This window comes from Streptomyces sp. NPDC057445 (assembly GCF_042802855.1).
Lineage (GTDB): Bacteria > Actinomycetota > Actinomycetes > Streptomycetales > Streptomycetaceae > Streptomyces.
Genome location: NZ_JBHVDH010000006.1, coordinates 1 through 228,880, shown reverse-complemented (window position 1 = coordinate 228,880; position 228,880 = coordinate 1). Strand labels below are relative to the sequence as shown.

The window sequence follows — 228,880 nt, the reverse complement described above, 5'->3', positions numbered from 1 at the left end:
TCCGTCGGACCCCATGGATCTGACGGGTCGTCAACATAGAACAGGTTCCAGCGGAAGGGAATGGCGCCGGCAGTACCGGAAACCCTGGGCGTCAGCGGTCGAAGTCCAGCTCCACTTCGGGGGTCATCGGATGTGACTGGCAGGCCAGCACATAACCCGCCTCGGTCTCGTCCTGCTCCAGTGCGAAGTTGCGGTCCATCCGGACCTCGCCCGAGACCAGGAATGCCCGACAGGTCCCGCAGACGCCGCCCTTGCAGGCATACGGCGCATCGGAGCGGGCCCGCAGGACCGTTTCCAGCAGCGATTCGCCTTCCTGGACGGGCCACTTCCCCGAGCGCCCGTCCAGCGTCGCGCTGAGCGTGCTGTGTGCGGGGGCCGCGACCGGCGCCGGGGCCGGTGCCTCGTCCACATGGAAGATCTCCTCGTGGATGCGGCTGCGGTCCACCCCCAGCCCTCGGAGTGTCCGTTCCGCGCCCTGGACCAGTCCGAACGGTCCGCAGAGGAACCAGCCGTCCACCTCCGGCACCGGCAGCAGGGCGGGCAGCAGACCGGCCAGCCGCTCCTGGTCGAGCCGGCCCGACGGCAATCCCGCCTGCTGCTCTTCGCGGGAGAGCACGGTGACCAGCTGAAAACGGTCCGGCCAGCGGTCCTTGAGGTCGGCGACCTCTTCCAGGAACATCGTCGACGCCGCCGTGCGGTCGCTCCGGATCAGACAGAACCGGGCTTCCGGCTCCCGCTCCAGCAGCGTCGCCGCGATGGACAGCACCGGGGTGATACCGCTGCCTCCGACGATGGCGGCGAAGTGCCCGGGACGCGGCTCCAGCACGAACCGGCCCATCGGCTGCATGACCTCGACCGTGTCTCCCGCGGACAGCTCCTTGAGGGCGTACGTCGAGAACTCGCCGCCGTCGACGAGCCGGATGCCCACGCGCAGCACCGGATCCCCATCGGCAGGGGCAGCAGGGGAGCAGATCGAATAGGTACGGCGGATCTCCTCGCCGTTCGCGCCCGTGCGGCGCACGGCGACGTGCTGGCCGGGCGTATGGCGGAAGGCGTCGCGCAGCTCGGCAGGGACCGCCAGGGTGACGGCCACCGAGTCGTCCGTGAGCCGCTCGACGTCGGTGACCCGGAGCGGATGGAACATCTACAACTCCTTGAAGTGGTCGAACGGTTCACGACAGGACGTACAGCGACGCAGGGCCTTGCACGCGGTGGAGGAGAACCTGCTCAGCAGCTCCGTCTCCATGGAGCCGCAGTGCGGGCATCGCACGGAGAGCGTGAGGGGCACCGGCCCGTCCGTGCCGCCCGGGCGCGGCGGGGCTATCCCGAATTCGGTCAGCTTGCGCCGGCCCTCCGCACTGATGTCATCCGTCGACCAGGCGGGCGAGAGCACCTTGACGACCGACACCTCGGCCACGCCGTGGTCATGGAGCACCTGCTGGATGTCCGAGGACATCGCCTCGATGGCCGGGCATCCGGTGTAGGTGGGGGTCAGCTGGACCTCGACCCTGCCGGGTCCGACGATCTGCACCCCGCGGAGCACACCGAGCTCTTCCAGCGTCAGTACGGGAAGCTCCGGGTCGGGCACGGACCCGGCAAGCCTGCGCAGCTCGGCCTCCACCAGCGTGTCCGTCACCATGACGCCCCCGGGTGGCTGCGGTGCAGATGCTGCATCTCGGCCAGCATCCGTCCGAAGGGCTCCGTGTGCAGACCCTGCCGGCCCGCTCCGGCCGACCAGGCGCCGGTGTCGGCGGTGTCCGGCACGGTCAGCGTCGCCCGCTCGAGGACGGCCGTCACCGACTCCAGCCAGCCCGCGCGGAGTGCTTCCGAGTCCACGTCCAGCCCCTCCACCGGCTGGAACATCTCGCCGGTGAACCGCCACAGCGCGTCGCAGGCCCGCTGCATCCGCTCATGGCTCTCGGCCGTGCCGTCGCCCAGACGCAGGGTCCACTGCTCGGCGTGGTCCTGGTGGTACGCGACCTCCTTGACCGCCTTCGCCGCGAGCCCGGCGAATTCGCTGTCACCCGCCGCCAGCCGGTGGAACAGCAGCCGCTGGAACGTGGAGAAATACAGCTGTCGGGCGATGGTGTGGGCGAAGTCGCCGTTGGGCTGCTCGACCAGCTGGAGATTGCGGAAGGCGCGCTCCTCACGGAGATACGCCAGCTCGTCCTCGTCGCCGACGAAGGAGAGCAGGATCCGCGCCTGTCCCAGCAGGTCGAGAGCGATATTGGCCAGGGCGACCTCTTCCTCCAGGACCGGGGCGTGCCCGGCCCACTCCCCCAGCCGGTGCGAAAGCACCAGCGCGTCGTCGCCCAGGGCGAGTGCGGCGGTCACAGGTGCTTCACCCCCTCCGGGATGTCGTAGAAGGTCGGGTGACGGTAAGGCTTGTCGGCGGACGGTTCGAAGAACGGGTCCTTCTCGTCCGGCGAGGAGGCAGTGACCGCCGCGGAGGGCACCACCCAGATGGAGACGCCCTCGTTGCGCCGGGTGTAGAGATCGCGGGCGTTGCGCAGCGCCATCTCGGCGTCCGGGGCATGGAGGCTGCCCGCGTGCGTGTGCGACAGCCCGCGCCGCGAGCGCACGAACACCTCCCACAGCGGCCAGTCGGTCGAGCTGCTCATGCCGTCGCCTCCACATGCTGTGCGTCGTGCTTCCCGTCCGCCGCGGAGAGGGACCCGTCCCTGGATCCGGCCGCCTTCGCGGCGTACGCCGTGGCCGCCTCGCGGACCCAGGCGCCTTCCTCATGCGCCTGACGGCGCTGGGTGATCCGCAGTTCGTTGCACGGGCCGTTGCCCTTCAGGACCTGCCAGAACTCGTCCCAGTCGATGGGGCCGAAGTCGTAGTGACCCCGCTCCTCGTTCCAGCGCAGTTCCGGGTCCGGAAGGGTCAGGCCCAGGGCCTCCGCCTGTGGGACGCAGATGTCCACGAAGCGCTGGCGCAGCTCGTCGTTCGAATGCCGCTTGATCTTCCAGGCCATGGACTGCGCCGAATGTGCCGACGCGTCGTCCGGCGGGCCGAACATCATCAGGGAGGGCCACCACCAGCGGTTCACCGCGTCCTGCGCCATCTCGTGCTGGGCGGGCGTGCCCTGCGAGAGAGCGAGCAGCAGCTCGTACCCCTGTCGCTGGTGGAAGGACTCCTCCTTGCAGACCCGGATCATCGCGCGGGCGTAGGGGCCGTAGGAGCAGCGGCAGAGCGGCACCTGGTTCGTGATCGCGGCGCCGTCCACCAGCCAGCCGATCGCGCCCACGTCGGCCCAGGTCAGCGTCGGATAGTTGAAGATCGACGAATACTTCTGGCGGCCGGAGTGGAGCTTGTCGAGCAATTCGTCACGACCGGTCCCGAGCGTCTCCGTCGCGCTGTACAGATACAGGCCGTGGCCGGCCTCGTCCTGCACCTTGGCCATCAGGATCGCCTTGCGGCGCAGTGAGGGCGCCCGCGTGATCCAGTTCGCCTCGGGCTGCATGCCGATGATTTCCGAATGCGCGTGCTGGGCCATTTGGCGGACCAGCGAGGCGCGGTACTCGTCGGGCATCCAGTCGCGCGGCTCGATCCGCTCGTCGGCGGCCACGGCGGCGTCGAAGCGCGCCTGGTGCGTCGTAGCCGCAGTCGTCTCTGCAGTCACTGCCGTCATCTGGCTCCCTACCGACCGATCGTTCGGTTGAATGGCTTCAATGGTGAGTCTGCGGCCCGTAAGGTGTCAACCCTGTGGATAACCGCGGTGGACCGAAGTGACCGATGGGGATCGGGGCGGGATGGACTCGTACGGCAACGAGGGCGAGAGGCATGACGACTCGCCCGCGGGGGGCATAGTCGCCCTTTCGCTCCCCTATCAGGCGGTGGCGGCTGTCGCCCTCGCGGTCATCGGGGCGCTGGCCCTGGCCCATCTGGCCATGGTCTTTCTCCATGTCGCGCCCTCGAACACGGTGACCAAGCAGCACGGCGAGGCCGTCGACGGCTGGATCTATCCCGAGTTCGAGCAGAACTGGAAGCTCTTCGCCCCCAATCCGCTGCAGCAGAACATCGGTGTCCAGGCGCGCGCCGAGGTCAGGGACCCCGAAGGCGTCCGCACGACCAGCGAGTGGGTCGACCTCTCGGCCGAGGACGGCGAGGCGATCCGCGGCAATCTCCTCCCCAGCCATGCCCAGCAGAATGAGCTCCGCCGGGGCTGGGACTTCTACGCCAACTCGCACACCGACGACAACCGGCCGAACGGCCTGCGCGGCCAGCTCTCCGAGCGTTACATCCGGCGGATCGTGATGCTGCGGCTCGAGAACCATGACCTCGGGGGCGAGGTCGAGCGCATACAGCTCCGGTCCGTCACCCGCTCGGTCAAGGCGCCGCTGTGGAGCAAGGAGAAGACCGACACCCGGCCCTTCTACAGAGTGCTCCCCTGGTGGAAGGTGACCGAGGCGGATCTGCCTCTGGGCGTGAGGAACGACGGCACCGGCAGCGCGGCCGGCGCAGCCGGCACGGAGGCGGTCAAGTGACTCAGACTCTTGATGCGGAGAACCCCGATCGTGACGACCACGGGCGCCACGAGAGCCAGGGTCGTGACCACGGCGCGCGCCGTGAGAGCGACGTGAACCGGGAGGCCCGCGAGATACCCGGGATACGCGGCCGCCGGACGCCGGATCGCAGGCTGGCGCACGCCATCCAGCGCGTGACCTCGACCGCCCTGGGCCGGTACCAGAGTGCGATCGTCCGTATCGGCTTCTCCGCCACATGGCTGCTCTTCCTGCTGCGCGAGTTCCCCCACCGCCGGGAGCTCTACGGGCCCGAGGGTCCGTGGGGCTGGGACATGGCCCAGCAGCTGATCTCCGGCAACCACGCCTTCACGGCGATGATGTGGTCCGAGAGCACGGTCTGGTTCGAATTCGTGTACCTCGCCGCCGTGCTCTCCGCGGCGCTGCTGATGCTCGGCTGGCGCACCCGCACCATGTCGGTGCTGTTCATGATCGGTGTGCTGTCGCTGCAGAACCGGTCGATCTTCATGGGCGACGGCGGCGACAACGTCATCCACCTCATGGCGATCTATCTCGTCCTCACCCGCTGTGGCCAGGTGTGGTCCCTGGATGTCCGGCGCGCACGGCGGGACGCCGCGCGGGACAAGGCCGGCCGGGCACGGGACCGGGTGGGCCCGGTTCTGTGGTCGGTGTCCGGTGTGGTCATCGCCGCGGGGACGATCCTGGGTCGTGTCGGCGGGGAGTGGTGGCTCCACACCCTGCTCTGGGCACTCTGGATCTTCCACGGCGTGTGGTGGGCGGTGAATCGCCGTGCGCGGGGCAGCGAGCTGCGCACGCTGCTGGACGTCCTCGCCAACCTCATTCACAACGCCACGCTCGCCGTGATCATGGCCGAGGTCTGTCTGATCTATGCCACCGCCGGCTGGTACAAGATCCAGGGCACGCGCTGGCAGGACGGCAGCGCGCTGTACTACCCGCTCAAGCTCGACTACTTCACTCCCTGGCCGGCGCTTTCCGACATCCTGGCCGGCAGTGGTGTGATCGTGATGCTGCTGACGTACGGCACGGTCGTGGTGCAGGTCGCGTTCCCCTTCACGCTCTTCAACCGCAAGGTCAAGAACGTCCTGCTGGTGGCCATGATGATGGAGCACGCCGGTATCGCCGTGCTGCTCGGCCTGCCGTTCTTCTCCCTTGCGATGATCGCCGCGGACGCGGTGTTCCTGCCCACGGCGTTCCTGGTGTGGCTCGGCGGACGGGCGGCACTGGGGCGGGACCGGGTTCTGCGCCGCCGGGCGCGAAGGGTGCCCGGACAACGGAGTGCGCCCGAGGAGCAGGCCGCACGTACCCTCGTCGGGTGAGCAGCGAGACCCAGGAACCGGTTCAGTACGACGACGGCTACAGCCCCGAGGTCGGCGTCGGGCCCCATCCGCGCCCTTGGCCGGAGGGCGGGAGGTTCGACCCCGAGCTGCTCGCGCACGGCGACCGGCGCAATGTCGTCGACCGGTACCGGTACTGGACGCGGGAGGCGATCGTCGCCGACCTCGACACCCGTCGCCATGACTTCCATGTGGCCGTGGAGAACTGGGGCCATGACTTCAACATCGGCTCCGTCGTGCGCACGGCCAACGCCTTCCTGGCGAAGGAGATCCACATCGTGGGGCGGCGCCGCTGGAACCGGCGCGGTGCGATGGTCACCGACCGCTACCAGCATGTGCGCCACCACGCCGACACGCGATCGCTGACCGCGTGGGCGGAGGCCGAGGAGCTGCCGATCATCGGGATCGACAATCTGCCGGGAGCCGTGCCGCTGGAGCGGACCGAGCTCCCCCGGCGGTGCGTGCTGCTCTTCGGCCAGGAGGGCCCGGGCCTGACCGAGGAGGCCCGCAAGCACGCCGCCATGGTCTGCTCGATCGCACAGTTCGGCTCCACCCGCTCGATCAACGCGGGCGCGGCCGCGGCGATCGCGATGCACGCATGGGTCCAGCGGTACGCGGAGATCCCGCCCCAGCTGGGCTGAGCCCAGCCCGGCCCCTACGGACAGGGCGTCCCGGCCCGCCCCGGGTGCGAAGGACCCGGGACGGACCGGCACATGTGCCGTCAGGCCTGGCGGCGAACCTCCACCACGCGGAAGCGGTTCGACACGAACGCGCCGTCGCACAGCGCGGCGTTCGCCGCCGGATTGCCGCCGGAGCCGTGGAAGTCGGAGAAGGCCGCCGTCTGGTTCACATAGACGCCGCCGGTCAGGTTCAGCGAAAGCTGCGCGGACTCCTCCAGGCAGACATCCTCGACGGCACGCTCGGTCTCCTGCGAGGTCGTGTACGCCCCGACCGTCATCGCGCCCTTGTCACGGACCGTACGGCGCAGGAGTTCCACCGCGTCCTGGGTCGAGTCGACCGCGACCGCGAACGACACCGGGCCGAAGCACTCTGACAGATAGGACGCCTCGTCGTCGGGCTTGGCGCCGTCGAGCTTCACGATCACCGGCGTACGCACCACGGCGCCGGGGAAGTCCGGGTTGGTGACCTCGCGCGAGGCCAGGGCCACCTCGCCCAGCCCGGCCGCGGCCTCCAGACGGGACTTCACATCAGGGTTGACCAGGGCGCCCAGCAGTGCGTTCGCCCGGGCGTCGTCACCCAGGAGGCCACCGACCGCGGCACCGAGGTCGGCGACGACCTCGTCGTACGACTTGTGGCCCGCGTCCGTGGTGATGCCGTCGCGCGGAATCAGCAGGTTCTGCGGAGTCGTGCACATCTGACCGCTGTACAGCGACAGGGAGAACGCCAGGTTGGACAGCATTCCCTTGTAGTTGTCGGTGGAGTCGATGACGACGGTGTTGACGCCGGCCTTCTCCGTGTAGACCTGGGCCTGGCGGGCATTGGCCTCCAGCCAGTCACCGAAGGCCGTGGAGCCCGTGTAGTCGATGATCTTGATCTCGGGACGCACGGCGAGGGTCTTCGCGATGCCCTCGCCGGGGCGCTCGACGGCCAGCGCGACCAGGTTCGGATCGAAGCCCGCCTCGCTGAGCACCTCGCGGGCGACCCGCACCGTCAGTGCCAGCGGGAGCACGGCGCGGGGGTGCGGCTTGACCAGGACCGGGTTGCCGGTGGCCAGGGAGGCGAACAGGCCCGGGTAGCCGTTCCACGTCGGGAAGGTGTTGCACCCGATCAGCAGCGAGATGCCGCGCGGGGCGGCCGTGAACGCCTTGCGCAGCTCCAGGGGGTCGCGCTTGCCCTGTGGCTTCGACCAGTCGGCCGCCGCGGGGGTGCGCATCTGCTCCTCGTACGCATACGCCACGGCCTCCAGGCCGCGGTCCTGGGCGTGCGGGCCGCCGGCCTGGAACGCCATCATGAACGCCTGGCCGCTCGTGTGCATGACGGCGTGCGCGAACTCATGGGTGCGGGCACTGATCCTGGACAGGATCTCCAGACACACCAGGGCCCGGGCCTCCGGTCCGGCCTCGCGCCAGGCCGCCATGCCCGCGCGCATCGCGGGCAGCAGGACGTCGATGTCCGGGTGGGGATACTCGATCCCCAACTCCGGGCCATAGGGGGACACTTCGCCGCCGGTCCAGCCGTCGGTGCCGGGCTGGTCCAGCTCGAAACGGGTGCCCAGCAGGGCCTGGTAGGCCGCGAGGCCATCGGCCGCACCGGTCTCGCCGTAGGCCTTGGGGTGCTCCGGGTGCGGTGACCAGTACGCCCGGGAGCGGATCGCCTCAAGGGCCTGGTCGAGCGTCGGCCGGTGGGTCTCGGTCAGCTGCATGAAAGACCAACTCCTCGTCGAGCTGGGCAGGGGAACGCGGACAGAGTTAGAGTAACCGAACGATCGGTCGGGACAAGGGGGGTCCGCAGAACCTGTGGACAACTCGTAGGGGAGGATCGCAGCCATGACCGCCACCGAGGCCGCCGCGCACGTCTCAGACGTCACGGAGGCCGCTGACGTCACCCACGCCACCGACGCGATCGAGCCGAGCAGCGCCGTCGCCGTCGTGGGCACCGGCACGATGGGCCAGGGCATCGCCCAGGTCGCACTCGTCGCCGGCCACCGGGTCCGCCTCTACGACGCCGTCCCCGGCCGGGCCCCGGAGGCCGCGGAGGCGATCGGCGCACGTCTGGACCGGCTGGTCGAGAAGGGCCGGATGGACGCCTCGGCCCGCGACGCGGCCCGCGGGCGGCTGCACCCCGCGGCGGACCTCTCCGAGCTCGCGGACTGCGCACTGGTGGTCGAGGCGGTGCTCGAGCAGCTCGACGTGAAGCAGCAGCTCTTCGGCGAGCTGGAGAAGATCGTCGCCGAGGACTGTCTCCTCGCCACCAACACGTCCTCGCTCTCCGTCACCGCCATCGCCGGCGCCCTGCGTCTGCCCGGCCGGTTCGTCGGACTGCACTTCTTCAATCCCGCTCCGCTGCTCCCGCTCGTCGAGGTCGTCAGCGGCTTCGCCACCGACGGGACCGCGGCCACCCGCGCGTACGCGACGGCGAAGGCCTGGGGCAAGACCCCGGTGCGCTGCGCCGACACCCCCGGGTTCATCGTCAACCGCGTCGCGCGCCCCTTCTACGCCGAAGCGCTGCGGGTCCATGAGGAGCGCGGCGCCGACCCGGCCACGATCGACGCTGTCCTGCGCGAGTGCGGCGGCTTCAGGATGGGCCCGTTCGAGCTCACCGATCTGATCGGCCAGGATGTCAATGAGGCCGTGACCCGCTCCGTGTGGGAGTCCTTCTTCCAGGACCCGAAGTTCACGCCTTCGCTCGCCCAGCGCCGCCTGGTCCAGTCGGGACGTCTCGGCCGCAAATCGGGCCAGGGCTGGTTCCCGTACGCGGAAGGCACCGAGCGGCCCGAGCCGCAGACCGCCTCTCCCGCGAAGGTCCCCGAGGCGATCACCGTCCGAGGTGACCTGGGGCCCGCGGAGCCGCTCGTGGCCCTCTTCGAGGAAGCCGGCATCAAGGTCCGGCGCAGGGGCGGCGGAGGGTTCATCGGACTGCCCCGAGGCGGGCGGCTGTGTCTCGCGGACGGTGAGACGTCCGTCGAGTTCTACGACCAAGAGATCATCCACTTCGATCTGGCGCTCGACTACGCCGCGGCCACCCGGATCGCCGTGTCCACCGCCGCGACGACCTCACCGGAGAGCCTCCAGGAGGCGATCGGCCTCTTCCAGGCCATCGGCAAGCGGGTGTCCGTGATCGAGGACGTACCGGGAATGATCGTCGCCCGTACGGTCGCGATGCTGGCGGACATCGCCGCGGACGCGGTCGACCGGGGCGTCGCATCGGCCGAGGACGTCGACACCGCGATGCGGCTCGGTGTGAACTACCCGGCAGGCCCCCTGGAGTGGGCCGCCGAGGTGGGGTTCCAGCGGATCTGCGACCTCCTGGGGGAGCTGCACGAGCGCTACCCCACGGGCCGGTACGCGCCGTCCCTCGGGACGGTCCGCCGCGGGTACGAGGAGAACGGGGACAGCTGATGACCACCGCCAGACGGGACACGTACACCCCGGAGACGCTGCTGTCCGTCGCGGTCAGCGTCTTCAACGAGCGCGGATACGACGGCACCTCCATGGAGCACCTGTCCAAGGCCGCCGGTATCTCCAAGTCGTCGATATACCACCATGTCGCGGGCAAGGAGGAGCTGCTTCGCCGCGCGGTGAGCCGGGCCCTCGACGGGCTCTTCGGGATCCTCGACGAGCCGGGGGCGCTGCGCGGGCGGGCCATCGAGCGGGTCGAGTACGTGACCCGGCGCACCGTGGAGGTGCTGATGGCCGAGCTTCCCTACGTCACGCTGCTGCTGCGGGTGCGTGGCAACACCAGGACCGAGCGCTGGGCCATGGAGCGGCGCCGCGATTTCGACCACAAGGTCGCCGATCTGCTCAAGGCCGCCGCCGCGGAAGGCGATCTCCGGGCCGACATGGACATGCGGCTGGCGACCCGGCTGCTCTTCGGCATGGTCAACTCCCTGGTGGAGTGGTACCGGCCGCAGGCGGGCACCGGATACGACCGGGAGCAGGTGGCCGACGCGGTCGTACGGCTCGCCTTCGACGGGCTGCGCACGGCCTCGTAGTTCGCCCCCGGTGAGCCGGAGCCCCACGGGTTCCGGCTCCTTCGGCATGCCCGTCAGCGCGCCGGATCCGGGTCCAGGTCGGTTTCCTCGAAGACCAGCAGCGTGCGCGTCGAGAGCACTTCGGGGATCGACTGGAGCTTGGTCAGCACGAGCTCACGCAGAGTGCGGTTGTCCGGGGTGTGGACCAGCAGCAGTACGTCGAAGTCGCCGCTGACCAGCGCGATGTGGGCGGCACCCGGCAGTTCCTGGAGCTGTTCGCGGACCGTCCGCCAGGAGTTCTGCACGATCTTGAGGGTGATGTAGGCGGAGGCTCCGTGCCCGGCGCGCTCGTGGTTCACACGGGCGCTGAAGCCGCGGATCACGCCGTCCTCGATGAGACGGTTGATGCGGGCGTACGCGTTGGCGCGCGAGACATGCACCCGCTCGGCGACGGAGCGTATCGAGGCGCGACCGTCCGTCTGCAGGATGCGCAGGATGTCACGGTCGATCGGATCGAGGGGACGCGGCGGCGGGCCCTGGGCGGCTCCGGGCACGGCTTCGTAGACGGTGCGGTCCTCGCCGTCGGCCATTTGTTCAGCTGCCACGTCCCCCCGCCTCTCTGTCGTGGACGACCTGTATCTATCCCAGGCTGTGGAGAACCGTTTGTCCACAGGCTGGAGGTGCCTGTAGCCAAAATGCGCCCACGACCGAACAATCGGTAGGTGAGGCGCCTCACACTCCGCGCCCTTCCACGGGTCTTTATGCCCGCTCCCACGAGGAGGTGCTCGCGTTGAAGAAGAGCAGCATGACGGTCCAGGAGCGGCCGGGTGCCGCTTACCGGCCCACCCCGCCGCCGGCGTGGAAGCCGCGCACCGACCCCGCGCCGCTGCTGCCGGACGCGGAGCCGTACCGCGTACTCGGTACGGACGCGGCGGACGGAGCCGACCCTCAGCTGCTGCTGCGGCTGTACGCCGAGCTGGTGCGCGGCCGCAGGTACAACGCGCAGGCGACCGCGCTGACCAAGCAGGGCCGGCTCGCCGTCTACCCCTCGAGCACCGGCCAGGAGGCGTGCGAGGTCGCGGCCGCGCTCGTCCTGGAGGAGCGGGACTGGCTCTTCCCCAGCTACCGGGACACCCTCGCGGCCGTCGCCCGCGGCCTCGACCCCGTCCAGGCGCTCACCCTGCTCCGCGGCGACTGGCACACCGGGTACGACCCCCGCGAGCACCGCATAGCGCCTCTGTGCACCCCGCTCGCCACTCAGCTTCCGCACGCCGTGGGCCTGGCGCACGCGGCGCGTCTCAAGGGCGACGACGTCGTCGCGCTCGCCATGGTCGGCGACGGGGGCACCAGCGAGGGCGACTTCCATGAGGCGCTCAACTTCGCCGCCGTGTGGCAGGCGCCCGTCGTCTTCTTCGTGCAGAACAACGGCTTCGCGATCTCCGTCCCGCTCGCCAAGCAGACCGCGGCGCCCTCTCTCGCCCACAAGGCGGTCGGCTACGGAATGCCGGGCCGGCTCGTCGACGGGAACGACGCGGCCGCGGTGCACGAGGTGCTGGCCGAAGCGGTCGCGCGGGCGCGGCGCGGTGGCGGTCCGACTCTCGTCGAGGCCGTCACCTACCGCATGGACGCGCACACGAACGCGGACGACGCGACCCGCTACCGGGCCGAGGGCGAGGTGGAGGCCTGGCGCGAGCACGACCCGATCCGGCTGCTGGAGCGGGAGCTGACCGGACGGGGGCTGCTCGACGACGAGACCGTACGGGCGGCAGGCGAGGCCGCGGAGACGATGGCCGCACAGCTGAGGGAGCGGATGAACGCCGATCCGGTGCTCGACCCCATGGACCTGTTCGCCCATGTCTACGCAGAACAGACCAGCCAGCTGCGGGAGCAGGCGGCGCAACTGCGCGCCGAGCTGGACGCCGAGGGCACAGAGGCAGCGCACGGCGCGGAGGGCGACGCACGATGAGCACGGCGACTGCCAGGCAGAGCAAGCCCGCCACGATGGCGCAGGCCCTCCAGCGGGCCATGCGCGACGCGATGGCGGAGGACCCGTCCGTCCATGTCATGGGTGAGGACGTCGGCACACTCGGAGGCGTCTTCCGGGTGACCGACGGGCTCGCCAAGGAATTCGGTGAGGACCGCTGTACGGACACGCCGCTCGCCGAGGCCGGCATCCTCGGGACGGCCGTCGGCATGGCGATGTACGGGCTGCGGCCCGTCGTGGAGATGCAGTTCGACGCGTTCGCCTATCCGGCGTTCGAGCAGCTGATCAGCCATGTCGCCCGCATGCGGAACCGTACGCGGGGCGCCATGCCCATGCCGATCACGGTGCGTGTGCCCTACGGCGGCGGGATCGGTGGCGTCGAGCACCACAGCGACTCCTCAGAGGCGTACTACATGGCGACTCCGGGGCTCCATGTCGTCACGCCCGCGACGGTCGAGGACGCCTACGGGCTGCTGAGGGCGGCCATCGCCTCCGACGACCCGGTGGTCTTCCTCGAGCCGAAGCGCCTGTACTGGTCGAAGGCCGACTGGTCGCCCGAAGCCCCGGCCGCCGTGGAACCGATCGGTCGCGCGCTCGTACGGCGCCAGGGGCGGAGCGCCACCCTCATCACCTACGGCCCGTCCTTGCCCGTCTGCATGGAGGCCGCCGAGGCGGCGCGGGCCGAGGGCTGGGATCTCGAGGTCGTCGATCTGCGTTCGCTCGTGCCCTTCGACGACGAGACGGTGTGTGCGTCGGTGCGGCGCACCGGCCGTGCCGTCGTCGTTCATGAGTCGAACGGCTTCGGTGGTCCCGGAGGGGAGATCGCCGCCCGGGTCACCGAGCGCTGCTTCCATCACCTGGAGGCCCCGGTGCTGCGGGTGGCCGGCTTTGACATTCCGTACCCACCGCCGATGCTGGAACGACACCATCTGCCGGGCGTGGACCGGATCCTGGACGCGGTGGCCCGGCTTCAGTGGGAGGCGGACAGCTGATGGCCCAGGTGCTCGAATTCAAGCTGCCCGACCTCGGTGAAGGACTGACCGAGGCGGAGATCGTGCGCTGGCTGGTCGCTGTGGGCGATGTCGTCGCCATCGACCAGCCGGTCGTGGAGGTCGAAACGGCCAAGGCGATGGTGGAAGTGCCGTGCCCGTACGCGGGTGTGGTCACCGCGCGCTTCGGCGAGGAGGGCGCGGAGCTGCCGGTCGGAGCGCCCCTGCTGACCGTCGCGGTGGGCGCGGCGGAACCGGCGCCCGGGGACTCCGGGGCGACGGGTGCCTCCGGTGCCACGGGTGTCTCGGGGAACGAGACCTCCGGCAATGTGCTGGTGGGATACGGAACGGGCGCCCCGGCTGCCCGCCGCCGCCGGATCAGGCCGACGGGACTGTCATCCCATGGCGGCTCCGCCTCCTACGCCGCCCACGGCGCGGCCGGCTCCGTCGGCCCCGCGAGTGCCGGATCCCGTACGGCATCCGGCAGTGCGGGAGACTCCTCGGCAGAAACCACCCGTACGGCCGGGATGCATTCCTCCGGCGGGCACACCCCGCCGGAGCCCGTGTGGGACAGCACGGTGGAGAGCCCGGCGCCCGAGGAAGTCATCGGGGAGGGGCACAGTGGTTCCGTCGGGGCCATGGCCGAGGAGCGGCCCGCCATCGCGGCCGCACCTCGCGGCGAAGGGCCCGTCGCGGTGATCTCGCCCCTGGTGCGAAAGCTGGCCAGAGAGAACGGGGTCGATCTGCGGGAGCTGCAGGGATCCGGACCCGATGGGCTGATCCTGCGGGCCGATGTGGAGCTTGCGATAGGGGCCGACACCGGCCCCGCCTCGCAGCGGCCGGCCGCGCCCGTCGTGGCGCCCACGCCGACGACCGCCCCGACGTCCGCGCCTGCGCCGGCCGCCGCGCCTGTCGCCTCTGGCGGCGAACGGATCCCGCTGCGTGGGGTGCGAGGGGCCGTCGCGGAGAAGCTGTCCCGCAGCCGACGGGAGATTCCCGACGCGACCTGCTGGGTCGACGCGGACGCGACCGAGCTCATGGCAGCACGCAAGGCGATGAACGCCGCGGGTGGGCCGAAGATCTCGCTGCTCGCGCTGCTCGCCAGGATCTGTACGGCCGCGCTCGCCCGTTACCCCGAGCTGAACTCCACTGTCGATCTGACCGCCAAGGAGATCGTGCGTCTGCCCGCGGTGCATCTCGGCTTCGCGGCCCAGACCGAGCGCGGTCTGGTCGTCCCCGTCGTGCGGGACGCCCACAACCGCACGGCCGAGTCGCTCACCGAGGAGTTCGTCCGGCTGACGGACAAGGCGCGGCAGGGCAGCCTCACACCGGCGGATCTCACCGGCGGCACGTTCACGCTGAACAACTACGGCGTGTTCGGGGTCGACGGCTCCACACCGATCATCAACCACCCGGAGGCGGCGATGCTGGGCGTAGGCCGCATCGTGCCGAAGCCCTGGGTGCACGAGGGCGAGCTGGCGGTCCGCCAGGTCGTACAGCTTTCGCTCACCTTCGACCACCGGGTGTGTGACGGCGGTACGGCGGGCGGCTTCCTCCGGTATGTGGCCGACTGCGTGGAGAGTCCGGCGGTGCTGCTGCGCACGCTGTAACCCCGGCCGGTCCGGCAGGGGTGATCACGGCCCATACTGCTGGGGTGACTGCGGATGCGGAGTACGACGCGATCGTGCTGGCCGGCGGGGCCGCCCGGCGTCTGGGCGGTGCGGACAAGCCCGGTGTGAGCGTCGGTGGCCGCGCGCTGCTCGACCGTGTGCTCACGGTCTGCCGGGGCGCCGGCCGGACCGTCGTCGTCGGTGGTCGACGGGCCACCGCGCGCCCCGTGCTGTGGGCGCGCGAGGCCCCGCCCGGCGGCGGGCCGCTGGCCGCGCTCGACGCCGGGGTACGGCTGGTGGAGGCCGAGACCGTTCTCGTGTTCTCGGCGGACCTGCCGTTCCTCGGCGATGCGACGGTGCGGCGGCTGCTCGCGGCCCTGGACACGAGCGGGCGGGAAGGCGCGCTGCTCACCGATCAGGACGGGCGGGACCAGCCGCTTGTCGCGGCCTACCGGACCGAGCCGCTGCGCCGGGAACTGGCTCTCATCGCCACCGAGTACGGCGGACTCGCCGGACTGCCGCTGCGCCTGCTCACACAGGAGCTGGAGCTCGAGCGGGCCGCCGCGGGGCCCCTCGACTCCATCGACTGCGACACCTGGGACGACATCGCCGCAGCCCGTGCCCGCATCAGGGAGCATGGGAATGTGCTGGATGAATGGATCAACGCGGTCAAGGATGAACTCGGCATCGAGCTCGACGTCGACACCGGCCTCCTGCTCGACCTCGCGCGGGACGCCGCGCACGGTGTCGCCAGGCCCGCGGCGCCGCTCACCACGTTCCTGGTCGGCTATGCGGCGGCCAGGGCAGGCGGTGACGGCGTCCAGGCAGTGGCCGAAGCGGCCCGCAAGGCGGCAGCGCTCGCCGACAGGTGGGCGGCGGAAGCCGATGGTGCCACCGACGGGGCCGGAAAAGACGAGGCCGGCACCTGATGACCGGACAGGACCACGAACTCGACGCTCCGCGCGTTGCCGGACAGAGCGGCGCCGGAGGGTCCGGTACGGGTCCGGGCGACCGCGCCCGGGCGGATGCCCCCACCGGGAGAGCCGCCGCCGACGCAGATGCTCCCGCCCTCGCTGACGCAGGGGCGGGTGCCGACGACGGCGTCGAGGACGCCCTCGCCCTGGTGGGGCGGCAGTCGGCGCACGCCGGAGCGCGTGCGCCGGGTACCCCCCACCGGGCGACGCCCTGGCCCGGAGCACGCCTGGTCGCGGCACGCGCCGGCAGCGCGACTCCGCTCCGCACCCGGCGCGCTCCTCTTGGCCAGGCCCTTGGGCAGGTGCTCGCCGAGCCGCTGACGGCCCTCACCGATCTGCCGTCCTTCGACACCTCCGCCATGGACGGCTGGGCGGTCTCCGGGCCAGGCCCCTGGACCGTGGAGAGCGGTGGCGGCATCCTCGCCGGGCACGGCGAGCAGGAGCCTCTGACCGACGGCGCGGCGGTACGCATCGCAACCGGCGCCCGGGTCCCGGCCGGTGCCACGGCCGTGGTGCGCAGCGAACACTCCCGCACCGACAGCAGCGGCCATCTGTACGCCAAGCGTCCGGTGACCCATGGTCAGGACATCAGACCCCGCGGCCAGGAATGCCGCTCCGGGGACCAACTCGTGCCCGCGGGAGGCACGGTGACACCCGCCGTGCTCGGGCTGGCCGCGGCAGCGGGCTACGACCAGTTGCTCACCGTCCGCCGACCGCGCATCGAAGTACTCGTGCTGGGTGATGAGTTGCTCACCGAGGGGCTGCCCCATGACGGGCTCATCCGTGACGCCCTCGGTCCCATGATCGGGCCGTGGCTGCGAGCTCTCGGTGCGGAGGTCCTTGCCACCCGTCGCATCGGTGACGACGCCGATGCGCTGTACGACGCCGTTGCCTCATCGGAGGCGGAGCTCGTCATCACCACCGGCGGCACTGCGGCAGGCCCCGTCGACCATGTCCATCCGGTGCTACGGAAGGCCGGAGCCGAGCTGCTGGTCGACGGCGTCGCCGTACGTCCCGGGCATCCGATGCTGCTGGCGCGGCTCGCGCACGGCCGGTATCTGGTGGGGCTGCCCGGGAATCCGCTGGCCGCCGTGTCCGGGCTTGTCACGCTTGCCGAGCCGCTGCTGCGGGGGATGTCCGGGCGCGCCGCAACCCCCGCCCCGTACCGCGCGTCACTACGGGACGAGGTGCACGGTCATCCGTATGACACGCGGCTGGTGCCGGTGGTGCGCCGTGGCGAGGTGCTCGTACCGCTGCACTACAACGGTCCGGCCATGCTGCGGGGTATCGCCGCCGCGCATGGACTTGCCGTCGTACCGCCCGGCGGGGCGGGCGCCGGTGACGAGCTGGAGGTCCTCGACCTGCCCTGGTCGCCGACCACCGAAGGGTGTTTCACGTGAAACTTCCAGGCCATGACGCGATGGCCCGGCAGGCCGATGAACAGCTGGTCACCGCGCGGGTGAGAATGCCGCGCCGTGTCGTCCAGCGTCCCCTGCGCCAGGTCAGCAAGCGGCTGCTGATGGCTCTGATGGTGCTGGCGCTGACCGTTTTCATCGTCTACGCCGACGCCGACGGCTACCACGACAACGCCGACGAGAAAGTCGACTTCCTCGACTCCGTCTACTACGCGACCGTCACCCTCTCCACCACCGGGTACGGCGACATCGTTCCGCACAGCGACAGTGCCCGGCTGGTCAATGTGCTTCTGGTGACGCCGCTGCGCGTGCTCTTTCTGATCATCCTGGTCGGTACCACTCTCGAGGTCCTCACCGAGCGGACCCGGGAGGAGTGGCGGCTGAACCGCTGGAGGGCCACCTTGCGGGACCACACCGTTGTCGTCGGCTATGGCACGAAGGGACGTTCCGCGATCCAGACCCTGTGCGCGACGGGCCTGAGGAAAGAACAGATCGTCGTGGTGGATCCGAGTTCCAAAGCCATCGAGTCGGCCACCGCGGACGGGTTCGCCGGGGTTCTCGGCGATGCGACCCGAAGCGATGTGCTGTTGCGTGCCGAGTCGCAGAAGGCGCGACAGATCGTGATCGCCGCACAGCGCGACGACACGGCGGTGCTGGTGACGCTCACCGCGCGTCAGCTCAACCGGGGGGCAAAGATCGTCGCCGCCGTACGCGAGGAGGAGAACGCACCGCTGCTGCGCCAGTCCGGAGCAGATGCGGTGATCACCAGCGCCAGTGCGGCGGGCCGACTGCTCGGGCTGTCCGTGCTCAGCCCCAGTGCGGGCACCGTGATGGAGGATCTGATCCAGCAGGGCAGTGGGCTCGATCTCATCGAACGTCCGGTGATAAAGAGCGAGGTCGGCAAGAGTGTCCGGGAGACGGACGATCTGGTCGTCAGCGTGCTGCGCGGCCACCGGCTGCTCGGCTACGACGATCCCAAGGCGAGCCCGCTGCAGTTGACGGACCGTCTGATCACCATCGTGCGGGCGACGAACGCTCCGCACATCGGTGCCGTGGAGTAACGACCGAGGCAGGCCGGAGTAGCCTCGCGGCCATGCATGCGATCACGATTCCCGAACCAGGTGGTCCCGAGGCGCTGGTGTGGGCGGAGGCGCCCGATGTCGAGCCCGGCGAGGGGGAAGTCCTCGTCGAGGTTGTCGCAAGCGCCGTCAACCGCGCGGATGTGCTGCAGCGACAGGGCTTCTACGACCCGCCGCCCGGTGCGTCACCGTACCCCGGGCTGGAGTGCTCGGGGCGCATCGTCGAGCTCGGCCCCGGGGTGTCCGGATGGAGTGTGGGCAATGAGGTGTGCGCCCTGCTGTCGGGCGGCGGCTACGCGGAGAAGGTGGCCGTGCCCGTCGGTCAGCTGCTGCCGGTACCGAAAGGTGTGGACCTGGTCACGGCCGCGGCCCTGCCCGAGGTGACGTGCACGGTGTGGTCGAACGTCTTCATGGTGGCGCATCTGCGGCCCGGCGAGACACTGCTGGCACACGGCGGTGCGAGCGGGATCGGCACGATGGCGATCCAGTTGGCCAAGGCAGTGGGCGCGAAGGTGGCGGTCACCGCGGGCGGTCCGGAGAAGCTGCGTCGCTGTGCGGAGCTGGGCGCGGACATTCTGATCGACTACCGCGAGCAGGACTTCGTGGAGGAGATCAGGAACGGCACGGAGGGTGCGGGGGCGGATGTCATCCTCGACATCATCGGAGCGAAGTATCTCGACCGGAACGTCCGGGCGTTGGCGGTGAACGGGCGGCTCGCGGTGATCGGTATGCAGGGCGGGGTGAAGGGCGAGCTGAACCTCGGAGTCCTGCTGGGCAAGCGGGGAGCAGTGACAGCGACATCGCTGCGGGGACGGCCGCTGCATGAGAAAGCGGCCATCGTGGCTGCGGTGCGGGAGCATGTGTGGCCCCTGATCGAGGCCGGGGCGGTGCGACCCGTGGTGGATCGCGTCGTGCCGATGCCCGAAGCGGCGGAGGCGCACCGGGTGCTGGAGTCGGGCGAGCATGTGGGCAAGGTGGTCCTGGTGGCGCCTGCTGCCGGCTGAGACCAGTTGTGGGCAGCTGCTTGCCGCGGGACGTCGCGTACCTGCCGCATCCACGCCGCTCGGGGTGAGTCGGGACGGTGAGTCCCGGAACGGCGCGGGCCCCGTTCCCCCTGCCGGGGAACGGGGCCCTGTCGCACGGCTCGCTAGAGGTACGGACCGCCCGAGCGGATGGCGCTGCTGGGGGATTCGTCATCGTCATGAGGGGCGCCGGGCGGGAGAGCGCGGCGCATCTGTTCGAGCTGGGCACGGGCCGCCATCTGCTGGGCGAACAGCGCGGTCTGGATGCCGTGGAAGAGGCCTTCCAGCCAGCCGACCAACTGGGCCTGTGCGATACGCAGTTCCGCCTCCGAGGGGATCGCCTCGTCGGTGAACGGCAGGGAAAGACGCTCCAGTTCCTCGACAAGCTCCGGAGCAAGGCCGTCTTCGAGCTCCTTGACCGAGCCCCTGTGGATCTCCTTGAGCCTGACACGGCTGGCCTCGTCCAGAGGTGCCGCCCGCACTTCCTCCAGCAGCTGCTTGATCATGCTGCCGATGCGCATGACCTTCGCAGGCTGTTCGACCATTTCCGTCACCGGGACCTCGCGCGACTCGTCGTCACCTTGACCGCCGCCGAGCGCCATCCCGTCCTGTCCCACGATGAAGACCTGGGGGCTCTCCTGCGACCGTTCATTCCTCGGCATCTCCATGCCGCCCATTCTCTCGCACATGTGCCTCACCACACGGTGTGCCCCCGTAGGAGGGTGATCCACCCTCCTACGGGGGCACAGACCGGGAAACAGGCCGGTCGGGTCGCCGTGGCTACCGGCAGGTAACGCCGGCCCCGGTCACGTCGCCTCGCGACGCGCCAGCGCCCCGCGGGAGCGGGTGACGAGCGCCGCGAGGACGGCCGCCCCGACCGGGACCGCGACCAGGAGGGCGGCCAGGGTCTCCCAGGGGAAGACGATCAGGATCTGCGGCGGGCTGAACCCGGCGAAGCCCGAGTCGAGCGCCTCCTCGTACCACTTCATCTGCTCGCGCCGCTCGGTCAGCCGCAGCCCCACCGCGGGCAGCACGCCGGCCGCGGAGCCCAGCACCACACCCATCGCGGCCACCACCCCGCACTGGAAGCCGCTGAGCGTGCGCCGCACCCGTGGCGGGGCGCCGACGGCCGCCAGCGTCTTGAGGTCCGCCTCGGCGTCGGCCTGGGCGAGCCCGGTGGCGATACCGGCCGCACCGATGGTGATCAGTCCGGCGAACACGGTCAGCGCCAGCAGCACGATGTTGTTCTCGCTGGTGTAGCCCTCCTCGATGTGGAGCATGGCATCCACGCCCGACTTGTCGAGCTCACCGTCGAGCTTCTGCCGCTGCTCGGTGGTCGGCGCCCGGTCGGTCGTGAAGTACGCGCCGAAGGGGACCGTGGTCAGGCCGGCCGCCTTGGCCGCCGACGGGGGAACGATCATGGACACGCCGTACGACGTGACCTTTCCTGGCACCTGGTAGGCCGGGAACGTCTTGACCGTGCCCGGCGCCTCCTTGCCCGCCTCGGACGCCTTGTCGGCCGCCTCGATGTCGGTGATCAGCTTGATCCGGATGGCGCCGCCTTTGTCGATCTTGCGCTTGTCGAACGAGACGATCTTGCCGTCGGCCAGAGCCTTCACCGCGGTCCGGTCCTCGACGGCGAGGGCTTTCAGCAGCTTCGCGTCACCCACGACCACCCCGTCCGCGGCATAGGCGGACCCGCTGTCCTCCTGGCAGCGCCAGTCCTTGGCGAGGGCCCGGCGCTGGGCCTTGGTGAACTTGTCCGCCGGATCCCCGATCCCGGGCGCGCTGGGCCACAGCGGGCACTGGTTGGGCTTCGGTACGACGACCTCGTACCGGCCGCAGCCGTCGCTGCCGCCGTAGGACATCGCGCACTGCTTCTTTCCGACGGAGATACGTTCCACATCGGCCCGGACATCGACCGGCAGATACTTCTGCACCGCAGCACGGGCCTGGGCGACGTCACGGCCGCCGGGCTCGTCGATCACCAGGGAGACCGCTCCGCGCGGCAGCTGTGCCTCGTACTCGGCCGCGCCCTGGGCGTCCCTGCTCGCCGCATACGTCGCCACGGCGACCGTGCCTGCGACCGCGGCCAGCACTGCGGCCACCGCAGGTGCCGTGCGGCCCCGGTTGCGTACGGCGTCGCGCAGCGCGAGCCTCGGCGAGAGCGGCAGCCAGCGGCCGGTCCGGCCGAAGAGGCCCACCAGCGCGGGTGTCAGAGCCACCACGCCCAGTTCGGCGATCGCGCTGCCGCCCGCGACGACGATGGAGTCATCGGTGTAGAGCGAGCCGTACAGGGCGATCGCGGCGCCGAGCCCCACCGCGACCAGGCCGACAAGGGGCAGCACCCTGCTGCTGCGGCGCACACCCCGGCGGCCCGTGAGCGACGCCAGGACGGTCTGTCTGGAGGCCGTGACGGCGGGGACGATCGCCGCCAGCAGACCGGTCATCACGGCGAGCAGCCCGATGCCGAGCAGTTCCAGCGGCCGGATGTCGAAGCTGCCGAAGCGCGAGCCGATGTACTCCTCGAGCAGTGGGCGCAGGGCGAACGTCAAGGCCAGACCGAGGGTCGTCCCCACGACAGCGGCGACGACCCCGATGACCAGACCGCCCGCCAGGACGATGGCCCGGATATGGCGGCGGTCGCCGCCGTTGGCACCGACCAGCCCGAGCTGCCGGCGGGAGCGCCGGGCGCCCACTGCGAAGGCGGGCCCGGCCAGCAGGCAGATCTCCAGCATGGCGAGGCCGACGACGGTGCCGACCGCGGCGAGTGCCGCTGCCTGCGCCCCGGTGCTCTCCTCGAAGGCGCCTCCCCACTCGTCGGACTGGTACAGGGGAACGTCCGAATCGGCGGGCGGATCGAGCTGCACGGCCCGCGAAGCCACCGTGACGCCCTTGGTGTTGGCCTCCTTGACCATGTTCCACGTGAAACCACCCGAAACGGCCAGCAGATAGGTGCTGTTCTTGTCGGCGCCGGGCAGGTTGTCCGCCTTCAGCGCTTTGTCGAGCGGGTCGAGCAGCGCGCCGGGAAGCGCGTTGACCTGGTCCGTCGTGAGTGAGTCGGGCAGCTCGTACGATCCGACGATCGTGTACTGCCGCTCGAGCCCGCGCGCCGCGACCTTGGAGCCCACGTCCAGCCCGCTGGATTCCAGGAAGTGGGTCGTCGCCGCCACTTCGCCGGCATCCTTGGGGAATCTGCCACTGACGAGCGTCATGATGCCGTCGGCCATCGGGTCGGCGGACTTGAGCTCACGGATCTCGGTGTTCAGCAGTCCGTGTGCGGTGCGCAGCTTGCCGGAACCGGTCGAGTCCTCCAGGGACTTCGCTCCGGCCGGCACGGCCTTGCTCACGTCCGTCGTGCCCTCGGGCCATGCCTTGCCGTCGAGGTTCTCGGCCGGGGCGTAGTTCTGGCCGTCGGGGGCCTGGTGGAGCGGTGCTCCGCCCAAACCGGCGTCGGAGAGCCGGGCATCGGCCGCTCCGAGCGAGCGCTCAAGGCTCTGCTCGGTGGAGAGTTCGGCGCTGCGCAGCGTCAGATCGGCGGCGCTGACTCCGAGGATCGGCAGCGCGATCATCGCCAGGACGAGGAAGCTCCGTCCCTTGAAGCGCCAGGCGTCACGGCGGGCGATGCGTATCGCGGCCCGCCAGGAGTGGTACCAGTTCGTCACCGCTCGGCCGCCTGCCCGCTCAGCAGGGAGTCCGCCTCGCTGCGGAAGGTCTGGTCGACGACCGCGCCGTCGCGCAGAAACACGACACGGTCGGCCCAGGCCGCGAAGCGCGGCTCATGGGTGACGAGAATGCCGGCGGCACCCGCGTCGCAGCGGGCGCGCAGCAGCGCGAGCACGGACTCGCCGGTCTCCGAGTCCAGGGCACCGGTGGGCTCGTCGGCGAGGACGAGACGGCGCTCGCCGACCAGGGCGCGGGCGATCGCCACCCGCTGCTGCTGGCCGCCGGACATCTCGTCCGGGAAGCGTTCGGCGAGTTGGGCCAGATCCATCTCTTCCAGGGCAGCCAGGGCCTCGGTGCGGGCCTTGCGGGCGGAGGTGCCGTCGAGTTCCCGCGGAAGGGCGATGTTCTCGGCCGCGGTGAGTGCCGGGATGAGGTTGTAGTCCTGGAAGACGTAACCGATGCTGCGGCGGCGCAGGGCGGCGAGCGTCTTGCGGTCGGCGGTGGTGATGTCGGTGTTCTCGACGATCACACTGCCGGAGCTCGGAGTGTCGAGTCCGCCGGCGATGGTGAGGAGCGTGGACTTGCCGGAGCCGGACGGGCCCATGACGGCGACGAGTTCGCCCGGGAAGACATCGAGGTCGACTCCCCGCAGGGCGTGCACCTCGGTGGCCCCGCTGCCGTGGGTGCGGGTCAGCTGCCGCAGTTGCAGCACAGGCTGCTGCGACGGTCGTTGCTGTGGATGCTGCTGGAGCTGCTGGGACTGGTCGGACATGGTGGGGGTCCCCCCCTTGGGCGTACGCGAAGGGCGTAAGCGAGCGGATGTGAAGAGATGCGGCGGGCGAGACGGGAGCCGGAGCTCAGCCTCGCCGCCCGTGGCGCTCATGAGCGCGCGCAGGAGCCGGAGCCGGGGAAGACGCAGGTGGGGGTGCGGGCTCCGGAGCCAGGGACGTCGCCGCGGAGAGGCGGATGAGCCGGGCTTCGCAGTGGTCGAGCCAGCGGGCTTCGGCCTCCGTCTGGAAGATGAGCTGCTCGAGCACGAGCAGCCAGGCGACGTCGTCACGGTTCACGAGTTCGGACTCCAGCGCCTGGGCCTTGAGGCGGGTGTAGTCCTGCATCGCCTTCACGGTGTGCCGTCGCTGGAACTGGATGACCTCGCGGATGTCGACGGTCGGGGCACCGACCGCCATGGCCAGCTTGATGGCCAGCTCGTCACGGGCCGGGCTGGTGCGGTCGACGGGCCGCCCGAACCAGGACTTCAGTTCGCCGCGCCCGGCGTCGGTGATGGCGTAGAGCGCGTGCCCGGCCTCGTCCTCCCCGTCCTGGACGACCATGCCGTCGCGCTCGAGCCGGCTGAGGGTCGTATAGACCTGGCCGACGTTGAGCGGCCAGGTGGCTCCCGTGCGGGATTCGAACTCCGTGCGGAGCTGAGAGCCGTAGCGGGGGCCGCGTTCGAGGAGGGCCAGAAGTCCGTGGCGGATCGACATACTCAGTATGTATACCGAGTATGTCGTCGCGGACAAGCGACTTGCGACGGATCCGGTCCGTAGGCCGTAGGGATGACTCAGGTACTGAGGGAGGGCATTCCGGTCGTCCTCCGGTGCGATCTCAGTAGCGGCGGAGCCGCAGCCCCATGTAGCCGAGACCTATCCCCATCAGGGCGAATCCGGTACCGAGCGTCAATATCGGAATCTTCCGCTCCAGTGGTGCGGACGACGACTGCGGGGCCGCCTTGCCGACGGCGGCAGGTGCAACGGGTGCGGTGCGAGTGGGGTGTACCGGCGGCGGAACCTGCGCGGGGGGCAGGAAAACGGGCTTGTCGCCGGTGTCACGTTGCGGCGCCTTGCTCTTGCCGGGGGTGCGTCCATGGTCGGGCGCCCGGTCCCGGTCGTTGCCGTTCTCCCGGTCGTGGGCGTGGCCACGGCCCTGGTCGCTGCCGCGGTCGTGCTCGGCTTCGCGGACGTGCCCGGACTCCGGGGGCTCCGGCGCATCGCCGAGCGGCGGTGCCGTACGGCCGGGGCGCTTGCGTCCCTCTCCGGCCTCGCGGCCCGCCAGAGAGGGGGAGGGCGGCGCGGGTTCGGCGGCCCTCGGGGCGGGCCGGAAGCCGGTGCCGGGGTTGCCCGAATCGGTTGCGGCCTCTCCGGAGCCGTAGAGCCGTACGAGTGGCGGCGGGAGAGGTCCCAAGGGGCTCCGGTGGTCGCTGTGGTTCCCGCGATCCCGGCCGTCCCCGTGGCCTCCGCGGTATCCATGGCCCCCGTGGTCTCCCCGGCCCGCGTGGTTCCCCTGCCGCCCGCGGTCCCCGCCGTCCCGCCGGCCCTCGCGTGCTTGTCCGTCCTGGCGGCCCGATCCATCGCCGGTACTCAAGCGAAACGTTTCTGTAGACCCTCGCGGGCCCTCCGCGCGTTCACCGGCGTACGCCCCGACAGGCGTGGCCAGCACCAGGGCCGCGAGAGCCGTGATGGTCGTCACGCAGTGCGTGTGGAGCTTCGGAGTCACTGGAGTGACCCCCTCCCGTGCCGAGTCGCCGATTCGCCGAGATGCCGGATGCCGAGGCGCGGGTTGCCTCGGAACCCGGATGTCCGGACGCCCGGGCGCCGGGTTTGCGGGACGCCTGCAGGGCGGGATCCGGGTAAGCGGAATGCGTGCTGCGGAAGTATCGAACTCAGCGTCACATGCACGAACATTTCCGGCATCTCGGGCATTGGGATCCGTCGCGCACATGCAGAACGGCCCGGCACGCACTCGCGCGCCAGGCCGTTCGGGACGGGTCGGGGTTCCGGCTGTCCGGGTCATCCGGGCCGTTCGTGGCGTGATCCACCGAACGGCGGAACGATGCCGGGAGGCCGCCTCAGTAGCCGGAGCCCGGGTCCCCCGTGGCGATCTTCAGCTCGAACGTCTGGTTGCCCGGGACCACGGCGGTCCCTTCGGTCGGGAACTGCTCGATGACCTGGTCCTCCGCGTACTGCGGGTGGTCCACCCGGGTTTCCTTGATCTGCCAGCCCGCGGCCTGGATGCACTGCTTGACGGAGATCAGGTCCTTGTACACGAAGCTCGGGGCCTGGACCTTCTTCGGGTCGTCGCTGTCCTCGGACGCGTCCGAACAGTCCTCGGTGTCCATCTTGCGGTTGCGCTCCGGCGGCCTGTGCTCCGCCGCCTGCCCGCCCGCCGTCGGACCGGCGTCGCCGCCCGTACCCGGGTCCTCGTCGCCGCCGCCCATGTTCAGGACGGCGATCAGGCCGCCGATCGCCAGGAGCGCGACCACGATCGAGCCGACGATGACCGGCATGTTCCGGCTGCCTCCACCGCTGCCGCCCGCGGAACCACCCGTCTGCTGAGGCGAGATGGTGTAAGGGGGCGGTGTCTGCGACTGGTAGGCCGCAGCGGGAGGCGGCGTCTGCGACTGATAGGCCGCGGCAGGCGTCTGCTGCGGGTAGCCGTAGCCCGGCGAGGGTGTCGGGGCGGGAGCCGCCGTCGGGTGTCCGTACGGGCCCGGAACCGGGGCCTGCTGCGGCCCCGGAACGGGGCCCGGCTGGTACGGCTGGTGCACGCTCGGCGGAGCCGGGATCGCCTGGTCCACCGGGGGGAACACGGCCGAGCCGACTCCCGCCCCGCTGCTGACCGGACCACCGGGCACGATCACCGGCGCGCCCGTCCGGCCGGCGTTCGCCACCCGCTCGCACTCGTCGCGCATCGCGGCGGCGTTCGGGAAGCGTTCGTTGGGGTTCTTCTTCAGCGCCCGCGCCACCAGGGCGTCCATCGCGGGGGTCAGGGAGCGGTTGACGGAGGACGGAGCGACCGGCTCCTCCTGCACATGTGCGTATGCGATGGCCAGCGGCGAGTCGGCGTCGAACGGCAGCCGGCCGGTCAGCAGCTGGAAGAGCATGATGCCCACCGAGTACAGGTCGCTGCGTGCGTCGACTCCGCGCCCGAGCGCCTGCTCCGGCGACAGGTACTGCGGCGTACCGACGACCATGCCGGTCTGCGTCATCGAGGTGACACCCGACTGCATGGCCCGCGCGATGCCGAAGTCCATGACCTTGACGACGCCGCGCTTCGTGATCATCACATTGCCGGGCTTGATGTCCCGGTGGACCAGGCTCATCTCATGGCTGGTCTCGAGCGCCGCCAGCACATCGGCCGTCACCTTGAGCGCCTTGTCGGCGGGCATCGCGCCGTACTGCCGGACGTCGGCCTGCAGCACGGAGCCGAGCGGCAGGCCCTCGACGTACTCCATGACGATGTAGGGCATCAGCGAGCCGGCGAGCTCGTCCTCACCCGTGTCGAAGACCGACACGATATTGGTGTGGGAGAGTTTGGCGACGGCCTGCGCCTCCCGCCGGAAGCGCTCGCGGAACGACTGCTCCCGCCCGAGCTCGGTGTGGAGGGTCTTGATGGCGACCTGGCGGTCCAACGCGGTGTCGTACGCCAGATATACGGACGCCATGCCGCCTTCGCCGAGCAGGTCCCGAAGCTGGTACCGGCCGCCCGCGACAGAGCCGCCCGCATAGCGGCCGCCGGCCTGTGCCCCGTCCTGGCTCATGTCGTGCTTCCCCCTAGGCGCGCCTGGCGGCGGCGATGATCCGGTTTTACGGGCCAAGTCTGCCGGAGGGCACGGACACGTCAAGCCAGGTGCCCGTTCCGTGACCGTACGCACAAGAAGCGTCTCGCAAGCGTTACAGGAAACTCATGGAATTTGCTTCGGTACAGCGGCAACGGGTTTGATGGCCGGTCCATCTCGCACCGGGGCGGTACGCGGAGCCTGTAGCGTGACGTGGCAAAGCACCCGAACGGGCCGCGCACGGCGCGTGGCGCGGCAAAGACACGACGGCGAGGACTGATGGCACCCGAACCCGAAGCAAGTGGCGGCGGAGTCTCGGATGCTGCGGAATCCTGGGGCGTCGGCGGGCTCGTCGGCGACGGCCGCTACCGCCTGACGGGCCGTCTCGGCCGCGGCGGCATGGCCGAGGTGTTCGCCGCGGAGGACGTCCGGCTCGGCCGCACCGTGGCCGTCAAGCTGCTTCGCGCCGACCTCGCGGAGGACCCCGTGTCCAAGGCCCGCTTCACGCGCGAGGCACAGTCGGTCGCCGGGCTCAACCACCACGCCATCGTCGCCGTGTACGACTCCGGCGAGGACGTCGTGAACGGCCAGTCCGTGCCGTACATCGTGATGGAGCTGGTCGAGGGCCACACCATCCGCGATCTCCTCATCAACGCCGAGGCCCCGCCGACCGAGCAGGCGCTCATCATCGTCTCCGGCGTCCTCGAGGCGCTCGCGTACTCGCACCAGCACGGCATCGTGCACCGCGACATCAAGCCCGCGAACGTCATCATCACCAACAGCGGCGCGGTCAAGGTGATGGACTTCGGCATCGCCCGCGCGCTGCACGGTGCGTCGACAACGATGACGCAGACCGGCATGGTCATGGGCACGCCGCAGTACCTCTCCCCCGAGCAGGCCCTCGGCAAGGCCGTCGACCACCGCTCGGACCTGTACGCCACCGGCTGTCTGCTCTACGAACTGCTGGCGCTGCGTCCGCCGTTCACCGGCGAGACCCCGCTCTCCGTGGTCTACCAGCACGTCCAGGACGCCCCCGTGCCTCCCTCGGAGGCCTCGGACGTGGCGCCGCCGGAGCTGGACGGGCTCGTCATCCGCGCCCTCGCGAAGGACCCCGACGACCGGTTCCAGAGCGCCGAGGAGATGCGCGGACTGGTGCAGTACGGGCTGCAGATGCTCCAGCAGGCGGGCAGCCACACCGGTACGTGGAACACCGGCCCGGTCGAGCTGCACGAGGGCGGCTACGCCCCCGCGATGGGGATGGCCGCGACGACCGTGATGGGGCACCCGGCCAACGGGGACACCTCGCAGGGCTCGATACTGCCGCCGCGCAATCCGGACGACGGCGGCTTCAACGGTGGTTACAACGGCGCGAGCGGCGGCGGCAAGGGCCGCGGCGGCCGCGGGAAGGTGCTGTTGTTCGTCGCGCTCGCGCTGATCGCGATCACGGCGGGTGTGGTCTTCGCACTGGACCGGGCCAAGGACACCACCACGGACCAGAAGCCTGACACGCCGACTTCCCAGACGCCCGCCACACCGAAGGACAGGACACCGACGCCGTCGGACCCGGAGACCCAGGAGAACGAGACTCCGGAACAGGGGACCGGCGGCAACGAGCAGCCCTGGACGCCGTCCGATCCTCCGGCCCAGGAGGACACGCCCTCCACCCCGCAGACCCCGAGCGGCCAGCCTTCCGACCCGGCCACCGCGACCGAGGGCACCACGGACGGGACCACGGAGGGCACGACGGAAGGCACGACCGAGGGCACGACGGAAGGCACGACCGAGGGCACCACGGAAGGCACGACGGAGGGCACGACGGAAGGTACGACGGAGGGCACCACGGAGGGGACGACCACCGGCACGGACGCCGGCGCCGCGGCCGGTGCCGACGGCGGCACCGTTCCGTAGAGCCCCGACGCTTCGTAGAGCCCCGACGCTTCGCAGGGCCCCCGTCACCGCCGGGGCGCCGCTCACCCCGCGAAGGCCTCGCACACCGCCTCGTACTCCCGTGTCCACCACACCGCCAGGGCCGACGCCGCAGGAAACTGCGGGTCGGCCCTTCGGTCGTGCAGTTGGTAGCGCCAGCGCAGTATCCAGAAGTCGTTGAGCCGCTCCCACCAGACCCGGTGCGCCGCGGCCGCCAGCTCCGCGCTGTCCGCCCCGGCCGCCCTGCGGTAGGCGCGTGCGTACGCCCGCACCTTGGGGAGTTCCAGCTCTCCGGCGGGACCCACGAAGAAGATGGCCGCGGCCCGTACGGCCTCCTCGGCACGCGGCTGCACCCCCAGCCGGTCCCAGTCGACGATCGCCGCCGGCTCGGCGCCCCGGTACAGCAGGTTCAGCGGATGGAAGTCGCCGTGCACCCAGCCGCCGCCGGCGGCCGGGGGAGGCCGCCGGTGAGCGTGCCGTGCGAGCAGGGCGCGGCGCTCCACCAGCCGGTGCTCGGCGAGCGCGTCGAAGGCGTCCCGGGGCCGGTGGGCACGCGCCAGGTCCAGCAGTTCGTCGATGAGCGCGAAGGTCTCGCCGGGGTCGGCGCTGCTGTGCTCCCGGTTGTGCTCGCCGCTGTGCGGGGACGTATCCATCACCCGTTCCAGGCCGGTGTGCACCAGGCCCAGCAGGGCGCCGAGGCGCCGGGACTCGGCGGTGGTCAGCTGGGCGCCGTCCCGGTGCCTGCCGTCCACCCAGGGATGCAGGGCGTAGCAGCGGCCGCCGATCACGGCGACGGTGTCACCGGTCGTGTCCTGGACGGGCGGGGCGACGGGGACGCCGAGGGATTGCAGGCGCTGGGTGGCGCGGTGCTGGCGGGCGATGGTGTCGCGGTCGGCGGTCGGCGCGTCCAGGTGGTGCTTGAGGAAGTAGGCGCCGCGGGTGGTGGCGAGGCGGTAGCCGCGGTTGAGGAGGCCCTGGGTGACGGGCTCGCAGGAGAGGGGCTCGCCGGGTCTTTCGTACCGGCGCAGCAGTTCACCCAGAGGAGGTGGGGCGGTAGCAGATGAGCGCGGCACCCGTCAGATGATAGATCACGCAGCGTGTCGCGCGTGTCGCCCTTCGGAATAGTCCTTTTGGCCCTGTGCTCGCGCACGGCAGGGGGCGGCCGGTGCGGTTCCGGTCGGTCCGCTCCCGTCAGTGCCGCTCCGCCTGCATCCTCGCCACGTACGCCGCGGCCTGGGAGCGGCGCTCCATGCCGAGCTTGCCGAGCAGGGTGGAGACATAGTTCTTGATCGTCTTTTCGGCGAGGTGGAGCCGCTCGCCGATCGCCCGGTTGGTCAGGCCCTCCCCGATCAGATCCAGGATCCTGCGCTCCTGCTCGGTCAGGCCGGACAGCTTGTCCTGGCCTCTGGGGCTGCCCCCGTCCCGCAGCCGTTCCAGCACCCGTGCGGTGGCGACCGGGTCGAGCAGCGACTTGCCGGCCGCCACGTCCCGTACCGCCGTCAGCAGTTCGGAGCCGCGGATCGCCTTGAGCACGTAGCCGGACGCCCCGGCCATGATCGCGTCGAAAAGCGCCTCGTCATCGGTGTACGAGGTCAGTATCAGGCATTTGATGTTCTCGTCACGGGAACGGATCTCACGGCACACCTCCACCCCGCTGCCATCCGGAAGGCGCACATCCAGAACGGCCACGTCGGGGCGGACCGCGGGAATCCTGGCGATGGCGTCCGCCGCCGTTCCCGCCTCCCCGACGACCTCGATGTCGTCCCCGAGCGTCAGCAACTCGTGCACACCGCGCCGGACGATTTCGTGGTCATCCAAGAGGAATACCCTGATTTTTCCGTCTTCGCCCACGAAATCAGTCTCACATACTCACTCTTCCCGTGTCGGGGGTGACCGGGATAACGTGCCGGTGTTCCGGCGGCCTGCAAGGCTGTGACCAGTGGATGTTCCCGCTTTTCTCGATTTACTTGGAAATCCAAGCAAAATCGCAGGTCAAATGGGGTTTCGCGGTAATGCGCCCCACTGGGTAACGTGCCTTTGGCAGGGCGCTCGCCGGGGCACCTGTCACGCCTGTTCCCGGCCGAGTCGCACCCACCCCGTGCACGCGTACGGATACAGGCGAGCCGCACTGGTACCCGGCGGACCCCGGGGACCGGACAGACGGAGGAGCAACGCACGTGACCGTGGAAAGCACTGCCGCGCGCAAACCGCGTCGCAGCAGTAAGCGCGTCAGCGCCGCGAAGAAGCCGCAGAGTTCCGAGCCCCAGCTCGTACAGCTGCTGACGCCGGAAGGCGAACGGGTCGAGCACCCGGAGTACGACATCGACCTGGGGCCCGAGGAGATCCGCGGGCTCTACCGGGACATGGTTCTGACGCGTCGCTTCGACGCCGAGGCCACCGCCCTCCAGCGCCAGGGCGAGCTGGGCCTGTGGGCGTCGCTGCTGGGCCAGGAGGCCGCGCAGATCGGCTCCGGCCGGGCCCTGCGCGACGACGACTACGTCTTCCCGACCTACCGCGAGCACGGCGTCGCCTGGTGCCGAGGGGTCGACCCGACGAATCTGCTGGGGATGTTCCGTGGTGTGAACCACGGTGGCTGGGACCCGAACAGCAACAATTTCCACCTGTACACGATCGTGATCGGCTCGCAGACGCTGCACGCGACCGGCTACGCGATGGGTGTCGCCAAGGACGGCGCGGACTCCGCGGTGATCGCGTACTTCGGTGACGGTGCCTCCAGCCAGGGCGACGTGGCGGAGTCCTTCACCTTCTCCGCGGTGTACAACGCCCCGGTCGTGTTCTTCTGCCAGAACAACCAGTGGGCGATCTCCGAGCCCACCGAGCGCCAGACCCGCGTCCCGCTCTACCAGCGCGCGCAGGGCTTCGGCTTCCCCGGTGTCCGCGTCGACGGCAACGACGTCCTCGCCTGCCTTGCGGTGACCCGCTCCGCCCTGGAGCGCGCCCGCCGCGGTGAGGGTCCGACGCTGATCGAGGCCTTCACGTACCGGATGGGTGCCCACACCACCTCCGACGACCCGACCAAGTACCGGCACGACGACGAGCGGGCGGCCTGGGAGGCCAAGGACCCGATCCTGCGTCTGCGTACGTACCTGGAGCGGGAGGTCCTCGACAAGAACGAGGCCGAGGCGTACTTCACCGCCCTGGACGAGGAGAGCGACGCGCTGGCCAAGCGTGTCCGCGAGGCCGTCCGCGCCATGCCCGACCCGGACGACATGGCCATTTTCGAGAACGTGTACGCCGACGGGCACGCGCTGGTCGACGAGGAGCGCGCGCAATTCGCCGCGTACCAGGCCTCCTTCGCCGACTCGGTCGAGGAGGGCAAGTAAGCCATGGCCACAGAGAAGATGTCCCTCGCCAAGGCGCTCAACGAGTCGCTGCGCAAGGCCCTCGACACCGACCCCAAGGTCCTCATCATGGGCGAGGACGTCGGAAAGCTCGGCGGGGTCTTCCGTATCACCGACGGACTGCAGAAGGACTTCGGCGAGGAGCGGGTCATCGACACCCCGCTCGCCGAGTCCGGCATCGTCGGCACCGCGATCGGTCTCGCACTGCGCGGCTACCGCCCGGTGGTCGAGATCCAGTTCGACGGTTTCGTCTTCCCCGCGTACGACCAGATCGTCACGCAGCTCGCCAAGATGCACGCCCGCGCGCTCGGCAAGATCAAGATGCCGGTCGTCGTCCGTATCCCGTACGGCGGCGGCATCGGCGCGGTCGAGCACCACTCCGAGTCGCCGGAGGCGCTGTTCGCGCACGTGGCGGGCCTGAAGGTGGTCTCGCCCTCGAACGCGTCGGACGGCTACTGGATGCTCCAGCAGGCCATCCAGAGCGACGACCCGGTGATCTTCTTCGAGCCGAAGCGCCGCTACTGGGACAAGGGCGAGGTCGACACCGAGTCCATCCCCGACCCGCTGCACGCCGCCCGTGTGTCACGCACCGGCACGGACATCACGCTGGCCGCGTACGGGCCGATGGTCAAGGTCTGCCTGGAGGCCGCCGCGGCCGCCCAGGAGGAGGGCAAGTCGGTGGAGGTCCTGGATCTGCGCTCGATGTCCCCGATCGACTTCGACGCCGTGCAGAAGTCCGTGGAGAAGACGGGCCGGCTCGTCGTCGTCCACGAGGCCCCGGTCTTCTACGGCTCCGGCGCGGAGATCGCCGCCCGCATCACGGAGCGGTGCTTCTACCACCTGGAGGCGCCGGTCCTGCGGGTCGGCGGGTTCCACGCTCCGTACCCGCCCGCCCGGCTGGAGGAGGAGTACCTTCCAGGCCTGGACCGGGTGCTCGACGCCGTCGACCGCTCGCTGGCGTACTGAGGAGAGGGTCTTGACGACGATGACTGACGCTTCTGCCCGCTTCCGTGAGTTCAAGATGCCCGACGTGGGCGAGGGACTCACCGAGGCCGAGATCCTCAAGTGGTACGTCCGGCCCGGCGACACCGTCACCGACGGCCAGGTCGTGTGCGAGGTGGAAACCGCGAAGGCGGCGGTGGAGCTGCCGATCCCGTACGACGGTGTCGTGCACGAGCTGCGCTTCGACGAGGGCACCACCGTGGACGTCGGTACGGCGATCATCACGGTGGACGTGGCGCCGGGCTCGGGTCCGGCGGAGGAGCCGCCGCCGGCGGCCACCGAGCCGACGCTCGCGGCCGCCGAGCCGGAGGTCCCGAAGGACAAGCCGGCCGGACGCCAGCCGGTGCTCGTCGGCTACGGCGTGGCCGAGTCCTCGACCAAGCGGCGTCCGCGCAAGGGCTCTTCGGTGCCGGAGCAGTCCCAGGCCGCCGCGGCCGTCCAGGTCGAGCTCAACGGGCACGGGACCGCGGTGTCCACCGCGCCCCGCCCGCTGGCCAAGCCTCCGGTCCGCAAGCTCGCCAAGGACCTCGGGGTGGACCTCGCGACCGTCGTGCCCAGCGGGCCCGACGGGATCATCACCCGCGAGGACGTCCACGCGGCCGTGGCCCCGGCCCAGCCGGCCGCGGCGCCCGCGCAGGCTGCGGAGTCCGAGGCACCGGCCCCGGTGGCGGCGCCCGCGGTGGCCCCCGGCGCCCGCGAGACCCGTATCCCCGTCAAGGGTGTGCGGAAGGCGACCGCGCAGGCCATGATCGGGTCGGCGTTCACCGCGCCGCACGTCACCGAGTTCGTCACGGTCGACGTGACGCGCACGATGAAGCTGGTCGAGGAACTCAAGGCCGACAAGGACATGGCCGGGCTCCGGGTGAACCCGCTGCTCCTCGTCGCCAGGGCGCTGCTGGTCGCGATCAAGCGCAACCCGGAGATCAACGCCTCCTGGGACGAGGCGAACCAGGAGATCGTTCTCAAGCACTACGTGAACCTGGGCATCGCCGCCGCGACGCCGCGCGGTCTGATCGTGCCGAACATCAAGGACGCGCACGACAAGACCCTGCCGCAGCTGGCCGAGTCCCTGAGCGAGCTGGTGGCAACTGCGCGCGAGGGCAGGACCACACCGGCGGCGATGCAGGGCGGCACGGTGACCATCACCAACGTCGGCGTCTTCGGCGTCGACACCGGTACGCCGATCCTCAACCCCGGTGAGTCCGCGATCCTGGCGGTCGGTGCGATCAAGCTCCAGCCGTGGGTCCACAAGGGCAAGGTGAAGCCCCGGCAGGTCACGACGCTGGCGCTGTCCTTCGACCACCGGCTGGTCGACGGCGAGCTCGGCTCGAAGGTCCTGGCGGACACCGCCGCGATCCTTCAGGACCCGAAGCGCCTGATCACCTGGGCGTGACGGGACGGGCCGGCGGCCCTGGCCGGACGGCACGTACGCATACGAAGAGGTCCCGTGACGCGATCGGCGTCACGGGACCTCTTCGTGCGTACGGCGCTTGCCGTATCAGTCGCGCTGAGCGCCCGGGGGCAGCGTCCGCACCTTCATGGTGCTCGCGGTGTTGGAGCCGAAGCCGTAGTCCAGCAGCTTCGCCGCGTCGGTGGTACGGGTGTTGACGCTGGAGCTGTTCAGGACCACTCCGATGTAGGTCTTGCCGTTGCGGGTGGCGGCGAAGACGAGGCACGGGCCCGCAGCCGTGCCGGTGCCGGTCTTGACGCCGGTGGCGCCGCTGTAGGAGCCCAGCAGCTTGTTGGTGTTGTACCAGGTGTACGTGCGGGTGCCGCCGGTGCTCGTGGGCGCGGTGGACTTGTACGAGGTCGACTTGACGACCGCGCGGAAGTTGACGTTGTTCATGGCGTAGCGGGCGATCTTCGCCAGGTCGCGCGGGGTGGTGACGTTGTTGCCGGTCTGCGAGATGCCGTCGAACGAGTCGAACTTGGTGTTCCTCGCCCCGAGCTCCACGGCCTTGGCGTTCATCTTCGCGATGAAGTTCTGGGCGCGGGCGGTGCGCGTGGTGCCGCTGCCGAAGGTGTCGGCGAGCGCGAACGCGGCGTCGCAGCCCGAGGGCAGCATGAGGCCGTACAGCAGCTGGCGGACGGTGAGCTTGTCGCCCGTCCGCAAGTCGGCGGTGCTGGCGCCCTGGGCCGCCACGTAGTCGCGGTAGGCCTTGTTGACGGTGACCTTGCGGTTGAGGTCGAGACCGGGGCTGGAGAGCACGACGGCAGCCGTCATGACCTTCGTGGTGCTCGCCATCTGGCGCTTGGTGTCCGCGCCCTTGGTATACACCGGCGCGCCGTTGGAGCCGAGCATCAAGTACGCGCCCTTGGCGGAGACGGTCGGCGCGGTGGCCGCCTGGGCGGACGACGCGGCCAGGGGCGACACGGTCAGCAGGACGCCGGTGGCAAGGGTGACCGCGGCGGCTCTGCGCACGCCCGTAAAGCTGGAATTCAAAGGGAACGCTCCGAGTTCGCGAATGCGCTGAAAAGGGACGTCTGTGAGGCCTGAGAGAAACGAGGGCCCAGAGACGAGACTCACGGGTGCCGCAAAAGGATGTACGCATCCCCAGAAGAAGTTCGCGTCCTGCATCGTGGACGGCACTTCGTGATGCACCCCTCTTGTATCTAAGCTGTGCGCATGACCGCCGCACCCGCTGCCGAACGTGTCTACACCCACATCAAACGGGCGGTTCTCGACCGGCGTTACGAGGGCGGAACGCTTCTTACCGAGGGGGAGCTCGCCGAGGCCGTCGGCGTGTCCCGCACCCCTGTGCGCGAGGCCCTGCTCAAGCTGGAGATGGAAGGGCTGCTCAAGCTCTACCCGAAGAAGGGCGCGCTCGTGCTCGCCGTCTCCGCCCAGGAGATATCGGACGTCATCGAAACCCGGCTGCTGGTCGAGGAGTTCGCCGTCCGCAGGGCCGTGCCGGCCCCGGCCCCGCTCGTCGAGCGGCTGCAGGACCTCGTGGACCGGCAGAAGCTGCACGCGGAAGCCGGTGACCTCGCCGCCGTCGCCGCCACCGACCGCGCCTTCCACGCCGAGATCGTCCGCAACGCAGGGAACGAGATCCTCTCCCGCCTCTACGACCAGCTCCGCGACCGTCAGCTGCGGATGGGCGTCGCCCTGATGCACGCGCAGCCCGAACGCATCACCAAGAACATCACCGAGCACGCCGAGATGCTGGAGGCCATCAGGGCAGGTGACACCGAGCGGGCGGCGGGCTGTGTGCACCAGCATCTGACCTGGGTCAAGGTGCTGGCGCGGGGTGAGGAGCGATGAGCGCCACCGCCCTGTCACTTCCCGGCGATCCGCCCGGTGGCCGCCGCGCCCGTACGGTCTGGGGCATCGGCGTCGCCGTCTACTTCGTGGCCGTCATCTTCCGGACGTCGCTGGGCGTCGCCGGACTCGATGCGGCCGACCGCTTCGACGTCAACGCCTCCGCCCTCTCCACCTTCTCCATACTCCAGCTGCTCGTGTACGCGGGCATGCAGATACCCGTCGGCCTGATGGTCGACAGGCTCGGCACCAAGAAGGTCCTCACCCTCGGCGTCGTCCTGTTCACCGCCGGACAGCTGGGCTTCGCGCTCTCCCCCTCGTACGGCACGGCCCTCGCCTCCCGCGCACTGCTCGGCTGCGGCGACGCGATGACCTTCATCAGTGTGCTGAGGCTCGGCTCCCGCTGGTTCCCCGCGCGTCGCGGCCCGCTCATCGCCCAGATCGCCGCGCTGTTCGGCATGGCGGGCAATCTCGTCTCGACCATCGTCGTCTCCCGGATGCTGCACGGGCTCGGCTGGACCGCGACGTTCGCCGGCAGTGCGCTCGCCGGAGTGATCGTCCTCGTCCTGCTGCTGCTCTTCCTGAAGGACCACCCCGAGGGACACGAGCCCGCCCCGGCCCACCACGCCGGCGCCGCCTTCGTCCGCAGGCAGATCGCCGAGTCCTGGCGCGAGCCCGGCACCCGGCTCGGTATGTGGGTGCACTTCACGACCCAGTTCCCCGCCATGGTGTTCCTGCTGCTGTGGGGGATGCCCTTCCTCGTCGAGGCACAGGACCTGTCCCGGGAGACCGCGGGCGAGCTGCTCACGCTTGTGGTGGCGGCCAACATGGTGGTGGGCCTGGTCTACGGACAGGTCATCGCCCGGCACCACGCGGCCAGGGCGCCGCTCGCGCTCGGCACGGTCGGGGCGACCGCGGCGGTGTGGGGCGCCACCCTCGCGTACCCCGGCGAACAGGCCCCGATGTGGCTGCTGATCATTCTGTGCACGGTGCTCGGCGCCTGTGGACCGGCCTCGATGATCGGCTTCGACTTCGCGCGCCCCGCGAATCCGCCCCGGCGGCAGGGCACGGCCTCCGGCATCGTCAACATGGGCGGCTTCACGGCCTCGATGGCGACGCTGCTCGCCGTGGGCATGCTGCTGGACGCGACCGGCGACAACTACCGGATCGCGTTCGCCTCCGTCTTCGTCCTGCAGGCGCTCGGCGTGTTCCAGATGCTGCGGCTGCGTGCGCGCACGGCGCGGCGTGAGCGGGATCGGCTGGTGGCGAGCCGGGTGGAGGCCGTGCACGTACCGGCGTGACGGCGGCCGACCGGCCGGGAGCCGGTCCGTCGATGCCGGGCGGGGTGCGAACGGCCCCGCCCCGCTACGGCGTGACCGCGAAGCGGTCCAGGATCGCCGCCGCCAGATCCGCGTCTCCGTCGACCTTGATCCGGTCGGCCACGGCCGCGGGCCTGACCCGCCCGGCGGCAAGCCGTACGTACGTCTCCCAGTCCAGCGCGAACGTCACCGCCGGGCCCAGCGAAGGGGCGCCGTCGATCGTCCCCCGCCCGTCCGTGTCGACGCGCACGGTCCGCAGGAACTCCAGGGGTCCGCTCACGTCGAAGACCACCGCGGAGTTCGGCGGCGCGCCCGCGTCCTTGGCGACGACCTTCGGGAGCGCCTCCAGGAACGCGTCACGCGCGACCAGCGCGCCGGGGGAGTCGAGATTGCCCGGCCTGTCGAGTGCCACACGAAGATCCTGCTCGTGCACCCAGGCGTCGAACGCCCGCATCCGGTAGGCCAGTTCCAGGGTCTGCTCCGCACCGAGCGGAGCGCGGACCATGCTGTCGGGTGCCCGGTTCTCGTTCCGCAGCTGACGGTTGCGCCGGATGATCGTGTACTCGAGCTCGGAGGTCATCTCCGGCGCGGTGTGGTGCCGGCGCACATCGACCTGCATCTCCATGTAGCGCGTGAACTCACTGCGTACGTGATAGAGGTCGCGGGGCAGCGTGTGGATCGGACGGGGGTCACCGAGCATCTCGCACTCCATGCCGATGACATGCGACACGATGTCGCGCACCGACCATCCGGGGCACGGAGTGGCGCGGTTCCACTCCCCCTCGACGAGCGGCTGCACCAGCTCGGATATCGCTTCGATGGAGTGGGTCCAGGCGTCGGCGTAGGTCTGGAGACTGGGATGGACGGTCACGGAACCCCTCGGCGGTTGTGCGCGGGCTGGGTGCTGGGCAGCGGCCGGGGGTCCTGGGGGCGGCCCCCGGGAGAGAACAGTACGCTGCCCTTGGGCACCCCGGCAGTGCTTTCGTGTGACGATCGTAGGCCCGTGTTGACGGCTCGAATGCCAGGACGGTGGTAGTGTGCGCGCCTCGCTCATCCAGATCGCAGTAGACCCGGACGAACCAGTCGATTCACGCAGGCAGCGAGCCGCGTCCCTGGTCCGCGAACAGTCCGGCGCCGATCTGGTCGTCCTCCCCGAGCTCTGGCCCGTCGGAGCCTTCGCCTACGAACTGTTCGAGACCGAGGCGGAGCCGCTCAACGGCCCCACGTACGAAGTCATGGCCAAGGCCGCCGCCGACGCGGGCGTCTGGCTGCACGCCGGCTCCATCGTCGAGCGCGCCGCGACCACGGGCGGCTCCGACGCGGCCCCCGGCCCCCTCTACAACACCTCGCTCGTCTTCTCCCCCACCGGGGAACTCGCCGGCGTCTACCGCAAGATCCACCGGTTCGGCTTCGACAAGGGCGAGGCGGTGATGATGGCCGCGGGCAGCGAGCTCGTCACCGTCCCGCTGCCGGACACCACCCTCGGCCTCGCCACCTGCTACGACCTCCGCTTCCCCGAGCTCTTCCGCGGGCTCGTCGACGCGGGCGCCGACCTCCTCGTCATCCCCGCCGGCTGGCCCGCACGCCGCCGCGCCCACTGGACCCTCCTCGCCCAGGCCCGCGCCGTCGAGAACCAGTCGTACGTCCTCGCCGTCGGCAGCGCGGGCACCCACGCGGGCGTCGAGCAGGCGGGCCACAGCATCGTCGTCGACCCCTGGGGCGAGGTCCTCGCCGAGGCGGGCGCGGAGGAGGAGATCCTCACCGTGGACCTCGACCCGGCCAAGGTCGCCGCTACCCGCGAGCAGTTCCCCGCCCTCAAGGACCGCGTGCTGGGCCTTCCGACACCCCGGTGAGACGCGGGTCCGCTGCGCGGGCGGTGCGGGTGTGGTTGTCGTGGTGGCCGGTGCGGGTCGCTGCGCGGTGCCGGGTGCGGTTGTCGGGGTTGGCCGGTGCCGTGACTGCGGCCGGTGTGTCCGTCCTCAAACTCCCCCAGACTTCGTCCGGGGGGACCCCCAACGGGCTTGGGCGGGGGCTGTGGGTGGGGGGCGGGGCCCCTCCGGGCTCGACTCCTCGGGGACGGCGGCTTACCGCCGACCTCGGAGGCGTCCGGTGGTTCCGCCGTCCCCTGCGGGGCCGACCCTGCACGGCCCCGCCCCGGTCGCGTTGCCGACTGCCGCCCGGTGGGTGGTTCACCCGACACACGGCGATCGGCCCACCACCCCCGGCCCCGAGGGGGGCCGTGGAGGGGTCGTGTCCGGGACACTAAAGCGTGATTTGTGGCGCGGCGCGGGCGTCGCCGATGTGGTGCTGGTCAGCGCGCCGTAAATCATGCCGTCCCGGATGCGAGCCCCGGAACGGCCCCCAACGCCCACCACCCGGTACCGGCCGACCCCGACAACCCAGCCCGTCCGGCGTTTGAGGACGGACACACCGGCCAACAACACGGCACCGGCCAACCCCGACAACCACACCCGCACCGCCCGCGCAGCGACCCCGCGGTCAGCCCGCGGCGCCGAAGTTCTGTACCCACCACGGGCCGTGGGCGCTGAGGTTGACGCCCACGCCGAAGTCCTTGAAGCCGCAGTCCAGGATGTTGTCGCGGTGACTGGGGCTGTTCATCCAGTCGCGCATCGCGGTGACGGGATTGTCCGGACCCCGGTGGATGTTCTCGCCCCACTTGCCGACCGGATAACCCGCGCTGCGCATACGGTCGTCGGCATGCCGCCCTTCCGGACTGGCGTGCTCGTAGTAGTTGCGGGCGGCCATGTCGTCGGCGTGCGCCTGCGCCGCGGCCTGCAGCTGCGCGTGCACCCGCAGAGGGCCGCAACCCGCCTTCGCGCGCTTGGTGTTGACCAGCGCGGCGATCCGCTCGGCGAATCGGGCCGCCTCGCCCGTGGCGCGGTCGACGCCCTCCTGCCCCCTGTCCCCGGGTGTGGGCTGTGCGGTGGGCGCCTTCTGCCCGGCAGGGTCGGTGATCCCGACCGGCGTGGTGTGCCCCGTGCCGTCGACGGGGGGCCGGGAGCCGGTGTCCGTCCCGGCGGGAGCCGCCGGAGCCGCTGCGGACGGAACAGCGACGGGCGACGCCGGGGGTATGAAGCCGGAGAGAGCAGCCCCCGGGACCCGGTCGCCGCCCGCGTCCACCGGCACCTGCTGCACGGACGCCGCGGCGTCCCCCGCGACCTCGGTCCCGCCGTCCGATCCGCTCAGCGCGAAGACCCCGCCCGCGAGCACAGCGGCGGCCGTGGCCCCCAAGGCCACGGGTATGCCGCCGACCCTCGCGCCCGGTCGGCCCGCGCCGCCCGGTCGGCCCACGCCGCCCGGTCGGCCCACGCCGCCCGGCCGGAACACCGGCTGCCGACGACGGCTGTGCCGTCCCTTCCCGGCGGCCCGCCGCCTGCCACCCCCGCCGATGCCGTTCCGGCCGGACCCGTCCTCCAGGCCCTCCAGGTACCAGATGCGATCGTCGCCGTGCTGCATCGAAGCCCCCTGTCATGCGAACGCCGGTCGGTCCGGCACATGGGAGAGCGAAGAACAGCACCCGCGATAACAGTTTTCGGCCACAAGGGTTCCGGCCGTCGCCGACAGCGCGGATCTCGTCCCGTACGAGCTGCCCGGCTCCGGAATGCGCACCCGGGTGGGTGGGGTTGGATGGAGGCATGGCTACACGTGCACGCGTCCGCGCCCCCGAGCTGATCGGCAAGGGCGGCTGGCTGAACACCGGCGGAAACGATCTGACCCTCGCTGACCTGCGAGGACGCATTGTCGTTCTCGATTTCTGGACATTTTGCTGTATCAACTGCCTGCATGTCCTGGACGAGCTCCGTGAGCTCGAGGAGAAGCACCGCGACACCCTGGTGATCATCGGTGTGCACTCGCCGAAGTTCGTGCACGAGGCCGAGCACCAGGCCGTCGTCGACGCCGTCGAGCGCTACGAGGTGCATCACCCGGTGCTGGACGATCCCGAGCTCGCGACCTGGAAGCAGTACGCAGTAAGGGCCTGGCCGACGCTCGTGGTGATCGACCCCGAGGGGTACGTCGTCGCCCAGCACGCCGGTGAGGGGCATGCGCATGCCATCGAGCGGCTGGTGGAGGAGCTGGAGGCAGAGCACGAGGCGAAGGGGACGCTGCGGCGCGGGGACGGACCGTACGTGCCGCCGGAGCCGGTCGCCACGGATCTGCGCTTTCCCGGGAAGGCCGTGCTGCTTCCTTCCGGCAACTTCCTCGTGTCCGACTCGACCCGGCATCAGCTGGTCGAGCTGGAGGCGGACGGTGAGACCGTCGTACGGCGCATCGGGGACGGTGACTTCCGGGAGCCGCAGGGGCTTGCCCTGCTGCCGTCCGGGAAGGTGATCGTCGCGGACACGGTGAACCACGCGCTGCGGACGTACGACCCCGGGACCGGGGAGATCGAGCGGGTCGCCGGGACGGGGCGGCAGTGGTGGCAGGGCTCGCCCACGTCCGGGCCCGCCCTCGAGGTGGACCTGTCCTCGCCGTGGGACGTGGCCTGGTGGCAGGGCAAGGTGTGGATCGCGATGGCCGGTGTCCACCAGCTGTGGACGTACGACCCCGAGGCCGGGACGGTCCAGGTGGCGGCCGGGACGACCAACGAAGGACTGGTCGACGGGTCCGCCGCCGAGGCGTGGTTCGCGCAGCCGTCCGGGCTCGCGGCCGCCGGGGACCGGCTGTGGATCGCCGACTCCGAGACCTCCGCGCTGCGCTGGATCGACGCCGAAGGGATCGTTCACACGGCCGTCGGTACCGGGCTGTTCGACTTCGGGCACCGCGACGGGGCCGCCGGCCAGGCGCTGCTCCAGCACCCGCTCGGCGTCACGGCGCTGCCCGACGGTTCGGTCGCCGTCAGCGACACGTACAACCACGCGCTGCGCCGCTACGACCCGGTGACGGGCGAGGTGACGACACTCGCCACCGATCTGCGGGAGCCCTCCGCGGCCGTGCTGGCCGACGAGGACATCGTGGTCGTCGAATCGGCCCGGCACCGGCTGACGCGGTTGCGGCTGCCGGAGGAGGCGGTACGGGTCGAGGCGGTCGCCCACCGGACCCGGCGGGCGGCGACCGAAGTGGCTCCGGGCAGGCTGCGGTTGGACGTGGTGTTCCAGGCCCCGGCGGGGCAGAAGCTCGACACCCGCTACGGTCCCTCCACCCGGCTGCTCGTCTCCTCGACCCCGCCGGAGCTGCTGGCCGGGGGCGAGGGAGCGGGCACCGATCTGTTCCGCGAGCTGGAGCTGAACCCTGCGGTGACGGAGGGCGTGCTGCATGTGTCGGCGATGGCCGCGTCGTGCGACGACGACCCGGAGAACGAGTACCCGGCCTGCCATGTGCACCAGCAGGACTGGGGTGTTCCGGTACGGGTGACGGCGGAGGGCACGGCGCGGCTGCCGCTCGTCCTCGCGGGAATGGACTCCTGAGCCGTCGCGCACTGCGTCAGCGCACCAGACCCTGGTGCGTGGACTGCCGGCCCGCCGCGCCGTCGACGCAGCCGGCCACCCACAACCGCTGGTTGTGGGTGGCCCTGCGGCCGCCCCGGCCCTCGGCCTCTGCCCTGGCGCATCCGCCGCTCAGCAGCGCCTTCGTCCGCTCGCCCGTCATGTCGGTCTGGCGGACGCGGTTGCCAACGATGTATCCGCCTTCGTACGCGACGTCGTCGCCCCACGGCGGGCGGTCGTTGTACTGCCGCACGAGGAGTGCGGCGAGACAGGCTCCCAGCAGCCCGGCTGCGACGAGCAAGGTGATCAACTTGGCGCGCGACGGGACCCGGTGGCGCACCAGGTCCGTCTCTCCCGTCAGAACCATGGTCAACACCGTTGCAGGGACGGTGTTTCCCGGATGTTAGCGACGACGCGGCGACGACGCGCGACGCACGCCGCCGGGCCCCGCTCACCGATCCGGACTGATCGGTACGAAAGACCCCTAGAACCCGCTCTCCGGCGGGCGTTCCCTGTCCACGTACGTCGGTGCGACCGGCGATACGACCGCCCGGCGCCGCCGCGCGATGCTGGTGAATGTGGCGACCCCGATCAGGCCGACCGCCATCATGATCAGACCGACCAGGTCGAGGTTGACGCTCGACACCTGCCAGTCGGTCGCGAACGTGAGAATCGCTCCGGCTCCGATGAGCAGGATGCAGCCTCCTAGACCCATGATTTCCGCCTCCTGAAAGCAGCGTGGCCGTTCGGGTACCCCCACCCCGAACGGCCATGCGTGTTTCTGCTTCCGCCGGGCGGAACCGGCTCACCTCAGGGGCGGACTACCTCACGTCGACGTAGTCCTCGGTGCTGCTCGAAACGAGGTGCTTCTCGTTCGGGTAGAGGTGGATGGCGGCCCAGGTGCCGTCACCGGGCGCCCGGAAGTTCTTCGTGAACGTGCCGTTCGCCTTGGACTTCACCTCGGTCATGAGGTACCACTGGTTCTCGCCCTTGGGCTTGAAGATGATCAGGACCGGCTTGCCGCCGTACGCCTGCCAGCTCGGGGTGCGGTGCAGCAGGGTGCCCCTGACCGTGATGGTGCCGCCCTTGCGGACCGGCTCGGGGGAGGCGTTGAAGTCCTTGATCCGGGTCTCGGCGCGGGCCGTGTACCGCACCTTGCTGGTGGTGCCCTGCACGGTGCCCGTGGCGCCGGAGTAGACGGCCCGGTAGTAGCCGGCCGGGTAGGTGGAGAAGGAGCCGGTGAACGTGCCGTAGATGTTGACCCTGACGGTCTTCGCCGTCTGCCACCCGTCGCGGCCGTTCCTGGACCACTGGACGACGACGTTGCGGTGCGGCTGCGGCCTTCCGGCGACGCTGAGTTCGCCGCTGAAGCTGAGCTTGCCGAACTTGTCGAGCGAGGTGGCGAAGTCGGCGATGCTGCTGACGCCGATGGTGTCGTAGACGGGCTTGACGCCGCCGGTCTTGTCGTTCACCCACATGTTCCGGGCGAACTTCACCTGGTACTTGCTGTTGTGGACGGGCATCGGCGTCTTGAAGGTGAACCGGCCGTCGGCGCCCGAAGTGGCGGCGATCTCCCCGGTCCAGAAGCTGTCGTCCGGGTCGTCGAACTCCACCGGCACGCCGGAGGCCGGCTTCCACGCGCCGTTGGACGCCTTGTACTCGGCGCGTCCGCCGACCGTGATGGCCTTGCCGAACTTCTCGCGGAAGGTCGACTTGTCGAGGACGATGCGGTTGGGCAGCTTGGTGACGGTCACCCGGGTCCACGGGGAGCCGACCGGCGAGTGGGTGCCGGGAGCCTGGTACTCGGCGTAGACCCAGCCCTCGGAACCCATGTGTCCCGCGTCGCCCGGCCGGAAGGAGTCGGCGAACCTGCCCTCGGCGTCCGTGACGACCTTGTCCGTGATGCTCTCGTAGTTGAGGGTCACCTCGGCCCCGGCCATCGGTGTCACCGCGTGTGTGACGGGCTGCCACTGGCCGAGGCGGCCGGTGCGCGTCACCACGGGGTTCTCGAGGTTCGGGTTCGCGTTGCCGACCGTGAACTCGAAGACCGGCTTCGCGGTGTAGTCGTAGGTACCCGCGTCCTCGATGACCGTGTGGTCGCCGTCGGCCTCGTCGACGACGACGTCGATGTCGTACTGGCCGGCGGCGGGGAGCTTCACCTCGTCCTTGGTGAGCCAGTCGCCGGTGCGCCCGCTGCCCTGGAGGAGTTCGAAGCCGGTGACGGTGGCCGTCACCTCGTCAGAACCCTTCGGGTGGAGCACGGCTTCGACCTTGGTGACGTCGCTGTCGGTGCTGAGGTCGTCGACGAACAGACGGCCGTGCTGCTGCCAGTGGTCGCGGGCGTCCTTGACGGTGGGCGCCTCGGCGGCCATCGCGGTGCCGGGCATCGCGAGAGAGCCCAGTGCGACGGAAGTGCACAGGGCGATGCAAAGTCTGCGGTTCAAATCTGTCCCCCCGGACAAGAAGAAAGAGGGGCGCGCGTGAATGCTGTGCTGGATGAGCACGATGAGAAAAGAGTGAACGCGCGCCGACCACCGCATTGTAAGTGGCTGGCGCGCGTTGCGCACGAGTGATTCTCCCGACAGGAGAAGCGTTACTTCACGTCGACGTTGCCCGTTACTTTCGCATTCATCAGGTGCTTGTCGTCCACATCGATGTGCAGGGCGAAGACGGTGCCGTCGCCCCGCTCCTTGAAGCTCCCCTTGAACGTGCCGTTGGCCGCGGACTTCACCTCACCCATCAGGTAGGACTCCTTGGGCTTGCCCTTGGGCGAGAAGAAGACCAGCACCTTCTTGTTCCCGTACGCCTGCCAGCTCGGCGTGCGGTGCAGCAGGGTGCCGGAGACGACGACGGAGCGGCCCTTCTTCACCGTCGGCGAGACCTTGAAGTCCTTGATACGGGTCTCGGCGCGGCCTGCGTACAGGACGGGGCTCACAACACCCCGTACGTTCGGGGAACCGTGGTACACCGCGCGGTAGTAGCCGGTCGGAGGGGCGGGGACATCCTCCCGGAAGTGGCCCCAGGTGTCCTGGAGCTTCAGCGACCTGAGCTTCCTCCAGCCGTCCTTGCCGTTCTTGGAGGTCTGGATGTCGACCGTGTTCAGCGGGCGCGGAGCCCCCTCGACCTCCAGCGACCCCGAGGCGGTGAGCCTGGAGTCGGAGCCGAGCTCGACGGTGAACCCGCTGATGGAGCTGACGCCCGTGGTGCGGAAAGTCAGCGGTGTGCTCGGCTTGTTGGAGAACCACTCGCCGTTGCTGACGGTCAGCCGGAGCTGCTCGCCCACGAAGGGGATCTTGGTCTCGGCGCTGAAGGTCCCGTCCGCGCGGGTGAAGCCCCTGCCCGCGTAGAGCCCGGACGCGTCGGTGATGTCCGCGTCGGCGTACTCGGCGGGCTTCCAGACGCCGTCCAGCTGGTACTCGACCTTGCCGGTGACCGTGACCGGTGCGTTGTACACACCGCTGAAGTCGCTCTTGTCGAGGGTGACCCGGGCCGGGAGACCCTTGGGGGCCACCGTCACCGTTTCTGACCTGACGTCATAGGCGACGCCGTACACCGGCACGGGCCGGTCCTCTGCGATGAACCACTCGGAGAAGCGGCCGTCCGCGTCGGTCTTGACGAAGTCCACGTCGGTGATGTCCGTGGAGGAGTGCAGACGGATGGAGCTGTCGGCCACGGGCTTGCGCTCGTGCGTGACCGGCTGCCACTCGACGAGCCGGCCGCTCGCGGTGACCTTCATGTCGTCCACGGTCGGCCGCGGACGGTCGACACCGAATTCCTCGAAGTACTTCTTGGCCCGGTAGTCGTACGTACCGGCGTTCTTCAGGGTCGTCTCGTCGCCGTCGGCCTCCTTGACGACCAGGTCGACGGCATAGGTGCCGGCGGCCCCGAGCCGGACCTCGCCCTTGGTCAGCCAGTCGCCCTTCTTCCGGTCGCCCGAGGCGAGCTGGAAGTCGTGGACGGTCTCCAGGGCCGCATCCTCGCCGGGCCTGTGGACCACGGCGGTGACATCGGTGATCTCACTGTCGGCCGCGAGGTCGTCGACGAAGAGGTGGCCCAACTGACGGTCATGACCGCCGACTTCGAGGGCGGTCGGCCCCTCGGCTGCGAAAGCGGTGCCCGGCACCGCGAGTACGCCCAGTGCCACGGACGTGGACAGGGCAAGGGAAATGCTGCGCTTCACGTGTGTGCGTCCCCCCGGACGATTGGAGGGGCGCGCGAGATGAGAACGAACGAAAGAGGTCGATGAGGCGCGCCCCGACTTCTGATCCTAAACGGGGCCGGGGCGCTTCATACAACGCGTTTCTCAGTCCGTGAGGAACGCCACCAGCGCGTTCGCCAGCAGATGCGGGTCGTCCGCTCCGCACAGTTCACGCGCGCTGTGCATCGACAGGATGGCCACCCCGATGTCGACGGTCCGGATCCCGTGCCGTGCGGCGGTGATGGGGCCGATCGTCGTGCCGCACGGCATCGCGTTGTTGGAGACGAAGCTCTGCCACGGCACACCGGCGCGCTCGCACGCCGCGGCGAACACGGCCCGGCCGCTGCCGTCCGTCGCGTACCGCTGGTTGACGTTGACCTTCAGGATCGGGCCGCCGTTGACGCGGGGATGGTGCGTCGGGTCGTGCCGCTCCGCGTAGTTGGGGTGCACGGCGTGGCCGGTGTCGGACGAGAGGCAGATCGTGCCGGCGAAGGCCCGGGCCCGGTCCTCGTACGTACCGCCCCGCGCGAACACCGAACGCTCCAGGACCGACCCGAGCAACGGCCCGTCCGCACCGGTGTCCGCCTGGGAGCCGTTCTCCTCGTGGTCGAAGGCGGCGAGCACCGGGATGTACGGGAGTGCGTCGCTGCCGGAAACGGCGGCGAGCGCGGCCGTGGCCGCGTGCACGGACAGCAGATTGTCCATCCGGGGCCCGGCGACGAGCTCGCGGTCGCGGCCGAGATACGCGGGTGCCTCCAGCGCGTGCGTCATCAGGTCCCAGCCGGTGACGTCCCCGGCGGGGAGACCGGACTCCTCCGCGAGGAAGGAGATCAGGTCGCCGTCGCGGACGTTGTCGCCGAGGCCCCAGATGGGCTGCATGTGCTTCTGCTTGTCGAGTTGCAGACCCTTCTCGTAGATCGAGCGGTCCATGTGGATGGCCAGTTGGGGCACGCGCAGCAGCGGGCGGTCGATGTTGACCAGCCGGGTCGTGCCGTCGCGCAGGACGAGCCGGCCGGCCAGGCCGAGGTCGCGGTCGAGCCAGGAGTTGAGCAGCGGCCCGCCGTAGATCTCCACGGCGACCTGCCGCCAGCCGTGCGCAGCCATGTCGGGCTGAGGCTTGACCCGTAGGTTCGGCGAGTCGGTGTGGGCGCCGGCGATCCGGAACGGGGTGTGCGGCGCCGCGCCCTCGGGGACGTACCAGGCGACGATCGCGCCGCCCCGCAGCACGTACTTCCCGCCGCTCGTGCCGTCCCAGGGGTCGGTCTCCTCGACCTGCCGGAAACCGGCCTTCTCCAGCCGCGCGGCGGCGTTCGCCACGGCGTGGTACGGCGTGGGGGATGCCGCCAGGAAGGACATGAGGTCGTCGGTGTGGCCGCGGTCGAAGGCGGAGGGTGCGCTGCTCATGGGCCCAGCCTAAGAGGGCTGTCCACAGTCGGTCGATCCCGGTGAGATCGATGTCCATGTCCTGGCGTCCACGAGAACGAGGTCGGGCTCCGGAACGACGCGGCGGCCCGAGTTCCACGGCGTGTGGGTCCGGCCACGGCCGCGGCACCGGAAGGGACGTGCCGCCCCCGTGCGTGCGCCGCCCCGACAACGCGGACGGCCCGCTCCTGGCAGGAGCGGGCCGTCCGTCGGCGAAGCGATGTGGTGGGGAGTGCCGGAGGCCTAGAAGGCGGCCTCGTCCAGCTCCATCAGCTCGTTGTCGACACCGTCGGCGATCTCGCGGGCGAGCGAGACGCCCGGCAGGACGTTGGCGGCGAAGAACTTCGCCGCGGCGATCTTGCCCTGGTAGAAGACCTTGTCCTTGGCGGACGCCGTCCGGAGCTTCTCGGCGGCGACGGCCGCGCCGCGCAGCAGCAGGTAGCCGACGACGACGTCGCCGGAGGCCAGCAGCAGGCGGGTGGTGTTGAGGCCGACCTTGTAGATGTTCTTGACGTCCTCGCCGGTGGCGGTGAGGTCGGTCAGCATCCGGCCGACGATCGCCTCGAGGTCGACCGCGGCCTTGGCGAGCGCGTCACGCGCGCCGGCCAGCTCGTCGCCGCCGGTGCCGACGGCGAGGAACTTCTTGATCTCCTCGGCCAGCAGGTTCAGCGAGGCGCCCTGGTCGCGGACGATCTTCCGGAAGAAGAAGTCCTGGCCCTGGATGGCCGTGGTGCCCTCGTAGAGGGTGTCGATCTTGGCGTCGCGGATGTACTGCTCGATCGGGTACTCCTGCAGGTACCCGGAGCCGCCGAAGATCTGCAGCGACTGGGCCAGCTGCTCGTACGCCTTCTCGGAGCCGTAGCCCTTCACGATCGGCAGCAGCAGGTCGTTCAGGCCGTGCAGCGTCTTGGCGTCCTCGCCCGCGGCCTCCTTGAGGGCGATCTCGTCCTGGACGGAGGCGGTGTAGAGGACGAGGGAGCGCATGCCCTCCGCGTACGCCTTCTGCGTCATCAGCGAGCGGCGCACGTCCGGGTGGTTCGTGATGGTGACCTTGGGCGCGGTCTTGTCCATGAACTGCGACAGGTCGGAGCCCTGGACGCGCTCCTTGGCGTACTCCAGCGCGTTCAGGTAACCCGTCGACAGGGTGGAGATCGCCTTCGTGCCGACCATCATGCGGGCGAACTCGATGATCATGAACATCTGGCGGATGCCGTCGTGCTTGTCGCCGATCAGCCAGCCCTTGGCGGGGTGGCGGTCGCCGAACGTCATCTCGCAGGTGTTGGACGCCTTGAGGCCCATCTTGTGCTCGACGTTCGTCGCGTAGACACCGTTGCGCTCGCCGAGCTCGCCGGTCTCCCAGTCGAAGTGGAACTTCGGCACGAGGAAGAGGGACAGGCCCTTGGTGCCGGGGCCGTGGCCCTCGGGGCGCGCCAGCACGTAGTGGAGGATGTTCTCCTCCATGTCGTGCTCACCGGAGGTGATGAAGCGCTTCACGCCCTCGATGTGCCAGGAGCCGTCCTCCTGCTGGATCGCCTTGGTGCGGCCGGCGCCGACGTCCGAGCCGGCGTCCGGCTCGGTGAGGACCATCGTGGAGCCCCACTGCTTCTCGACCGCGATCTGGGCGACCTTCTTCTGCGCCTCGTTGCCCTCCTCGAAGAGGATCCCGGCGAAGGCCGGACCGGAGGAGTACATCCATATCGCGGGGTTCGAGCCCAGCAGCAGCTCGGCGTACGACCAGACCAGGGAGCGCGGGGCGGTGGTCCCGCCGATCTCCTCGGGCAGGCCGAGCCGCCAGTACTCGGAGTCCATGAAGGCCTTGTAGCTCTTCTTGAAGCTCGCGGGGACCGGCGCGGTGTTCGTCTCGGGGTCGAAGACCGGCGGGTTGCGGTCGGCGTCTATGAAGGACTCGGCGAGGTCGTTCTCCGCGAGGCGGGCGATCTCGTCCAGGATGCTCTTGGCGGTCTCGACGTCCATCTCCGCGAACGGGCCGGTGCCGTACAGCTTGTCGCGGCCGAGCACCTCGAAGAGGTTGAACTCGATGTCGCGGAGATTCGACTTGTAGTGCCCCATGGCGACGGCTCCGTAAGGGATCGGGAGGGGTTCCTCGTGCGTCAGTACACACATCTAGCAGCTGGTACCTCCGATGATGCTACCCGTCGGTAATAAGAAGCAACCCCTACCCGGGCAACTGTGACGCGTCTCAAGTGTGGCCTTCCCGAGGGCGGGTGCGGGGGGTGCGGCCCGGCTGCCGCCGCCCCGGGGGCCGTCCGCGTCGCGCAGCGTGCGTCGGCCGTCCGCCCCCGTGGGGCGATCGAATACGGCCAGGCGGAATCCGGCCGTTCTCCTGTGAGGGTGATCACCAATGCTGTGGCCCATTGGGCCGAGTTGGTATATCTGTACTGCACATTGGTATATCTGTACTGCACGGTGGGGATCTGTGCAGTGCGCGCGCAACGGGGAGAATCGTGTCGTCGGCAGAGTCACAAAAGAATATGCAACTCGACATTCGACTGCTCGGCTCGCTGGAAATTTCCCTGGGTGACCACCGGGTGGATGTCACGGCTCCGCGACTTCAGTCCGTTTTGGGTTCTCTGTTGCTGCACGCCGGTGATGTCGTCCCGGTGTCCTATCTCGTGGAAAGCGTCTGGGAGGGCGACACTCCGGCGGATCCCGTCAATCAGGTGGCGGCCTGCGTGTCCATGCTCCGGCGCAAGTTCGCAGCGGCAGGGGCGGGTAAGAATCTCCTGGTCACCCAGGCGCCCGGGTACCGTTTCGACGCGGGCGGCGCCAGGCTGGACACCGTCACGGCGATGCGGCTGCGCGCGGCGGCGCAGGAGGCCGTCGCCCAGGGGGACCCCGGGCGCGCACTTCCCGTTCTCAAGGAGGCGCTGTCCCTGTGGCGGGGGCCCGTACTTTCCGGAACGAACCGTCGCGTGTGGCTTCCCGAGGTGCACCGCTGGGAAGAGGAATACGTCGCCCTGCGCACAATGCGCTCGGACATCCAGCTGCGTCTCGGTCTGCACGAGGAATTGATTCCGGAACTCTCGGTGTTCGTTCAGCGATATCCGTTACTGGAAAAGCTGCGCGGTGTTCTTATGCTCGCTCTCGCCCGTTCGGGACGGCAGGCCGACGCATTGCAGATGTACCGGGAAACGGCGGACCATCTACGGGAGGAACTCGGGGTCACGCCGGGCGAGGAGCTGAGCCGGCTGCACGAGCAGATCCTGAGGGGCACCCTGCCGTCGGCCCCGTCGGCCGTCCGGACGGCCGCCCCGCTGCACGCCGCGGCCACCGCTCCGCCCGCCGCTCCGTCCGAGGCGGTGCCGGCGCGCCGGCCGTCGCCCGGCCCGCCCCCCGGATTCCCGCCCGCTCCCGCTTCCGGACCCATGCCCCCGCCCGCCCCGGGCCCCGTCGCCCCCGGACCCCGGACCGGCACCGGGCCCTGCCAGCTCCCCGGCGACCTCGCCGAGTTCACCGGCCGGCAGGAGGAGGTGGCCGCCGTCCAGGAGACGCTCGTGCCGGCTTCCCGCTCGGTACCGCTCGTGCTGCTCGTCGGCCAGGGCGGCACCGGCAAGACCGCGCTCGCCCTCCACGCCGCCCACCGGCTGCGCCCCGACTTCCCGGACGGGCAGCTCTATGTGAACCTGCGCGGGATGAGCGACGACCCCGTCCCTGCCGACGAGGCCCTCGCCCGTTTCCTGCGCGAACTGGGGCTGCCGGGCCCCCTGCCCGAAACACTGGACGAACGTGCCGAGGCGTACAGGAGCCTTCTTGCCGACCGGCGCACGCTGATCGTGCTGGACGACGCGGGCGACGCCCAGCAGGTGCTGCCGCTGCTGCCCGGCACGGCGACGAGCGCCGTCATCGTCACCAGCCGGTCCCGGCTGGCCACCATCCCCAGCACCCGGGTGCTGGAACTGGAGGTGTTCCGGAAGGAGCAGGCCCTCAGCCTGCTCGCCCTGCTGATCGGCCGGGCCCGGACCGACGCGGAACCGGAGGTCGCGGCGCGGCTCGTGGAGTACTGCGGCAGGCTGCCCCTGGCGGTGCGCATCCTCGGTGCCAAGCTCGCGTCCAAGCCGCACTGGCCGTTACGCAAGGCGGCGGCGCGGCTGGCCGACGAGCGGCGCAGGCTGGACGAACTGGCCCATGAGAACCTGGAGGTGCGGGCCAGCCTCGAGCTGTCCCACCAGGGCATCAGCCCGGCGGCCCGCCGGCTGTTCCGGCGACTGGCCCTGGTGGCGGCGGCGGACTTCGCGGACTGGGTCTGCGCGCCCCTGATGGAACTCCCCCTCGTCCAGGCCGAGGACCTGCTGGAGGAGCTGCTGGACGCGCGCCTGCTGGACGTGGTCAGCCCCGAGGGCGCCGGTGAGCTGCGCTACCGGATGCACGACCTGGTCCGGCTCTACGCGCTGGAGCAGGTGAACGACCTGGAGCCGAGGGACGAGCGGCTGGCCGCCCTGACCCGGCTGGGCATGACCACGCTCGCGCTGGCCGACCGGGCCCACCGCCTCGTGTGCGGCGGGGACTTCACCGTCGTGCACAACCTGGCCCAGCCACCGTCGGTCCCCGCCGACATCCTCGAACGTGTCGGAGCCGACCCGCTCGCCTGGTACGAGGCGGACCGCTTCGCGGTCACCGCGCTCTGTCAGCAACTGGCCGAACAGGGCCAGGACGAGCTGGCCTGGGACCTGGCCGCCACCTGCCGGTGCCAGTTCAGCCTCCGCTTCCACTTCGACGAATGGAAGGCGACCCACGAGGTCGCGCTGGAGGCCGCCCGGTCGCACGGTAACGAGCGCGGTACGGCGGCCATGCTGCTCGGCCTGGGCGACCTGCATCTGACCAAGCGGAACTACGCGCGGGCGCTTCCCCTGCTGGAGGAGTCGCGGACGCTGTTCCGGAAGGTGGGCGACGACCACGGGTACGCCCTGGCCCTGCGCAAGGCCGCCTGCGCGGACCGCATCCAGGGCCGGTTCGAGCAGGCGCTGGACAGGTGGCGGGAGTGCCTGCCCATCCTGCGCGCGGCGGGCGACATCGAGGCACAGGCGCAGGTGCTGCGCTGGAGCGGCCAGACGCTGCTGGAGCTGGGAGAGCCGGACCAGGCGGAGGACCTGCTGTACGAGGCGGCGAGGATCACCGAGGGGTTCCACGGGCGCAGCACCGCCCAGGTGCGGCTCAGCCTGGGGGAACACCATCTTTCGCGAGGTGAGCTGGAGCAGGCCGAGCGGGAGTTCACCCGGGGGCTGCGGGCCACGTTCGAGAACGGGGATCTGAGCGGGCACTGCCACGCGCTGTGGGGCCTGGGCTGGATCGACGTGCAACGCGGGCGCTGCCCCGAGGCCGAGGACCGTCTTCAGCGGGCGCGTTCCCTCTCGCGGCGCATCCAGGATCCACTGCTGGAGTCGGACGTCGTCCTCGGTCTCGCGGCCGTGTGCCGGATCTCCGGGCGGACCGCCGACGCGGTCGCCCTGCTCGAAGAGGGCGCGGCACTGTGCCGCCAGATCGAAGCCCCGGCCCGTCTGGAGCGCTTCCTCAAGGCCCTGGCGGAGCTGTCCCGCCCCCGCGAGGACGCGAACGCGCAGGCCGGGTGACCGTACGGGCCGCTTCAGTCCGCGGCCGGCGCCGAGTTCGCCACCGGGGCCGTGGGAAGGGCCACCCGGTACGTCCTCGGCCCGTCCCGCAGGCGCAACAGGACGGCCGCGTCGGGCGGCCCGGTGAACTGCAGCGTCCGCTCGTCGCTCCAGCCTCGGAGTCGGAACTCCCCGCCGCCGATGTGCTCCAGGCCGCAGAACGGCCGGTCGGCCAGGACGAGTACGGGGCCGTCGTCGGCGTACGCCACCTCCGCCGGTACGAGCGCTCCCGGGGGCGCGGAGCGCAGCCGCCGGGCCTCCGCGTACAGCAGGTGCCCCGGCCGTTCCCAGTTGGCGAACGACTCGGGCAGCCGGAACCGGCGCAGGAACGCCTGCGGCTCCGGCAGCGGTACGGGCGGCCGCAGCCGCAGGGCGTGCGGCCCGGCCAGGGTTCCGCGTAGGGGCCGGGGGAACAAGGCGCTCAGATCCTTGGTCTGGTGCAGGTCGACGACCAGGTGGATCAGTTCGCGGTCACCCTGGTTGACGACCGCGTACTCGCGCCAGGCCGCGGCGAACCAGAGCGAGCCGGCGGGCCAGTGATGACGCTCGGCGAAGAACACGACCTGGGACCAAGGTCCCGACACGACCGGGATGTGTACGCGGCACAGCCCCCAGGAGGGGCCCAGCTTGGCGGAACGAAGAGTCATGTCCCTGCCGCCCGGGCCCGCCGCCCACAGCCGGGCCGCGCGGACGGGGGCCGGCAGGCCCCGCAGGATCTCCCGGAAGTACGGCAGGTGCCTCAGCCAGGGAGTGTCCTGGAAACCCGTCAGGCTCGGGCCGCCCGAATCCGTCCGGTACGGGTCTCCCGCGATGCTCCGCAGCGGCAGTACCCGCCGCCCGCTCGCCGCCGAGAACGGGCTCCCCGAGCGGGCGGTGAACGCGGCCAGGTCCGCCCGCATACGGTCCACGTCATAACGCCGTTCAAGTTCGGCGCAGTTGGGCAGCAGTGCGCAGTGCGGACCGGAGTCGGGGGAGGGTTGGCTGTCACGACCCATGGGACTCACCGGAACTGATCGACGCCGAGCTTCACGACCATCCCCGTCACGGCCACGAGGAGGACGATCCGGACGAATCCGGAACCCCGCTTGAGTGCAGTGCGGGCGCCCAGGGTCGCGCCGACGATGTTGCACACGGCCATGCATGCGCCCACCAGCCACAGCACCTGCCCCTGGAGGGCGAAGACGCACAGCGCGCCGAAGTTCGTGCCGACGTTCACCACTTTCGCCAGCGCCGAGCTCTGCAGGAACTCCAGCGACAGCAGTCCGGTGAACGCAAGGATCAGGAAGGTTCCGGTGCCGGGTCCGAAGACGCCGTCGTAGAACCCGATCCCGCAGCCCGCGAAGGCGATGACCAGCAGGCGTCGGCGCCTGGTGACGGTCTCCGCGCCCTCCACGGCACCGAACGTGGGCCGCATGGCGACGAACACAGCCACCGCCACCAGCAGGGCCATGACGACCGGCCGGAACCAGTTCGCCGGCACCTGGGACGCCGACAGGGCGCCGAAGCCGGCGGCCGGCACCGCGAGCCCCGCCGCGGGCAGCGCCACCGACCTGGGCAGCTTGGTCCGCCGGGCGTAGGTGACGGCGGCGACCGTCGTCCCGGTGATCGCCGTCAGTTTGTTGGTGCCCAGCGCCACTGCGGGCGACAGCTGCGGGAAGGCCAGCAGCAGCGCGGGAATCAGGATCAGGCCGCCACCGCCGACCACCGCGTCCACCCAGCCCGCGGCGCCGGCGACCACCATCAGGCCGCTCGCGTCGATCACATCCACGGCTGTTCCTCACGCCGTGCCGGACAGTCCTCCCGGGAGGACGCCCCGGTCAAAAGATCCCGCCGATCTGCGCGAGCTCCGGCACCACACGCGGGCGCGGCATCATCAGCTCTGCCCAGCGCGGCACCGCCCGCAGCGAGTAGCAGCGGCGCAGCCACCGGTCCGCACCGTCGTAGCGGGGCGTGAAGGAGGAACGCCCGTGCGCGGCGATGTGGTTGTCCACGATCACCAGGTCGCCCGGAGCGAGGACGACGTCCTTGCAAACCGACTCCAGCGCCCGTGTCAGGGCCGCGAGCGCCTCGGTGCCCTCCGCGTCCGAAGCGGTCGTGTTGTGCGAATTGAACCGCATGAAGAGTTCCGGGCTCTGCCCGAACAGCACCGGGTGCGGGCCGGCCGTCGGCCGGGGCCCCGGAATATTGCGCGAGAAAGAGGTCGGATAAGCACTGCTGAACCGCGCGGAACGCAGAATTCGCTGCTGCTCGTCCGTCAGCAGCGACTGCGCCTCCCGCACGGAAGCCACCCGGGTGGCGGCCACGCCGTCGTGGTCCTGGCGCAGGCACAGCAGACCCAGGAAATCCGGGCGCAGCGGGTGGTGCACATTTTCCGTGTGGAAGTCGAAAGCGACGGAACCGCTGTTCTCGATGTGCTTCTCCTCCCCCTTCACCGGGTGCACATCGTGCAGCAGAGCCCCGTTCTTCTCGTCCTCATAACCGACGAGGGAACCGATCAGGTCGGCCACCAGCTTCAACGTGCCGGACGTGGGGTGCCGGTCGAGGTCGCCTCCGCCGTGCTGGTGCGGAGTGGGCGGGAGTTCCCCGACCGTCAGGCCACGGAGCAGGACGTACCCGGACCGCGAGGTGCCCTTGGCGAACGCGAGGAGACCCTCGCGCACGGCCGTCGGCATGTCCAGCAGCAGCCCCGCCAGCTCCGACGTCTCGGCACCCGGCAGCTCGGCGGCCCGCGCGGAGAGCTCCCACATCCGCCGCGCCTCGGCGGCCGACAAATCTATTTCCGTGTCCTGCAACAGTTCCAGACTCATTGCCCGGCTCTCCCCACTGAAAGGAATTGGTCGTTTTCCTCGTGGCCAATAACCTACAGAGAGGCGATGTCACATCGGTGTCAGACTGCTGTCAGCTCCATGTTCGTCCTTTCCGGGTAATGTCATGATGCGAATACCCCTTGACGCCTGCCGTTATTCCCTCCTAATTTTCGACGAGCCGTCGGCAGTGTCCGGCGGTGGATCGATAAACAGGGGAGAAAATTCATGCGGAAGTTTACGAGGACGCTTGTCGCCGGCGCGGCGGCGACGATCGCCTTCAGCGGCCTGCCGATGGTCACCTCGGCGGCCCACGCGGACCCGTCCTGCATCGTCAGTGCCGGCGGCTCGCCCGGCCGCCAGTCCTTCACGCTGCAGGTGAGGTCCAACCCGTGCAGCCGCCAGGTCCGCGCGTACGTCGAATGCGTGAAGGAATCCGGCGGTACCTTCAACGCGTACGGCCCCACGATCACCAGGCCCGGCAGCAGCAAGGCCGACTGCGGCTTCGCGTACGTCAACAAGCACGGCCACGAGGTCAACGTCCCGGGCCAGGGGTGGACCCGGTACACCTACTGATCTCCCACCGCGCGGGCGGCGGCGGCCATGACCGGGCCGCCGCCGCCCGCGGAGCAGGGGCGGCCGAGCCCGCCTAACAGGACGCCGTCTCGCACCGGACCGTCTTGCGTCCGACGCCCGGAGTGCGCCCCGCCGCTGTGACATGGCGTCCGTCTTCCCGGTCTCGTCCCCGTCCGTGACCCCAAGGTCCCCACGGCCCCGTCCTCACCCTCGCCGCCCCCGCCTGAGCCCGCTTCGTCGACTCGATCAAGGCCGGGCGTCCCACGCCCTGAGCGGGACCTGATCCGGACCCGGTGGCCGGGCCCGGTCGGGGGCACGGCTGGGTAGGCTTGCGCCCATGTACGGCTACGACCAGACCCCCGGCGCTCAGCAGCACTACGGCGCACCGCCGCAGCAGCCGATGTCCGGCATGCCGGGTGGTGGTTACGGCGAGCAGACGGCCGGTTACGGCGGGCAGCCGCTCTACCCCGAGCCCTCGCCGCCGTCGCTCGCCGATGCGGTGCGGGCGTTCACGACGGGGTCGCTGTCCGCCGAGGACTTCCAGCAGATGTTCGCGACGTCGAAGGTGTACTGCCCGCGCGGCGACAACCCCGGGTTTCTGGCGCTCCACAACACGCAGCAGCCGGTGATCCCGATGTTCTCCTCGCTCAAGGAGCTGCGCCGGTACGCGGGCAAGGAGTCGAAGTACTTCGTGCTCACCGGGGCCGAGGTGATCGACCTGCTGCCGACCGGGTACGGGTTCGTTCTCGACATGGAGGGCGACCACCGGATGGTCTTCGACGCCAAGGCCGTGGAGCAGATGGTCGACTTCGCCATGCGCCGGATGTACGGCTAGGGCCTCTCGTTCGGATCCTGCCGGGCTCGTGTGCCCTGGCGCCGCACCTGGCTGCGTTGTCGCCGGTCGCGGATGTCCCCCGGCCGCCGCCGGGAGGTGCCCCCACCCCGTGGACTCCTTGCTCCGCCCTGCGATGCACGCCGCCGGACCCCGCTCACCGACCCCGGCCTGATCCGTACGAAAGACCCTGGACGTACGGCAGGGGCCGCGGCCTCGCAGGAAGCGACGGAAGTCGCGGCCGTCTCCGACTTCCGGCGTACGAAAACGTCTGCTCACGCCGCCTAGTGTCCGCGTATGCAGCAGATGAGTGAGTTCCTCGTGGAACAGAAGATCACCGCTTTCGTGAACCGCTACGTGGTCACCGGCCCGGACGGCCGCGGCGTTCTCGCCTTCGCCGAGCAGAAGCGGCTCAAGCTGAAGGAGCAGGTCACTCTCTGGACCGGTGAGGACCGTGCCGAGGTGCTCGCCGGCTTCAAGGCCCGCCAAGTGATCGACTTCGGGGCCACGTACGACGTGACCGGACCGGACGGCGCCCCCATAGGCAGCTTCCGCAAGGACGCCAAGGCGTCGCTGCTGCGGTCCACCTGGCATCTGGCCCAGGGGGAGGCGCCCTCGGCCAGGGGGACGGAGCGCAGCCTCGGTGTCGCGCTGGCCCGCCGGGCCGTGGAGGTGGCCGACGCGGTGCTGCCGATCCCGCTGCCGGTGCCGTTCGTGTACCACTTCGACTTCGCCCGGGGCGGGGAGCCGGTGATGTCCGTGGAGCGCAAGTGGGGAATCCGGGACCGGTACGCCGTGCGGATCGAGGACCCGGCCCTCGACCGTCGGCTCGCCCTCTGCATGGCCGTGGCGATGGACGCTCTCCAGTCCCGCTGACCTGCCGACCCGCTGACCTGCCGCCCCGCTGACCTGCCGCCCGGCCGGGTCGGCGCTCGCTGCGGGACGGGGCCGGGGAATGTCCCGTCGAATCCGGACGTTCCCATTGCAGAAAGTTCAGGATTCAACTAACCTGGACGCACAAGGAGGTCATCCCATGCCTGCAGTGACTGTCGAGAACCCGCTCACCCTGCCGCGTGTCGCCGCGCCGGTGGACGCCGTGGCGTGTCCGGTGCTCGCCGTGACCACGGCGCCCAGCGGTTTCGAGGGGGAGGGCTTCCCGGTGCGGCGGGCGTTCGCCGGGATCAACTACAAGTACCTCGACCCGTTCATCATGATGGACCAGATGGGCGAGGTGGACTACGCGGCCGGAGAGCCCAAGGGCACCCCCTGGCACCCGCACCGTGGCTTCGAGACCGTCACGTACATCATTGACGGAACGTTTGTCCATCAGGACAGCAACGGTGGCGGCGGCACCATCCGCAACGGTGACACGCAGTGGATGACCGCCGGCTCGGGGCTGCTGCACATCGAGACACCGCCGGAGTCGCTCGTCATGTCCGGCGGGCTGTTCCACGGACTTCAGCTCTGGGTCAACCTCCCGGCCGCCGACAAGATGATGGACCCGCGCTACCAGGACATCCGCGGCGGCCATGTCCAGCTGCTGACGTCCCCGGACGGCGGCGCGCTGCTGCGTGTCATCGCCGGTGAGCTCGACGGCCACGAGGGTCCCGGCATCACCCACACGCCGATCACCATGATCCACGCGACCCTGCGTCCCGGCGCGGAGGTCACCCTGCCGTGGCGGGAGGACTTCAACGGGCTCGCGTACGTCCTGGCCGGCCGTGGCGGAGTCGGCACCGACCGCAGGCCCGTCCACATGGGCCAGACCGCGGTGTTCGGCGAGGGCGGCTCGCTGACCGTGTGGGCGGACGACAAGCAGAACGGCTCGCACACCGGTGACCTGGAGATCGTGCTGCTGGGCGGCCGGCCCATCCGCGAGCCGATGGCGCACTACGGCCCGTTCGTCATGAACACCCGCGAAGAGCTGCAGCAGGCCTTCGAGGACTTCCAGAAGGGCCGCCTCGGCACCGTCCCCGCCGTCCACGGGATGTGACGCGGGCGGAAGCCCGCCGGCACGAGGACACGGGCACGGGGTACGGGCCCACGGGCACGGGCGCGGGTGTCACCTGATGAGGTGTCACCCGCCCGGCCCAGACGGACGGGACGGACAGGCGCCACTGTGATCGGGTGGGCCAATGCAGACCATGCAGACCCTGCTTCCCGAGCCCGTGAAGCGCCTCGCCGCCTGGTGCGTGGTCGCACTCCTGGTGGCCGGTGTGGCTGCCATCGCGATCTGGCTGGTCATCACCTTCAGGACCGCCGTCACGCCCGTCCTGCTCGCCCTGCTCGGTACGGCTCTGCTCGGGCCGCTGTACCGGCGCCTGGTAAGGATGAAGGTCCATCCGTCGCTCGCCGCGGGCCTCACCTGTGCCGCCGTCGTCGTGGTCGTCGGCGGGGCGGTGTACATCGTGGTCAATGCGCTGATCGAATCCGGCGACCAGATCGTGGCCTCGCTCCGGCAGGCCGCCAAGGATGTCGCGAAGTACTTCGGGGCCGCCGGTACGTCGTTCGACGATCTGGCGGCGAACTCCAAGGAACTGCTCAGCAAGTTCGGCGGTACAGCCGCCTCCGGGGTGATCTCCGGACTGGGCATCGTCGCCGAGACGACCGCCATCGCCGTACTCGCCCTGCTGTTGATCTTCTTCTTCCTCCGCGACTCCGAGCGCGCGGTCGCCGCGGTTCGCTCCCTCGTGCCCCGTTCCACGGCCGACACCGTCGAGGCGATGGGCCGCCGGGCCTTCGAGGCGGTCGAGGGCTTCATGCGCGGGACGACGTTCATCGCGCTCATCGACGCCATCTGCATCACCGTCGGACTGCTGATCCTGCGTGTGCCGGGCGCCGTAGGGCTGGGGGCGCTCGTCTTCGTCGGGGCCTACATCCCGTATCTGGGGGCGTTCATCTCCGGCGCGGTGGCCGTCCTGGTGGCGCTCGCCGACCGGGGGTTCGTGATCGCGCTCTGGGCGCTGGGCGTCGTCCTCGCCGTACAGGTGCTGGAGGGCCACGTGCTGCAGCCGGTGATCCAGAGCCGTACCGTCCAGATGCATCCGGCGATCATCCTGCTGGCGATCACGGCGGGTGCGGGCATCGCCGGGATCCTCGGAATGCTGCTGGCGGTGCCCGTGACCGCCGCCGCGTTCGGGATCTTCGGTGAGCTGCGGAGGCGCTACGAACCCGTCGGTGATCCCACAGAGGGTCCCGGCGGCACGGCCTCCGGAGCGCCGTCCGGCGGACCCGGCTCGTAGAGCTCGAACCAGATCGACTTGCCCTTGCCGCGCGGCTCCACGCCCCAGACGTCCGCGAGGATCTCCATCAGCACCAGACCGCGTCCGGACGACGCCAGCTCGCCGGGCCGCCGCATGTGCGGAAGTTCGTCGCCGCCGTCCGAGACCTCCACCCGCAGTCGGCGGCTCCCTCGCTCGCCCGCCGCCTCCGCCACCAGCAGCGCGTCGCAGTCGGTGTGCACGAGCACATTGGTGAGCATCTCGGAGAGCATCAGCACGGCGGAGTCGATCTGCTCCGGGTCCGCCCAGTCGTGCAGCAGATCACGCAGCTGCTGCCGGGCGATCGCGATGCGCTCCGGTTCTGCCTGCGCCACCGTGAGGACGGTACGGCGCGGGGCCCGGCGCGGCGGCCGGCCGTGCCGGGACAGCAGCAGGACCGCGATGTCGTCCTCGCGCCGGTCGGCGAGCCTGCCGGTCGTGTAGTGGGACGCGGGGCCGTGCACGGCCTGGACGAGCGCGTCGGCGAGCTTCTCCAGCGATTCGCCCCCGTCGCGGTGCTCCTCCAGCACGGCACGGATCCGCTCCCAGCCGCTGTCGAGGTCGTGCCCGCCGGTCTCCAGCAGCCCGTCCGTGCACATCATGATCGTCTCACCGGCCTCCAGCACCGTCCGCGTCGTCGGATAGTCGGAGTCCGGGTCGATGCCGAGAGGCAGCCCGCCCTCGGTGGACGGCATGATGACCGTCCCGTCGGCCATCCGGACCGCCGGGCCCGGGTGCCCGGCGCGCGCGATCTCGACGGTGCCGGTCGACGGGTCGCACTCCAGATACAGACACGTGGCGAAGCGCGGCCAGGCGAACTGCCCGACCGGGTCCCCGTCGTCGTACACCTCGCTCTCCGCGTAGTCGTGCAGCCCGACCAGGAACCGGGACGTGCGGGCGAGCACGGCGTCGGGGCGGTGCCCCTCGGCCGCGTACGCACGAAGCGCGATCCGCAGCTGCCCCATCAGCCCCGCCGCCCGTACGTCATGACCTTGCACATCACCGATGACCAGGGCGATCCGCCCCGTGGGCAGCGGGATCAGGTCGTACCAGTCGCCGCCGACCTGCAGTCCGCCGCCGGTCGGGACATACCGCGCAGCCACCGACATCCCGGGGATCGCCGGTCCGAGCGACGGCATCATCGAGCGCTGCAGTCCGCGCGACAGCTCCCGCTCGTTGTCGGAGACCCCGGCCCGGGCGAGGGCCTGGGCCAGCATCCGCGCGACCGTGGTGAGCACGGACCGCTCGTCGGGGGTGAAGGCGACCGCATGGCTGAAGGCCGCCATCCATGAACCCATCGTGCGGCCCGCGACGATCAGCGGGACGAACGCCCAGGACTGGCGGCCGTAGCGCTCTATCACCGGCCAGACGAGCGGATAGCGGCGCCGGTACTCGCCGCGGGACGGGATGTACAGGGCCCGGCCGGTCCGGATGACCTCGGCGGCCGGGTACTCGGTGTCCAGCGGCATGTCGGCGAAGGGCCCGCCCTCGGCCGGGTCGTACCCGTGCTGGCCGAGGACCTTCAGCCGGTCGCCCTCGATCCCGAAGACGGCGAGGCCGTCCGGGGAGAAGCCCGGCATCGACAGGGAGGCGGCGACCCGCAGCACCTCCGCGGTGGACCGGGCCTCCGCCAGCGCCCGGCCCGCGTCCAGCAGGAACGCCTCGCGGGAGCGGCGCCAGTCGCCGGTGACGGGGGTGCGCGCGGCGCTCGTGTCCGGCCGGAGCTCGGCCACCTCCTGGAGGGTGCCGATCACCGTGTAGTCGCCGCCCTCGATGACCGGCTTGAAGCGGCTGCGGACGGTACGCAGCACATGGCCCTCGCTGTCCACGACGCGCAGCCGGGCCTCGGCGAGGGTGCCCTCGGAGGCCGCGAGATTCACGATGCCGTAGATCTCGTTCCAGTCGACCGGGTGGAAACGGGAGCGCACGGCGGCCACGGTGCAGGTGCGGGTGTCGGCGGGCAGCCCGAGCAGCCGGGCGGCCTCGGCGTCGAGGGCGACGGTCCCGGATGCGTTGTCCCAGCGCCACAGGCCGGTCGCGATCGCGGTCAGGACGTCCTCGGTGCGCATTTTTCCACTCTATTGGTGTCGCGATTCGTATCGCGTATGTATCCGCCCGCGGACCGCGGCGAGAGCCCCCGGACCCCGGGTCCGGGGCCCGCGGTCGGGGCCGCCCGGGGCCCCGCGCGTAATGCGGAAAGGGGATCGTGGGCCGGACGGTAACCTGGGTGGGTCTGCCCACATCCCCATTGCGACGAAGACTGGATGAACGACGATGCATCGGTACAGGTCCCACACCTGCGGCGAGCTCCGCGCCTCTGACGTCGGCACCGACGTCCGGCTGAGCGGCTGGCTGCACAATCGCCGAGACCTGGGCGGCATCCTCTTCATCGATCTCCGCGACCACTACGGTCTGGTCCAGCTGGTCGCCCGTCCCGGCACCCCGGCCAACGAGGCACTCAGCCACATCACCAAGGAGAGCGTCGTCCGCATCGACGGCAAGGTCTCCGCCCGTGGCGCCGAGAACGTCAACCCGGAGCTGCCGACCGGCGAGATCGAGATCGAGGTCACCGACGTCGAGGTGCTCGGCGCCTCCGCCCAGGTGCCCTTCACGATCAACACGGACGACGGTGTCAACGAGGAGCGGCGCCTGGAGTACCGCTTCCTCGACCTGCGCCGCGAGCGCATGCACCGCAACATCATGCTGCGCACCGCCGTCATCTCCGCCATCCGGCACAAGATGACCGCCCTGGGCTTCAACGAGATGGCCACCCCGATCCTCACCGCGACCTCCCCCGAGGGCGCCCGTGACTTCCTGGTGCCGTCCCGTCTGAACCCCGGCAAGTTCTACGCGCTGCCGCAGGCCCCGCAGCAGTTCAAGCAGCTGCTGATGATCGCCGGCTTCGACCGCTACTTCCAGATCGCGCCCTGCTTCCGTGACGAGGACGCCCGCGCCGACCGCTCGCCCGGCGAGTTCTACCAGCTCGACGTCGAGATGAGCTTCGTCGAGCAGGAGGACGTCTTCCGGCCGATCGAGCAGCTGATGACCGAGCTCTTCGAGGAGTTCGGCGGCGGCCGCCACGTCACGTCCCCGTTCCCGCGGATCCCGTTCCGCGAGGCGATGGTCAAGTACGGCTCGGACAAGCCGGACCTGCGCGCGCAGCTGGAGCTCCTCGACGTCACCGACGTCTTCGAGGGCTCCGACTTCAAGGCCTTCGCGGGCAAGCACGTCCGCGCCCTGCCGGTGCCGGCCGTCCAGGACCAGCCGCGGAAGTTCTTCGACCAGCTCGGCGAGTACGCGATCGAGCAGGGCGCCAAGGGCCTGGCCTGGGTGCGCGTCGGCGAGGACGGGTCGCTCTCCGGCCCCATCGCGAAGTTCCTCACCGAGGAGAACGTCAAGGTCCTCACCGAGCGCCTCGGCCTCCAGGCCGGTCACGCGGTGTTCTTCGGCGCCGGCGAGTTCGAAGAGGTCTCCAAGATCATGGGTGCGGTGCGGGTCGAGGCCGCACGCCGCGCGGGCCACTTCGAGGAGAACGTCTTCCGCTTCTGCTGGATCGTCGACTTCCCGATGTACGAGAAGGACTCGGACACCGGCAAGATCGACTTCTCGCACAACCCGTTCTCCATGCCGCAGGGCGGCCTCGAGGCCCTGGAGACCCAGGACCCGCTGGACATCCTCGGCTGGCAGTACGACATCGTCTGCAACGGCGTCGAGCTGTCCTCCGGGGCGATCCGGAACCACGAGCCCGAGATCATGTTCAAGGCCTTCGAGATCGCGGGCTACGACCGGGAGACCGTGGAGCGCGAGTTCTCCGGCATGCTGCGCGCCTTCCAGTTCGGCGCGCCGCCCCACGGCGGCATCGCCCCCGGTGTCGACCGCATCGTGATGCTTCTGGCCGACGAGCCGAACATCCGCGAGACGATCGCCTTCCCGCTGAACCAGAACGCGCAGGACCTGCTGATGGGCGCGCCCGCCGAGGTCGAGGAGGCGCGGCTGCGCGAGCTGAACATCGCCCTGCGCAAGCCTCCGGCCAAGTCCGGCGAGTGATCCTGCGCGGGATCCGACGCGTGCGAGGAGTGGCCCGGCCGGTGGCCGGACACGGCCCGTCCGGCCGCTGAACCGGCGTAAGGGGCCCGGAACCGAAAGGTTCCGGGCCCCTTACGCGGTCTCGCGTAATTCGTGGCCCCTTACGAGTCGTTCGCGCCGCACGGACCGTCGCCCGGCCGCCCGGCCGGGAAGGCAGACAGGTGTACCGGTGGCGCACCACCGGCGTCGGACCACGAGAGGACACCGCGTGGTGCTCAGCACCGTACTGACCAGAGCAGCGGCGGCGCTGCTGGCTGCCGGACTGCTGGCCGGGGGCTGCGCGACGAACTCGCCGTCGCCACCCGACCAGGGCCCGCCCCCTGCCCAGCAAGCGCGAGGCCTGAACAGCCCGAACGGCCAGGAGGCGGACCTCAGGGCCCCGGTCGGGCCGGCCCGGATCCCCGGGCTCGGTCCGGACACGCATGACCTCATCCCCGACGACACCTACCAGGCCGTCGTGGTGACGGGCTACGGCCCCGACTCCAGCCACTCCACGGTCACCCTGTACGAGCGCGACCCGTCGAAGGGCTGGGGGGCCGTCTCCGGAGCGTGGCGGGCCCACAACGGCCGCAACGGCTGGACCGACGAGCACTGGGCGGGGGACGGGCGGTCCCCGAACGGGGTCTTCGGGCTGACCGACGCGGGCGGCCGGCTGCCCGACCCGGGCACGAGGCTCCCGTACCACGAGACCTCCCTGTTCACCGCGACCGGCCGCGGCGTCCTCGGGGAGCCGCTCGAGGGCTCCTTCGACTACGTCGTCGCCATCAACTACAACCGCCGGGCGGGCGGATCCCCCCTCTACAGCGACTACAGCCGACCCCTCGGCTGGGACCGTGGCGGCGGAGTCTGGTTCCACGTCGACCACGAGGGCCCCACCCAGGCGTGCGTGTCGCTGACACGGGACCGGATGCGCCAGCTGCTGCGCTGGCTGGACCCGGAGCAGGAGCCGGTGGTGGTGATGGGGGACGCGGAGTCGCTGGAGCGCTGACCGGAAGGGACGCGGTTGGCTGCGCGGTCCGGGCGGCGGCCGGGGTGTTGCTCGTGCCTGCCGCCGGCGGCGCTGCGTCGGCACGTCCTACCGGCCGCCGGCGGCGCTGCGGCGGGGACGATACCTGTGCCGCTCGGGAAACGGCCTGCGGCGTCAGGCGGCGCTGTGCGGGCACGGTCTACCGGCCGCCGGTGGTGCGGCGGCGGGGATGTGACCTGTGCCGTCGGGAAACGGCCTGCGGCGTCAGGCGGTGCTGTGCGGGCACGTCCTACCGGTGGTGCGGCGGCACGGCTGAATCCGGCGGTCGGAGGCATCGGGCAGGCCCGTGCGAGGGGCCGTACGCGGCAGCGCCCGCACGGGAAAGGGGCCCGGGGAACGTCGCGGTTCCCGGGCCCCTTCCTCGGGTGCCTTACTGCGCGGGCTTCTCCTCCAGGCGCGGGAACAGCACCGCGCCCTTCGTCACCGTCGAGCCGGCCGGGAGCCTGCCCCAGTCGGCCGCGTCCTGGACGCGCTGGTCCGCCAGGGCGCCGAGCGAGGCCTCCGCGCCCAGCGAGTCCCACAGCTTCTGCGAGGTGTCGGGCATGACCGCGTTCAGCAGGACCGCCACGGCCCGCAGGGACTCGGCCGCCGTGTAGAGGACGGTCGCGAGGCGGGCCTGGCCCTCCTCGCTTTCGTCCTTGGCGACCTTCCAGGGCTCCTGCTCCGTGATGTAGCCGTTGACCTGCTTCACGAAGTCGAAGATCGCCAGGATGCCGCCCTGGAAGTCGAGCTCGTCGCCGATCCGGCGGTCCGCCTCGGCCACGGCCTTCGCCAGACCCTCCTGGACGGCCTTCTCGGCCTCACCGGCGGCCGTCGCCTCCGGCAGCGACCTTCCGAAGTACTTGCCGACCATCGCGGCGACGCGCGACGCCAGGTTGCCGTAGTCGTTGGCGAGCTCGCTCGTGTAGCGGGCGGTGAAGTCCTCCCAGGAGAACGAGCCGTCCTGGCCGAACGCGATCGCCCGCAGGAAGTACCAGCGGTAGGCGTCCACACCGAAGTGCGAGGTCAGGTCCTGCGGCTTGATGCCGGTGAGGTTCGACTTCGACATCTTCTCGCCGCCGACCATCAGCCAGCCGTTGGCCGCGATCTTCCCGGGCACCGGCAGGCCCTGCGCCATCAGCATCGCGGGCCAGATGATCGCGTGGAAGCGGAGGATGTCCTTGCCGATGAGGTGCACGTCCGCCGGGAAGGTCTTCTCGAACTTCTCCGGGTTCTCGTTGTAGCCGACCGCCGTCGCGTAGTTCAGCAGCGCGTCGATCCACACGTAGATGACGTGCTTCTCGTCCCACGGCACCTTGACGCCCCAGTCGAACGTCGACCGGGAGATCGAGAGGTCCTGCATGCCCTGCTTGACGAAGTTCACGACCTCGTTGCGGGCGGACTCGGGCTGGATGAAGCCGGGGTTCGACTCGTAGAACTCCAGCAGCTTCGGGCCGTACTCGCTGAGCTTGAAGAAGTAGTTCTCCTCCTTGAGGATCTCCACCGGCTTCTTGTGGATCGGGCAGAGCTTCTGCCCGGCGTACTCGCCCTCGCCGTCGATCAGATCGCCGGGGAGCTTGTACTCCTCACAGCCCACGCAGTACGGGCCTTCGTACCCGCCCTTGTAGATCTCGCCCTTGTCATACAGGTCCTGCACGAACTCCTGGACACGGTCCGTGTGACGCTTCTCCGTCGTCCGGATGAAGTCGTCGTTCGCAATCTCCAGGTGCTCCCAGAGAGGCTTCCATGCCTCCTCCACGAGCTTGTCGCACCACTCCTGCGGGGTGACGCCGTTCGCCTCCGCGGTGCGCATGACCTTCTGACCGTGCTCGTCCGTGCCGGTGAGGAACCACACCTTCTCGCCGCGCTGACGGTGCCAGCGCGTGAGCACGTCGCCTGCGACGGTCGTGTAGGCGTGGCCCAGGTGAGGAGCGTCGTTGACGTAGTAGATGGGGGTCGACACATAGAAAGCCTTCACGCCTTCGCTCGCCCCCTGCTTCTCGGATCCAGTGGCCGCCATGGTCGAAATCCTATCGGCCCTCCGGAGATCGACTCACACGCATAAACGGCGGACCGCCCACCGGAGACGTTCGCGAAACATCGCGTCCGGTAGAAACACCCATCCTGGGGGAGAGGACGGCGGACGTGGGAGGGGACGAGGTCATGCGCGTACTGGTCGCCGAGGACGAGGAGACGCTCGCGGAGCTGGTCGCCACGGGGCTGCGGCGGGCCGGTTTCGCCGTCGACACCGTCTACAGGGGCGACGCCGCCCTCGACTGCCTGGGGCTGCACGACTACGACGTCATCGTCCTCGACCGCGATCTGCCGGGGGTGCACGGGGACGACGTGGCACGCGACCTGGTCGCCTCGGCGTCGCGGACCCGGATCCTGATGCTGACGGCCGCCGCGTCCATGGAGGACAAGGTGGAAGGGCTCGACCTGGGGGCGGACGACTATCTGGCCAAGCCGTTCGAGTTCCCCGAGCTGGTGTCGCGGGTGCGGGCGCTGCGGCGGCGCGGGGCGCGCCCGCCGGTACCGCCGCTGCTGGAGCGGCACGGGCTCCGGCTCGACACGGTACGCAGGACCGCGGAGCGGGACGGACGGGACCTGGATCTGTCGCCCAAGGAGTTCTCGGTACTGCAGATCCTGCTGGAGGCGGACGGGGCGGCGGTCTCGGCGGAGGAGCTTCTGGAACGGGCCTGGGACGCGCACGCGGACCCGTTCACGGGGGCGGTGCGGGTCTGTATGAGCAAGCTGCGCGGGAAGCTGGGGGAGCCGGGGCTCATCCGTACGACGCAGGGTGTGGGGTACGCGCTGTGACGCCCCAGCTCGGACCCGGCTCCACCATCCGTACGCGGATCGCGATGGTCTACGGAGCCGCCTTCCTGGTCCTCGGGACCTGCCTGCTCGGGGCCGTGAACCTGCTGTCCCGCGCCGGTACGGAGGACGAGGCGGCGGCCATCGCGGCGCGGACGGGGCCCGCACTGCCGATGAGCGAGGTCACGGTCGGCCGGCTGGCGGAGGACGTCCGTGACGCGCTGTCGGAGCAGATGCTCGTCTGGTCGGTGTTCGCCCTGCTGGGGACGGCGGTGTGCGCGGTGGTGGTGGGGTGGTGGACGGCGGGGCGTGTGCTGCGTCCCGTGCACGAGATGACCGCCAAGGCGCGGCGGCTGTCCGAGCACACCCTGGACCGGCGGCTCGCGGTGGTGGGGCCGGACGACGAGCTCAAGGAGCTCGGGGACACGATCGACGCCCTGCTGGCGCGGCTGGAGACGGCGTTCGACAGCCAGCGGAGGTTCATCGCGAACGCCTCGCACGAGCTGCGGACGCCGCTGGCGACGCAGCGGACCGCGATCCAGGTCGGCCTGGACGAGTCGGCGTCCGCCCAGGAGATCGCCCGCACGAAGCAGATGCTCCTCGACAGCAACCGGCGCAGCGAGCGGCTGATCGAAGGACTGCTGGTTCTGGCCCGCAGCGAGCGTGGCCTGGAGGAGCGGGAGGACGTCCGCCTCGGGGACGTCGTACGCGAGGAGTGCGAGCGCTACGGGATCGATGCCGAGGTGGTGTCTTCCGGAGCCGTCGTACGCGGAAACCGGCTGCTGCTCGCGCAGTTGGTGCGGAACCTGGTCGCGAACGCGGTGGCGTACAACGTGCCGGACGGGACGGTGGACGTACGGGTCGAGGACGGCGGCGGCCTGGTGGTCGCCAACACCGGCCCGACCGTGGACGCGTCGGACATCCCTGGGCTTTTCGAACCGTTCCGGCGGGGAGAGGGCCGGGACCGGATGGGGCCGGGGGCAGGGCTGGGGCTCTCCATCGTGCGGTCGATCGCCGTGGCGCACGGCGGGACGGTGACCGCGGAACCGGGTCCGGAGGGCGGGCTCGTGATGCGGGTGAGCCTGCCCTCCGGCGCCGGTGTCCCGCTCTAGGTCGTTACTTCCAGGCCGTGTTCGAGAACTCCCGCCCGGCTCGCGACTCCCCCAGTGCTTCGCCTGGGAGGTACCCCGGCACGCACCCTCGCTGCGTTGTCGGAGTCGTCCAAGTACGTCCGGTACGAGGGTGCTCTCCCCCAGCCACCGCCGGGAGGTGCCCCACCGCCTTGCGACTGCACGTAACGGACGCCACGAGCCCGCCTGCGCGCGGACGGCGTCAGTTCTCGAACACGACCCAGGGTCTTTCGTTCGGATCAGGCCGGATCAGCCGGCGGCGCCAGGGCACGCGAGCCCGGCAAGATCCGAACGAGAGGCCCTAGCCCTTGCGGCTCTTCAGCCACTCCGGGAAGCGGCCGAGCAGCCCCTGGTAGAGCTCCTCGTCCGTGAGCTCGCGGGGGTCCGGTCCCGCGTGGAACAACGCGGCGTTGTCCACGGCGCTGTCCGCGTCGATCTTGCGGAGGAAGTCGAAGCCCTTGGCCTCGTACTCGCCGAACGCCACGAACTGCCAGAACAGCGGCTTCGCCGACGCGTCCGCGAGGGCCTGCTTGGCGGGCTGCTTGGCGTCCGGAGGGCCGTCGGTCTGGAAGACGACGAGGGCGGGGACGTCCGTCCCGGACTTCTCGTAGTGCTCCATGATCTGCTCGACGGCGCGGTGGTAGCTGGTGCGTCCCATGTGGCCGAGACCGGCGTGGAGTTCGTCCACACGGCCCTCGTGGTCGGTGAGCGTCAGCTCGCCGGTGCCGTCGATGTCGGTCGAGAAGAACACCACGTGAACGTTCGCGGCCTCGTCCAGGTGGGCGGCGAGCGCGAGTACCTGCTCGCCGAGCTGCTGCGCGCTGCCGTCCTTGTAGTACGGCCGCATCGACCCGGAGCGGTCGAGCACCAGGTACACCCTGGCCCGCGCCCCGGCCGCACCGGCGTCCTCGAGCACGGTGCCGGCGGCCTTGTAGGCCCCGACGAGCCCGGCGGCCCGTGCCTTGACGCGCGCCAGCGAGTAGGCGGGCTTTCCGGCGGCGGTGGCGTCGTCCTCGGCGGTCTCCGCGTCTTCGGCGGTCGTCACCTCGGCGGCTTCCGCCTCGGCGCCGGGTGCGGACTTCTGGGTGTCGTCCTCGGCGGGTGTCGGCTCCGTCGCCTCCTGTGCGGGGACGGCCGCGGCAGCGGTGTCCGTCTGCTCGGCGGCGGCCGGTTCGGCGGCGGCCTCGGGGGCGTCCGCGTCTTCGGCGGTCCCGGCGTCGGCGGCGGGCTCGTCGACTGCGGCAGGGGCCGGCTCCGCGGTCTCGGTCCCGCTCGTGGGCGCGGACGCGATCTCCGAAGCCTCTGAGGCCTCTGAGGCCTCAGATGTGTCCGGGGTGTCCGGGTTGCTGTCCTCGGCCTGCGCGGGTGCGCTCTGCGTCTCGGCGGCCTCGGGGGCGGCCTCGGCGACGGTGGCGGGCGCCGGTTCGGGTTCCGTGGTCGTCTGCGCGGGGATCGACGCGGTGGGGACGGGGGCGGGGGCTTCGGCGGCTTCCGCCTCGGCGCCGGGTGCGGACTCCTGGGTGTCGTCCTCGGCGGGTGTCGGCTCCGTGGCCTCCTGTGCGAGGACGGCCGCGGCGGCGGTGTCCGTCTGCTCGGCGGCGGCCGGTTCGGCGGCGGCCTCGGGGGCGTCCGCTTCTTCGGCGGTCCCGGCGTCGGCGGCAACCGTGGATTCCGGCTCCGCGGTTGCGGACCCCGTGGTCTCGTCCGCCGTAGCGGTGTCCGTAGCGGTGTCCGTAGCGGCCTCGGCGGCCTCGGCCGCCGCGACGGTCTCCGTGGCCGGTGCGCTGTCCGCCTCGTCCACCGCCTCCGCGCCGGCGGTGTCTTCCGTGGCCTTCTCGACGGAGGCCTCGGCCACCGGCGTATCCGCCTCCGCCTCCGCCTCCGCCTCCGCAGCCGCAGCCGCATCAGCGTCCGCCTGCACCGGCTCGATTGCCTCGGTGTCCGCTTTCACCCGGTCCGTATCGGCCGACGGGGTCAGCTGTTGGTCCGTCCCGGTCTCAGGGGCGGGGGACTCCGCCCGGCCCGTGTCCCCGGCCGGCTCGGCCGAGGTCGTGTCCGACGTCGTCCGCGCCGACGGGATCGTCGGTCGCGGCGGCGGGCTGTCGAAGGCCGCCGCCACCAGGTCGGCCGCGCGCTCCTCGGGGGAGGCGGACCCCGTGGGGGCCTCGGCCTGGGGCGGGACGCCAGGGGCGGTCTGGGTCGTCGTCGGGGCGGCCGAGGACGACGACTCCGTACGCTCACGTCCAAACACCTTGCGCAGCAAGCTCCGAATGCCCATGGGCGAGGCCTTTCGCGTAATTGGGTGCGATCCATGTCCGGTCCAGGCGCGGCTGCCCCGCATCCCTGGCCACGGCGGACACGTAAGGTTAGCCGCCGCCCGTTCCGCAACTCAGCAACCCCCTCCGGTGTCAAGACCACCCCGGTCGGCCCGGATTCATCCCGTGTTCACCTGCCCGCTGCCGCATTGCACACGTGTGCGCCTAGCGTCGCGGCCGGACATATTCCGACACGATGTCGGCGCAGGGGCGCCGAAGGGGATGGGGGAAGAAGTGCGCAAACTGCTGCCGCTGCTTGGCTCGAATCACGCGGGTGGACGGTCCGCTCTCACCTGTCGTTACCGCTGTGGTGACGCCTGCTTCCACGAAGTGCCGAACACCAGCGACAACGAGTACGCCGGCGACATCATCGCCAGTGCGCTGTCCCGCCGTTCCATGATGCGCGCCGCCGCCGTCGTGACCGTCGCCACCGCCGCGGGTGGAGCCGTCGTCGCGCAGAACGCCCCGGCAGCCCAGGCGGCGGCCCCTCTCGGTCACGGCAGCACCGGCGCCAACACCGGCACAGGCTCGGGCGCACGCGGTCTTCGCTTCACCCCCGTCGCGCCGAACACCGCCGACCAGGTGACGGTCCCCGCCGGTTACGCCCAGAATGTCGTCATCCGCTGGGGCGAGCCCATCCTGCGCGGCGCCCCCGCCTTCGACGCCGACAAGCAGACCGCCAAGGCGCAGGCCGGGCAGTTCGGCTACAACAACGACTTCCTGAGCCTGCTGCCGCTGGACCACGGCCGCCAGGTCCTCGTGGCCAACCACGAGTACACGGACGAAGTCCTGATGTTCAAGGGCTACGACCCGGCCAACCCGACCCGCGAGCAGGCCGAGATCGCCTGGGCGGCCCACGGCCTGTCCGTCGTCGTCGTCCAGGAGGAGCGCAAGAGCGGCAAGCTCACGCCGGTCACCCGCCACCACCTGAACCGGCGCCTGACGGCGACCTCCGAGTTCCGGCTGACCGGTCCCGCCGCGGGCAGCGCCCTGGTGAAGACCTCCGCCGACCCGACCGGCACCAAGGTCCTCGGCACGCTCAACAACTGCGCCGGCGGCACCACCCCCTGGGGCACCACGCTCCACGGCGAGGAGAACTTCAACCAGTACTTCGCCAACGGCTCCAGCCCCACCGACAAGCGTTACGGCATCGGCAGTGCCGCCACCGAGCGCAAGTGGGAGCGTTTCGACAAGCGCTTCGACGTGGCCCAGGAGCCCAACGAGCCGCACCGCTTCGGCTGGGTGGTCGAACTCGACCCGTACGACCCGGACTCCACCCCGCGCAAGCGCACCGCACTCGGCCGCTTCAAGCACGAGGCCGCGCAGCCGCGGCTCACCCGTGACGGACGCCCGGTCGTCTACATGGGCGACGACGAGCGTTTCGACTACTTCTACAAGTTCGTCTCGTCGAAGCGCATGAAGAAGGGCAACTCGCGGTCCGCCCGCGCGCACAACCTCACGCTTCTCGACGAGGGCACCCTGTACGTCGCCAAGCTCACCGGCGACAGCCCGGCCGCCGAGATCGACGGCACCGGCAAGCTCCCGAACGACGGTGAGTTCGACGGCTCCGGCGTGTGGATCCCGCTGGCCACCGGCAATGTGTCGCACGTCGAGGGCATGACCGCCGAAGAGGTGTACGTCTTCACCCGCCTGGCCGGTGACAAGGTCGGCGCCACCAAGATGGACCGCCCCGAGGACGTCGAGCCGAGCCCCCGCACCGGCCGTGTCTACATCGCGCTCACGAACAACACCGACCGCGGCAAGCCGGGCAAGGCGGCGGCGGACGAGGCGAACCCGCGCAACCTCAACAAGCACGGCCAGATCCTGGAGCTCGCCGAGCACTGGGACGACCCGGCGAGTGACGGTTTCGCATGGCGTCTCTTCCTGGTGGCGGGCGACCCGGAAGACCCGGCCACGTACTTCGCGGGCTACCCGAAGGACACCGTCAGCCCCATCTCCTGCCCGGACAACGTGGCCTTCGACCCGCACGGCAACCTGTGGATCTCCACCGACGGCAACCAGCTCGGCTCGCACGACGGTCTGTTCGGTGTGGCCACGCGGGGCGAGCGTCGCGGTGAGCTGAAGCAGTTCCTCACCGTTCCGAAGGGCGCGGAGACCTGCGGTCCGATCATCCAGGACCGTCGTGTCATCGTCGCCGTCCAGCACCCCGGGGAGATCGACGGCGCGACCGTCGAGAAGCCCGCGTCGGTGTGGCCCGACGGACCGGGCAAGATCGTCCGCCCGTCGGTCGTCGCCGTCTACCGCAAGGACGGCCGCGACATCGGCGTCTGATCCGAAGATCGGCGTCTGACCCGGAACATCCGCGTCCGATCCTGACGCGGATCCTCCGAAGACCCCGGAGAACCCTACGGGCCCGGCCGCTCCCGCCGGGCCCGTAGGGAGGGGTCGTTCCTCCCGGCCGGGCCGGTCGGAGCCCCTCGTCAGGCGGGTCGGCCGGTGAACTCCCGCCCCCGAGCCGCCCCCGAGCCGCCCTCGGGCCCCTCAGTCCAGGCCCGTCGCCTTGCGGAAGCGTACGAACTGCTCCGCCGGGTCGCCCGTGTACGACCACGGCACCCGCGACGCGCGCGTGCCCAGCATCCCGAACAGTCCGCGGGCCGGCTCCGTCTGACCCGCGTAACAGGCCGCATGGGCCAGGTAGTTGAGTTCGGGGATCTCCTCGGGGAGCACCGGCCCGTTCTCGCGGCCACCGATCCACCGCTCCCAGGTCCGCCGCACCTCCGACACCGCCAGTTCGTGCTTCCAGTGCTGGCCGAAGTCCGGAGGCGAGCCCCCGGCACGGCCCCGGCCCAGGGCGCCCTCCGCGACGTACCGGAACTCCTCCACACGTGCGATCTGCACCAGCACCGGCAACGGGGATCCGGGCGGAGCCGCGCCCGCCGCATCGCGCGCCACGTCGTACATCGCGCCGTGCGTACCGTGCCAGCGCGCCGACCAGTAGCGCAGCAACTGCACATGACCTTCGATGTTCTCGTGGTCCCGGCGGCGCAACTCCTCCCACCAGCCGCGGATTTCGCGCCGCCCGACGCCGCCCTCGTACAGCCGCGCCACCGTCAGCAGTGACACCCACGGCATGGGGTCGGCGGGCGCCGACTCCGCGGCGCCGAGGCAGGCCATCACCGCGACATCGAGCCGGTCACGGCTGATCGCGGTGCCCCGCCCCGCCGCGATGGCCTGGTCGAAGACCCGCACCACCTCGGTCGCGGCGCGCAGCACGGCCGCGTCCGGGTTGTCGGGTTCGGCGGCCCGCCAGGCCTCGACCGCGGACGAACCCGCCGCCGCGTGCGACAGCACCCGTATCCGGTGGGTGCGGCGGGGCCAGTTGGTTCCGGTGGCGTGCAGCAGATCCCGTACGCCCTGCCAGCGGCCGATCACGATGTCGTGCCGTGCCTCGGTGAGCGCGCGGTCACCGGAGTCGGGGTCGAGGACGGGCTCGAAGCGGCGGCGGGCGGCGGCCATGGGGGTGCCTGCTTTCTGGGGGTCCCCCCAACGCCGCAAGACGTAGGGGGAGATCTGCCTGCTGCGGTGGGAGGTCAGAAGTCCGTGGCCAGGGCGTCGCGGGAGTTGTCGGGGCGGGTCGACGCGGAACGCGCGTAGGGCTCCTCCGCCTCGATCGCGCGGACCGCGTCGAGCTTCGCGGGCCGGTAGTACGCGCTGCCCCGCCGCCAGTACCAGAACATCGGCACCAGGCCGGCCGCCAGACCGCCCAGGCCGATCCAGAGTGCGGCGCGGCTCAGTTCGCCGAGCGAGGCGAAGAAGGTCCAGAACATGAACACGGAGCCCAGCAGCGGCCACAGCCCCCCGAGGAGGAAGTTCCGCACGGACGTCAGCAGCATCTTGCGGTACGCGACGACGGCGGCCAGCCCGGCGAGGCCGTAGTACACCGCGATCTGCAGGGAAATGGCGCTGACCGCGTCCGAGAGGATGTCGCCCACCGTGCCGAGCGCCGTCGCGGCGACGAACATCGCGAGGGCGACCGCGCCGACGACGGCGATCGCGACCCAGGGCGTGTTCCAGCGGTGGTGCACCGTGCCGAGCGCGGAGGGCATCGTACGGTCGCGGCCCATCGCGAACAGCGAGCGCGTCACCTGGATGAGGGTGGTCTCCAGGGTGGCGACGGTCGACAGCATCACCGCGACGATCAGGAGCTTTCCGCCGACCCCGGGCCAGATCTCGTCGCCCAGCACACCGAGGACATTGCCGCTGCCCGCCTGGATCTGCTCGGAGCTGAGGATGACGTTGACCGCGATCGTGAACGCCTCGAAGAGGAGGAAGACGATGCCGACACCGATGAGCGCGGCCAGTCCGGCGGTCCTGCGGCTGTCGCGGGTCTCCTCGCTGAGATTGCTGGTGACGTCCCAGCCCCAGTAGTAGAACGCGGCGATCAGCGCGCCGGAGGCGAATCCGGTGGCCCCGTCGAAGTGGCCGAAGCCCAGCCAGGACCAGTCGAAGGCGTGCGCGGAGCCCTTGTGCAGCAGAGCGGCGACCAGGAAGAGCACGAGCACGGCGAGCTCGACGCCGGACATCAGCAGCTGGGCACGCACGGTGAGCCGGGCACCGCCGAGGACGACGAGCAGCATGATCAGGAACCAGCAGGCGCCGACCGCGGTGGCGAGCCAGGTGTTGTCGGCGAGCCCCGTGTCGAAGAGCGCGAGGGTCATCGCACCGGCCGGCAGCGAGCCGGCCACCATGAAGATCGTCGCGGAGACGACCAGGGCCCAGCCCGACAGGAAGCCGAGGAAGGGGTGGAGGGTGCGGCCCACCCAGGAGTAGCTGGCCCCGGCGTTGACGTCGATCCGGCCGAGGCGGCTGAACGCCAGGACGATGCCGAGCATGGGTATCGCGCAGTAGAGCAGCGCGGCGGGGCTCGCGAGGCCGACGGCCCCGGCCAGGACGGCGGTGGTGGCCGCGAGCGAGTACGCGGGGGCACTGCCCGCCACCGCCATCACGATCGTGTCGGACGTACCGAGGACATTGGGCTGGAGCCCTCTGCCGGAGTTGCTGCTCATCGAATGTCCTTGTGTGGCAGGGCATATGGCGATGGATCAGTGTCGTCCGCCGAGCTGAAGCGATTACTCCGCTACGGGAGACGGAGCGCATCGTAGTCGCCCCCCGTACCCTCGTTGGTATGGCGGATGACGAAGGGACCGTTGGGACGGCGGAAGGGACCGTACGGGTCGACAGCTGGATCTGGTCCGTGCGCCTCACCAAGACCCGTTCGCAGGCGGCGACGGCCTGCCGGGCCGGCCATGTCCGTGTGAACGGCGAGCGGATCAAGCCCGCGCACGCCCTGAAGGCGGGGGACGAGGTGAGGCTGTTCCACGCGGGCCGGGAGCGGGTCGTGGTCGTCTCCCGGATCATCCGCAAGCGCGTCGGCGCCCCCGCGGCGGTCCAGTGCTACGTGGACAACAGCCCACCGCCCCCGCCGCGTGAGTTCGTGGCGCCGCTGGGGGTACGGGACCGGGGAACGGGCCGCCCGACGAAGCGGGACCGGCGCGACCTGGACCGGCTGTACGGCCGCCAGGGCTGACCTGGCCGCTCACCGGTGCGCCGGGCCCGGCCGTGCTGTCCTGCCGGTCCGCGAGGGCTGAGCGCGCAGTCACGCCTGTCCGCGAGAGCCGGCTGCCCTTCCGGTCGGCCGGGCCTACCGGGCGCCCTACCGGGGCGAGGCGATCGCGCGGGCCGCCGTCACCTCCTGGCGGACGGCTTCCAGGACGCTGCGCTCGTCGCCCTGGAGAGCGGACGTCCGTGCCACATGGAGGTCCGCACCCGAGTGCAGGTCGCCGGAGAGGTCCCTCAGTTCGCGGGCGATCGCGGCGACCTCCCCCGGCTCCGGCGAGGGCGCTCCGTGGGCGACGCGCACGCGAGCAGCGGTCGTCGCGTCGGCGATGCGCTCGACGGCGACGACGAGAGGCCACCAGGCGGCGGCTCGGGCGCCGGTCGGCGGTGGTTCGGTGAGCGCCCGCTGGAACTCGGAGCGTACGGCCGAGAGCTCGCGGTAGAGACGGCGGCGCGACTGCGCCCGTACGCCCTGGTCGTCGCCGAAGGACAGCTCCAGATAGCGCGCCGCGTCCTCGACGGAGTCCGCCAGCCGGGCGCCGATGCGGGAGTGCCAGCTCTCCGGCCAGAGCAGATAGCCCGCGATCAGCACGATCGCGCAGCCGATCAGACTGTCGACGAGGCGCGGCAGCAGCAGTCCGGTGCCCTGTCGGTCGAGGAGGTCGGCGAGGAGCAGGATGACCGGGGTGATCGCCGCCGTCTGGAAGGCGTAACTCTTCGCGGAGAAGGCGGGGATGAGCGCGGCGAGCACCATCATGACGGGGACGTCCCACCAGCCGCGCGGCACCTCGGCGAGCACGGCCGCCGCCACCACCAGGCCCGCGGCGGTGCCCAGGGCCCGCAGGACCGCCCGGGAGAAGACCGAGCCGAAGTCCGGCTTGAGGACGAAGGTGACGGTGAGCCCCACCCAGTACGAGCGGTCCAGCACAACCAGGGAGACCAGGGCCTGGGCGATGCCGATGCAGAGCGCGAGCCGCAGGCCGTAGCGCCAGGAGGCCTCGGAGAGCAGCACAACGCGGGCGGCGCGGCGGGCCCGGATGCCGAGGGCCGCGGGCCGGCCGAGACGGTCGTCCACGTTGTCCGGGTCGGGGTCGCCCGCGTGGACGACGAGGGCCGCGTAGCGCACCGCGTCGTCGACGGCCCGTTCGGAGGGAGTGTGGGGATGCGGCAGGTCGAGGCCGGGGTCACCGGTGCGGTCCGCCTCGACAGCGTCCGCGAGCGTCCGCACGGCGGCGGGGATCGCCTCGGGCAGGGTGCGGGCGCGCAGATGGGCGGCGGGGGCCGCCTCGACGAGGGGAACGAGGGCGTTGAGCTGGGCGAGAAGCCGTACGAGAGACGGATTGCGGCCGTGGTCGCGGGCGCGACGGGCGAGGACCAGATCGTAGGAGGTGTTGAGCGAGGCGGTGACCGCCTGGCGGCGGGCGTCGTAGGTGCCGGAGTCGCTGCCCGCCGCCGCGAGCAGAGCCGCGACGGCGCGGTAGGTGGCGGCGACCGCCGACCGCTCCGGTACGCCGCCGCGCAGCGGCCAGCCGAGCAGCGCGAGCGCGAGGACGACCATGCCGCCGAGGGAGAGCAGGAGCGGCGCCTTCCACCAGGGGCTGGGCATCTCCAGCCCCGCGCCGACCACCGCGTTGAGCAGGAGCAGCAGCCCGGACACGGAGGCGACCGCACCGATCGACGAGATCATCCCGGAGACGAGCGCGACGAGGGTGAGCACGCCGACGGCGATCCAGCCCTCTCCGTACACGAGGGTGCCGAGGGTGACGCCGACGGCGCCGAAGAGCTGCGGCAGCGCGATGTTGAAGATCCGCATCCGATAGGCGTCGGCGGTGTCGCCGATGACCCCGGAGAGCGCGCCCATCGACACGACTGCCCCGTACGCGGGCTGGTCGACGGCGAACCCGACCGCGAGCGGGGCGGAGAGCGCGACGGAGGAGCGGGCGACGGCGGCCCACGGGATCGGCGCGGGCTGCGGACGCAGGCCGCGGACCAGCCAGGGAGGCGGGGAGAGCCGTCCGCGGTCCGTGGCCATCTCGTCACCCGCCGTGCAGTTCGAGGTCCACGAGCAGGGCCCGGTGGTCGGTGTCGGCGAAGTCGAGGAACCGGACGCCGGTGACCCCGAAGTCGCCGCTGACCAGGACATGGTCGATCTGCGCGCCGAGCGGGCGGGGTACGGTCGCGGGCCAGGTCGGGGTGCGGGACGCGCCGGCGATGCGGGCGCTGTCATGGAGGGACCCGGCGTCGAGGACGCGGCGGAAGGCGGCGTGGTCCTGGGAGGCGTTGAAGTCCCCCGCGAGGATGGTGGGCGTTCCCCTGCTGCCGGCCGCGTACGCCCGGACCCGGTCGAGCTCCCTGCGCCAGGCCCCGGTCCCGCCGGGCACCGGCGGCAGCGGATGCGCGAGCTGGAGCCGGACCGTCCGGCCCCCGATCAGCGCCTCCGCGCCCGGCATGGCCAGCTCGCCCGGGATGCCGGGGGTGACGAGGGTCAGCGGGTGCACGGAAAGGATCGCGGACCCGGCGGCGAGGCGGCGCTCCACGATGCGGCGGTAGGGATAGTCCGCGCGCGACAGCCGGGTGCCGAGGGCCTCGGCACAGGCGGGGGAGCATTCCTGCACGAACACCAGGTCCGGCTTCTCACGCCGCACGGCCTCGATGAGGTCCGGCGTGGCCCGGCCGAACTCCACGTTCGACGTGAGCACCCGGAGTGGGGCGACGACCGGGCCGCGCGCGTGCGTCGACGCGGCGCCGTAAGGCTGTACGTACCAGCCCGTCACCGCCAGGACGAGGAAGGCGAGGACGACGAGCGCGCGGTGCCGGGCGAGTGCGGCGAGGAGCAGACCGAGCCCCGCGGGGATCAGCAGCCACGGCAGGAACGCGAGGAGCTGCGGCACGGGGGTGTATCCGTCCACGTCGGCGACCCGGCAGCCGACGATCACGGCGACCCCGCAGACGAGCAGCCCGGCGGCCCAGGTGTTGATCCGGTGCCGTGGCGAGGGCCACGGCCCGGAGGCGGGCGGCACGGCGGACCCGGGTGCGTCCACGCACCGGGGTGCTCCGCCGCGGGGGCTGCGATCGGGCTCCATGCCAGGCAAACGGACAGAGGTACCGAAGAGTTCGCCTGCGTGTGCGCCACCGGCGGCATGCGCCGGCCGGCCGGCTCGGGGGCAGGCGAGCTGCCTCGTGGGGGGATGTGCGCGGATACGGGTGCGTCGGCGCCGGAGGCCGGCGGGCCCGAGTTCCTCAACGAGCCCTGCCGGCACCGTCAGTGCCGCACCGCCTGGCCGATCTCGGCCTTCGGAGTGCCCGACAGGTCGCGGTTGCTGCGGGCATCGGCCGACTTCGAGCCGCCCGCCGGGACATCGTTGATCGTGACGACGGTGGCGTCGAGCAGGTTGCCGTCGGAATCCTTGTAGTTGACCGTGATCGTGTAGTCCGCGGCGCTGGTGGTGCTGTTGGTCGCCGTGATCTCGGCGACGGCCTTGCCGTCCTTGATCTCGGTGGACCCCGCCTTCACATCCCCCTTGGCGTTGATCGCGCCCTTGATGTCGGACAGCTTGTCCGTCGCGGACGCGGCGGCTTCGCTCGCCTTGGATGCCAGAGAGTCGGGCGTCTCGCCGGTGTCCGAGCAGCCGGTGATCGCCGCTGCGATCAGAGCGGCGGCTACGAGGGCACAACGGGCGCGACGGGCGTTGCGGGTGCCAGGGGTGTCACGGGCCGTTCTCATACGCCCCAGAGTGCGCCCGAGCAACGGATTCGGCCACTTGGCGGACAACCGTCACGACTGTTCGGACACCGGCTGCTGTTGGGACACCGGCTGCGCGGCTGCCCCGGGCCGCGCCTGATGCACGGGCGCAAGTCTGCGCAGCGCGTCGACGAGGAGCTCGACGCCGAAGGCGAATTCCGCTTCGTGGTCGTTCACCGCGAGGATCGGCGCGACCTTCGCCACGGCGGGGAAGCCCGAGCCCGCGAAGTACGCGGTCCGGGTCTGCTCAACCGCCTCGTTGTCACGGTCGGCGGCGGTCGGTGGCGTGTGGAACTCCCGCAGCAGGGAGCCGACCTGGAAGGCGACGAACAGCCGCAGCGCGTGCACGGCCGTCGCCTCGTCGAAGCCGTGGTCGAGCATCATCGCGAGCATCGTGTCCACCGGAGCGAGCGCGGTCGGGGTCGACAGCTGGCGCATCAGGACCAGTTCACCCGCGCGCGGGTGACGCAGCGCCGCCTGCCGGAAGGCGTACGCGATCGACCGGATGCCGTCTTCCCAGCCACCGGTCATACGGTGTGGCATGCGCATGTCCGTGGTGATGAACTCGGTGACACCGTCGAGAATGTCCGCCTTGCTCTGCACATGGTTGTAGAGGGACATCGCCTGCACGCCGAGGCGTGCCGCGATCCTCCGCATGGACAGCGCTTCCACGCCCTCCTCGTCGATGATCAGCAGTGCCGCTCCGACGATCCGCTCCCGGGTCAACGGTTCGCGGGGGCTGCGGAGTTCACGGCGCGATCCGTGGGCCATGGGTGGCGGCTCCTCTTTCGGGTGGCTACGCGCGGTAACGCTTGACGGCTTACAGCGTAAGTGCTTCGCTCCTGTCTCGTACTTACGGTGTAAGTGGCGCAACTGCAGTGGAGGCAAGGCGAAATGCAGCCATCCACATCAGCACGGCCACCATCCTCTCCCAGCCCGGCGTCACGCCGGGTCTCCCCCTGGAAGCAGGAGGCACAGATGTCTGTGCGTACCACCCCCGCCCCCCAGCGGCGCTCCTCCCTGACGGTCCACCACCTGGACTGCGCCCCCATGCGCCCCCTCGGCTGCGGCCCACTCGTCTCGCACTGTCTGCTGATAGCGACCGGCAGCGGGCTGGTCCTCGTCGACACCGGCCTGGGTGCGGCGGAGGTCTCCGACCCTCGGCGGCTCGGTGCGCTCTTCCGCCGCACGATGCGGCCCGAGCTCGATCTGTCGCGTACGGCGGCCCATCAGGTGCGGGCGCTCGGCTACGACCCGTACGACGTGCAGGACATCGTCCTCACCCATCTCGACCTCGACCACGCGGGCGGCCTGGCCGAATTCCCGCAGGCCAGGGTGCATGTGATGGCCGACGAGTACCGCTCGGCGATGCGCCGCGACACCCGCCTCGAGGCGAGCCGCTATCTACCGGCCCAATGGGCGCACGGCGTCGACTGGGTCGTCCACGACACCGCCGACTCCGACTGGCTCGGCTTCCCGGCGTCCAGGGTGCTGCGTGCCCCCGACATCCTGCTGGTGCCGCTGCCCGGTCACACCCGCGGCCACAGTGCGGTCGCCGTCCAGGAGCCGGACCGCTGGCTGCTGCACGCGGGCGACGCGTACTTCTTCCACGGCGAGCTCGACCTCCGCCGCCCGCGCTGCCCCCGCCCGCTCGCGCTCCACCAGCGGATGGTCGCGGACGACCACGAGCAGAGGCTGAGCGAGCTGGAGCGGCTGAGGTGGCTGCGCCGGCAACATCCGCGGCTGGTGCGCATCTTCTCGTCGCACGACGCTCAGGAGTTCAACCTGCTGGCGAACGGCGATTGACGGCGAGGGGCGGCGGCTGACGAGGACGGGCAGCGGCTGACGGCGGCCGACGGCGACGGAGGCTGTCAGGGGGCGACGCCCCAGGGGCCCGAGGCCGGCCGCCCGCGCGGCTGACGAGGGCTCCCTCCGCGGCCGGGCGGCGCGGGGCGCGGCGGACAGCTCGAACCCCCGCCGCAGGGACAGGGCGGGGGTTCGAGGAGGGCCGGCGGGGCCGTCCGGGGACGGCCGCTGCCCCGGGCGGTCAGACGCCGGCGTAGGACTTGTCGCTCGCCAGCGCCCAGATCACGAAGACCGAGATCGCCATCGAGCAGATCGCCCATACCGGCTGGTAGGGCAGGAACAGGAACTGGGCGATGATGTTGAGCGACGCCAGCGTGATACCGGCGATCCTGGCCCACTCGGCGCCCTTGAGGATCCCCCAGCCCGTGACGGCGAGGACGACCCCGAGGATCAGATGGATCCAGCCCCATCCGGTGAGGCTGAACGAGAAGACGTAGTCACCGACGCGGGTGTAGACGTCGTCCTTGGCGATGGCGGAGATGCCCTCGATGATGCCGGTGATGCCGACGATCATCATCAGGACACCGGCGAAGAGCGTGCCACCGGCTGCCCAGCCGCCGCCGACGCCCGGTTCGGTCCGGCGGGTTGACGTTTTCGGTGCTGTGTTCTGGCTCATGGCGCCAGCATGCGGCGAATGGCTGCAAATCGGATATTTCAGTTAGGCCATTCGGGGGACGCCCGCAGCGCCGCGCCCATCTCCTCCGGCGGCTTCCGCGACGCTCCCGCCGATCGCGGAAAGCCCGCCTGATCCACTTGCCACACCGGTGATGCGGGTGTCCGCTGGTGGATGGAGTAGTGGACGGAGCGGAAGGAGCTCGGTCATGGCTGCACATGCGGCGGTGCCGGCGCGGCACCACGGCTCTCTCGGGTGGGCACTGCCCCTCGCCATCGGAGTGATCTACGGCTTCTACACGTCCTTCATGGCACGTGAGGCGAGTGAGCCCGTGGGCGGGCAGCTCGTGATCGGCTTCGTCTCCGGGGCGGTGCTGGCAGGGCTGTGCTTCGCGCTCGGCCGTTTCCAGGAGGCGCTGCCGCGCGAGCTGCGGGCAGCGGCGTATGCGGCGCTGATGGGCATCTCGGTGGGCTATCTGTACAGCCTGAGCGGGCGCAGCATCCTCACGGTGATCGCGCTGGCACTGGTCCTCGCGGTCTCCACGTTCCTCGTCACGTTCTACGTCTTCTATACGCACGAGGACTGATACCGGCCCTACAGGACACACACACCGCGCGGCCGCCGGATCCTGTCCGGCGGCCGCGCGGTGCCGTCTCGCGTCTGCTCTGGTGAGTGCCTCCCGCCGTATCCAGGCGCGCGCCGCCGCGGATGAGGGCCCCCGGCGATGGCCCGGGCCGGCGCGGTCGACGGGCGCGGATCATGCGGACTCTGCGCGGTCGGGCAATCACGTTCGGTTTCATGGGGCCGTGTGCGGTGAGTTTGTGCGACGGGATCGGTCTGAACCTCCTGCCGGACCGTTTACGGCTTGGACAAGGACCAGGACCGGGCGGTGGGGCCTGATGCCCGACCGGCTCGACCGGTGGGCTCCCGCCCTCCGCGAGGCCCGCGCGACCTGCCCGTACAACCGCTGCTGCGAAGGAACCGAAGGAACCGACATGAGTAGTACAGATCTGGCCATCGAGACGACGGGCCTGGTGAAACTGTTCGGTGAGAACCGGGCGGTCGACGGCGTCGATCTCCGGGTGCCGGCCGGCACCGTGTACGGCCTGCTCGGCCCGAACGGCGCGGGCAAGACGACCACGGTGAAGGTGCTGGCCACCCTGCTCAGGCCGGACGGCGGCGAGGCACGGATCTTCGGCCACGACGTGCTGGCGGACGCCGACGCGGTGCGCGGCCGGGTCAGCCTCACCGGGCAGTACGCCTCGGTCGACGAGGACCTGACCGGCACCGAGAATCTCCTGTTGCTCGCGCGGCTCCTCGGGCACGGCAAGGCCGCCGCCCGGGAGCGGGCCGCGCAGCTGCTGGACGCGTTCGGGCTCGCTGAGGCCGCCGAACGTCAGGTGAAGAACTACTCGGGCGGTATGCGGCGCCGTATCGACATCGCCGCCTCCATCCTCAACACCCCGGACCTGCTGTTCCTGGACGAGCCGACGACCGGTCTCGACCCGCGCAGCCGCAATCAGGTCTGGGACATCGTGCGGGCCGTCGTGTCGCAGGGCACCACGGTGCTGCTGACCACGCAGTATCTCGACGAGGCCGACCGGCTGGCGTCCCGGATCGCCGTCATCGACCACGGCAAGGTGGTCGCAGAGGGCACGAAGGGCGAGCTGAAGGCGTCCGTCGGCTCCGGCGCCGTCCATCTGCGGCTGCGCGACGCCGACCAGCGCCCGGACGCCGAGCGCGTCCTCGCCCTCGCCCTCGGCGCGGCCGTGCAGCTGGACCCGGACCCCCTCGCCCTTACGGCCAGGGTCGACGGCCACGGTACGGAGCTGGGCGCTGCCGAGCAGGCGGCGCGGGCGCTGTCCGAGCTGGCCAGGGCGGGCATCACCGTCGACAACTTCGCGCTGGGCCAGCCCAGCCTGGACGAGGTCTTCCTCGCCCTCACCGACAAGAAGGCCACCACGGTGGCGGAGACGAAGGAGACCGTGGCATGAGCACCGTCGCCACCAAGGAAACCGACGACCTCACGCTCGTCGCCCCCAAGGCCGAGGACCTGGCGGCCCTGCTCGTCGCCAGGGACCGTCCGCCGCGGCCGAGCGCCCTGTCCGCGTCGCTCACCTTCGGCTGGCGGGCCATGCTCAAGATCAAGCATGTGCCGGAGCAGCTGTTCGACGTGACCGCCTTCCCGGTCATGATGGTGCTGATGTACACGTACCTCTTCGGAGGGGCGCTGGCCGGCTCGGCCGAGGCGTACATCCAGTTCCTGCTGCCGGGCATCCTGGTGATGAGCGTCGTGATGATCACGATGTACACGGGCGTGGCGGTCAACACCGACATCGAGAAGGGTGTCTTCGACCGCTTCCGCACCCTGCCGATGTGGCGGCCCGCCCCGATGGTCGGCTATCTCCTGGGCGATCTCGTGCGGTACTTCATCGCCTCGGTGGTGATGCTGACCGTCGGCGTGATCATCGGCTACCGCCCGGACGGCGGCGTGGTGGGCATCGTGCTCGGCATCGCCCTGCTGATGGTCTTCTCCTTCGCCTTCTCCTGGATCTGGACGATGTTCGGGCTGCTGCTGCGCTCCGAGAAGTCGGTGATGGGCGTCAGCATGATGGTGATCTTCCCGCTGACCTTCCTCAGTAATGTCTTCGTCGACCCGAAGACCATGCCCGGCTGGCTCCAGGCCTTCGTCAACAACAGCCCCGTCACCCATCTCGCCACTGCCGTCAGGGAGTTGATGGGGGGCGACTGGCCGGCCGCGGACATCGGCTGGACGCTGGGCTGGTCGGCCGTCTTCGTGGCCGTCTTCGGCGCGGTCACCATGCGCCTCTACAACCGCAAGTGAGGGACGGCGGCCCGTGGCGCCGACGGGGAGTCGCGGGCCACGCGCTCCCCGGCGTCGCTCACTCCTCGCCGGTCGTGCCCCGCACCACGACCACGGGGCACGGCGCGTGGTGGGTCACATGGATTCCGACCGATCCCAGCATCGCCGCCCGGAAGCCGCTGTGGCCGCGGGCGCCGACGACCAGGAGCGAGGCGCCCTCGGCCCGGTCCAGGAGGGTCTGGGCCGCGTTGCCGACCAGGACCGTGCGGGTGACGGCGCCTGCGGCGTCGGGGCCGAGGACCCGTTCCAGGGACTCCTCCTGGATCTGCCTGGCCAGCTTCTCCGGGTCGAACTCGGTGGGCATGCCGGGCACCATCGAGGCCCAGCCCGTCGCCGGGTAGTCCCAGGTCGTGACGGCCTCGAGCGAGTCGCCGGTCAGCTGCGCCTGGCGTGCGGCCCAGCCCAGGGCTTCCAGCGAGCCGTCCGAGCCGTCCACCCCGACCACGATCCTGCCCATGTCCGCCTCCCGTTCGGTGGGATCCCCGGCCTGACGCCAACCCTACGCACACCGATCCGCTCGAGCCCGACTCGGCGGAGCCTGGTCCAGCGGCCCTGGTCCAGCGGCCCTGACTCGGTCGAGCCTGACTCAGTCGAGCCCGAGATCCGCGAGCTGCCGCTCGAAAGCCACGACCCCTTCCTCGTCGAACCCGTCGTACCCGTCGTCGTTGCTCCCTTCCGGCCCGCGGGCCGGTCGGGCGGCCATCAGCCCGGCCAGCTCGCTGCCGGCCCTCCGGATCCGGGCGGGGAGGCCTTCGGTGTACTCGTCGCCGCCCGAGCCCCAGTCCTCCGAGGCCGCGTACACGGCGGTCGGTACGACCAGGGCCCGCAGATAGGCGAACAGCGGGCGCAGTGCGTGGTCGAGGACGAGCGAGTGGCGGGCGGTGCCGCCGGTCGCCGCGATCAGCACCGGCTTGCCGGTCAGCGCCTGCGGGTCGAGCAGGTCGAAGAACGACTTGAACAGCCCGCTGTACGAGGCCGTGAAGACCGGTGTCACCGCGATGATGCCGTCCGCCCCCGTCACCGCGTCGACCGCGGCGGCCAGCGAGGGCGGCGGAAAGCCGGTGACCAGGTTGTTGGCGATGGGTACGGCGAGGTCGCGCAGTTCGACGACCTGGACCTCGACCTTGCGGTCCTGCTCGGCGAGTTCGCCCTGCACCGCCTCGGCCAGCCGGTCGGCGAGGAGCCGGGTGGAGGAGGGGCTGCTCAGTCCTGCCGATACGGCGACGAGCTTCAGCTGCTCCATGGTCAGGCCTCCTTGTCGGTGGTGCGGCGGGCGGTGACGGCGGGGTGGAGCGGTGCGTCCGGGACCCCGGCGGGCCGCAGGTTCGCGAACTCCTTGCGCAGGACGGGCACGACTTCCTCGCCGAGGAGGTCGAGCTGCTCCAGCACGGTCTTCAGCGGCAGGCCCGCGTGGTCCATCAGGAACAGCTGGCGCTGGTAGTCGCCGACGGACTCACGGAAGGACAGCGTCCGCTCGATGACCTGCTGCGGGGAGCCGACGGTCAGCGGCGTCTGCTCGGTGAAGTCCTCCAGGGACGGGCCGTGCCCGTAGACCGGCGCGTTGTCGAAGTACGGGCGGAACTCCCTGACGGCCTCCTGCGAGTTCTTCCGCATGAACACCTGTCCGCCGAGACCCACGACGGCCTGCTCGGGGGTGCCGTGCCCGTAGTGCGCGTACCGCTTCCGGTACAGCTCGACCATGCGCCTGGTGTGCTCCGCGGGCCAGAAGATGTTGTTGTGGAAGAAGCCGTCGCCGTAGTACGCGGCCTGCTCGGCGATCTCCGGCGAGCGGATGGAGCCGTGCCAGACGAACGGCGGGACGCCGTCCAGGGGTCGCGGGGTGGAGGTGAAGCCCTGCAGCGGCGTGCGGAACTTGCCCTCCCAGTCCACGACGTCCTCCCTCCACAGCTTGTGGAGAAGGGCGTAGTTCTCGATGGCGAGCGGGATGCCCTGGCGGATGTCCTGCCCGAACCACGGATAGACCGGTCCGGTGTTGCCGCGGCCCATCATCAGGTCGACGCGGCCGTCGGCGAGGTGCTGCAGCATCGCGTAGTCCTCGGCGATCTTCACCGGGTCGTTGGTGGTGATCAGCGTCGTGGACGTGGACAGGATCAGGTTCTCGGTGCGCGCGGCGATGTGGCCCAGCATCGTGGTCGGCGAGGACGGCACGAACGGCGGGTTGTGGTGCTCGCCGGTCGCGAAGACGTCGAGCCCGACCTCCTCGGCCTTCAGCGCGATCGCGACCATCGCCTTGATCCGCTCGTGCTCGGTCGGGGTGCGGCCGTCGGTCGGGTCGGTGGTGAGGTCACCGACGGTGAAGATCCCGAACTGCATCGCGCTCGCCTCCAGGGTTCCAGTTGGTTGAATCTTAAACTGTCACCTGGAACGGACGCCGCCCCGCATCTATTCCGCCCGACACGAGACTGATCGTCCGCCGTGGTCCGGCGATGCATGTCCGCTGATCGGCCGGGCGCCGGGGGCGACCGTCTGTGTGCGCGCGTACGCCCGGAAGTGATCGCCCCGGGGGTGACGTCTCCCGGCGGGGAGGTGGGAACGCGCGTGCGGAGTGGGGAACAGTAAAGTTCCGGCCGTGAGCTCCGACCCCCGCCCGACCCGGCCCCCCGTCACCGTTGCCGGGATCGGCGCCGACGGCTGGAAGGGGCTCCCTGAAGCGACCAGGACCGCCCTGCGCGACGCCGACGTCCTCATCGGCGGCGAGCGCCAGCTCGACCTTCTGCCCGGGGAGTGCCGGGGCGAACGCGTGCCCTGGCCGTCCCCGCTGCGGCCCGCCGTGCCGGGACTGCTCGCCGCGCACGCGGGGCGGCGGGTGGCCGTCCTCGCGAGCGGCGACCCCATGTTCTACGGGATCGGCCGGGCCCTGGCGGAGGAGCTCGGCGTGGAAGCCCTGCGCGTGCTGCCGCATCCGTCGTCCGTGTCGTACGCCTGCGCCCGCCTCGGCTGGCCGCTGGAGGACACCGGGACCGTGACCCTGGTGGGCAGGCCCCTGGCCTCGCTCGGGGCCGCGCTGCACGACGGGCGGCGGCTGCTGGTGCTGAGCGCGGGCGCGGCGACCCCCGGCGAGGTGGCAGGGCTGCTGCGGGAGCGCGGATACGGGCCGAGCCGGATGCATGTGCTGGAACAGCTGGGTTCGGAGCGGGAGGCCCATGTCACGGGCACCGCGGACGGGTGGGAGCACCCGCCGGGCGACCCGCTCAATCTCGTCGCCGTCGAGTGCGTACGCGCGCAGGACGCGCTGCGGCTGGCCGCCGTGCCCGGCCTGCCGGACGAGGCGTACGAGAACGACGGCCAGCTCACCAAGCGCCACGTCCGCGCCGCGACGCTCGCGGCGCTCGCGCCCGCGCCCGGGGAGCTGCTGTGGGACATCGGCGGGGGATCGGGTTCGATCGCGATCGAGTGGATGCGTACGCACCGCTCGTGCCGCGCGATCACGGTCGAGCGGGACGCGGTACGGGCGCAGCGCATCGCCGGAAACGCGGAGGCGCTCGGCGTGCCCGGGCTGCGGGTCGTCGGCGGCGCCGCGCCGGCCGCCCTGGCCGGGCTCCCCGTACCCGACGCGGTGTTCATCGGCGGCGGGCTCACCGCGTCCGGCCTGCTGGATGCCTGCTGGGCCGCCCTCCCGGCCGGCGGACGGCTCGTCGCCAACACGGTGACGCTGGAGTCCGAGGCGCTGCTGGCCGAGCGGTACCGCCGTCACGGGGGCGAGCTGGTCCGGCTCGCGGTGGCGCACGCCGTTCCGGTCGGCGCCTTCACCGGCTGGCGCCAGGCGATGCCCGTCACCCAATGGTCCGTCACCAAGCCAGGAGAAGATCCCTCATGACCGTCCACTTCATCGGTGCCGGGCCCGGCGCGGCCGACCTGATCACGGTCCGGGGTGCGCGGACGCTCGCCTCGTGCCAGGTCTGTCTGTACGCGGGCTCACTCGTCCCGCGCGAACTGCTGGCCGAGTGCCCGCCGGACGCACGCCTCGTCGACACGGCCCGGCTCGACCTGGACCGGATCGTCGCAGAAATGGTCCGCGCCCATGAGGAGGGCCACGACGTGGCCCGGCTGCACTCCGGCGATCCCTCGGTCTTCAGCGCCGTCGCGGAACAGATGCGGCGGCTGGACGCGGTGGGCATCCCCTACGAGGTCGTGCCCGGGGTGCCCGCGTTCGCGGCGGCCGCGGCGGCGCTGAAGCGTGAGCTGACCGTCCCGACGGTCGGCCAGACGGTCATCCTGACGCGCATCGCCCAGCAGGCGACGCCCATGCCGCCCGGCGAGGACCTGGCCACCCTGGGCCGCAGCGGCGCGTTGCTCGTACTGCACCTCGCGGCCCGCTATGTCGACCGTGTCGTCGGTGAGCTGCTGCCGCACTACGGCGCCGACTGCCCGGCAGCGGTCGTCGCCATGGCCAGCCGCCCGGACGAGGTGGTGCTGCGGGGCACGCTGGACGACATCGCCGGGCAGACGAAGGCGGCGGGCATCACCAGGACGGCGGTGATCATCGTCGGCCGCACCCTGGCGGCGTCGCAGTTCCGGGACAGCCACCTCTACGACCCGGCGCGCGAGCGCCACGTCTGCTGACGGGGTGCCCCTGGTCCGGAGCGGGGCACCTCACACCCGCGCCGCCACCCAGGCCACCGCCTCCTCCGCGGTCTCCGCCACCGGCACCCCCTCCGGTGCCGGCGGTCGGCGGACGACCACCACCGGGATGCCGGCCTCGCGGGCCGCGGCCAGTTTCGGGGCGGTCGCGGCGGCGCCGCTGTCCTTGGTCACCAGCACGTCGACCCGGTGGCGGCGCAGCAGTTCCCGTTCGCCGTCCAGGGTGAAGGGGCCCCGGTCCAGGACGGTCTCCATACGGGGCGGGTGCGGCGGCTCCGGTCCGTCCACCGAGCGGACCAGGAACCACAGCTCGTCGAGGTGGGCGAAGGCCGCGAGGCCCATGCGGCCCGTGGTCAGGAAGACCCGGCTGCCGAGCCCGGGAAGGGCACGCGACGCCTCCTCCAAGGAGTCGACCAGGTGCCAGTCGTCGCCCGGTGAGGGGGCCCACCCGGGACGCCGCAGCGCCAGCAGAGGAACATGGGCGAGGTCCGCGGCGTGCGCCGCGTTGAAACTGATCGTCCCGGCGAAAGGATGGGTGGCGTCGATGAGCACGTCCACGTGCTGCCCGCGCAGCCACTCGGCGAGGCCCTCCGCCCCGCCGAAGCCCCCGATGCGCACCTCGCCGCCGCGCGGCAGCCTCGGGGCGGCGACCCGGCCGGCGAGCGACGTCGTCACCCGGTACCCGCGCGCGTGCAGCGCCTCGGCGAGCGTACGGGCCTCGGTCGTACCGCCGAGGACGAGGATGTGCATGGGGGGCCTTCCATGAGCGAGGCCGTCGGTGGACGTGCCGCCCAACTGAAGCACACGGGCCTGCGCCCCGGGTGGACGACCGGCGCCTGCGCGACCGCGGCGACGACCGCCGCGTACACCGCACTGCTCACCGGGGAGTTCCCCGACCCCGTGACGATCACACTGCCGAAGGGCCAGACCCCGGCCTTCGCACTGGCCGCGGAGGAACTGTCGGACGACCACGCCATGGCCGGGGTCGTGAAGGACGCGGGCGACGACCCGGACGTCACCCACGGCGCGCTGGTCCGTGCCACGGTACGGATCCTGCCGCCCGGCTCCGGCGTCGTCTTCCGTGCCGGGCCCGGCGTCGGCACGGTCACCCGTCCCGGGCTGCCGCTGGACGTGGGCGAGCCCGCGATCAACCCCGTTCCGCGCCGGATGATGAGCGACCACATCGCGCAGGTCGCCGGGCGCCACCGGGGCACCGGCGATGTCGAGATCACCGTCTCCGTCGACCACGGCGAGGAGATCGCCCGTTCCACGTGGAACCCGCGCCTCGGGATCCTGGGCGGGCTGTCCATCCTGGGCACGACCGGGGTCGTGGTCCCGTACTCCTGCTCGGCGTGGATCGACTCGATCCGCCGTGGCGTGGACGTGGCCCGTGCGGCGGGCCGTACGCATCTCGCGGGCTGTACGGGCTCGACGTCCGAGAAGACCGTCGTCTCGCTCTACGACCTCCCCGAGGACGCGCTGCTCGACATGGGCGACTTCGCGGGCGCCGTCCTCAAGTACGTACGCCGGCATCCGGTGGAGCGCCTCACCGTCTGCGGCGGCTTCGCCAAGCTCTCGAAGCTCGCCGCCGGACATCTGGATCTGCACTCCGCCAGGTCCCAGGTGGACAAGGGCTTCCTGGCGGAGCTGGCGCGCGAGGGCGGCGCCGACGAGGACCTGGCGGCCCGGGTGGCGTCCGCCAACACCGGCCTCGACGCCCTCCAGTTGTGCGCCGCCCGTGGTGTACCCCTGGGCGATCTGGTGGCCGCGACCGCCCGTGACCAGGCCCTCGGAGTACTCAGGGGAGCGCCGGTCACGGTGGACGTGGTGTGCATCGACCGCGCGGGGACGGTGGTGGGCCGTTCGTCCGCGAAGGGGCCGCGGGACTGACCGGGTGTCAGGGAAGGTTCCCTGGCCCGGCTGAATCTCAGCGGCAGCGGGGGACCTCCCGGGCCCGGCCCGGGGTCTCCCGGACCGGGCGGGCAGTCCCTACCCGGGGTACGTGCGCGGGGTCCAGACGATCTGCTCGCCCGAGCCCCGCACGACCGTGCGCGTCTGCGAGGACCCGACCAGCAGCAGCGTCCTCATGTCGACCACCGCCGGGTCGAGTTCGGCGAGGCGGACGATCCGTACGCTCTCCTCAGGGCCGCCCACGTCCCGGGCCACGACCACGGGCGTGTCCGGCGCGCGGTGCCCCAGCAGCAGCTCGCGGGCCTTGGCCACCTGCCAGGTGCGGCTGCGCGAACCCGGGTTGTAGAGGGCCAGTACGAGATCGGCGGCGGCCGCCGCCGCCAGGCGTTCGGCGATGACCTCCCACGGCTTGAGCCGGTCGGAGAGCGAGATCGTCGCGTAGTCATGGCCCAGCGGCGCACCGGCGCGGGCCGCCGCCGCGTTCGCCGCGGTCACGCCGGGCAGGACGCGCACGGGCACGTCCGCGTAGATCTCCTGGGACGCGACGTCCAGCACCGCCGTGGCCATCGCGAAGACTCCCGGGTCGCCGCCGGAGACGACGGCCACGCGACGCCCGCGCCGTGCGAGGTCCAGCGCGAACTCGGCGCGCTCCGACTCCACTTTGTTGTCGGAGCCGTGGCGGAGCTGGCCCGGGCGAACCGGCACCCGGTCCAGGTAGGTGGTGTAGCCGACCAGGTCGTCGGCGGCGGCGAGGGCCCCGCGCGTCTCCGGTGTCAGCCACAGCGGCCCGGCAGGTCCGGTGCCCACGACGACGACCTCGCCCTCGGGGCGGCCGGCCGGCGGCACCTCGTCGACACGGCTCGGCAGCACCGCCACCGAGAAGTACGGCACCGTTTCCGGGTCCACGTCGGCCAGCCGGTCCGTGCGCTCGCCCTCCATCGTGGCCCGCTCCACGTACCGCGCGTCGTCCAGCCGTCCCGCGCGTTCCAGCGCACGGCGGACGGCGGGGAACGTACGCCCCAGCTTCATCACCACCGCCGAGTCGGTGGCGGCGAGACGAGCCGTCAGCTCCTCCTCCGGCAGTGTGCCCGGAATGATCGTCAGCACCTCCTCGGCCTCGCACAGCGGCTCTCCGAGGCGTGCGGCGGCCGCGCTCACCGAGGTGACCCCGGGGATCACCTCGGTCGGATAGCGGTGGGCCAGCCGCTTGTGCATGTGCTGGTACGAGCCGTAGAAGAGCGGATCGCCCTCCGCCAGCACGGCCACGGTCCGCCCCGCGTCGAGATGCGCCGCGAGCCGCTCCGCGGCCTCCTCGTAGAAGTCGTTGAGCGCGCCCCGGTAGCCGCCGGGGTGGTCCGTCGTCTCGACCGTGATCGGGTACATCAGCCGCTCTTCGATGTGGTCGGAGCGCAGATGCTTCGCCACGATGGAGCGCGCGATGGAACGGCCGTGCCGGGCGCTGTGGTACGCCACGACGTCCGCCTCCGCGATGACCTCGACCGCCCGCAGGGTCATCAGGGACGGGTCGCCGGGACCGAGTCCCACTCCGTACAGTCGGCCGGCCTGCTGCGTGCTCACTCTGCCTCACTCGCTATCGCGTTGATCGCTGCCGCGGCCATGGCGCTGCCGCCCCGCCGCCCACGTACCACCAGGTGCTCGACGCCGCTGCCGTGTGCGGCGAGCGCGTCCTTGGACTCGGCGGCGCCTATGAAGCCCACCGGGATGCCGATGACGGCCGCCGGGCGGGGCGCGCCCTCCTCGATCATCTCCAGGAGGCGGAAGAGCGCGGTGGGCGCGTTGCCGACGGCGACGACCGCGCCGTCGAGGCGGTCGCGCCACAGTTCCAGTGCGGCGGCGCTGCGGGTGGTGCCCAGGTCGGCGGCGAGCGCCGGTACGGACGGGTCGGAGAGCGTGCAGATCACGTCGTTGTCCGCGGGCAGCCGCTTGCGCGTGACGCCGCTCGCGACCATCTGCGCGTCGCACAGGATCGGCGCGCCCGCGCGCAGCGCCGCGCGGGCACGGGACACCACGGCGGGCGAGTACGCAAGATCGCGGACGAGGTCGACCATGCCGCAGGCGTGGATCATCCGCACCGCGACCTGGCTGATGTCGGCCGGAAGCGCGGCGAGGTCGGCCTCTGCGCGGATGGTGGCAAAGGACTGGCGGTAGATCTCCGCGCCGTCCTTCTCGTAGTCGAACACTCTGCTCCTGCTCATTTCGTCGTCGTGCGGGTTCGGACGGTGGCGATGGTGTCGGCGAGCTGCGCGCGCGACGGTACGGGTACGGCGGCGCCGTGCACGGTCACCCGGTACGCGCCGTCCGCGGTGGCCACGACGTCCACGTACTCCCCCTGCGGACGACCGCACCGCCGCTCGCAGCCCGACCAGTACACGGGCAGCCCGCCCCGGCCCGGTGTCGCGTCGGCCCGTACGTCGGCCAGGGACTTGGCGCACCCGGGCCGGCCGGTGCAGGCGCCGACGCCGTACCAGGGGGAGTCAGGGCCGGTGATCAGCCCCGCGTCGTCGAGCTGCGTGAGCCGCGTCCCGGCCGCCGCCCGGTCCGCGAAGCCGGGCACGACGACCCCGCGCCAGGGGGTGAGGCGTACGTCGCCCTCGGGCGCGGGAAGCAGCGCGCGCGCCTGCGCCGCCGTGAGCCGCCCGAGCGGGGCGGCGACGGAAAGGGCCCAGGCGGCGGGGCCTTGAACGATCCCGGGCGGCGGACCGGCCCGATGTGTGCCCGGCAGCGGCGGACGGGCAGCGCTGTCGGCAGTCGTTCGCCCTACGGGTTCGATGCCCGCACCCCGCAGATACGCGTCCACCGCCATGTCCTGCCCGGCGGGTAGCTCCCGTACCCGCCACGCCCCGGTGCCCGCCGCCTCTGCCGCGGCGAGGAACGCCTCTGCGGCCGCGACGGCCGCCCGCGGGGCGTCGGCGGCGCGGACGGGAAAGGTCCCCGGTCCGATCCGTACGACGGCGGTACCGCCCGGCTCTGCGAGCAAGGTCACATCCGCGCCCAGACCCGCCACATCGCCCCGCCCGTCGTCCAGGGCGAACAGGAAGCGGCCGGAGAGTCCCGCCGCCCGCTCGCTCGCGCACAGCAGCTCGTCCAGCTCCCGCGCCCACAACTGCACGTCGGCGCAGCCGAGTCCGTCGAGTCCGGCGAGAGGCGAGGCCATGACGTTGCGCACCCGCTCATGGGTGTCGGAGGGGAGCAGCCCGGCCTCCCGGAGCAGCGCCGCGAGCCGTGCCCCGCATCCCTCGCCGAGGCCGCGCAGCTCCACGTTCCCACGGGAGGTGATGCTCAGCGCACCGTCGCCCAGCCGCTCCGCCGCGTCGACCAGCACAGATACCTGATGAGTCGTCAAAGTGCCCGCAGGCAGGCGGAGTCGGGCCAGGTGCCCGTCGTCCGCCGCATGCAGCCGCAGTGCGCCGGGGCAGGCGTCGTCCCGGTCCCGTATGCGAGGTTCGCCCGGGTCCGGGGGTGTTGTCGGTGTGGGCGGCATGGCGGCGAGCATACCGACGTCCTTCCAGGTGGCCGCCCTGCAGCCGGGCGGCAGCCTCTACTATGCAAACGGCACAGGGTCCCAGGACCCTAGGGAGGAAGCCCGGTGCGAATCCGGCGCGGTCCCGCCACTGTCAGCCAGGCCTCACCCCGAGGTCCGGTGAGCCAGGAACTCCCGCCGTCCTCACGACCACCCGGGGCGCGGACACCCCGAGGAAGGCCTGCGCACGCGATGACGCACGCGACGATCCTGCTGCTGTCGACCTCCGACACCGACCTGCTCAGCGCACGCGCGGCTGCGGGTCCGGTCGGGTACCGCTTCGCCAACCCCTCCCGCCTCCCGCTCGAGGACCTCCCCGGCCTGCTGGACGGCGCCGACCTCGTGGTCGTACGCCTCCTCGGCGGCATCCGCGCCTGGCAGGAGGGCCTCGACATCCTGCTCGCCCAGCAGAAGCCCGTCGTGGTCCTCACCGGTGAACAGGCCCCCGACGCCCAGCTGATGGAGGCGTCCACCGTCCCCATCGGCATCGCCGCAGAGGCGCACGCCTACCTCGCGCACGGCGGCCCGGACAATCTGGAACAGCTCGCCCGGTTCCTGTCCGACACGGTCCTGCTGACGGGTCACGGCTTCGAGCCCCCGGCCCCCGCGCCCACATGGGGCCACCTGGACCGCGAGGCGAGGAGCACCGACGGACCGACCGTCGCCGTGCTCTACTACCGCGCCCACCACATGAGCGGCAACACCGCGTTCGTCGGCACCCTCTGCGACGCCGTCGAGGACGCGGGCGCCCGGGCGCTCCCCCTCTACGTCGCCTCCCTGCGCGCCCCCGAGCCCGAACTCCTCGACCGGCTCCGCGGCGCCGACGCCGTCGTCACCACCGTCCTCGCCGCCGGCGGCACCCGGCCCGCAGAGGCACAGGCCGGCGGCGACGACGAGTCCTGGGACGCGGGCGCGCTCGCCGGGCTCGACGTACCTGTGCTCCAGGCCCTGTGCCTGACCGGATCGCGCAGCTCCTGGGAGGAGAACGACGAGGGACTGTCCCCGCTGGACGCCGCCAGCCAGGTCGCCGTGCCCGAGTTCGACGGGCGCCTCATCACCGTCCCGTTCTCCTTCAAGGAGATCGACGAGGACGGACTCCCGGCGTACGTCGCGGACCCCGAGCGTGCCGCCCGCGTCGCGGGGATCGCCGTGCGCCACGCCCGGCTGCGCCACATCCCGAACGCCGACAAGCGCCTCGCGCTCGTCCTGTCCGCGTACCCGACCAAGCACTCCCGGATCGGCAACGCCGTGGGCCTGGACACCCCCGCGTCCGCCGTCTCCCTCCTGCGCCGCCTGCGGTCGGAAGGCTACGACTTCGGTACGGAGGAGGTCCCGGGTCTCGAGTCCGGCGACGGCGACGAGCTGATCTACGCGCTCATCGAGGCGGGCGGCCACGACCAGGACTGGCTCACCGAGGAGCAGCTCGCCCGCAATCCGGTCCGCATCCCGGCGGCCGACTACAGGCGCTGGTACGCGACCCTGCCCGCCGAGCTGCGCGAGCACGTCGAGGAGCACTGGGGCCCGGCGCCCGGCGAGATGTTCCTGGACCGCTCCCGCAATCCCGAGGGCGACATCGTGCTCGCCGCCCTGCGCCGCGGAAACCTGGTCATCGTCATCCAGCCCCCGCGCGGCTTCGGCGAGAACCCGATCGCGATCTACCACGATCCCGATCTGCCGCCCTCCCACCACTATCTCGCCGCCTACCGCTGGATCGCGGCCCCGCAGACGACTGGGGGTACCTCCCAGGCCGAAGGCTCTGGGGGAGGCTTCGGCGCCGACGCGATGATCCACCTCGGCAAGCACGGCAACCTGGAGTGGCTGCCCGGCAAGAACGCCGGCCTGTCCGCCGCCTGCGCCCCGGACGCGGCGCTCGGCGATCTGCCGCTGATCTACCCGTTCCTGGTCAACGACCCGGGCGAGGGCACCCAGGCCAAGCGCCGTGTGCACGCCACCCTCATCGACCATCTCGTCCCGCCGATGGCCCGCGCCGACTCCTACGGCGACATCGCGCGCCTGGAGCAGCTGCTCGACGAGTACGCGCAGATCTCCTCCATGGACCCGGCGAAGCTCCCGGCCATCCGCGCCCAGATCTGGACCCTGATCCAGGCCGCGAAGCTCGACCACGACCTGGGGCTCGACGACCGCCCCGACGACGACGGCTTCGACGACTTCCTGCTCCATGTCGACGGCTGGCTGTGCGAGGTCAAGGACGCCCAGATCCGCGACGGTCTGCATGTCCTCGGCGGCGCGCCGACCGGCCCCGAGCGGGTCAACCTCGTCCTGTCGATCCTGCGTGCCCGCCAGATCTGGGGCGGCACCACCGCCCTGCCCGGGCTGCGCGAGGCCCTCGGCCTCGACGAGTCCGCCGCCACCCGCACCACCGCCGACGAGGCGGAGGCAGCGGCCCGCACCCTGGTCGAGGCGATGGAGGCCGCCGACTGGGACCCGGCCGCCGTCGCGTCCGTGGCGGAGGGACACGGGCAGGCCGTCGCCGACATCCTCGACTTCGCCGCCCGCGAGGTCGTCCCGCGCCTGTCCGCCACGACCGACGAACTCGACCACGCGGTCCACGCGCTCAATGGCGGCTTCGTCCCCGCGGGCCCCTCCGGCTCCCCCCTGCGCGGCCTCGTCAACGTCCTGCCGACCGGCCGCAACTTCTACTCCGTCGACCCCAAGGCCGTCCCCTCGCGGCTCGCCTGGGAGACCGGCCAGGCCCTCGCCGACTCGCTGCTGACCCGCTACCGCACGGACAACGGCGACTGGCCCACCTCCGTCGGCCTCTCGCTGTGGGGTACGAGCGCGATGCGCACCGCGGGCGACGACGTCGCAGAGGCGCTCGCGCTGCTCGGTGTCCGCCCGGTCTGGGACGAGGCGTCACGTCGCGTCACCGGTCTGGAGGCCGTCCCTGCCGAGGAGCTGGGCCGCCCGCGCATCGACGTCACCCTCCGTATCTCCGGCTTCTTCCGGGACGCGTTCCCGCATGTCATCGGGCTGCTCGACGACGCCGTACGGCTCGCCGCCTCGCTGGACGAGCCCGCCGACGTCAACCACGTACGGGCGCATGCCCAGGCCGATCTGGCCGAGCACGGCGACGAGCGGCGCGCCACCACCCGTATCTTCGGCTCGCGCCCGGGCACGTACGGCGCGGGTCTGCTCCAGCTGATCGACTCCCGCGACTGGCGTACCGACGCCGACCTCGCCGAGGTCTACACGGTGTGGGGCGGTTACGCCTACGGCCGCGGTCTCGAAGGCCGCCCGGCTCGCGAGGAGATGGAGACGGCGTACAAGCGGATCGCGGTCGCGGCGAAGAACACCGACACCCGCGAGCACGACATCGCCGACTCCGACGACTACTTCCAGTACCACGGAGGCATGGTCGCCACCGTCCGTGCGCTGCGCGGCACGGCCCCCGAGGCCTACATCGGCGACTCGACCCGCCCCGAGACGGTCCGCACCCGCACCCTCGTCGAGGAGACCTCCCGCGTGTTCCGCGCCCGGGTCGTCAACCCCAGGTGGATCGAGGCGATGCGCCGCCACGGCTACAAGGGCGCCTTCGAACTCGCGGCGACCGTGGACTACTTGTTCGGCTACGACGCCACCACCGGCGTCATCGCCGACTGGATGTACGACAAGCTCACGGAGACCTACGTCCTGGACCCGGAGAACCGCGAGTTCCTCCAGCAGGCCAACCCCTGGGCCCTGCACGGCATCGCCGAGCGCCTGCTGGAGGCGGAGTCGCGTGGCATGTGGGAGAAGCCCGATCCCGCGGTCATCGAGGCCCTGCGCCAGGTGTTCCTGGAGACGGAGGGCGACCTGGAGGGCGGGGACGAGTAGCTCGGGAGCCTCGCCCGTGGGGCCGGCGTCCCGTGCCAGGGACGCCGGCCCTCCGGCTCACAGCTCCTTGCGCAGGTACACGTCCGCGTGCCCGCCCGGCATGCCCTCGACGCGGTGCGTCTCCACGTACCCGAGCCGTTCGTAGAACGGCGGCGCCTGGAAGGTGTACGAGGAAAGGAACATCCGTGTGCACCCCCGCGCCCGTGCCTCCTCCTCGGCCGCGTGCAGCAGCTTGCCGCCCCACCCTTCGTGACGGTGCCCGGCGTCCACCCACAGCATGTCGACGAAGCCGCACTCGCCCCACGTCGATCCGGTCAGCCCGCCGATGAGCTCACCGTCGTCGCCCGTGACGCGCGCGGAGAACTCACGCACCTCGGCGCCGCTCGCCCGCGCGTTGAAGTCGTCCAGCTCGTTGCCCAGGCGCTCCTCGAGCGCGTCGTCCTCTTCTCCTACATGCACGGTCATCCCCCGAACCTACTGCGCCGGGGCGCTCCGCCGACGTAAGCATTTCGTCACCGGCCGCAGCGCCCGCGGGCGCTCCGGCCGGGCTTCAATGGACGCATGAGGACGTCACGTGTGCGGAAGAAGCCGGTGGTCGCCATCACCCTTGCAGTGCTGGCGGTGGCCCTGGCCGTGGGGCTGTACTGGTTCGAGCCGTGGAAGCTGTTCGTCGACGAGACGGTACGGGACGAACTCCCGGAGGCCGTGCCCACGGCCCCTGCCGACGCATCGGCGAACGCCTCGCCCGCCGCGCTCAGGACCCTCGCCACCGGCACCTTCATCAGCCATGAGCACGCCACAGAGGGCAAGGTCAGGATCGTCGAGCTCCCCGACGGCAGCCGCATCCTCCGGCTCGAGGGCCTGAGCACCAGCAACGGCCCCGCCCTGCGGGTCTGGCTCACCGACGCACCGGTGAAGGAGGGCGCCGCCGGCTGGCACGTCTTCGACGACGGCGCATACGTCAGCCTCGGCAAGCTCAAGGGCAACAAGGGCGACCAGAACTACGCGCTGCCCGCCGGCGTCGACCTGGCGAAGTACTCCAGCGTCAGCATCTGGTGCGACCGCTTCGACGTCTCCTTCGGCGCGGCGGAGCTCTCGAAGGCGGCCGCGTAGCCTGAGAGCACGATGAACATCTTCACCACGTCATGGGGCGACCTCGGACTCACCCGCTGGCCCGAGGACCCCCGTGACCAGCTCCGCGCCTGGGACGCCTCCGACGAGTACCTGCTGCGCCACCTGGAGGGCCAGGATCTGTCCGGCACCGTCGTGGTCCTCGGTGACCGCTGGGGTGCCCTGGTCACCGCGCTCGCCGGGCACCGCCCCGCGCAGATCACCGACTCCTGGCTGGCCCAGCAGGCGACCCGCGCCAATCTGGCCCGCAACCGGAAGCCCGCAGAGGCCGGGGCGGTCCGGCTGCTGTCGACGCAGGACACGCCACCGGACCGGGTCGACGTCCTGCTGGTACGCGTCCCCAAGAGCCTCGCGCTCCTCGAGGACCAGCTGCGGCGCCTCGCGCCGCACCTGCACGCGGACACACTCGTCGTCGGTACGGGCATGGTGACCGAGATCCACACCTCCACGCTCGGGCTCTTCGAGCGGACCATCGGCCCCACCACCACCTCCCTGGCGGCGAAGAAGGCCCGGCTGATCTTCTGCACCCCGGACCCCGGGCTGCTCGGCTCCGCCCCCGCCGATGACCCCTGGCCGCGCGGCTACGACCTGCCAGAGGACATCGGAGTGATGTCCGGCCGTCCCGTCACCAATCACGCGGGCATCTTCTGCGCCGAGCGTCTCGACATCGGCACCCGCTTCTTCCTCCAGCATCTGCCCCGCCGCCGCGGCCCGGTCCGCGTCGTCGACCTGGGCTGCGGAAACGGTGTGGTCGGCACGGCGATGGCGGTCGCCGACCCGGAGGCCGACGTGGTCTTCACGGACGAGTCGTTCCAGGCGGTGGCATCGGCCGAGGCGACGTTCCGGGCGAACGCGGGCCCGGCCGCCAAGGCCGAGTTCCTGGTCGGCGACGGACTGTCCGGCATGGAGCGGGAGTCCGTCGACCTCGTGCTGAACAATCCGCCGTTCCACAGTCACCGCGCCCTGACCGACAGCACGTCCTGGCGCATGTTCACCGGCTCACGCGCCGCGCTGCGACCGGGCGGCGAGCTGTGGGTGATCGGCAACCGTCACCTCGGCTACCACGTCAGGCTGCGCCGGCTCTTCGGCAACTGCGAAACGGTGGCGAGCAACCCCAAGTTCGTCGTCCTGCGCGCGGTGAAGAAGCACTGAGCCGGTCCGGCCGGCCGGCCGGTCGCCCGCCCGCCCTCCCGGCGGCGGCGCCCGGCGCCGGGCCGTCACGGGTAGCCCGATCGGCCGAGCGCACCCGCTGTGTGCCTCGTGTGCCTCCGGCTTTCGCACCAAGAGGCGCGGAGGTACGGGATATTGGGGGCATGACGGAGCACAAGGGCCGTTGGGAACGGCAGAGGCTGATTCCGGCAAGCCGGAAAGAGCCGGGCGAACGGTCGGCGGAGCCCATCTACGCGGCACTCATGGCCCGGTGGTCCGCCGAGGGCAGGACCCTCCCCGGCCGTCCCGACCGCGAGTGGACGGCGCTCGTCTCCAAGTCCTGCTGGCCGCGCTGGTAGGCGCGGGGGTACCGCCGGGACGACGGCGCGCTCGCGCCCGGCGCCCCACCACGCGTCCCACGGATCCCGCCCGGATCATACGAATCGGACGGAATGACAATCGGCGACTGTGCGCCCATTCGTGCGGGCCATTCGGGTGAACGGGGGAAACCAAAACCCGGATGCCGAGTTGAACCGTCGCGCGGACACGCTCGCCGATGAGGAGGAAAGGACTCGGAGAACACCCGGGTCCCGATCCGAAACGGCGCGGAAAACAGCCGGCTCCGCGCAATTCACGGGAACGGACCAATGGGGCCCGGTGCGAACGGGCCCAATTGAATGGCTGAAGGGTTTCTTCGTCGGTAGCTGCTCGTTGGTAGTGCGTCAGTGGCGTTGCCACGGCATCCACATGATCCAAGGAGAAGGAATCCAAGTGAAGTACAGGAAGACTGCCACGCTTTTCGCCGGGGCCATGCTGGCCATGGGCATGGCCGCTCCCGCCTTCGCGGACACCGGGGCCACCGGTGCGGCGGCCGATTCCCCGGGTGTGCTCTCCGGGAACGTCATCCAGGTTCCCGTGCACGTGCCGCTGAACGCATGCGGCAACTCCATCGGCCTCATTGCCCTGCTGAACCCGGCGATGGGCAACGCCTGCGTCAACGGCTGACGGAAGCCCTCGTGACGCAGCCCTGAAGGGTCGTTTTCCGCCGGTCCTGGGGGCGCATCTCCGGATGCGCCCCAGGACCGGCTCTCGAACCAAGAGCGGGAAAGACAACGAGATGCGACAGGTCATCAGCAAGGGAATCCTGACGGCCGCGGCGGCCACCAGCATTCTGTCCCTGAACAGTGCGTACGCCAGCGCGGACTCCCACGCCGACGGGGAGGCCGCGAACTCCCCCGGCGCGCTGTCGGGCAACACGGTCCAGGCGCCCGTGGACGTTCCGGTCAACGTGTGCGGCAACACCGTGAACGCCGTAGGGCTGCTCAACCCGGCGTCCGGCAGCGCCTGCGCCAACACGTCGGACTCGGGGTCGGCCGCCGGCTCCGAGGCCGAGGGCGACGCGGTGGGCTCCCCGGGGTTGCTCTCCGGCAACAACGTCAAGGTCCCGGTGCACGCCCCGGTGAACCTGTGCGGCAACACTGTCGACGTCGTCGGTGTGCTGAATCCGGCTTCCGGCAGCGCCTGCACGAACGGTACGGAGCAGCCGCCCGGTGCCGAGGAGGTCGTCCCGCCGACGCCGCTCACCCCGGTCGGCGAAGTGGTCCCTAACCCCGCGGCGCCCGCCGAGAACACCCCGGTCGACGAGGAGGTCGCGGCGGTCGCCCACTCCCCGCAGCTGGCCGAGACCGGCTTCGGCGCCGGGTCGCTGGCCGCCGCGGCCGCCGCGGTGGGCCTGCTGGCCGGCGGTGGCGTGCTGTACCGGCGGGGTGCGGCCGGCGCGCGGCGCTGACGCCTCCACGATCCCGCACCGCCCGTGTGACTCCCGGCCGGGAGAGTCTCCCCTCGACTCTCCCGGCCGGTGCTGTGCGCAGGCCCCCGTCGCCGTCGCCGGCGCGGCCGGCGCTCAGCGGCCGACGGGCTCCCTGCAGCCCGGCCTGACGCCCACCAGATCCCGGTACACGTCCGCGACCGCGTCCGCGGTCTGCCGTACGTCGTGCGTGGCGAGGACGTGCTGGTGGCCCTGGCGGCCCAGAGTGGCGCGCAATGGCGCGTTGAGCAGCAGGTCCCCGACGGCCGTGGCCAGTGCGTAAGGGTCCTGAGGCGGTGTCAGGCTGAACAGCGCGTGCCCGGGCGGCAGGCTCTCGCGTGCCCCGTCGACATCGGTGACCACGACGGGCCGGCCGCAGGCCATGGCCTCCAGGGGCGTCAGCGCCATGCCTTCCCAGCGGGAGGGCACGACGACCAGATCGGCGGCCCGGTACCAGGGCGCCGCATCCCGTACGGAACCGGCGAAGCGTACGGACACGGGGGCGGACGCGCGCAGCGAATCGGCCTCCGGGCCGTCGCCGACGAGGACGAGACAGGCGTTGGGGAGCCTGCGCAGGACCTGTTCCCAGGCCGCGAGCAGTACGTCCTGGCCCTTCTGCCGGCACAGCCGCCCCACGCACACCACGAGCGGCGCCGACTCGGGCAGATCGGCGACGAGCGGCGGAAGGGCCCTCGGCCGCTCCTCGCAGGGCGGCCTGAAGTGTCCGGTGTCCACACCGTTCGGGACGACGGCCCAGCGCGCACGGACACCGGCCTGTTCTCCCGTGCGCTGCTCCGCCTCGCTGACGCACACGACCCGGTCCGCCCAGCGGGCCCCGTACCGCTCCCAGCGGCGGGCCAGCCGTGCGGTGGCACCGCCGACCGCCTCGAACGACCAGGCGTGCGGCTGGAATACGGTCGGGATCCTGCCCCGCACGGCGAGCCGCGCGGCCAGCCCGGCCTTGCCGCTGTGGGCGTGCACGATGCGCGGGCGCACCCGCGCCACCAGCCGGGCGAGCTGCCCGACCTCCGGCAGCAGCAGTGGGCCGGACCCACGCCCGGCCCGCCAGCGGTGGACCTCGGCGCCGGCCCCGCGGACGGCGGCTGCCAGGGCGCCTCCTTCAGGACAGGCCACGGCCACCCGCAGACCGGTGCGGATCTGGTCGGTCACCAGATCGGTGACGACCCTGGCGGCCCCGCCGTCGACGGGCTGCACGATATGGAGCACGGCCGGGGGACGACCGGGCGGAAGGGAATGCGGCAGCACGCGCAGATCTCCGCTCGTGAACTGGCTGGGTTTTCTGGTAACAGGTACGGGCGCCGGACGGAAGGTGACGCCACCCTTTCGTGCCGGACCCGGATGAAGATGCCGTAGCTATGTCCGCGTATTCATATGAGCTGGTCGCGGCAGCGGGCGTGGCGCACCGAGGTATTCGCCGCGGAATCGGCCGGCGCGTCGAATCGAGGGAATCGGAGGGAAGAGGGCAGCCCTGTTCATGTGTTGCGTGGGGCGGGTGGAGATTCTAACGGCTTTTCTTTCGCGGGCCGCGCAGGATGACATGCAGCGGATTAGTCCTTTTGGGATTCGTCCGTATCCCGGGATCGGTGCCGTCGTTGAGGCTTGTGCCCCCATCGGTTACCCGAAAGGAAGAAATGATGAAGCGAATCGCCAAGTCTGTCGTGCTGGCGGGCGCCGGCGCCGCCCTCGTCGTCGGCGGCGCGGGCATGGCTGCGGCCGACAGCGGTGCGACCGGCGCGGCGCAGGGTTCGCCCGGCGTCCTGTCCGGCAACGCCGTCCAGGCCCCGGTCCACGTGCCGGTCGGCGTCTGCGGCAACACCGTCAGCGTGATCGGTCTGCTGAACCCGGCTTCCGGCAGCGCCTGCCAGAACGCCTGACGCAGTCGCAGTGGTCCCGGCAGTTCCCCGCTGCCGGGCCCTGACATTTCGTATTGACCGACCGGTTTTCACCCTTTTGGCCGCACAACCTGGCGGCCGCCGCTTCCGTTGAGGCATTGGCCGGGCAGTAGCGCCCGGCCACTGAAACACATGACCAAGGAGTGCTTCTCCATGTCGCGTACCGCGAAGGCCCTTGTCCTTTCCACCCTTGCTGCCGCCGCCGTTGCGGGCTCTGCCGGTATCGCCACCGCCGACAGCGGTGCGCAGGGTGCTGCGGCGGGTTCGCCGGGCGTTGTCTCGGGCAATGTGGCCCAGGTTCCGGTCCACGTCCCGGTCGGCGCCTGCGGCAACACCGTCGATGTGATCGGTCTGCTGAACCCGGCGTTCGGCAACGCCTGCGTCAACGGCTGATCGCCCTTCAGAGCGTTCTCCCGGGCCGCTCTTCCCGCCACGGCGGGGAGGGCGGCCTTTTTGTTGCGGTCACTTCGTCCCGGACGCAATACGAGAATTTCCGGACTTCGGAGTTTCTGGCGCGCCGAGGGATCGTTGTACAGGGCAAAGCAGCACAACAGGCGGGCACGGGGCGGACGCGTGTCCGCAAGCATCCGCACTGTGCCCGAACCGTATGAGACGTGCGCGCGCGACACGCGCCGCCGAAGGAGAGATTCACTGATGAAGCCCATGAAGGTCGCTGCGATCATCGCCGGTTCCCTGATGGCCGCGGGTGCCGCGACCCCGGCTTTCGCCGCGGACCTCGCGCCCGGGAGCCTCAACGAGGGGCTGGGTGTCGTGGCGGACCGGTCCGCGGCCGCGGCGCAGCCGCTGGCGGTGGGGACGCTGGACACGGAGCAGAAGGGTTCGCTGCTCGGCAAGGTCAGTGGCACCACCGATGAGCTGAACCAGGCCGGCCAGGGTGCTCCGGGCGCACTCATGGGTGGACTTCCCGTCGGCTCCTGAGCACCGCACGGCGGATCACCCGGACGGCCGGGAGTGGGCCGGACCCCTTCGGGGTAATCGGCGCCGGGGCTCCCCCGCGCAGGTGACATGAGCGTCCGGGAGCCCGCATCGAGTCGCTAGGGTCCGACGGTGACCTCAGCTTTCGGCGCCGTACGCGCCTTCCGCCCCGCCCAGTTGGGCACCGTGGCCGTCATCGCGTGGAGTGGCGAACATCCCGACGACGTGGGTGAGATGCCCTTTCTGCTCGCCTGCTCCCTCGGGGACGGCGACGGGGGCCCCGAAGGCGCGCAGGCCGCGGCCCGGCAGCTGCTGGAGGACGTGGGTCTGCCGGTCGGAAGCGACTACGTGGACGCCGTGGAGGCCCACGGGCCACCTGTCGGGCTCCTTGTCGAGGCGGGCCAGGCGGTCCTGACGATGGCTCATCTGACGGTCCGATGCACCGCGCCGCCCCAGTGGTCCGACTCGGTACGGGAGCGGGGACATGCCTACTTCCTCTTCGCCACCCGCCCGTGGCCTCAGGCGGCTCCCGGGCTGCGGGTCACGGAGGAGGAGCTGCGGGCCTTCGTCGGCGACGAGGCGATGCTGTCCACGGCGGCTCACTGCCTGCTGCCGGTCGGCCGGCTCCGGGACTGACCGGGGCCGGACACACGAAAGGGCCCGGCGGGCGGTTTCAAGACCACCTGCCGGGCCGTGATTAAGCCTTGCGGATCACAGGTCCAGGTTTGCGCTCGCCGAGCAGGTGGCCGCGGGGTGCGCGACCGCCCGGGTGACCCCGGCGAGCCTGAGTGGTATTTCGGTGGTCAGGGCGGCGGCGGCCGCCAGGTGGCGAAGCGTCAGCTTCATGATCGAGCTCCTCGATGCAAGGTCAGGGACACCCGCGACGCTAATCGGAATCTGACGATCCGTCGCGTCGAGCGAGGTCGCCATTACTGCGTGCGCGCATCGGCCCAGGTGGGCGGAGCCCGGGGAAACGACCTTCCCGGGCCGGGCTGCGGCCCTGCGTCATGGACGAGAGGAACACAGGGACACGGACATGGAGACACACGTACGCACGGGCGTTCCCCGCCCCGCGCAGGCGCCGGACGACGCCCCGTCAGATGCGGCAGGCGGAAGCCGCGGGCTCGCCTGGCTGCTCATCGTCACGGGCGCGGCGGGACTGCTCGCCTCGTGGGTCATCACGATCGACAAGTTCCGGCTGCTCGAGGACCCCGGGTTCACCCCGGGCTGCAGCCTCAACCCGGTCGTCTCCTGCGGCAGCATCATGAAGAGCGACCAGGCAGCGGCCTTCGGCTTCCCCAACCCGATGCTCGGTCTGGTCTCGTACGCCGTCGTCATCTGCGTCGGTGCCGGGCTCCTCGCGGGCGCCCGCTACCGCCGCTGGTTCTGGCTCGCCCTCGACGCGGGCGCCCTCTTCGGCGTGGCGTTCTGCACCTGGCTCCAGTTCCAGTCGCTGTACCGCATCGGCGCGCTGTGCCTCTGGTGTTCCCTGGCCTGGGTCGCGACGATCTTCCTTTTCTGCGCGGTGACCCGCCACACCGTCGAGCACCGGATGCTTCCCGCGCCAGCGGGTCTGAGGAGCGGACTGCGCGAGTTCGGCTGGGTGGCTCCCGTGCTGTGGACGGGGATCATCGGGATGCTGGTCCTGACCCGGTGGTGGGACTTCTGGACGGGCTGAGCCCCGTCAGTCCACGGGAATCCCGCCGAACCGGCTCGCGATGTGCAGATCGGCCTCGATGTCGGCGGCGGTGGCCCGGAGTTGGGGGAGGACGCCGGTCAGGCACTCCGCCGTGGTCCGGCGACTGCTGTGCATGGCCACGTTGAGGGCGGCGACCGCACGGCCCCCTCGGTCGTGCACGGGTACGGCGAGGGAGCGCAGCCCCTCCTCCAGTTCCTCGTCGACCAGGGCGTACCCGTCGCTGCGCACGCGGTCGAGGAGCGGGCCAAGCACGGCCGGGTCGGTGACCGTGCGCGGGGTGAGCGGGCGGGCGCCGGTGCCGGGCAGCCGGACCGCCCGCTCCCCCGGAGGGAGGCCGGCGAGAAGGACGCGGCCCATGGACGTCGCGTACGCCGGGAAGCGGGTGCCGATGGTGATGTTGACGCTCATGATGCGTTCCGTGGCGACGCGGGCGGTGTAGCGGATGTCGTCGCCCTCGAGCACGGCCAGCGACGCCGAGTCGTGCACCCGCCGGACCAGCCCGGCCATGTGCGGTACGGCGATCTCGCGGAGCGTGGTCCGGGAGAGCGGGGCATGGCCGAGGTCGAGCACGCGCGGGGTGATCCGGAACGTCCGCTCGTGCACGGTCACGTATCCGAGGTGTTCCAGCGTGATGAGGGCGCGCCGGGCGGTGGCCCGGGCGAGCCCGGTGGCCTCGGCGATCGCGGTGAGCGGAAGTTCCGCGCGCCCTTCGTCGAAGGAGGTCAGCACGGTCAGTCCGCGCGCCAGCGACTGGACGAACCCCGCGCCCAGTTCCTGCTTGGACGCTCCGGTCCGGTGGGCGAGGCCGGCGGCGGGCGGTGGCGCCGTGGTCGGAGCGGTCCGCCGCAGTTCCCCCTCCATCGCGACCGCCGTCTCCCGTACCCGGGGCAGAACCGCGCGCCGCAGTGAGCCGGCGCTGTGGCGGCTGGTGTGGCTGACGACGCTCACGGCGCACACCCGCTGTCCGAGCGGGTCGTGCACGGGGACGGCGAGCGCGATCAGGCCGGGCTCGATCAGCTGGTCGTCGAGCGCCCAGCCCTCTTCGCGGGCGCGCGCGGTCCGCTCCTCGAAGTCCCTCGCGGACGATTCCCGCCCGCGCCGGTCCGCCCACCGTCGCGCCGGCCAGTCCGCCGCGAACAGGGGCCCGGGGGCGCTGCGTTCGAGGGGCAGGAGATCGCCGATGCGGAGGTTCAGGGACATGGCGCGCCGCCGGGTGGTCTGGTGCACGAAGCGGATGCCGTCGCCGTCGGGCACGGCGAGCGACACCGACTCGTCGAGCTCATCGGCGAGCCGCTCGGCGAGCGGGCCGAGCGGCCCCGGCAGACGGACGGCGGCGAGATAGGCGTTGCCCAGTTCCATGAGGCGGGGAGCGAGCGCGGCCTCATGGCCCTGCAGCCGTACGTAGCCCATGCGCGCGAGCGTCGCGGCGATCCGGTCGACGGTGGAGCGGGCAAGCCCGGTCGAGCGGACGAGTTCACCGAGGGCCGTACGGCCGCCCGCGTCGCTGAGCTCGCGCAGGACCGCGATACCGCGCATCAGCGGAGCCACGGCCTCGGCGGGGGGAGCGGCCGGCATCGGTCCTCCAGGCGTTGACATGCATGTCTGGTGCACGCAGACTCTTCGCGAGTCGTGGATGAACTCCAGTTCACCTGGCGAACAGATCGAACGGAAGCGTCCATGGACAAGGTCAGGCGCTCCGCCGCCGGCACGGTCGACGGCGCTGCGGGCGCCGCGTCGTCCGCCGTCGGCGACGGCTCCGGCCGTACCCGTGCCGACCGCGACCGTGGGCGTGCCCGGGAGCGGCGGGCCGAGCGCCGTTCCGGGCGACCGGGCCGGCGCGGACTGCGGCGGCCTCGGCAGTCTCTTCGCCTGGAACCGCACCGCAGCCGTCATCGGCTCGTACCGTCCGCCCGTGCCGGAACAAGGAGTTCGCCCGCCGGTACCCCGGCGACGGCCCGGAGCGCGAGGCCGTCCTCCGGGCAGGTCCCCCCGACCGGCCGCGCGCCCGGGGCCGCAGAATCCGGCTCCCTTGGCCACCGGCCGGAGCCGGCCCCCGGTGAACCGAGGCCAACTGCACTCACGGGCAGGGCCGGCGGACAGCGCGACATCACCGGCCCCGGAGTGCCCGGCGTGGCCGCCGGCGGGCCGACCGGTCGCGGCCTCCCGGCCGAACCCGGCGTCACGCCCCACGCGATACGAGCGAAGACCGCCGCGCCCGTGAAGGACGCGCCTATGAAGGAGCTGACATGACCGACCGCCTCCGTGACGTGTACGTCGTCGACGCCGTCCGTACGCCCATCGGCAAGTACGGCGGCGCGCTGTCCGGAGTCCGGCCCGACGATCTCGCCGCGGGAGTCCTCGGCGCTCTCGTGTCGCGCACTCCCGACCTCGACCCCGCCCGTGTCGACGACGTCTTCTTCGGGGACGCCAACGGCGCGGGCGAGGACAACCGTGACGTCGCCCGCATGGCCGTGCTGCTCGCCGGCCTGCCCGTCACCGTCCCGGGCACGACGGTGAACCGGCTCTGCGGCTCCGGCATGGAGGCCGTCATCCAGGCCGCCCGCGCCATCGCCGTCGGCGACGCGTCCATCGCCGTCGCGGGCGGCGTCGAGTCGATGAGCCGTGCACCCTGGGTGGTGCAGAAGCCGGAGCGCGGATTCCCCGCGGGCCACCAGCAGATGTACTCGACCACCCTCGGCTGGCGGATGGTCAACCCGCGGATGCCCGAGGAGTGGACCGTCGGCCTCGGCGAGGGCGCCGAGCTGCTCGCCGAGCGGTACGGCATCGGGCGCGAGGAGCAGGACGCCTTTGCCCTCACCAGCCACCGGAACGCGGCGCGGGCCTGGTCGGAAGGGCTCTACGACGGTGAGGTCGTCCCCGTCGACGGCGTGGAGCTCACACGCGACGAGTGCATCCGCGACAGCACGTCGGCCGAGGCGCTGGCCAAGCTGAAGCCGGTGTTCCGCAAGGACGGGACCGTCACCGCGGGCAACTCCTCCCCCCTCAACGACGGCGCCGCGGCGCTGCTGCTCGTGGACGAGGACGGGCTGCGCGCCACCGGCCGCGAACCCCTCGCCCGCATCGGGGCGTCGGCCGTCACCGGCATCGAGCCGCAGTACTTCGGGGCGGGACCGGTCGAGGCCGTCCGCCGTGCCCTGAAGAAGGCGGGCCGCGAGCTCGGCGACCTGCACACCGTCGAGCTCAACGAGGCCTTCGCCGCGCAGGCGCTGGCCTGTCTGCGCCAGTGGCCGGGACTCGACCCGGCCGTCCTCAACCCGCGCGGCGGCGCCATCGCCATCGGCCACCCGCTCGGCGCCTCCGGCGCCAGGCTCACCGGTGCGGTCGCCCATCAGCTCGCCGCGGCAGGCTCCGGAACCGGTCTCGCCACGCTGTGCATCGGCGTCGGACAGGGCCTTGCCCTGGTGCTGGAGAGGTGACGGGCCCGGGAACGCCGGCAGCGTCGGCCGGCGCCGGGCGGAACCTGGCGGCGCCGGGCCGCGGGCCGTGTCCGTAAGGCCGCGCCTGCCCGCGACTCCCCAGAGCTGTGCCGGGGAGTTGTCCCCGACGGGTGGGGCCTCGGTGACCCGCAGCGCCGGAAGCTCAGGCCCTGCCCTTCGGCGGACGGCAGCCCCCATCGACGAGGCAGAGGCAGCGGACCGGACGTAGCGGGACGGGATCGGCCGTGCCCGCGCCTTCCGAGCGGGCGAGCTCCGCAGGCAGCGACGCCCGGAACCGCTCGGCGCTTCGCAGAAGGTACGGCGGCAGCGCCCGTCGCAGGCCCGCGGCAATCGCCCGGAGGCCGTGCACATTCGGGATCCGTCGGCCCGTACGGCAGGGCCGCGCGTCAGGACCACGCTCAGGAGATCCTCGGCGTCGGTCAGGGGCGCAATGCGGTGAGGTACGAGGGCCTTTCTCTCGCCGGGCGTGGATGTCGCGATCCACACCGGGCCGGAAGGCCCTCATCCTTTTCAGGATCGGCCGAGACCTGCCTCACCCGTCCCCGACATCCCGGGGCAGAACCCCTGGGGTCTTTGGTTCGGATCAGGCAGGCCGGATCGGCGAGCGGGGTCCGGGCACGTGAGCCCGGCAAGATCCGAACGAGAGGCCCTAAGGCTCCTGCGGGGTCAGATGGCGTGTGAACCAGTCCATGGCGAGCTCCGAGACCTCGTCCAGCGCGCCGGGCTCCTCGAAGAGATGCGTCGCTCCGGGGACGATCTCCAGGCGGTTCTCGCAGCGCAGGGCGGCCTGGGCCTGCCGGTTGAGGTCGAGGACCGTCGTGTCGCGACCGCCGACGATCAGCAGCGTCGGCGCGCGTACGCCGGGGAGCCGGGAGCCGGCCAGGTCCGGCCGGCCGCCCCGCGACACGACGGCCCCGACGTCCGTACCCGCGCTCGCCGCCGCCCACAGCGCCGCCGCTGCACCCGTGGACGCCCCGAAGTACCCGATCGGGACGGGCGTACGGGTACGCAGCCATTGCGTGGCGCCGGCGAGCCTGCGGGCGAGGATCTCGATGTCGAAGACGTTCGCCCGGTCGTCGGCCTCCGCGGGCGTGAGCAGGTCGAAGAGCAGAGTGCCGAGGCCCGCGCGGTTCAGTGCGGCGGCGACCGAGCGGTTGCGGGGGCTGCGACGGCTGCTGCCGGAGCCGTGGGCGAACATCACGACCGCGGCGGCCCCGTCCGGCACGGTCAGCTCGCCCCCCAGCAGTACACCGCGGGCATCGATCTCGACGTCCTCCGACTTCCCGGGACCGGACCGGGCGTCGGACCGTGACGGGTCCGACTGCGCCGGGTCGGACCCGGCCGGATCGGACGACGCGCTCCTCGCGGCCTGGTCCAGCAGCTCGACGACCTCTTCGTCGGCGGTCTGTGAGAAGTCCCGGTACCACTCCCCGACGGCCGAGAAGGCGCGCGGCGTCGACAGACACACCACCTCGTCCGCCTCTGTCCTCAGCCACGCCACCGCGTCGGGCGGGGCCACCGGCGCGGCCAGCACCACCCGCGCCGCCCCCTGCGCCCTTACGACCTCGCACGCCGCCGCGGCGGTGGACCCGGTGGCGATTCCGTCGTCCACGACGATCACCGTCCGCCCCGCGATGCCGACACGCTCGCGGCCGGCCCGGAACCGCCTTGCCTGCCGCACGAGTTCGGCCTCCTCGGCATGCTCCACCGACTCGACGTCCTTGCGGGACACATGCCCGCGGCGCACGATGTCGTCGCTGATGACCCGCACCCCGCCCTCCCCGATCGCCCCGAACCCCAGCTCCCGGTGGTAAGGCACCCCCAGCTTCCGGACGACGATCACATCGAGCGGCGCCCCCAGCTCCCGCGCCACCTGGAAAGCCACCGGCACCCCGCCCCGCGGCAGCCCCAGCACCACGGGATCCTCCTCCCGCAGATGCCTCAGCGCTTCGGCGAGACGCTGCCCGGCGTCGACACGATCGGTGAACAGCACGGTGGCTCACCCCCATAGGGGATCTCCTTCGAAACAACCCCATGGCGAGCCGCCCCGCAACTCGGGACGGGATCGGCCGTGCCCGCGCCTTCCGAGCGGGCGAGCTCCGCGGGCAGCGACGCCCGGAACCGCTCGGCGCTTCGCAGAAGGTACGGCGCAGCGGCTGCCGCAGGGCACGCGACAATCGCCCGGAGGTCGTGTGCACACTCGGGATCCGTCGCCCGTACGGCAGGTCCGCGCGTCAGGACCACGCTCGGCAGATCCTCGTCGTGCCAGCCGCCGTCGCGCTGCGCGGGCAGCGTGTCCCGAAGGATCCTGAGGGCCAGGGGCAGCAGGAAGAGCAGCCCGACGTACTGTCCGACGGGCCGCGTCAGGTCGTCCACGGTCAGTGACCCGACCGGCCGTTCCCGCAAGGCGGGCACGGCCAGGACGAGGCCGGTGGCGCCGTCGCGGGTGGGCGGTGGCCGGGGGTTGTTCTCGAGCTCTTCGAGCGTGCGGGAGAGAGGCACGGGGCGAGGCATCGGAGAAGTGTCCCGCGTCCCGCCCGGCCTCGTGACGGCCACGGCCTCAGTCGGGCTCCAGGCAGAGCACCGGCACCCGCTGGACCAGGTTGTTGCCGAAGCCGCCCCGGTTCCACGGCTGGGCGAGGGGCTGGGTGCGGTCCTCGGCGTCCGTGGCGCGGGCGCTGAGGACATGGGTGCCGGGCGTGGCCGTCCACGTCGTACGCCAGTGACGCCAGGCCCAGGGGTGTTCGGTGTCCGGTGCGGCGAGGTCGGCGTCGTGCCAGGTCAGGCCGTCGTCCGTGCTGACCTCCACGCGCACGACCGGGGCGTACCCGGACCAGGCCCGGCCCTCCAGCTCCACCGTGCCGGGGCGCACGGCCCGGGCGCGCGACATGAAGTCGGGGAAGCCGGGCGGGATCATCAGGGCGCGGGGTGCGATACGGGTGACGGGCTCGCCGGGGTCGTCCCGCGACTGTCCGTACCGGTACGCGACCGTCTGCTGGAAGCCCGTGAACGCAGTGGCGGTGAGCGTGATGTCCCGCAGCCACTTCACCTGTGCCATGCCGTACCAGCCGGGCACGACCAGCCGCACGGGCCGGCCGTGCTGCGGCGGCAGGGGAGAGCCGTTCATCGCGTAGGCGACCAGTACCTCCGGGTCGTGCCCCGAGGCGACCGCCAGCGGAAGACTGCGCCGGTAGTCCTGCTCGACGCCCCGCTCGACGCCGTGGTCGACGCCGGTGAACACCGCTTCGACGGCATCCGCCGCCACCCCGGCCTCCGCGAGCAGCACCTGCAGCGGTACACCGGTCCACTCCGCCGTGCCGACCGCCTCCACCAGCCACGGCTGACTGACCGGGCGCGGGCTGAGGCGGGCCCGGCCGTTGCCCGCGCACTCCATCGTGACGCGACGGGTGACCGGCTCGTAGGACCGCAGCGCCGCCAGGTCCAGCGTCAGCGGCGTACGCACCCGGCCCCGTACGGTGAGCCGCCACCCCTCGGCCTCAACGGCGGGGATGTCGTAGTGGACGAGGACGTAGTGCAGCCCCGGGGGTGTCACGTCGTAGCGCAACGCCTCCAGCGGCAGGCCGTGGTTGCGGGCCGCGAGCGCCAGTTCGTCCAGGCCGATGCCCTCGCCGGGTCCGGCGAGGCGCCCGGGTGCGCTGATCCGCCCGAGAGGCGCGTCCTGCGTGCCTTCCGCGTCCTCCATGCCTTCAATGGTGCGCCGCTCGGCCGGACGACGCGGCCCGGCGCCTGCAGGTGTTCGGGGTCCGGGTGGCGGAACCGGCAGCCGGCGTCCCACGCCCCCTACTGGCCGATGCGTACGAGCGTGAGCGTGATGTTGTCGGGGCCTCCCGCCTCGATCGCGGCCTTCCACAGCTCGAAGGCCGCCCGGCCGTCCTCGTGCACCCGCAGCAGGTTCTCCAGCTCGTCGTCCGGTACCGGGTCGGTCAGCCCGTCGCTGCACACCAGGTAGCGATCGCCCGGGGACACCGCGCAGGCCGTCACATGCGCCGTGACGGGGCTGAAGGTGAGACCGCCCCCCAGCGTCTGTGTGACGGCCGATGTGGTGCGCCGGCCGGGCGCCCGCGGCGGACTGTCGTCCACGCTCACCTGGCGGAGCCCGTCCCGGCCCACTTCGTACACCTTGCTGTCGCCGACGTTGAACGCCAGAAGCGACTCCGGCAGCACGACCACCCCCGCGACGGTGGTGCCCATGGTGGCCAGCTCGGGGTCGCCGTCCGCCGCCGCGTACACCGAGTGATTGCACAGGTCCAGGGCGTCACGGAGTGCCTTTTCGTCGCCCAGCGAGGGGCCGAGCGAGGCGAGCCGGCGGACGACCAGCGAACTCGCCACCTCTCCGGCGGGCTGTCCGCCGAGTCCGTCCGCGACCGCGACCACCAGCGGAGTGCCGACGGGGAACAGCAGTGTCTGGGGGTTCTCGGTCACGGTGCCGCACAGCGTCCACGGGCCGACGGCAAGGCTGTCCTCGTTGTGGTCGCGGATCAGCCCGACGTCGCTCAGCGCGGTCACGGCTATGTACGGCACTGCGAATCCCCGCCTCTCCCGTTACGGCAGGCGCGTCCCTCCCGACCATTCTGCGCGCCGTGACGATCGCGTACAACGCGGTCGGGACCGCTCGGCCCTGAGCGCAGGTCCGGTGGGCGCCCCTCGTGCCCGTGTTCAGAATCTGAACGGACAACTACCCAGCAGGGCGCAGGAGTTGGCTCTGTATCACGTTTGGTGTGAAGTCTTGACGCCACCGGGCCGCGCCAGTTGACTCACGCCCCGTGAAGTAAAGACGGCGTCGTCCCCGGAGGTAGCCTCATGCACCAGGCAAGACCCCGGTTCGGAAGAACCGCCATGCTCGTGTCCGCATGCGTCCTCACCGGACTGCTCCCCCTCGCCCCCGCCGCCTCGGCCGCGGCCGAGGATCCGCCCCCGGTCCCGGTCGACCGCTTCGAAGGCGAGATCCCCTTTGCCGGCCCGCCCGCGGAAGGCATCTTCACCTGGGGAAGCGACGCCGACGACCATCCCCGACTGAGCCTCGAGGAACGCTCCGACGCCCCCGAGGGCGCCGAAGTCCTCAGGGGCTCCTACGACATCAGCGGCTGGGGCGGGTTCACCCATGACTTCGCCTTCGACAAGCCCGCCCATGACTGGACCGCCCACCAGGGCATCCGTTTCTGGTGGTACGGACAGAACACCGCGCCCCTGCCACCCGGTTCGGGCAAGCGCGTCAACTTCGAGATCAAGGACGGCGGCGCCAACGGTGAGGCGTCCGAACTGTGGACGACGTCCTTCACCGACGACTGGCAGGGCTGGCACCTCGTCGAGATCCCCTTCTCCCGCTTCGAGTACCGCACCGACTACCAGCCCGTCGGCGGCATCGACCAGGTGCTCGGCCTGAACGAGATCTGGGGTTACGCCCTCACCCTCCCGGCCGGCCAGAAGGGGGAGTTCGCCCTCGACGGCGTGGAACTGTACGGCAAGGCCGATCCGGTGCTCACCGCCGGAGTCGTCACCGACGCCGCCGTTCACCCGGTACGGGAAGGCGGCGCCGCCGACATACGGATCACCGTCGCGACCACCGGCTCCGCTCCCCTGGGCGAGCCGGTGACGGTCGACTACGCCACCGGGGGCGGCACCGCCACCGCCGGCAAGGACTACGGATCCGTGACCGGGACGTTCACCTTCCCCGCGGGCACACCGTCCGGTGCCTCCCGCACCGTCTCCGTCCCCACCCTGAAGGACGGCTCGCCCGAATCCGCCGAGACCGTTCCCCTGAAGCTGACGGTGACCGGAGCGAAGGCGCCCGCGGAGAACCCGCAGGTCGTCATCGACGCCCACGGTCTGCCCTATCTGGACGCGCGCCTGCCCGTGCAGAAGCGCGTGGCCGACCTGCTCTCCCGGATGACCCTGGCCGAGAAGGCCGGCCAGATGACCCAGGCCGAGCGCAACGCCCTGAAGACGCAAGGGGACATCGCGTCGTACGACCTCGGTTCGCTGCTCTCCGGCGGCGGATCCGTGCCCACACCGAACACCCCGGAGGCGTGGGCGAAGATGATCGACGCCTACCAGCTGCGCTCCCGGGCCACCCGCTTCCAGATCCCGCTGATCTACGGCGTGGACGCCGTCCACGGCCACAACAACGTTGTCGGATCCACGATCATGCCCCACAACATCGGCATCGGGGCCGGCCGGGACCCCGGGCTCGCCGAGCGGACCGGCGCCGTCACCGCCGCCGAGGTGCGTGCCACCGGCATCCCCTGGGACTTCGCCCCCTGTCTGTGCGTGACACGCGACGAGCGGTGGGGCCGTTCGTACGAGGCGTTCGGCGAGGATCCGGCGCTGGTCACCGCCATGGAGACGGTCATCAGGGGAATGCAGGGCGGGAGAGACGGCAAGGACCTCGACCGTCCGGACAAGGTACTGGCCACGGCGAAGCACTTCGCCGGTGACGGGGGCACGGGGTTCGGCTCGTCCACGACCGGCTCGTACACGATCGACCAAGGCGTCACGAAGGTCACGCGTGAGGAACTGGAGGCCGTCCATCTCGCGCCGTTCAGGGACGCGGTGAAGCGCGGCGTGGGCACGGTCATGCCCTCGTACTCGTCCGTCGACATCGTCGGCGACGACGCGGGACCGGTGAAGATGCACGCCAACGCCGAGCTGATCAACGGCGTCCTGAAGGACCGCATGGGCTTCAAGGGCTTCGTCATCAGCGACTGGCAGGCCATCGACCAGATCCCGGGCGACTACGCGAGCGATGTGCGGACCTCGGTCAACGCCGGTCTCGACATGATCATGGTGCCGACGGCGTATCAGGACTTCCACCGCACGCTCGTCGCGGAGGTCGAGGCAGGGCGTGTTCCCGAGGCCCGGGTCGACGACGCGGTCTCCCGCATCCTGGAGCAGAAGTTCAGGCTCGGCCTCTTCGAGAAGCCCTACTCCGACACCTCGGGCCTGGCGAAGGTCGGCTCTGCCGCGCACCGGGCGGTCGCAAGGGAGGCGGCGGCCAAGTCCCAGGTGCTTCTGAAGAACGCGGGTGGCGTCCTCCCGCTGAAGAGTTCCCAGAAGGTGTACGTGGCGGGGTCCAACGCCGACGACCTGGGCAACCAGGCAGGAGGCTGGACGATCAGCTGGCAGGGCTCGTCGGGCAGGAACACCGAGGGCACCACGATCCTGGACGCGATGAAGAAGGCGGCACCCGGCGCCGTCACCTGGTCCAAGGACGCGTCCGCGCCCCTCGGCGGCCATGACGTGGGCGTCGTCGTCGTCGGCGAAACCCCGTACGCCGAAGGCATCGGCGATGTCGGCAACGGTCACGACCTGGAGCTGTCGGCCGCCGACAAGGCCTCCGTCGACAAGGTCTGCGCCGCCATGAAGTGCGCGGTCCTCGTCGTCTCCGGCCGTCCCCAGCTCATCGGCGACCGCCTGGGCGACATCGACGCCCTCGTCGCCTCCTGGCTGCCGGGCACCGAGGGCGACGGCGTGGCCGACGTGCTCTACGGCAGACGCGCCTTCACCGGCCAACTCCCCGTCACCTGGCCGCGGTCGGAGGCCCAGCTCCCGGTCAACGTCGGCGACACGGCGTACGATCCGCAGTTCCCGTACGGCTGGGGTCTGACGACGCTCGGCCGTGTCCCGGCCGGTGGCGAGCACACCCTCAAGGCCCTGGCGGCCGCGGCCAGGATCGTCGAGAAGGCGGGCGGGGCACGCTCGGAGGCGGGCCGTGCCATCGCCGCCAAGGCCCGCGAGATCACCCAGCACCGGATCGGCCAGGACATCACCGCCGCGGTGGCGAAACCGTTCGCGGAGGCCGACCACCTGCTGCTGACGGGTGACCTCACGGGTGCGGTCGACCGGCTGACCGCGGCCTACCGGGCGGCAGCCGAGGACTGACCCGTCCCCGCGGGCGGCCCCTGGGTGCCGTCTCCGGGCACGGCAGCCGGGCATGGCAGCCGGGCAGGGCCTCCCCGACCGCTCGACCGGGCAACCGGCGGCGGTCGGGGCAGGGCCGGGCAGCGCCCTCCGGGGTTCGCCACAGCCGCACCGGCTACAGCAGCAGCACGATGATCGCTCCGATACCGCCGGCCAACAGGGCGAAGAGCGCAGGGCCCCAGCCGCCGTCGCGCCAGGGGAAGAAGCGGTCGAGCGCGAGGCTGCCGGGGCCTGTGGCGGCGACGGCGAGTACGACGACGGCAATGGTCATGGGGAGCTCGATGCCGCCGTTCTCGGCCCACAGGCCGTGGTCGGCGCCCACCGCCATGGCGTTGATCATGACGCCGAACACCGCCGCGGAGGCGAGCGGGGTGAGCAGACCGAGGGCCAGCCCCAGGCCGCCCAGGAGCTCGGAGACGCCCGTGAGTCCGGCGAAGAAGACGCCTGGTTCGTACCCGAGGGCCGCGAACCCCTTCCCCGTGGCGTCGAGACCCGGTCCGCCGAACATGCCGAACAGTTTCTGGGCGCCATGGCCTGCCATGACCAGGCCGACGGTCAGCCGCAGCAGAAGCAGTCCGGCGTCGGCGGCGCCCACCCGCGGCGGGGAGAGTCCCGTGCCGCTGGCGGTGGAGTGCCGAGGACCCTCGGTGTGTATGTGCATCTGGAGTCACCTCCTGCACCGTCACCGATGCGGGCGCGCACGGTGCGCCCGTTGCGGCGGTGCCGTCGGGTGGAGCGGTTGTCAGGGCTTGTGCCGCGTGGGGGCCGGGGGTGATCGGGCACCCGCGAGCCCGTGTCCGACCGGGTGCTCGTCCGCCCCGCTTTCCTGCGGGCTCCCGGCGGATCAGCTGTGCCGGGGAACGGTCCTGACCGCTCCCGTTCCAGGGAGGCGGCGCCGGTCACCGGTCGCACGGCCCCCTCACACCCGATACTGCGCTTTCCCGGCAGGTGGCGTCCAGGACCGGTCCTGTGGTGGCGGACCGGAACTCCTGTGGTGCCGGTGTTCGTAGGAACTGAGGGGCCTCGTGAGCGATGGAGTTCATGACGTGCACATGAAGGCACCGTGTGCCGGACGCCGTGCCGTCATCTCCCGCTTCCACGCTCACCCGGGAAGTCGTCACGATCCCGACATGGAGGAGCACACATCGTGAGCAGGCCCCGTCCCGCCCTGCCGACCACCGCCGTTCTGGGCATGGCCCTCGTGGCGCTCGGCGCGGCCGTACCGGCCGAGGCGCGTACCCCCGCACTGCCCGGCGTCACACCCCGGGCCGAGACGCCCACGCTGTACGACGACGAGGCGGGCGGGAACGCCAACGCCGACGACCCGGCGATCTGGCGCAACGCCGCGCACCCGGGAAGCAGCCTGGTGATCGCCACGGCCAAGGAAGGCGGCCTGCGGGTCTACGACCTCGACGCACGGCAGGTCCAGGCCGTCCCGGCGCCTCCGGCGGCCGGGCCGGGCGACGCCCCGGGACGGTTCAACAACGTGGATCTGGTCCAGGGGCTGCGGCTGCCGTCGGGGCGGGCCGACCTCGCCGTGACCAGCGACCGGGGCCACGACCGGCTGCGGATCTACCGCATCGACCCCACGCGCCGGGGCGGCCCGCTCACCGATGTCACCGACCCCGCGGCCCCGCCGGTCTTCTCCACGAACCAGGACGAGATCAACGACCAGAGGACCGCCTACGGTCTGGCCACCTGGACCGACAAGGCGAGCGGCCGCTCCTACGCGCTCGTCAGCCGCCGCAACCGCACCGGCATCGCCCTGCTGGAGATCCGTGCCACCTCCGAAGGCAGGGTCACCTATCGCAAGATCCGCACCCTGGAACTGCCGTCCTCGTTCCGGCTGCCGAACGGCAGGTCCTGGGCGCCGTGCGCCGAGCCCGACGAGCTGCCCCAGGTCGAGGGCATGGTCGTCGACCCGGCCAACGGCATGCTCTACGCCGGGCAGGAGGACGTCGGCATGTGGCGCATGCGCGCCGACCTCAGCGGCAAGCCCGAACTCGTCGACAAGGTCCGGGAGTTCGGCGTCCCGGGTACGTACGACGAGAAGACGGAGGAATGCGTCGCGGGCGCCGACCCGGGCTACGGCGGCTCGCGCCTCGCGGCCGACGTCGAGGGGCTGACGCTGCTGACCGAGCCCGACGGCGACGGCTACGTGCTGGCCTCCAGCCAGGGCGACAACACCTTCGCCCTGTACGACCGTGAGCTGAAGGACGACAACGAGTACGAGGGCGGCTTCCGCGTCCCGGCCGCCTCACCGGACCTGGACGGCTCCGAGGAGTGCGACGGCGCCGCGGTGCTCAACGCTCCTCTCGGTGCGAAGTATCCGCACGGCCTGCTCGTCGTCCAGGACGGACACGACACACCCGGTGACGGCGAACGAGAGGCCACCGGCTTCAAGTTCGTGGACCTCGGCGACGTCATGAACCGCATCGACGACTGAGCACCCGCCGCCTGGCCACCCCGTCCGCCTCCGCCCCCCGTCAGCCGGGGGGCGGGGGCCTTCACCGGAGCTCACCTCACCGGAGCTCACCCCACCCGTGCCCGCTCCACCGGTGGAACGACCGGAGCGGGGACGCTCACCGTGGTGGGCATCCCCGCTCCGGGGTTCGGGACCGGGGCCTCCGGCCGTTCCGCGTGCCGCTTACGGATCGCGGATCACGGATGCAGGATGACCTTCGTGTAGCCCTCGATCCGCTTGTCGAACTTGTCGTACGCCGACGGCGCCTGGTCCAGGGGCAGTTCGTGCGAGACCACGAAGCTCGGCTTCGCCCGCCCCTCGATGATCATGTCGCGCAGGTACCGGTTGTAGCGCTTGACGTTGCACTGCCCCGTACCCATCCGCAGGCCCTTCTCGAAGGCCTTGCCGATCGAGACCAGGAGCATGCCGCGCTTGGCCTGCTCGTCGGGGCCTCCGGGGTCGGACGGGACGTAGAGGCCCGGTATGCCGAGCGCTCCGGTGGCCCGGACCGTGCCGATGAGCGAGTTCAGGACGGTCGCGGGTTCTTCGCGGTCGGTGCCGTGCCCCATCGCCTGGTAGCCGACGGCGTCCACGCCCTTGTCCGTCCCGATGCCCTCGGTCTGGTCCTTGATCTGCTGCACCGGGTCGCCCTCGGCGAAGTTGATCGGGATCGCACCGATCTCCTCCGCTTTCTGCAGCCGCTCGGGGACCCGGTCCACGACGTACACCTTCTTCGCCCCGCGAATCAGGGCCGAGTAGGCGGCCATGAGGCCGACGGGGCCGCCGCCGTACACCGCGACGCTCTCGCCCGGGCGTACCTGGGCGAGTTCACAGCCGTGGTATCCGGTGGGGAATATGTCGGCGAGCAGTATGAAGTCGCTCTCGTGCTCCTTTCCCGTCGGCAACTTCAGGCAGTTGAAGTCGGCGTAGGGTACGCGAAGGTGCTCCGCCTGACCGCCCTTCCAGGGCCCCATGGCGACATAGCCGTAAGCGCCGCCCGCGAAGCCCGGGTTGACGGTCAGACAGAATCCGGTGTACCCCTCGTTGCAATTCATGCAGAACCCGCAGGCCACGTTGAACGGCATGACGACGCGGTCGCCCTGCTTGAGAGAGGTGACACCCTGGCCGATTTCCTCGATGACGCCCATGTTCTCGTGGCCGAAGACGATGCCGGGCTCGGCCGCGGTGCGGCCCTCGTACATGTGCAGGTCGGAGCCGCATATCGCGGTGGAGGTGACCCGTACGATCACATCGTTCGGATGCTGGATGCTGGGCTTTTCAACATCTTCGACCGCTACGGTGAACGGTCCCTTGTAGACGACGGCTTTCATTTGCTGCCACCTTCCGCTCGGTAAGAGCGCGCGTGATTCCCCCCGCTTGTTTCGTGTTCGTGACCCATCTCTCATGATTCTCCGACCTACCGAATGGGACAAGCCGGTAATCTCGGGAGCTATATCCGCTCCGGTACCGCACAGGCGCCGAGGAACGAGAGAAGGAGGGCGAAAAGTGGCAGCACAGCGACTCGGAACCCTGCTGGTCCCCGTACCCGGGCTGTCCGGCACCACCTACCCGCCGGGAACGACGGTGACTGTCCGCGGTCGCGGCGCGACTGTCGACGCATTCATCAACGGCGACTGGCTTCCTTTGTCGTGGTGGGAATTCTCCGACGGTCTCCGTGAGGACGTCGTCGACCGCTGAGCACCGAGCGGCCGGGGTCCGGCCGCCTGCTACGGAGCGTCGTCGCCGAACACTCCCCGTGAGGCCGTGCGACTTCCCCGTGGGTGTGCTCTGCTCGATGTAGTGGACGGCCCGTGGCACTGCCACGGGCCGCGACATCGGTCCTGCCCCACAGCATGTCTCCCCCGCAGCGCGCGGACGTGCTGTGCTGTGAGAAGAGGAGCAGCAATGTCACGCACGACGAAAGCGGCCCGGCACGTGCGCGGTCTGCGCAACGCACGCTACGGCGAGGTTCTCCTCGTGTCACCGGGCGAGGACGGCGGGCTCAAGGCGGCCGTCTACAACACTCTCGGTGTCAACGACTGTCCCCTCGAGCAGTGGAACGCGCTTGACGCCGGTTCGCTGGCGGAGGAGTTCCGGGTACCGATGGTGTACCTGAACGGGCCCCGCTACTGGGCCATCGACGAACTCACGACATGGGACCCGAAAAGGGAGACGGTGACGTTCGGCGGGCTGCAGGCCCAACTGGTGGCCGAGGTCCGCATCCCCGCGGAGGTGGATCCGGACGGGGACAGGAAGTTCTACGTCGACACCACCGTCGAGCGTGACACGGAATACATCCTGGCCGGCGGCAGGCCGGTCCACGCACTGCATGCACCCGGCGACCGGACCTATGTCCTTCAGGCGTACTCGCACATCGTGGACGAGAGCCTGACCATGGACTCCCTGGCCACGCTGGGGGAACGGCTGCGGCTGCCGCAGGGCTGGCGCTACCGGGTGCACACCCCGGCAGAGGACGTGTCGGTGCGTACGACCGGGGGAGAGGCGCACGTCGTGCAGGACGAGCTGCAGAACACCTACATGCTGCTCGACCCGGCGGGCGGCTCCTCACTCACGGGCTGACTACCGCCGCGAGCGCGCAGTGATCGATGCCGCTCCCTTTCGACGGGTCGCTTCCGTTCAACGGGTCGTTCCGGCCTTCTTCGCGGCGATCCCCCGGGCCAGGTCGAACGCGGCGACAGGGTCGCCCTTCTTGTTCCACGGTGCCGCCCCGCACCAGGGGCCGATGCGGCGGAACTGATCCAGCGCCGCGTCGTGGAGACCGGCCTTGCCCAGGCGGAAGGCCAGCTTGTGCCGCAGGCGCGGCAGGCGCTCGTCGTCGTCCGGGACCTGATTCAGGGAGTGGGCCACCGTCTCCAGCAGTGCCTTGCCCTTGCGGGGTGAACGCTCGCCCTGCGACCGGTTGTCGAGCTCGTCCAGCGCGTGCAGATGCATGCCCGCGAGGGGGCTGCCGGCCGGGGCGTACCGTACGGCGCGCTCGGCGAACTCCAGCATCAGCCTGTCGGAGCCGAACCACTTGGCGCACCAGTACTGAAGAGCCTGCCAGTGGCCGGCGTAGTGATAGGGGGCGCGCTCGACGAGCCCCTCCCACAGCGGGCGGAACTGGGCGCCGGAGTACTGGACTCCACGAGCGGCGGTGACCATGACGACCCAGGGACCGGGATTCTGCGGATCGAGTTCGGCGGCCTGCTTCGCGGCGGTGATGGAAGCGGGAAGGAGTTCCCGGAACTCGTTCATCCGCTCCGTCGGCACCTTGTGCGCGTACTCGCTGCCGCGGATCGCCCACGCGCGGTGCAGCAGCAGCTGGGCGTGGAGGGTGGCAGCGTCGCAGTTGTCCGGCTGGGCCTCGCGCCAGCCGGCCGCCCAGGCGTCCGACTCGTCGGCGATCTCCTGCAGGAACTCCATCCGGGACCAGCGCTCGTCCCAGTCCTGGCCCGCGGCCTCCACATACGCGGCCGCCGCCCGCCAGTCGCCCTCCCAGGCCGCGTCCGCGACAGCCTGCATCTCCTTGTACCGGTGGACGGCCATGGGTGGCCCGGCCCGCCGGGGATCGAGCTGCTCCCGTGGTACGAGTCCGTACTCGGCCGGTACGAACCGGTTGCGGGCCCAGCCCTCAAGACGCGCACGACCGAGGAAGATTCCGCCCAGCCAGGCGAACAGAGCGCCGGTGATGACGGCGAAGACTATGGTCACGGCCGAGATCATCTCTGGCGTAGGCACACAGAGCAACATCTTTGGCCATGAGCCGGGATCCGTCCGCGGTCAGGGGTCGCTGCCGCGCCGCTCCGCCTGCGTCCGCACCCGTGAAGCCCGCTGACGCATGGTCGGTCGGACGGGTGCTTCAGAACTGGTCGGCCACACGATCCAAGTGCGGAAGGTCGTGGCCCATGCGTTCCCGCTTGGTCCGCAGATAGAAGATGTTCTCCTCGCGCGGCTGTGTCAGCAGCGGAACCTGCTCGGAGATCATGATGCCGTGCCGCAGCAACGCCGCGCGCTTGAGCGGGTTGTTCGACAGCAGCCGCACGGATCGCACGGACAGGTCGTGCAGGATCTCCGCCGCCACCCGGTAGTCGCGGGCATCGGCCGGGAGTCCGAGCGCGAGGTTCGCCTCGACGGTGTCCATCCCCTCCGCCTGGAGCTGCATCGCCTGAAGCTTCGCCAGCAGCCCGATCCCGCGGCCTTCATGGCCCCGGAGGTAGACGAGGACGCCGCGCCCTTCACTCGCGATGGCACGCAGAGCCGCCGACAGCTGGTCACCGCACTCACAGTGCTTGGACCCGAACGCGTCCCCGGTCAGGCACTCCGAATGCAGGCGGGTAAGCGCTCCGTCGCCCTCCACGTCGCCGTATACCAGCGCGATTTGTTCTTCTCCGCGATCCCGGTCCAGGTAACCGACGGCAAGGAAATCGCCATGCTCGGTGGACAGCCGGACATTTGCCACGCGTTCGACGCCTGATGAGTGCGCACTGCCGGGGTGAGCGTCATCGATATCTATCATGGCCAGATCATATCGGGTAACCTCTGGCTACGGGCCGGAAATCAGCGAGAAGGTGTCAACCGACGTGTTGGTCCATGAACTTCGACCAATGTGTCCACCAAGCTCGCACAACCTGCTCTCATGGGTGTGTGCTGAACTCCCTTCCAGGCACGCCCAATTAGGGCTGCCAGGGGCGGCCGCATCCCGGGATACGAAGAAAGAAAGGGTCGGGAAACATGAGTGGCCCGCAACCGCGACTGCCGGCATTCGGACTGTTGCCGCTGGACACGACGACGGAGGACGTGAGGGCGGGTCGGGCCGGCACGGCCGTCCTTCCCATCGGCAGCTTCGAGCAACACGGGCCGTATCTTCCCCTGATGACCGACACGGTCATAGCCTGCGCGATCGCCCGTGAGGTCGCCGCCGCGTACCCGGTCCACTGCCTCCCTCCCGTGACGGTCTCCTGCTCCCACGAGCACGCCGCATGGCCCGGGACCGTCAGCATTTCCGCCGCGACGCTCTATGCCGTGGTACGGGACATCGCGGAATCACTGCGCCGGTCCGGAATCAATAACCTGGTTCTGATCAATGGTCACGGCGGAAACTACGTGCTGCGCAACGTTGTTCAGGAGTCCGCGGGCACCGGAACTCGTATGGCCCTTTTCCCCGGCCCGGCCGACTGGAGTGCGGCGCGGGACAGAGCGGGTGTGCAGACGTCGTCGTCCACCGATATGCATGCGGGAGAAGTGGAGACCTCCATCCTGCTGCACGACCATCCGGAACTGATTCGCCCGGGTTATGAAACCGCCGATTGCCTTGCGGACGACCGGGAGCATCTGCTCACGCTCGGTATGCGCGCCTATACGGAGACCGGCGTGATCGGACGGCCTTCCCTGGCGTCGGCCGACAAGGGTAAGGAATTGCTGGCCGGCCTCGTGGATTCCTTCGCCGAATACCTCTCGCTTCTCTCCGCGCCGGAGTTCCCGGCAGCGGCCGGGTACCGGCCCGTACCGTCCGGCACCGCGGAGCCGGCGGATGCCGCGGAGCCGCGCGAGTCCGCCGGCGCGATGCGGGGGACGCGGTGACCGGCCGCGCCGCCGGACACCGCGGCGGCACGCTCGACGCAGCGGGAGCCTGGGAACGGCTGCTCGGTGTCCGGTCCGAGGCGGACGCCGAGGCCGCCGGCCTGGTCCGGGACCAGGACGGCCGGCGCCGCTGGCGGGACGCCTCGCCCGAGGCTGACGTCCTCGCCGAGCGCTATCTGCCGCTGTGCCTGGCCGGACCGCACTTCACGTTCGCGCAACTGGGGCAGAGCCTCGACGGTTTCATCGCGACCCGCACGGGCGACGCCGACTACGTCACCGGCGAGGAGGACCGCGAGCATCTGCACCGGCTGCGCGCGCTCGCCGACGCGGTGGTCGTCGGCGCGGGCACCGCCGTCGCCGACGATCCCCGGCTGACGGTCCGCGCGTGCGCCGGCGTGAACCCGGTGCGTGTCGTCCTCGATCCGCGCGGCCGGGTGCCGCTCGGACACCGTGTGTTCAGCGACGGGGCGGCGCCGACCCTGTGGGTCGTGGGCGCCGACAGCGAGCCCGGGCGGGCGGCTGCGGCCGTCGAAGTCGGCAAGTCGGACGGGGCCGGTGGGGGCAGGGACGGGTACGACCGCCTTGACGGCGTCGATGTGCTGGTCCTGCCCGACCGTGACGCGTTCGCGCCCCGGCGTCTGGTACGGGAGCTCGCGCGACGCGGCCTGGGCCGCGTACTCGTCGAGGGCGGTGGCGTCACCGTGTCGCGTTTCCTCCACACGGGCGTGCTTCACCGGCTCTACGTCACCGTGGCGCCGGTCCTGATCGGCGACGGCATCCCCGGGCTCGGTTTCCCCGGCCCTGAGTTGATGCGCGACGCCCTCCGTCCGCCGGTGCGGCGCGCTGCCCTCGGCGAGGACACCCTCTTCGAACTCGACCTGCGGACGCCGCAACCCGGCGAGCCACTGGGCGACGAGCACGCCGATGCCGGGCAGGCTCGCGACGAAGGTGAGCAGTCCGTACACCACGGCGACGGTCAGCCCCTGGGATGACCCGAGGCCCGCGGCGCCGAAGGCCCAGGCGGTGACTCCTTCCCTGGGCCCCCAGCCGCCGACGTTCAGCGGGAGCGCCATGGCGAGCAGCGCCAGCACCATCAGCGGCAGCAACTCGGCCGCGGACGCGGTCGATCCGGCGACCCGGGCGGCGAGAAGGAACATGCCGAGATGCCCCGCGAGCACCGCCACGGAGGAGATCAGCACACCCGGCCAGCTGCGGTGGGCGAACAGCCCGAGGCGCGCCTCGGACAGCGTGGCGCGCACCGCGCGGCGCCACCGAGGTGTGTCCTGCTTCCGGCGGAGCCGTACGGCGCCCAGGATCACCAGTGCGCACAACAGGGCGAGGGCCGGCAGGGCGACCGGAGTGGCGGCGAGATGCCCCGCGAAGCGCCCCGCCTGCGCCACGGCCGGGGAGGACTGCGTGAACAGCAGCGCCACACCGACCGCGATCAGCACCGCCTGGCCCGCGACCCGTTCGAGTACCACCGCGCGGACACCCCGGCCGATGTCGCCCGCGCTCTGCCCGTGCCGCACCGCGCGGTGCACGTCGCCGAGGACTCCGCCGGGCAGCGCCGCGTTCAGGAACAGCGCGCGGTAGTAGTCGGACACGGCCCGGCCCAGCGGCAGCCGGATGCTCAGCCCCCGGGCGACCACGCACCAGCGCCACGCGCTGAACACGGTGGTGAGCAGGCCGAGACCGAGAGCGGCCAGGAGGGCGGGGCCGTCGATCCCGTGCAGTCCGTCCAGGATGGCGCCGGTGCCCTGCCACCACAGCATCGCCGCGAGAATGGCCGCCCCCACGAGCATGCCGAGGCGTGCCCGGACCGCCTGACCCGCCCGGGCGGCCCGCCCGTTCATGAGGCGCCGCCCGCGAGCCCGGGCAGGGCCAGAACATCGCTGTGGTGCACCACCACCCGCAACTCGCCCGCCTCGCAGGCCGCCAGGCGGCGCCGCAGGTACGCGTCGGCATGCGGCGCGAGATCGGGCCGCTGGTCACAGGCGGCGCCGACCCATCCCCGCAGCCACTCCGCCGTCAGCGCGGAATCGATCGCCGAGTCGACGGCCGAGTCGACGGACGAGCCGACGGCCGCACCGGTCGCGCCACCGGTCGCGCCACCGGCCGCGGGACGGAGCCCGGGAGCGGAACCGAGCCGCCACGGGCTGGGTTGCACCCGTACGTCGAGTCCCTGGCGTGCGAAGGCCACCGAGGCCGCCGCGACGGCGTCGGGGCCGAGCAGCAGCCGGTCGTGATCGACCCTGCGCTGATGGGCGTTGAACGCCTCCGCGACCTCGTCGTCCAGCGGATCGGCCGGGGCGAGTTCCACCCGGCCCACCACGGACAGGGCCAGCAGCGCAGGGCAGCCGGCCCCGGCGCAGGCCGCTGCGAGTGCGGCCAGCTCTTCGCGGGTGAGCAGGTCCAGCAGCGCGGACGCGGTCACCAGCGAGGTCCCCGAGAGGACGTCCGCGGTCAGGCGGGCGATGTCGCCGCGCTCCGTCGTGACCGTGACCGGGCTGCCGTCGGCGGCCGTACGGGGCATCCGCGCGGCGGCGAGCTCCAGGAGATCGGGGTCGTGGTCGTGCAGGATCCAGTGCTGAGGACCGTTCAGCCGGGGCGCGAGCCAGCGCCCCATGGAACCGGTCCCGCAGCCGAGGTCGCGGATCACCAGGCTTCCGTCCCGGCGGTCGGCCGGCTGCGCGGCGTCCGGCGCACGGTCCGGTGCGGCGGCGTTCGACCGCTCCGTCAGGTGCCGCCGCAGCGGGTCGAGGAGTTCGGGCGCTCGGGCGGCGGCGTCGGCGCCCTCCCGCAGTGCCAGCCACTCGGGGGCGAAACGAGGTGCGTCGGTCGTGGTCATGTGGTCCTCCGCGGTTCCTGCCGGAGTTGCTCCAGCACCCTGGCCAGATTCCGCGAGGTCGTCTCCCAGCCGGCCAGCGCGGTGCGCCGTCCTCGCGCGGCCACCTTCGAACGGTGGCGTTCGCCGGGCTCACCGAGCCAGTGGCGCAACGCCGCAGTGAGTGCCGCAGGGTCCTGCGGCGGTACGAGGGCGCCCGGCACGCTGCCGTCCGGCGCCCGGCCGACCGCCTCCGGCAGTCCGCCGACGGCCGTCGCCAGTACGGGTACGCCGCGTGCGAGCGCCTCGGTCACGGCCATTCCGTACGTCTCGGCGTGCGAGGCGAGCACCAGAAGGTCGGCGGCGGCGTAGCTCGCGTTCAGCTCGGCGCCGGTACGGGGGCCCGTGAGCCGGATCCGGTCGCCGAGGCCGTACTCCCCGATCAGTGCCCGGAGCCGGGTGACATAGCGGGGATCCTGGCCGAGCCCGCCGACGAAGTCGCAGGCCCACGGCAGATCGGCGACGGACGCGAGGGCCTCCACCAGCAGGTGCTGGCCCTTGCGCGGGGTCACAGAGGCGACGCACAGCAGACGTGGCACGCTGCCGGTGCCGGTGCCGGTGCCGGTGCCGGTGCCGGTGCCGGTGCCGGTGCCGGATGCCGTGCCGGATGCCGTGCCGGGCGCCAGGGGGGCTGTGTCGGCCCCGGGGGCGGCGGCATGGACCCGGGCAGGATCGAGCCCGTGGTGCTCCACGAGCCTTCCGGCCGCCCAGTCGCTGGTCGCGACGACCGCCGCCACGGCGCGCAGGGTCCTGCGTTCCGCGGTGTCAAGAGCCGCCGCGACGTCGGGGTCGAGCCCCGTCTCGTCGCCCAGCGGCAGATGCACCAGCACCACGAGCCGCAGCCGTTCCGCCTCGGGGACGACGATGTCGGGCACCCCACAGGCCACGAGCCCGTCGAGGAGAACGAGGGCGCCGTCCGGCGTCTCCCGCAGTATTCGGGCCAGTTCCGCGCATGCGGCGGCTCCGGGCCGCGGCCAGTCACCGGCGACCACGTGCTCGTGGACCTGCCAGCCGACCTGGGGCAGGTCCCGGCACACCCTGCGGTCATAGGTGTTGCCACCGCTCGGCGCCCCAGGATCGTCGACGCCGCCGGGCATCACCACGCGCACCGAACGATCGGGTGCGGTGGTACCGGCGGCGAGGTTCACCGAGCGGGCTTTCACCGAGCGGGCTTTCACCGAGCCCGCTCTCACAGAGCCCGCTCGTAGGAGGCCCACGCGATGTGCGACTCATGCAGGGTGACCGAGATCCCGGTCAGACCGCGGGCACCCTCGCCCAGCGCCCCGGCGTGCACCCGGTCCGCCAGACGGTCGGCGATGACCTTGGCCAGGAACTCCGTCGAGGTGTTGATGCCGGCGAACTCGGACTCGTCGTCGAGATTGCGGTAGTTGAACGCACCCACCACGCTGCCCAGTTCCGTGGTGGCGAGTCCGATGTCGACGACGATGTTGTCGGCGTCCAACTCTGCGCGGCGGAATGTGGCATCAACAAGGTAGGTCGCTCCGTGCAGACGCTGCGCGGGTCCGAAGACCTCGCCGCGGAAGCTGTGAGCGATCATGAGGTGCTCGCGGACGGTGACGCTGAACAACGGCTGTGACCTCCCGGTCGGACGTGACAGGCCGCTGGCGGCCCATGCCCTTCAGTACGGCCGGAGCGTACTCAGCGTTCAAAGCCCCAGGTCGTTCAGAGTCCGGCGGGGCTCCGCGGCGCCGTGAAGCCGTCGAGCGCCGTGTCGTACACCACGCGGTGGCACATCCCGGGAAGTTCACCGGAGGCGATCCTGGGCATCACCGACGGCAGTTCCTCGAAGGCGCACTCGCCGGTGATCAGTGCGTCGAAGGCGGGGTCGGCGAGCAGTTCGAGCGAGAGCGCGAGCCGGTCGGCGTAGGTCCGCCGGGACCGCCGGGCCTCGGACACCCTCCCCACCTGGCTGCCCCGCAGGACGAGCCGGCCGGAGTGGAAGGCCTCGCCGAGCGGCACGCTGATCCGCCGGTCGCCGTACCAGCTCAGCTCCAGGACGGTTCCCTCCGGGGCCAGGAGTTCCAGTGAGCGTGTCAGTCCGGCCTCGGTGGCGCTCGCGTGCACGACCAGGTCGCAGCCGCCCAGCGCGTCCTCGGGGAGCGCGAAGCCGACGCCCAGAGCCTCGGCGACGGAGGCACGCGCCGGATCGGCGTCGACCAGCTGGACGCGGACGCCGGGGAACCGGGCGAGAAGAGCGGCGACCGAGCAGCCGATCATGCCTGCTCCGACGACGGCGATCCGGTCGCCGACCAGCGGTGCGGCGTCCCAGAGCGCGTTCACCGCGGTCTCCACCGTCCCGGCCAGCACGGCCCGCCCGGCGGGGACGGTGTCCGGCACCGGGGTCACGGCAGTCGCCGGGACGACGTACCGGCTCTGGTGCGGGTAGAGGCAGAAGACCGTGCGGCCGACGAGGTGCCGCGGTCCTTCCTCGACGAGGCCGACACTCAGATAGCCGTACTTCACGGGCCCCGGGAAGTCGCCGTCCTGGAACGGCGCGCGCATCGCGGTGTGCTGGCTCTCCGGTACGCCGCCCCGGAAGACGAGGCTCTCCGTGCCGCGGCTGACGCCGGAACACAGCGCGCGCACCACGACGTCGTCGCCCGTCGGCTCCGGAAGGGGAACCTCGCGTATCTCGCCGTGGCCCGGCGAGCGGAGCCAGAAGGCGTGTGCGGCTGGCTCCATTCGCGTCCTCCTGCTGAACGCTCGGGTGACTCTTTACGTTCTGATGTTCACGAGGCCGCGCACACGGTACGCGGCATTCATCGACTCTGTCACACGACCGAAGGGTGGTGCGCGGTGGCCCTGAGCGCCCCATACGACACGAGGCTGCTGCGTCCGGAAACGGCCACGGGGGCGGGCGCGCAGACCCTGCTGCTGGTCCTGCTCGCCGGGGCCACGGGGCTCGGGCCCGCGGGGTGGCTGGCGGGCGCGGTGTTCACGGTCGCCACGTGGGCCGTGCTGACACGGGCGCTGCGCCGGTCATGGCCCAGGCGGCCGTTCGGTCCCGCCAACGGCGTCACCCTGGCCCGCGCGACGCTCGTCGGGGGTGTGACCGCGCTGGTCGCGGACTCCTTCGTCGACCGGCCGCCGGTCGCGGTCCTGGTCGCCCTCACCACCGTGGCACTCGTGCTCGACGCGGTCGACGGCCAGGTGGCGCGGCGCACCGGTACGGAATCCGCCCTGGGCGCACGCTTCGACATGGAGGTCGACGCCTTCCTCATCCTGGTGCTCAGCGTCTACGTCGCCATGTCACTGGGCGCCTGGGTGCTGCTGATCGGCGCCATGCGCTACGTCTTCGTCGCGGCGGCCCGGGTGCTGCCCTGGCTGAACGGACCGCTGCCTCCGAGCATGGCCCGCAAGACGGTGGCCGCGCTGCAGGGGATCGTCCTTCTCGTCGCCGCCGCCGGGATCGTCCCCGTCCTGCCCGCATACGCCGCGGTCCTCGGCGCGCTGGCGCTGCTGGTCTGGTCCTTCGCTCGTGACATCAGGTGGCTGTGGCGGGTCAGGATCCGTGGGAGCGCGGTGGTGGTACGGGAGTTGAGGCACGAGAAGGTCTGAACGAACGGTCCCGACCGGGACGCCGGTGCACGATGTCAGGCGGTACGCCGACTCGTTCACCGGCTCCTCGCGTTTCAGGGGACATCGGTTTCGCGTGACGTGTCACGGGGACGGCCCTTCTGTGCCACCGGGACCATGTCCTCGGTCGGTGAGGTCAGTGGCCCGACCGGGCCCGACCGGGACCGCCCGTCGGGTCACCGGGCCCGACCGTGACTGTCCGTCGGGTCACCGGGCCCGTGTCCTCGGGCTCCGGCGCGTCACCGGGACGACGTGGACGGGGACGGGGACGGGGACGGGGACGGGGACGGAACAGGGCCGCCGGCCCCAGGCCCGTAGGCCGTCAGGAACCGGTCGCGGAAGGTGTTCATCCGCCAGACCGGGGCCTTCGGCCCGGGCTTCAGGCCGTCCTGCCAGCCCCAGCCGGAGATCCGGTCGAGCACGGACCGGTCGTGCGCGACGATCGCTATCGGTACGTCACGGCCGAGGTTGCCGCCGGTGACGGTCGAGACGGGCTGGTGGTCGCCGAGGAAGACGAGCACGGTGTTGTCGTTGCCGTACTTCTCCACGTACGAGATGAGACTGCTCAGCGAGTACTCGATGGAACGCCGGTACTCGGTGCGCACCTGGGCGGAGTCCTTCCACACTTCCTTCGGGTCCTTGCCCTCCTCCTCGACGGCGTCGTAGACCGAGCCGTCACCGACCTCGTCCCAGCCCGTCATCCTGGGTATGGGGGCCCAGGGAGTGTGGCTGGAGGTGAGAATGATCTCCGCCATCATGGGCCCCCGGCCCTTCCTGCCGTGCTCCAGGCGCTCGAAGGCCGACAGGCTGTACTGGTCGGGAACGGGCGACCAGCTGAACTTCGGTCCGTGGTAACCGAGCTGACGGGAGTCGTAGACGTTGTCGAGGCCGTAGAACTTCCCCTCCGGCCAGGACCGGGTGACGCCCGGCATGATGCCGACCGTCCGCCAGGCGCCCGTACGCCGGAACGCGCCGGTGAGGGTCAGGCGGTCGCCCGACGTGAGCGTCTCGTAGCGCTGCTGGTTCTTTATCCACAGGCCCGAGTTGAAGGTCGAATGGGCGAGCCAGCTGCCGCCGCCGTACGTCGGGGAGGTGAGGAACGCGCTGCGTGAGGAGAAGCCCGCCGCGCGCAGCCGTTCGGTCCCGTCCGCGAGCACCGCGCCGACCTGCGACGCCATCGCCGGGTCCTGCACCGCGCTGCGCCCGTAGCTCTCGATGAAGGTGAAGATGACGTCCTTGCCGCGCAGCCCGGTCAGCAACTGGTCCGCCGGGGTGCCGCGGAAGGCGTCGACGGCGGACTCCTCCGCGAACGCCTTCTTGTCGTCCAGGCTTTCCTTGACCTGGAGCGCGCGGTTCTGGAGGAACCGGGCCGTGGTCCTGGAGGCGACCGGCACGCCTGCGATCTGCAGGCCGAGTGCCGCGCAGGTGATCCAGACGGTCCCGAGGACGAGGGTGCTCCGGGTCGTCACGGCGCGGTGCCTGACCAGGAGGTCGCTGAGCCGGACGACCGCCTGCGCCATGAGGGCGAGCAGCGCGAGGACGACGAGGACGAGCACGATCACCGCGGCGATCGCACCTGCCCGGCCGACGGAGTCGCTGAGGAAGGACTGGGCGTCATCGAGCAGGGTCCAGTCGAAGACCAGGTCGAACGGCCGGTCGAGCGTCGAGTAGAAGCCCATGTCGAGGCACTTCAGGACGGTCACCAGGCCCAGAACGGCCCCGGCGGCCGTCGCCGCCACCCGCCTCGCCCTTGGCCGCAGGACGAGCAGCACCGCGGCACCGAACAGGCCCTCCACCGGGATGCGTACGAAGGCTCCCGGGGTGAGCCGTGCGGGCTCGTTCGGCATGAGCAGGGCGAAGAGCACCAACAGGGCGGCCGGCACGGTGGTCCCGTGGGCCAGGACCAGTGCGACGGCGGGGTGCCTGTCCCTCCGACCGCCCGCGACGGCTTCGTCCGGGTCGGCGACGGCCTCACCCGGGTCGGCGACGGCCTCACCCGGGTCGGCGACGGTTTCGTCCGGGTCGGCACCGGCTTCGTCCGGATCGTGCCCGGAGGGGCCGTCATCCGGCTTCCGGGCCTCCTCCACGGCCGCATCGTCCGGATCGGGCAGCTGACGAGAACGCGTCCAGAGCGACACCAAAGGTCCTTCCGTGCGAGGCCCGGTCATGCACGGCAGCCCGGACCCGGGCCCGGGGCTCGGGACCGCCGTTCATCTGTACGGCTCGCCGGCGGCTTTGATTCAAGCACCGGGCCCGGGGAGCGGGGACAACCCGGGTGGGTATGAGGGAACTGGTTCTCGACACCTGGGTGATCGACGGGAAGTTGTGCCAACGGAGCGTGGGTGACAGTGTGTTGAGGATCACTTACACAGAGAGAGCAGAGGGCACATGCGACGCTCAACCACACTGACTGCCACGCTCGTTGCAGCAGCTGCGGCCATAGCGACTCTCGCCACACCGGCCCGGTCCGCCGACAAGAGCTTCACCCTGGAGTGCGAGGACAGGGCGGGGAGTTTCCGTGCCGGAGCCACCTTCAGCGGGAGCGGGGCCCCCACCGCCCGGTACGAGATCCGGATCTGGGCCATCGACAGGATGGACGACGGGCACGCCCCGAGGATCCGGCTGCGGTCCTCCAACAAGGACGGGTCGTTCACCGACTACTCGTGGCGCACAGGTGACCAGGGTCAGAACGTCCTGACCGGCTGGGACACCCACCTTCAGCAGCCCAAGGGGCTGGCCAGGGTGTATCTGGAGGCGTACACCGTCGACGGGGACGTGAACTACCGCTGCGGGGACCACTTCCCGAAGTAGCCGATGTCGCTGTCGCTCCGGCCCGGACAGGGCCCGACCGGGAAGTGCACGGCACCCCCGGGCCTGCACGGCGGCCCCGGACCGCCTGCCACCGTCCGTATCAGGATCGGCCGACCACGCCGCTGCCGCTCGGCTTCCCGCCCGGCTCGCGCTCAGCCCTCGTCCGCCTGTGGGTCGTCGTGCCGCGCGGACTGGCTGCTCACCAGCCATGACCGCGCCGGCTCTGCCGCATGTGCGGTGTCCACCGTGAGATGGAGACGGGTGCCGCCGTCGCCCCCGGCGGGGTAGCTGCGCTGTTCCGTGGCGGCGAAGCAGCGGCGCAGCACTTCCGCGACCTTACGGGCGGCCTCGGGCGTCGCAGCGACGACACGGACCTCGGCGTAGCCGGCGGCGGGCAACTGCGTCTCGGGTTCCATGGCGGACCTCCTCGGTCACGGCGGCGGCGCGGGCACCGGCCGTCGTACGTGCGTGTTCCCGGAGGCCCCGGGCGGGCGACGTTAACCGTAGCCCTGGACAGTGTTCACATGGCCCACGGCTCAAAGCCTTCTTCTCCCAGGGCCCTGCGCCTCGGTGAACAGGGGCACGTGTCCACCGTATGCCCGGGCGATGTGCTCAGGCGGCGGCCCCGGGGCAAGGGAAACGGGCGCGTACACGCCCTTGATCCCGCCCGGCGGGCTCTTCCCCGGCATTTCACGCGGCGGAGTGGGATCCCCGCACATTGTCATGGTGCGAACCGTTTCGGGAATTCTGCCGCCGTGCAATCTTCGGCTGGGACGGCATCGTCTGGCTGTAGCGTGAAATAAGGGAGAATCCGCTTCAGCGGTGTGAAAATCCGAACAGGAGGAAATGCGGAAGGCCCCGCGCTTCGAAGAAGCACGGGACCTGCCACATGGTGCCGCTGTGCGGCGGCCTGCGAGATGTCAGGCGGGGATGATGTTCTCGGCCTGCGGGCCCTTCGGGCCCTGCGTGACGTCGAAGGTCACCTTCTGGCCCTCCTGCAGCTCGCGGAAGCCCTGAGTGGCGATGTTCGAGTAGTGGGCGAAGACGTCGGCGCCGCCGCCGTCCTGCTGGATGAACCCGAATCCCTTTTCCGCGTTGAACCACTTAACGGTGCCAGTAGCCATGATGTTCTCCTCAAATGGGGGCAGTCATAGGAATCCGCACTGCGCGGATTCCTTGTCGCCGCAATGACCCCATCCGGAGACACCGGAAACGAAAATGCACCTGAAGGTCACATCCCGTCAGGTGCACAAGTTCATGGGTACCAAAACTGCAACGACTCCACCCTAACACGGCCCTCTCTGCCGCGTCGGATTTCCCGCAAGAATTTTGACCGTCCGTGTTGCTCACGGTGTGTCCCGGAGCGTAATTCCGTCCGAGCCTGCCCGGTGCCGGCACATGCGCCACGCGGCTCGACGGCCGCCTGTCCGACGGCTGCCTGTGCCGGTGGAGGTCGGAACAAGGCGGGGCACGCGAGCCCGGGAAGATCCGGAGAGGCCCTAGATGCGGGCGAACCGCTCACTGTGGTCGGCGAACTCCTGGGTCATGGTGCTGCTCACCGTGGGTCGGGTCCCGCGGATCGTGTTCAGGTAGTCGTCCGTGGTGGGCCGGGCCCGGGTCCCCGTGTCGAAAGTGCGCTCGAACTGGGCCTGGGAGACGGTGCGCGCGACATGCGCGATGTCGGCGGGGGTGAACCCCTCACTGGCGGACGCGAGTCCCTCGCTGTCGGCCTCCGCGCCCGCCCGCTCCAGGTAGCTCTCCCACAGCGCGACCCGGGCGCTGTGATCGGGGGGACCGATGGGCAGTACGTAGTCGAAGCGACCGTGCCGCAGGAAGGCCGGGTCCAGCGTGGTCACGTTGTTGGTGGCACAGACGAGCAGCCGTCCGTCCTGGCTCCGGAACCGGACGATGGCCTTGAGCAGCTCGTTGACGACCCCGACCGCGGTCGCGTCCGCGCCGCTGCGTGCGCTGGCGACCTCCTCCACCTCGTCGATGAAGACCAGCACGTGGTGGAGCTGGGCGATCTCGTCGAAGCGTCGGTTCAGCCCGGTCGCCAGCCCGTACTCGGCGGCGAGACGCGCGGGGAACAGCTCGAGGAAGGGCCACGCCAGGCGACTGGCGATCGCGTGGGCGAAGGTGCTCTTGCCTGTTCCTGGCGGGCCGAACAGCATGACCGCGCGCGGCGGCTCCACCCCGTGCTGGGACGCCAGTTCGGGATAGGCCAGCGGCAGGACCAGGCGGCGCTCGATGAGCGCTTTCTCCCGTTGCATGCCGGCGACCTTCTGCCACAGACCACCGGCCGGCAGCTCCGCTCCGAGCGAGGACAGCATGCCGACGGCCTGGGGAGTCACCCGTCCGCGCTTCTCGAAGAACACCAGGCCCGACCGGTCGTCGAAGTCGCAGTTGCGCAGCGCCGCGGCTCCGGTCTCGCCCTCGGGCAGCGCCGCGTGCACCGTGCGGACGCCACCGGCGAAGAGCCGGTGCTCGAGCGCCGTGATCAGGGCAGTGCCCAGCCCCATGTTCCGCCAGTCGGGCGACATGCAGATACGCAGGATCCACGCCCTGTCGCCTTCCACGCTGCTCACCGCGGCCCCGATCATCACCTCGTCCGCCACGGCCACCACGGCCGGATGGGGAGCCTGCAAGGCGGCCACGGCCTCGGAGAGCTGGAACAGCGGAGGCTCGCCGGTCGTGCTGCTCTCCGTGGCGATGCGGACGACCGCCTCGAGATCGTCCTGGGAGTAGTCCCTGATCAGCCAACCCGTCATGATCAGCTCCGAATGAGCGCCGTCTGTGTGGCCGTACTCCCATCATCGGCCGCCACCTGCGGAGCGACGACCGGACCGGCGCGCACCCCGCCGCCCCATGGGAAACCGGCCACGTGCACCTCCGGACATCCGGGTGGGCCGGCCACGCCCCGAGAAGCGACGCGAGGTCCCGGCGGACGCCCTCCTCGTCGTCCGGCGCACGGGCTGCGCGCACCCCGTCCAGCCGGGTTCCGGGCTCAGAAAGTGATGCATGGTCAGGACGGCCTGTGTGCGACGGGGCTGGGCCCCGCCGCCCGGCCGGTCCCGGTGCACCGCGGCAGAGGTAACCCTCCTCGCCCGGCGTGGCGCGGCGCGTCGCAGGCCGGTCCGGCCGTCGCAAGGCGGACGATCGGGGAGATTTCGTCGTCGTCCGGACACAGAAGGGATTCACCGTGGCCACCACGCGCACCGCTCACACCGAGTGGGAAGGCGAACTGATCAAGGGATTCGGAGAGGTCACGCTCGACTCGTCGGGAGTCGGCCACTTCCCCGTGACCTGGGCTTCTCGCGCCGAGGAGCCTCACGGCAAGACCAGTCCCGAGGAGCTGATCGCCGCCGCCCACTCCAGCTGCTTCTCCATGGCCCTGGCCAACATCCTCACCAAGGCCGGAAACCCCCCGACGCTGCTCACCACCAAGGCCGCGGTCACCTTCGAACCGGGCACCGGCATCACCGGAATCCACCTCACGGTGGTGGGCCAGGTGCCGGGCGTCGAGGAGGCGGCCTTCAAGGCCGCGGCCGAGGACGCGAAGGCCAATTGTCCGGTGAGCCAGGCCCTCACGGGCACGACGATCGCGCTCACTTCCACCCTGTCCTGACACCGCGGACGTGGGTCGCCGTCGCCTGCCGGTACGGGCGGCGGCGACATCGCCGACGGACCGGACGCGCTGTGCGCACATGGCGAAGCTCCAGGTCACGGCCGGGGCGTTCGTTCTACCCGCGGGTGCCACCGCTGCGTGGGCCACCGTGACTCCGGCGCGGTCCGTCGAGCGCGTCAGGAGGCCGCCGACGTGCAAGGCTGAAGGGTGGCGTCCCATACACCGGTGCACTCAGCACTCTCGGTGGTGGAGGAGGCAGACGTTGTACACGCGCCTGGACGGGTCCTGGAAGACGAGACTGGCCCCCCTCGTGCTGGTGGCCGGCTTCGTGGTCTGGCTGACCGTCGTCGTGGTTGCCATCAGCAACGAGCCTCCGGGAGGTGCGCCTTCGGTCAGTGCTTTGCGGAGCGGGGTGCATGAGACGTTGCGGGACCAGGACGCGGATGGGCTGCAGCGTCTTTTCGTCTCGGACACCGTCGGGGACGGCTATGCCGGGACGTTCATCGACCACTTGCGGCAGGCGCAGCCCGACGGCGAGGTCACCACGCGACTGGAAGAGGCGAACGGCTCACGCTATCTCGTCCTCAAAGGCTCCAGCGCGAGCGGTGCACTCTGCACGGCGTGGCCGACGGTGCAGAAGGACGGCCGCTGGTACCTGGACGGTTCGCCTCCTGTCACCAGCACCCCGTGCAACCGCTGAGCAGAATCATCGCCGAGAGGGATCGATGCCCGGACGCGGGTTCAGGGCGTGTCGAGACTTGCGAGAGCGTGACGGATCGCCGCGAGGGCTTCCTCGTTGGTGGCATTGAGCTGCCTCGCCGCAACCGCGTAACTGCTTGCCTGTTCGGCGAGCTTCAGTTTGATGTCGACGGGGGTCGCCGGGGCGACGACCCGGGTGCCGGAGCCCCGGCGGCTCTTGACGAGCCCCGCGGCCTCCAGTTCGCGGTACGCCCGCACCACGGTGTTGTTGGCCAGCCCGAGGTCGGAGGCGAGCTGGCGAACGGACGGCAGTCTGTCCCCGTCAGACAGCCGACCGACCGAGATCAGGACGGCCAGTTGCGAGCGGAGCTGCTCGTAAGGAGGGACAGGCGAAGCGGGGTTGACGGTGATGCCGTGTGCTGTCACGGCCGCTCCTTGACGTAGGCCTGCGGCAGCAGAAGGACGCCCAGACAGTGACACGCGGTCACTGCCGAGATGAGGACCGTGACAGCCAGAGCCCCCAAGGCCGTGGCTTTCATCCCGCCCGCGCAGGAAAGGCTCAGCACCGCGATGGTCATTGTCAAGGAGACAGCGAAAAGAGGGGCGGTCACCAGCACTCCCCATGCGCCGATCGCCGCCCGGACCCGCAGGCGGCGTTGGTCGTCACTCCCGGACCGCGCGGTGATACGGCGGAGGAGCAGTGCACAGGCAAGGGTGCCGAGGGCGAGACCGCCGATGGTCGGCCAGGCGTAGTAGGGACCGGGCCAGGGGGTCAGAAGTTGGGCTCCCGCCGGGCAGGCGACGGACAGTGCACGTCCTGAACGGCCGTCAGCGTCCGCCGAGGCCGTGGTGGCGGCGATGCTCAGGAGGGTCACCAGGACGACGGCCTGCGCGGCCAATGCGGTGGTCAGGGGCTGTGGCAGGTAGTCCCGGATCCGGCGGGGTCTCACTTGGGCCACTCGTGGTCGGCCACGACTCGGGCGCGCGATCAGATCTGCTGTGAAGACGCCGGCCATGACACACAGACCGAACACGGGGAATCCGTAAAGCACATCCACGTCGGGCTCAGGGCTGAAGGACACCAGCGCGTTGACGACGAGACCGGTCGCCGCACCGGCCCAGCGCACGAGGGTGTCGAGACCTGTCCGCCAGGTGCCTTCCGTTTCTGCTTCAGCAGACATCGTGATGCCTTTCCCTCCCCTAGGGTGTATTAACTCCATGACACAGTTACCTACGGACCTAAGTGTGTCAAGTGTCTGACACACTTGGGGTCGGTGGGACGCGGCGGCGGTGCGCGTCGTCAAAGAGACCCAGGGCGTGGTCGGCTCGGTGCCGACCGCTACATGGGGGCGGTCCCGCGCCCCGGTGCTCCGTTTCGGGCTCGGCGGCCTACCTCAGTTCGGTACGCCGAGGTCGCGGCGCACGGCGCGGCGGAGGTCGGCCGGAGCGGCGTCGAAAGTCCGTGGGAGCAAGTACGGCCAGTTGGTCACGTAGTTCGTACGCGCCCGGAGCCAGGAGCAGCTCGGCCGGCGCGCTCCCGGCGCCAGTTGAGTCGGTCGGCAATCAGTGGCGAACAGATTCCGGACGATCAGCCGAGGCACACAATGACCAGGCACACCTGCGTCGGCGACGACGGCTCTGCCGGTGGTGTTGTCGGCAACAGGCTCTCGGCCGGTGTGCCCGGGCCGGGACGTTCGGTGGAAGCGGGCGGGGGCGTCGCAGGGGCAGGAGCCGGGGCGTTGCCGGCGTGCCTCTGCTCGGCAGACCCGGGTGGGGTGTGCGGCGTTGTGCTCGGGGGCGCCGGGGGCGTGGCCGTGACGACGGCTTTCGGCTGCCGGACCGTCGGCGCAGTGTGAGGCGCGGCGACGGTGGTGTTCTGCTGCCGACTGGCTGTTGTGCGCGGGGGAGTGCGACGCTGCGAAACCCGGGCGTCCGGCTGCTCCGACGGCGCGTCCGCGGGCGCTGTCCGGGGCATGGCCGTGGTCACCGACTCCGGTACCGGCTCCGGCTCCGGCGGTGAGGCTGCGTGCGCGTGGTTCGTGGCAGGCTTGGCGGCCGGCAGCACGGCAATGGTCAGGCCGCCGCCGACCAGCGCGACCGCCGTCGCCGCCATGGCCCGACGCCGGTTCTTCTTCCAGCGCGCCAGTTGCCGACGCCGGGCCGCCCGGCCCTGCGCGGGCGGGGTGGCCGCCTCGAAGACACTGGACGATCCAGTGCCCGCTGCGTCCGCCACCGAGTCCTCGGACGCGCCGCTACCGGCCGGCGCGGTGTCGAAGTCCCGTGCGGTGTCGAAGTCCCGTGCGGCTTCGAAGCGCTGAGTGCCGGGGTCGGACCCCGGAGCGCGGACCTCCTGCGCTCCCCACGCCTGCCGCGTCGGGACAGAGGGGCTTTCGCTGTGGAGGCGATGGGCAGGCGGCGCGATGTCCGGAGCGTATGCGCCGCACCCTGGGCACACGAGTGCCCCATTGAGATTTCTGCGGCACGAGAAACAATAGTCCATCTGCGATCTTTCTGTGCTGACTGCGCCGCCAGGGACGCCGGCGACCTGATCAAGTTCGCACGCGGGATCGAGCGGGCCCATAACGCTAACGGCGTTTCCCGAAGGCGACGCGCAGCAGTTGTGATGCTGATGCAAAGATTTGCCGACGATGATTTCTCGTACTCCCGGACATGTCATCACGAATGCGGGGATGAGAGGTGGGTTTGGCGGCATTCCGCTCATTGAGGCGTCGCGAGGTGACCATGACGTCGCGACGTGAGGCCCGTGACCTTCTGCGTGTGCTTCCGATCGCGGACCTCACCGAAAAACGCGGCACACCCGACTTGCTCGGCGTGGTCGATCCGGCCGACCTGGACCCGTCAGAGCCGGCGCAGCCTCGCCGCGATCCCATGGCCGAGCAGCAGGTAGATCACGGCCGGAAGACCGTGATTGAGGAAGACCCGCAGGCCTTCGCTCTCCATGGTGAAGATGTCCTGGGACCAGGCGGCGAGCCAGTCGGCCATGTCGTGCACAAAGCCGACGAAGACGTTTCCCTGGTTGGCCTCGAGCAGGTACAGCAGGATCCACAGACCAAGAAATGCTGCGGCTATGTCCGCGATCGTATGGATGGCCAAGGCTGCCCGGTTTGCTCCGAGGCTGTCGCGCTGAGGGGGGTATGAGTTGTAGGGCTCGTTCATGGGCATGGGTTCATGGGGATTGCTCATGCCCTGCTTGCTTGCCTCGCGCGAGTGCGCGAAACCCTTTTCAAACCTGCGATTGCATATCGTTCTTGCGCTCGACCGGTGCCGCGATCCGTGCTTTGAACGCCGAAATACCGACTACCGGCCACAATTGCGGACCTGCCCCGGGCCGAACAGCTGTGAACGCGGCTGATCACGAGCGGAACTTCATTCACGGCCGCGGCTGTTGGCGCTGCGCGGGGCGGGCGAGCAGCCAAGCGGTGAGACCGAGGAGTCCGGCCAGCGGACCCAGGAACGGCGCGGGCGTGGTGTGGAAGATCGTGCTGCCGAGCACACCGATGAGCTGCCAGATCGCGCCGAGAACCGCCAGGACGGAGAGCCAGTGCCACCGGTCCCGGCGCGCCACGACGAACGGCAGCAGGCAGACGGCGGCGGTCTGGACCGCGAATCCGACCACGAAGTAGCTGTCGTGGAAGGCGTTCCACCACGGTGCGGTGTTGTCGGCGAGGTCCGCGACGTACTCGGCGCGGTACTCGAGGAACGTGGGGTCGGGATAGTCGGACGGCCACCAGGGCAGGACGTAGAGCCCCAGCACGGTGAGGACCGTGGCGATCGCCGCCAGCCAGTACGCGGCGACCGTCCTTCCTTCGGACACGTGACCTGTGGAGACGGTCATACGTGGACCTTGGTGCTGCACGGGTGCGGCGACGGTGCCATCACTGCATCAGCTCCCTTCGGCAGAATCGGTCTGCGTTCGAGCAACCCTGCCGTACACGCAGTGCGGCAGGATCCGTGGAACTACGTATGCGCTTACGGGAGTTCACCTCGAGGAACGGCTGCTGCCGCTGCGCAGGTCCAGGCGGGCCGCGGCCGGGATCGGGCTCCCTGTCGGGATCGGGCTCCCTGTCGGGAGGGGGGCGGGAGCCGGCCCGCGGTCGGCGGGCGATGGACCGGCGGGCGATGGACCGGCGAGTGAAGGACCGGCGTGCGAGGACCGCGAGTGAAGGACCGGAGAGCGAGGACCGGCCAGAACCGCATGCTTCCCGACAATTGTCTCCTGGCAGGACCATAGGGTGCCGTCGGAAGACATGATCGACGCACAGGACGCAAAGGGTGTCCATGAGGCAGGACGGGACGTGGCCATGCTGGTCGGCAGATCCGCGGAACTGGAGCGGCTCGACTCCGTGATCGCCGGCCTTGGGCAGGGCGGCGCTCCCGCGGTCGTCGACATCGCCGGGGAAGCCGGCATCGGGAAGAGCCGGCTGCTGAGCGAACTGTGTTCGCGGGCCAGGCGGAGCGGGTTGACGGTGCTGCGGGGCAGGGCCACGGAGTACGAGCAGCACACCGCGTACCAGACGTTCGCCGACGCGTTCGCCGACGTCGACCCCGGGTTGCTGGACGCCGATCCCGCGCTCGCGGAGGCGGCTCCGGTGCTCTTCGGCGCACGGGGCGCGGCGCCAAGTGCGGGCACTCCCAACCGCTTCGGCCTCCATCGCGCGATCGCGGGGCTGCTGGCGCGGCTCGGTGACGGCGGGCTGGTGATGGCCCTGGACGATCTTCACTGGGCCGACCCCGCGTCCCTGGAACTTCTGGATCATCTGATCCGGCACCCGGTTCGCGGCCGGGTGCTTCTCGCCGTGGCGCGCCGTGACCGTCAGACGCCGACCTCCCTCACCTCGGCGCTCACACGCGGCGCCGACAGCGGCGCCGTGCTGGGCATGGCGCTGGAGCCGCTCGCTGAGCAGGAGTCCGTCAAGGCGCTGGCCTCCGACCTTCCTCCGGACCACGCCAAAGAGCTCTACGTGGCCAGTGAGGGCAATCCGCTCTACCTCCTCTCCCTGCTGCACGCATACCGGCACGGGGCGTCGTTGCGCGGCATCACCGCCCCGGGCTCGCGCGACAGCCGGCGCGACAGCGACGCGATCGGAGTCCCGAGCGGACTGGCGGCCCTGCTGCTGGACGAACTGACGACGCTGCCCGAACCGCAGCGCCGTGTCGTCGAAGCCGTGGCGGTCCTCGGCGACCACGCGACGCCCGCCATGCTGACCCTCTCGACCGGCCACTCCACGTCCGAACTCGACGACTGCACACGTGACCTGGCGCAGCGCGATCTCCTGCGCATCGGGTCGGGCGACCGGTGGGCGCTGCGCCACCCGCTGCTGCGGGCGCTGGTGTACGAGAACACCGCCGCCCGGCGACGTACCGAGCTCCACCGTCGTGCGGCGGACGAACTGGCAAGGACCGGCGCCTCCGTCGCCGAGCGGGCCCATCACGTCGAGAGGTCGCTGACCGGCTGGGATCCGGAGGCGGCCGCCGTGCTGAGCGAGGCGGCCGCCCAGCTCGCCCACACCGCGCCGGCTACCGCCGCTCACCTGCTGGAAGTTGTTCTCCGGCTCCTGCCGGACACGGCCGAACATGCCAAGTGGCGCGGCGAACTGATGCTGTCGAGAGCCCGGGCGCTCGGCGTCTGCGGCGATCTGCGCGAGAGCCGCAGCCTGCTGCACGCGCTGATCAGCACATCAGGTGCGGACGACCCCTCGCTGCGTGCGAACGCCATCGCACAGTGCGCCGTGATGGAACGGCACCTCGGACACTCTCCGGAGGCCACCGCCCTCCTTCACCGGGAGCTGTCCCGTCGTCCCGGCCCCCCGCCCGGCCAGGTGGTCTCCCTCGGGCTGGCCCTGGGGATGTCCGCCCTGGTGACCGTCTCCTACCCCGACGTGCGCGCGGACGTCGCACGGACCCTTGCCGTCGCCCGTTCCCACGGTGACCACACCGGTGAGGCCTGTGCACTGGCGCTGGCATCCCTGGGCGAGGCATACGAGGGCAGGACCGAGGCGGCCGGGAGTTTCGCCGATGCCGCCGCGAGGCTCACGGACGGACTGACCGACCCCAACCTCACCGAACTGTGCGAGTCGCTGGTGTGGCTGGCCTGGGCCGAAGCACTGCTGGAGCGTCATGGTGACGCGGAACGGCACGTCGAGCGCGGCCTGGACATCGCCCGTGGCAGTGGTCAGCTCTATGTCCTGCCGCACCTGCTGACGAGCAGAGCGTTCGTGCACCTGAACACCTGCCGGCTGCCGTCCGCCCTGGAGTCCGCCGAGGAGGCCGAATCCGTCGCACGGGCGATCGGCAGCAGTGAACTCCTGGCATTCACACTGGCCTTCAAATCGCTGATCCTGCTCCTGGCCTGCCCCTGGGGCGACCCCAAGGCCCTGGCGACCGCCGAGGAAGCCGTCGCGACGGTCGGCAGCAGCGACAGCTGGTGGGCCTCACTGGCCTGGTCCATGCTCGGCCACTGTACGTATGTGAGCGGTGACCCGCAGCGTGCGCAGGACGCCATCCTGCATGCCGGAGCCGGCCACGAACTGCGGCGGGTACAGCCTTCGATACGCCCGGCCCAACTGGAGACGCTCGTCGGCACCGCCATGGCCACCGGCCGGCTCGACCAGGCCGGACGCTGGGCCGCACAGGCCGTTGAGGAGGCGGATCGGCTGGGCCTGCGGGGCCAGCGTGCGGCCGCACTCCGCGCCATGGCCGCGCTCGCCGAGCACCGGGGTGACACCGGCGAAGCCGCACGCCTCTTCGACGAGGCCGCCCAGGAGTACGCGCGCTCCGGCATGACGCTCTGGGAGGCGTACTCCCTGCTGCGGGCAGCTCCCTTGGTGAAGGCCGCCGGGGAGGGCTCACGCGCGGTGGACATGTGGCACCGCGCCCACCGGCTCGCCGACGGCGGTGGCGCGCGTCTGCTGTCCGACCTGGCCGAGATGATCCGTCCGCAGGTCCTGGAAAGCGCCCGACGAGTTCCCGCGCAGCCGGCCGGACTGACGGCACGAGAACTCGAGGTGGCCGAACTGGTCGCGGAGGGACTGAGCAACCAGGCCATCGCGACCAAGCTCTACCTCAGCCGCCGTACGGTCGAGACCCATCTGTCCGCGATCTACCGGAAGACCGCCGTACCGTCCCGCTCGGCCCTGGCGAGCCTCATGACGCGCACCGCACTCGAGGGACTCGCCTGATCCGGCGCCGCGTACCCCGGGCCGCTCATGCGCGGCGGCCCGGAAGGCGGACCGAGGGCCGCGACCGGGAGCGTCGCGCTCACCGTTCGGTCCTGAGGCGTCGGCGGACGCCGCGATGATGTCCTGCCGAAATCTGCTGCAACAGCTCGCCCATGTCGCGCACTCCGCGGTCGGGTTCCCCGGCGCGCGGCGCCGCCTATCAAACTGTCGCCCGCCGCGGAGGGGCGCGCGTTTGTCGGCCCACGTGGGTTACGGGGTGGGCTCCGACCAGCGCGGCGGCAGCACGCCTCGCCCGTGCCTCGAGGTCGGTGTGCAGCTTCACGGGCTGCTCGAAAGTCCTCTCCGCCGTAGGGAGGTTCATGGTCGACGGCGACGGCGACGGCGACGGCGATGGCGAGGCGCGGGTCAGGATGTTCTCGTCGCGGCATCACCGGTGCGGTCGGGGCTTGACGGTTGATTCCTGCGGCGGATGTGGAGCCTGCAGTCGGGCAGGTTCCTCGCCCGGCCGCCGGGCGGGCAACCGGACAGCTCCCGGACTTCTGTCTCCGCGCACTCGATGCGACACGCTCCGCGCTTCAGCCGACCGTATGAGCCTGGACGGTCTCAGTGGGAGCTGTCGTCCTGTGCGGCTGCGGCGCGGCGGAACTCTGCGTTGATGCGCTGAGCTTCCTCGAGCTGGTCTTCGAGGATGACGATGCGGCAGGCGGCCTCGACCGGCATGCCCTGGTCGACGAGTTCGCGGGCGCGGGCGGCGATCCGCAACTGGTAGCGGGAGTACCTGCGGTGCCCGCCCTCGGAGCGCAGCGGGGTGATGAGGCGGGCCTCGCCGATGGCGCGGAGGAATCCGGGTGTGGTGCCGAGCATCTCGGCGGCCCGTCCCATGGTGTACGCGGGGTAGTCGTCGTCGTCCAGACGGCCACTGAGCGGAGTGTCTGCTGTCATTCTCACCTCTTGTGCAACGCGTCGAGGGGGCCCTGGTGCCGTACGGCACCAGGGCCCCGAAGGAAATTCAACACCATCTGTCGGCGCTAACGCTGTGCCGACCTTCTGTTTCCGCTACCTCCGCCCGGGAGAGGGCGGGGGCGCGGGGATCGCGGATGCGTGACCGGGGACCACCTTCCATTCCGGGGTCGTCGGTACCCGGGCCGGATCTTCCTTGCCCGGGCGATCCTGATGGCGTCTGCTTCCTCCGTTCTTCCGCTGTGTCAACCACGTGCCAAACCGATGTCGCTTGTACTGCTACCCACCGCTTCGTCTCTGGCGGGTTTCGTTCGACCATGTCTCCGAGACAGACATTAGCGATGGGACCACCGAATGTCTACTCTGGCGAGAGTAGATTTTGAGGTTCTTGAGGTAGAGGTAATGTGCTGCACGCAACGGCGGTCGTGACCTCGCGCCGCGCGCCTCAGGGCCTCTGCACCCGAAGCGCCACCTTGCGATCCCCGCGACAGGCGGATGCACCGTGTCGCGATCAAGGATGTGAGCGGCCGGACCGTCGGTGACTTCGGCTGCTTCCGACGACCGACCCACCGCTGCTGAACCGCCGGCCCCGCCGGAGAACGTGGCCGTGTGTACCGGACGCCGGAACGCGATGAGGGCCCGACCGGCGCGCCGGTCGGGCCCTCATGCTGTCCTGGTCTTGGTGTTCGCCTGTTCCGTCGGTTACACGGGCGCGGGGGAGCCGAGCAGTGCCGACGCCTCCTGGATCGGAGTGAGGGTGCCCGCGGGGGGTGAGGCATCGGGGAGGGGGTGGCAGGTGAAGCCGAGACTGGTCATGGCCCTGGTGACTTCGCCGGCGGTGAAGTCCCGGCGGTCCTGCCGGGTGATGATTTCGCCCACTTGCTTGACGGGGTACTGGCGGCGGCCGATGGTCACGGACTCACCGGTGACCGGCTCGGGCTTGATGCCCTTCATCGACGCCAGCACGTCGCTCTTGGACAGGTCGAACGGGAAACGGGCGATGATGCAGCGCATGGTGCCTCGCAGGTTGAGGGGGAGAGGTCGGCCGGAGAGCGGCGGATCAGCGTGAGAAGGCGAGAACGCCGACGGCGCAGCCGTGCTGATCGACGACGGGCAAGTTGCGGACGAAAGGCCCTGGCGTCCGGCACCGCATCGCGTGTTCAGCTGCGACCGGTGTGGTCAGGGGGGAGGTGAACGGTCCGCTGTCGCCGACGACGTCCCGCAGGCGGATCCGATCCGTGTAGGCGGAGCTGTCGCGTACGGCGGTGAGCTGGGCCTGAGTGATCAGGCCTGTGCACAGGCCGTCCGCGTCACAGACGAGCAGGTGCCCGGCACGCGCACTGGCCATGACGGACAAGGCCACCTCTACGGTCATGTCGTCCCAGACCTGCGGTCCGGGCGCGTCCATGGCGTCGACCACGGTCCTGATGGCGGAGTCCGCCGGACGTGGCTGCATCTGGACCAGCGTCAAAAGGTACCTCCTGCAGACATGGGCGATCTTCCGGTCACGAGCGTTCCGCGCCGCCGCCGAGCACGGACTGCCGCTGAGCCGTGCGGCGCACCGCCTGGCCCGTGCGGCGCTCCTGAGCGGTACGGCCGCGCCGGCCGCGAGAGGCGGAGGCACCGCGCTCGGGGCGTCCGGGCGCCGGTGCCGTGATGACGACCGGGATGCCCGACGGGGTTTGCGCGCCGGTGATGCGGTTCAGTTCGGCCTCGCCCGAGCGGATCGGGGTGGTCTGCGGGTGGATCCCTGCGTCCGCCATGAGACGGACCATGCCACGGCGCTGGTCGGGTGTGACCAGGGTGACGACGACGCCCGACTCGCCGGCGCGGGCCGTGCGGCCGCCCCGGTGCAGGTAGTCCTTGTGGTCGCTGGGCGGGTCCACGTTGACCACCAGGTCGAGATTGTCGATGTGGATCCCGCGCGCCGCGACATTGGTCGCGACCAGCACCGTCACATGCCCCGCCTTGAACTGGGCCAGGGTCCGGGTGCGCTGCGGCTGCGACTTCCCACCGTGCAGGGCGGCGGCCCGTACACCGCTGTTCAGCAGGTGGCCGGTGAGCCGGTCGACGGCGTGCTTGGTGTCCAGGAACATGATCACCCGGCCCTCTCGCGCCGCGATCTCGGTCGTCGCCCGATGCTTGTCCGCGCCGTGCACATGGAGCACGTGGTGCTCCATCGTGGTGACCGCACCCGCCGACGGGTCGACGGAGTGGACCACCGGGTCGGTCAGGTACCGGCGGACCAGAAGGTCGACGTTGCGGTCCAAGGTGGCCGAGAACAGCATCCGCTGCCCCTCCGGGCGCATCTGATCCAGCAGCGCCGTGACCTGCGGCATGAAGCCCATGTCGGCCATCTGGTCGGCCTCGTCCAGGACGGTGATGCGGACCTGGTCGAGGTGGCAGTCGCCCCGCTCGATGAGGTCTTTCAGCCGGCCCGGCGTTGCGACGACGACTTCTGCCCCACTGCGCAGCGCACCGGCCTGCCTGCCGATCGACATCCCGCCGACCACTGTGGCCAGCCGCAGACGCACAGAGCGGGCGTACGGAGTGAGCGCATCCGTCACCTGCTGTGCCAGCTCCCGAGTGGGTACCAGCACCAGGGCCAGCGGCTGCCGGGGCTCGGCTCGCCGGCCCGCCGTACGGGCCAGCAGCGCGAGGCCGAAGGCGAGGGTCTTGCCGGACCCGGTGCGCCCGCGGCCGAGTACGTCGCGACCCGCGAGGGAGTTCGGCAGGGTCGCGGCCTGGATCGGGAACGGTACCGTCACGCCTTCGGCGACGAGCGCGGCCAGCAACGGCCCGGGCATGTCGAGGTCGGCGAACGCCGCGGCGGCGGGGAGTGCGGCGGTGATCGTTGTCGGCAGGGCGAACTCCCCCTGCAGCGCAGCGGGCCGGCGTCCGTAGCCACCCGAACGGCTCGGGGCACCGGAGCGGCCGGAAGCCGCAGCGCCGGCGCGGGCGCCACCCTTTCCGAAGGCGGAATTGCCGGGACGGCTACGGGTACGGGCGAAACGGTCGTTCGTACGTGTGCGGTTCATGCAGAACCTTCCTGGAGGCGGCACCTGTCAAGGAATTCCTGCAGTAAAGAGCAACGCAGAGAGTCGCAAGAGGGCCAGAGCAAATGCGCGAGCGGATCTGGTCGGCGGGAGAATCCCATGGACCGAGGCGGGCGCTGAACGGGTGGCGCGATCCGGGGCGGAGGATCGGGGCGTCGAGCGTGGGAAGCTCTGACGGACGCCGTCCGGGCCTGGATGGAGCATCCTCCAGGCGGTGGGACTGCGGACCCCGGATCATGCCGGCGCTGGAATCGCCGCGACGTGGAGGCCGTGCCCAGAAACGCAACGAGCTGGGGCTCGCACCCCGAAGTGCGGGCCCCAGCTGCGAACTGCGCGCGTCAGCGTCAGGCAGGAACGATGTTCTCCGCCGTCGGGCCCTTCTGGCCCTGCGCGATGTCGAAGCTCACCTTCTGGCCTTCCAGCAGCTCACGGAAACCCTGGGCGGCGATGTTCGAGTAGTGGGCGAACACGTCAGCGCCGCCACCATCCTGCTCGATAAAGCCGAAACCCTTTTCCGCGTTGAACCACTTCACGGTGCCAGTAGCCATCTTGAATCTCCTTCGGGGGCCATGCTGGGAGTCCGCACTGTGCTGACTCCGTGTCGCCGCGATGATTGCCCCGTCCGGAAAGTGTCCGGAAGTGTAAAAGCGCTCCCATTGGCGCACTCCGATTGGCGTGCAAATCCAGTGGGGGCACTTGACGTTCCTGGGAACCACAACTGCAACTGAGTCGACAGTAGCACGGTGCGATCGACTGTGCGCGATAAGCAATTTCATTCGGTCTGCTGCACCAGAAACTCTCATCGCGCGTTGCGTCGATATCTCACTTCACGGCCGCAGATATTGGTTCGCCCGGAACACAGCGTTTCCGCGGAGAAGGCGGGCGTCAGGGCGATGGGCGGCGTGGTCGGCCGGCGGCGCGAGGTGGTGCCGAGCGACGCACGGTGGTCGGCGACCAAACGTTCCTTCAGTCGGCGGGCGATGTCGCGGTCGAGGGCAGGGCCCTCGACGCCGGTTGAGGTGATGAGTGCCCACGTCGGGTCGTTGACGGAGTTCACCGGGTGCGTTTGTCGGTGGCCCCCGCTAGTCTGCGGACAACCGACCGTCTGCTTCGTTTCAGGGGGTTTTCATGGCCTCGCGTCTCAACCCGTATCTCAGCTTCGGCGGTGACGCCAGGCAGGCGTTGGAGTTCTACGAGGAGGTTTTCGGCGGCACGCTGGCGCTGAACACCTACGGTGAGTCCGGCCAGGCCGCCACACCGGACGCCGACAGGATCATGCACGGCATGCTGGAGACTCCGAGCGGCTTCACCCTCATGGGCGCGGACTCCCCGCCGGGGATGGAGCACACGCCGGGCAACAACTTCTCGGTGAGCCTCAGCGGCGACGACGCCGCCGAACTGCGTGGCTACTGGGAGAAACTGTCCGCCGGCGGCTCCGTGGCCGTGCCCCTGGAGAAGCAGATGTGGGGCGACGTGTTCGGCATGTGCACGGACCGGTTCGGTATCCCCTGGATGGTCAACATCAGCGAGCCGCAGGGCTGAGCGACAGCTCCACCGCCCCGAAGGCAACCTCCGCCACCTCGACGCGGCCCAGGCCGTTGACGTCCGTTTCGCCGCCGGAGAGGACAGCGAGGACTGCGACTGACCCTTCTGCCGTCCTTGACGCTGTCCTGTGGCCGGTCCCGTGACAGCCTGTGGGCGGGCCGACCCTGCTGGTCCAGCCGCAGAGTTCATCGCGGTTCTCGGCGAGGGCCGCGAACTCAGCCTGGGCGACCGTGACGACCTCCTGCGCGAAGACTCGGTACGCGCCGTCGTCGTGACCCCGCCGAGTGGGTGCGGCGGCGTGTACGACAGGAGGCCGACGTCCGTCCTAGGCTGAATCTCGCATGTGATGGACAGGAGGCTTGAGGTGGCCGGGACGACGCTGCCCGAGACGACGGTGGCCGAGGTGATGGCCGAGCTGGCCGAGCTCGAGGACCCGAAGACACGCGCGGTGAACGAGAAACACGGTGACGATCACGGTGTGAACCTCAGCAAGCTGCGCGCGCTCGCGAAGCGGCTGAAGACGCAGCAGGAACTCGCGTGCCGGCTCTGGGAGACGGATGACACCGCGGCGAGACTGCTGGCGATCCTGATCTGCCGCCCGAAGGCGTTCGAGCGTGACGAGTTGGACGTCATGTTGCGCGAGGCGCGCACACCCAAGGTGCACGACTGGCTCGTGAACTACGTGGTGAAGAAGAACCCGCACTCCGAAGAGCTGCGCCTGGCCTGGTCCGCCGATCCGGATCCGGTGGTCGCGAGTGCCGGTTGGGCGCTGACCACCGAACGCGTGGCGAAGAAGCCCGAGGGCCTCGACCTCGCAGGACTGCTCGATGTCATCGAGGCGCAGATGAAGGAATCCCCGGATCGCCTGCAGTGGGCGATGAACCACTGCCTGGCTCAGATCGGGATCGAGCACGCCGAGTACCGCACCCGTGCACTCGACATCGGTGAGCGCCTGGAGGTGCTCAAGGACTACCCGACTTCCCCGGGCTGCACGTCTCCGTTCGCGCCCATCTGGATCACCGAGATGGTGCGCCGACAGCACGACACGTAGGAAGGTTCGCGCTCACGCTCGTGCCGCTGCTCCCTCAGAACGCGGCACCCCCAGGCGTACTCACTGCGGTCGGAACAGCGATCGGGTCTGCTGTCTCGGGGAGTGGCGCCCGCAACCAGGCGGAGCCCGGCCGTCGGGGCAGTCGGGCATACGACATCGGGCCCGAGGCGAAAGCGCCGGGCCCGATGCCTTACTGAGTAGCGGGGACAGGATTTGAACCTGCGACCTCTGGGTTATGAGCCCAGCGAGCTACCGAGCTGCTCCACCCCGCGTCGGTGAACACAACCCTACGGCACGAACAGCCTGTGCCGAACCAGTTTTTCGCGCGGAGGAAGTCGCTCCACTGGTATTGCGGGTCTGACCTGCGTAAACGTGGCCCCCGGCACCCGGCACGAAGCATTCGCATGGCACGAGGAGCGTCTCCCCCAGGGGACACTGTCGGCTTCATCGAGCCCGTGTTCCTGCTCCGCGAGACGGACGGATGAATCCAGCACCGATGCGACCGGTGCGGACTTCACCTCGCGCCGGGTGAGCGACCGCCTCACCCGGGTTCATGACGTCCCAGGCAGCCCGATGCCAAGAGCGGTTTGCTGCTGGTCAGCTTTGGGTGCGGCGCAGTCCCGGTGGGCGCGGGCCGTCCGGCCGGGTGGATCGCGAGGTCGGGTTGGAGCCGGTGGCCCGTCGCCGGAAGTCGGCCGCGTGGTCGGCGAAGGCGTCCGGATGACGCAGGGCCAGCTCGCGCTGCCGCGCTGCCGCGCCGTTGCTCGGCTTCCCGGTGATGACCCGCGGCGCCGCATGACTCTATGGCTGCACCGCTTATGCGCGTCTCCCGCCACCACCGCAACCTACCGGCCGGCGGCGTCAGGCGCTTTACGGCTCGTTCGTCTCCTCGGTGGCCGCGGCCCGGGTACGACGGCGGCCCAGTAGGGCGCTTCCCGCGATCACCACGCCGATGGCGACGACCTTGGCGGCCTGGTAGTAGCCGGTCGACAGGTTCTCCGGGGCGCCGGGCAACCGGAGGAAGACCCACGCTGCCGCGAGACCACCGAAGATGATCAGTGCGACGGCGCCCAGCGTCCCGAGCTCCGTCCACCAGGGGCCTGTGCCGTAATCCCGCTCGTCGGAGTGCTCAGCGTCCTTGTCGGTCACGGTGCGTTCTCCTGTGCGTGTGGTGGCGGTCGCGAGGGAGGACGCGGGCCACGGTGCGTGGTGCTACCGAGCCGTTCCCCGCTGGGAGCCGACATCCTGCCAGTCGGCGAAATCACGCCACTCACCCGGCCCCTTCGAGCGGGGCCATGGATGACTCCCGCCGGGGTGCCGACAGGACCAGCATCAGAATTGCCACGACCTGGACCGCTCGTCCGCGCAGCCCACACAGAGCTCTTTGGTACCGACCGCACAGGTATGAGGGCCACGAACCCACGGGCCCCTCAGCAGACTTGAAAATCCGCGAACCGCTGGTTCTGACCTACCCGTGGTGCTTAGCTCCGAACGGCTACGCCACCCGCCGCCCGCCGCCAGCTCCACGCCCGCGGCATACGACCCGGCGGTCAGCGGGTCGTGGCGCAGGTGATGCGCCGCTCCCGCCATCGCAAGGCGGGTGTGGTGGTCGCCTACCTCTACCGCCTCGACCGGGCCGAGCCCGTGCGGCCCATGACCGCAGGGAAGTCGGCCGCGCTCGCCAAGGCGATGCAAGCCCGCCGGACGTGTCACGCCTGCCGGACAGACGCCGGATACGTCATCCCGACCTCTGCGGTCACCGCGGTTGCTGTATCCGCTGCTGTACAGCGGGGCCGCTCACCACGGGCCCTTCAAGTCCGCCAGCGGTGCCAGAGCAACCATTTCGCGTGCTGCGACAGGTGATGGCGCCAGAGCCAGAGAGGCAAGCGCCGGTGCGGGACAAACGTCCAAAGGTCGTCGTCGGCTTCGTTCCCCCTGGGCCGGGTCCGCAAAAGGGCCAGGCACTCGGCATCGACCGTGTGGTGAAGACGTGCATCGTGCGCGAGCGCGACCGTGCCCTGCCGGCGCAGCTCTTCCGAGTCCGAGCACAGAGCGCGGGCGATCCGGGGAAGGATGACCCCGGGGTCGGAGTGATCGAGGGCAAGGCCGATCACTGCCACTCCGACATGAGGCTCCTCGCGCTCAAATGCCGCGTCTATTTCCTCCGGCCGGTCCATCCCGAGCAGGCCTGTGCCGTCCGCCCAGTTGTAGGCCCGGTCAGGCCTCAGCGCTGCTGTGACCGTCGTGCCCCGTGAGTCCCCGCCGCTTCCCGTCGGATCGGGCACGCAGCGGGCACGGCCTCTTCGTCCCGACCTGAGTCGGATGGTCTGTGACCTGCGAGGACTGTCCGCGAGAGTCCGTGGTTGTACGCCTCACTGCGGTGCCGTCGTAGCGTAGTTAGACACCCAATCGGTGCCCGGCACAGTTGCTTCCAGTTCGTAAGTCCGGCAAGCCGACGTCCTGTGGGTCGTGGGCATCTTCCTCGGCCTGGTGATCGCGATCAACGTTGCGGCCAAGGGCATCGACTCCCCTGCCCTGGGGGTGTTGCGGTTCACTGTGACTGTCATCGTCATCATGATCGCGTGCCGCTGGCTGATGGCTCTGGGCTTGCTCGGATACGCCAGGCACCTGGGCGAACATCGCGTCACGGTCGACCGATCAGGGATCGGCACTGTGTCCGAGCGTCATACGAACCACACAGGTTGGGAGTTCTACGGGCGCTGCGTCGAGAGTCGCCGGGTCTTCGTGCTACTCACCCCAGATATATGGGGCGCCGGAGTGCTGATACTGCCCAAGCGCGGCTTGAGCGCGCCACAGGACACGGAACGCATGCGGGAATTGCTCGCCGCCGCGCTGATCGACCAGCACTCAGTCCGGGCCGCGCGGAAGAAGGGCGCTGACCAGACGGGAGAGGGGTCAAGTGGTGCGGAAGTGGTGCGCGGAGTTTAGAAGGGTCTAGACAACATAAAGGCCTGGGTCGGGGATCACGTCCCTGGCCCGGGCCTTCAAGTATGGAGCGGGTGACGGGAAACGAACCCGCGCTCTGAGCTTGGAAATCACCGCTTTCTGGGCTTCGTTGATGCCTTGACCAGCGGCAACGGGTGCCAGGGCGAACCGTAGGGCTTTTCCGGGCACCCGCTGCTGACCGTGGCTTACCGACCTGGCGGGCACGGATCGGGCACGCCATGACATGTGACTTCTTCGTCCCGAAGCAATTTGGGTGTGGACTCTGCCTTGGACCGGTGTGTCTCTCACCTGCGCTGATGGTCCGCAGACGTTCGCGCTCGTCCGCCGCTGTTCGTCGGCGTTGTCACGCAGTTGGACACTCACCGCTCAACGGCCAAGCACCTATAAGGCTGTTGTCAGTGCCGGCCTTTAGGGTCTCAAGCGCGCGGTCGGCTTCCGGGGGTTCCAGCTCTGAAGGGAATGGTTGCATCCCCGGCCTGTCTGGGGGCGGCCCGGAGAATCGTCCGGGACCTAACCGATGGTCGGGCTTCGTCGATGGCCAGCAGATGACCTGCCAGAGCCGACCGCGCACCATCCCCTCTCGTGGGCATCACCTGATCCGTAGCTCTAGCCGGATCGGCCAGTGACGGTCATTCCGGCCGCTACCAGGCCCCGGAAGGACGCTACCGGGCGCGGCCGATTGCTGTCCGCGAGCATGGCCGGGGCGCGGACACCACCTCCTTCCCTCGCGAGGACCACGCGGGTCGGCCTCGGGCAGGACTGGCACGAAGCCTGCGGGGAAGGGCCGCATCTCATCGCCCTGCATTGCGAAGAACACGGGCCGGAGAGCATGTGGCCGCAGCCACTCATGCTCATGCTCCCGGAGGGGTTCGATCCCCCGCTGAGCGACGCGCAACTGGCCTGGGTACGGGGGGAGGACGGCGCTGTCTAGGCGTGATCCGAAAGAGACGGCCCAGGTCCGCGGCATTGGCGCATCGGGTCCCCAGCGATCTTGAAAACCGTCGTGGCGGCGACGTCACCGTCGGTTCAAATCCCACACCCACCGCAGGCGAACGGCCCCTGACCAGCCAACTCGGTCAGGGGTCGTCGGCATGTCCAGCCACTGTGATCGCCTGGTGTTCCCCGTGATTCCCCGCTGGCTCGGGCACGCATGGGGCACGGCGATTCAACGCTTCTGGGCTCTGCACCGCTTGAGAAGTCCGGCGCAGATCTTCGACTCGTTTCCCAGGCCTGCTCCACCAGACGATCACGCAGACGAAGAAGGCAGCAGTGCCCACGCCCAAGCGCGGGCTACGGGTGGAGTGCTCGGCGCAGCGCTTCGGTGGCCAGCGTGCGTGCGACAACGGTCGCTTTGGAGTCGCGGAGGCTGTCGAGCATGAGGAAATCATGGACCATCCCCAGCACTCGTACCGCTGTGACGTCCACTCCCGCCTCGCGCAGCTTGGACGCGTACGCCTCGCCTTCGTCACGCAGCACATCGGCCTCATCGGTGATGACCAAGGTGGGGGGAAGACCGCGGAGTTGCTCGATGTCGGCGCGCAGTGGCGAGGCATAGATTTCGGCGCGCTGCTCGGGGTCGGTGGTGTAGGCGTCCCAAAACCACTTCATCCCGTCGCGAGTGAGGTAGTAGCCGTCGGCGAACTGCTGGTACGAAGAGGTGTCGAAGTTGGCGTCGGTGACCGGGTACAGCAGCACCTGTGCGGCCAGGCGAACATCGCCGCGTTCCTTGGCCATCAGCGCGAAGACTGCGGACATGTTGCCGCCGACCGAATCGCCGCATACCGCGATCCGGGAGGCATCGAGGTTCCGCTCCTCGCCGTTCTCGATGATCCACTTACCGACCGCGTAGTTCTGCTCGATCTGAGTGGGATACTTCGCCTCGGGGGCCAGGTCGTAGACCGGGAAGACCACCGCGGCGTCCGTTCCGGTCGCCACTTCCCGGACCAGTCGGTCATGAGTTTTCTCGTCGCCGAACACCCATCCGGCGCCGTGGATGTACAAAACCACCGGGAGGGTTTTCGTCGCCCCCTGGGGACGGATGATTCGGGCTCGGACCTGGCCGTACTGGCCTGCGTCGACGCTCACCCATTCCTCGTCCACCGTGGGCTTGGCCACCCCTTTGCCCGCCTGCAGATCATCAAGGATCTCTCGGCCGTTCTCCGGTGGGACTTCGTAGAGGCGCGGGTGCGGCTTGGTGGAATCCGCCAGTTCCTGGGCCGCGGGCTCCAGGACCGGCGTCGGGAGCAACGAAGAAGTAGCCATGGTGTGCCTCCTGCGTCAGAATTCGGTCGCGACGGCCAGGCCCAACCGTCTCCCATCGTCTCTCAGCAGCGCATTGGCGCAACTTTGGCCAAGGCGCTGGAGCGTGCGCCACTGGTGATCGGCTCATGCAAACTCGCAGCTTGCGCGGGCTAGGAGTCGCCACCGACCCGGTGCCTCCTGAACGCTGCCAGTACGTCGGCGAACGCTGCGAGAACGGCCGGCCGATAGGACGGCGCGGTGCCAAGGAGTACGACGATCAAGGAGTACGAGGATCGAGAGTCACACCCCGCAGCTAAGGATGCCGAGGGTCACATGTGAGGTCGGCGGAGTCTCAATGATTCAGTCAAGCGCTGCAGCGGGGGGCCAAGAGCACCAGTTCGGAAGACGCCGTATGCGGATGCCTGCTGAGCTGGGAAGTCGCTGACCTGCGGGGGAGCTGCCGACTGTCCGCTCTTCACCGTGGTTCCCTGCTCCTCTCCGGCTGATCGGGCACGCGAGGGGCACGTGGCTGGCTCACGGCCGGAGAGCCCTGTGAGCGGGGCAGGGCTTAGTCTCCTCGGATGGACGAGTCCCCTTGCTTCTGCCTCCTCTGCGCACCGACCGAATGGGGCGGACCGGTGTCGGAGGAACGCGATCACCACATCGCGAAGAACGTCGCGGACTACGGGTGGCACGTCATGGGCGTGGCCGGCGGTGATGCCCCTGGCGACTGGGGCTACTCAATCGGCCTCTGGCACACACTGCGCAGTCCAGAGGTCAGCGTGTTCGGCCTGCCCTCGCAGACCGCGATGAAAGTGGCGAACGCCGCCGGGGCGGCGATACGAGACGGCAGCCCACTCGAGCCCGACCAGCGCCGGGGCGACGTTCTCAATGGCTACGACGTGGCCGTCCGGCCTGTCCATCCCAGCTGGTACCACGACTTCTTCGGCGCGGGTATCGACTTCTACCAGACCCCGCCACTGCCGATCACTCAGCTGTTCTGGCCGGACAAGGCTGGTCGGTTTCCCTGGGACGAAGGAGTGAATGAGCACTGCCGCATGAGCCAACCACTGCTCTGGGCGCCCAAGGACGAGACCACCGGCCCGTGGGCGGAGATCACCTGAGGTCGGCGGAGTATTAATGGCCGAGTCAAGGCTTTGCCGACTGTCGGTGCGGTCAGGCGTCGGTGTCGGCGGCCTCGGCGAGCAGGTCCAGGGCGTCGTTGTGGAACCGGCGTTCAGCGTCACGGCATGGGGCGCTGAAGATGGCTCGCTGGGCTTCGGCAAGATCGCAGCTCAACAGGCCCATGGTGACGAAGACGGCTTCCACTCCATGGCACCCGTTGTCCTTGAGGAACTGCTGGAGGGCGTTCGTGTCGCCGGTTGCCTCCCAGGTGGGCCGGGCGGTTTCCTGCATTGCGGCGATGCGTGCTGATCGTTCTGCGTCGAAGCCCACTGGACCTGCCTCTCTGCTCGTCCTGGAAGCGGTCGAAGCCGGCGTCCCGTATAGGCGGATCGCTGAGCTGACGAGCATCTCGCGTGCCACTGTGGCCCGTTGGAACAAGGCCGAACCCGTCGAGATGTAAGGCAAGTTGCCATGGGCCGCACCCGATGATTGGGGGCGCGGACCCAATCGATCCGAAGGGGTCGAAGCCATGTCGAATCGGTCCAGCTCCATCCTCGCAGGAGCCGTGTGTGCGACCTGTCTCAGAACCCTCTTCGTCCACGACGATGGTTCTGTGACTGGGACACCTGACACGCCCATCCCCTGTGACTGCACCGCGCCATGTCCACCTGTGAAAGGCAGGGACGCCTGTACGGACTGTGGGTGATCGATTCCGCGCTCGAGTGGTATGGAGAAGGCTGGCGCACTTGCTGCACATGCAAGGACGACGGTAATAAGCCGGGCCGGCAGGGGTGCCGCGAGGCTTGGTGCCTGCGCCCGCAAGCCGAACCATCAAACATCGGGCACGGAACGGGCACGCGACGCCTGATCCGGTCTAGACAACAACAAAGCCCCGGACCTTTGGCCTGGGGCTTCTGTCTGGAGCGGGTGACGAGAATCGAACTCGCGCTCTGAGCTTGGGAAGCTCATGTTCTACCATTAAACTACACCCGCGCAGCGGGCCCGTTGATCGGTACCGCATCGTCGCACACTGTACCCCATTGAAGCCCCCCGGTGTATTGAGCCGCGGGGCCTTCGACCTTTATGGGGCCTGTGCGGTGCCTGGGGGGCGTCCGTCCGGTGGTGGCCGGGCTCGCCGAGGGGGTGTGTCGGCGCGGTCGCCGATCGGGGCGGAGCCGGTCGTGGGGCATGTGCCGAAATGGTGGATGCGGGGGTGTCGTGGTCGCGTCGGGGCGTACCTTTGGTGGGCGGAGTGCCGCGTGGAGTGGTGTCCTGTTGATCCCCTAATGTGGCTATCTCGTCCAGGTGTTGGGGAAGGGACTTGATGGACCCGATGGACTCGATCGACTCGATGCAGCGCACCGTCGTCCGCTGTGCCGAAGGGCACGTATTCACCACCTCGTCGTTCCCGATGCAGCAGCTCGGTGCCGACCGGATCGGGCCCGGGCGGCTCATCCGGTGTCCGAGGTGCGCGCGGCTGCGGCATGCCGTGCCTGTGTCTGTGCCCGTACCGGTGCAGGCGGTGGAGCCGGCGAAGGGTTAGGGCTTTTCGTTCGGATCAGGCCGGATCAGTGAGCGGCGCCAGGGCACGCGAGCCCGGCAGGATCCGGACGGGAGACCTGGCGGTTCAGGCGCGCGGGACCCGGCCGATTGGGGCGGGCCCGCGCGCTCTGCGTATCCTCGGGGCGTGCTTCTCTCAGACAAGGACATCCGGGCCGAGATCGACGCGGGACGGGTGCGCATCGACCCGTTCGACGAATCGATGGTGCAGCCCTCGAGCATCGACGTGCGGCTCGACCGCTATTTCCGGGTGTTCGAGAACCACCGCTATCCGCACATCGACCCCGCCGTCGAGCAGGCGGACCTGACGCGGCTGGTCGAGCCGGAAGGGGACGAGGCGTTCATCCTCCACCCCGGTGAGTTCGTGCTCGCATCAACGTACGAAGTCATCACGCTGCCCGACGACATCGCGTCCCGGCTGGAGGGGAAGAGCTCCCTCGGCCGGCTCGGGCTGGTGACCCACTCGACGGCCGGCTTCATCGACCCCGGTTTCTCCGGGCACGTCACGCTGGAGCTGTCGAATCTGGCCACTCTGCCGATCAAGCTGTGGCCAGGGATGAAGATCGGGCAGCTGTGCATGTTCCGGCTGAGTTCGCCGGCGGAGCACCCGTACGGCAGCGAGCGGTACGGGTCCCGGTACCAGGGGCAGCGGGGGCCGACGGCCTCGCGGTCGTTCATGAACTTCCATCGGACGCAGGTGTGAGGGCCGGTACGCGATGAGTGAGGCACGCGAGAACCTGACGTACGAGAGGTTCGGCGGGGCGATCCGCGAGCTTGCGCAGGCCATCGCCGACGACGGGTACGAGCCGGACATCGTGCTGTCCATCGCGCGGGGCGGTGTCTTTGTCGCGGGCGGGCTGGCGTATGCGCTGGACTGCAAGAACATCCACCTGGTCAACGTGGAGTTCTACACCGGTGTCGGGACCACTCTCGAGATGCCGGTCATGCTCGCGCCGGTGCCCAACGCGATCGACTTCTCCGACAAGAAGGTCCTCATCGCCGACGATGTCGCCGACACGGGGAAGACCCTGAAGCTCGTCCACGACTTCTGTGTCGATCATGTCGCCGAGGTCCGCAGTGCCGTGGTCTACGAGAAGTCGCACTCCCTCGTGAAGTGCGAGTACGTCTGGAAGCGCACCGACGAGTGGATCAACTTTCCCTGGAGCGTCCTGCCTCCGGTACGTAAGCCGGGCGAGGCGGTCACGCCCTCCAAGGAGGCCCTGTAGACCCGGGCGCCTACCCGTCCCTCCGGGTGGCTCCGGGGAGCTGTCGGGAATCGTCAGCAACATGACTGTGAGTTCCGGCAGCTGTCGCCGACTCATCGTCCTGCTTGGTTTCAAGTGGGTTCTGGCCGGCAGTCCGGTCGCCTGACCTGCGCGTTCGACGCCTCACGCACGCGCCGGGCAACGCTCTGGCACGCGCCGGGCAGCCCTCTGGCCCACAGGGGCCAGATCTTCAGCATCTGTGTCGATGGTGCCGCCGCGCGGGAACGGCCCTCACGTCCGTAGCCGCGACGGCAAGCAACTGGTCCCAGCACCGGGGACAGAGCTGACCTCAGGCTCGGTCTGTCGCGCTCCCGTGCGATCATTGCCGCATCTTTGTCATGCGCCGCACCAGACCCACGAGCGCGGCCATGTCCTTACCGTCCCGGGGGGAACGGATTGTCACGCCATCCGCGTGCGATGAGCGCCAGACCTGCGCCGCGCACCGCACTCCTGTTCATGCTGCCCGCCTTGTTGTCCGTCCTGCTGACCACGCTGCTTCCGGCGGGAGCAGCGTGGGCGCGAGGCATCACACCCACCGCCGCCGACGCCGCCGGCGGCAACTGCACCGTTCTGCCGCTCACCTCGTTCGGGGACCCGGCCGACGCGGCCGGCAAGGCGACGATCGCCGGCCACGGCGGCAGCGTCTGCTTCGGCTTCACCGCTGAGAAGGCCGGGTTGCACCGCGTCGTGCTCGGCAAGGTCCATACCGGGACCTACGCCGAGGTCTACGACGGCACCGCACCACTGGACTGCAGCCGGACCGAGCGGAGCGACGCGGGCTGGTGCGACCTGCCGCGCGCCGGCTCCTACACCCTGAAGGTGGTCAATCAGGGGTGGCAGAACCTGATCGACACCCCTGTCGCCGTCGTGCCGCTGAACACCGCCGACCACTGTGCCCCGGAGGCCGGGACGGCCTGGGACGCCCCCGTCGTGAAGGGCTCCGCCCCCGGCCCGGTGGCGATCATGTGCCAGCCCTTCACCGGGAAGGCCGGTGAGCGCATCACGGTCGACCTTCGCACCGACAAGAACTCCGGCGACAGCCAGTACTGGATCACCGACGCGTCCGGCGCCAGGATCTGCCCGCGCTCCGACAACGACAGCGAAGGCTGCGTCCTGCCCGGCGGCGGCCCCTATCGGGTCCTCGCCCGCATCGGCGACGTGGAGGGCGGCTTCCCCGCCGCGTACACGCTGAAGATCCGCCGCCTCTCCGCCCCGGCCGGCTGCGCGCACGTCCCGCTCAACGCGTACGGCGCGGCACCCACCACCGCGGATCCGGCCTCCCGTTGCAAGGTCTTCACCGCACCCGCCGCAGGGCGCTACGACGTGTACGGGGTCCACGACGGGAGCCGCTCGCGGCTGAACGTGTACGACCACACCGGCAGGACCGTCTGCACGTCGGGCGGCATCTGCACCCTGCCGTCGGCCGGTGACCACACCGTACTCACCGACGACGCCACCCTGATCCTCGACCGGTCCGCCACCACCGGCTGTCAGGCCGTCGAACTCGGCACGCACCAGGGCACCCTCACCCACGGCGGAGAGGTCGACTGCCTGACCCTGCCGCTGCCCAAGGGCTCCGCCATGGCCGCGCTGAAGAGCGTGAGCGGCCAGATCCCGCGGATCGACGTCACCGTCGCCGACGCGACCGGCGCCCAACTGTGCGACTGGACCGCCCTCAACGCGGGTTCCTGCGGGCTGAACGGCACGGCTCCGTTCCGTGTCCTGGTGTCCGCCGTCGACCAGGCCACGCCGACCGGTTCCTACCGCCTCGCCCTGTACCGCACGGGTGCGCCGAACGACTGCCAGGTGCTCCCGGCGGGCGACTTCACCTCCGACAGCGCCCACGCACGCTTCAGCACAGGCGGCGGGGTCTTCTCGCACTGCCTGGCCGTCCCCGCCGACGACCACAGCACGGTGGAGAGTTTCCAGTTCCAGGCCGACCCCGGTACGACGGCCCGGGTGACCTTCTCGGTCCTGGACAGGAACGGCATGCCGGTCTGCCGGGTCCCCGCCTTGCCGGCCGCCCGGATCACCTGCAAGCTCGTCCCGGGCGTCGCGCACACCGTCCTGATCAACGGAAGCGACACGACCGGCACGTACACCATGACCCGCCGGGACGTCACCGCCACCGCCAAGGGCTGCACAGCCAATCCCGCGACCGCGGTCGGCGGACCGTCAGCGGGCGGCACCCTCTCCGGGCCGGGCACGGTGCTCTGCCGCCAGGTCACCACCGCCGATGCCAAGGACACCCTGCACCTCGACGTCCGCGACGCGCTCGGCACCGCGAACCTCCAGGCCTTCGGCGAGGACGGCACGGTTGCCTGCGGCTCCACCGACAAGGCCTGCGCGGTGACCGGATCCACCCGCTACCAGGTCCTCGTCACCGTGCCGACGAGCCAGAAGGCCGACGACCCCTATCACTTCGACGCCCTGCGGATCGCCACCGCCGCAGGCCCGGCCCGGGAGTGCACGGCCGTCCCCAACGTCAGCTACGGGTACGGTCCGATCACCGGCACCCTGGACGAGCAGCACACCGCCGTCTGCGCGGTACTGCCGACCGCTGCCGGTGACCGTTTCGACATGGCGGTCAGTGACACCACGGGAGCCACGGACACCGCCGTGCCCGCGCTGCACGACAGGAGCCTCGACAACGGCTGCACACCGGTGGTGCCGACCGGCTACGGATGCTCCGTCGACGAGCCGGACACCAGGGGGGCCAGCCCCAGCATCATGGTGCTGAGCCTGCCCGAGAAGGCCTCGCACAGCTCCTACCGGGCGGAACTCACCTGCTCCTCCGTCATCTGCGGCACGCAGAGGGTCGGCGTCCACTCGGTGACCCCGACCACCGCCGAGAGCGGCACGAAGGCCACCGTGCGCGTGATCGGTACCGCCCTGCACAAGGACGACAAGGTGGTGCTCAGCCGGCTCGACAGCCGGGTGGAGTCGACCACCGTGTCGGTGTCGGCCGACCGCAGGACCCTGACGGCCGTCCTGGACCTGACCGGGGCCGCCCCGGGCGACTGGAACCTCGGCGTCATCACCCACAACGCGGGGGAGTACGCCAACGGCACCTTCACCGTCACCCCGCCCCAGGTGACCAACACCGCGGCTCCCGCCATCGACGGCACGGCCCAGGTCGGCGCCATCCTCACCGCGGACCCGGGCAGTTGGACGCCCACCCCGGCGTCGTTCGGCTACCGGTGGAAGGCGGACGGCGAGGCGATCGCCGGGGCGACGGCGTCCACGTACACCGTGCCCGCCTCACTGCTGGGCAGGAAGCTCACCGTCACCGTCACTGCCCGCCTCCTCGGTGGAGAAACCGCCGTCACCTCGGCGGCCGTCACGGTCGCCAAGGGCGCCGCCCCCAGGGCGACCACGGCCCCGAGGATCAGCGGCACGGCGAAGGTCGGGGCGAAGCTCGGCCTCACGCAGGGCATCTGGACTCCGGCCGCCACGTCCTACGGCTACCAGTGGAAGGCGGACGGCGAGGCGATCGCCGGGGCGACGGCGTCCACGTACACCGTGCCCGCCTCGCTGCTCGGCAGGAAGCTGACCGTCACCGTCACCGCCCACCGCACGGGCCATGCCGACGGCACCGCCACGACCGCCACGGTCACGGCCGCCAAGGGCAACGCCCCGACGGTCACCAGGGCGCCCACGATCTCGGGCACCGCCAGGGCCGGCTACACGCTCAAGGCCGCCCCGGGCACCTGGACACCCACACCGTCCTCGTACGCGTACCAGTGGTACGCGGACGGCCGGGCGATCAGGGGCGCCACCGGGTCCTCGCTGAAACTGGTCTCCGCACAGCGCGGCCAGAAGATCACGGTGAAGGTGACCGCCCGCCGCACCGGGCACATCGACGGCACCGCCACCAGCAAGCCGACGGCGAAGGTCGCTCGCTGAGCACGCCTCACGGGGTGGGCCCCGCCGGTCGTCCGGCGGGGCCCACCCCTTTCGCGTGCTGCGTCTTAGCCGGCGATGACCGACAGCCCTTCAGGGAAGGTTCGCGCAGGAGCGGCCGGTGGACGTCGGGAGGTCGATCCCGCACGGGGATCACCATGTCTGAGCGTCGAGAAGCCTGTCGTGCGCCGCGAGCCGAGAGACGAGGGCCCCGGCGCAATGCCGGGGCCCTCTCGCCGTTCCTGGCCGTTCCTGGCCGTTCTCAGATCGTGCCGAGCTTGATGATCGACAGCAGTGCGATCAGCTGGATCGCCGACGCCCCCAGCGCCTTCGGCCACGGCAGATCGTGCGACTTGCTCACCATCGAGGTGAAGAGCGCGCCGGCAGCCAGCCACGTCACCCAGCCCACGACCTGCACCAGCGAGTTCTCGCCGCCCAGGAAGAGCGCGAAGACGAGCCGTGGGGCGTCGGTCATAGACATGATCAGCATGGAGAGGCCGATCGTGGGCTGCCAGGCGCCGTCGCCGCCGAGCTGACGGGCCAGGGTGTGGGTGACCGCGCCCAGGATCAGACCGCCGATGACGAAGGCCACGCCCGTGATGAACACCGAGCCGAGCGCGGTCGCGAACGGCGCCTTGATCGCCTCCTCGCGCGTCTGGTCGAAGCCGAAGATCGCGAGCAGGCCGTAGAGGAACGTGACGACGAGGGCCGGGCCCCAGACGGGGTAGTCCCGCATCTGCAGGAACGTCGGCCCGGGCCGCAGCACGATGCCGCTCAGCAGTTCTTTCCAGTGCAGGCGGGGGCCCGAGGGGGCGGCAGGGGCGGTGCCTGCGCGGTACGTGGCGCCGTCGCCGTACGGGTCGTCGCCCACGCTGAAGGCCCGGGTGTGCCCGGGGTTGTCGGCGTAGGGGTCACCCGCGGCGTACCCGCCCTGCCCCTGCTGCTGGTGGTACGGGTCGCCGAAGTACTCCGGCTCGCCGTACGGCGCCTGCTGCGCGTGCGGTGCGTGCCCGCCGCCCGTCGGGGGCCACTGCTGCTGCGGGGGGTGCGAGGGCGCCGCCTGACCTCCCCCGTGCCGGCCGTACGACTGTCCGTACGGCGGTGGGGGCGCCTGCTGCGGTTGCTGTTGCGGGGGGCGGTTGTTCGCCCGGCCGCGTCCGATCCTGAATCCAGCCACGCATTCGAACGTACCTGTTCCCGCTGTGTCCGGTGTCATGGCCAGGGGAACAAGGGCGCCTTTGCTGCCGACCTGTGACATCCCGTAGGGGAACCCTGACGGGGCCGCAGGAGCGGGCCGGGACGTCCCCGGGAAGGGCGCGAGGAGGTCAGGCGGAGTCCGGCTGGAGGAAGATCGACGTGCTGAAGGTGACCGACGGCCCGGCCGCGCCGCCCGCCGTGTGGACCGCGATGACGTCGGCGTTCTCGCCCCGGTGCGTACGCGTCACCACATCCGCCCGCTTGTCGCCGTCGTAGTCCGCGTAACGCAGCAGCTCCGTGACGGCGCCGGCTTCGCCGGAGGGGAGCGGGGGCGCGGGCGGGATGCGTACGGCCTTGAAGGTGTACGGGCCGCCGGGGCGGCCCGGGCCGTCGGGTCCGCCCAGCAGCAGAGCGGCCTCGGCCGCCTCGCCGGGGGTGCGGGCCCGCGCCGCGTAGGCCAGGTCGTCGTAGCCGTCGCCGTTGGCGTCGGCCTTGGGTTCCGGGGCCGCCAGCACGGGGCCCGCGCCGGGGATCGGGGCGTCGGCGCCCCGCGGGGCGCCCGTACGGGTGAACGGGCCCCGCAGGAAGCTCACCTGGCCGGCGCTCGCCGTGACCGCGAGGTCCTGGGCGCCGTCGCCGTCGAAGTCGCCGCACACGGGGTGGTCGGGCCACTCGTTGCCGTACCGCGCCTGCTCCGGGATCCGGAGCACGACAGCGGTGCCGCTCAGGCCCGAGGGGCCGCCGAACAACAGCTGGAGGGGGACGGGCGGGCGGCCGATGCCGTTGTACGGGGGGTCCGTGGCCACGATCAGGTCGCTGAAGCCGTCCTTGTCGAGGTCACAGGCCGCCGCGGCGTCAAATGCGGCGGGAAGCACGCCGGCGACCCGGGCGCCGTTCGCGCGGGCAGTGAGCAGCTGGCGCACGGCGGGGCCCGGTGAGCCCTTGGAGGTGCCGTAGGCGATGCCGATGCCCGCGTCGTCGTCGTTGCCCGCGCCGGGGGCCTTGACGAGGTCGTTGAGGACGAGATCGCGGTGCCCGTCGCCGTTGAAGTCCTCCGGGACACGGCTGCCGTCGCCGCGCGGTACGGGGAGGGCGGGCGTGGCCGCCTTGCCGGCGAGAGCGGAGGCGCCGGGGGCCCGGGCGGAGGCCGAGGCGGGGTGGCGGGGTTCGGCGGCCGGTTGGGTGATGAGCCCGCAGCCGGCCAGCAGCAGCGCGCTCTGCAGCACGCCCGTGCCGACAAGGGCGGCGTTGCGTGTTCGACGCCTCAAGTCTCGGCCTTCCCATCTCTCTCTCCGGAACCGGCCGCATCATCATGCTCCTGCCAGCCGCTCTGGCCAATGGTTGGGCGGTGGGTAATGGCTCACTTGCTACCCGTGCCGTTTTGATTGAACTTGTGGTGATTACACCGTTGAGTCGAAGTTTGGTGCTGGTCGTTACCTTTCCGATGGATGGCCCACACATGCCGCTCGTAGCTTCGGCGTCGTCGGCCCGAATCACCGAGATCACCGAGATCACCGAGGTGCCGCAGCACCGAGGTGCGGATTCACCGAGGCCCGCCGACCGACCGAGGCAGGAGAGCCATCACATGCGCACCACCCGACGTTCCGTCCGAACCGCCGTCGTCGCCGCCGGCGCCCTCGCCACCGGAGCCGCCGTGGCCCTGGCCCTCCCGGCCGGGGCGGCATTCGCCGACAGTCCCGCGGGAGCCGTTGCGGCCGCGCCCGGTGCGAGCAGTACGGGCAGGACGGCCAAGCTCGCCGACGGCTCCGTCGCCCGCATCCACAAGCTCGGCCCGCACCACTACAAGGCCGAGATCCGGTCCGGTGGCACCGTCCGGGCCAGGCTCGTGACCACCGGATCCCCGGTGTTCGTCCAGAGCAAGGGCCTGCACGTCGTCCTGAGGCCCGACGGCAACGTCGTCTCCTGGCTCGAGGGCAGGAAGCAGGCAGCGGCCCATGCCGCCGCCCTCGGGTCCTCCAGGATCACCACGCCCGACGGGCGCATCGCCAGGCTCGTCAAGGGCAGGGACGGCGGTGATCCCCGCGCCGAGGTCTCCATGAAGAGCGGCAAGCGCATCGGCACGCTCACCGCCGAGTACCCCTCCGCCCGTCACGCCGGCTGGACGTACAAGCTCGTCCCGAACGGCAGGCACCCCGAGTTCGTCGTCATCGACGGCGAGCGGGGCGGCAGCACCTGGGTCTACGACTTCGACGGCGAGCTGCTCGAGACGTACAGGGGCCCGCGCGGGCAGGGATGAGGGCGGCGGATGCCCACGCCGGCACGAGCCGACGCAGAAGCGGCCGGTCCTGCCCCCGAGGCAGGTCCGGCCGCTCACTGGTTCGGTACGCGTACGAAGACGCCTACTTCACGGGTTCCGGTTCCGTCTCTTCGGCCGGCTCCGCCGCGCCCTCTCCCGGGTCGGCGGGGGTCCGCACGGAGTCGAGCAGAAGCTGGGCGACGTCCACGACCTGCAGGCTCTCCTTGGCCTTGCCGTCGTTCTTCTTGCCGTTGACCGAGTCGGTCAGCATCACCAGGCAGAACGGGCAGGCGGTGGAGACGATGTCCGGGTTGAGGGAGAGGGCCTCGTCGACGCGCTCGGTGTTGATGCGCTTGCCGATCCGCTCCTCCATCCACATCCGGGCGCCGCCGGCGCCGCAGCAGAAGCCGCGTTCCTTGTGGCGGTGCATCTCCTCGTTCCGCAGGCCCGGCACCTTGGCGATGATCTCGCGCGGCGGTGAGTAGACCTTGTTGTGGCGGCCCAGGTAGCACGGGTCGTGGTAGGTGATCAGGCCCTCGACCGGGGTGACGGGGACGAGCCTGCCCTCGTCGACGAGGTGCTGCAGCAGCTGGGTGTGGTGGATGACCTCGTACTCGCCGCCCAGCTGCGGGTACTCGTTGGCGATGGTGTTGAAGCAGTGCGGGCAGGTCGCGACGATCTTCTTCGCCGACTTCGGCTTCTTCGTCGACTCGTCCACCTCGCCCTCCTCGTCGAGGGACTCGCCGAAGGCCATGTTCAGCATGGCCACGTTCTCCTGGCCGAGCTGCTGGAACAGGAACTCGTTGCCCAGGCGGCGCGGCGAGTCACCGGTGCACTTCTCCTCGCCGCCCATGATCGCGAACTTGACGCCCGCGATGTGCAGCAGCTCCGCGAAGGCCTTGGTGGTCTTCTTCGCGCGGTCCTCCAGGGCACCGGCGCAACCGACCCAGTACAGGTAGTCGACCTCGGAGAGGTCCTCGACGTCCTTGCCGACGACCGGGACCTCGAAGTCGACCTCCTTCGTCCACTCCAGGCGCTGCTTCTTGGCCAGGCCCCAGGGGTTGCCCTTCTTCTCCAGGTTCTTGAGCATCGTGCCCGCCTCGGACGGGAAGGCGCTCTCGATCATCACCTGGTAGCGGCGCATGTCGACGATGTGGTCGATGTGCTCGATGTCGACCGGGCACTGCTCCACGCACGCACCGCAGGTGGTGCAGGACCACAGCACGTCGGGGTCGATGACGCCGTTCTCCTCGGCGGTGCCGATGAGCGGCCGCTCGGCCTCGGCGAGGGCCGCGGCGGGAACGTCCTTGAGCTGCTCCGCGGAGGCCTTCTCCTCGCCCTCCATGGTCTTGCCGCCGCCGGCCAGCAGGTACGGCGCCTTGGCGTGCGCGTGGTCACGCAGCGACATGATCAGCAGCTTCGGCGACAGCGGCTTACCGGTGTTCCACGCGGGGCACTGCGACTGGCAACGGCCGCACTCGGTGCACGTGGAGAAGTCGAGGATGCCCTTCCAGGAGAACTGCTCCACCTGGGAGACGCCGAAGACGTCGTCGTCGCCCGGGTCCTCGAAGTCGATCGGCCTGCCTCCGCTGGTCATCGGCTGGAGCGCGCCCAGCGCGGTCTCGCCGGTGGCGTTCCGCTTGAACCAGATGTTCGGGAAACCGAGGAAGCGGTGCCACGCCACACCCATGTTGGTGTTCAGCGAGACCGTGATCATCCAGATCAGCGAGGTGCCGATCTTGATCATCGCGACGAGGTAGATCAGCGTCTGGAGGCTGGGGACGCTCAGGCCCTTGAAGGCCAGGACCAGCGGATACGAGACGAAGTACGCCGGCTCGTAGTGGTCCACGTGGTGGATCGCGCCCTCGAGGCCGCGCAGGGCCACGATCGCGAGGCCGATGGTGAGGATGACGTACTCGACGAAGTACGCCTGCCAGGCCTTGGAGCCCGCGAAGCGCGACTTGCGGCCGGCCCGGGAGGGCAGGTTCAGCAGCCGGATCGCCATCAGCACCAGGATGCCGAGGACCGTCATGATGCCGATGAACTCGATGTACATCTCGAACGGCAGGAAGCCGCCCAGCACCGGCAGGGTCCAGTCGGCCTGGAAGAGCTGGCCGTACGCCTGGGCGAGCGTCGGCGGCAGCGTCAGGAAGCCGATCGCGACGAACCAGTGGGCGAAGCCCACGATCCCCCAGCGGTTCATCCGGGTGTGGCCGAGGAACTCCTTGACCAGCGTGACCGTGCGCGCCTTGGGGTTGTCGGTGCGGCTGCCCGCGGGCACCGGCTGACCGAGCTTCACGAACCGGTAGATCTGCGTGACGGCTCGGGCGATGAGCGCAACGCCGACCACGGTCAGGACCATCGACACGATGATCGCGGCGAGTTGCATGGGGGCTCCTCGGGCCTGCGAGGTGGGGAATCAGCACTTACTAAGCGGTAACTTATTCAGTCCGTGCTGAGACTACCCAGATATTCGTTCGCACTGTAGTTGGGCAAGCGGTGATCTGCGTCGCTCAGGTCACCCTGAGTGCCGGACGTCCCGGGGGTGGGTCGTCCTGGGGGCGGCGCGGCCGGCGCATTGCCGGAAGCGTGCGCAGCAGAACCGCCAGATCCAGTCCGATCCAATGGTGCTCCACGTAGTGCTGATCCAGTATCGCGGGCTCGTCCCAGGGCATCGTGGAGTGACGGGCGAGCTGGGCCGGGCCGGTCAGACCCGGCTTGACGCTCTGCCGCCAGGGGGCGGCGGCACGCGGGTTTCCGGGAGCCAGGGCGGCCGGTCCGACCAGGGACATCCGGCCCCGTACGACATGGGGCAGCCTGGACAGCAGGTCCAGCCGGAAGCGGCGGGTGCGCAGGGAGCGGACCGTGAAGGGGCGGCCGTGGAGGCCGGCCTTCCTCTCGAGGACGAACGCGCCACCGGGTTTCCGGCGCAGCATCGCCGAGCAGACGGCCAGAGCGAGCAGCGGCGCCACGAGAACCAGCAGGGCGGTGCCGACAGTCAGATCGAGAAGACGCTTCGACCGCACGGTGTGCACGATCCTCACCTGACCGTTCTGTTGTTCTCTGTCATCTTCTGGCGCGTCTGTGAGCCTTTCGCGTGCTTTGTAGAACGATGGCATGGTGGGGGCGGGGGAGGCCAGAGGCCGCGCCGAGCGTCGTCTGCCGGGGCACGCACCATAGTTGAGCCTGCTCGACTCAGGTCTGTTGACGCGATGGTGCGAGTGATGCATCCTTGAGCGTGTCTCGCTCAGGTTTGTCTCCGGAAGGCCTGAGCGGGTGTCCCGGTCCATGCGTCCTTTCCGGCTGGGGCCCGGGGGCACGCGGCGAAGCCGCTCCTGACAGAGCCCTCGGAAGATTGCAGTACTCAAGTCCACTGGAGGAATCGAAATGGCACGTGCGGTCGGCATCGACCTGGGCACGACTAACTCCGTCGTCAGCGTTCTGGAGGGCGGCGAGCCCACCGTCATCACCAACGCCGAGGGCGCCAGGACCACGCCGTCCGTCGTCGCCTTCGCCAAGAACGGTGAGGTGCTCGTCGGAGAGGTCGCGAAGCGTCAGGCGGTCACCAACGTGGACCGGACCATCCGGTCCGTGAAGCGTCACATGGGCACCGATTGGAAGATCGAGCTCGACGGGAAGACCTTCAACCCGCAGCAGATGAGCGCCTTCATCCTGCAGAAGCTGAAGCGCGACGCGGAGTCGTACCTCGGCGAGAAGGTCACGGACGCGGTCATCACCGTCCCGGCGTACTTCAACGACTCCGAGCGCCAGGCCACCAAGGAGGCCGGCGAGATCGCGGGTCTCAACGTCCTGCGCATCGTCAACGAGCCGACCGCGGCCGCCCTGGCGTACGGCCTCGACAAGGACGACCAGACCATCCTGGTCTTCGACCTCGGTGGCGGTACCTTCGACGTCTCGCTCCTGGAGATCGGCGACGGTGTCGTCGAGGTGAAGGCCACCAACGGTGACAACCACCTCGGTGGTGACGACTGGGACCAGCGCGTCGTCGACTACCTGGTGAAGCAGTTCGCGAGCGGCCACGGCGTCGACCTGTCCAAGGACAAGATGGCTCTCCAGCGTCTCCGCGAGGCCGCGGAGAAGGCGAAGATCGAGCTGTCGTCCTCGACCGAGACGACGATCAACCTGCCCTACATCACGGCGTCCGCCGAGGGCCCGCTGCACCTGGACGAGAAGCTCACGCGCGCCCAGTTCCAGCAGCTCACCGCAGACCTGCTGGAGCGCTGCAAGACTCCGTTCCACAACGTCATCAAGGACGCGGGCATCCAGCTCTCCGAGATCGACCACGTCGTTCTCGTGGGTGGCTCGACCCGTATGCCGGCCGTCGCCGAGCTCGTCAAGGAGCTGACCGGCGGCAAGGAGGCCAACAAGGGTGTGAACCCGGACGAGGTCGTCGCCATCGGCGCCACGCTCCAGGCCGGTGTCCTCAAGGGTGAGGTCAAGGACGTCCTGCTCCTCGACGTGACCCCGCTGTCCCTCGGTATCGAGACCAAGGGCGGCATCATGACCAAGCTCATCGAGCGCAACACCACGATCCCGACGAAGCGCTCCGAGATCTTCACGACGGCCGAGGACAACCAGCCGTCCGTGCAGATCCAGGTCTACCAGGGCGAGCGCGAGATCGCGGCGTACAACAAGAAGCTCGGCATGTTCGAGCTGACCGGCCTTCCGCCGGCCCCGCGCGGCGTCCCGCAGATCGAGGTCTCCTTCGACATCGACGCCAACGGCATCATGCACGTGACCGCGAAGGACCTGGGCACGGGCAAGGAGCAGAAGATGACCGTCACCGGCGGTTCTTCGCTCGCCAAGGACGAGGTCGACCGGATGCGCCAGGAGGCCGAGCAGTACGCGGAGGAGGACCACCGCCGCCGCGAGGCCGCCGAGACCCGCAACCAGGCCGAGCAGCTCGTCTACCAGACGGAGAAGTTCCTCAAGGACAACGAGGACAAGGTCCCCGGTGAGGTCAAGACCGAGGTGGAGACCGCGGTCGAGGAGCTCAAGGAGAAGCTGAAGAGCGAGTCCGCAGAGGGCGACAACACTGCGGAGATCCGCACCGCGACCGAGAAGGTCGCGGCCGTCTCCCAGAAGCTCGGCCAGGCGATGTACGCCGACGCGCAGGCCGCACAGGCCGCGGGTGGTGCGGGCGACGCCGGGGCCGGCCAGCCCTCCGACAACGCTGACGATGTCGTCGACGCCGAGATCGTCGACGACGAGAAGGACCAGAAGGGCGGCGCTGCCTGATGACGGAGGAGACCCCGGGCTTCGACGAGCAGCCCGACGTCCCCTCCGGCGCCACTCCCGAAGAAGCGGCGCAGGCCGCCTCCCCCTCCGCGGAGGAGGGGGCGGCCACGGCCGGGGACGCAGCACAGAACGCGGCTCAGGCCGCGCAGTCGGCGCAGACCGCGGGACTGACGGCGCAGCTGGACCAGGTCCGTACGGCGCTCAACGAGCGCACGATGGACCTCCAGCGGCTCCAGGCCGAGTACCAGAACTACCGACGCCGCGTGGAGCGGGACCGGATCACGGTCAAGGAGATCGCCGTCGCGCAGCTCCTGACCGAGCTCCTGCCCGTCCTCGACGACATCGGCCGCGCCCGTGAGCACGGTGAACTGGTGGGCGGCTTCAAGTCGGTGGCGGAATCGCTGGAGACCGTCGCCGCCAAGATGGGCTTGCAGCAGTTCGGCAAGGAGGGCGAGCCCTTCGACCCGACGATCCACGAAGCCCTGATGCACTCGTACGCGCCGGACGTCACGGAGACGACCTGCGTCGCGATCCTGCAGCCGGGCTACCGGATCGGCGAACGGACCATCCGCCCCGCGCGGGTCGCGGTGGCCGAGCCCCAGCCGGGCGCGGCCCCCGCGGCGCCGAAGGAGGAGCGGCCGGCCGACGAGGAGAACGGTGGCCCGGACGAGGGCTGACGTGACCGGTTGCACATTGGTCCGGAAGGAGGGACGTCGATGAGCACGAAGGACTTCGTGGAGAAGGACTACTACAAGGTTCTCGGCGTCCCCAAGGACGCCACAGAGGCGGAGATCAAGAAGGCGTACCGGAAGCTCGCCCGCGAGTTCCACCCGGACGCCAACAAGGGCGACACCAAGGCCGAGGAGCGCTTCAAGGAGATCTCCGAGGCCAACGACGTGCTCGGTGACGCCAAGCGGCGCAAGGAGTACGACGAGGCGCGCGCCCTCTTCGGCAACGGCGGCTTCCGAGCCGGTCCCGGCGGCCCCGGCGGCACGTTCAACTTCGACCTGGGTGACCTCTTCGGGGGTACCACCCAGGCCGGAGGCGCCGGTGCCGGCGGCTTCGGCGGCGGTCTCGGAGACGTCTTCGGGGGACTGTTCAACCGCGGGGCCGGGACGGGCACGCGTACGCAGCCCCGCCGCGGCCAGGACATCGAGTCCGAGGTGACGCTCAGCTTCACCGAGGCGGTGGACGGGGCCACGGTCCCGCTGCGGATGTCCAGCCAGCAGCCCTGCAAGGCCTGTTCGGGCACCGGCGACAAGAACGGCACACCGCGCGTGTGCCCGACCTGTGTCGGCACCGGCCAGGTCTCGCGCGGCGGCAGCGGCTCGTTCTCGCTGACCGACCCGTGCGTGGACTGCAAGGGCCGCGGGCTCATCGCCCAGGATCCCTGCGAGGTCTGCAACGGCAGCGGCCGTGCCAGGTCCTCGCGCACCATGCAGGTCCGCATCCCGGCGGGAGTCTCCGACGGGCAGCGGATCCGGCTGCGCGGCAAGGGCGCGCCGGGCGAGCGCGGCGGCCCGGCCGGTGACCTGTACGTCGTCGTCCATGTCGACGCGCACCCGGTCTTCGGCCGCAAGGGCGACAACCTCACCGTCACGGTGCCGGTCTCCTTCACGGAGGCGGCGCTCGGCGGCGAGGTGAAGGTGCCGACGCTCGGCGGCCCCCCGGTCACGCTGAAACTGCCCTCCGGCACGCCCAACGGCCGTACGATGCGGGCCCGCGGCAAGGGCGCCGTCCGCAAGGACGGCACCCGAGGCGACCTTCTGGTCACCGTGGAGGTCGCGGTGCCGACCGAACTCGCCGACGAGGCGCGGGAGGCACTGGAGGCTTACCGGAAGGCGACTGCGAGCGAGGATCCGCGGGCAGAACTGTTCCAGGCTGCGAAGGGAGCGTGACCCATGGAGAGGGACGGCCGACGGCGTAATCCGTATCAGCTGACGGACGAGACCCCGGTGTACGTCATCTCGGTGGCGGCACAGCTCTCCGGCCTGCACCCACAGACCCTGCGGCAGTACGACCGCCTCGGCCTGGTCTCCCCGGACCGCACGGCGGGGCGCGGCCGGCGCTACTCGGCGCGCGACATCGACCTGCTGCGCCAGGTGCAGACGTTGTCGCAGGACGAGGGAATCAACCTCGCCGGCATCAAGCGCATCATCGAGCTGGAGAACCAGGTCGCGGCGCTCCAGGCCCACGTGGCCGAGCTCTCGTCGGCGGTCGAGGGCGCGGCGGCGGCGATGCAGCAGCGCGAGGCGCAGGTGCACGCGTCGTACCGGCGCGATCTGGTGCCTTATCAGGATGTGCAGCAGGCGAGCGCGCTGGTGGTGTGGCGGCCGAAGCCGAAGCCGAAGGCGGGCGGCTGACACCACGCCAGGAGAACGCGAAGGGGCCGGGAGAGCGAGCAGCTCTCCCGGCCCCTTCGACGTCGTGGCGGTCGTGCAGCCGGACGTCAGCCGTCGTCCCCCGCGTCCGTCGCCGCGGCAGGCGCCGATTCGGTGCCGTCCGCGTGGACCGCGGTCACCCGGTAGTGGTGCGCGACACCCCAAGGGGTGTTCGTGTCCGCGTAGAAGCGGTCCGTGGCGCTCAGCGGTTCGTCGGTCAGCCGGTCGTACGACCCGTTGTCCCCGTCCCAGCGGTAGACATGGAAGCCGGTCGCGCCTTCGCAGTCCTCGGCATGGCAGCTCCATGTGAGATCGGTCTGCCAGCTGTTGATCGTTTGCGCGGTCAGCTGCAGTGGCGCACCCGGTGGGGTCGGCTCCGTGGGAGTCCACAGGTCGACTTCCGTCACGGTGACGTAGGAGAAGGCCTCACCGTTGTCGAAGCGGGAGTTTCCGGACTCGTCGACGGCGACTACCGCGTAGCGCACGGTCTCGCCGTTCGCGGTGGCTTCGTCGAAGTGGAACAGGTCGTACCTGCCGACCTCCTCGACCAGGTGGTAGTCCCAGGTGCCCGCCGCGTACTTACCCCTGTAGACCCGGTACTTCTGGGTGCCGTCGCCCTCGTTCGGCCGCCACTCGACCGCGACGCCTTCCGCCTGCGGGGTGGCCTTCAGCCCCGTCACCGGAGCCGGTGCGAGGTCGTCGGGCGGGGCGACGGCGGAGGCGGTGCCGGACCTCACCGACTCGTTGCCGCTGTAGTCCACTGCGGTGACCGCGTAGTCGTACGTCTTGCCGTGGCGTACGTACGGGTCGGTGAATGTGGTGGTCCGCGCGTCGTCCTCGACGACCCGGCCGTTCCTGTAGACCTTGTAGCGGCGCAGGTCCTCGCTGTCCGAGGCGTTCCACTTCAGCACGATGCCGGTGCCGGGCACGGGCGTGGCCCTGAGACCGAGAGGCGGGAGCGGCGGATGGTTGCCGCGGGTGACCTCCCGTGCAGTTGAACGCGAGGAGACATTGCCTGCCGCGTCCACGGCCGCGACACGGTAGTTGTGGCTCAGCTGTTCCCGGGCGGTGGTGTCGGTCCAGGAGGTCGAGGTGACCGTGGCGACCTTGCGGTGGACCAGGGCCGAGTCGTCGTCCATGATCCGGCTCGCCCGGTAGACGTAGTAGCGCGCGGCACCCGTTGCCGGTTTCCATGCCAGCGCGATCCCGGGCGGGCCGTCGCTGACGGTGAGACCGGTGGGTGCGGCGGGCGGTGTCCGGTCGGTGCTGGTGACCGACCGGGCGGCCGAGCCGGGGGACTCGTTGCCCGCCTTGTCGACGGCGCGTACGACGTACTGGTACGCGGCACCGGTGGCGGGCGGGCTGTCGGTGTACGACGTCGTGGTGGGTGTGCCGATGCGGGTCCAGGTGCCGCTGCTGCCGACGCGGCGCAGGACGCGATAGCCGGCGAGGTCCATTTCCTTGCTGCGGGTCCAGGACAGTGCGGTCCGCTCGTTCGCGTACGAGGCGCGCAGACCGCCGGGCGCGAGGGGGGCCACCTTGTCCACGGCCGCCGTGGTGCGGGGCGTGTAGGCGAATGCGACGTTGGCGTTGCCGGTCCAGGCGGCGAAGTCGACGCGGAGGGTGTGGCGGCCCTGGGGGACCGAGACGTCGACGGTCCTCTTCTGCGTGGTGCTGACGTTGCGCCAGGCGTCGATCCTACGGACGCCGTCGACGTAGACGCGGATGCCGTCCTGCATGGTGGCGGTGAGGACGAAGGGCCCGCCGGAGCCGAAGTCCCGGGTCGTGGTCCAGCGGACGGAGAAGTTGTCCTTGGGGAGCGTGGCTCCGGCAGGGGCCCCGGTGCCGTAGTTCTCGCTGACGGCCGCGTCGCACGTGGTCAGCCTGGGCGTGCCCGTCAGGGTCGTGTTGGCGTGGTACGCCGCCTTCCACACGCCGTCCGCGCAGGAGACGGTGGCGGCTCGGGCGGTGGCCGGCAGGGCCAGTCCGGCTGCGGCTGCGCCCACGGCGGCGGCCGCGGCGCAGACAGCGCGAAAACGATGGTGCATGGGTATCGGTGGGTCGCTCTCGGTCGTGGGGAGCGTGGGGGGCGGCACCGGGCCGTGGGGGCTGCCGGTCGTGATGATCGCACGCCTGTGCGCGCCTGTCAGCCCTGTTCCGCGGCGCCGACCGCGCCCTGGTGCCGTGCTCCGTTCGCCGGGAGCCGTCCCGGGTGTGCCCGGGCGGTGGAGGCCCTCATTGCTCCCGGTCCAGGATCCCGGACCGGGCGATCAGATAGCCGAGTTGCGCCCGCGAACCGCTGCCGAGCGAGGAGGCCAGTTTCGCGATGTGGGCGCGGCAGGTGCGGACGTTCATTCCGAGGCGGCGCGCGATGGCCTCGTCGACATGACCCTCCACGAGGAGCCTGGCTATGGCCCGTTGGACCCCGCTGATGCCGTTGACGTTGGGTTCGTACGTCACCGGGTCGTCGAGCGGTATCGCCTGCATCCAGAACTGGTCGAAGACGCCGACGAGATACTCGACGAGGCCCGGGTGGTGCAGCTCCAGCGCGACCTGGCGGTCCCGGCTGGCCGGGACGAAGGCGACCTTGCGGTCCACGATGATCAGCCGGTCGATGATCTCCTCCAGCGTGCGCACCTCGACCGCGGGGCCTATGCGTTCGAGGTAGGCGAGGGTGATCGGCTGGTGGCGCGCGGTGTGCTGGTAGAGCGTGCGCATCCGCACGCCCCGGCTGAGGAGTGGTCTCACCCGGCGCAGTGCCTCGCCGAAGGTCGCCGCGCTTCGTCCGCTGCCGGGCTGGACGGTCAGCAACTCGGTGCTGCATTCGGCCACGACGCGGTCGAGGCTGGCGTTGATCCGCGCGAGCCCTTCGAGGACGGTGATCGCGTGGGTGGTCGAGGGGTCCTGGGCGCTGATGGTCATGAATGGCTCGAACGCGTCGGACAGTTGGACCGTGAGGCGTCTACGCTCCTGGATTTCGCTCTCGATCGGCAGCAGCAGCTGGGCCAGGGCGGCGGAGGGGGGAACCGGGCGGAGCCACTGCACGTCGTCGGGGTCGGGACGCAGCAGGTCCAGGTCGATCAGGCAGGGCGCACACGTCACCTCCGTCCGCGATATCCGCCCGCTCCGAAGGGCGTTCGCGTAGAGCCGGGAGCCGGCCTCGCACAGTTCGGCATGTGTGTGAGGGTGCCCCCGATTGTCCAGTTCCGACCCCATGTGTACACCCCCAGGCTTTTGCAATACAGGAACATGATGCATTGGGTCAGTGGTGGAAACGTGGAGAGTGAGCCATCGTCATGGCTGCGGGGGAGCCGTAGGAATCACCTTCAAGTGAGGTTGCTCGGTCATGGCCAAGAAGCTCATACGCACCGTAGTCGGTGTCGCGCTCTTCGCTGCTGCGGCGGTGGGAGTGTCGGCGTCGGCCGAGGGCCCCGGGTGGGGACTGGGTTCGCAGGTGACCTCAGCGGCGCCTGACCCGGGCTGGGAGGTCGCTCCGGCCGTGGTTGCGGACCCCGGTTGGGAAGTTGCTCCGGCGGCTGTCCCCGATCCGGGCTGGGAGGTCGCGCCGGCGGCGGACCCCGGTTGGGAAGTGGCTCCGGCCGCTGATCCCGGTTGGGAGTCCGTGAGGGCATGACGGTTCCCGAGGATCCCCGCTTCCGGCGGGAGATGGCGACCGCGTACCGCTCCGGGTGGCATTTCATCGACCTCGTCACGGCGGTGCCGCATCGTGGCGATTCGTTGATGGTCACCCTCTTCGGCGAACCGGTCGTGATCAACCGTGGCGACGACGAGGAGATCCGCGCGTACCGGTGCCTGAGGAGGCCCCGTGGTGCTCCGCAACCCGTTCGCTGTGCCATCAGGTACGGCATGATTTTCGTCAATCTCGACCAGCGCGACCATCAGCTGGTCGAACCGCAAACCACCACCGCCACCCCCCGCAGTGCCTGAGCGGTTCCCCCGTCGTTCAAGATCGCTCAGGTGCTTCCCCCACACAGCGGCGCCATCGTGGACCTGAAACACGATGGCGCCGCTGTGCTGTGCGCGTACGCCCCGGCCACGTGACACACCCCGGGCGCGCGTGCGGCGGGCCCTGCTAGGCCCGCCCCATCGCCCGCGTCAGGGCGATCTCGATGACCACCCGGTCCGGGTTCGGGGCCGGTGTGCGTCCGTACCGCTCCGCGTAGCGCGCCACCGCTTCCGCTACCGCCTCGGGCTCCGTACGGACCCTGGCGAGCCCCTCCAGCGTCGCCCAGCGCCCCCTGTCCACCTGGCAGACCGCGACCGGGACCGGTCCGGGGCCCCCGGCGAGGACGTTGGCGACCTTGCGGCTGTGCCTGTTGGTGATGATGCGGGCGATGCCCTTGTCGCCGCCCTCCGGGTCGTAGGTGACGCCCACGGCGACGACGTGCGGTGTGCCGTCCGGCCGCGGGGTCGTCAGTGTGCAGATGTGGTTCTCGCGCCAGAAGCCGAGATACGGCGCGCCGGGGTTCCGTGGGTCGATGGCCATGTCCCGGAACCTACCCGCGGGTCCCGATGTTCCCTTGCCTTGAGCGGAATTGACTCAACTTTGTGTAGGTTGGAAGGGTCATGGGCGGACCGACGCCGCAAAGACCGGAGCCGAGGAGGAGAAACCGCACGTGGACGCCGAGCTGACCAACAGGAGCCGGGACGCGCTCAACGCCGCTTCCAGCCGAGCCGTGTCCGAGGGGCACCCCGATCTGACCCCCGCTCATCTCCTGCTCGCACTGCTCGCGGGCCAGGACAACGAGAACATCACCGACCTGCTGGCCGCCACCGAGGCGGACCAGGCCGCGGTACGGTCCGGGGCGGAGCGGGTGCTCGCCGACCTGCCCAGCGTGACCGGGTCCACCGTGGCGCCGCCGCAGGCCAGTCGCGAGATGCTTGCCGTGATCGCCGACGCGTCGGCGCGCGCGAAGGAGCTCGGCGACGAGTACATCTCCACGGAGCACCTGCTCATCGGCGTCGCGGCCAAGGGCGGGCGGGCCGGCGAGGTGCTGTCCGGGCAGCGGGCCACGGCGAAGAGGCTGCTGGAAGCGTTCGAGGCCGCGAGAGGAGGGCGCCGGGTGACGACCCCCGACCCCGAGGGTCAGTACAAGGCCCTGGAGAAGTTCGGTACGGACTTCACGGCCGCGGCGAGGGACGGGAAGCTCGACCCCGTCATCGGCCGCGACCAGGAGATCCGTCGCGTCGTGCAGGTGCTGTCGCGCCGCACCAAGAACAACCCCGTGCTGATCGGTGAGCCGGGCGTCGGCAAGACCGCCGTCGTCGAGGGCCTCGCCCAGCGGATCGTGAAGGGTGACGTTCCCGAGTCGCTCCGCGACAAGCGGCTGGTCGCGCTCGATCTCGGCGCGATGGTTGCGGGCGCGAAGTACCGGGGCGAGTTCGAGGAGCGTCTGAAGACCGTCCTCTCCGAGATCAAGGCGAGCGAGGGCCGGATCATCACGTTCATCGACGAGCTGCACACGGTCGTGGGCGCGGGCGCCGGCGGTGACTCCGCGATGGACGCGGGCAACATGCTGAAGCCGATGCTGGCGCGCGGCGAGCTGCGGATGGTCGGTGCGACGACGCTCGACGAGTACCGCGAGCGGATCGAGAAGGACCCGGCGCTGGAGCGCCGCTTCCAGCAGGTGCTGGTGGCCGAGCCGACGGTCGAGGACACCATCGCGATCCTGCGCGGGCTCAAGGGCCGGTACGAGGCGCACCACAAGGTGCAGATCGCGGACAGCGCGCTGGTGGCCGCGGCGACCCTCTCCGACCGGTACATCACCTCGCGCTTCCTGCCCGACAAGGCCATCGACCTCGTCGACGAGTCGGCCTCCCGGCTGCGGATGGAGATCGACTCCTCGCCGGTCGAGATCGACGAGCTGCAGCGCTCTGTCGACCGGCTGCGGATGGAGGAGCTCGCGCTCAAGAACGAGTCCGACGAGGCGAGCAAGCTGCGCCTGGACAAGCTCCGGCGCGACCTCGCGGACCGCGAGGAGGAGCTGCGCGGACTCACCGCCCGCTGGGAGAAGGAGAAGCAGGCCCTCAACCGCGTGGGCGCGCTCAAGGAGAAGCTCGACGAACTGCGCGGACTGGCGGAGCGGGCACAGCGCGACGGCGACTTCGACACCGCCTCCAAGCTGCTGTACGGGGAGATCCCCGGGCTGGAGCGGGAGCTCGCGGAGGCCACGGAGGCGGAGGCCCGCCAGGAGGCGGCCAAGGACACGATGGTCAAGGAGGAGGTCGGCCCGGACGACATCGCGGACGTGGTCGCCTCCTGGACCGGTATCCCGGCGGGCCGGCTGCTGGAGGGCGAGACACAGAAGCTCCTGCGGATGGAGTCCGAGCTGGGCAAGCGTCTCATCGGCCAGAGCGAGGCGGTCCGGGCGGTCTCGGACGCGGTGCGCCGCTCCAGGGCGGGCATCGCGGACCCCGACCGTCCCACGGGCTCGTTCCTCTTCCTCGGCCCGACCGGCGTCGGCAAGACGGAGCTGGCGAAGGCACTCGCGGACTTCCTCTTCGACGACGAGCGGGCGATGATCCGCATCGACATGTCGGAGTACGGCGAGAAGCACAGCGTCGCGCGCCTGGTCGGGGCCCCGCCCGGATACGTCGGTTACGAGGAGGGCGGCCAGCTGACCGAGTCGGTGCGCCGGCGCCCCTACAGCGTGGTCCTGCTGGACGAGGTGGAGAAGGCCCACCCCGAGGTCTTCGACATCCTGCTCCAGGTTCTCGACGACGGCAGGCTCACCGACGGCCAGGGCCGGACGGTCGACTTCCGCAACACCATCCTGATCCTGACCTCCAACCTCGGCAGCCAGTTCCTCGTCGAACCGCTGACCGGCGAGGAGCAGAAGAAACAGCAGGTCCTGGAGGTCGTGAGGGCCTCGTTCAAGCCGGAGTTCCTCAACCGGCTGGACGACATCGTCGTCTTCTCGGCCCTGTCGAAGGACGAGCTGGCCCATATCGCGCAGCTCCAGATCGGCCGCCTCGCCAAGCGGCTCGCCGAGCGGCGGCTGTCCCTGGACGTCACCCCGGCGGCACTGGAATGGCTTGCCGACGAGGGCAACGACCCGGCCTACGGAGCCCGGCCGCTGCGCCGTCTCATCCAGACGGCGATCGGCGACCGCCTCGCCACGGAGATCCTCTCTGGCGAGATCATGGACGGCGACACGGTGCGCGTCGACCGCTTCGAGGACGGCCTGATCGTGGGGCCCGCGCGGTAGTCGGGGCGGGGGTCCGGGGTTGTCCCCGGGCTCCGTGTGCCGGTCAGGGATGGCGTGCGCGTCGACCGCTTCGAGGACGGCCTGATCGTGGGGCCCGCGCGGTAGTCGGGGCGGGGGTCCGGGGTTGTCCCCGGGCTCCGTGTGCCCGGGCGCTGCCCCGCCGGGCCACGCTCCGTTTCGGACACGTCCGGCGGAAGGACCGGTGGGGGTTGCCACCCCCCGCCCGGGATGGGGGAGGATGGCCGCATCCGTACGAAGGGAATCACCCCGTGAGCATCGACCCGTCCTCGATTCCGAATTTCGGGGGCCAGCCCCAGCCTCAGGCCGCAGGACCGGCGGGCCCTGTCGTGCCCGACCAGGACCTGGTCAAGCAGCTCCTCGACCAGATGGAACTGAAGTACGTCGTCGACGACGAGGGTGACCTCGCGGCGCCGTGGGAGGAGTTCCGCACGTACTTCATGTTCCGCGGCGAGGACGAGCAGCAGGTCTTCTCGGTGCGCACGTTCTACGACCGTCCGCACGCCATCGAGGACCGGCCGAAGGTCCTCGACGCGATCGACGACTGGAACCGCCGCACCCTGTGGCCCAAGGTCTACACGCACACCCACGAGGAGGAGGGCGAGCCCCAGTCGCTCCGTCTCATCGGTGAGGCGCAGATGCTGATCGGCACCGGTGTCAGCCTCGAGCACTTCGTGTCCTCGACGGTCAGCTGGGTGCGCGCCTCCATCGAGTTCGACAAGTGGCTGGTGGAGCAGTTCGGCCTGGAGGAGTCCGCGGGCGGCGAGGACGAGAAGCCCGCCGACGACGAGGCCTGACCGGCAGCGCTCATAGCGCCAGCGGGGCGAGCGTCAGCAGGTACGTCCCGTAGCCGAACGACAGCACGGCCAGGGCGGCGATCACCGTGATCGCCGCCCTCGGCCGTGCTTTCTTCAGGGCGCACGCCAGCGGCAGCAGCAGCGGGAACGCGGGCAGCAGAAAGCGCGGCTTGGACTCGAAGAAGCCCGAGCCGCCGACCGTGATCAGCACGAGGACCCCGGTGTACACGAGCAGCGGCAGCGGGGGCCGGTCCAGCACGAAGAGCACGAAGAGCAGCACACCCGCGCCGACGATCACCAGGGCCATGGGGAAGCCGAAGGACACCGGCGTGGTCACCATGGACCGCACCACCCGCAGCGAGCCCGCGCCCAGGTCGAACCGTGACGTCCAGCCGCTCTGCACGGCGAAGTAGCCGCCGACCGGATCGCCCGTGCGCAGCCCCACCCAGAGCAGATAGCCGGCCCAGCCGGACGGCGCCAGCAGGGCCGCGGCCCACAGGCGTCCTCCGTCCCTCCCTCTGCGCCGCCACAGTTCGTGCGCCGCCACCGCGCACACCGCCGCCGCGACCGCGATCCCGTTGGGCCGGGTCAGTCCGGCCAGCGCCGCCAGCGAGCCCGCCCAGAGCCAGCGGCGGGTCAGCAGCGCGTACAGCGACCAGGCCGCCAGCGCGGTCAGCAGCGGCTCCGTGTACGCCATGGACAGCACGATCGAGTGCGGCAGCAGTCCCCACAGCAGGACGAGAACGGTGGCGACGGTCCGGTCGTACAGCCGGTCGACGACGGCGTGGATGCCCCAGGCCGCGGCGCCCGCCGCCGCCCACGAGAGCACCAGCCCCGCGGTGCCGCCCGCCACCGGCAGCACGGCCGTCGTGGCCCGTACGAGTCCGGGGTAGACGGGGAAGAACGCCAGATCGGACTGGACGACGCCGTCCGGCCAGTAGAGCGTGCGGCCGTAGCCGTGCGCGGCGATACGGGCGTACCAGGCGGAGTCCCACGAGGTGGCGAGCAGGGCCCGCGGGGACCTGCCGATGTGCCAGGCCCACAGGGCCATCAGCGCCATTCCGGTGAGCCGGGCCGCCGCGAACAGTCCGAGTGCGGGGGCCGCCCGGTGGAGGGCGGTGCGCCACCGAGGAACCGGCCTGGCATCGACTGACGCCTTGTGAAACGTCTCGGCGAACAGGGGACACCTCCGTGCGCGCGTGATCGGTCAGTCAACCCGACCTTCATCGGCGCACGGATGCGGCGCGAGTGCTGGGCGGCCATCCGGGGGACCGGCTCCCCGGGAGCCTTACGGTGCGGGACCGTGCCATGCGGTCGAGACGCGGGCCCCGGTCAGCTCCCCGCGAGCCCCTTCAGCCGTGAGACGGCTTCCGTGAGGACGTCCTCCCGCTTGCAGAACGCGAACCGCACGAAGGGCGCGCCCTGTTCGCGGTGGTCGTAGAAGACGGCGTTCGGGATCGCGACGACCCCGGCGCGCTCCGGCAGCGCCCGGCAGAACGCGAAGCCGTCGTGCTCGCCGAGCGGGCGGATGTCGGTGGTGACGAAGTACGTCCCGGCCGGGCGGTACACCTCGAAGCCGGCCGCCGTGAGCCCCGAGCTCAGCAGATCCCGCTTGGCGCGCAGTTCGTCCCTGATCCCGTCGAAGTACTCCTCCGGCAGCGCGAGCGCCTCGGCCACCGCGTACTGGAAGGGGCCCGCGGAGACGTACGTCAGGAACTGCTTGGCCGAGCGGACGGCCGTGACCAGCTCCGGCGTGGCCGTCACCCAGCCGACCTTCCAGCCGGTGAACGAGAACGTCTTCCCGGCCGAGCCGATGGTGACCGTCCGCTCGCGCATCCCCGGGAAGGACGCGATCGGGGTGTGCTCGCCGTCGAAGACCAGGTGCTCGTACACCTCGTCGGTCACGACCAGCAGGTCCCGTTCGACGGCGAGTGCGGCGACCGCCGCCAGCTCCTCGCGGGTCAGGACGGTGCCGGTCGGGTTGTGCGGGGTGTTGAGCAGAATCAGCCGGGTGCGCTCGGTGACGGCGTCCCGCAGTTCGTCCAGGTCCAGCTGGAAGCGCCGGCCCCCGGCCTCGCCGCCGGGGCCCTCCGTGGGGCGGAGTGTGACAGGTACGCGTCGCCCGCCCGCCATGGCGATGCACGCGGCGTAGGAGTCGTAGTACGGCTCCAGCGCGACCACCTCGTCGCCCGGCTCGACGAGCGCGAGCAGGGCGGCGGCGATCGCCTCGGTCGCACCGGCCGTGACCAGCACCTCGGTGTCCGGGTCGTACGCGAGTCCGTACCGCTGCCGCTGGTGGACGGAGATCGCGGTGCGCAGCTCGGGGACGCCGGGGCCGGGCGGGTACTGGTTGCCGCGGCCGTCGCGTAGCGCCCGTACCGCCGCCTCCCGGATCTCCTCGGGGCCGTCGGTGTCGGGGAAGCCCTGGCCGAGGTTGATCGCGCCGGTGCGCACGGCGAGCGCGGACATCTCGGCGAAGATCGTCGTCCCGAATGCGGCAAGGCTGCGGTTCAGCAGGGGCCGCTCGCTGGAGGTCATGGCGGCCATCCTGCGCGGAACCTCTGGACTTGCTCAAGTCTGCTTTGGGCCTTCGGAGCGTCGGGCATCCCCCTCACACGCACGAAGCGGTGCGTCACAAGCTCAGGACCGATGCACGCGAGACGTGCAGCTGAGACAACGGGGAGGGTGAGGACGATGTTCGATACTTTGGGAGCCGTTTTCATTCTGGTGGTGGTCGTCGCGATGGTGATCGGGGTGGCCGCCGTGAGTTCGCGGCTCGGGGGCCGGAGGCGGTCGCGCAGCGGCGGTGGTGGCAGTGGTGGCAGTGGTGGCGGTTGGTGGGCCAGCGGCGGTGACGGCGGCTCGTCGTGCGGAGGGGGCTCGTCGTGCGGCGGCTCGTCCTCCTGCGGAGGCGGAGGCGGAGGCGGGGGCGGAGGCTGCGGCGGCGGGAGCAGCTGACACGGGGCAGCGGCTGACACGGGGCAGCTGATGTGCCGCGAAAGAGAGGACGCCCGGGCGGGAGACGAACTCCCCCCGGGCGTCGTTCTGTTGACGCACTCTGCGCGTATCCGGCTGTCTCGGGCGCGTCCGGGATGGATTTCTGTTGAACAGTTGAACCGTAAGGCCCCCGGGGGGATGGAAAGCACGTCAACTTGGGTAAAGAGCCTATGAGCGGCGCGCACTTCGTGATTCCCTCGCTGTTGAGAACATCCAGCCCTCGGACCCTGATGTGGAGCCCGAGCAGGCGGTCCCCCCTCCTCTGTGGTTCCTCCGGGGCGCACCGGACCGCCTCTTCATCCCGTTACGCGTGTTTTGCGGAGCCGACCCATGCTCACGACCCTGAAGACGTCCTACACCGACACCCGCGCGGCCGATCTGGCCTGGGCGCTGGGTCGGGACCCGCTGCCCGCCCTCGCCGAGCTCGACCTCGAACTTTCGGGTGCGAAGCTGCAGTTGAGGCTGCTGGGCGCGTCCCATCAGGTGCTCCTCGAGGAGGCTGAGGGTGTCTGCTCCGAGACCGTGGCCTGCATCCCTGGGAGCAGCACCCCGCTGCCGCTGGGTGTGGCCAAGCGGATCGGCGCGTGGGAATACCAGTTCGCGGCGCGTGTCGAGACGTTGTCGAAGGGCTCGTTCGCGGGGCGCGCGCAGGAGCTTCTCGCGCTGGTGGCGGACCATCCGAACGGGCTCGCGGGTACGTTCCCCGGCTCGCCGCACGCGTTCACGGCGATGGTCGCGCAGCGCTTCGAGGGGCAGGTGCGATGGCGCACCTGGCATGCGTACCCGCAGGAAGGGCAGCTTGTGGTGACCCGTACGAGGGTCGGCGAGCGCATGCCCGCGGCGCGCTGAATCCACACATCACGGCGGCATTTCGAGGCAATTGCACCCGTGTGGGTGACGTGATGCCATGGGCGAGTGACGTAGCGTTACGGCATGATCGACCCGCCTGCGTCAACGCCCCTCAAGGCCGGGGCGCGACAACTCCGGGGCGGGGAGCGGCTGCCCGTCCGTCCGGGCGCGGGCCGGTACGTCGTCCTCCTCGTGGTCTTCGTGTGCGCCGCCTGCGGTCTTGTGTACGAACTCGAACTCGTCGCGCTCGCCTCCTACTTGATCGGTGACTCGGTCACCCAGGCATCCGTCGTCCTCTCCGTCATGGTGTTCGCGATGGGCGTCGGCTCACTGCTCGCGAAGCGGATGCGCTGCCACGCCGCCGTCGGCTTCGGTCTGGTGGAGGCGGCGCTCGCGCTGATCGGGGGCTGCTCGGCGCTCGTGCTGTACGCCGCGTTCGCCTGGCTCGGCGAGGCGCGGTACGCGCTGGTGGGGTTCTCGCTCGCGATCGGGGTGCTGATCGGTGCGGAGATCCCGCTGCTGATGGCTCTGATCCAGCGTGCCTCCCGGCGGGAGGAGCAGGACGCGGCGGGCACGGTCGCGGATCTGTTCGCGGCCGACTACGTGGGTGCCCTGGTGGGCGGGCTCGCCTTTCCGTTCCTGCTGCTGCCCTGGCTGGGCCAGCTCACGGGGGCGCTGCTGACCGGCGCGGTGAACGCGGTGGCGGGCGGGGCGCTGGTGCTGTGGCTGTTCAGGACGGATCTCTCGGCGCGGGCCCGCTGGTGGCTGCTCGCGGCGAACGTGACCGTGCTGCTGGTGCTCGGCACGGCGACGGCGCTGGTGGGGGACTTCGAGTCGGCGGCGAGGCGGGCGGTGTACGGGGAGCCGGTGCGGGTGGCCGTGCGCACCGGGATGCAGGAGGTCGTGCTGACCGGGGAGAGGCACGGGCCGGTGGGCCTCTTCCTGGACGGGCGCCTGAAGGTGAGCGGCCGCGAAGAGGCGCGCTACCAGGAGGCGATGGTCCGTGCCGCCATGCGGGGGCCGCACGCGCGTGTGCTGATCCTCGGCGGCGGTGACGGGCTCGTGGCACGCGAGGTGCTCAAGCACCCGGGCGTGAGCTCGGTGACCCTCGTCGAGCGCGACCCGGGCATGGTTCGGCTGGCGCGGACGGACCCGGGGCTGGCGGCGCTGAACGGGCATGTGTACCGCGATCCGCGGCTGCGCGTGGCGTACGCGGACGCGTTCGTCTGGCTCCGGTCGGCACGGGGCGAGTACGACGTGGTCGTCTCTGACCTCCCCGAGCCATGGACGACGCCCGGCGCGAAGCTCTACTCGCAGGAGTTCTACGGCCTCACCGCGGGTGCCCTCGCCGAGGGCGGGCGGGTGGCCGTGCACACGGGGCCCATCGCGGCGCGCCCGGAGGTGTACTGGACGGTCGAGGCGACGATGCGTTCGGCGGGCCTCGCGACGGTGCCGTACCGGGCGGCTGCACGGTCGGGGCGGGGATTCGTGCTGGCGACGGCGGGCGGGGCGAGGCCGGCGCAGGGACCGGAGGCCCTGAGCGTGGAGAGCGAGCGTCCCAAGGACCTGCCCCCCTCGACGCTGCTGCATCCGCGGTACGGGGAGTGAGCCGGCGCCGGGCGGGCCGGGTGACGCCCCGCCCCGGGGCGGGAGATCTGCAGGGCGTCCGGGCGGGCCGCCTGCGGGGTGGGGACGCGGGGCACCGGGAAGGCCACCGAATACCCGCACGGGCCCCAGCGCCTGTGCGCGGCGCGTGAACTGCCGGGACGGGGCCCTGAACTGTGCCGGTTCTGCGCAGATCGGCTCCGTGCGGTCCGAGGCTGAGTAGGCTCGGCCCATGGAGCATGAGGTGTTCGTTCCGGTTCCGGCAGAGACCGTCCGGCAGACGCTGACCGACCCCGGGCGCGTCGCGCGCTGCGTCCCCGGACTCCAACGGGACGCCGATGCCTCGGCGGGCCCCCTGGCGGGCCGCCTGAAATTCCGGGTGGGCGGCCACACGATCACTTACCGGGGCGCGCTGCGGATCACCGAGCAGGACGGCGGCTTCGCTGTCGAGGGCGAGGGCACGGAGGCCCGCGGCCCGGGCGCGGCGAAGCTCACGCTCACTCTTCGCCTCACCCCGGCCGAGGGCGGCACGACCATCAGCTTCAGCGGCACGTCGCACGCCGAGGGCCGGCTGGCCGAGCTCCCCCCTGAGACGACGGCCCAGGCCGCCACCCGCCTGCTGGACCGTTTCGCCGCGTCGATGGCCTCCCTGGTGACGCAGGAACGGACGCCCGGGAGCGCCGAGCAGGCGGACTCCGGGCCCACGGCGGGTCCCGCGGCCGAGGAGGGCCGGGCCGACGGGGACGCGCGCACCGGCGGCGAGGCCGACGGAAGGGAGTCCGCCCCCGTGGGGGCCGGCGCGGAGCCGGAGCCCGGCGCGGCGCCGGATTCGGCGCCCGCAGGCAAGGCGGAGCAGGACGCGGAGGACGAGGCTGCCGACGGCGAAGTCCTCGATCTGCCGGCACAGCACGACGCCGGTGCCGGGGACGCCGCCACAGGCCCGGGTGCCGAGTCCGGCGAGGCGGACGGCGCCTCCGCCCGGGCGGACGAAGCCGTCGAGGAGGCGTCCGCCCGCGAAGCCGAGGGGTACGCCCACGCCGCCGACGGGGACGACGGCAGGTCCGTGTTCGACGTCGACGTGCCGCCCTCCGCGCTGGACCCGATGGACGGGGAGGAGTTCGACGAGGACGAGGAGCCTCCGGCCGAGGCCGCGCACGCGCGGCGAACCATGATCGGGCGGAGTGCGGAGGAGGTCGACCACGCACCGCCGCGCGGGCGGTACGCGCCCGTGCCCGCGCCGCAGGCAACCTCGGCAGGCGGCACCCTGCGCTGGATCGCGCCCGCCGCCGCGCTCGCCATCGCATCCGCCGTGGTTGTCGGACGTGCCCTGCGGCGCCGCAGGTAGTCCGCCAGTAATGTCGGGGTGTGAGTAGCCAAGAGAGCGTCCGGCTCACTGCCGGCGATGTCGAGCTGACCGTGAACCCGGCGAACGGCTGCCGGATCAGTAGCCTCCGGATCGGAGGGACCGAGCTCCTCCGCCAGGGCGAGCGCTACGGGTGCTTTCCCATGGTCCCGTGGTGCGGCAGGACCGAGAAGGGCCGGTTCGTCAACGGCGGCGTTCCGCACCAGCTGCCCGTCAACGCCCCGCCCCATGCGATCCACGGCACCGGCCGCGACACCGCCTGGCGACCCGCCCACACCACCGGCCCGGCCACCGCCGCGTTCACGTACGAACTCGGTGAGCCCTGGCCGTACACCGGAGTGGTCACGCAGACGTTCGAGCTGACCGAGGACTCCCTCACCCTTCAGCTCGGCGTCGAGACATACGACGTGTCGTTCCCCGCCCAGGCCGGCTGGCACCCGTGGTTCCTGCGCAACGCCTTCCCCGGCGGCAAGGACGCCCAGCTCGCGTTCACCCCCGACTGGCAGGAGGAGCGCGGCCCGGACCACCTCCCCACCGGCCGCCGTATCGGCCCCACCCCCGGCCCCTGGGACGACTGCTTCGGCATGGAGGACGGTGTCGATGTCACCGTCACCTGGCCGGAGCACCTGGAACTCCAGGTGAAGAGCCCTTCGGAGTGGGTCGTCGTCTACGACGAGCAGCCCGAGGCGGTCTGTGTCGAGCCCCAGTCCGGCCCGCCCAACGGCCTCAACACCCACCCGCGCCTGGTCACCCCCATCGACCCGCTCGAAATGTCCGCGACCTGGAGCTGGCGGCGACTCGGCTAGGTTTCCGGCCGCCGGACCGGCCCAGGGCCCTGTCCGGCCTGATCAGCCGGGCAGGACCTAAGCTGCTGAGCATGACTGACGTACGTGCTGAGCTCCTCCAGCAGATCAAGGACAAGGCCGTGGTGCACGGCAGGGTGACCCTCTCCTCGGGTCGTGAGGCCGACTACTACATCGACCTGCGCCGGATCACGCTGGACGGCGAGGCCGCGCCGCTGGTCGGTCAGGTCATGCTCGATCTGACCAAGGAGCTGGACTTCGACTGCGTCGGCGGTCTGACACTGGGCGCGGACCCCGTCGCGACCTCGATGCTGCACGCGTCCGCCGCGCGCGGTGAACGCCTGGACGCCTTCGTCGTACGCAAGGCCCAGAAGGCGCACGGCATGCAGCGCCGTATCGAGGGGACCGACGTCAAGGGCCGCCGTTGCCTCGTCGTCGAGGACACCTCGACGACGGGCGGCTCGCCGCTCACCGCCGTCGAGGCGGTGCGTGAGGCGGGTGGCGAGGTCGTTGCGGTTGCCACGATCGTGGACCGTGGGGCCGCGGGTGCCATCGCGGACGCCGGGCTGCCGTACCTCACCGGGTACCAGCTCTCGGACCTCGACCTCGCCTGACCGGGGGCGCATCAGATCTGACCTGGGTTTTTGCCGAGATGGTGAGGGTTTCACGTGAAACCCTCGCCCCTCGGGCCGGGAGACGCCATGGGCGTCTGGAAAGATAGGTGCGACGATGTCGTCGCCCCCAGGTCAGGGCCAAGCAACGCAAACCGCACATCACAAGGAGCGGACAGATGCCCATCGCAACCCCCGAGGTCTACAACGAGATGCTCGACCGGGCGAAGGCAGGCAAGTTCGCCTACCCGGCCATCAATGTCACCTCGTCCCAGACCCTGCACGCTGCGCTGCGCGGCTTCGCGGAGGCCCAGAGCGACGGCATCGTCCAGATCTCCACCGGTGGTGCGGAGTTCCTGGGCGGCCAGTACAAGAAGGACATGGTGACCGGCGCGGTCGCCCTCGCCGAGTTCGCGCACATCGTTGCCGCCAAGTACGACGTCACCATCGCGCTGCACACCGACCACTGCCCGAAGGACAAGCTGGACGGCTATGTGCGTCCGCTGCTCGCGGTCTCCGCCGAGCGCGTCGCCAACGGCCAGAACCCGCTGTTCCAGTCCCACATGTGGGACGGCTCCGCCGAGACCCTCGCCGACAACCTGGCCATCGGCCAGGAGCTGCTGGCCCAGGCCGCCGCCGCGAAGATCATCCTCGAGGTCGAGATCACCCCGACCGGCGGTGAGGAGGACGGCGTCACCCACGAGATCAACGACGAGCTGTACACCACCGTCGAGGACGCCATCCGCACCGCCGAGGCCCTCGGCCTGGGTGAGAAGGGCCGCTACCTGCTGGCCGCGTCCTTCGGCAACGTTCACGGTGTGTACAAGCCGGGCAACGTCGTGCTCCGTCCCGAGCTGCTGAAGGACCTGCAGGCGGGCGTCGCCGCGAAGTTCGGCAAGTCCGACCCGTTCGACTTCGTCTTCCACGGCGGCTCCGGCTCCACGGCCGAGGAGATCGCCACCGCGCTGGAGAACGGCGTCGTGAAGATGAACCTCGACACCGACACGCAGTACGCCTTCACCCGCCCCGTCGCGGACCACATGTTCAAGAACTACGACGGTGTGCTGAAGGTCGACGGCGAGGTCGGCTCGAAGAAGCTGTACGACCCGCGCAGCTGGGGCAAGTCGGCCGAGGCGGGTATGGCGAAGCGCGTGTCCGAGGCGTGTGAGGCGCTGCGCTCCGCGGGCAACAAGCTCAAGTAGGCGAGACCAAGCGAGACGCGAGGCCCGGCACCGTGAGGTGCCGGGCCTTCGTCCTGTCCGAAGGGCGCACGATGACGACGTACGACTTCGACAAGCCCGTCGACCGCCGGGGCACCGCGTGTGTGCAGTGGGACGGCGTGGCGGCCCGCTTCGGGGTGGACGGGCTGCTCCCGTTCACCATCTCCGACATGGATTTCCCCTCGCCGCCGCAGGTGCTGGACGCCCTGCGGGAGCGGATCGAGCACGGGGTGTTCGGGTACACCGACTGGCGGCTCGGTGAGTTCCGCGCGGCGATATGCGAGTGGCACGCCACCCGGTACGGGACCGAGCTCGACCCGGAACGGATCGTGTACGCGCCTTCCGTGCTCAGCCAGCTGTCCCAGCTGCTGCAGATGTGGACGGAGCCGGGGGACGCGGTGGTCGTCCACACACCGACGTACGACGGCTTCCGCAAGGCGGTCACCGGCCTCGGGCGGGAGCTGCGCGGGGTGCCGGTGGGGGACGCCGCGGGTCTTGAGCGCGAGCTGGCCCGGCCCGACAGCCGGATCCTGCTGCTGTGCTCGCCGCACAACCCGACGGGCCGGGTCTGGACCGAGGACGAGCTCGGCGCAATGGCACGGCTCGCGGAGGCCCACGGCGTCGCGGTGATCAGCGACGAGATACACGCGGACCTGGTGCACGACGGGCGACGGCATCTGCCGTGGACGCGGTTCGCAGGGGAGCGGGGACGGTGGGCACTGATCACGTCCGGTTCGAAGTCCTTCAACTTTCCCGCGCTGACCGGTTCGTACGGGATCGTGGGGGATCCGCAGGAGCGCGCGGCATTCATCGGGAGGATGGAAACGGGTGAGGGCCTTGCCTCGCCCTCTGCGCTCTCCCTGACGGCCCACATCGCCGCGTACCGGGAGGCCGGTCCCTGGCTCGACGCGCTGCGTAGCTATGTCGCCGGGAACCTGTCGATGATCGCGGACCGTCTGAACGGGGCGTTTCCCGTACTGGACTGGACCCCGCCGGGAGCCGGCTATCTCGCGTGGATCGACCTCCGCCCGCTGGGAGTCGCGGACGAGGCGCTCCAGCGCGAGCTGATCGAACGGGAGGGGGTCGCGGTCATGCAGGGCGGGGTGTACGGCGCCCCGGGCTTCGTCCGCCTGAACGTGGGATGTCCGCGGGCGAAGGCGGAGGCCGGCGCGGACGCCCTGGTCCGGGCCCTGACCCGACTCGTCTGACCTGCCGTTGGTCGGCCTGCCCCGGGCCCGGCCTGCCCTCCGGTCCGCCCCGCCCCGCATCCACCGGCGACCGCAGCCCCCGTCCCCCGCCCGGGCAGTCCTGGCCGAGGAATGGCCTCGGGCGGGGCGAGCGGGGATGATCGGCCTATGGACATCAGGCTGGCGTCGAGTACCGGTCGGTGGGTGGTGCTGACGACCGTCCTCGGGTCCGGCATGGCGATGCTCGACTCCACCGTCGTCAATGTGGCGCTGCCGCACATCGGCGACGACCTCGATGCCGATCTGGCCGCGCTGCAGTGGACCATCAACGCGTACACGCTGACGCTCGCCGGGCTGATCCTGCTGGGCGGAGCGCTCGGGGACCGGTACGGGCGGCGGCGGGTGTTCGTCATCGGTGCCGTCTGGTTCGCCCTGGCCTCGCTGGCCTGCGGACTGGCGCCCAACGCGACCGCGCTGATCATCGCCCGTGCCCTGCAGGGGGTCGGCGGGGCGCTGCTCACCCCGGGGTCGCTCGCGCTGATCCAGGCGAGCTTCCATCCGGACGACCGGGCCCGGGCCGTGGGCCTGTGGTCGGGCTTCGGCGGGGTGGGCGCGGCCGTGGGACCGTTCGTCGGGGGCTGGCTGGTCGACGGGCCCGGCTGGCGGTGGGTGTTCCTGCTCAATGTGCCGCTGGCCGCGCTGTGCGTCCCCGTGGCGATACGGCACGTTCCCGAGTCCCGGGACCCGGCCGCACACGGGCGGTTCGACGTCCTGGGCGCGGTGCTGGGCGCGGTGAGCCTCGCGCTGGTGACGTACGCGCTCATCGAAGTCTCGTGGTGGGCCGGTCTGGCGGGCGTGGTCGCGGGGGTGGCGTTCGTGCTCCTCGAGCGGCGGAGGGCCGAGCCCATGCTGCCGCCGTCGATCTTCGCCTCGCGCCAGTTCACCGCGGTCAATCTGGTGACGCTGTGTGTGTACGCCGCGTTCAGCGGGTTCTTCTTCCTGACCGCCCTGCAGCTCCAGGTCGTGTCCGGCTACTCGGCGCTCGCCGCCGGTACCGCCCTTCTCCCCACCACCGTGCTGATGCTTCTGTTCTCCGCCCGCTCGGGCGAGCTGGCGCAGCGGATCGGCCCCCGCATCCCGCTCACCGTCGGCCCGCTCCTGTGCGCGGCCGGGATGCTCCTGATGCTGCGGGTCGGCGCGGACGCCTCCTACCTCAAGGACGTCCTGCCCGCCCTGCTGCTGCTGGGCCTCGGCATGGTCACCCTCGTCGCCCCGCTGACGGCGACCGTTCTCGCCTCCGTCTCCACCGCGCGGGCGGGCCTGGCGAGCGGCATCAACAACGCCGCAGCCCGCGCGGCAGGCCTCCTCGCGGTGGCCGCGCTGCCGCTGTTGGCCGGGATGGGACCGGAGGTGTACCACGATCCTGACCAGTTCGCGGCGGCCTTCCGGCTGGCGATGCCGATGCTCGCGGGTGTGCTGGTGCTGGGCGCGGTGATCGCCTGGACGACGGTGCGGCGGCCGACGGAGAAGGTCTGCCGGCCCGAGTGCAGGGTGCAGTGCGGGGTCGGGGCCCCCACCCTGGAACGCGTCGTCGAGCCGGAGCACGGCAGCGCGGACGAGCCGGGAAGGGCCGCCGGGTGAGGCCGCCCCACGGGGCTTCTGTGAAACTGAAGCCATGTCCATCCACGGAAACCTGCTCGGGGGGCCGCCCCCCACCCACCTGCCCGACGACCCGGAGCCCCGGGAGCTGCTCGCCAACGGCACCGCCCCCGCCGACGTGGCCGCGAAGTACCCGACCTCGTCGCTGGCCTGGGCACAGCTCGCGGACGAGGCGTTCGAGGCGGGCCGCGTCGTCGAGTCGTACGCCTACGCCCGCACCGGCTACCACCGGGGCCTCGACGCGCTGCGCCGCAGCGGCTGGAAGGGCCATGGCCCGGTGCCCTGGGAGCACGAGCCGAACCGCGGCTTCCTGCGCGCCCTGCACGCCCTCGCCCGCGCCGCTCAGGCCATCGGCGAGCAGGAGGAGTACGAGCGCTGCAGCACGTTCCTGCGCGACTCCTCGGAGACGGCCGCCGAGACTCTCGGCTGACGCCCTCCGTCCGGGGCGGCAGGGGCCGGGCGACCGGCCCGGCCCCTCCGCACGGGCGGCCTTTATGATGCCCGCAGGGGACCGGAGCTCCGACACCACCAACGGAAAGGGGCGGACCGCTACCCGGACACTTGTGTCAGGAGACAGCGATGTCGCAGTATCCCGATGCCTCCGGAGCCGGTTCGGACACCCCGAACCTCGACTTCGCGGGCACGACCCCGTACGAGGACTATGTCCAGGCGGACGTCCTCACCCACCTCCAGCACCCTCTCTCCGACGATCCCGGAGAGATGGTCTTCCTGGTCACGACGCAGGTGATGGAGCTGTGGTTCACCGTCATCGTCCATGAGTGGGAGACCGCGTCCGACGCCCTGCGCCGTGACGATCTGCCCGTCGCGATGGACGCGCTCAAGCGCTCCGTGCGGGAGCTGGAGGCGCTGAACGCCTCCTGGCGGCCTCTCGCGGGCCTCACTCCGGTGCAGTTCAACTCCTACCGCAGCGCCCTCGGCGAGGGCTCCGGTTTCCAGTCGGCGATGTACCGGCGCATGGAGTTCCTGCTCGGCGACAAGTCCGCGTCGATGCTCGTGCCGCACCGCGGTGCCCCGCGTGTCCACGCCGAGCTGGAGAAGGCGCTCCAGCAGCCGAGCCTGTACGACGAGGTCCTCAGGCTGCTCGCGCGCCGCGGGCTGCCGGTCCCGCAGGCGGTCCTCGACCGCGATCTGTCGCAGCGCTACGAGCCGACGCCCGAGGTGGAGCAGGTGTGGGCGGCCGTGTACGCGGACGACGACCAGCACACCGAGCTGGTACGCCTCGGCGAGGCGCTGACCGACGTCGCCGAGCTGGTCTGGCGCTGGCGCAACGACCATCTCACCGCCACCCGCCGTGCGATGGGTTCCAAGACCGGTACCGGCGGCTCCGCGGGCGTCGCCTGGCTGGAGAAGCGGGCGACGAAGAACGTGTTCCCCGAGCTGTGGACGGCGCGCAGCCATGTCTGATCTCTCGACGGACCTCATGGAGAAGGCGGCGGCGCTGGACGCCGCGGACGAACTGGCCAAGAGGCGGGAGCTGTTCGCGCTCGAGGACTCCGCCGTCTACCTCGACGGGAACTCGCTGGGCGCCCTGCCGCGCCATGTCCCCGCCCGCATGGCCGACGTCATCACCCGCGAGTGGGGCGAGCTGCGCATCCGCTCCTGGGACGAGAGCGGCTGGTGGAGCGCGCCGGAGCGGATCGGCGACCGGATCGCCCCGCTCGTCGGCGCGGCCCCCGGGCAGATCGTGGTCGGTGACTCCACCAGCGTGAACGTGTTCAAGGCGCTGGTCGCGGCCGTCCGTATGGCCGGCGACGGCCGGGACGAGATCGTCGTCGACGCGACGACCTTCCCCACGGACGGCTACATCGCGGAGTCCGCCGCCCGGCTGACCGGGTGCCGCCTGGTGCCCGTCACCCCGGCGGAACTGCCCGCCGCCCTCGGCCCCCGGACCGCCGCCGCCCTGGTCAACCACGTCGACTTCCGTACGGGAAGGCTGCACGATCTGCCGGCGCTCACCGCGGCCGTGCACGAGGCCGGCGCCCTGGCGGTCTGGGACCTGTGCCACAGCGCGGGCGCGCTGCCCGTCGGGCTCGACGCGCACGGCGTGGACCTCGCGGTCGGCTGCACGTACAAGTACCTCAACGGCGGCCCCGGCTCGCCCGCGTATGTGTATGTCGCAGAACGCCACCAGGGCCGCTTCGACTCCCCGCTCCCCGGCTGGAACTCGCACGCCGACCCCTTCGCCATGGCCGCCGGCTTCACGGCGGCGGACGGCGCGGCACGCGGCAGGGTCGGTACTCCCGACATCCTCTCGATGCTCGCGCTGGAGGCGGCCCTCGACGTCTGGGACGGGGTTTCCGTGGAGGCGGTGCGGGCCAAGTCGCTGGCCCTGACCGATTTCTTCCTGGAGTGCGTCGAGGCGTACGCCCCCGAAGGGAGGGTCACCTCACTGACGCCGCGTGCGCATGACGCACGCGGCAGCCAGGTCGCGCTGTCGTGCGCCGAGGCGCCCGCGGTGATGGAAGCGCTGATCGCGCGCGGTGTCGTCGGCGATCTGCGCCGCCCTGACGTGCTGCGATTCGGGTTCACTCCGCTGTACGTCGGCTTCGCGGACACCGAGCGCGCGGCGAGGGTCCTCGCGGACGTGCTCGCCGAGGTGCCCGCCTCGACGCTCGGCTGATCGGAGGGGGCCGGGGGCCTGGTACCGTCCCCGCTGGTCAGGCCGATTCGGCCCCCTCACCGAAAGGTTGGCGCAGCATGCCGGACCCCGCCGCGCACGACGACGAAGCCCGGGACGCCGCCGAGGAAGCCTCGGCGATGTCGCATCCGGTCGTCGCTCCGGACGCCACCGCCGCGTACGGCGATCACCCGGACCAGGTCGTCGACTTCTACGCCCCCCGCGGCGGCCAGGACCGGGCGCCGCTGGTGGTGGTGCTGCACGGCGGGGCGTGGCGGGCGCCGTACGACCGGCAGCACGTCACCCCGTTCGCGGACTTCCTCGCACGGCGGGGTTTCGCCGTCGCCAACGTGGAGTACCGCAGGGGCGGTTCGCTGCCCCAGCAGCGGGAGGAAGAAGGAGCCGCGGTGGCGGTGGCGGGGCGCTGGCCGGAGACGTTCGACGATGTCGCCGCGGCACTGGACGCGCTGCCCGAGCTGGCCCGTACCGCGCTGCCGCAGGCGGACGCGCTGCGCACGGTCGTCACCGGCCACTCGGCGGGCGGCCATCTCGCGCTGTGGGCCGCCGCCCGTCATGTGCTGCCCACGGACGCGCCGGCCGGATGGCGACTGGCGGCGCCTCCGTCGCTCCGTGGTGTCGTCGCGCTCGCCCCGATCGCGGACCTCCGGCGGGCTGCCGAGCTGTCCGTCTGCGGCGGCGCGGTGCACCAGCTCCTGGGCGCCGGGGAGCGGTTCGAGGAACGGGCGCGCTTCGCCGACCCGGCGGCGCTGCTGCCCACGGGAATCGCGACGGCCGTCGTCCAGGGCCGCAGCGACAGCGTGGTGCCGCAGGCGGTCGCAGAGGCGTACGTCGACGCGGCGGCGAAGGCGGGCGAGACGGTCGGCTTCACGCTTCTCGAGGACGTCGGTCACTTCCCGCTGATCGACCCGGCGGCGGACGCGTGCGCGGTGGTGGCGGAGGAGATCGCTCAGCTCGCCTGGTGAACCAGGGCACAGCACGGGAGCGGTCGCGGACAGAACCTGACCTCAAGGCTTTCTACGTTCTCCCCATGACGAACACACACAAGGTCCTTGTCACGGGTGCCACCGGAACCGTCGGCCGCCAGGTCGTCGCCGAACTCCTCGCCCGCGGCAGCACCGTCCGTGCCCTCACCCGTGACACGGCCAGGGCGAAGGCGTCCCTACCGGAAGGAGTCGAGGTCGTCCAGGGGGACCTCACCGAACCCGAGAGCCTGATCCCCGCCCTCGAGGGTGTCACCGGTCTGCATCTGATCACCTTCGGCGGGGAGTACATGGCACCGCTGGAGACCGGCCCGCGGATCGTCGAGCTCGCCCGCACGGCGGGCGTCCGCCGGGTCACGGTGCTGCACGGCGGCGAGCGGACCCCGCTCCAGGGCGCGGTGGAGGCCAGTGACCTCGACTGGACCGTGCTGATGCCGGTCGAGTTCATGGCGAACGCACTGGAGTGGGCCGAGTCGGTCCGTACCGGCGACGCGGTGCACGAGCCGTTCACGGAACGGCTGAGCGCGATGGTCCACGAGGCCGACATCGGCGCGGTGGCGGCCGTCGCCCTCTGCGAGCACGGCCACGGCCGGAAGTCGTACCCGATCACCGGCCCCGAGGTGCTCACCCTCCAGGACAAGGTGGACGCGCTCGCCGCCGCCCGCGGCAAGGCCGTCGCACTGGTGGAGCTCACCCCCGGGCAGGCCGTCGAGAGGTGGCGTGCGGCGGGCCTGCCGCAGGACGCGATCGACTTTCTGATCCATGTGTACGGGAACACCCCGCCAGAGGGCCGCACGGTCTCCGGCACCGTCGAGAAGGTCACCGGCCGCCCGGCGCGTACCTTCGCCCGCTGGGCGGCCGAGCACGCGGACGCGTTCCGGGGGTGATCGCAGGTCGTCCCCTGTAGTACCTGGGACGGACGCGGAAGGATCCGCTTCGCAGGTGACGACCGCGTCCGTCCGCCCCCGTACCTTGTCGATGTGACCGATACGCAGACCACGCAGCGCGTGAAGCGCACCGACGCGGCGAGCCGCAGCCCCGAGTTCCGCCTGGCCATGGGCGCGCTCAGCGGTCTGCGCCAGGAGCTCTTCCAGGACGCCTTCGCCTACCGCCCGCTGGCGCCGAGGGCGACCGACGGTCCGGTGACCCGGCGGCTGCCGGGCCGGATACGCCGGGCCGCGGCATGGACCCCGCACGCGATCGTCGCCGGCGGAGCCCTGATGGTGCTGCTCACGGGGGTCACCGCCTCGTCCTCCGTGTACGGGCCGGCGGCAGTGCTCGTCGGGGCGATCCCGGCGACCGTGGTGCTGATGACGCTGGTCCGGCCGGTGCTGGCGTTCTGGGCCTCGCTGGCCTCCACCCCGTTCGTCTCGCTCATCGGCGGTGCATGGGACGGCGATTGGCCGTGGCCGCCGGCCTCCTTCGCCGCGCACCTCGCCGTCCTGACCGTCGTGGCGGCGCGGACCCGGCCGCGCACCGCCCTCTGGATGTGGCTGATGACGGGGGCGTTCGGGCTGTTCGGCGAGGTCTTCGTAGGACCCGAGTCCTTCAGCAACACCTTCCCGATGATGTTCGTCTCGGCCATGGTGCTGCTCGTGGTCGCCCTCGCCCAGGTGCGCCGCGAGGCGGAGCGGGAGGTCGCCGTCCAGCAGAGCGTCACCGCCGTCGAGCGCGACCGGCGCACGCTGCTGGAGGAGCGGACCACCATCGCCCGCGAACTGCACGACGTGGTCGCCCACCACATGTCGGTGGTCGCGATCCAGGCGGAGGCGGCACCGTACCGGGTCGAGAACCCGCCGCCCGAGCTCGAGCAGGCCTTCGTGACGATCCGTGAGAACGCGGTGGCCGCGCTGACCGAGCTGCGCCGCGTCCTCGGAGTCGTACGGGCGGAGGACTACGAGGCCCCGGACGCGCCGCAGCCGACGCTCGCGGACCTGGACGGGCTGCTGCGCAACGTCCGCGACGCGGGACTGGAGGTGGATCTCGCGATCACCGGCGCGGTGCGCGAACTGCCGCAGGGTGTCGAGCTCTCGGCCTACCGGATCATCCAGGAGGCGTTGAGCAACGCGCTGCGTCACGCACCCGGCGCGCCCGCCAAGGTCGAGGTGTCGTACGTCCTGGGCGGCCTCGGTCTGCGGATCGTCAACGGCCCGGCGCGGGGACTCGTGAAGCCTTCGCAAGGCGCGGGCCATGGCATCACCGGCATGCGGGAGCGGGTCGCGATGCTGAACGGCGAGATGACCGCCGGGTCCACGGAGGACGGCGGCTACGAGATCGCCGCGTTCCTCCCCGTCGCGAAGGACGAGACGGCATGACCATCCGTGTGCTGATCGTCGACGACCAGGCGATGGTCCGTGAGGGCTTCTCCGTCCTGCTGAACGCGATGTCCGGCATCGAGGTGATCGGCGAGGCGGTCAACGGCCGCGAGGCGGTCGCGCAGGTCAACGCGTTGCGCCCGGACGTCGTGCTGATGGACATCCGGATGCCCGAACTCAACGGCATCGAGGCGACCCGCGAGATCGTCGCGGCGGACGCCGACGCGAAGGTACTGGTCCTGACGACCTTCGACCTCGACGAGTACGTGTACCAGGCGCTGCGCGCAGGAGCCTCCGGCTTTCTCCTCAAGGACGCGTCGGCGCGCCAGCTCGCGGACGGAGTGCGGATCGTCGCCGCGGGCGAGGCGCTGCTCGCGCCGACGGTCACCCGCCGCCTGATCACCGAGTTCTCCCGTATCGCCACGGCCCCCCGGCCCCCGGCACTGGCTCAGATCGGCGACCTGACGGAACGCGAGACCGAGGTTCTCGTGCTGATCGCGCAGGGCCTGTCGAACGCGGAGATCGCCTCGCATCTCGTCGTCGCCGAGTCCACGATCAAGACCCATGTGAGCCGGATTCTGGTGAAGCTGGGCCTGCGGGACCGGACGCAGGCGGCGGTGTTCGCGTACGAGGCGAGGCTGGTCACGCCGTCCTGACGCCTGGTGCACGGCTGCGCCGGGACGCCGGTGTGCCGTTCGCATCGGGCGTCCTGAGTCAGTGCGGCGGCGGGGGCGGGGACGGGGGCGGCGGCATGGTTCCGAGTCCGGGTGCGGACTCGGGCCACACCAGCAGGACCTGGCAGGGGGCGTGGTCGACCACGAACCGGGCCGCAGGGCCCAGACTTCGCGGCCCCGGATGGCTGAGGTCGCCGTCACGGGCGACGACGAGCAGGTCGGCCTCCGCCGCGGCGGCCACGACCTCCCGTTCTGCCCGGCCGTGCGTTCCAGCCGGATGCAGGGCCGGCCGAGCCGCTGGGCCGCCGCGTCGAGAAGCCGCGCCGTGGACTCCGTACCGAGGCTTCCATGCGGATGCCGGGGTCGTGCTCGCGGCGACCGCGGCCGAGCAGCCCGGCGAACGCGCCGTGGGCGACACCGGCGACGTCCGGCTCGCTGACGTGCACCAGCGTGATCTCGTCGTCCGCGGCGGTATGGGCCCCATCGAACCAGGCGGGGCACCCCACTGCCGTCCGGCCTCACCGGCGGGTAGCGTCCGTACATGGACGCAGCCTCCGCCCCCTCCGTACCCTTCGCGCCCTGGTCGCCGGCCTTCGCCGCCGACCCCTACCCCGCGTACGCGGAACTTCGCGCACGCGGCCGGGTGCACTGGTTCGAGCCGACCCGCCAGTGGCTCGTGCCGCACCACGCCGATGTGTCGGCCCTGCTGCGGGACCGGCGCCTGGGCCGTACCTATCTGCACCGCTTCACCCACGAGGAGTTCGGGCGTACGCCCCCGCCGGCCGCGCACGAACCCTTCCACACGCTCAACGACAACGGGCTGCTGGACCTGGAGGCCCCGGACCACACGCGGATCAGGCGGCTGGTGACCAAGGCGTTCACACCGAGGACCGTGCAGGCGCTGGAGCCGACCGTGCGACGGCTGGCGGCGGAGCTGGTGGGGAAGCTGGTGAAGGCGGGCGGGGGCGATCTCCTCGCGGAGGTCGCAGAGCCGCTGCCGGTCGCCGTCATCGCGGAGATGCTGGGGATTCCCGAAGCGGAACGGGGGCCCCTGCGGCCCTGGTCGGCGGACATCTGCGGGATGTACGAGCTGAACCCGTCGGAGGAGACGGCGGCGCGTGCCGTCCGTGCCTCGCTCGAGTTCTCGGCGTATCTGCGCGAGCTGATCGCGCAGCGGCGCAAGGCGCCGGGCGAGGACCTGATCTCCGCGCTGATCGCCGCGTACGACGAGGGCGACCGGCTCAGCGAGCAGGAGATGATCTCCACCTGTGTGCTGCTGCTGAACGCGGGTCATGAGGCGACCGTCAACACGACCGCGAACGGCTGGTGGACGCTCTTCCGCCACCCCGGGCAACTGGCCGCCGTGCGCGCCGACCACTCCCTGCTGTCCACAGCTGTGGAGGAACTGATGCGCTACGACACCCCGCTCCAGCTCTTCGAGCGCTGGGTCCTCGAGGACATCGAGATCGACGGCACCCTCGTCCCCCGCGGCTCCGAGCTCGCCCTGCTCTTCGGCTCCGCCAATCGCGACCCCGCCCGCTTCGACCGCCCCGACACCCTGGACCTCTCCCGCCCGGACAACCCCCACGTCAGCTTCGGCGCGGGCATCCACTACTGCCTCGGCGCCCCGCTGGCCCGGATCGAACTGGCCGCGTCCTTCGGCGAGCTGCTACGGGAGGCGCCGACGATGCGGCTCGCCGCGCAGCCGCGGTGGAAGCCGGGCTTCGTGATCCGGGGGGTGCGGGAGCTGCTCGTCGAACTGTGACGGGCGGCGCCCAGGACGCCGGGCACGGCGGCCGGGCCCGCAGATCTCGGTGGCGAGTGGTCCGGTGGGTTTCCTACGGTGGGTCGCATGCCGCACCGGAGCGCGTACGTCTGCCTGCCCTGCCGCTCCTCCTTCAAGCTCGGGGGACGGCGCGAGCGGGTGTGCCCGCGCTGCGCGCGGCCGATGATCCATGCCGGGGACGCGTTCGAGGCGCCACCGCGGCGGGACCGCGAGGCATGGCGGGTGGTGGCTGTGCTGCTGAACGCGGGGGTGCGGTTCCACCAGCGGTGCTGTGGATGCGGGCCCGGCTTTCGGCCGAGGACCTTGCGGGAGGTGCGCGAGCGCATGGCGTATGCCCGACGCCGCGGGGAGCCGATCGCGGGCGCGCTGGTACGACCGGACCTGTACGCCTGAGCGGCAGCGGCCTCGACGCGCCCGTCCGTGGCCTTCCGGCGCCGGCCACAACGCGGCGCCCCACTCCGCTGCAGGTGGGACGCCACGCGTTCGCGGGGGCTGAGATCAGGTCGTCAGCGCGAGCACCGCGAACAGCGCTTCGGCGCGTCCTGAGGACGGCTCGGACGGCCGCGACCGACCCTCGACCCGGTGGAGGTCCCGGGGTCCCCGGCGTGGAGAGCGGGATGCGCAGCATCGGGGAAAGGGCCCGGGGCGGCGGCCCGGGCGTGAGCGCCCCGAAGTCCTGCGACGGCCCGGGAGTGCTGGTCCCGCCTGGGTGGATCCGGTCAGCGGCTACCGGCGGTACGAGCCCGGGCAGCTCGAGGAGGCCCGGCTGCGGGCCAGGCGGCGCCGGGCGGCCATGCCGGTCCTCCTGGACGACTGATTCCCCGCGGTGTCGGCTGGCGGGGCCGAGCGCCGTTCGGCCACCGCGGTGCGGCCTCCGCTACGGAACGGACGGCAGCGTCAGCGACCACGCCTTCTGGCGCAGCGTCCAGGTCCGGTGCCGCACCGGACCCGTGATGTGGGCGTCCGCGCGGTAGCGGAAGTCCGGCCCTGAGACCGTCACCGTCTCGGCCAGGGTGTGCAGGGTCTCCTCGCCGGCGCGGCGGTGGATGGTCACTTCGGCGGTGCCGTCGCCCGCGCGGACCCGGACGTCCTCGACCGGATCGTCCAGGTCGCTGAGGCGGACGCCGTCGGCCTCGACGCGCAGCCGGTGGGTGCGGGCCCCGGTGACCGTCGGCGCAGGGCGGACGAGGGTGCGGACCAGGGAGCGGCAGGTGTGCCAGACCGATGCCGTCTGCGGGAGCGAGGGAGGCCCGGCCGTGGCCGGGATGCGCACATGACCCAGCACCACCCCGTCGCTGTCGTCCACCAGCAGGTCGAGCGACCTGGCCGCCCCGTCCAGCACGGCCCTCGCCGCCGCCACCGCGTCCGTCGGCACCCCGAGCGAGCGCGCAAGCTCCACCGCGGTGCCGGAGCCGACCGGCACCAGCGACAGCGCCCCGTCCGCCAGCTCGCGTCCCCGGTGCAGTGCGGCGACGGCGCGCAGCAGCGCACGGTCGTCACCGACCACGACAGGCCGTCGTGAGCCCCTCCGGGCCAGCGCCCGGGAAAATTCTTCAGGACCGTCCGGCAGGCAGATTTTCGCTGCTGCCCCGGCACACAACACATCCTTCACGATCCGAACGGACTCGCCGTCAATCCGGCGGGCGACCGGGTCGATGACCACCAGGAGCTGGTCGTGAGCCGACACCTCGGTCCTTCCTCGGGTAGCATCTTTGTGCAAGAGCCCCTTGCGCTATTGCGCCAGGGGCTTCGTCTATTCCGGGGCACACCGGTTGGCGGCTCAGGCCCCCTGACCTTGGACATGCCCCGCCCGGAAGGGGTGTACGCCTGTGCCCGCACTTGTGCTGCTCGGTGCTCAGTGGGGTGACGAGGGCAAGGGAAAGGCCACCGACCTCCTCGGTGGATCCGTGGATTATGTGGTGCGTTACCAGGGCGGCAACAATGCCGGCCACACGGTCGTGGTCGGCGACCAGAAGTATGCGCTCCACCTCCTCCCTTCCGGAATCCTCTCGCCGGGGTGCACCCCGGTCATCGGCAACGGAGTCGTCGTCGACCCGGCCGTCCTGCTCTCCGAGCTGAGCGGGCTGAACGAGCGTGGCGTCGACACGTCCAAGCTCCTGATCAGCGGTAACGCCCATCTGATCACCCCGTACAACGTCACCCTCGACAAGGTGACGGAACGGTTCCTCGGCAAGCGCAAGATCGGCACCACGGGCCGCGGCATCGGCCCGACGTACGCGGACAAGATCAACCGCGTCGGCATCCGGGTCCAGGACCTCTACGACGAGTCGATCCTGGCGCAGAAGGTCGAGGCCGCGCTGGAGCAGAAGAACCAGCTCCTCGCCAAGGTCTTCAACCGCCGCGCGATCGAGGCCGACAAGATCGTGGAGGAGATGCTCCAGTACGCGGAGCAGATCCGGCCGTTCGTCGCCGACACCACGCTGATCCTGAACGACGCCATCGACGAGGGCAAGGTCGTCCTCTTCGAGGGCGGCCAGGGCACCCTCCTCGACGTCGACCACGGCACGTATCCCTTCGTCACCTCCTCGAACCCGACCGCGGGCGGCGCCTGCACCGGCGCCGGCGTGGGGCCGACGAAGATCAGCCGGGTCATCGGCATCCTCAAGGCGTACACCACCCGTGTCGGCGCCGGCCCGTTCCCGACCGAGCTCTTCGACGAGGACGGCGAGGCGCTGCGCCGGATCGGCGGCGAGCGCGGTGTCACCACCGGCCGTGACCGCCGCTGCGGCTGGTTCGACGCGGTCATCGCCCGCTACGCGACCCGCGTCAACGGCCTGACCGACTTCTTCCTCACCAAGCTGGACGTGCTGACCGGCTGGGAGCAGATCCCGGTCTGTGTCGCGTACGAGATCGACGGCAAGCGCGTCGAGGAGCTGCCGTACTCGCAGACCGACTTCCACCACGCGAAGCCGGTGTACGAGTACCTGCCGGGCTGGTCGGAGGACATCACCAAGGCGAAGACCTTCTCGGATCTGCCGAAGAACGCGCAGGCGTATGTGAAGGCGCTGGAGGAGATGTCCGGCGCGCCGATCTCGGCGATCGGCGTCGGCCCGGGCCGTACCGAGACGATCGAGATCAACTCCTTCCTCTAGGGTCTTCCGTTCGGATCAGTCAGGCCGGATCGGTGAGCGAGGTGCGGCGCCGGGGCACGCGCGCCCGGCAGGATCCGGACGAGAAGCCCTGGGAGAGCCGGCACGGCGCACGAGGCGGCCTGCGGGACACCGTTCCCGCAGGCCGCTCGCGTTGTCAGGTGGCTCGCGTCGTCACGCGTCAGGCCGCTCGCGTCAGGCCGCTCGCGTCAGGCCGCTCGCGTCAGGCCGCTCGCGTCAGGCCGCTCGCGTCAGGCCGCTCGCGTCGTGCGGTTCGCTCCGCCACCGCGGCTCAGTCCTCGCCGCAGATCCGCAGACCCTTCGGGGTCGCGCACGGCAGATGGCCGTGTGTGCGGATGACATCCTGACCGCTGCCCCGGCTCATATAGCCGAGGAAGCTCGACGCGAGCGAGTCGGCGGGCGGCTGGCCGTAGGTGTACGCGTACTCGATCTCCCGGTAGGGATACGCGCTCGCGCCGATCGTCTCGACCGACGGGGGCTCCCCGTCGATGTCGAGCCGGTGTGCGCCCTTCAGACCCGCGCCGCCGCGCAGTTCGCTGTAGCCGAGGGCTCCGGGGAGCTTCGCCACGCTGGCCAGGACCTGTTCCGTGCTGTCGAGTTCGCAGCGGACGACCTCCGACTCGCGATCGTCCTTGGTCACACAGTCGCGGGAGGAGTTGGCCGGCTCGTTGCGGCCGAGGACACGTCGCTGGAAGACCTCCCGGGTGCCGGAGTTGGCATCGCGGCTGACCAGCAGGACGCGCAGGTTCGACTTGGCGCCGAGCTGCTTCCAGTCCTTGATCTCGCCGCGGTAGATCCTGCGGATGTCACTGAGGGAGAGGTTCGTCACCGGCACCTTGTCGTTGACGACCAGGGCGAAGGCCGAGACGGCGACCCGGTTCTCGCGCAGTTGCGGGAAGCCTCCCGGCTTGGGCCCGTCGGAGAGCGCGATGACCGCGGGGGAGCCCTGGGCGGACTTCTCGCCCTTGCCTGCGAGCTCCCGTATCCCGGCGGCGCTTCCGTGCGCGTCCACGACGACCCTCGAGCCCTCGCAGTCCTTCTCGTACTTCTTCGCCAGCTCCCGTACGACCGGTGCGAAGGCCGTCGAGCCGGTGACGGTCAGCTCGCCCTGGGCACAGCCGATCGGCGGCCTTGTGTCGTCCCGTACGACGATGATCGACGCGAGCGCGACCACGCACGCGCTCAGCAGCACCGTGATGTTGCGGGCCGCCCGGCCGAAGAGCGGGGGCTTGTCGTCGGGGAGTACGGCCCGGTTGGGCATCACCTCGCCGTCCCGGATGCCGCCCGTGATCCGGACCTCGCAGCCCACGGGCCCGCCCGAGAGCAGCACCAGCAGCTTGAAGTGCTCGCCGCGGTTCAGCGGGACGCGGGGAATGTAGATGGTGTTGCCGACGAACCGCAGTCCAGCTGCCGTGGTGAAGTGCTCCACGAGGTGGTCCGCGCCGGAGGGGTGGGTGACGGCGAGACCCCTGACGAAGCGGTCGGTGAAGTCGGCCGTGAGCCCGTGCAGCTCGCGGCCCGTGTAGTCGGTGTCGCCGATGCTCTGGGAGCCGTCGTTCTCGATACGCAGGAGCACGAGCGTGGCATCGGACATGTCGGGTGTGTCGTTGAACAGCCCGAGCCGGATGTTGGGCCGCCCGTTGCGTACGTTGTTGCCGATGGGGGTGTCCAGCTGGATGCGGTAGCCGATGCGCTTCCTGCTCGGCACGCGGCGCTCGTACCAGAGCACGGCGGCGGATGCGAGGACACCGAGCAATGCGGTACCCACGGCCACGACGTTCTCAGGGCTCACCCATTCCACGAACCGTCACCGTACGGACGTACAGGAGGAGTTGGGAGCCACCGGTGGGCTCTGTCGGCTGATGTTCGCCCTGCGTTCAGAAGGCGTCAGCGCACCGTGGCGTGCACGATGAGGTTGTCCACCGGGTGGCCCTCGGCGTCGAACGCGCCGTCGCACGTGATCAGGCGGAGCACGCGGTCGCCGGTCGCGCCGTAGACGCGCTCGGTGGGAAACGACTTCTTGCTCACCGTCTCGACGGCGGTCACGGTGAAGTGGACCGTCTCGCCGCGTGTGTTGCGTACCGCGATGTCCGCACCTCTGGCGAGCTTCCTGAGGTCGTGGAAGACCGCTCTGCCGAAGCGGGTGTCGTTGTGACCGATGATCACGGCTGCCCCGGGCTCCCCCGGAACCGCGCCGCCGGTGTACCAGCCTGCGGTCATGCCCTGGTCGGCCGGAGGGACCTCGACGGTGCCGTCGGAGTTGAGGCCGAGCGGCATGAGGGAGCTGTCCACCCCCAGGGAGGGGATGGCCACTTGAACGGGAGCCGTTGGCTTCTGCTGCTCGGACGGGCTGCCGCCGGCGGCGGGAGTTCCGGGTGCCGAGGGCCGTGCCGGCGCGGGCGCCGGGCCGTCATGGGCCGTGGCCGAGCAGCCTGTCAGAAGGAGCACCGACAGTGCGGCGACGGTGATCCGCCGCCGCACTGCCGGGAGGTCCGCAGAGGGCATCGGGGTCAGACGCCCCGGTGGGTGGCTGCGGAGCGGCGGCGGACGACGAACGTTCCGGCCCCCGCGAGGAGGACGAACCCGGCGGCGGTGCCGACGAGGGCGGTGGTGCCGCTGTCCGAAGCGGTCACGGGCCGCTCGCCCGCGGCGACGCCACCCCGCGGCAGCGACCCCTTCTTCTGCTCAGAGGACTTGGCCGCCTCCGCGCACTTCTTCTTCATGGCGTCGGAGGTGACCTTGGCGTCGGAGCACTCGGCGGGCGCGGGTGCGGGCGAGGGCGACGCGTCGGCGAAGGCGGCGGTGGACGGGACGAGCACGGCGCCGGCCAGGGCGGAGGCGAGGACGGCGGTACGCAGGAACTTGCGGTGAGGCATGACGGTGGTGGCTCCGTTCGGACGTGGGGCTGTGTGGTGCCCACAGCGTCGCGCGGAGTTGTGGGGAAGCTGTCAGATCGTTGTGCTCATCGCGTCAGACCGGATCGGTGTGCTCATCGCGTCGGACCGGATCGGTGTGCTCATCGCGTCAGACCGGATCGTTGTGGTCGTCGCGTCGGATCTGTGCGGCCCCTGGAGCCGGACCGGCGGCCGGAATCCGGAGGGTGAAGACCGAACCCTTGCCCTCCGTGCTCTCCACCTCGGCGGTGCCGCCGTGGGCTTCGGCGAGCTTGCGGACGATCGCGAGGCCCAGACCGCTGCCGCCGGTGCGGCGGCTGCGGGACTTCTCGGCCCGCCAGAACCGGTCGAAGACATACGGAAGATCGCCGGTCGCTATGCCAGTGCCCGTGTCGGCCACGTCCACCACCACCGTCGCCCCGCCCGAGCCGTACGCCCGCAGGGTGACACTGCCGCCGGACGGAGTGTGGCGGACCGCGTTGGAGACGAGATTGCCGACCGCCTGCCGCAGCCGGACCGGGTCGGCCGTCAGCAGCGGGGCGGGAGGGCCGGACGTCGTGACCGTGAGCGACACACCTGAGGTCTCGGCGACGCCCCGATGGGCGGCCGCGGCCTGGTCGAGCACGTCCTCGATCCGGACCGGTTCGGGACGCAGACGCAGTGCGCCCGCGTCGGCCTGCGCGAGGTCCTGGAGATCGTCGACGATGTGCTGCAGTTGCACGGCCTCCTCCAGCAGCGAGGAGACGAAGGCCGGGTCGGGCTCGGCGAGACCGTCCTGTGCGGCCTCCAGCCAGCTGCGGATCGTGCTCAAGGGGCTGCGCAACTCGTGGGCGACATCGCTCACCATCACTTTGCGCTGTTCCTCGAGCCGCGCCCGGTGTGCGGCCATGTCGTTGAAGGCGGCAGCCAGCGCTCCGATCTCGTTGTCCGCCCTGACCGGGACCGGCACCGGTGCCCGGTCCGTGTCGTCCCGCATCCGCCGCGCGGCGTCCGTGAGCGCGTGCAGCGGTCGCACCAGCCGGGTGCCGGCCAGCACGGAGGCGCCGACGGTGAGGGCGAGGACGAGGGCCGCGACCCCCGCGATACGGGCCGTCCCGGCGGGAGAGACATCGAATCCGGGGACGCTGGTGACGGGCGGCCCACCGATGAACAGCAGCGCGGGTGGGGCGACATGGGGGGCGAGCTGTTCCCGGCGGGCCGCGTTCACGCAGTCCGCGATGGTGCGGTCGGCCTGCTCCGCCGGGACCTTGACCCCCCGCTTGGCCTCCTGCGGGGCCGGAGCGGGGCCACTCTTCCACGAGAGGTCCAGCCCGAGTTTGACGGCGGGGACGCTCTGGCGGTCCAGACACGCGTTGACCAGTTCGTTGAGCGTGGTGAGTGCCCTGATCTCGGTGTCGGTCGGCTGGTCGAGATCGCCGCTCCCGCAGCGCGTGGTCTCCTCTGTGTTGTAGGAGCCGCTTCCGTTCCCGCTGCCCACGGGCTGGATGCGCGGGCGTCCGCTGGGGCTTTCCGCGATGTCCGCGGCCAGTCCCCACGAGCTCAGACACTTCATGACCTCTTCGGCCGCGCTCCGCAAACGAGCGCGTTCCTTCCCGGGCAGCCGGAACGGCCCGACGGCACGGGGATCGATGGACGCCGCCGAGGACCCCGTCGTGGGCCCGGTCCCGTTGGACGCGGTGAACACGGCTGTCCCGCCCGAGGGGGAGGCGGAAAGCGGGTCGACGACCGCCGATGCCACGTTCGGGAGGTCCCCCGGACTCGGCCCGGTCGCGGAGTCCGCTATCACCTGCCGCTGCTGAGTGGTGACCGTGATCCGGCGGCCCGATCGTCGTGCCTGGTCGCGGACGGTCTTCTCGACGCCGTCCCACCGGGGGTGAGTGGCCGCGTAACCCAGCAGGGCCTGGTAGATCCGTGCGTCGTCGCTGAGGTTCTGGCCCTGCTCCTGTTCGATCGCGACGGTGGTGGTGCGCACCACGAGCCATGCGGTCGCTGCCACCGAGCACGCCGCCACCAGGGCCGACACGGCCAGCAGCCGTCCGAGCAGGCTCTTGCGCAGGGGCAGCCGCTCCGGCCCGTCCGCCGGAGTCCGCGTTCGCTTTCGCCGTTCACGAAGACGCACGGTGGGAGGCCTTCGCAGGGTCCGTCAGTTTGTAGCCGACCCCGAAGACGGTGAGCAGTCTGACCGGCTTCCGGGGCGCGGGCTCGATCTTCTTCCGCAGGTTCATGATGTGCATGTCCACCGTGCGTTCGCTGACGTAGCGGTCGAAGCCGTGCAGTTCCGCCAGCAGCCGCTGCCGGGTGAAGACACGGTCGGGCTCCGCGGCCATGGCGGCGAGGACGCCGAACTCCCCGGGCGTGCACACGACCCGCTCACCGTCGACCGTCACCTCGTGCCGGTCCGGATCCACGGCGAGCGTGCCCACACGTAGCGCGGAGCCGGTGTCCGGGGAGCCGGCTCTGCCCGTCCGCCGGGTGCGGCGCAGCAGCGTACGGACCCGGGCCATCAGCTCGCGCGGGCTGTACGGCTTGGTCATGTAGTCGTCGGCGCCGAGATCGAGGCCGAGCAGGAGGTCGTCCTCGGTGCTGCGGGCCGTCAGCAGCAGCACCGGCACGTCCCGGTCCTCGGCCCTCAGCACCCGTACGACGTCCAGGCCGTCGGCCCGGGGCATCATCACGTCGAGCACGAGCAGGTCGGGCGTCCGCCGCCGGACCTCGTCCAGGGCGGTGAGGCCGTCCCCGACGACCGTCACCGCGTGCCCCTCGCGCTCCAGATAGCGCCGGACCACCTCGGCCTGCTTCTCGTCGTCCTCCGCGATCATCACATGTGCGCACACCCGGCGATCGTAGGCGGAAGCGGGGTGCTGCCGTCGGCGTACGGCGGGCGGATGTTACATCGCCCACCGTAAGTCTTCGGCCAGTAACCACAGTTCTCACCCATGTGCTGCACACAGTGCGTAGCTTCGTCGTGACGGTACGGGCAGGAGTGCCCGAGCAAGCGCTGTGACAGGAGCAGAGACCGGTATGGCGAATGTGGAGATCTCCCTCAAGGAGACGATGACAACGATCGAGGGCAGCCTGGGAGTTGCCCTGGTCGACTACACCAGCGGCATGGCGCTGGGCACCCTGGGCGGGGGCAAGGACCTCGATCTGGCGGTGGCCGCGGCGGGGAACACCGACGTGATCCGTGCCAAGGTCCGCACCATGGAGCACCTCGGCCTCAACGACGAGATCGAGGACGTGCTGATCACGCTCGGCGCCCAGTACCACCTCATCCGGCTGCTCAAGGGGCGCGGCGGCAACGGCCTGTTCATCTACCTCGTGCTCGACAAGGGGAACTCCAACCTGGCGATGGCCCGCCATCAGCTCAAGCGCATCGAGGCCGAGCTGGAGGTCTAGTTACGGCCATTTCTCCCGGGCCTCCGCACACCCGTGAATTGAAAGTATCTTCAAGTCGCCACATCCAGATCAGGTCAATCCCCTGAGTGTGCGGGGCCGGGAGGCTGGAGGATGGTCCGTACGACACCGCCCGCGGTGGCCCGGCCGCGGCCGCCGCACCGGAAAGAGGCCGTCGAACGCGGCAGGAGTGATTTCGCGATGCAGGTCCCGCTCTACCAGGCCAAGGCCGAGTTCTTCCGTATGCTCGGGCACCCGGTGCGCATACGGGTTCTGGAACTCCTCCAGAGCGGCCCCGTACCCGTACGCGATCTGCTGAACGAGATCGAGATCGAACCCTCCAGCCTCTCCCAGCAGCTGGCGGTGCTGCGCCGCTCCGGAATCGTGGTGTCCATCCGGGACGGCGCCACCGTCAGTTATGCCCTCGCCGGCGGCGATGTCGCGGAACTCCTCCGCGCGGCACGCCGGATCCTCACCGAACTGCTCGCGGGCCAGAGCGAACTGCTGGCCGAGCTCCGCCAGGCGGACGTCCCTCTCGACCGGCCCGCCAGGCCCAGGGAGGTCGCCCGAGGGTCCTCATGAGGGCCCAGGGCCTTCTCGTTCGGATCTTGCCGGGCTCGCGTGCTCCCGCGCCGCACCTCGCTGCGTTGTCGTCGGTCGCCGACGTCCCCCGGCCACCGCTGGGAGGTGCCCCACCGTGTGGGCTTCTTCTTCCGCCTTGCGATGCACGCAGCCGGACCCCGCTCACCGATCCGGCCTGATCCGAACGAGAGACCCTAGCCCTGGCCGCGGCCCTGGACGGTGAAGCCGGCGAGGAAGAGGGTGAGCCAGCGCGCGCGCACGGCGGGTTCCTGATCGGTGGGTGCGGTGAGGATCAGCATCAGGAAGTCGTCCACGGTGACATCGGGGTGAAGGTCCCCGTCGGCCACGGCGGCGGCGATGATCCGGTCCATCGCGCCCGTGAACCGCTCTTCCTGCACCTCGGTGTAGTGGGCGGCGCCCAGGGTCTGGGCAGCCGCCTTCACGCTGCGGTCCCGGGCGGCGGCCTCGACGGTACGGAAGACCAGGGTGGTGATCTCCTCCATCGCCTTCGCGCCGCCCTCGACCCGTGCGGCTGCGGCCTCGATCTCGGCGGTGATGATCTCGCTGTGCTCGGCGATGACCGCGCCGACCAGGTCCGTCTTGGTGGGGAAGTGCCGGTACAGGGTGCCCACGGCCACGCCCGCGGCGTCGGCGATGGTGTCCATCGGTACGTCGGGCCCGTGCAGGGTGATCTGCTCGCGCGCGGCGGCCAGGATCTTCGTCCGGTTGCGGACGGCGTCCGCGCGGAGCGGGCGGGGATGGGCCATCGGTCCTCCAACACGACACGACACGACACGGCGGGACACAGCGGGACACGGCGCGACACGGCGCGACACGGCGCGGCATCTGCGGCGAAGGTGAATTCTAGTTCACGATCGTGCGCGCTCGGCTTGCACAAACATGAACCACCGCTCATGATGATTGTGAGCCATGGTTCATCTTCGCTCTCGACCCACGAAGGACACAGTCATGTCAAGCAAGGTCGCTCTGATCACCGGTGCCTCCTCCGGTATCGGCGAAGCCGCCGCTCTGGAACTGAGCGCACGCGGCTTCACCGTCTACGGTGCCGCTCGGCGCGTCGACCGCATGTCTCATCTGGCCGAGCGGGGGATCCGTACGATCTCCATGGACGTCACCGACGAAGCCTCGATGCGGGCCGGCGTGGACCGGATCGTCGCCGAGACCGGCCGGATCGACGTCCTGGTCAACAACGCCGGGTACGGCTCCTACGGCGCGGTCGAGGACGTACCGCTCGACGAGGCCCGCTACCAGTTCGAGGTGAACGTGTTCGGGGTGGCCCGGCTGAGCCAGCTCGTCCTCCCGCATATGCGTGCCCGGCGCAGCGGTCGCATCATCAACATCTCCTCGATGGGCGGCAAGATCTACACGCCGCTGGGGGCCTGGTACCACGGCACCAAGTTCGCCCTCGAAGGCTTCAGCGACTCTCTGCGCCTCGAGGTCAGGCCTTTCGGCATCGACGTGGTCATCGTCGAACCGGGAGCCATCCGCACCGAATGGAGCGGTATCGCGGCCGACAAGCTCCGCAAGGTCTCCAGGGACAGCGCCTACGCGGCGCAGGTCGAGTCCATGGCCACGGCGCTCGAGTCGGAGAGCGGCGCCCGGCGCTCGTCACCTCCGTCGGTCGTCGCCCGCGCGATCAGCAGGGCCGCCACCAGCCGCCGCCCGAAGACCCGGTATGCCGTGGGCATGGGTGCCAAGCCGCTGATCCTGACCCGCCGCGTGCTTCCGGACCGGGCCTTCGACGCGTTCATCGGGCGCGCGATGGGCAGCCTGACGAGCTAGGGTCCTTCGTTCGGATCAGCATCAGCCCGGGCAAGATCCAAACGAGAGGCCCTGGTGCTGCGACCGGCACGCCGCTCGACCGGCCAGGGGACCGGAACTAGTTGCGGAAGTACTCCCCGGGCTCCCCGTCCGCGCTCATCCCGTACATCAGCAGCCGCTCCTTGCCCTCGAAGCGGTCGACGCGCAGGCTCTGCGAGGCGCCGGGGGGTGAACACCCGTCGGTGGAGGCGCTGATGTCGAGCGTCGGCGGCCCGGTGATCAGCATGTTGCCCACGCCGCCCAGCACGGCCGTGTAGGAACAGTTGACGGTGTCGCCGGTCGGACGCCCGGTCGTGTCGTCGGTCTCCGGACGCGATTCGTGGATGCGGACAAGGGGTGCCCCGACCGGGCCCTGTGTGACGGTGACGGTGTTGTCCCACAACTCGGCCTGGTCGCCGGCCGAGATCTCGTCGAAGCGCTGCTTCCACGTGCCCACGAACCCGGTGGGGACGGCCTGCGGACCGGTCCTCGTCCTGCGGAACGACGCGGACACGGCGCCGGACGTCCACTCCATGACGTCCCGCGAGCGCATGGTGAGGGTCTGGTGGGCGGCGGGCAGGCACTGCTTGGCCGGGACGCTCGTGGTCACATCGCTCTCACCGAAGACGATCCTGTCCTCGTCCGCCGATACGAGCACCGATCGGCCCATGCACAGCCGCTCGCCGGTGACCTGGACGTACACCGCCGTCTTGCGGCCCTTGCGTCCCTGGCTGATCTCGATGCGGCCGGTCGACCTGGGGCTGTCGTCGGTGCCCTCGTACACGCCCTCCCAGGCGCCGATGAAGACGTCGGGTACGTCGCCGCCCTCGTCGCCACCGCCGTTGCCGCCGCCCTTGTCGCCACCGCTGTCCGTACCGGCGGACTCCTCGTAGGTCTCGGGCGCCCGGTCCGGCCAGAACTTCACGGCCGCGACGCCCGCTCCCGCGAACACCGCCACCGCACACGCGGCGGCGAGGACGGTACTCCACCGGCGCCGCGCCGCCCTCGGCCCGCCGACGGGTGCGGGCGCCGCCTCGCCCGGCACCGGTGTGTCCGCGTCCAGCAGCCGGGCCGCCTGCGCACCGAGCCGCGCCAGCAGCGCGGGCGGCAGCCACGCGTCGTCCCCCTCCGCCCCCGCCGTCCGGGACAGCTCCGCGGCGGAGGGGCGCCGGGCCGGGTCCTTGTCCAGGCAGGACCGTACGAGCGGCCCGAGTTCCTCCGGCAGACCTTCCAGATCGGGCTCGTCGTGTGCGATGCGGAACATGACCGCGTGCACACCGCTCTCGGACGCGCCGAACGGCTGCCGTCCCGTGGCCGCGTACGCGAGGACCGCACCGACGCAGAAGATGTCCGACGCCGGGGTGATCTTCTCGCCCCGTACCTGCTCCGGTGACATGAAGCCGGGTGAACCGACCACCGCGCCCGTGCTGGTCAGCCCGCCGTCCGTGACGGTGTCCACGGCTCGCGCGATTCCGAAGTCGATGATCCGGGGCCCCTCGACCGCCAGCAGGATGTTGGACGGCTTGAGATCACGGTGGACGAGTCCCGCGGCGTGAATGTGCTCCAGGGCCCGCCCCAGGCCGGCGGCAAGTGTGCGCACCGAGTGTGCGGGCAGCGGCCCTTGGTCGTCCACGACGGTCCGCAGCGCGGGACCGGGTACGTACGCGACCGCCACCCACGGTGTGTCGGCGGCGGTGTCGGAGTCGACGACGGGCGCGGTCCCGGCGCCCCCGACCCGTTCCAGTGCGGCGACTTCGCGGGCGAACCGCAGCCGGAACTCCCGCTGTGCGGCCAGTTCCCCGTGCACGACCTTCACCGCGACCGTACGACCGCCCTCGGACCGGGCGAGGAACACACGGCCCATCCCGCCGGTGCCGAGCCGGCCGAGCAGCCGGAACGGACCGACACGGCGCGGGTCTTCGGGCGTCAGCGGATCCACGCCGGGATCCTCGCACACGGCCGACGACGGGCGGCCCTGCTTCTGAGACAGTTCTGGTCTAGACCTTGACAGGTACAGACCATTGCCGCTGCACTGTCCTCGATCCGCACAATCCCCCCACAGGGAAAGGCCGATAACGTTGTCGAAACGCATCATGACCTTGCTCGCCGCCTTTGTCGCGGTCCTCGGACTCGTGGTTCTGCTCCCCGTCACGGCCACTGCCGCGGCCGCGGCCGCATGCGCGGCCCCCTGGAACTCCTCTTCCGTGTACACCGGCGGGATGGTCGCCGCCCACGGCGGGCACAACTGGCAGGCCAAGTGGTGGACCCAGGGCGAGACGCCCGGCACCACCGGTGAGTGGGGCGTCTGGGCCGACCAGGGCACGTGCGGCGACGGTGGGGGCGGCGATCCCGGCCCCGGTCCGAGCCCCTCCGGATTCGTCGTCAGCGAGGCGCAGTTCAACCAGATGTTCCCGAGCCGGAATTCGTTCTACACCTACAGCGGCCTGACCGCGGCACTCAGTGCGTACCCGGCGTTCGCGAACACCGGCAGTGACACGGTCAAGAAGCAGGAGGCCGCGGCATTCCTGGCGAACGTCTCGCACGAGACGGGCGGCTTGGTCCACATCGTCGAGCAGAACACCGCCAACTACCCCCACTACTGCGACCGTAGCCAGCCCTACGGCTGTCCGGCCGGCCAGGCCGCCTACTACGGCCGTGGCCCGATCCAGCTCAGCTGGAACTTCAACTACAAGGCCGCGGGTGACGCGCTCGGCATCGACCTGCTGAACAACCCGTGGCGTGTGGAGCGGGAATCGGCCGTCGCCTGGAAGACCGGCCTCTGGTACTGGAACACCCAGAACGGTCCCGGCACGATGACCGGTCACAACGCGATGGTCAACCAGGCGGGATTCGGCCAGACCATCCGCTCCATCAACGGCTCCCTGGAGTGCGACGGCAAGAACCCGGCGCAGGTCCAGAGCCGGGTGGACAACTACCGGCGTTTCACCCAGATCCTGGGTGTGCCGACGGGCGGCAACCTGTACTGCTGATTGCCGCGGGGAACGTGTGGGGCGGGCGGCCGGGGCCGCCCGCCCCACTGCGTCCGACGATGCCCCGCCGGGGCGGGGGGATGAGCCCGGGCCGCCGACACACCCATAGCTCTCATATTGTCTTATTTACGACTTTCCTGTGGTTCTATGTGGCTCACTTTCGCTCCTTCCAGGTAAGGGGCGTGACGGCTTGTCACACAGAAAGAGAGCAACCCGGATGTCTGGATCACAGGGAACAGGCACCCCGCACCGTCCGATGACCGCGGCGTTGAGTCGTCACTGGAAGATGGCCGTTCTCGCCGCGGCCGGCTTCGTCACCATGGTCGGCACCACGACGATCGTGGCTGTCACGGACGTCGGGAAGGCTGAGGCGCAGCCCGCGTCCGCGGTCAAGGACGACGGCAAGGTCAGGGTGAAGGCCGCACCGGCCCCGGTCGGCGAGGGCGTGGATACCGGCAGTCAGGACGGCGACTACTGGGCCGAACGCGCCGGCAACCCCGGTAGCCCCGGTAGCCCCGGTAACCCCGAGAGCGTCGGTAACCCGCAGGGCCCGGGTGGCCCCGGTAACCCCGGTAGCCCCGAGAGCGTCGGTTACCCCCAGGGCTCGGGTGGCCCCGGTAACCCGGGTAACCCGGGCACTCTTGCCGACGCGGGCGCGAACGGTGCCGTTCAGGAAGGCGATCAGGGCAAGGAGAAGGATTCCGGGCCCAAGGGTGACGGGGGGAAGGACAAGGGTTCCGCGTCCAAGGGTGACGGGGGGAAGGACAAGGGTTCCGCGTCCAAGGGTGATGAGGGTAAGGAGAAGGGCTCTGCGTCCAAGGGGGATGAGGGCAAGGAGTCCAAGGACAAGGGCTACGGGGACCACGACAAGGGGAAGAAGTACGGCGACCGGGACCGTCACCACGGGGACCACGGCTACGACAAGAAGACGTTCGTGGAGTGTGATCCGAACGATCTGATCCAGGCGATCACGGAGGCCAACGACGGCAGGGGCGGGGTCCTGCTTCTGGCGGAGGACTGCACGTACACTCTGACGGCCAATCAGGACGGCAACGGTCTGCCCCGGATCATTCAGCCGATCACGATCCACGGCAACGGTGCGACCATCGCCCGCGCGGCCAACGCGGACCAGTTCCGTCTCTTCGAGGTCGGTGTCGGCGGCGACCTGAAGCTCAGTGACCTCACCCTCACCCGCGGCAAGGCGGCCGTGGGCCAGGAGGGTGGCGCGATCAACGTGAACTCGGCGGGGCGGCTCGACCTCGACCATGTCACGGTCACCAACAACACGGTCGACAACCTCGAGAGCGACGTCGCCGGTGGCATCCTCAATGAAGGCATCACCGCCATCCGTGACAGCACCCTCAGCAGGAACGCAGGCGAGGACGGTGCCGCCATCTACAACGAAAGCGGCAGTCTGGAGATCACCGGAACCAAGATCACCGGCAACACCGCCGATGCTGACGACGGCTTCGCCGCGATCTTCAACGATGAAGACGCCACCGCGAGGATCAGCAAGAGCGTGATCAGCAACAACCACGCCGACAGCGGCGGCGGCATCCACAACGACGGCGTACTGGAGGTCGAGAAGAGCGGCATCGTCGACAACTTCGCGCTCTCCCGGGGCGGCGGTATCCAAACCGACGACGGCTCGCTCTACGTACGCAACAGCACCATCAAGGGCAACACCGCGGGGACCGGCGGAGGCCTCAACCTCGATGAACCCGCTGTGATCGAAGACAGCAAGATCACGGAGAACACCGCCAACGATGGCAACGGCGGCGGCGTCAACATCGATGTGGGTGAGGGCGACGAGGTCGCCATCCGCGACTCGAAGGTCAGTGACAACCAGGCTCCCGACAACGAGGCCAAGGGCGGCGGCATCTTCGTGTCGGAAGGCAGCACCCTCACCCTCACCGACGTCAAGGTGACGGAGAACCTCTCCGACGAGCCGGCCGGCGGCATCCAGAACAACGGCACGGTCAACACCAACGGCAAGATCCGCATCATCGACAACGTCCCCACCAACTGCGACGGAAGCGCCCAGCCCGTCCCCAACTGCTTCGGCTGACCCTCCCTCAGAGATCAGCTCCTACAGGCCGCGCATGGCCGTCCCTCAGCGCCCGCCCCCGGCACACAGCCGGGGGCGGGCGCACGTACGGCATGTGGCAGCAGAAGCCGTGCGGCCTGGCGTGACGGGCATGGGGCGAGCCGACACTCCCACTCCACATGTATTGTCCTATTTACGGCTTTTCCTGTGATTCCATATGGCATGCTTTCGCCTCTTCCAGTAAGGGGCGTGACGGCTTGTCATACAGAAAGAGAGCAACCTGGATGTCTGGATCACAGGGAACAGGCACCCCGCACCGTCCGATGACCGCGGCGTTGAGTCGTCACTGGAAGATGGCCGTTCTCGCCGCGGCCGGCTTCGTCACCATGGTCGGCACCACGACGATCGTGGCTGTCACGGACGTCGGGAAGGCTGAGGCGCAGTCCGCGTCCGCGGTCAAGGACGACGGCAAGGTCAGGGTGAAGGCCGCACCGGCCCCGGTCGGCGAAGGTGTGGATGTCGAAAGTCAGGACGGCGACTACTGGGCCGCGCACGCCGGTAACCCCGGTAGCCCCGAGAGCGTCGGTTACCCCCAGGGCTCGGGTGGCCCCGGTAACCCGGGTAACCCGGGCACTCTTGCCGAGGCGGGCGCGAACAGTGCCGTTCAGGAAGGCGATCAGGGCAAGGAGAAGGATTCCGGGCCCAAGGGTGACGGGGGGAAGGACAAGGGTTCCGCGTCCAAGGGTGACGGGGGCAAGGACAAGGGATCCGTCTCCAAGGGTGATGAGGGTAAGGAGAAGGGCTCTGCGTCCAAGGGGGATGAGGGCAAGGAGTCCAAGGACAAGGGCTACGGGGACCACGACAAGGG

At 70.7% G+C, this 228,880-nt stretch carries 196 protein-coding genes, 2 tRNA genes, 4 pseudogenes and 1 riboswitch; of the genes and pseudogenes, 103 read left to right on the top strand and 99 right to left on the bottom strand.

The genetic code is table 11. The annotated features are described in order from the left end of the window. Window positions 1-91: 91 nt before the first annotated feature. From ACFU5O_RS16700 to paaA, 5 genes are read right to left on the bottom strand one after another with little or no spacing between them, the layout of a single operon-like run. Complete coding sequence (locus ACFU5O_RS16700) at window positions 92-1,144, bottom strand: 2Fe-2S iron-sulfur cluster-binding protein (RefSeq protein WP_384240801.1); 1,053 nt, start codon at window positions 1,142-1,144, stop codon at window positions 92-94. Further along, window positions 1,145-1,639 carry a 1,2-phenylacetyl-CoA epoxidase subunit PaaD gene (paaD, locus tag ACFU5O_RS16695; protein ID WP_384240800.1) on the bottom strand — a complete coding sequence of 165 codons (495 nt, stop codon included), beginning with the start codon at window positions 1,637-1,639 and terminating at the stop codon, window positions 1,145-1,147. It abuts the gene before it with no gap. After that, entirely contained in the window at window positions 1,633-2,334 is a 702-nt protein-coding gene (gene paaC / locus ACFU5O_RS16690) for a 1,2-phenylacetyl-CoA epoxidase subunit PaaC (RefSeq protein ID WP_384240797.1), read from the bottom strand. Before paaC ends, paaD begins: the two co-directional genes overlap by 7 nt. After that, window positions 2,331-2,621 carry a 1,2-phenylacetyl-CoA epoxidase subunit PaaB gene (gene paaB / locus ACFU5O_RS16685; protein WP_384240796.1) on the bottom strand — a complete coding sequence of 97 codons (291 nt, stop codon included), beginning with the start codon at window positions 2,619-2,621 and terminating at the stop codon, window positions 2,331-2,333. The genes paaC and paaB overlap by 4 nt, the downstream gene beginning before the upstream one ends. Continuing rightward, the gene (gene paaA / locus ACFU5O_RS16680) at window positions 2,618-3,634 is read right to left on the bottom strand and encodes a 1,2-phenylacetyl-CoA epoxidase subunit PaaA (RefSeq protein ID WP_384240794.1); all 1,017 of its coding nucleotides are present in this window, start codon (window positions 3,632-3,634) and stop codon (window positions 2,618-2,620) included. The genes paaB and paaA overlap by 4 nt, the downstream gene beginning before the upstream one ends. A gap of 121 nt (window positions 3,635-3,755) precedes the next feature. Here paaA and ACFU5O_RS16675 point away from each other — a divergent pair, with 121 nt between their 5' ends. The 3 genes from ACFU5O_RS16675 (at window position 3,756) to ACFU5O_RS16665 (ending at window position 6,483) form a co-directional block, all read left to right on the top strand. Further along, window positions 3,756-4,490, top strand: a complete 735-nt coding sequence (locus tag ACFU5O_RS16675; protein ID WP_384241098.1) for a DUF5819 family protein — start codon at window positions 3,756-3,758, stop codon at window positions 4,488-4,490. 92 nt (window positions 4,491-4,582) lie between these two features. Next, entirely contained in the window at window positions 4,583-5,824 is a 1,242-nt protein-coding gene (locus ACFU5O_RS16670; RefSeq protein ID WP_384241095.1) for an HTTM domain-containing protein, read from the top strand. After that, window positions 5,821-6,483 (top strand): TrmH family RNA methyltransferase, encoded by a 663-nt coding sequence (locus ACFU5O_RS16665; RefSeq protein WP_384240793.1) that lies wholly within the window; start codon window positions 5,821-5,823, stop codon window positions 6,481-6,483. Before ACFU5O_RS16670 ends, ACFU5O_RS16665 begins: the two co-directional genes overlap by 4 nt. Window positions 6,484-6,563: 80 nt before the next feature. On the opposite strand, the gene paaN is transcribed toward ACFU5O_RS16665, so the two are convergent. Then, window positions 6,564-8,225: a phenylacetic acid degradation protein PaaN gene (paaN, locus tag ACFU5O_RS16660; RefSeq protein ID WP_384240790.1), complete on the bottom strand. Its 1,662-nt coding sequence runs from the start codon at window positions 8,223-8,225 to the stop codon at window positions 6,564-6,566. A 124-nt stretch (window positions 8,226-8,349) separates the two neighbouring features. Here paaN and ACFU5O_RS16655 point away from each other — a divergent pair, with 124 nt between their 5' ends. Both ACFU5O_RS16655 and ACFU5O_RS16650 read left to right on the top strand, forming a co-directional pair. Beyond that, entirely contained in the window at window positions 8,350-9,921 is a 1,572-nt protein-coding gene (locus ACFU5O_RS16655) for a 3-hydroxyacyl-CoA dehydrogenase (protein ID WP_384240788.1), read from the top strand. Continuing rightward, a complete protein-coding gene (locus ACFU5O_RS16650) occupies window positions 9,921-10,514 on the top strand; it encodes a TetR/AcrR family transcriptional regulator (RefSeq protein WP_384240786.1) in 594 nt (197 codons plus the stop codon). Before ACFU5O_RS16655 ends, ACFU5O_RS16650 begins: the two co-directional genes overlap by 1 nt. 53 nt (window positions 10,515-10,567) lie before the next feature. On the opposite strand, the gene ACFU5O_RS16645 is transcribed toward ACFU5O_RS16650, so the two are convergent. Next, entirely contained in the window at window positions 10,568-11,083 is a 516-nt protein-coding gene (locus ACFU5O_RS16645) for an Lrp/AsnC family transcriptional regulator (RefSeq protein ID WP_384241093.1), read from the bottom strand. A gap of 215 nt (window positions 11,084-11,298) precedes the next feature. Between ACFU5O_RS16645 and pdhA (ACFU5O_RS16640) the strand changes: the two genes are divergently transcribed. From pdhA (ACFU5O_RS16640) to ACFU5O_RS16610, 7 genes are read left to right on the top strand one after another with little or no spacing between them, the layout of a single operon-like run. Next, window positions 11,299-12,459, top strand: a complete 1,161-nt coding sequence (pdhA, locus tag ACFU5O_RS16640) for a pyruvate dehydrogenase (acetyl-transferring) E1 component subunit alpha (RefSeq protein ID WP_384241091.1) — start codon at window positions 11,299-11,301, stop codon at window positions 12,457-12,459. Beyond that, window positions 12,456-13,469, top strand: a complete 1,014-nt coding sequence (locus ACFU5O_RS16635; protein ID WP_384240784.1) for an alpha-ketoacid dehydrogenase subunit beta — start codon at window positions 12,456-12,458, stop codon at window positions 13,467-13,469. The genes pdhA (ACFU5O_RS16640) and ACFU5O_RS16635 overlap by 4 nt, the downstream gene beginning before the upstream one ends. Next, window positions 13,469-15,076 (top strand): 2-oxo acid dehydrogenase subunit E2, encoded by a 1,608-nt coding sequence (locus ACFU5O_RS16630; RefSeq protein WP_384240782.1) that lies wholly within the window; start codon window positions 13,469-13,471, stop codon window positions 15,074-15,076. Before ACFU5O_RS16635 ends, ACFU5O_RS16630 begins: the two co-directional genes overlap by 1 nt. Before the next feature lie 44 nt (window positions 15,077-15,120). Next, window positions 15,121-16,005, top strand: coding sequence for an NTP transferase domain-containing protein (locus ACFU5O_RS16625; RefSeq protein WP_384240780.1), 885 nt, complete (start codon window positions 15,121-15,123; stop codon window positions 16,003-16,005). Further along, the gene (locus ACFU5O_RS16620; protein WP_384240777.1) at window positions 16,005-17,450 is read left to right on the top strand and encodes a molybdopterin molybdotransferase MoeA; all 1,446 of its coding nucleotides are present in this window, start codon (window positions 16,005-16,007) and stop codon (window positions 17,448-17,450) included. The genes ACFU5O_RS16625 and ACFU5O_RS16620 overlap by 1 nt, the downstream gene beginning before the upstream one ends. A 20-nt stretch (window positions 17,451-17,470) precedes the next feature. Further along, window positions 17,471-18,526 carry a potassium channel family protein gene (locus tag ACFU5O_RS16615; protein ID WP_384241088.1) on the top strand — a complete coding sequence of 352 codons (1,056 nt, stop codon included), beginning with the start codon at window positions 17,471-17,473 and terminating at the stop codon, window positions 18,524-18,526. Between the two features lie 32 nt (window positions 18,527-18,558). After that, complete coding sequence (locus ACFU5O_RS16610; RefSeq protein WP_384240776.1) at window positions 18,559-19,548, top strand: NAD(P)H-quinone oxidoreductase; 990 nt, start codon at window positions 18,559-18,561, stop codon at window positions 19,546-19,548. Between the two features lie 143 nt (window positions 19,549-19,691). Here the strand turns inward: ACFU5O_RS16610 and ACFU5O_RS16605 are convergent, their stop codons facing one another. The 6 genes from ACFU5O_RS16605 to ACFU5O_RS16580 all read right to left on the bottom strand — a co-directional run bounded on the left by ACFU5O_RS16605 (window position 19,692) and on the right by ACFU5O_RS16580 (window position 27,769). Further along, window positions 19,692-20,234, bottom strand: coding sequence for a bacterial proteasome activator family protein (locus tag ACFU5O_RS16605; RefSeq protein ID WP_384240774.1), 543 nt, complete (start codon window positions 20,232-20,234; stop codon window positions 19,692-19,694). A gap of 138 nt (window positions 20,235-20,372) precedes the next feature. Beyond that, complete coding sequence (locus ACFU5O_RS16600; protein WP_384240772.1) at window positions 20,373-23,231, bottom strand: FtsX-like permease family protein; 2,859 nt, start codon at window positions 23,229-23,231, stop codon at window positions 20,373-20,375. Further along, entirely contained in the window at window positions 23,228-24,004 is a 777-nt protein-coding gene (locus ACFU5O_RS16595) for an ABC transporter ATP-binding protein (protein ID WP_384240771.1), read from the bottom strand. Before ACFU5O_RS16595 ends, ACFU5O_RS16600 begins: the two co-directional genes overlap by 4 nt. A gap of 85 nt (window positions 24,005-24,089) precedes the next feature. Next, on the bottom strand, window positions 24,090-24,716 hold the full coding sequence (locus ACFU5O_RS16590; protein WP_384240769.1) for a PadR family transcriptional regulator: 627 nt from the start codon (window positions 24,714-24,716) through the stop codon (window positions 24,090-24,092). 121 nt (window positions 24,717-24,837) lie between these two features. After that, window positions 24,838-25,413, bottom strand: a complete 576-nt coding sequence (locus ACFU5O_RS16585; RefSeq protein WP_384240766.1) for a hypothetical protein — start codon at window positions 25,411-25,413, stop codon at window positions 24,838-24,840. 664 nt (window positions 25,414-26,077) lie between these two features. Continuing rightward, on the bottom strand, window positions 26,078-27,769 hold the full coding sequence (locus ACFU5O_RS16580) for a protein kinase (protein ID WP_384240764.1): 1,692 nt from the start codon (window positions 27,767-27,769) through the stop codon (window positions 26,078-26,080). Between the two features lie 297 nt (window positions 27,770-28,066). On the opposite strand from ACFU5O_RS16580, the gene ACFU5O_RS16575 reads away from it, so the two are divergent. Then, a complete protein-coding gene (locus ACFU5O_RS16575; RefSeq protein WP_384240762.1) occupies window positions 28,067-29,695 on the top strand; it encodes a protein kinase in 1,629 nt (542 codons plus the stop codon). 62 nt (window positions 29,696-29,757) lie between these two features. Here ACFU5O_RS16575 and ACFU5O_RS16570 read toward each other — a convergent pair whose 3' ends face one another. Both ACFU5O_RS16570 and ACFU5O_RS16565 read right to left on the bottom strand, forming a co-directional pair. Beyond that, on the bottom strand, window positions 29,758-30,786 hold the full coding sequence (locus ACFU5O_RS16570; protein WP_384240759.1) for a phosphotransferase: 1,029 nt from the start codon (window positions 30,784-30,786) through the stop codon (window positions 29,758-29,760). A 118-nt stretch (window positions 30,787-30,904) separates the two neighbouring features. Then, a complete protein-coding gene (locus tag ACFU5O_RS16565; protein WP_384240757.1) occupies window positions 30,905-31,564 on the bottom strand; it encodes a response regulator in 660 nt (219 codons plus the stop codon). A 326-nt stretch (window positions 31,565-31,890) separates the two neighbouring features. Here ACFU5O_RS16565 and pdhA (ACFU5O_RS16560) point away from each other — a divergent pair, with 326 nt between their 5' ends. Genes pdhA (ACFU5O_RS16560) through ACFU5O_RS16550 form a run of 3 tightly spaced genes read left to right on the top strand, consistent with a single transcriptional unit; the run spans window position 31,891 to window position 35,470 of the window. Next, a complete protein-coding gene (gene pdhA / locus ACFU5O_RS16560; protein ID WP_384240755.1) occupies window positions 31,891-33,057 on the top strand; it encodes a pyruvate dehydrogenase (acetyl-transferring) E1 component subunit alpha in 1,167 nt (388 codons plus the stop codon). Window positions 33,058-33,060: 3 nt separating this feature from the next. Further along, window positions 33,061-34,041 carry an alpha-ketoacid dehydrogenase subunit beta gene (locus tag ACFU5O_RS16555; RefSeq protein ID WP_384240753.1) on the top strand — a complete coding sequence of 327 codons (981 nt, stop codon included), beginning with the start codon at window positions 33,061-33,063 and terminating at the stop codon, window positions 34,039-34,041. Between the two features lie 10 nt (window positions 34,042-34,051). After that, a complete protein-coding gene (locus ACFU5O_RS16550; protein ID WP_384240750.1) occupies window positions 34,052-35,470 on the top strand; it encodes a dihydrolipoamide acetyltransferase family protein in 1,419 nt (472 codons plus the stop codon). 105 nt (window positions 35,471-35,575) lie between these two features. On the opposite strand, the gene ACFU5O_RS16545 is transcribed toward ACFU5O_RS16550, so the two are convergent. After that, the gene (locus ACFU5O_RS16545) at window positions 35,576-36,499 is read right to left on the bottom strand and encodes a D-alanyl-D-alanine carboxypeptidase family protein (protein ID WP_384240749.1); all 924 of its coding nucleotides are present in this window, start codon (window positions 36,497-36,499) and stop codon (window positions 35,576-35,578) included. Window positions 36,500-36,703: 204 nt separating this feature from the next. Here ACFU5O_RS16545 and ACFU5O_RS16540 point away from each other — a divergent pair, with 204 nt between their 5' ends. Together ACFU5O_RS16540 and ACFU5O_RS16535 are read left to right on the top strand one after the other, a co-directional pair. Continuing rightward, the gene (locus ACFU5O_RS16540) at window positions 36,704-37,342 is read left to right on the top strand and encodes a GntR family transcriptional regulator (protein WP_384240747.1); all 639 of its coding nucleotides are present in this window, start codon (window positions 36,704-36,706) and stop codon (window positions 37,340-37,342) included. Beyond that, on the top strand, window positions 37,339-38,640 hold the full coding sequence (locus tag ACFU5O_RS16535) for a nitrate/nitrite transporter (protein ID WP_384240745.1): 1,302 nt from the start codon (window positions 37,339-37,341) through the stop codon (window positions 38,638-38,640). The genes ACFU5O_RS16540 and ACFU5O_RS16535 overlap by 4 nt, the downstream gene beginning before the upstream one ends. 64 nt (window positions 38,641-38,704) lie before the next feature. On the opposite strand, the gene ACFU5O_RS16530 is transcribed toward ACFU5O_RS16535, so the two are convergent. Beyond that, window positions 38,705-39,529 (bottom strand): maleylpyruvate isomerase family mycothiol-dependent enzyme, encoded by an 825-nt coding sequence (locus ACFU5O_RS16530; RefSeq protein ID WP_384240743.1) that lies wholly within the window; start codon window positions 39,527-39,529, stop codon window positions 38,705-38,707. A 166-nt stretch (window positions 39,530-39,695) separates the two neighbouring features. On the opposite strand from ACFU5O_RS16530, the gene ACFU5O_RS16525 reads away from it, so the two are divergent. Continuing rightward, the gene (locus ACFU5O_RS16525; RefSeq protein ID WP_384240741.1) at window positions 39,696-40,511 is read left to right on the top strand and encodes a carbon-nitrogen family hydrolase; all 816 of its coding nucleotides are present in this window, start codon (window positions 39,696-39,698) and stop codon (window positions 40,509-40,511) included. A 646-nt stretch (window positions 40,512-41,157) separates the two neighbouring features. On the opposite strand, the gene ACFU5O_RS16520 is transcribed toward ACFU5O_RS16525, so the two are convergent. Next, window positions 41,158-42,135 carry a CAP domain-containing protein gene (locus ACFU5O_RS16520; protein WP_384240738.1) on the bottom strand — a complete coding sequence of 326 codons (978 nt, stop codon included), beginning with the start codon at window positions 42,133-42,135 and terminating at the stop codon, window positions 41,158-41,160. A gap of 179 nt (window positions 42,136-42,314) precedes the next feature. Between ACFU5O_RS16520 and ACFU5O_RS16515 the strand changes: the two genes are divergently transcribed. Further along, window positions 42,315-44,084, top strand: coding sequence for an NHL domain-containing thioredoxin family protein (locus ACFU5O_RS16515; protein ID WP_384240736.1), 1,770 nt, complete (start codon window positions 42,315-42,317; stop codon window positions 44,082-44,084). 16 nt (window positions 44,085-44,100) lie between these two features. Here ACFU5O_RS16515 and ACFU5O_RS16510 read toward each other — a convergent pair whose 3' ends face one another. From ACFU5O_RS16510 to ACFU5O_RS16485, 6 genes are all read right to left on the bottom strand, one after another. Next, the gene (locus ACFU5O_RS16510; protein WP_384240734.1) at window positions 44,101-44,469 is read right to left on the bottom strand and encodes a hypothetical protein; all 369 of its coding nucleotides are present in this window, start codon (window positions 44,467-44,469) and stop codon (window positions 44,101-44,103) included. A gap of 117 nt (window positions 44,470-44,586) precedes the next feature. After that, window positions 44,587-44,817 (bottom strand): DUF6458 family protein, encoded by a 231-nt coding sequence (locus ACFU5O_RS16505; protein ID WP_384240732.1) that lies wholly within the window; start codon window positions 44,815-44,817, stop codon window positions 44,587-44,589. A gap of 106 nt (window positions 44,818-44,923) precedes the next feature. Then, window positions 44,924-46,546, bottom strand: a complete 1,623-nt coding sequence (locus ACFU5O_RS16500) for a hypothetical protein (protein WP_384240729.1) — start codon at window positions 46,544-46,546, stop codon at window positions 44,924-44,926. A 149-nt stretch (window positions 46,547-46,695) separates the two neighbouring features. Next, entirely contained in the window at window positions 46,696-48,282 is a 1,587-nt protein-coding gene (locus ACFU5O_RS16495; RefSeq protein WP_384240727.1) for a hypothetical protein, read from the bottom strand. Window positions 48,283-48,405: 123 nt separating this feature from the next. Further along, complete coding sequence (locus ACFU5O_RS16490) at window positions 48,406-49,704, bottom strand: M18 family aminopeptidase (RefSeq protein WP_384240725.1); 1,299 nt, start codon at window positions 49,702-49,704, stop codon at window positions 48,406-48,408. A 261-nt stretch (window positions 49,705-49,965) separates the two neighbouring features. Further along, entirely contained in the window at window positions 49,966-51,792 is a 1,827-nt protein-coding gene (locus ACFU5O_RS16485) for an acyl-CoA dehydrogenase (protein ID WP_384241086.1), read from the bottom strand. Window positions 51,793-52,214: 422 nt separating this feature from the next. Between ACFU5O_RS16485 and ACFU5O_RS16480 the strand changes: the two genes are divergently transcribed. Continuing rightward, window positions 52,215-55,310 carry a BTAD domain-containing putative transcriptional regulator gene (locus ACFU5O_RS16480; protein ID WP_384240723.1) on the top strand — a complete coding sequence of 1,032 codons (3,096 nt, stop codon included), beginning with the start codon at window positions 52,215-52,217 and terminating at the stop codon, window positions 55,308-55,310. 14 nt (window positions 55,311-55,324) lie between these two features. Here the strand turns inward: ACFU5O_RS16480 and ACFU5O_RS16475 are convergent, their stop codons facing one another. From ACFU5O_RS16475 to ACFU5O_RS16465, 3 genes are all read right to left on the bottom strand, one after another. Further along, window positions 55,325-56,344, bottom strand: a complete 1,020-nt coding sequence (locus tag ACFU5O_RS16475; RefSeq protein ID WP_384240721.1) for a hypothetical protein — start codon at window positions 56,342-56,344, stop codon at window positions 55,325-55,327. A gap of 5 nt (window positions 56,345-56,349) precedes the next feature. Next, the gene (locus ACFU5O_RS16470) at window positions 56,350-57,090 is read right to left on the bottom strand and encodes a TSUP family transporter (protein WP_384241084.1); all 741 of its coding nucleotides are present in this window, start codon (window positions 57,088-57,090) and stop codon (window positions 56,350-56,352) included. Between the two features lie 76 nt (window positions 57,091-57,166). Further along, on the bottom strand, window positions 57,167-58,156 hold the full coding sequence (locus tag ACFU5O_RS16465) for a TauD/TfdA family dioxygenase (protein WP_384240719.1): 990 nt from the start codon (window positions 58,154-58,156) through the stop codon (window positions 57,167-57,169). A gap of 225 nt (window positions 58,157-58,381) precedes the next feature. Here ACFU5O_RS16465 and ACFU5O_RS16460 point away from each other — a divergent pair, with 225 nt between their 5' ends. The 5 genes from ACFU5O_RS16460 to ACFU5O_RS16440 all read left to right on the top strand — a co-directional run bounded on the left by ACFU5O_RS16460 (window position 58,382) and on the right by ACFU5O_RS16440 (window position 62,803). Further along, window positions 58,382-58,729 (top strand): hypothetical protein, encoded by a 348-nt coding sequence (locus ACFU5O_RS16460; RefSeq protein ID WP_384240716.1) that lies wholly within the window; start codon window positions 58,382-58,384, stop codon window positions 58,727-58,729. 337 nt (window positions 58,730-59,066) lie between these two features. Continuing rightward, window positions 59,067-59,564: an SseB family protein gene (locus tag ACFU5O_RS16455; protein WP_384240714.1), complete on the top strand. Its 498-nt coding sequence runs from the start codon at window positions 59,067-59,069 to the stop codon at window positions 59,562-59,564. 294 nt (window positions 59,565-59,858) lie between these two features. Further along, a complete protein-coding gene (locus ACFU5O_RS16450; RefSeq protein WP_384240712.1) occupies window positions 59,859-60,437 on the top strand; it encodes a hypothetical protein in 579 nt (192 codons plus the stop codon). Window positions 60,438-60,594: 157 nt separating this feature from the next. Beyond that, on the top strand, window positions 60,595-61,554 hold the full coding sequence (locus ACFU5O_RS16445; protein ID WP_384240709.1) for a pirin family protein: 960 nt from the start codon (window positions 60,595-60,597) through the stop codon (window positions 61,552-61,554). 142 nt (window positions 61,555-61,696) lie between these two features. Further along, window positions 61,697-62,803 (top strand): AI-2E family transporter, encoded by a 1,107-nt coding sequence (locus ACFU5O_RS16440; protein WP_384240707.1) that lies wholly within the window; start codon window positions 61,697-61,699, stop codon window positions 62,801-62,803. Here ACFU5O_RS16440 and ACFU5O_RS16435 read toward each other — a convergent pair. Beyond that, window positions 62,725-64,890 (bottom strand): SpoIIE family protein phosphatase, encoded by a 2,166-nt coding sequence (locus ACFU5O_RS16435; protein ID WP_384240706.1) that lies wholly within the window; start codon window positions 64,888-64,890, stop codon window positions 62,725-62,727. The genes ACFU5O_RS16440 and ACFU5O_RS16435 overlap by 79 nt on opposite strands. Window positions 64,891-65,095: 205 nt before the next feature. Between ACFU5O_RS16435 and aspS the strand changes: the two genes are divergently transcribed. Both aspS and ACFU5O_RS16425 read left to right on the top strand, forming a co-directional pair. Beyond that, complete coding sequence (aspS, locus tag ACFU5O_RS16430; protein WP_384240703.1) at window positions 65,096-66,868, top strand: aspartate--tRNA ligase; 1,773 nt, start codon at window positions 65,096-65,098, stop codon at window positions 66,866-66,868. A 250-nt stretch (window positions 66,869-67,118) separates the two neighbouring features. Further along, window positions 67,119-67,895: a hypothetical protein gene (locus tag ACFU5O_RS16425; protein ID WP_384241082.1), complete on the top strand. Its 777-nt coding sequence runs from the start codon at window positions 67,119-67,121 to the stop codon at window positions 67,893-67,895. A 409-nt stretch (window positions 67,896-68,304) separates the two neighbouring features. On the opposite strand, the gene metG is transcribed toward ACFU5O_RS16425, so the two are convergent. Further along, window positions 68,305-69,933 carry a methionine--tRNA ligase gene (gene metG, locus ACFU5O_RS16420; RefSeq protein ID WP_384240701.1) on the bottom strand — a complete coding sequence of 543 codons (1,629 nt, stop codon included), beginning with the start codon at window positions 69,931-69,933 and terminating at the stop codon, window positions 68,305-68,307. 143 nt (window positions 69,934-70,076) lie between these two features. Between metG and ACFU5O_RS16415 the strand changes: the two genes are divergently transcribed. Both ACFU5O_RS16415 and ACFU5O_RS16410 read left to right on the top strand, forming a co-directional pair. Next, window positions 70,077-70,733 carry a response regulator transcription factor gene (locus ACFU5O_RS16415; protein ID WP_384241079.1) on the top strand — a complete coding sequence of 219 codons (657 nt, stop codon included), beginning with the start codon at window positions 70,077-70,079 and terminating at the stop codon, window positions 70,731-70,733. 44 nt (window positions 70,734-70,777) lie between these two features. Further along, a complete protein-coding gene (locus tag ACFU5O_RS16410) occupies window positions 70,778-71,842 on the top strand; it encodes a sensor histidine kinase (RefSeq protein ID WP_384241077.1) in 1,065 nt (354 codons plus the stop codon). 319 nt (window positions 71,843-72,161) lie between these two features. Here the strand turns inward: ACFU5O_RS16410 and ACFU5O_RS16405 are convergent, their stop codons facing one another. Beyond that, a complete protein-coding gene (locus tag ACFU5O_RS16405) occupies window positions 72,162-74,138 on the bottom strand; it encodes a VWA domain-containing protein (protein WP_384240698.1) in 1,977 nt (658 codons plus the stop codon). 271 nt (window positions 74,139-74,409) lie between these two features. On the opposite strand from ACFU5O_RS16405, the gene ACFU5O_RS16400 reads away from it, so the two are divergent. Then, window positions 74,410-76,467, top strand: coding sequence for a PhoX family protein (locus ACFU5O_RS16400; protein ID WP_384241075.1), 2,058 nt, complete (start codon window positions 74,410-74,412; stop codon window positions 76,465-76,467). Window positions 76,468-76,677: 210 nt separating this feature from the next. Here the strand turns inward: ACFU5O_RS16400 and ACFU5O_RS16395 are convergent, their stop codons facing one another. Both ACFU5O_RS16395 and ACFU5O_RS16390 read right to left on the bottom strand, forming a co-directional pair. Then, window positions 76,678-77,652, bottom strand: a complete 975-nt coding sequence (locus ACFU5O_RS16395; RefSeq protein WP_384240696.1) for a hypothetical protein — start codon at window positions 77,650-77,652, stop codon at window positions 76,678-76,680. Between the two features lie 74 nt (window positions 77,653-77,726). Next, window positions 77,727-79,202: an APC family permease gene (locus tag ACFU5O_RS16390; protein ID WP_384240694.1), complete on the bottom strand. Its 1,476-nt coding sequence runs from the start codon at window positions 79,200-79,202 to the stop codon at window positions 77,727-77,729. 119 nt (window positions 79,203-79,321) lie between these two features. On the opposite strand from ACFU5O_RS16390, the gene ACFU5O_RS16385 reads away from it, so the two are divergent. Then, on the top strand, window positions 79,322-79,723 hold the full coding sequence (locus ACFU5O_RS16385; RefSeq protein ID WP_384240693.1) for an RNA-binding S4 domain-containing protein: 402 nt from the start codon (window positions 79,322-79,324) through the stop codon (window positions 79,721-79,723). Between the two features lie 126 nt (window positions 79,724-79,849). On the opposite strand, the gene ACFU5O_RS16380 is transcribed toward ACFU5O_RS16385, so the two are convergent. From ACFU5O_RS16380 to ACFU5O_RS16365, 4 genes are all read right to left on the bottom strand, one after another. Then, complete coding sequence (locus tag ACFU5O_RS16380) at window positions 79,850-81,784, bottom strand: FUSC family protein (protein WP_384240690.1); 1,935 nt, start codon at window positions 81,782-81,784, stop codon at window positions 79,850-79,852. A gap of 4 nt (window positions 81,785-81,788) precedes the next feature. Next, window positions 81,789-82,835, bottom strand: a complete 1,047-nt coding sequence (locus tag ACFU5O_RS16375) for an endonuclease/exonuclease/phosphatase family protein (RefSeq protein WP_384240687.1) — start codon at window positions 82,833-82,835, stop codon at window positions 81,789-81,791. Between the two features lie 179 nt (window positions 82,836-83,014). Then, window positions 83,015-83,476, bottom strand: coding sequence for a hypothetical protein (locus ACFU5O_RS16370; protein WP_384240685.1), 462 nt, complete (start codon window positions 83,474-83,476; stop codon window positions 83,015-83,017). 51 nt (window positions 83,477-83,527) lie between these two features. Further along, window positions 83,528-84,265 (bottom strand): TetR/AcrR family transcriptional regulator C-terminal domain-containing protein, encoded by a 738-nt coding sequence (locus ACFU5O_RS16365; protein WP_384240682.1) that lies wholly within the window; start codon window positions 84,263-84,265, stop codon window positions 83,528-83,530. A gap of 207 nt (window positions 84,266-84,472) precedes the next feature. Between ACFU5O_RS16365 and ACFU5O_RS16360 the strand changes: the two genes are divergently transcribed. Beyond that, complete coding sequence (locus tag ACFU5O_RS16360; RefSeq protein ID WP_384240680.1) at window positions 84,473-85,300, top strand: MBL fold metallo-hydrolase; 828 nt, start codon at window positions 84,473-84,475, stop codon at window positions 85,298-85,300. A gap of 241 nt (window positions 85,301-85,541) precedes the next feature. Here ACFU5O_RS16360 and ACFU5O_RS16355 read toward each other — a convergent pair whose 3' ends face one another. Continuing rightward, complete coding sequence (locus ACFU5O_RS16355) at window positions 85,542-85,976, bottom strand: hypothetical protein (RefSeq protein WP_384240678.1); 435 nt, start codon at window positions 85,974-85,976, stop codon at window positions 85,542-85,544. 205 nt (window positions 85,977-86,181) lie between these two features. On the opposite strand from ACFU5O_RS16355, the gene ACFU5O_RS16350 reads away from it, so the two are divergent. The 3 genes from ACFU5O_RS16350 to ACFU5O_RS16340 all read left to right on the top strand — a co-directional run bounded on the left by ACFU5O_RS16350 (window position 86,182) and on the right by ACFU5O_RS16340 (window position 88,818). Beyond that, window positions 86,182-86,559 (top strand): hypothetical protein, encoded by a 378-nt coding sequence (locus tag ACFU5O_RS16350; protein WP_384240675.1) that lies wholly within the window; start codon window positions 86,182-86,184, stop codon window positions 86,557-86,559. A 409-nt stretch (window positions 86,560-86,968) separates the two neighbouring features. Continuing rightward, the gene (locus tag ACFU5O_RS16345) at window positions 86,969-87,967 is read left to right on the top strand and encodes an ATP-binding cassette domain-containing protein (RefSeq protein WP_384240673.1); all 999 of its coding nucleotides are present in this window, start codon (window positions 86,969-86,971) and stop codon (window positions 87,965-87,967) included. Then, on the top strand, window positions 87,964-88,818 hold the full coding sequence (locus ACFU5O_RS16340) for an ABC transporter permease (RefSeq protein ID WP_384240671.1): 855 nt from the start codon (window positions 87,964-87,966) through the stop codon (window positions 88,816-88,818). The genes ACFU5O_RS16345 and ACFU5O_RS16340 overlap by 4 nt, the downstream gene beginning before the upstream one ends. 58 nt (window positions 88,819-88,876) lie before the next feature. Here the strand turns inward: ACFU5O_RS16340 and ACFU5O_RS16335 are convergent, their stop codons facing one another. The 3 genes from ACFU5O_RS16335 to ACFU5O_RS16325 form a co-directional block, all read right to left on the bottom strand. Beyond that, window positions 88,877-89,314, bottom strand: coding sequence for a universal stress protein (locus tag ACFU5O_RS16335; protein WP_384240669.1), 438 nt, complete (start codon window positions 89,312-89,314; stop codon window positions 88,877-88,879). A gap of 129 nt (window positions 89,315-89,443) precedes the next feature. Then, a complete protein-coding gene (locus ACFU5O_RS16330) occupies window positions 89,444-90,100 on the bottom strand; it encodes an FMN reductase (RefSeq protein WP_384240667.1) in 657 nt (218 codons plus the stop codon). A gap of 2 nt (window positions 90,101-90,102) precedes the next feature. Beyond that, a complete protein-coding gene (locus tag ACFU5O_RS16325) occupies window positions 90,103-91,191 on the bottom strand; it encodes an LLM class flavin-dependent oxidoreductase (RefSeq protein WP_384240665.1) in 1,089 nt (362 codons plus the stop codon). Between the two features lie 256 nt (window positions 91,192-91,447). Here ACFU5O_RS16325 and cbiE point away from each other — a divergent pair, with 256 nt between their 5' ends. Continuing rightward, the gene (cbiE, locus tag ACFU5O_RS16320; RefSeq protein WP_384240663.1) at window positions 91,448-92,695 is read left to right on the top strand and encodes a precorrin-6y C5,15-methyltransferase (decarboxylating) subunit CbiE; all 1,248 of its coding nucleotides are present in this window, start codon (window positions 91,448-91,450) and stop codon (window positions 92,693-92,695) included. After that, window positions 92,692-93,441: a precorrin-4 C(11)-methyltransferase gene (gene cobM, locus ACFU5O_RS16315; RefSeq protein WP_384240661.1), complete on the top strand. Its 750-nt coding sequence runs from the start codon at window positions 92,692-92,694 to the stop codon at window positions 93,439-93,441. Before cbiE ends, cobM begins: the two co-directional genes overlap by 4 nt. Window positions 93,442-93,471: 30 nt before the next feature. Here cobM and ACFU5O_RS16310 read toward each other — a convergent pair whose 3' ends face one another. Then, the gene (locus ACFU5O_RS16310) at window positions 93,472-94,209 is read right to left on the bottom strand and encodes a cobalt-precorrin-6A reductase (RefSeq protein ID WP_384240660.1); all 738 of its coding nucleotides are present in this window, start codon (window positions 94,207-94,209) and stop codon (window positions 93,472-93,474) included. A 12-nt stretch (window positions 94,210-94,221) separates the two neighbouring features. On the opposite strand from ACFU5O_RS16310, the gene ACFU5O_RS16305 reads away from it, so the two are divergent. After that, a complete protein-coding gene (locus ACFU5O_RS16305; RefSeq protein WP_384240657.1) occupies window positions 94,222-95,349 on the top strand; it encodes a cobalt-precorrin-5B (C(1))-methyltransferase in 1,128 nt (375 codons plus the stop codon). A 99-nt stretch (window positions 95,350-95,448) separates the two neighbouring features. On the opposite strand, the gene ACFU5O_RS16300 is transcribed toward ACFU5O_RS16305, so the two are convergent. From ACFU5O_RS16300 to ACFU5O_RS16290, 3 genes are read right to left on the bottom strand one after another with little or no spacing between them, the layout of a single operon-like run. After that, entirely contained in the window at window positions 95,449-96,948 is a 1,500-nt protein-coding gene (locus ACFU5O_RS16300) for a precorrin-2 C(20)-methyltransferase (protein ID WP_384240655.1), read from the bottom strand. After that, window positions 96,945-97,586 (bottom strand): precorrin-8X methylmutase, encoded by a 642-nt coding sequence (locus ACFU5O_RS16295; protein ID WP_384240653.1) that lies wholly within the window; start codon window positions 97,584-97,586, stop codon window positions 96,945-96,947. Before ACFU5O_RS16295 ends, ACFU5O_RS16300 begins: the two co-directional genes overlap by 4 nt. Beyond that, entirely contained in the window at window positions 97,583-98,872 is a 1,290-nt protein-coding gene (locus tag ACFU5O_RS16290; RefSeq protein WP_384240650.1) for a cobalamin biosynthesis protein CobG, read from the bottom strand. The genes ACFU5O_RS16295 and ACFU5O_RS16290 overlap by 4 nt, the downstream gene beginning before the upstream one ends. 58 nt (window positions 98,873-98,930) lie before the next feature. After that, window positions 98,931-99,065: riboswitch (cobalamin riboswitch) on the top strand. 38 nt (window positions 99,066-99,103) lie between these two features. Between ACFU5O_RS16290 and cobN the strand changes: the two genes are divergently transcribed. Then, on the top strand, window positions 99,104-102,745 hold the full coding sequence (cobN, locus tag ACFU5O_RS16285; RefSeq protein WP_384240648.1) for a cobaltochelatase subunit CobN: 3,642 nt from the start codon (window positions 99,104-99,106) through the stop codon (window positions 102,743-102,745). 57 nt (window positions 102,746-102,802) lie between these two features. Here cobN and ACFU5O_RS16280 read toward each other — a convergent pair whose 3' ends face one another. Further along, on the bottom strand, window positions 102,803-103,210 hold the full coding sequence (locus ACFU5O_RS16280; protein WP_384240646.1) for a GNAT family N-acetyltransferase: 408 nt from the start codon (window positions 103,208-103,210) through the stop codon (window positions 102,803-102,805). Window positions 103,211-103,306: 96 nt separating this feature from the next. Between ACFU5O_RS16280 and ACFU5O_RS16275 the strand changes: the two genes are divergently transcribed. The 5 genes from ACFU5O_RS16275 to ACFU5O_RS16255 all read left to right on the top strand — a co-directional run bounded on the left by ACFU5O_RS16275 (window position 103,307) and on the right by ACFU5O_RS16255 (window position 106,814). Further along, the gene (locus ACFU5O_RS16275; RefSeq protein ID WP_384240645.1) at window positions 103,307-103,858 is read left to right on the top strand and encodes a DM13 domain-containing protein; all 552 of its coding nucleotides are present in this window, start codon (window positions 103,307-103,309) and stop codon (window positions 103,856-103,858) included. Window positions 103,859-103,870: 12 nt separating this feature from the next. Then, window positions 103,871-105,028 (top strand): methyltransferase, encoded by a 1,158-nt coding sequence (locus ACFU5O_RS16270; protein WP_384240642.1) that lies wholly within the window; start codon window positions 103,871-103,873, stop codon window positions 105,026-105,028. Between the two features lie 161 nt (window positions 105,029-105,189). Further along, complete coding sequence (locus ACFU5O_RS16265; RefSeq protein WP_384240641.1) at window positions 105,190-105,384, top strand: hypothetical protein; 195 nt, start codon at window positions 105,190-105,192, stop codon at window positions 105,382-105,384. Window positions 105,385-105,772: 388 nt separating this feature from the next. After that, window positions 105,773-106,030 carry a chaplin gene (locus ACFU5O_RS16260; protein ID WP_384240639.1) on the top strand — a complete coding sequence of 86 codons (258 nt, stop codon included), beginning with the start codon at window positions 105,773-105,775 and terminating at the stop codon, window positions 106,028-106,030. 112 nt (window positions 106,031-106,142) lie between these two features. Beyond that, the gene (locus ACFU5O_RS16255) at window positions 106,143-106,814 is read left to right on the top strand and encodes a chaplin (RefSeq protein WP_384240637.1); all 672 of its coding nucleotides are present in this window, start codon (window positions 106,143-106,145) and stop codon (window positions 106,812-106,814) included. A 114-nt stretch (window positions 106,815-106,928) separates the two neighbouring features. Here the strand turns inward: ACFU5O_RS16255 and ACFU5O_RS16250 are convergent, their stop codons facing one another. After that, entirely contained in the window at window positions 106,929-108,104 is a 1,176-nt protein-coding gene (locus ACFU5O_RS16250; RefSeq protein ID WP_384241074.1) for a glycosyltransferase, read from the bottom strand. A 383-nt stretch (window positions 108,105-108,487) separates the two neighbouring features. Here ACFU5O_RS16250 and ACFU5O_RS16245 point away from each other — a divergent pair, with 383 nt between their 5' ends. From ACFU5O_RS16245 to ACFU5O_RS16230, 4 genes are all read left to right on the top strand, one after another. After that, on the top strand, window positions 108,488-108,727 hold the full coding sequence (locus tag ACFU5O_RS16245) for a chaplin (RefSeq protein ID WP_384241071.1): 240 nt from the start codon (window positions 108,488-108,490) through the stop codon (window positions 108,725-108,727). A gap of 171 nt (window positions 108,728-108,898) precedes the next feature. Then, on the top strand, window positions 108,899-109,138 hold the full coding sequence (locus ACFU5O_RS16240) for a chaplin (protein ID WP_384240634.1): 240 nt from the start codon (window positions 108,899-108,901) through the stop codon (window positions 109,136-109,138). Window positions 109,139-109,399: 261 nt separating this feature from the next. Continuing rightward, window positions 109,400-109,684, top strand: coding sequence for a hypothetical protein (locus ACFU5O_RS16235; protein WP_384240632.1), 285 nt, complete (start codon window positions 109,400-109,402; stop codon window positions 109,682-109,684). Window positions 109,685-109,813: 129 nt separating this feature from the next. After that, window positions 109,814-110,317, top strand: coding sequence for a DUF5949 family protein (locus ACFU5O_RS16230; RefSeq protein WP_384240630.1), 504 nt, complete (start codon window positions 109,814-109,816; stop codon window positions 110,315-110,317). Window positions 110,318-110,392: 75 nt separating this feature from the next. Here the strand turns inward: ACFU5O_RS16230 and ACFU5O_RS16225 are convergent, their stop codons facing one another. Further along, entirely contained in the window at window positions 110,393-110,527 is a 135-nt protein-coding gene (locus ACFU5O_RS16225) for a hypothetical protein (RefSeq protein WP_384240629.1), read from the bottom strand. A 190-nt stretch (window positions 110,528-110,717) separates the two neighbouring features. On the opposite strand from ACFU5O_RS16225, the gene ACFU5O_RS16220 reads away from it, so the two are divergent. Then, window positions 110,718-111,359, top strand: a complete 642-nt coding sequence (locus ACFU5O_RS16220) for a vitamin K epoxide reductase family protein (RefSeq protein ID WP_384240626.1) — start codon at window positions 110,718-110,720, stop codon at window positions 111,357-111,359. A gap of 6 nt (window positions 111,360-111,365) precedes the next feature. On the opposite strand, the gene ACFU5O_RS16215 is transcribed toward ACFU5O_RS16220, so the two are convergent. Continuing rightward, window positions 111,366-112,955: an IclR family transcriptional regulator C-terminal domain-containing protein gene (locus ACFU5O_RS16215; protein ID WP_384240624.1), complete on the bottom strand. Its 1,590-nt coding sequence runs from the start codon at window positions 112,953-112,955 to the stop codon at window positions 111,366-111,368. A gap of 671 nt (window positions 112,956-113,626) precedes the next feature. Between ACFU5O_RS16215 and ACFU5O_RS16210 the strand changes: the two genes are divergently transcribed. Next, window positions 113,627-114,817 (top strand): thiolase family protein, encoded by a 1,191-nt coding sequence (locus ACFU5O_RS16210; protein WP_384240623.1) that lies wholly within the window; start codon window positions 113,627-113,629, stop codon window positions 114,815-114,817. A gap of 670 nt (window positions 114,818-115,487) precedes the next feature. On the opposite strand, the gene ACFU5O_RS16205 is transcribed toward ACFU5O_RS16210, so the two are convergent. The 4 genes from ACFU5O_RS16205 to ACFU5O_RS16190 all read right to left on the bottom strand — a co-directional run bounded on the left by ACFU5O_RS16205 (window position 115,488) and on the right by ACFU5O_RS16190 (window position 119,380). Beyond that, entirely contained in the window at window positions 115,488-116,831 is a 1,344-nt protein-coding gene (locus tag ACFU5O_RS16205; protein WP_384240621.1) for a phosphoribosyltransferase family protein, read from the bottom strand. Continuing rightward, on the bottom strand, window positions 116,780-117,352 hold the full coding sequence (locus ACFU5O_RS16200; protein WP_384240618.1) for a contact-dependent growth inhibition system immunity protein: 573 nt from the start codon (window positions 117,350-117,352) through the stop codon (window positions 116,780-116,782). The genes ACFU5O_RS16205 and ACFU5O_RS16200 overlap by 52 nt, the downstream gene beginning before the upstream one ends. 46 nt (window positions 117,353-117,398) lie before the next feature. Continuing rightward, the gene (locus tag ACFU5O_RS16195; protein ID WP_384240617.1) at window positions 117,399-118,541 is read right to left on the bottom strand and encodes a sulfite oxidase; all 1,143 of its coding nucleotides are present in this window, start codon (window positions 118,539-118,541) and stop codon (window positions 117,399-117,401) included. Between the two features lie 98 nt (window positions 118,542-118,639). Then, window positions 118,640-119,380: a PP2C family protein-serine/threonine phosphatase gene (locus tag ACFU5O_RS16190; RefSeq protein WP_384240615.1), complete on the bottom strand. Its 741-nt coding sequence runs from the start codon at window positions 119,378-119,380 to the stop codon at window positions 118,640-118,642. Between the two features lie 279 nt (window positions 119,381-119,659). Here ACFU5O_RS16190 and ACFU5O_RS16185 point away from each other — a divergent pair, with 279 nt between their 5' ends. After that, window positions 119,660-122,737, top strand: coding sequence for a glycoside hydrolase family 3 N-terminal domain-containing protein (locus ACFU5O_RS16185; protein ID WP_384240612.1), 3,078 nt, complete (start codon window positions 119,660-119,662; stop codon window positions 122,735-122,737). A 154-nt stretch (window positions 122,738-122,891) separates the two neighbouring features. On the opposite strand, the gene ACFU5O_RS16180 is transcribed toward ACFU5O_RS16185, so the two are convergent. Further along, a complete protein-coding gene (locus ACFU5O_RS16180; RefSeq protein ID WP_384240610.1) occupies window positions 122,892-123,437 on the bottom strand; it encodes a DoxX family protein in 546 nt (181 codons plus the stop codon). A gap of 531 nt (window positions 123,438-123,968) precedes the next feature. Here ACFU5O_RS16180 and ACFU5O_RS16175 point away from each other — a divergent pair. Next, window positions 123,969-125,222, top strand: a complete 1,254-nt coding sequence (locus ACFU5O_RS16175) for a phytase (RefSeq protein ID WP_384241069.1) — start codon at window positions 123,969-123,971, stop codon at window positions 125,220-125,222. Between the two features lie 215 nt (window positions 125,223-125,437). Here ACFU5O_RS16175 and ACFU5O_RS16170 read toward each other — a convergent pair whose 3' ends face one another. Beyond that, complete coding sequence (locus ACFU5O_RS16170) at window positions 125,438-126,571, bottom strand: glutathione-independent formaldehyde dehydrogenase (RefSeq protein WP_384240609.1); 1,134 nt, start codon at window positions 126,569-126,571, stop codon at window positions 125,438-125,440. A 175-nt stretch (window positions 126,572-126,746) separates the two neighbouring features. Between ACFU5O_RS16170 and ACFU5O_RS16165 the strand changes: the two genes are divergently transcribed. Together ACFU5O_RS16165 and ACFU5O_RS16160 are read left to right on the top strand one after the other, a co-directional pair. Next, window positions 126,747-126,938 (top strand): hypothetical protein, encoded by a 192-nt coding sequence (locus ACFU5O_RS16165; RefSeq protein ID WP_384240607.1) that lies wholly within the window; start codon window positions 126,747-126,749, stop codon window positions 126,936-126,938. 207 nt (window positions 126,939-127,145) lie between these two features. Further along, complete coding sequence (locus ACFU5O_RS16160) at window positions 127,146-127,820, top strand: hypothetical protein (RefSeq protein WP_384240605.1); 675 nt, start codon at window positions 127,146-127,148, stop codon at window positions 127,818-127,820. A 57-nt stretch (window positions 127,821-127,877) separates the two neighbouring features. On the opposite strand, the gene ACFU5O_RS16155 is transcribed toward ACFU5O_RS16160, so the two are convergent. Next, entirely contained in the window at window positions 127,878-128,951 is a 1,074-nt protein-coding gene (locus ACFU5O_RS16155; protein ID WP_384240603.1) for a hypothetical protein, read from the bottom strand. Window positions 128,952-129,099: 148 nt separating this feature from the next. Beyond that, window positions 129,100-129,756, bottom strand: a complete 657-nt coding sequence (gene ribA, locus ACFU5O_RS16150; RefSeq protein WP_384240601.1) for a GTP cyclohydrolase II — start codon at window positions 129,754-129,756, stop codon at window positions 129,100-129,102. Window positions 129,757-129,971: 215 nt separating this feature from the next. Here ribA and ACFU5O_RS16145 point away from each other — a divergent pair, with 215 nt between their 5' ends. Together ACFU5O_RS16145 and ACFU5O_RS16140 are read left to right on the top strand one after the other, a co-directional pair. Continuing rightward, window positions 129,972-130,820 (top strand): creatininase family protein, encoded by an 849-nt coding sequence (locus ACFU5O_RS16145; RefSeq protein ID WP_384240599.1) that lies wholly within the window; start codon window positions 129,972-129,974, stop codon window positions 130,818-130,820. Further along, window positions 130,817-131,812 (top strand): RibD family protein, encoded by a 996-nt coding sequence (locus tag ACFU5O_RS16140; protein WP_384241067.1) that lies wholly within the window; start codon window positions 130,817-130,819, stop codon window positions 131,810-131,812. Before ACFU5O_RS16145 ends, ACFU5O_RS16140 begins: the two co-directional genes overlap by 4 nt. Here ACFU5O_RS16140 and ACFU5O_RS16135 read toward each other — a convergent pair. The 5 genes and pseudogenes from ACFU5O_RS16135 to ACFU5O_RS16115 form a co-directional block, all read right to left on the bottom strand. Then, a pseudogene (locus tag ACFU5O_RS16135) lies at window positions 131,708-132,673 on the bottom strand (lysylphosphatidylglycerol synthase transmembrane domain-containing protein); the annotation flags it as partial. The gene ACFU5O_RS16140 and the pseudogene ACFU5O_RS16135 sit on opposite strands and share 105 nt — an antisense overlap. After that, entirely contained in the window at window positions 132,670-133,668 is a 999-nt protein-coding gene (locus tag ACFU5O_RS16130) for a methyltransferase domain-containing protein (RefSeq protein WP_384240597.1), read from the bottom strand. The gene ACFU5O_RS16130 and the pseudogene ACFU5O_RS16135, both read right to left, overlap by 4 nt. After that, window positions 133,665-134,801, bottom strand: coding sequence for a glycosyltransferase family 4 protein (locus tag ACFU5O_RS16125; protein ID WP_384241065.1), 1,137 nt, complete (start codon window positions 134,799-134,801; stop codon window positions 133,665-133,667). The genes ACFU5O_RS16130 and ACFU5O_RS16125 overlap by 4 nt, the downstream gene beginning before the upstream one ends. A gap of 92 nt (window positions 134,802-134,893) precedes the next feature. Next, entirely contained in the window at window positions 134,894-135,292 is a 399-nt protein-coding gene (locus ACFU5O_RS16120; RefSeq protein WP_384240595.1) for a 6-pyruvoyl tetrahydropterin synthase family protein, read from the bottom strand. Between the two features lie 95 nt (window positions 135,293-135,387). Further along, entirely contained in the window at window positions 135,388-136,407 is a 1,020-nt protein-coding gene (locus tag ACFU5O_RS16115; RefSeq protein ID WP_384240594.1) for a zinc-binding alcohol dehydrogenase, read from the bottom strand. 114 nt (window positions 136,408-136,521) lie between these two features. Here ACFU5O_RS16115 and ACFU5O_RS16110 point away from each other — a divergent pair, with 114 nt between their 5' ends. After that, entirely contained in the window at window positions 136,522-137,283 is a 762-nt protein-coding gene (locus tag ACFU5O_RS16110) for a CDP-alcohol phosphatidyltransferase family protein (RefSeq protein WP_384240592.1), read from the top strand. Between the two features lie 257 nt (window positions 137,284-137,540). Here the strand turns inward: ACFU5O_RS16110 and ACFU5O_RS16105 are convergent, their stop codons facing one another. Further along, complete coding sequence (locus ACFU5O_RS16105) at window positions 137,541-139,439, bottom strand: sulfatase (RefSeq protein ID WP_384240591.1); 1,899 nt, start codon at window positions 139,437-139,439, stop codon at window positions 137,541-137,543. 250 nt (window positions 139,440-139,689) lie between these two features. On the opposite strand from ACFU5O_RS16105, the gene ACFU5O_RS16100 reads away from it, so the two are divergent. Then, a complete protein-coding gene (locus tag ACFU5O_RS16100; RefSeq protein ID WP_384240590.1) occupies window positions 139,690-140,112 on the top strand; it encodes a hypothetical protein in 423 nt (140 codons plus the stop codon). Between the two features lie 152 nt (window positions 140,113-140,264). Here ACFU5O_RS16100 and ACFU5O_RS16095 read toward each other — a convergent pair whose 3' ends face one another. From ACFU5O_RS16095 to ACFU5O_RS16085, 3 genes are all read right to left on the bottom strand, one after another. Then, window positions 140,265-140,528 carry a hypothetical protein gene (locus ACFU5O_RS16095; RefSeq protein WP_384240588.1) on the bottom strand — a complete coding sequence of 88 codons (264 nt, stop codon included), beginning with the start codon at window positions 140,526-140,528 and terminating at the stop codon, window positions 140,265-140,267. A 504-nt stretch (window positions 140,529-141,032) separates the two neighbouring features. Next, entirely contained in the window at window positions 141,033-141,236 is a 204-nt protein-coding gene (locus tag ACFU5O_RS16090) for a cold-shock protein (protein WP_384240586.1), read from the bottom strand. A gap of 375 nt (window positions 141,237-141,611) precedes the next feature. Beyond that, a complete protein-coding gene (locus ACFU5O_RS16085; RefSeq protein ID WP_384240584.1) occupies window positions 141,612-142,880 on the bottom strand; it encodes an ATP-binding protein in 1,269 nt (422 codons plus the stop codon). A 431-nt stretch (window positions 142,881-143,311) separates the two neighbouring features. Here ACFU5O_RS16085 and ACFU5O_RS16080 point away from each other — a divergent pair, with 431 nt between their 5' ends. Further along, on the top strand, window positions 143,312-143,737 hold the full coding sequence (locus ACFU5O_RS16080) for an OsmC family peroxiredoxin (protein ID WP_384240582.1): 426 nt from the start codon (window positions 143,312-143,314) through the stop codon (window positions 143,735-143,737). A gap of 262 nt (window positions 143,738-143,999) precedes the next feature. Beyond that, window positions 144,000-144,437: a hypothetical protein gene (locus tag ACFU5O_RS16075; protein WP_384240580.1), complete on the top strand. Its 438-nt coding sequence runs from the start codon at window positions 144,000-144,002 to the stop codon at window positions 144,435-144,437. Window positions 144,438-144,478: 41 nt separating this feature from the next. Here ACFU5O_RS16075 and ACFU5O_RS16070 read toward each other — a convergent pair whose 3' ends face one another. The 4 genes from ACFU5O_RS16070 to ACFU5O_RS16055 form a co-directional block, all read right to left on the bottom strand. Further along, complete coding sequence (locus ACFU5O_RS16070; protein WP_384240579.1) at window positions 144,479-144,862, bottom strand: GntR family transcriptional regulator; 384 nt, start codon at window positions 144,860-144,862, stop codon at window positions 144,479-144,481. Further along, complete coding sequence (locus ACFU5O_RS16065; RefSeq protein ID WP_384240577.1) at window positions 144,859-145,617, bottom strand: hypothetical protein; 759 nt, start codon at window positions 145,615-145,617, stop codon at window positions 144,859-144,861. Before ACFU5O_RS16065 ends, ACFU5O_RS16070 begins: the two co-directional genes overlap by 4 nt. Window positions 145,618-147,295: 1,678 nt before the next feature. Continuing rightward, complete coding sequence (locus ACFU5O_RS16060) at window positions 147,296-147,619, bottom strand: hypothetical protein (RefSeq protein ID WP_384241063.1); 324 nt, start codon at window positions 147,617-147,619, stop codon at window positions 147,296-147,298. Window positions 147,620-147,827: 208 nt separating this feature from the next. Beyond that, the gene (locus ACFU5O_RS16055) at window positions 147,828-148,292 is read right to left on the bottom strand and encodes a hypothetical protein (RefSeq protein WP_384240575.1); all 465 of its coding nucleotides are present in this window, start codon (window positions 148,290-148,292) and stop codon (window positions 147,828-147,830) included. 412 nt (window positions 148,293-148,704) lie between these two features. Between ACFU5O_RS16055 and ACFU5O_RS16050 the strand changes: the two genes are divergently transcribed. Continuing rightward, on the top strand, window positions 148,705-151,635 hold the full coding sequence (locus ACFU5O_RS16050; RefSeq protein WP_384240574.1) for an AAA family ATPase: 2,931 nt from the start codon (window positions 148,705-148,707) through the stop codon (window positions 151,633-151,635). A 603-nt stretch (window positions 151,636-152,238) separates the two neighbouring features. Here ACFU5O_RS16050 and ACFU5O_RS16045 read toward each other — a convergent pair. The 6 genes from ACFU5O_RS16045 to ACFU5O_RS16020 form a co-directional block, all read right to left on the bottom strand. Then, window positions 152,239-152,577, bottom strand: coding sequence for a MerR family transcriptional regulator (locus ACFU5O_RS16045; protein WP_384240573.1), 339 nt, complete (start codon window positions 152,575-152,577; stop codon window positions 152,239-152,241). A 720-nt stretch (window positions 152,578-153,297) separates the two neighbouring features. Beyond that, window positions 153,298-153,609, bottom strand: a complete 312-nt coding sequence (locus tag ACFU5O_RS16040) for an SCO5918 family protein (protein WP_384240571.1) — start codon at window positions 153,607-153,609, stop codon at window positions 153,298-153,300. 46 nt (window positions 153,610-153,655) lie between these two features. Continuing rightward, window positions 153,656-154,066, bottom strand: coding sequence for a CBS domain-containing protein (locus ACFU5O_RS16035; protein ID WP_384240569.1), 411 nt, complete (start codon window positions 154,064-154,066; stop codon window positions 153,656-153,658). A 34-nt stretch (window positions 154,067-154,100) separates the two neighbouring features. Further along, window positions 154,101-155,633, bottom strand: coding sequence for a DEAD/DEAH box helicase (locus ACFU5O_RS16030; protein WP_384240567.1), 1,533 nt, complete (start codon window positions 155,631-155,633; stop codon window positions 154,101-154,103). A 362-nt stretch (window positions 155,634-155,995) separates the two neighbouring features. After that, complete coding sequence (locus tag ACFU5O_RS16025; protein WP_004986771.1) at window positions 155,996-156,199, bottom strand: cold-shock protein; 204 nt, start codon at window positions 156,197-156,199, stop codon at window positions 155,996-155,998. A gap of 251 nt (window positions 156,200-156,450) precedes the next feature. Beyond that, on the bottom strand, window positions 156,451-156,708 hold the full coding sequence (locus ACFU5O_RS16020; RefSeq protein ID WP_384240565.1) for a hypothetical protein: 258 nt from the start codon (window positions 156,706-156,708) through the stop codon (window positions 156,451-156,453). Window positions 156,709-156,779: 71 nt separating this feature from the next. Here ACFU5O_RS16020 and ACFU5O_RS16015 point away from each other — a divergent pair, with 71 nt between their 5' ends. Both ACFU5O_RS16015 and ACFU5O_RS16010 read left to right on the top strand, forming a co-directional pair. Continuing rightward, a complete protein-coding gene (locus tag ACFU5O_RS16015) occupies window positions 156,780-157,193 on the top strand; it encodes a VOC family protein (protein WP_384240563.1) in 414 nt (137 codons plus the stop codon). Window positions 157,194-157,542: 349 nt separating this feature from the next. Next, a complete protein-coding gene (locus ACFU5O_RS16010) occupies window positions 157,543-158,247 on the top strand; it encodes a DNA alkylation repair protein (RefSeq protein ID WP_384240561.1) in 705 nt (234 codons plus the stop codon). Window positions 158,248-158,445: 198 nt separating this feature from the next. Here the strand turns inward: ACFU5O_RS16010 and ACFU5O_RS16005 are convergent. Together ACFU5O_RS16005 and ACFU5O_RS16000 are read right to left on the bottom strand one after the other, a co-directional pair. After that, window positions 158,446-158,519: transfer RNA gene (locus ACFU5O_RS16005), tRNA-Met, on the bottom strand. A gap of 598 nt (window positions 158,520-159,117) precedes the next feature. Beyond that, entirely contained in the window at window positions 159,118-159,396 is a 279-nt protein-coding gene (locus tag ACFU5O_RS16000) for a hypothetical protein (protein WP_384240560.1), read from the bottom strand. Window positions 159,397-159,704: 308 nt separating this feature from the next. On the opposite strand from ACFU5O_RS16000, the pseudogene ACFU5O_RS15995 reads away from it, so the two are divergent. Next, window positions 159,705-160,110: pseudogene (locus ACFU5O_RS15995) on the top strand (RRQRL motif-containing zinc-binding protein). Here ACFU5O_RS15995 and ACFU5O_RS15990 read toward each other — a convergent pair. Beyond that, window positions 160,059-160,424 carry a hypothetical protein gene (locus ACFU5O_RS15990; RefSeq protein WP_384241127.1) on the bottom strand — a complete coding sequence of 122 codons (366 nt, stop codon included), beginning with the start codon at window positions 160,422-160,424 and terminating at the stop codon, window positions 160,059-160,061. The pseudogene ACFU5O_RS15995 and the gene ACFU5O_RS15990 overlap by 52 nt on opposite strands. A gap of 292 nt (window positions 160,425-160,716) precedes the next feature. On the opposite strand from ACFU5O_RS15990, the gene ACFU5O_RS15985 reads away from it, so the two are divergent. Beyond that, complete coding sequence (locus tag ACFU5O_RS15985; RefSeq protein WP_384240558.1) at window positions 160,717-161,196, top strand: YcxB family protein; 480 nt, start codon at window positions 160,717-160,719, stop codon at window positions 161,194-161,196. Window positions 161,197-162,504: 1,308 nt separating this feature from the next. Here ACFU5O_RS15985 and ACFU5O_RS15980 read toward each other — a convergent pair. Continuing rightward, entirely contained in the window at window positions 162,505-163,476 is a 972-nt protein-coding gene (locus ACFU5O_RS15980) for an alpha/beta hydrolase (protein WP_384240557.1), read from the bottom strand. Between the two features lie 560 nt (window positions 163,477-164,036). Between ACFU5O_RS15980 and ACFU5O_RS15975 the strand changes: the two genes are divergently transcribed. Continuing rightward, entirely contained in the window at window positions 164,037-164,579 is a 543-nt protein-coding gene (locus ACFU5O_RS15975; protein ID WP_384240555.1) for a DUF4262 domain-containing protein, read from the top strand. Window positions 164,580-164,631: 52 nt separating this feature from the next. Here the strand turns inward: ACFU5O_RS15975 and ACFU5O_RS15970 are convergent, their stop codons facing one another. Together ACFU5O_RS15970 and ACFU5O_RS15965 are read right to left on the bottom strand one after the other, a co-directional pair. Next, window positions 164,632-164,910: a hypothetical protein gene (locus ACFU5O_RS15970; RefSeq protein WP_384240553.1), complete on the bottom strand. Its 279-nt coding sequence runs from the start codon at window positions 164,908-164,910 to the stop codon at window positions 164,632-164,634. 589 nt (window positions 164,911-165,499) lie between these two features. Further along, window positions 165,500-165,573: transfer RNA gene (locus tag ACFU5O_RS15965), tRNA-Gly, on the bottom strand. 349 nt (window positions 165,574-165,922) lie between these two features. Here ACFU5O_RS15965 and ACFU5O_RS15960 point away from each other — a divergent pair. From ACFU5O_RS15960 to ACFU5O_RS15945, 4 genes are all read left to right on the top strand, one after another. Next, entirely contained in the window at window positions 165,923-166,123 is a 201-nt protein-coding gene (locus ACFU5O_RS15960) for a hypothetical protein (protein WP_384241061.1), read from the top strand. A gap of 144 nt (window positions 166,124-166,267) precedes the next feature. Continuing rightward, window positions 166,268-166,843 (top strand): dCTP deaminase, encoded by a 576-nt coding sequence (gene dcd / locus ACFU5O_RS15955; RefSeq protein ID WP_384240551.1) that lies wholly within the window; start codon window positions 166,268-166,270, stop codon window positions 166,841-166,843. Between the two features lie 13 nt (window positions 166,844-166,856). Continuing rightward, a complete protein-coding gene (locus ACFU5O_RS15950) occupies window positions 166,857-167,366 on the top strand; it encodes a phosphoribosyltransferase (protein ID WP_384240550.1) in 510 nt (169 codons plus the stop codon). Between the two features lie 456 nt (window positions 167,367-167,822). Then, a complete protein-coding gene (locus ACFU5O_RS15945; protein WP_384240548.1) occupies window positions 167,823-171,311 on the top strand; it encodes a hypothetical protein in 3,489 nt (1,162 codons plus the stop codon). Between the two features lie 259 nt (window positions 171,312-171,570). Here ACFU5O_RS15945 and ACFU5O_RS15940 read toward each other — a convergent pair whose 3' ends face one another. Together ACFU5O_RS15940 and ACFU5O_RS15935 are read right to left on the bottom strand one after the other, a co-directional pair. Then, a complete protein-coding gene (locus ACFU5O_RS15940; RefSeq protein WP_384240546.1) occupies window positions 171,571-172,485 on the bottom strand; it encodes a YIP1 family protein in 915 nt (304 codons plus the stop codon). Window positions 172,486-172,633: 148 nt separating this feature from the next. After that, entirely contained in the window at window positions 172,634-173,773 is a 1,140-nt protein-coding gene (locus ACFU5O_RS15935; protein WP_384240545.1) for an FG-GAP repeat domain-containing protein, read from the bottom strand. 317 nt (window positions 173,774-174,090) lie between these two features. Between ACFU5O_RS15935 and ACFU5O_RS15930 the strand changes: the two genes are divergently transcribed. Then, window positions 174,091-174,762 carry a hypothetical protein gene (locus ACFU5O_RS15930; protein ID WP_384240543.1) on the top strand — a complete coding sequence of 224 codons (672 nt, stop codon included), beginning with the start codon at window positions 174,091-174,093 and terminating at the stop codon, window positions 174,760-174,762. 103 nt (window positions 174,763-174,865) lie between these two features. Here the strand turns inward: ACFU5O_RS15930 and ACFU5O_RS15925 are convergent, their stop codons facing one another. Next, window positions 174,866-177,151 carry a heterodisulfide reductase-related iron-sulfur binding cluster gene (locus ACFU5O_RS15925; protein ID WP_384240541.1) on the bottom strand — a complete coding sequence of 762 codons (2,286 nt, stop codon included), beginning with the start codon at window positions 177,149-177,151 and terminating at the stop codon, window positions 174,866-174,868. Between the two features lie 124 nt (window positions 177,152-177,275). Beyond that, a complete protein-coding gene (locus ACFU5O_RS15920; RefSeq protein WP_384240539.1) occupies window positions 177,276-177,797 on the bottom strand; it encodes a sugar transferase in 522 nt (173 codons plus the stop codon). Between the two features lie 352 nt (window positions 177,798-178,149). Here ACFU5O_RS15920 and dnaK point away from each other — a divergent pair, with 352 nt between their 5' ends. The 4 genes from dnaK to ACFU5O_RS15900 are packed head-to-tail and all read left to right on the top strand — an operon-like array spanning window position 178,150 to window position 182,384. After that, window positions 178,150-180,021 carry a molecular chaperone DnaK gene (gene dnaK, locus ACFU5O_RS15915; protein WP_384240537.1) on the top strand — a complete coding sequence of 624 codons (1,872 nt, stop codon included), beginning with the start codon at window positions 178,150-178,152 and terminating at the stop codon, window positions 180,019-180,021. Continuing rightward, window positions 180,021-180,698 (top strand): nucleotide exchange factor GrpE, encoded by a 678-nt coding sequence (gene grpE / locus ACFU5O_RS15910; protein WP_384240535.1) that lies wholly within the window; start codon window positions 180,021-180,023, stop codon window positions 180,696-180,698. The genes dnaK and grpE overlap by 1 nt, the downstream gene beginning before the upstream one ends. Window positions 180,699-180,737: 39 nt before the next feature. Beyond that, window positions 180,738-181,919: a molecular chaperone DnaJ gene (gene dnaJ / locus ACFU5O_RS15905; protein WP_384240533.1), complete on the top strand. Its 1,182-nt coding sequence runs from the start codon at window positions 180,738-180,740 to the stop codon at window positions 181,917-181,919. Window positions 181,920-181,922: 3 nt separating this feature from the next. Beyond that, window positions 181,923-182,384, top strand: coding sequence for a heat shock protein transcriptional repressor HspR (locus ACFU5O_RS15900; RefSeq protein ID WP_384240531.1), 462 nt, complete (start codon window positions 181,923-181,925; stop codon window positions 182,382-182,384). Window positions 182,385-182,470: 86 nt separating this feature from the next. On the opposite strand, the gene ACFU5O_RS15895 is transcribed toward ACFU5O_RS15900, so the two are convergent. After that, window positions 182,471-184,450: a PA14 domain-containing protein gene (locus ACFU5O_RS15895; protein ID WP_384240529.1), complete on the bottom strand. Its 1,980-nt coding sequence runs from the start codon at window positions 184,448-184,450 to the stop codon at window positions 182,471-182,473. 187 nt (window positions 184,451-184,637) lie between these two features. Further along, window positions 184,638-185,618 (bottom strand): helix-turn-helix transcriptional regulator, encoded by a 981-nt coding sequence (locus tag ACFU5O_RS15890; RefSeq protein ID WP_384240527.1) that lies wholly within the window; start codon window positions 185,616-185,618, stop codon window positions 184,638-184,640. A 414-nt stretch (window positions 185,619-186,032) separates the two neighbouring features. Between ACFU5O_RS15890 and ACFU5O_RS15885 the strand changes: the two genes are divergently transcribed. Beyond that, window positions 186,033-186,350, top strand: coding sequence for a (2Fe-2S)-binding protein (locus ACFU5O_RS15885; RefSeq protein ID WP_384240525.1), 318 nt, complete (start codon window positions 186,033-186,035; stop codon window positions 186,348-186,350). Between the two features lie 145 nt (window positions 186,351-186,495). Here ACFU5O_RS15885 and ACFU5O_RS15880 read toward each other — a convergent pair whose 3' ends face one another. Then, window positions 186,496-186,909 carry a pyridoxamine 5'-phosphate oxidase family protein gene (locus ACFU5O_RS15880; protein WP_384240524.1) on the bottom strand — a complete coding sequence of 138 codons (414 nt, stop codon included), beginning with the start codon at window positions 186,907-186,909 and terminating at the stop codon, window positions 186,496-186,498. A 130-nt stretch (window positions 186,910-187,039) separates the two neighbouring features. Between ACFU5O_RS15880 and clpB the strand changes: the two genes are divergently transcribed. Further along, window positions 187,040-189,631, top strand: a complete 2,592-nt coding sequence (gene clpB, locus ACFU5O_RS15875; protein WP_384240522.1) for an ATP-dependent chaperone ClpB — start codon at window positions 187,040-187,042, stop codon at window positions 189,629-189,631. 269 nt (window positions 189,632-189,900) lie between these two features. Further along, complete coding sequence (locus ACFU5O_RS15870; RefSeq protein WP_384240521.1) at window positions 189,901-190,446, top strand: YbjN domain-containing protein; 546 nt, start codon at window positions 189,901-189,903, stop codon at window positions 190,444-190,446. A gap of 10 nt (window positions 190,447-190,456) precedes the next feature. Here the strand turns inward: ACFU5O_RS15870 and ACFU5O_RS15865 are convergent, their stop codons facing one another. Together ACFU5O_RS15865 and ACFU5O_RS15860 are read right to left on the bottom strand one after the other, a co-directional pair. Next, window positions 190,457-191,626, bottom strand: a complete 1,170-nt coding sequence (locus ACFU5O_RS15865; RefSeq protein WP_384241060.1) for a hypothetical protein — start codon at window positions 191,624-191,626, stop codon at window positions 190,457-190,459. 152 nt (window positions 191,627-191,778) lie between these two features. Then, window positions 191,779-192,993, bottom strand: coding sequence for a pyridoxal phosphate-dependent aminotransferase (locus ACFU5O_RS15860; protein WP_384240520.1), 1,215 nt, complete (start codon window positions 192,991-192,993; stop codon window positions 191,779-191,781). A 780-nt stretch (window positions 192,994-193,773) separates the two neighbouring features. On the opposite strand from ACFU5O_RS15860, the gene ACFU5O_RS15855 reads away from it, so the two are divergent. The 15 genes from ACFU5O_RS15855 (at window position 193,774) to ACFU5O_RS15785 (ending at window position 209,350) form a co-directional block, all read left to right on the top strand. After that, the gene (locus ACFU5O_RS15855; RefSeq protein WP_384240518.1) at window positions 193,774-194,292 is read left to right on the top strand and encodes a DUF2617 family protein; all 519 of its coding nucleotides are present in this window, start codon (window positions 193,774-193,776) and stop codon (window positions 194,290-194,292) included. 84 nt (window positions 194,293-194,376) lie between these two features. Continuing rightward, complete coding sequence (locus ACFU5O_RS15850) at window positions 194,377-195,900, top strand: polyamine aminopropyltransferase (RefSeq protein WP_384240516.1); 1,524 nt, start codon at window positions 194,377-194,379, stop codon at window positions 195,898-195,900. Between the two features lie 229 nt (window positions 195,901-196,129). After that, a complete protein-coding gene (locus ACFU5O_RS15845; protein WP_384240514.1) occupies window positions 196,130-197,242 on the top strand; it encodes an SRPBCC domain-containing protein in 1,113 nt (370 codons plus the stop codon). Between the two features lie 20 nt (window positions 197,243-197,262). Continuing rightward, on the top strand, window positions 197,263-198,066 hold the full coding sequence (locus tag ACFU5O_RS15840; RefSeq protein WP_384240512.1) for an aldose 1-epimerase: 804 nt from the start codon (window positions 197,263-197,265) through the stop codon (window positions 198,064-198,066). Between the two features lie 71 nt (window positions 198,067-198,137). Then, window positions 198,138-198,677 (top strand): orotate phosphoribosyltransferase, encoded by a 540-nt coding sequence (gene pyrE, locus ACFU5O_RS15835; RefSeq protein ID WP_384240510.1) that lies wholly within the window; start codon window positions 198,138-198,140, stop codon window positions 198,675-198,677. A 176-nt stretch (window positions 198,678-198,853) separates the two neighbouring features. Continuing rightward, window positions 198,854-199,876, top strand: coding sequence for a class II fructose-bisphosphate aldolase (fbaA, locus tag ACFU5O_RS15830; RefSeq protein WP_384240508.1), 1,023 nt, complete (start codon window positions 198,854-198,856; stop codon window positions 199,874-199,876). 71 nt (window positions 199,877-199,947) lie between these two features. Beyond that, window positions 199,948-201,102 carry a MalY/PatB family protein gene (locus tag ACFU5O_RS15825; RefSeq protein ID WP_384240506.1) on the top strand — a complete coding sequence of 385 codons (1,155 nt, stop codon included), beginning with the start codon at window positions 199,948-199,950 and terminating at the stop codon, window positions 201,100-201,102. Between the two features lie 147 nt (window positions 201,103-201,249). Then, window positions 201,250-202,722: an MFS transporter gene (locus ACFU5O_RS15820; RefSeq protein ID WP_384240504.1), complete on the top strand. Its 1,473-nt coding sequence runs from the start codon at window positions 201,250-201,252 to the stop codon at window positions 202,720-202,722. A gap of 34 nt (window positions 202,723-202,756) precedes the next feature. Then, complete coding sequence (locus ACFU5O_RS15815) at window positions 202,757-203,170, top strand: DUF3151 domain-containing protein (RefSeq protein WP_384240502.1); 414 nt, start codon at window positions 202,757-202,759, stop codon at window positions 203,168-203,170. A 149-nt stretch (window positions 203,171-203,319) separates the two neighbouring features. After that, a complete protein-coding gene (kynA, locus tag ACFU5O_RS15810; RefSeq protein WP_384240500.1) occupies window positions 203,320-204,165 on the top strand; it encodes a tryptophan 2,3-dioxygenase in 846 nt (281 codons plus the stop codon). Then, the gene (gene kynU, locus ACFU5O_RS15805) at window positions 204,158-205,381 is read left to right on the top strand and encodes a kynureninase (protein ID WP_384240498.1); all 1,224 of its coding nucleotides are present in this window, start codon (window positions 204,158-204,160) and stop codon (window positions 205,379-205,381) included. Before kynA ends, kynU begins: the two co-directional genes overlap by 8 nt. Before the next feature lie 77 nt (window positions 205,382-205,458). Further along, the gene (locus ACFU5O_RS15800; protein ID WP_384240496.1) at window positions 205,459-206,361 is read left to right on the top strand and encodes an alpha/beta hydrolase family protein; all 903 of its coding nucleotides are present in this window, start codon (window positions 205,459-205,461) and stop codon (window positions 206,359-206,361) included. A 65-nt stretch (window positions 206,362-206,426) separates the two neighbouring features. After that, on the top strand, window positions 206,427-207,266 hold the full coding sequence (locus tag ACFU5O_RS15795; RefSeq protein ID WP_384240494.1) for an NAD(P)H-binding protein: 840 nt from the start codon (window positions 206,427-206,429) through the stop codon (window positions 207,264-207,266). A gap of 93 nt (window positions 207,267-207,359) precedes the next feature. Next, window positions 207,360-208,694 carry a sensor histidine kinase gene (locus tag ACFU5O_RS15790; RefSeq protein WP_384240492.1) on the top strand — a complete coding sequence of 445 codons (1,335 nt, stop codon included), beginning with the start codon at window positions 207,360-207,362 and terminating at the stop codon, window positions 208,692-208,694. After that, complete coding sequence (locus ACFU5O_RS15785) at window positions 208,691-209,350, top strand: response regulator (protein WP_384240491.1); 660 nt, start codon at window positions 208,691-208,693, stop codon at window positions 209,348-209,350. The genes ACFU5O_RS15790 and ACFU5O_RS15785 overlap by 4 nt, the downstream gene beginning before the upstream one ends. A gap of 58 nt (window positions 209,351-209,408) precedes the next feature. Here the strand turns inward: ACFU5O_RS15785 and ACFU5O_RS15780 are convergent. Further along, window positions 209,409-209,874, bottom strand: a pseudogene (locus tag ACFU5O_RS15780) (universal stress protein). Window positions 209,875-209,909: 35 nt separating this feature from the next. On the opposite strand from ACFU5O_RS15780, the gene ACFU5O_RS15775 reads away from it, so the two are divergent. Both ACFU5O_RS15775 and ACFU5O_RS15770 read left to right on the top strand, forming a co-directional pair. After that, the gene (locus ACFU5O_RS15775; protein ID WP_384240489.1) at window positions 209,910-211,133 is read left to right on the top strand and encodes a cytochrome P450; all 1,224 of its coding nucleotides are present in this window, start codon (window positions 209,910-209,912) and stop codon (window positions 211,131-211,133) included. An 87-nt stretch (window positions 211,134-211,220) separates the two neighbouring features. After that, the gene (locus ACFU5O_RS15770; protein WP_384240487.1) at window positions 211,221-211,547 is read left to right on the top strand and encodes a deoxyxylulose-5-phosphate synthase; all 327 of its coding nucleotides are present in this window, start codon (window positions 211,221-211,223) and stop codon (window positions 211,545-211,547) included. Window positions 211,548-212,031: 484 nt separating this feature from the next. On the opposite strand, the gene ACFU5O_RS15765 is transcribed toward ACFU5O_RS15770, so the two are convergent. Continuing rightward, the gene (locus ACFU5O_RS15765; protein ID WP_384240486.1) at window positions 212,032-212,841 is read right to left on the bottom strand and encodes a diacylglycerol kinase; all 810 of its coding nucleotides are present in this window, start codon (window positions 212,839-212,841) and stop codon (window positions 212,032-212,034) included. A 142-nt stretch (window positions 212,842-212,983) separates the two neighbouring features. On the opposite strand from ACFU5O_RS15765, the gene ACFU5O_RS15760 reads away from it, so the two are divergent. Further along, on the top strand, window positions 212,984-214,267 hold the full coding sequence (locus ACFU5O_RS15760) for an adenylosuccinate synthase (protein ID WP_384240484.1): 1,284 nt from the start codon (window positions 212,984-212,986) through the stop codon (window positions 214,265-214,267). Between the two features lie 289 nt (window positions 214,268-214,556). Here the strand turns inward: ACFU5O_RS15760 and ACFU5O_RS15755 are convergent, their stop codons facing one another. From ACFU5O_RS15755 to ACFU5O_RS15735, 5 genes are all read right to left on the bottom strand, one after another. Continuing rightward, window positions 214,557-216,086, bottom strand: a complete 1,530-nt coding sequence (locus ACFU5O_RS15755; protein ID WP_384240482.1) for a substrate-binding domain-containing protein — start codon at window positions 216,084-216,086, stop codon at window positions 214,557-214,559. A gap of 86 nt (window positions 216,087-216,172) precedes the next feature. Further along, a complete protein-coding gene (locus ACFU5O_RS15750; protein WP_384240480.1) occupies window positions 216,173-216,790 on the bottom strand; it encodes a class F sortase in 618 nt (205 codons plus the stop codon). Between the two features lie 5 nt (window positions 216,791-216,795). Continuing rightward, window positions 216,796-217,161, bottom strand: coding sequence for a hypothetical protein (locus ACFU5O_RS15745; RefSeq protein ID WP_384240478.1), 366 nt, complete (start codon window positions 217,159-217,161; stop codon window positions 216,796-216,798). A gap of 148 nt (window positions 217,162-217,309) precedes the next feature. After that, entirely contained in the window at window positions 217,310-219,298 is a 1,989-nt protein-coding gene (locus tag ACFU5O_RS15740; RefSeq protein WP_384240477.1) for a sensor histidine kinase, read from the bottom strand. Then, window positions 219,285-220,013: a response regulator transcription factor gene (locus tag ACFU5O_RS15735; RefSeq protein WP_384240476.1), complete on the bottom strand. Its 729-nt coding sequence runs from the start codon at window positions 220,011-220,013 to the stop codon at window positions 219,285-219,287. Before ACFU5O_RS15735 ends, ACFU5O_RS15740 begins: the two co-directional genes overlap by 14 nt. Before the next feature lie 187 nt (window positions 220,014-220,200). On the opposite strand from ACFU5O_RS15735, the gene ACFU5O_RS15730 reads away from it, so the two are divergent. Continuing rightward, the gene (locus ACFU5O_RS15730; RefSeq protein ID WP_384240474.1) at window positions 220,201-220,575 is read left to right on the top strand and encodes a hypothetical protein; all 375 of its coding nucleotides are present in this window, start codon (window positions 220,201-220,203) and stop codon (window positions 220,573-220,575) included. A gap of 198 nt (window positions 220,576-220,773) precedes the next feature. Further along, entirely contained in the window at window positions 220,774-221,154 is a 381-nt protein-coding gene (locus tag ACFU5O_RS15725) for an ArsR/SmtB family transcription factor (protein WP_384240472.1), read from the top strand. Window positions 221,155-221,348: 194 nt separating this feature from the next. Here ACFU5O_RS15725 and ACFU5O_RS15720 read toward each other — a convergent pair whose 3' ends face one another. After that, on the bottom strand, window positions 221,349-221,921 hold the full coding sequence (locus ACFU5O_RS15720) for a TetR/AcrR family transcriptional regulator (protein ID WP_384240470.1): 573 nt from the start codon (window positions 221,919-221,921) through the stop codon (window positions 221,349-221,351). Window positions 221,922-222,123: 202 nt separating this feature from the next. On the opposite strand from ACFU5O_RS15720, the gene ACFU5O_RS15715 reads away from it, so the two are divergent. Then, window positions 222,124-222,957 (top strand): oxidoreductase, encoded by an 834-nt coding sequence (locus tag ACFU5O_RS15715; protein WP_384240468.1) that lies wholly within the window; start codon window positions 222,124-222,126, stop codon window positions 222,955-222,957. 97 nt (window positions 222,958-223,054) lie between these two features. On the opposite strand, the gene ACFU5O_RS15710 is transcribed toward ACFU5O_RS15715, so the two are convergent. Beyond that, on the bottom strand, window positions 223,055-224,914 hold the full coding sequence (locus ACFU5O_RS15710; RefSeq protein ID WP_384240467.1) for a serine/threonine-protein kinase: 1,860 nt from the start codon (window positions 224,912-224,914) through the stop codon (window positions 223,055-223,057). 154 nt (window positions 224,915-225,068) lie between these two features. Between ACFU5O_RS15710 and ACFU5O_RS15705 the strand changes: the two genes are divergently transcribed. From ACFU5O_RS15705 to ACFU5O_RS15695, 3 genes and pseudogenes are all read left to right on the top strand, one after another. Beyond that, the gene (locus ACFU5O_RS15705; RefSeq protein WP_384240465.1) at window positions 225,069-225,965 is read left to right on the top strand and encodes a glycoside hydrolase family 19 protein; all 897 of its coding nucleotides are present in this window, start codon (window positions 225,069-225,071) and stop codon (window positions 225,963-225,965) included. Window positions 225,966-226,182: 217 nt separating this feature from the next. After that, on the top strand, window positions 226,183-228,033 hold the full coding sequence (locus ACFU5O_RS15700) for a hypothetical protein (RefSeq protein ID WP_384240463.1): 1,851 nt from the start codon (window positions 226,183-226,185) through the stop codon (window positions 228,031-228,033). Between the two features lie 263 nt (window positions 228,034-228,296). Further along, a pseudogene (locus ACFU5O_RS15695) lies at window positions 228,297-228,880 on the top strand (hypothetical protein); the annotation flags it as partial.

Coding starts and splice junctions, on each gene's coding strand:
- ACFU5O_RS16700 (WP_384240801.1), bottom strand. CDS start 1,144: ATGTTCCATCCGCTCCGGGTCACCGACGTCGAGCGGCTCACGGACGAC.
- paaD (WP_384240800.1), bottom strand. CDS start 1,639: ATGGTGACGGACACGCTGGTGGAGGCCGAGCTGCGCAGGCTTGCCGGG.
- paaB (WP_384240796.1), bottom strand. CDS start 2,621: ATGAGCAGCTCGACCGACTGGCCGCTGTGGGAGGTGTTCGTGCGCTCG.
- paaA (WP_384240794.1), bottom strand. CDS start 3,634: ATGACGGCAGTGACTGCAGAGACGACTGCGGCTACGACGCACCAGGCG.
- ACFU5O_RS16675 (WP_384241098.1), top strand. CDS start 3,756: ATGGACTCGTACGGCAACGAGGGCGAGAGGCATGACGACTCGCCCGCG.
- paaN (WP_384240790.1), bottom strand. CDS start 8,225: ATGCAGCTGACCGAGACCCACCGGCCGACGCTCGACCAGGCCCTTGAG.
- ACFU5O_RS16655 (WP_384240788.1), top strand. CDS start 8,350: ATGACCGCCACCGAGGCCGCCGCGCACGTCTCAGACGTCACGGAGGCC.
- ACFU5O_RS16650 (WP_384240786.1), top strand. CDS start 9,921: ATGACCACCGCCAGACGGGACACGTACACCCCGGAGACGCTGCTGTCC.
- ACFU5O_RS16645 (WP_384241093.1), bottom strand. CDS start 11,083: ATGGCCGACGGCGAGGACCGCACCGTCTACGAAGCCGTGCCCGGAGCC.
- pdhA (WP_384241091.1), top strand. CDS start 11,299: ATGACGGTCCAGGAGCGGCCGGGTGCCGCTTACCGGCCCACCCCGCCG.
- ACFU5O_RS16635 (WP_384240784.1), top strand. CDS start 12,456: ATGAGCACGGCGACTGCCAGGCAGAGCAAGCCCGCCACGATGGCGCAG.
- ACFU5O_RS16630 (WP_384240782.1), top strand. CDS start 13,469: ATGGCCCAGGTGCTCGAATTCAAGCTGCCCGACCTCGGTGAAGGACTG.
- ACFU5O_RS16620 (WP_384240777.1), top strand. CDS start 16,005: ATGACCGGACAGGACCACGAACTCGACGCTCCGCGCGTTGCCGGACAG.
- ACFU5O_RS16615 (WP_384241088.1), top strand. CDS start 17,471: ATGGCCCGGCAGGCCGATGAACAGCTGGTCACCGCGCGGGTGAGAATG.
- ACFU5O_RS16610 (WP_384240776.1), top strand. CDS start 18,559: ATGCATGCGATCACGATTCCCGAACCAGGTGGTCCCGAGGCGCTGGTG.
- ACFU5O_RS16605 (WP_384240774.1), bottom strand. CDS start 20,234: ATGGAGATGCCGAGGAATGAACGGTCGCAGGAGAGCCCCCAGGTCTTC.
- ACFU5O_RS16595 (WP_384240771.1), bottom strand. CDS start 24,004: ATGTCCGACCAGTCCCAGCAGCTCCAGCAGCATCCACAGCAACGACCG.
- ACFU5O_RS16590 (WP_384240769.1), bottom strand. CDS start 24,716: ATGTCGATCCGCCACGGACTTCTGGCCCTCCTCGAACGCGGCCCCCGC.
- ACFU5O_RS16580 (WP_384240764.1), bottom strand. CDS start 27,769: ATGAGCCAGGACGGGGCACAGGCCGGCGGCCGCTATGCGGGCGGCTCT.
- ACFU5O_RS16575 (WP_384240762.1), top strand. CDS start 28,067: ATGGCACCCGAACCCGAAGCAAGTGGCGGCGGAGTCTCGGATGCTGCG.
- ACFU5O_RS16555 (WP_384240753.1), top strand. CDS start 33,061: ATGGCCACAGAGAAGATGTCCCTCGCCAAGGCGCTCAACGAGTCGCTG.
- ACFU5O_RS16540 (WP_384240747.1), top strand. CDS start 36,704: ATGACCGCCGCACCCGCTGCCGAACGTGTCTACACCCACATCAAACGG.
- ACFU5O_RS16535 (WP_384240745.1), top strand. CDS start 37,339: ATGAGCGCCACCGCCCTGTCACTTCCCGGCGATCCGCCCGGTGGCCGC.
- ACFU5O_RS16520 (WP_384240738.1), bottom strand. CDS start 42,135: ATGCAGCACGGCGACGATCGCATCTGGTACCTGGAGGGCCTGGAGGAC.
- ACFU5O_RS16515 (WP_384240736.1), top strand. CDS start 42,315: ATGGCTACACGTGCACGCGTCCGCGCCCCCGAGCTGATCGGCAAGGGC.
- ACFU5O_RS16510 (WP_384240734.1), bottom strand. CDS start 44,469: ATGGTTCTGACGGGAGAGACGGACCTGGTGCGCCACCGGGTCCCGTCG.
- ACFU5O_RS16505 (WP_384240732.1), bottom strand. CDS start 44,817: ATGGGTCTAGGAGGCTGCATCCTGCTCATCGGAGCCGGAGCGATTCTC.
- ACFU5O_RS16490 (WP_384240725.1), bottom strand. CDS start 49,704: ATGAGCAGCGCACCCTCCGCCTTCGACCGCGGCCACACCGACGACCTC.
- ACFU5O_RS16485 (WP_384241086.1), bottom strand. CDS start 51,792: ATGGGGCACTACAAGTCGAATCTCCGCGACATCGAGTTCAACCTCTTC.
- ACFU5O_RS16480 (WP_384240723.1), top strand. CDS start 52,215: ATGCAACTCGACATTCGACTGCTCGGCTCGCTGGAAATTTCCCTGGGT.
- ACFU5O_RS16475 (WP_384240721.1), bottom strand. CDS start 56,344: ATGGGTCGTGACAGCCAACCCTCCCCCGACTCCGGTCCGCACTGCGCA.
- ACFU5O_RS16470 (WP_384241084.1), bottom strand. CDS start 57,090: ATGGTGGTCGCCGGCGCCGCGGGCTGGGTGGACGCGGTGGTCGGCGGT.
- ACFU5O_RS16465 (WP_384240719.1), bottom strand. CDS start 58,156: ATGAGTCTGGAACTGTTGCAGGACACGGAAATAGATTTGTCGGCCGCC.
- ACFU5O_RS16460 (WP_384240716.1), top strand. CDS start 58,382: ATGCGGAAGTTTACGAGGACGCTTGTCGCCGGCGCGGCGGCGACGATC.
- ACFU5O_RS16455 (WP_384240714.1), top strand. CDS start 59,067: ATGTACGGCTACGACCAGACCCCCGGCGCTCAGCAGCACTACGGCGCA.
- ACFU5O_RS16450 (WP_384240712.1), top strand. CDS start 59,859: ATGCAGCAGATGAGTGAGTTCCTCGTGGAACAGAAGATCACCGCTTTC.
- ACFU5O_RS16445 (WP_384240709.1), top strand. CDS start 60,595: ATGCCTGCAGTGACTGTCGAGAACCCGCTCACCCTGCCGCGTGTCGCC.
- ACFU5O_RS16440 (WP_384240707.1), top strand. CDS start 61,697: ATGCAGACCATGCAGACCCTGCTTCCCGAGCCCGTGAAGCGCCTCGCC.
- ACFU5O_RS16435 (WP_384240706.1), bottom strand. CDS start 64,890: ATGCGCACCGAGGACGTCCTGACCGCGATCGCGACCGGCCTGTGGCGC.
- aspS (WP_384240703.1), top strand. CDS start 65,096: ATGCATCGGTACAGGTCCCACACCTGCGGCGAGCTCCGCGCCTCTGAC.
- metG (WP_384240701.1), bottom strand. CDS start 69,933: ATGGCGGCCACTGGATCCGAGAAGCAGGGGGCGAGCGAAGGCGTGAAG.
- ACFU5O_RS16415 (WP_384241079.1), top strand. CDS start 70,077: ATGCGCGTACTGGTCGCCGAGGACGAGGAGACGCTCGCGGAGCTGGTC.
- ACFU5O_RS16410 (WP_384241077.1), top strand. CDS start 70,778: ATGGTCTACGGAGCCGCCTTCCTGGTCCTCGGGACCTGCCTGCTCGGG.
- ACFU5O_RS16405 (WP_384240698.1), bottom strand. CDS start 74,138: ATGGGCATTCGGAGCTTGCTGCGCAAGGTGTTTGGACGTGAGCGTACG.
- ACFU5O_RS16395 (WP_384240696.1), bottom strand. CDS start 77,652: ATGGCCGCCGCCCGCCGCCGCTTCGAGCCCGTCCTCGACCCCGACTCC.
- ACFU5O_RS16390 (WP_384240694.1), bottom strand. CDS start 79,202: ATGAGCAGCAACTCCGGCAGAGGGCTCCAGCCCAATGTCCTCGGTACG.
- ACFU5O_RS16385 (WP_384240693.1), top strand. CDS start 79,322: ATGGCGGATGACGAAGGGACCGTTGGGACGGCGGAAGGGACCGTACGG.
- ACFU5O_RS16380 (WP_384240690.1), bottom strand. CDS start 81,784: ATGGCCACGGACCGCGGACGGCTCTCCCCGCCTCCCTGGCTGGTCCGC.
- ACFU5O_RS16375 (WP_384240687.1), bottom strand. CDS start 82,835: ATGGAGCCCGATCGCAGCCCCCGCGGCGGAGCACCCCGGTGCGTGGAC.
- ACFU5O_RS16370 (WP_384240685.1), bottom strand. CDS start 83,476: ATGAGAACGGCCCGTGACACCCCTGGCACCCGCAACGCCCGTCGCGCC.
- ACFU5O_RS16365 (WP_384240682.1), bottom strand. CDS start 84,265: ATGGCCCACGGATCGCGCCGTGAACTCCGCAGCCCCCGCGAACCGTTG.
- ACFU5O_RS16360 (WP_384240680.1), top strand. CDS start 84,473: ATGTCTGTGCGTACCACCCCCGCCCCCCAGCGGCGCTCCTCCCTGACG.
- ACFU5O_RS16355 (WP_384240678.1), bottom strand. CDS start 85,976: ATGAGCCAGAACACAGCACCGAAAACGTCAACCCGCCGGACCGAACCG.
- ACFU5O_RS16350 (WP_384240675.1), top strand. CDS start 86,182: ATGGCTGCACATGCGGCGGTGCCGGCGCGGCACCACGGCTCTCTCGGG.
- ACFU5O_RS16345 (WP_384240673.1), top strand. CDS start 86,969: ATGAGTAGTACAGATCTGGCCATCGAGACGACGGGCCTGGTGAAACTG.
- ACFU5O_RS16340 (WP_384240671.1), top strand. CDS start 87,964: ATGAGCACCGTCGCCACCAAGGAAACCGACGACCTCACGCTCGTCGCC.
- ACFU5O_RS16335 (WP_384240669.1), bottom strand. CDS start 89,314: ATGGGCAGGATCGTGGTCGGGGTGGACGGCTCGGACGGCTCGCTGGAA.
- ACFU5O_RS16330 (WP_384240667.1), bottom strand. CDS start 90,100: ATGGAGCAGCTGAAGCTCGTCGCCGTATCGGCAGGACTGAGCAGCCCC.
- ACFU5O_RS16325 (WP_384240665.1), bottom strand. CDS start 91,191: ATGCAGTTCGGGATCTTCACCGTCGGTGACCTCACCACCGACCCGACC.
- cobM (WP_384240661.1), top strand. CDS start 92,692: ATGACCGTCCACTTCATCGGTGCCGGGCCCGGCGCGGCCGACCTGATC.
- ACFU5O_RS16310 (WP_384240660.1), bottom strand. CDS start 94,209: ATGCACATCCTCGTCCTCGGCGGTACGACCGAGGCCCGTACGCTCGCC.
- ACFU5O_RS16305 (WP_384240657.1), top strand. CDS start 94,222: ATGAGCGAGGCCGTCGGTGGACGTGCCGCCCAACTGAAGCACACGGGC.
- ACFU5O_RS16295 (WP_384240653.1), bottom strand. CDS start 97,586: ATGAGCAGGAGCAGAGTGTTCGACTACGAGAAGGACGGCGCGGAGATC.
- ACFU5O_RS16290 (WP_384240650.1), bottom strand. CDS start 98,872: ATGCCGCCCACACCGACAACACCCCCGGACCCGGGCGAACCTCGCATA.
- cobN (WP_384240648.1), top strand. CDS start 99,104: ATGACGCACGCGACGATCCTGCTGCTGTCGACCTCCGACACCGACCTG.
- ACFU5O_RS16280 (WP_384240646.1), bottom strand. CDS start 103,210: ATGACCGTGCATGTAGGAGAAGAGGACGACGCGCTCGAGGAGCGCCTG.
- ACFU5O_RS16275 (WP_384240645.1), top strand. CDS start 103,307: ATGAGGACGTCACGTGTGCGGAAGAAGCCGGTGGTCGCCATCACCCTT.
- ACFU5O_RS16270 (WP_384240642.1), top strand. CDS start 103,871: ATGAACATCTTCACCACGTCATGGGGCGACCTCGGACTCACCCGCTGG.
- ACFU5O_RS16265 (WP_384240641.1), top strand. CDS start 105,190: ATGACGGAGCACAAGGGCCGTTGGGAACGGCAGAGGCTGATTCCGGCA.
- ACFU5O_RS16260 (WP_384240639.1), top strand. CDS start 105,773: ATGATCCAAGGAGAAGGAATCCAAGTGAAGTACAGGAAGACTGCCACG.
- ACFU5O_RS16255 (WP_384240637.1), top strand. CDS start 106,143: ATGCGACAGGTCATCAGCAAGGGAATCCTGACGGCCGCGGCGGCCACC.
- ACFU5O_RS16245 (WP_384241071.1), top strand. CDS start 108,488: ATGAAGCGAATCGCCAAGTCTGTCGTGCTGGCGGGCGCCGGCGCCGCC.
- ACFU5O_RS16240 (WP_384240634.1), top strand. CDS start 108,899: ATGTCGCGTACCGCGAAGGCCCTTGTCCTTTCCACCCTTGCTGCCGCC.
- ACFU5O_RS16235 (WP_384240632.1), top strand. CDS start 109,400: ATGAAGCCCATGAAGGTCGCTGCGATCATCGCCGGTTCCCTGATGGCC.
- ACFU5O_RS16225 (WP_384240629.1), bottom strand. CDS start 110,527: ATGAAGCTGACGCTTCGCCACCTGGCGGCCGCCGCCGCCCTGACCACC.
- ACFU5O_RS16220 (WP_384240626.1), top strand. CDS start 110,718: ATGGAGACACACGTACGCACGGGCGTTCCCCGCCCCGCGCAGGCGCCG.
- ACFU5O_RS16215 (WP_384240624.1), bottom strand. CDS start 112,955: ATGCCGGCCGCTCCCCCCGCCGAGGCCGTGGCTCCGCTGATGCGCGGT.
- ACFU5O_RS16210 (WP_384240623.1), top strand. CDS start 113,627: ATGACCGACCGCCTCCGTGACGTGTACGTCGTCGACGCCGTCCGTACG.
- ACFU5O_RS16200 (WP_384240618.1), bottom strand. CDS start 117,352: ATGCCTCGCCCCGTGCCTCTCTCCCGCACGCTCGAAGAGCTCGAGAAC.
- ACFU5O_RS16195 (WP_384240617.1), bottom strand. CDS start 118,541: ATGGAGGACGCGGAAGGCACGCAGGACGCGCCTCTCGGGCGGATCAGC.
- ACFU5O_RS16185 (WP_384240612.1), top strand. CDS start 119,660: ATGCACCAGGCAAGACCCCGGTTCGGAAGAACCGCCATGCTCGTGTCC.
- ACFU5O_RS16180 (WP_384240610.1), bottom strand. CDS start 123,437: ATGCACATACACACCGAGGGTCCTCGGCACTCCACCGCCAGCGGCACG.
- ACFU5O_RS16175 (WP_384241069.1), top strand. CDS start 123,969: ATGGCCCTCGTGGCGCTCGGCGCGGCCGTACCGGCCGAGGCGCGTACC.
- ACFU5O_RS16170 (WP_384240609.1), bottom strand. CDS start 126,571: ATGAAAGCCGTCGTCTACAAGGGACCGTTCACCGTAGCGGTCGAAGAT.
- ACFU5O_RS16160 (WP_384240605.1), top strand. CDS start 127,146: ATGTCACGCACGACGAAAGCGGCCCGGCACGTGCGCGGTCTGCGCAAC.
- ribA (WP_384240601.1), bottom strand. CDS start 129,756: ATGATAGATATCGATGACGCTCACCCCGGCAGTGCGCACTCATCAGGC.
- ACFU5O_RS16145 (WP_384240599.1), top strand. CDS start 129,972: ATGAGTGGCCCGCAACCGCGACTGCCGGCATTCGGACTGTTGCCGCTG.
- ACFU5O_RS16130 (WP_384240597.1), bottom strand. CDS start 133,668: ATGACCACGACCGACGCACCTCGTTTCGCCCCCGAGTGGCTGGCACTG.
- ACFU5O_RS16125 (WP_384241065.1), bottom strand. CDS start 134,801: ATGCCCGGCGGCGTCGACGATCCTGGGGCGCCGAGCGGTGGCAACACC.
- ACFU5O_RS16115 (WP_384240594.1), bottom strand. CDS start 136,407: ATGGAGCCAGCCGCACACGCCTTCTGGCTCCGCTCGCCGGGCCACGGC.
- ACFU5O_RS16100 (WP_384240590.1), top strand. CDS start 139,690: ATGCGACGCTCAACCACACTGACTGCCACGCTCGTTGCAGCAGCTGCG.
- ACFU5O_RS16095 (WP_384240588.1), bottom strand. CDS start 140,528: ATGGAACCCGAGACGCAGTTGCCCGCCGCCGGCTACGCCGAGGTCCGT.
- ACFU5O_RS16090 (WP_384240586.1), bottom strand. CDS start 141,236: ATGGCTACTGGCACCGTTAAGTGGTTCAACGCGGAAAAGGGATTCGGG.
- ACFU5O_RS16085 (WP_384240584.1), bottom strand. CDS start 142,880: ATGACGGGTTGGCTGATCAGGGACTACTCCCAGGACGATCTCGAGGCG.
- ACFU5O_RS16065 (WP_384240577.1), bottom strand. CDS start 145,617: ATGTCTGCTGAAGCAGAAACGGAAGGCACCTGGCGGACAGGTCTCGAC.
- ACFU5O_RS16060 (WP_384241063.1), bottom strand. CDS start 147,619: ATGCCCATGAACGAGCCCTACAACTCATACCCCCCTCAGCGCGACAGC.
- ACFU5O_RS16055 (WP_384240575.1), bottom strand. CDS start 148,292: ATGACCGTCTCCACAGGTCACGTGTCCGAAGGAAGGACGGTCGCCGCG.
- ACFU5O_RS16050 (WP_384240574.1), top strand. CDS start 148,705: ATGATCGACGCACAGGACGCAAAGGGTGTCCATGAGGCAGGACGGGAC.
- ACFU5O_RS16045 (WP_384240573.1), bottom strand. CDS start 152,577: ATGACAGCAGACACTCCGCTCAGTGGCCGTCTGGACGACGACGACTAC.
- ACFU5O_RS16040 (WP_384240571.1), bottom strand. CDS start 153,609: ATGCGCTGCATCATCGCCCGTTTCCCGTTCGACCTGTCCAAGAGCGAC.
- ACFU5O_RS16030 (WP_384240567.1), bottom strand. CDS start 155,633: ATGAACCGCACACGTACGAACGACCGTTTCGCCCGTACCCGTAGCCGT.
- ACFU5O_RS16025 (WP_004986771.1), bottom strand. CDS start 156,199: ATGGCTACTGGCACCGTGAAGTGGTTCAACGCGGAAAAGGGTTTCGGC.
- ACFU5O_RS16015 (WP_384240563.1), top strand. CDS start 156,780: ATGGCCTCGCGTCTCAACCCGTATCTCAGCTTCGGCGGTGACGCCAGG.
- ACFU5O_RS16010 (WP_384240561.1), top strand. CDS start 157,543: ATGGACAGGAGGCTTGAGGTGGCCGGGACGACGCTGCCCGAGACGACG.
- ACFU5O_RS15990 (WP_384241127.1), bottom strand. CDS start 160,424: ATGGACCGGCCGGAGGAAATAGACGCGGCATTTGAGCGCGAGGAGCCT.
- ACFU5O_RS15980 (WP_384240557.1), bottom strand. CDS start 163,476: ATGGCTACTTCTTCGTTGCTCCCGACGCCGGTCCTGGAGCCCGCGGCC.
- ACFU5O_RS15975 (WP_384240555.1), top strand. CDS start 164,037: ATGGACGAGTCCCCTTGCTTCTGCCTCCTCTGCGCACCGACCGAATGG.
- ACFU5O_RS15950 (WP_384240550.1), top strand. CDS start 166,857: ATGAGTGAGGCACGCGAGAACCTGACGTACGAGAGGTTCGGCGGGGCG.
- ACFU5O_RS15945 (WP_384240548.1), top strand. CDS start 167,823: ATGAGCGCCAGACCTGCGCCGCGCACCGCACTCCTGTTCATGCTGCCC.
- ACFU5O_RS15930 (WP_384240543.1), top strand. CDS start 174,091: ATGCGCACCACCCGACGTTCCGTCCGAACCGCCGTCGTCGCCGCCGGC.
- ACFU5O_RS15925 (WP_384240541.1), bottom strand. CDS start 177,151: ATGCAACTCGCCGCGATCATCGTGTCGATGGTCCTGACCGTGGTCGGC.
- dnaK (WP_384240537.1), top strand. CDS start 178,150: ATGGCACGTGCGGTCGGCATCGACCTGGGCACGACTAACTCCGTCGTC.
- grpE (WP_384240535.1), top strand. CDS start 180,021: ATGACGGAGGAGACCCCGGGCTTCGACGAGCAGCCCGACGTCCCCTCC.
- dnaJ (WP_384240533.1), top strand. CDS start 180,738: ATGAGCACGAAGGACTTCGTGGAGAAGGACTACTACAAGGTTCTCGGC.
- ACFU5O_RS15900 (WP_384240531.1), top strand. CDS start 181,923: ATGGAGAGGGACGGCCGACGGCGTAATCCGTATCAGCTGACGGACGAG.
- ACFU5O_RS15895 (WP_384240529.1), bottom strand. CDS start 184,450: ATGCACCATCGTTTTCGCGCTGTCTGCGCCGCGGCCGCCGCCGTGGGC.
- ACFU5O_RS15890 (WP_384240527.1), bottom strand. CDS start 185,618: ATGGGGTCGGAACTGGACAATCGGGGGCACCCTCACACACATGCCGAA.
- ACFU5O_RS15885 (WP_384240525.1), top strand. CDS start 186,033: ATGACGGTTCCCGAGGATCCCCGCTTCCGGCGGGAGATGGCGACCGCG.
- ACFU5O_RS15880 (WP_384240524.1), bottom strand. CDS start 186,909: ATGGCCATCGACCCACGGAACCCCGGCGCGCCGTATCTCGGCTTCTGG.
- ACFU5O_RS15860 (WP_384240520.1), bottom strand. CDS start 192,993: ATGGCCGCCATGACCTCCAGCGAGCGGCCCCTGCTGAACCGCAGCCTT.
- ACFU5O_RS15855 (WP_384240518.1), top strand. CDS start 193,774: ATGCTCACGACCCTGAAGACGTCCTACACCGACACCCGCGCGGCCGAT.
- ACFU5O_RS15850 (WP_384240516.1), top strand. CDS start 194,377: ATGATCGACCCGCCTGCGTCAACGCCCCTCAAGGCCGGGGCGCGACAA.
- ACFU5O_RS15845 (WP_384240514.1), top strand. CDS start 196,130: ATGGAGCATGAGGTGTTCGTTCCGGTTCCGGCAGAGACCGTCCGGCAG.
- pyrE (WP_384240510.1), top strand. CDS start 198,138: ATGACTGACGTACGTGCTGAGCTCCTCCAGCAGATCAAGGACAAGGCC.
- fbaA (WP_384240508.1), top strand. CDS start 198,854: ATGCCCATCGCAACCCCCGAGGTCTACAACGAGATGCTCGACCGGGCG.
- ACFU5O_RS15825 (WP_384240506.1), top strand. CDS start 199,948: ATGACGACGTACGACTTCGACAAGCCCGTCGACCGCCGGGGCACCGCG.
- ACFU5O_RS15820 (WP_384240504.1), top strand. CDS start 201,250: ATGGACATCAGGCTGGCGTCGAGTACCGGTCGGTGGGTGGTGCTGACG.
- ACFU5O_RS15815 (WP_384240502.1), top strand. CDS start 202,757: ATGTCCATCCACGGAAACCTGCTCGGGGGGCCGCCCCCCACCCACCTG.
- kynA (WP_384240500.1), top strand. CDS start 203,320: ATGTCGCAGTATCCCGATGCCTCCGGAGCCGGTTCGGACACCCCGAAC.
- kynU (WP_384240498.1), top strand. CDS start 204,158: ATGTCTGATCTCTCGACGGACCTCATGGAGAAGGCGGCGGCGCTGGAC.
- ACFU5O_RS15800 (WP_384240496.1), top strand. CDS start 205,459: ATGCCGGACCCCGCCGCGCACGACGACGAAGCCCGGGACGCCGCCGAG.
- ACFU5O_RS15795 (WP_384240494.1), top strand. CDS start 206,427: ATGACGAACACACACAAGGTCCTTGTCACGGGTGCCACCGGAACCGTC.
- ACFU5O_RS15785 (WP_384240491.1), top strand. CDS start 208,691: ATGACCATCCGTGTGCTGATCGTCGACGACCAGGCGATGGTCCGTGAG.
- ACFU5O_RS15775 (WP_384240489.1), top strand. CDS start 209,910: ATGGACGCAGCCTCCGCCCCCTCCGTACCCTTCGCGCCCTGGTCGCCG.
- ACFU5O_RS15770 (WP_384240487.1), top strand. CDS start 211,221: ATGCCGCACCGGAGCGCGTACGTCTGCCTGCCCTGCCGCTCCTCCTTC.
- ACFU5O_RS15750 (WP_384240480.1), bottom strand. CDS start 216,790: ATGCCCTCTGCGGACCTCCCGGCAGTGCGGCGGCGGATCACCGTCGCC.
- ACFU5O_RS15745 (WP_384240478.1), bottom strand. CDS start 217,161: ATGCCTCACCGCAAGTTCCTGCGTACCGCCGTCCTCGCCTCCGCCCTG.
- ACFU5O_RS15730 (WP_384240474.1), top strand. CDS start 220,201: ATGGCGAATGTGGAGATCTCCCTCAAGGAGACGATGACAACGATCGAG.
- ACFU5O_RS15725 (WP_384240472.1), top strand. CDS start 220,774: ATGCAGGTCCCGCTCTACCAGGCCAAGGCCGAGTTCTTCCGTATGCTC.
- ACFU5O_RS15720 (WP_384240470.1), bottom strand. CDS start 221,921: ATGGCCCATCCCCGCCCGCTCCGCGCGGACGCCGTCCGCAACCGGACG.
- ACFU5O_RS15715 (WP_384240468.1), top strand. CDS start 222,124: ATGTCAAGCAAGGTCGCTCTGATCACCGGTGCCTCCTCCGGTATCGGC.
- ACFU5O_RS15705 (WP_384240465.1), top strand. CDS start 225,069: ATGACCTTGCTCGCCGCCTTTGTCGCGGTCCTCGGACTCGTGGTTCTG.
- ACFU5O_RS15700 (WP_384240463.1), top strand. CDS start 226,183: ATGTCTGGATCACAGGGAACAGGCACCCCGCACCGTCCGATGACCGCG.